This window comes from Burkholderia sp. SIMBA_062 (assembly GCF_046534765.1).
Classification (GTDB): domain Bacteria; phylum Pseudomonadota; class Gammaproteobacteria; order Burkholderiales; family Burkholderiaceae; genus Burkholderia; species Burkholderia ambifaria.
The window spans coordinates 1-230,686 of the sequence record NZ_JAWRYD010000008.1 but is presented as its reverse complement, the minus strand read 5'-3'; the positions used below and the strand labels follow the sequence as shown (position 1 = coordinate 230,686).

196 protein-coding genes, 2 tRNA genes and 8 pseudogenes (1 of these 206 cut by a window edge) are annotated in these 230,686 nt (G+C 66.6%); 135 read left to right on the top strand and 71 right to left on the bottom strand.

Annotated elements, in window-relative coordinates:
• On the top strand, positions 1 to 500 hold the 3' end of the coding sequence (locus SB786_RS11395) for a voltage-gated chloride channel family protein (RefSeq protein WP_410727536.1). 742 nt of this gene lie to the left of the window's left edge; the window shows 500 of its 1,242 coding nt (coding positions 743–1,242); its start codon lies beyond the left edge, outside the window; its stop codon occupies positions 498 to 500.
• A gap of 87 nt (positions 501 to 587) precedes the next feature.
• On the opposite strand, the gene SB786_RS11390 is transcribed toward SB786_RS11395, so the two are convergent.
• Both SB786_RS11390 and SB786_RS11385 read right to left on the bottom strand, forming a co-directional pair.
• Positions 588 to 1,301 (bottom strand): riboflavin synthase subunit alpha, encoded by a 714-nt coding sequence (locus SB786_RS11390; protein WP_410727562.1) that lies wholly within the window; start codon positions 1,299 to 1,301, stop codon positions 588 to 590.
• A gap of 217 nt (positions 1,302 to 1,518) precedes the next feature.
• Positions 1,519 to 3,381, bottom strand: a complete 1,863-nt coding sequence (locus SB786_RS11385; protein WP_410727535.1) for an ABC transporter ATP-binding protein — start codon at positions 3,379 to 3,381, stop codon at positions 1,519 to 1,521.
• A gap of 493 nt (positions 3,382 to 3,874) precedes the next feature.
• Here SB786_RS11385 and SB786_RS11380 point away from each other — a divergent pair, with 493 nt between their 5' ends.
• Positions 3,875 to 4,756 (top strand): Dyp-type peroxidase, encoded by an 882-nt coding sequence (locus SB786_RS11380; RefSeq protein WP_410727534.1) that lies wholly within the window; start codon positions 3,875 to 3,877, stop codon positions 4,754 to 4,756.
• Between the two features lie 142 nt (positions 4,757 to 4,898).
• On the opposite strand, the gene SB786_RS11375 is transcribed toward SB786_RS11380, so the two are convergent.
• The 3 genes from SB786_RS11375 to SB786_RS11365 form a co-directional block, all read right to left on the bottom strand.
• The gene (locus SB786_RS11375; RefSeq protein WP_006758771.1) at positions 4,899 to 5,300 is read right to left on the bottom strand and encodes an OsmC family protein; all 402 of its coding nucleotides are present in this window, start codon (positions 5,298 to 5,300) and stop codon (positions 4,899 to 4,901) included.
• A 117-nt stretch (positions 5,301 to 5,417) separates the two neighbouring features.
• A complete protein-coding gene (locus SB786_RS11370; RefSeq protein ID WP_410727533.1) occupies positions 5,418 to 6,338 on the bottom strand; it encodes a LysR family transcriptional regulator in 921 nt (306 codons plus the stop codon).
• A gap of 327 nt (positions 6,339 to 6,665) precedes the next feature.
• Positions 6,666 to 6,902: a hypothetical protein gene (locus tag SB786_RS11365; RefSeq protein ID WP_410727532.1), complete on the bottom strand. Its 237-nt coding sequence runs from the start codon at positions 6,900 to 6,902 to the stop codon at positions 6,666 to 6,668.
• Positions 6,903 to 7,251: 349 nt separating this feature from the next.
• On the opposite strand from SB786_RS11365, the gene SB786_RS11360 reads away from it, so the two are divergent.
• The 19 genes from SB786_RS11360 to SB786_RS11270 all read left to right on the top strand — a co-directional run bounded on the left by SB786_RS11360 (position 7,252) and on the right by SB786_RS11270 (position 27,525).
• Entirely contained in the window at positions 7,252 to 8,667 is a 1,416-nt protein-coding gene (locus tag SB786_RS11360) for an undecaprenyl-phosphate glucose phosphotransferase (protein ID WP_410727531.1), read from the top strand.
• 221 nt (positions 8,668 to 8,888) lie between these two features.
• Positions 8,889 to 9,935 (top strand): polysaccharide biosynthesis/export family protein, encoded by a 1,047-nt coding sequence (locus tag SB786_RS11355; protein WP_410727561.1) that lies wholly within the window; start codon positions 8,889 to 8,891, stop codon positions 9,933 to 9,935.
• Complete coding sequence (locus SB786_RS11350) at positions 9,932 to 10,381, top strand: low molecular weight protein-tyrosine-phosphatase (protein ID WP_410727530.1); 450 nt, start codon at positions 9,932 to 9,934, stop codon at positions 10,379 to 10,381. Before SB786_RS11355 ends, SB786_RS11350 begins: the two co-directional genes overlap by 4 nt.
• Before the next feature lie 39 nt (positions 10,382 to 10,420).
• Positions 10,421 to 12,673, top strand: coding sequence for a polysaccharide biosynthesis tyrosine autokinase (locus SB786_RS11345; RefSeq protein ID WP_410727529.1), 2,253 nt, complete (start codon positions 10,421 to 10,423; stop codon positions 12,671 to 12,673).
• 19 nt (positions 12,674 to 12,692) lie between these two features.
• Complete coding sequence (gene wecB / locus SB786_RS11340; protein ID WP_410727528.1) at positions 12,693 to 13,871, top strand: non-hydrolyzing UDP-N-acetylglucosamine 2-epimerase; 1,179 nt, start codon at positions 12,693 to 12,695, stop codon at positions 13,869 to 13,871.
• Between the two features lie 30 nt (positions 13,872 to 13,901).
• On the top strand, positions 13,902 to 15,158 hold the full coding sequence (wecC, locus tag SB786_RS11335) for a UDP-N-acetyl-D-mannosamine dehydrogenase (protein WP_410727527.1): 1,257 nt from the start codon (positions 13,902 to 13,904) through the stop codon (positions 15,156 to 15,158).
• A 16-nt stretch (positions 15,159 to 15,174) separates the two neighbouring features.
• The gene (locus SB786_RS11330; RefSeq protein WP_410727526.1) at positions 15,175 to 16,494 is read left to right on the top strand and encodes an oligosaccharide flippase family protein; all 1,320 of its coding nucleotides are present in this window, start codon (positions 15,175 to 15,177) and stop codon (positions 16,492 to 16,494) included.
• Between the two features lie 10 nt (positions 16,495 to 16,504).
• Positions 16,505 to 17,323: a glycosyltransferase family 25 protein gene (locus SB786_RS11325; protein ID WP_410727525.1), complete on the top strand. Its 819-nt coding sequence runs from the start codon at positions 16,505 to 16,507 to the stop codon at positions 17,321 to 17,323.
• A 139-nt stretch (positions 17,324 to 17,462) separates the two neighbouring features.
• Positions 17,463 to 18,626 carry a hypothetical protein gene (locus SB786_RS11320; RefSeq protein ID WP_410727524.1) on the top strand — a complete coding sequence of 388 codons (1,164 nt, stop codon included), beginning with the start codon at positions 17,463 to 17,465 and terminating at the stop codon, positions 18,624 to 18,626.
• Positions 18,627 to 18,724: 98 nt separating this feature from the next.
• Complete coding sequence (locus SB786_RS11315) at positions 18,725 to 19,744, top strand: glycosyltransferase family 4 protein (RefSeq protein ID WP_410727523.1); 1,020 nt, start codon at positions 18,725 to 18,727, stop codon at positions 19,742 to 19,744.
• A gap of 1 nt (position 19,745) precedes the next feature.
• Positions 19,746 to 20,552, top strand: coding sequence for a heparin lyase I family protein (locus SB786_RS11310; RefSeq protein WP_410727521.1), 807 nt, complete (start codon positions 19,746 to 19,748; stop codon positions 20,550 to 20,552).
• A complete protein-coding gene (locus tag SB786_RS11305) occupies positions 20,549 to 21,760 on the top strand; it encodes an aspartate-semialdehyde dehydrogenase (protein ID WP_410727520.1) in 1,212 nt (403 codons plus the stop codon). Before SB786_RS11310 ends, SB786_RS11305 begins: the two co-directional genes overlap by 4 nt.
• Positions 21,757 to 22,524: a WecB/TagA/CpsF family glycosyltransferase gene (locus SB786_RS11300; protein WP_410727519.1), complete on the top strand. Its 768-nt coding sequence runs from the start codon at positions 21,757 to 21,759 to the stop codon at positions 22,522 to 22,524. Before SB786_RS11305 ends, SB786_RS11300 begins: the two co-directional genes overlap by 4 nt.
• Positions 22,525 to 22,603: 79 nt before the next feature.
• Positions 22,604 to 23,920, top strand: coding sequence for an Nramp family divalent metal transporter (locus SB786_RS11295; protein WP_410727518.1), 1,317 nt, complete (start codon positions 22,604 to 22,606; stop codon positions 23,918 to 23,920).
• A gap of 81 nt (positions 23,921 to 24,001) precedes the next feature.
• Positions 24,002 to 24,589: a phosphatase PAP2 family protein gene (locus tag SB786_RS11290; RefSeq protein WP_410727517.1), complete on the top strand. Its 588-nt coding sequence runs from the start codon at positions 24,002 to 24,004 to the stop codon at positions 24,587 to 24,589.
• 31 nt (positions 24,590 to 24,620) lie between these two features.
• A complete protein-coding gene (locus tag SB786_RS11285; protein ID WP_410727516.1) occupies positions 24,621 to 24,803 on the top strand; it encodes a hypothetical protein in 183 nt (60 codons plus the stop codon).
• A gap of 214 nt (positions 24,804 to 25,017) precedes the next feature.
• Positions 25,018 to 25,806 (top strand): SDR family oxidoreductase, encoded by a 789-nt coding sequence (locus tag SB786_RS11280; protein ID WP_410727515.1) that lies wholly within the window; start codon positions 25,018 to 25,020, stop codon positions 25,804 to 25,806.
• Positions 25,807 to 25,841: 35 nt separating this feature from the next.
• On the top strand, positions 25,842 to 26,858 hold the full coding sequence (locus SB786_RS11275; protein WP_410727514.1) for an NADP-dependent oxidoreductase: 1,017 nt from the start codon (positions 25,842 to 25,844) through the stop codon (positions 26,856 to 26,858).
• Between the two features lie 166 nt (positions 26,859 to 27,024).
• Complete coding sequence (locus SB786_RS11270; RefSeq protein ID WP_410727513.1) at positions 27,025 to 27,525, top strand: thioesterase; 501 nt, start codon at positions 27,025 to 27,027, stop codon at positions 27,523 to 27,525.
• A 9-nt stretch (positions 27,526 to 27,534) separates the two neighbouring features.
• Here SB786_RS11270 and SB786_RS11265 read toward each other — a convergent pair whose 3' ends face one another.
• The 4 genes from SB786_RS11265 to SB786_RS11250 form a co-directional block, all read right to left on the bottom strand.
• Positions 27,535 to 28,587, bottom strand: a complete 1,053-nt coding sequence (locus SB786_RS11265) for an AI-2E family transporter (RefSeq protein ID WP_410727512.1) — start codon at positions 28,585 to 28,587, stop codon at positions 27,535 to 27,537.
• A gap of 228 nt (positions 28,588 to 28,815) precedes the next feature.
• The gene (locus tag SB786_RS11260; protein ID WP_410727511.1) at positions 28,816 to 29,400 is read right to left on the bottom strand and encodes a YSC84-related protein; all 585 of its coding nucleotides are present in this window, start codon (positions 29,398 to 29,400) and stop codon (positions 28,816 to 28,818) included.
• Between the two features lie 76 nt (positions 29,401 to 29,476).
• Entirely contained in the window at positions 29,477 to 29,866 is a 390-nt protein-coding gene (locus tag SB786_RS11255; protein ID WP_410727510.1) for a YqjD family protein, read from the bottom strand.
• A gap of 336 nt (positions 29,867 to 30,202) precedes the next feature.
• Positions 30,203 to 32,005: an ExeM/NucH family extracellular endonuclease gene (locus SB786_RS11250; protein WP_410727509.1), complete on the bottom strand. Its 1,803-nt coding sequence runs from the start codon at positions 32,003 to 32,005 to the stop codon at positions 30,203 to 30,205.
• A 207-nt stretch (positions 32,006 to 32,212) separates the two neighbouring features.
• Here SB786_RS11250 and SB786_RS11245 point away from each other — a divergent pair, with 207 nt between their 5' ends.
• From SB786_RS11245 to SB786_RS11205, 9 genes and pseudogenes are all read left to right on the top strand, one after another.
• Positions 32,213 to 32,566 (top strand): YciI family protein, encoded by a 354-nt coding sequence (locus SB786_RS11245; protein ID WP_006757944.1) that lies wholly within the window; start codon positions 32,213 to 32,215, stop codon positions 32,564 to 32,566.
• A 43-nt stretch (positions 32,567 to 32,609) separates the two neighbouring features.
• Positions 32,610 to 32,870 (top strand): annotated as a pseudogene (locus SB786_RS11240) (VOC family protein); the annotation flags it as partial.
• Positions 32,867 to 34,135 carry an RNA polymerase sigma factor gene (locus SB786_RS11235; RefSeq protein ID WP_410727508.1) on the top strand — a complete coding sequence of 423 codons (1,269 nt, stop codon included), beginning with the start codon at positions 32,867 to 32,869 and terminating at the stop codon, positions 34,133 to 34,135. The pseudogene SB786_RS11240 and the gene SB786_RS11235, both read left to right, overlap by 4 nt.
• A gap of 439 nt (positions 34,136 to 34,574) precedes the next feature.
• Positions 34,575 to 36,173: a ShlB/FhaC/HecB family hemolysin secretion/activation protein gene (locus SB786_RS11230; protein ID WP_410727507.1), complete on the top strand. Its 1,599-nt coding sequence runs from the start codon at positions 34,575 to 34,577 to the stop codon at positions 36,171 to 36,173.
• Between the two features lie 166 nt (positions 36,174 to 36,339).
• Positions 36,340 to 39,093 (top strand): filamentous hemagglutinin N-terminal domain-containing protein, encoded by a 2,754-nt coding sequence (locus SB786_RS11225; protein ID WP_410727506.1) that lies wholly within the window; start codon positions 36,340 to 36,342, stop codon positions 39,091 to 39,093.
• Positions 39,094 to 39,435: 342 nt separating this feature from the next.
• Positions 39,436 to 39,858: a rubrerythrin family protein gene (locus SB786_RS11220; protein WP_011660451.1), complete on the top strand. Its 423-nt coding sequence runs from the start codon at positions 39,436 to 39,438 to the stop codon at positions 39,856 to 39,858.
• A 125-nt stretch (positions 39,859 to 39,983) separates the two neighbouring features.
• Complete coding sequence (locus tag SB786_RS11215; RefSeq protein ID WP_410727505.1) at positions 39,984 to 41,321, top strand: heterodisulfide reductase-related iron-sulfur binding cluster; 1,338 nt, start codon at positions 39,984 to 39,986, stop codon at positions 41,319 to 41,321.
• Positions 41,322 to 41,348: 27 nt separating this feature from the next.
• Positions 41,349 to 41,930 carry a DUF3501 family protein gene (locus SB786_RS11210; RefSeq protein WP_410727504.1) on the top strand — a complete coding sequence of 194 codons (582 nt, stop codon included), beginning with the start codon at positions 41,349 to 41,351 and terminating at the stop codon, positions 41,928 to 41,930.
• A 704-nt stretch (positions 41,931 to 42,634) separates the two neighbouring features.
• Positions 42,635 to 43,573, top strand: coding sequence for a transposase (locus SB786_RS11205; protein ID WP_410727503.1), 939 nt, complete (start codon positions 42,635 to 42,637; stop codon positions 43,571 to 43,573).
• Positions 43,574 to 43,696: 123 nt separating this feature from the next.
• On the opposite strand, the gene SB786_RS11200 is transcribed toward SB786_RS11205, so the two are convergent.
• Positions 43,697 to 45,223 (bottom strand): mannose-1-phosphate guanylyltransferase/mannose-6-phosphate isomerase, encoded by a 1,527-nt coding sequence (locus SB786_RS11200; RefSeq protein WP_410727502.1) that lies wholly within the window; start codon positions 45,221 to 45,223, stop codon positions 43,697 to 43,699.
• 439 nt (positions 45,224 to 45,662) lie between these two features.
• On the opposite strand from SB786_RS11200, the gene SB786_RS11195 reads away from it, so the two are divergent.
• The 10 genes from SB786_RS11195 to SB786_RS11150 all read left to right on the top strand — a co-directional run bounded on the left by SB786_RS11195 (position 45,663) and on the right by SB786_RS11150 (position 58,543).
• On the top strand, positions 45,663 to 47,036 hold the full coding sequence (locus SB786_RS11195; RefSeq protein WP_410727501.1) for an undecaprenyl-phosphate glucose phosphotransferase: 1,374 nt from the start codon (positions 45,663 to 45,665) through the stop codon (positions 47,034 to 47,036).
• A gap of 67 nt (positions 47,037 to 47,103) precedes the next feature.
• Positions 47,104 to 48,516: a UDP-glucose dehydrogenase family protein gene (locus SB786_RS11190; RefSeq protein WP_410727500.1), complete on the top strand. Its 1,413-nt coding sequence runs from the start codon at positions 47,104 to 47,106 to the stop codon at positions 48,514 to 48,516.
• Between the two features lie 40 nt (positions 48,517 to 48,556).
• Positions 48,557 to 49,000, top strand: a complete 444-nt coding sequence (locus SB786_RS11185; protein ID WP_006752506.1) for a low molecular weight protein-tyrosine-phosphatase — start codon at positions 48,557 to 48,559, stop codon at positions 48,998 to 49,000.
• The gene (locus tag SB786_RS11180; protein ID WP_006757955.1) at positions 48,994 to 50,172 is read left to right on the top strand and encodes a polysaccharide biosynthesis/export family protein; all 1,179 of its coding nucleotides are present in this window, start codon (positions 48,994 to 48,996) and stop codon (positions 50,170 to 50,172) included. Before SB786_RS11185 ends, SB786_RS11180 begins: the two co-directional genes overlap by 7 nt.
• A 50-nt stretch (positions 50,173 to 50,222) precedes the next feature.
• Positions 50,223 to 52,448, top strand: coding sequence for a polysaccharide biosynthesis tyrosine autokinase (locus SB786_RS11175; protein WP_410727499.1), 2,226 nt, complete (start codon positions 50,223 to 50,225; stop codon positions 52,446 to 52,448).
• Between the two features lie 64 nt (positions 52,449 to 52,512).
• A complete protein-coding gene (locus SB786_RS11170) occupies positions 52,513 to 53,472 on the top strand; it encodes a glycosyltransferase family 2 protein (RefSeq protein ID WP_410727498.1) in 960 nt (319 codons plus the stop codon).
• A 110-nt stretch (positions 53,473 to 53,582) separates the two neighbouring features.
• Positions 53,583 to 54,719 (top strand): glycosyltransferase family 4 protein, encoded by a 1,137-nt coding sequence (locus SB786_RS11165; RefSeq protein ID WP_410727497.1) that lies wholly within the window; start codon positions 53,583 to 53,585, stop codon positions 54,717 to 54,719.
• 10 nt (positions 54,720 to 54,729) lie between these two features.
• Complete coding sequence (locus SB786_RS11160) at positions 54,730 to 56,196, top strand: O-antigen ligase family protein (protein WP_410727496.1); 1,467 nt, start codon at positions 54,730 to 54,732, stop codon at positions 56,194 to 56,196.
• Positions 56,193 to 57,377 carry a glycosyltransferase family 4 protein gene (locus SB786_RS11155; RefSeq protein ID WP_410727495.1) on the top strand — a complete coding sequence of 395 codons (1,185 nt, stop codon included), beginning with the start codon at positions 56,193 to 56,195 and terminating at the stop codon, positions 57,375 to 57,377. Before SB786_RS11160 ends, SB786_RS11155 begins: the two co-directional genes overlap by 4 nt.
• Entirely contained in the window at positions 57,377 to 58,543 is a 1,167-nt protein-coding gene (locus tag SB786_RS11150) for a glycosyltransferase family 4 protein (protein ID WP_410727494.1), read from the top strand. Before SB786_RS11155 ends, SB786_RS11150 begins: the two co-directional genes overlap by 1 nt.
• A gap of 392 nt (positions 58,544 to 58,935) precedes the next feature.
• Here SB786_RS11150 and SB786_RS11145 read toward each other — a convergent pair whose 3' ends face one another.
• Positions 58,936 to 60,171, bottom strand: a complete 1,236-nt coding sequence (locus SB786_RS11145) for an MFS transporter (protein WP_410727493.1) — start codon at positions 60,169 to 60,171, stop codon at positions 58,936 to 58,938.
• A gap of 152 nt (positions 60,172 to 60,323) precedes the next feature.
• On the opposite strand from SB786_RS11145, the gene SB786_RS11140 reads away from it, so the two are divergent.
• Positions 60,324 to 60,794, top strand: coding sequence for a winged helix-turn-helix transcriptional regulator (locus tag SB786_RS11140; RefSeq protein ID WP_175702144.1), 471 nt, complete (start codon positions 60,324 to 60,326; stop codon positions 60,792 to 60,794).
• 16 nt (positions 60,795 to 60,810) lie between these two features.
• Here the strand turns inward: SB786_RS11140 and SB786_RS11135 are convergent, their stop codons facing one another.
• The 4 genes and pseudogenes from SB786_RS11135 to SB786_RS11120 form a co-directional block, all read right to left on the bottom strand.
• Complete coding sequence (locus tag SB786_RS11135) at positions 60,811 to 61,059, bottom strand: hypothetical protein (protein WP_410727564.1); 249 nt, start codon at positions 61,057 to 61,059, stop codon at positions 60,811 to 60,813.
• Positions 61,010 to 61,117: pseudogene (locus SB786_RS11130) on the bottom strand (glutathione S-transferase); the annotation flags it as partial. The pseudogene SB786_RS11130 and the gene SB786_RS11135, both read right to left, overlap by 50 nt.
• 144 nt (positions 61,118 to 61,261) lie before the next feature.
• Entirely contained in the window at positions 61,262 to 62,029 is a 768-nt protein-coding gene (locus SB786_RS11125) for a helix-turn-helix domain-containing protein (RefSeq protein ID WP_410727492.1), read from the bottom strand.
• Positions 62,030 to 62,057: 28 nt separating this feature from the next.
• A complete protein-coding gene (locus SB786_RS11120; protein ID WP_006761935.1) occupies positions 62,058 to 62,399 on the bottom strand; it encodes an FKBP-type peptidyl-prolyl cis-trans isomerase in 342 nt (113 codons plus the stop codon).
• A gap of 591 nt (positions 62,400 to 62,990) precedes the next feature.
• On the opposite strand from SB786_RS11120, the gene SB786_RS11115 reads away from it, so the two are divergent.
• Together SB786_RS11115 and SB786_RS11110 are read left to right on the top strand one after the other, a co-directional pair.
• Positions 62,991 to 63,917: a metal-dependent hydrolase gene (locus SB786_RS11115; protein ID WP_410727491.1), complete on the top strand. Its 927-nt coding sequence runs from the start codon at positions 62,991 to 62,993 to the stop codon at positions 63,915 to 63,917.
• A 436-nt stretch (positions 63,918 to 64,353) separates the two neighbouring features.
• Positions 64,354 to 65,826 (top strand): sigma 54-interacting transcriptional regulator, encoded by a 1,473-nt coding sequence (locus tag SB786_RS11110; protein ID WP_410727490.1) that lies wholly within the window; start codon positions 64,354 to 64,356, stop codon positions 65,824 to 65,826.
• A 1,002-nt stretch (positions 65,827 to 66,828) separates the two neighbouring features.
• Here the strand turns inward: SB786_RS11110 and SB786_RS11105 are convergent.
• A complete protein-coding gene (locus tag SB786_RS11105) occupies positions 66,829 to 67,611 on the bottom strand; it encodes an ABC transporter substrate-binding protein (protein WP_410727488.1) in 783 nt (260 codons plus the stop codon).
• A 230-nt stretch (positions 67,612 to 67,841) separates the two neighbouring features.
• On the opposite strand from SB786_RS11105, the gene SB786_RS11100 reads away from it, so the two are divergent.
• Positions 67,842 to 68,261, top strand: a complete 420-nt coding sequence (locus tag SB786_RS11100) for an antitoxin Xre/MbcA/ParS toxin-binding domain-containing protein (RefSeq protein WP_410727487.1) — start codon at positions 67,842 to 67,844, stop codon at positions 68,259 to 68,261.
• On the top strand, positions 68,258 to 68,959 hold the full coding sequence (locus tag SB786_RS11095) for an RES family NAD+ phosphorylase (RefSeq protein ID WP_410727486.1): 702 nt from the start codon (positions 68,258 to 68,260) through the stop codon (positions 68,957 to 68,959). Before SB786_RS11100 ends, SB786_RS11095 begins: the two co-directional genes overlap by 4 nt.
• A gap of 61 nt (positions 68,960 to 69,020) precedes the next feature.
• Here the strand turns inward: SB786_RS11095 and SB786_RS11090 are convergent, their stop codons facing one another.
• Entirely contained in the window at positions 69,021 to 69,746 is a 726-nt protein-coding gene (locus SB786_RS11090; RefSeq protein ID WP_410727485.1) for a metallophosphoesterase, read from the bottom strand.
• A 135-nt stretch (positions 69,747 to 69,881) separates the two neighbouring features.
• Between SB786_RS11090 and SB786_RS11085 the strand changes: the two genes are divergently transcribed.
• Positions 69,882 to 70,535 (top strand): DUF1345 domain-containing protein, encoded by a 654-nt coding sequence (locus SB786_RS11085; RefSeq protein WP_410727484.1) that lies wholly within the window; start codon positions 69,882 to 69,884, stop codon positions 70,533 to 70,535.
• Between the two features lie 125 nt (positions 70,536 to 70,660).
• Here SB786_RS11085 and SB786_RS11080 read toward each other — a convergent pair whose 3' ends face one another.
• Complete coding sequence (locus SB786_RS11080; protein ID WP_410727483.1) at positions 70,661 to 71,371, bottom strand: class I SAM-dependent methyltransferase; 711 nt, start codon at positions 71,369 to 71,371, stop codon at positions 70,661 to 70,663.
• 302 nt (positions 71,372 to 71,673) lie between these two features.
• Between SB786_RS11080 and SB786_RS11075 the strand changes: the two genes are divergently transcribed.
• A complete protein-coding gene (locus SB786_RS11075; RefSeq protein WP_410727560.1) occupies positions 71,674 to 73,320 on the top strand; it encodes a DUF3459 domain-containing protein in 1,647 nt (548 codons plus the stop codon).
• 46 nt (positions 73,321 to 73,366) lie between these two features.
• On the opposite strand, the gene SB786_RS11070 is transcribed toward SB786_RS11075, so the two are convergent.
• The 5 genes from SB786_RS11070 to SB786_RS11050 form a co-directional block, all read right to left on the bottom strand.
• A complete protein-coding gene (locus tag SB786_RS11070) occupies positions 73,367 to 73,951 on the bottom strand; it encodes a thiamine phosphate synthase (RefSeq protein ID WP_410727482.1) in 585 nt (194 codons plus the stop codon).
• Between the two features lie 46 nt (positions 73,952 to 73,997).
• Positions 73,998 to 75,341 (bottom strand): hemolysin family protein, encoded by a 1,344-nt coding sequence (locus SB786_RS11065; RefSeq protein ID WP_410727481.1) that lies wholly within the window; start codon positions 75,339 to 75,341, stop codon positions 73,998 to 74,000.
• 76 nt (positions 75,342 to 75,417) lie between these two features.
• Positions 75,418 to 76,197 (bottom strand): sensor histidine kinase, encoded by a 780-nt coding sequence (locus tag SB786_RS11060; RefSeq protein ID WP_410727480.1) that lies wholly within the window; start codon positions 76,195 to 76,197, stop codon positions 75,418 to 75,420.
• Between the two features lie 67 nt (positions 76,198 to 76,264).
• Entirely contained in the window at positions 76,265 to 77,188 is a 924-nt protein-coding gene (locus SB786_RS11055; protein WP_410727479.1) for a DMT family transporter, read from the bottom strand.
• Positions 77,189 to 77,229: 41 nt separating this feature from the next.
• Positions 77,230 to 78,087: a LysR family transcriptional regulator gene (locus SB786_RS11050; RefSeq protein WP_410727478.1), complete on the bottom strand. Its 858-nt coding sequence runs from the start codon at positions 78,085 to 78,087 to the stop codon at positions 77,230 to 77,232.
• Between the two features lie 110 nt (positions 78,088 to 78,197).
• Here SB786_RS11050 and SB786_RS11045 point away from each other — a divergent pair, with 110 nt between their 5' ends.
• The 3 genes from SB786_RS11045 (at position 78,198) to SB786_RS11035 (ending at position 81,235) form a co-directional block, all read left to right on the top strand.
• Complete coding sequence (locus SB786_RS11045) at positions 78,198 to 78,581, top strand: tautomerase family protein (protein WP_410727477.1); 384 nt, start codon at positions 78,198 to 78,200, stop codon at positions 78,579 to 78,581.
• Positions 78,582 to 78,715: 134 nt separating this feature from the next.
• A complete protein-coding gene (locus tag SB786_RS11040; protein WP_410727476.1) occupies positions 78,716 to 80,347 on the top strand; it encodes a CHAD domain-containing protein in 1,632 nt (543 codons plus the stop codon).
• 48 nt (positions 80,348 to 80,395) lie between these two features.
• On the top strand, positions 80,396 to 81,235 hold the full coding sequence (locus tag SB786_RS11035) for a TOBE domain-containing protein (RefSeq protein WP_410727475.1): 840 nt from the start codon (positions 80,396 to 80,398) through the stop codon (positions 81,233 to 81,235).
• Positions 81,236 to 81,404: 169 nt separating this feature from the next.
• On the opposite strand, the gene SB786_RS11030 is transcribed toward SB786_RS11035, so the two are convergent.
• The 4 genes from SB786_RS11030 to SB786_RS11015 form a co-directional block, all read right to left on the bottom strand.
• Positions 81,405 to 82,106 (bottom strand): ATP-binding cassette domain-containing protein, encoded by a 702-nt coding sequence (locus SB786_RS11030; RefSeq protein ID WP_410727474.1) that lies wholly within the window; start codon positions 82,104 to 82,106, stop codon positions 81,405 to 81,407.
• Between the two features lie 106 nt (positions 82,107 to 82,212).
• Positions 82,213 to 82,890, bottom strand: a complete 678-nt coding sequence (modB, locus tag SB786_RS11025) for a molybdate ABC transporter permease subunit (protein ID WP_410727559.1) — start codon at positions 82,888 to 82,890, stop codon at positions 82,213 to 82,215.
• A gap of 10 nt (positions 82,891 to 82,900) precedes the next feature.
• Positions 82,901 to 83,698, bottom strand: a complete 798-nt coding sequence (gene modA / locus SB786_RS11020) for a molybdate ABC transporter substrate-binding protein (RefSeq protein WP_410727473.1) — start codon at positions 83,696 to 83,698, stop codon at positions 82,901 to 82,903.
• A gap of 136 nt (positions 83,699 to 83,834) precedes the next feature.
• Positions 83,835 to 84,533: a phosphoesterase gene (locus SB786_RS11015; RefSeq protein WP_410727472.1), complete on the bottom strand. Its 699-nt coding sequence runs from the start codon at positions 84,531 to 84,533 to the stop codon at positions 83,835 to 83,837.
• A 248-nt stretch (positions 84,534 to 84,781) separates the two neighbouring features.
• Here SB786_RS11015 and SB786_RS11010 point away from each other — a divergent pair, with 248 nt between their 5' ends.
• Positions 84,782 to 85,891: a PHB depolymerase family esterase gene (locus tag SB786_RS11010; protein ID WP_410727471.1), complete on the top strand. Its 1,110-nt coding sequence runs from the start codon at positions 84,782 to 84,784 to the stop codon at positions 85,889 to 85,891.
• Between the two features lie 81 nt (positions 85,892 to 85,972).
• Positions 85,973 to 86,149, top strand: a complete 177-nt coding sequence (locus SB786_RS11005) for a DUF3563 family protein (protein ID WP_006753395.1) — start codon at positions 85,973 to 85,975, stop codon at positions 86,147 to 86,149.
• Positions 86,150 to 86,257: 108 nt separating this feature from the next.
• Here the strand turns inward: SB786_RS11005 and SB786_RS11000 are convergent, their stop codons facing one another.
• The 5 genes from SB786_RS11000 to SB786_RS10980 all read right to left on the bottom strand — a co-directional run bounded on the left by SB786_RS11000 (position 86,258) and on the right by SB786_RS10980 (position 89,779).
• Entirely contained in the window at positions 86,258 to 86,677 is a 420-nt protein-coding gene (locus SB786_RS11000) for an organic hydroperoxide resistance protein (protein ID WP_006753396.1), read from the bottom strand.
• Between the two features lie 153 nt (positions 86,678 to 86,830).
• Positions 86,831 to 87,283, bottom strand: a complete 453-nt coding sequence (locus SB786_RS10995) for a MarR family winged helix-turn-helix transcriptional regulator (RefSeq protein WP_410727470.1) — start codon at positions 87,281 to 87,283, stop codon at positions 86,831 to 86,833.
• A 182-nt stretch (positions 87,284 to 87,465) separates the two neighbouring features.
• Positions 87,466 to 88,275, bottom strand: a complete 810-nt coding sequence (locus tag SB786_RS10990) for a BPSS1780 family membrane protein (RefSeq protein WP_410727469.1) — start codon at positions 88,273 to 88,275, stop codon at positions 87,466 to 87,468.
• Positions 88,266 to 89,264 (bottom strand): homoserine kinase, encoded by a 999-nt coding sequence (locus tag SB786_RS10985; RefSeq protein WP_410727468.1) that lies wholly within the window; start codon positions 89,262 to 89,264, stop codon positions 88,266 to 88,268. The genes SB786_RS10990 and SB786_RS10985 overlap by 10 nt, the downstream gene beginning before the upstream one ends.
• Positions 89,265 to 89,371: 107 nt before the next feature.
• Complete coding sequence (locus SB786_RS10980) at positions 89,372 to 89,779, bottom strand: hypothetical protein (protein ID WP_410727466.1); 408 nt, start codon at positions 89,777 to 89,779, stop codon at positions 89,372 to 89,374.
• Between the two features lie 140 nt (positions 89,780 to 89,919).
• Here SB786_RS10980 and SB786_RS10975 point away from each other — a divergent pair, with 140 nt between their 5' ends.
• Positions 89,920 to 91,446: an AMP nucleosidase gene (locus SB786_RS10975; RefSeq protein WP_410727465.1), complete on the top strand. Its 1,527-nt coding sequence runs from the start codon at positions 89,920 to 89,922 to the stop codon at positions 91,444 to 91,446.
• Positions 91,447 to 91,552: 106 nt separating this feature from the next.
• Here the strand turns inward: SB786_RS10975 and SB786_RS10970 are convergent.
• Positions 91,553 to 91,962, bottom strand: a pseudogene (locus SB786_RS10970) (integrase); the annotation flags it as partial.
• Between SB786_RS10970 and SB786_RS10965 the strand changes: the two are divergent.
• Positions 91,960 to 92,895, top strand: a pseudogene (locus SB786_RS10965) (terminase large subunit domain-containing protein); the annotation flags it as partial. The pseudogenes SB786_RS10970 and SB786_RS10965 overlap by 3 nt on opposite strands.
• Positions 92,892 to 93,942, top strand: a pseudogene (locus SB786_RS10960) (phage portal protein). The pseudogenes SB786_RS10965 and SB786_RS10960, both read left to right, overlap by 4 nt.
• Positions 93,943 to 94,345: 403 nt before the next feature.
• Here the strand turns inward: SB786_RS10960 and SB786_RS10955 are convergent.
• From SB786_RS10955 to SB786_RS10940, 4 genes are all read right to left on the bottom strand, one after another.
• Complete coding sequence (locus SB786_RS10955) at positions 94,346 to 95,266, bottom strand: retron St85 family RNA-directed DNA polymerase (protein ID WP_410727464.1); 921 nt, start codon at positions 95,264 to 95,266, stop codon at positions 94,346 to 94,348.
• Positions 95,256 to 96,323, bottom strand: coding sequence for a retron St85 family effector protein (locus tag SB786_RS10950; protein ID WP_410727463.1), 1,068 nt, complete (start codon positions 96,321 to 96,323; stop codon positions 95,256 to 95,258). The genes SB786_RS10955 and SB786_RS10950 overlap by 11 nt, the downstream gene beginning before the upstream one ends.
• A gap of 353 nt (positions 96,324 to 96,676) precedes the next feature.
• Positions 96,677 to 96,955 carry a hypothetical protein gene (locus tag SB786_RS10945; protein WP_006761693.1) on the bottom strand — a complete coding sequence of 93 codons (279 nt, stop codon included), beginning with the start codon at positions 96,953 to 96,955 and terminating at the stop codon, positions 96,677 to 96,679.
• Between the two features lie 392 nt (positions 96,956 to 97,347).
• A complete protein-coding gene (locus tag SB786_RS10940; protein WP_006761694.1) occupies positions 97,348 to 98,106 on the bottom strand; it encodes a TIGR00730 family Rossman fold protein in 759 nt (252 codons plus the stop codon).
• A gap of 1 nt (position 98,107) precedes the next feature.
• On the opposite strand from SB786_RS10940, the gene polA reads away from it, so the two are divergent.
• The 3 genes from polA to SB786_RS10925 all read left to right on the top strand — a co-directional run bounded on the left by polA (position 98,108) and on the right by SB786_RS10925 (position 103,768).
• Entirely contained in the window at positions 98,108 to 100,861 is a 2,754-nt protein-coding gene (polA, locus tag SB786_RS10935) for a DNA polymerase I (RefSeq protein WP_410727462.1), read from the top strand.
• A 278-nt stretch (positions 100,862 to 101,139) separates the two neighbouring features.
• Positions 101,140 to 102,474 (top strand): NAD(P)/FAD-dependent oxidoreductase, encoded by a 1,335-nt coding sequence (locus SB786_RS10930; RefSeq protein ID WP_410727461.1) that lies wholly within the window; start codon positions 101,140 to 101,142, stop codon positions 102,472 to 102,474.
• A 418-nt stretch (positions 102,475 to 102,892) separates the two neighbouring features.
• A complete protein-coding gene (locus tag SB786_RS10925) occupies positions 102,893 to 103,768 on the top strand; it encodes a dienelactone hydrolase family protein (RefSeq protein ID WP_410727460.1) in 876 nt (291 codons plus the stop codon).
• 52 nt (positions 103,769 to 103,820) lie between these two features.
• Here SB786_RS10925 and SB786_RS10920 read toward each other — a convergent pair whose 3' ends face one another.
• Positions 103,821 to 104,690, bottom strand: a complete 870-nt coding sequence (locus SB786_RS10920) for a sulfurtransferase (RefSeq protein ID WP_410727459.1) — start codon at positions 104,688 to 104,690, stop codon at positions 103,821 to 103,823.
• 117 nt (positions 104,691 to 104,807) lie between these two features.
• On the bottom strand, positions 104,808 to 105,914 hold the full coding sequence (locus SB786_RS10915; protein WP_006760429.1) for an aromatic ring-hydroxylating oxygenase subunit alpha: 1,107 nt from the start codon (positions 105,912 to 105,914) through the stop codon (positions 104,808 to 104,810).
• Between the two features lie 270 nt (positions 105,915 to 106,184).
• On the opposite strand from SB786_RS10915, the gene SB786_RS10910 reads away from it, so the two are divergent.
• The 4 genes from SB786_RS10910 (at position 106,185) to folE2 (ending at position 110,309) form a co-directional block, all read left to right on the top strand.
• Entirely contained in the window at positions 106,185 to 106,478 is a 294-nt protein-coding gene (locus SB786_RS10910) for an exodeoxyribonuclease VII small subunit (protein WP_410727458.1), read from the top strand.
• Positions 106,475 to 107,359: a polyprenyl synthetase family protein gene (locus SB786_RS10905; RefSeq protein WP_410727457.1), complete on the top strand. Its 885-nt coding sequence runs from the start codon at positions 106,475 to 106,477 to the stop codon at positions 107,357 to 107,359. The genes SB786_RS10910 and SB786_RS10905 overlap by 4 nt, the downstream gene beginning before the upstream one ends.
• Before the next feature lie 81 nt (positions 107,360 to 107,440).
• A complete protein-coding gene (dxs, locus tag SB786_RS10900; RefSeq protein WP_006760426.1) occupies positions 107,441 to 109,345 on the top strand; it encodes a 1-deoxy-D-xylulose-5-phosphate synthase in 1,905 nt (634 codons plus the stop codon).
• A 154-nt stretch (positions 109,346 to 109,499) separates the two neighbouring features.
• Complete coding sequence (folE2, locus tag SB786_RS10895; protein WP_410727456.1) at positions 109,500 to 110,309, top strand: GTP cyclohydrolase FolE2; 810 nt, start codon at positions 109,500 to 109,502, stop codon at positions 110,307 to 110,309.
• A 100-nt stretch (positions 110,310 to 110,409) separates the two neighbouring features.
• Here folE2 and tsaD read toward each other — a convergent pair whose 3' ends face one another.
• Positions 110,410 to 111,450, bottom strand: coding sequence for a tRNA (adenosine(37)-N6)-threonylcarbamoyltransferase complex transferase subunit TsaD (gene tsaD, locus SB786_RS10890; protein ID WP_057924023.1), 1,041 nt, complete (start codon positions 111,448 to 111,450; stop codon positions 110,410 to 110,412).
• A gap of 120 nt (positions 111,451 to 111,570) precedes the next feature.
• Between tsaD and SB786_RS10885 the strand changes: the two genes are divergently transcribed.
• From SB786_RS10885 to SB786_RS10860, 6 genes are all read left to right on the top strand, one after another.
• Positions 111,571 to 112,800, top strand: a complete 1,230-nt coding sequence (locus SB786_RS10885; RefSeq protein ID WP_410727558.1) for an NAD(P)/FAD-dependent oxidoreductase — start codon at positions 111,571 to 111,573, stop codon at positions 112,798 to 112,800.
• A 106-nt stretch (positions 112,801 to 112,906) separates the two neighbouring features.
• Entirely contained in the window at positions 112,907 to 113,119 is a 213-nt protein-coding gene (gene rpsU / locus SB786_RS10880) for a 30S ribosomal protein S21 (RefSeq protein WP_410727455.1), read from the top strand.
• 185 nt (positions 113,120 to 113,304) lie between these two features.
• Positions 113,305 to 113,751 (top strand): GatB/YqeY domain-containing protein, encoded by a 447-nt coding sequence (locus SB786_RS10875; RefSeq protein ID WP_006751744.1) that lies wholly within the window; start codon positions 113,305 to 113,307, stop codon positions 113,749 to 113,751.
• Between the two features lie 72 nt (positions 113,752 to 113,823).
• Positions 113,824 to 115,692, top strand: coding sequence for a DNA primase (gene dnaG, locus SB786_RS10870; RefSeq protein ID WP_410727454.1), 1,869 nt, complete (start codon positions 113,824 to 113,826; stop codon positions 115,690 to 115,692).
• Positions 115,693 to 115,780: 88 nt separating this feature from the next.
• Positions 115,781 to 118,198 carry an RNA polymerase sigma factor RpoD gene (gene rpoD, locus SB786_RS10865; protein WP_105831367.1) on the top strand — a complete coding sequence of 806 codons (2,418 nt, stop codon included), beginning with the start codon at positions 115,781 to 115,783 and terminating at the stop codon, positions 118,196 to 118,198.
• A gap of 138 nt (positions 118,199 to 118,336) precedes the next feature.
• Positions 118,337 to 118,415, top strand: a tRNA-Ile gene (locus SB786_RS10860).
• A gap of 70 nt (positions 118,416 to 118,485) precedes the next feature.
• Here the strand turns inward: SB786_RS10860 and SB786_RS10855 are convergent.
• The 3 genes and pseudogenes from SB786_RS10855 to SB786_RS10845 form a co-directional block, all read right to left on the bottom strand.
• Positions 118,486 to 118,641 (bottom strand): annotated as a pseudogene (locus tag SB786_RS10855) (carboxymuconolactone decarboxylase family protein); the annotation flags it as partial.
• A gap of 176 nt (positions 118,642 to 118,817) precedes the next feature.
• Positions 118,818 to 119,567, bottom strand: coding sequence for a creatininase family protein (locus tag SB786_RS10850; RefSeq protein WP_410727453.1), 750 nt, complete (start codon positions 119,565 to 119,567; stop codon positions 118,818 to 118,820).
• A gap of 11 nt (positions 119,568 to 119,578) precedes the next feature.
• Positions 119,579 to 120,865, bottom strand: coding sequence for an MFS transporter (locus SB786_RS10845; RefSeq protein WP_410727452.1), 1,287 nt, complete (start codon positions 120,863 to 120,865; stop codon positions 119,579 to 119,581).
• Positions 120,866 to 121,034: 169 nt separating this feature from the next.
• Between SB786_RS10845 and SB786_RS10840 the strand changes: the two genes are divergently transcribed.
• Entirely contained in the window at positions 121,035 to 121,958 is a 924-nt protein-coding gene (locus SB786_RS10840; RefSeq protein WP_410727451.1) for a LysR family transcriptional regulator, read from the top strand.
• A gap of 325 nt (positions 121,959 to 122,283) precedes the next feature.
• A complete protein-coding gene (locus SB786_RS10835; protein WP_410727450.1) occupies positions 122,284 to 123,834 on the top strand; it encodes a phospholipase D family protein in 1,551 nt (516 codons plus the stop codon).
• A gap of 146 nt (positions 123,835 to 123,980) precedes the next feature.
• Here SB786_RS10835 and SB786_RS10830 read toward each other — a convergent pair whose 3' ends face one another.
• The 3 genes from SB786_RS10830 to SB786_RS10820 all read right to left on the bottom strand — a co-directional run bounded on the left by SB786_RS10830 (position 123,981) and on the right by SB786_RS10820 (position 130,199).
• Complete coding sequence (locus tag SB786_RS10830) at positions 123,981 to 125,816, bottom strand: protease pro-enzyme activation domain-containing protein (protein WP_410727449.1); 1,836 nt, start codon at positions 125,814 to 125,816, stop codon at positions 123,981 to 123,983.
• A gap of 797 nt (positions 125,817 to 126,613) precedes the next feature.
• Positions 126,614 to 129,085 carry a mechanosensitive ion channel family protein gene (locus SB786_RS10825; RefSeq protein WP_410727557.1) on the bottom strand — a complete coding sequence of 824 codons (2,472 nt, stop codon included), beginning with the start codon at positions 129,083 to 129,085 and terminating at the stop codon, positions 126,614 to 126,616.
• Between the two features lie 154 nt (positions 129,086 to 129,239).
• Positions 129,240 to 130,199: an LLM class oxidoreductase gene (locus SB786_RS10820; RefSeq protein WP_410727448.1), complete on the bottom strand. Its 960-nt coding sequence runs from the start codon at positions 130,197 to 130,199 to the stop codon at positions 129,240 to 129,242.
• A 1,129-nt stretch (positions 130,200 to 131,328) separates the two neighbouring features.
• Here SB786_RS10820 and SB786_RS10815 point away from each other — a divergent pair.
• The 4 genes from SB786_RS10815 to SB786_RS10800 all read left to right on the top strand — a co-directional run bounded on the left by SB786_RS10815 (position 131,329) and on the right by SB786_RS10800 (position 134,917).
• Positions 131,329 to 132,225, top strand: a complete 897-nt coding sequence (locus SB786_RS10815; protein WP_410727447.1) for an NAD-dependent protein deacetylase — start codon at positions 131,329 to 131,331, stop codon at positions 132,223 to 132,225.
• On the top strand, positions 132,222 to 132,863 hold the full coding sequence (locus SB786_RS10810; RefSeq protein ID WP_410727446.1) for a DUF938 domain-containing protein: 642 nt from the start codon (positions 132,222 to 132,224) through the stop codon (positions 132,861 to 132,863). Before SB786_RS10815 ends, SB786_RS10810 begins: the two co-directional genes overlap by 4 nt.
• A 97-nt stretch (positions 132,864 to 132,960) precedes the next feature.
• A complete protein-coding gene (gndA, locus tag SB786_RS10805; protein WP_410727445.1) occupies positions 132,961 to 134,373 on the top strand; it encodes an NADP-dependent phosphogluconate dehydrogenase in 1,413 nt (470 codons plus the stop codon).
• 199 nt (positions 134,374 to 134,572) lie between these two features.
• Entirely contained in the window at positions 134,573 to 134,917 is a 345-nt protein-coding gene (locus tag SB786_RS10800; RefSeq protein WP_212082172.1) for a DUF4148 domain-containing protein, read from the top strand.
• Positions 134,918 to 135,027: 110 nt separating this feature from the next.
• Here SB786_RS10800 and SB786_RS10795 read toward each other — a convergent pair whose 3' ends face one another.
• Positions 135,028 to 135,348 (bottom strand): hypothetical protein, encoded by a 321-nt coding sequence (locus tag SB786_RS10795; protein WP_006760526.1) that lies wholly within the window; start codon positions 135,346 to 135,348, stop codon positions 135,028 to 135,030.
• A gap of 420 nt (positions 135,349 to 135,768) precedes the next feature.
• Here SB786_RS10795 and SB786_RS10790 point away from each other — a divergent pair, with 420 nt between their 5' ends.
• Complete coding sequence (locus SB786_RS10790) at positions 135,769 to 136,500, top strand: peptidoglycan DD-metalloendopeptidase family protein (RefSeq protein ID WP_410727444.1); 732 nt, start codon at positions 135,769 to 135,771, stop codon at positions 136,498 to 136,500.
• Positions 136,501 to 136,548: 48 nt separating this feature from the next.
• Here the strand turns inward: SB786_RS10790 and SB786_RS10785 are convergent, their stop codons facing one another.
• Positions 136,549 to 137,187, bottom strand: a complete 639-nt coding sequence (locus SB786_RS10785) for a Pr6Pr family membrane protein (protein WP_410727443.1) — start codon at positions 137,185 to 137,187, stop codon at positions 136,549 to 136,551.
• A 234-nt stretch (positions 137,188 to 137,421) separates the two neighbouring features.
• Between SB786_RS10785 and SB786_RS10780 the strand changes: the two genes are divergently transcribed.
• From SB786_RS10780 to SB786_RS10760, 5 genes are all read left to right on the top strand, one after another.
• The gene (locus tag SB786_RS10780; protein ID WP_410727442.1) at positions 137,422 to 137,958 is read left to right on the top strand and encodes a cytochrome b; all 537 of its coding nucleotides are present in this window, start codon (positions 137,422 to 137,424) and stop codon (positions 137,956 to 137,958) included.
• A 156-nt stretch (positions 137,959 to 138,114) separates the two neighbouring features.
• Positions 138,115 to 138,483 (top strand): DUF2946 domain-containing protein, encoded by a 369-nt coding sequence (locus SB786_RS10775; RefSeq protein ID WP_006756713.1) that lies wholly within the window; start codon positions 138,115 to 138,117, stop codon positions 138,481 to 138,483.
• A gap of 83 nt (positions 138,484 to 138,566) precedes the next feature.
• Entirely contained in the window at positions 138,567 to 140,699 is a 2,133-nt protein-coding gene (locus tag SB786_RS10770) for a TonB-dependent copper receptor (RefSeq protein ID WP_410727441.1), read from the top strand.
• A 229-nt stretch (positions 140,700 to 140,928) separates the two neighbouring features.
• Positions 140,929 to 142,023: a triacylglycerol lipase gene (locus tag SB786_RS10765; protein WP_410727440.1), complete on the top strand. Its 1,095-nt coding sequence runs from the start codon at positions 140,929 to 140,931 to the stop codon at positions 142,021 to 142,023.
• Between the two features lie 3 nt (positions 142,024 to 142,026).
• Positions 142,027 to 143,061 (top strand): lipase secretion chaperone, encoded by a 1,035-nt coding sequence (locus SB786_RS10760; protein WP_410727439.1) that lies wholly within the window; start codon positions 142,027 to 142,029, stop codon positions 143,059 to 143,061.
• Positions 143,062 to 143,080: 19 nt separating this feature from the next.
• On the opposite strand, the gene SB786_RS10755 is transcribed toward SB786_RS10760, so the two are convergent.
• A complete protein-coding gene (locus SB786_RS10755) occupies positions 143,081 to 144,604 on the bottom strand; it encodes a PLP-dependent aminotransferase family protein (RefSeq protein ID WP_410727438.1) in 1,524 nt (507 codons plus the stop codon).
• A gap of 108 nt (positions 144,605 to 144,712) precedes the next feature.
• Here SB786_RS10755 and SB786_RS10750 point away from each other — a divergent pair, with 108 nt between their 5' ends.
• From SB786_RS10750 to SB786_RS10730, 5 genes are all read left to right on the top strand, one after another.
• Positions 144,713 to 145,810 (top strand): ABC transporter ATP-binding protein, encoded by a 1,098-nt coding sequence (locus SB786_RS10750; RefSeq protein WP_410727437.1) that lies wholly within the window; start codon positions 144,713 to 144,715, stop codon positions 145,808 to 145,810.
• A gap of 81 nt (positions 145,811 to 145,891) precedes the next feature.
• Positions 145,892 to 146,944 carry an ABC transporter substrate-binding protein gene (locus tag SB786_RS10745; RefSeq protein WP_410727436.1) on the top strand — a complete coding sequence of 351 codons (1,053 nt, stop codon included), beginning with the start codon at positions 145,892 to 145,894 and terminating at the stop codon, positions 146,942 to 146,944.
• Positions 146,945 to 147,046: 102 nt separating this feature from the next.
• Positions 147,047 to 148,309: an ABC transporter permease gene (locus SB786_RS10740; RefSeq protein WP_410727556.1), complete on the top strand. Its 1,263-nt coding sequence runs from the start codon at positions 147,047 to 147,049 to the stop codon at positions 148,307 to 148,309.
• 37 nt (positions 148,310 to 148,346) lie between these two features.
• Positions 148,347 to 149,183 (top strand): ABC transporter permease, encoded by an 837-nt coding sequence (locus SB786_RS10735; RefSeq protein ID WP_044845306.1) that lies wholly within the window; start codon positions 148,347 to 148,349, stop codon positions 149,181 to 149,183.
• 212 nt (positions 149,184 to 149,395) lie between these two features.
• On the top strand, positions 149,396 to 150,805 hold the full coding sequence (locus SB786_RS10730) for an MFS transporter (protein WP_410727435.1): 1,410 nt from the start codon (positions 149,396 to 149,398) through the stop codon (positions 150,803 to 150,805).
• A gap of 71 nt (positions 150,806 to 150,876) precedes the next feature.
• On the opposite strand, the gene SB786_RS10725 is transcribed toward SB786_RS10730, so the two are convergent.
• Positions 150,877 to 152,616: a protease pro-enzyme activation domain-containing protein gene (locus SB786_RS10725; protein ID WP_410727434.1), complete on the bottom strand. Its 1,740-nt coding sequence runs from the start codon at positions 152,614 to 152,616 to the stop codon at positions 150,877 to 150,879.
• A gap of 699 nt (positions 152,617 to 153,315) precedes the next feature.
• Here SB786_RS10725 and SB786_RS10720 point away from each other — a divergent pair.
• From SB786_RS10720 to SB786_RS10710, 3 genes are read left to right on the top strand one after another with little or no spacing between them, the layout of a single operon-like run.
• The gene (locus SB786_RS10720; RefSeq protein ID WP_410727433.1) at positions 153,316 to 153,639 is read left to right on the top strand and encodes an ArsR/SmtB family transcription factor; all 324 of its coding nucleotides are present in this window, start codon (positions 153,316 to 153,318) and stop codon (positions 153,637 to 153,639) included.
• Positions 153,636 to 154,067 (top strand): SRPBCC domain-containing protein, encoded by a 432-nt coding sequence (locus SB786_RS10715; RefSeq protein ID WP_175753443.1) that lies wholly within the window; start codon positions 153,636 to 153,638, stop codon positions 154,065 to 154,067. The genes SB786_RS10720 and SB786_RS10715 overlap by 4 nt, the downstream gene beginning before the upstream one ends.
• Positions 154,064 to 154,510: a DUF1801 domain-containing protein gene (locus tag SB786_RS10710; protein ID WP_410727432.1), complete on the top strand. Its 447-nt coding sequence runs from the start codon at positions 154,064 to 154,066 to the stop codon at positions 154,508 to 154,510. Before SB786_RS10715 ends, SB786_RS10710 begins: the two co-directional genes overlap by 4 nt.
• Before the next feature lie 142 nt (positions 154,511 to 154,652).
• On the opposite strand, the gene acnA is transcribed toward SB786_RS10710, so the two are convergent.
• From acnA to SB786_RS10685, 5 genes are all read right to left on the bottom strand, one after another.
• Complete coding sequence (gene acnA, locus SB786_RS10705) at positions 154,653 to 157,370, bottom strand: aconitate hydratase AcnA (RefSeq protein ID WP_410727431.1); 2,718 nt, start codon at positions 157,368 to 157,370, stop codon at positions 154,653 to 154,655.
• A gap of 52 nt (positions 157,371 to 157,422) precedes the next feature.
• Positions 157,423 to 158,874, bottom strand: coding sequence for a bifunctional 2-methylcitrate dehydratase/aconitate hydratase (locus tag SB786_RS10700; RefSeq protein ID WP_410727430.1), 1,452 nt, complete (start codon positions 158,872 to 158,874; stop codon positions 157,423 to 157,425).
• 21 nt (positions 158,875 to 158,895) lie between these two features.
• Positions 158,896 to 159,405 (bottom strand): hypothetical protein, encoded by a 510-nt coding sequence (locus tag SB786_RS10695; protein WP_410727429.1) that lies wholly within the window; start codon positions 159,403 to 159,405, stop codon positions 158,896 to 158,898.
• Between the two features lie 223 nt (positions 159,406 to 159,628).
• A complete protein-coding gene (locus tag SB786_RS10690; protein ID WP_410727428.1) occupies positions 159,629 to 160,633 on the bottom strand; it encodes an HpcH/HpaI aldolase/citrate lyase family protein in 1,005 nt (334 codons plus the stop codon).
• Between the two features lie 187 nt (positions 160,634 to 160,820).
• Positions 160,821 to 161,807 carry a malate dehydrogenase gene (locus tag SB786_RS10685; protein ID WP_006754984.1) on the bottom strand — a complete coding sequence of 329 codons (987 nt, stop codon included), beginning with the start codon at positions 161,805 to 161,807 and terminating at the stop codon, positions 160,821 to 160,823.
• A gap of 288 nt (positions 161,808 to 162,095) precedes the next feature.
• On the opposite strand from SB786_RS10685, the gene SB786_RS10680 reads away from it, so the two are divergent.
• The 7 genes from SB786_RS10680 (at position 162,096) to gltA (ending at position 168,021) form a co-directional block, all read left to right on the top strand.
• A complete protein-coding gene (locus SB786_RS10680; RefSeq protein ID WP_011658350.1) occupies positions 162,096 to 162,920 on the top strand; it encodes a GntR family transcriptional regulator in 825 nt (274 codons plus the stop codon).
• Positions 162,921 to 163,089: 169 nt separating this feature from the next.
• On the top strand, positions 163,090 to 163,506 hold the full coding sequence (gene sdhC, locus SB786_RS10675) for a succinate dehydrogenase, cytochrome b556 subunit (RefSeq protein ID WP_410727427.1): 417 nt from the start codon (positions 163,090 to 163,092) through the stop codon (positions 163,504 to 163,506).
• 4 nt (positions 163,507 to 163,510) lie between these two features.
• On the top strand, positions 163,511 to 163,879 hold the full coding sequence (sdhD, locus tag SB786_RS10670) for a succinate dehydrogenase, hydrophobic membrane anchor protein (RefSeq protein ID WP_105831404.1): 369 nt from the start codon (positions 163,511 to 163,513) through the stop codon (positions 163,877 to 163,879).
• Positions 163,880 to 163,882: 3 nt separating this feature from the next.
• Entirely contained in the window at positions 163,883 to 165,658 is a 1,776-nt protein-coding gene (sdhA, locus tag SB786_RS10665; protein WP_410727426.1) for a succinate dehydrogenase flavoprotein subunit, read from the top strand.
• A 21-nt stretch (positions 165,659 to 165,679) separates the two neighbouring features.
• Positions 165,680 to 166,381, top strand: coding sequence for a succinate dehydrogenase iron-sulfur subunit (locus SB786_RS10660; RefSeq protein ID WP_006479352.1), 702 nt, complete (start codon positions 165,680 to 165,682; stop codon positions 166,379 to 166,381).
• Between the two features lie 12 nt (positions 166,382 to 166,393).
• Complete coding sequence (locus SB786_RS10655; RefSeq protein WP_006756687.1) at positions 166,394 to 166,666, top strand: succinate dehydrogenase assembly factor 2; 273 nt, start codon at positions 166,394 to 166,396, stop codon at positions 166,664 to 166,666.
• A 53-nt stretch (positions 166,667 to 166,719) separates the two neighbouring features.
• Complete coding sequence (gene gltA / locus SB786_RS10650; protein WP_410727425.1) at positions 166,720 to 168,021, top strand: citrate synthase; 1,302 nt, start codon at positions 166,720 to 166,722, stop codon at positions 168,019 to 168,021.
• A gap of 90 nt (positions 168,022 to 168,111) precedes the next feature.
• On the opposite strand, the gene SB786_RS10645 is transcribed toward gltA, so the two are convergent.
• Positions 168,112 to 169,089, bottom strand: a complete 978-nt coding sequence (locus SB786_RS10645) for a helix-turn-helix domain-containing protein (protein WP_410727424.1) — start codon at positions 169,087 to 169,089, stop codon at positions 168,112 to 168,114.
• A gap of 71 nt (positions 169,090 to 169,160) precedes the next feature.
• Between SB786_RS10645 and SB786_RS10640 the strand changes: the two genes are divergently transcribed.
• The 4 genes from SB786_RS10640 (at position 169,161) to SB786_RS10625 (ending at position 172,487) form a co-directional block, all read left to right on the top strand.
• Complete coding sequence (locus tag SB786_RS10640; protein WP_410727423.1) at positions 169,161 to 169,550, top strand: VOC family protein; 390 nt, start codon at positions 169,161 to 169,163, stop codon at positions 169,548 to 169,550.
• A gap of 111 nt (positions 169,551 to 169,661) precedes the next feature.
• Positions 169,662 to 170,915: a DUF1479 domain-containing protein gene (locus tag SB786_RS10635; protein ID WP_410727422.1), complete on the top strand. Its 1,254-nt coding sequence runs from the start codon at positions 169,662 to 169,664 to the stop codon at positions 170,913 to 170,915.
• Between the two features lie 247 nt (positions 170,916 to 171,162).
• A complete protein-coding gene (locus tag SB786_RS10630; protein WP_410727421.1) occupies positions 171,163 to 171,921 on the top strand; it encodes a dimethylarginine dimethylaminohydrolase family protein in 759 nt (252 codons plus the stop codon).
• A gap of 101 nt (positions 171,922 to 172,022) precedes the next feature.
• Positions 172,023 to 172,487 (top strand): Lrp/AsnC family transcriptional regulator, encoded by a 465-nt coding sequence (locus SB786_RS10625; protein ID WP_410727420.1) that lies wholly within the window; start codon positions 172,023 to 172,025, stop codon positions 172,485 to 172,487.
• A 340-nt stretch (positions 172,488 to 172,827) separates the two neighbouring features.
• On the opposite strand, the gene SB786_RS10620 is transcribed toward SB786_RS10625, so the two are convergent.
• The gene (locus tag SB786_RS10620; RefSeq protein WP_410727419.1) at positions 172,828 to 173,553 is read right to left on the bottom strand and encodes a glutathione S-transferase; all 726 of its coding nucleotides are present in this window, start codon (positions 173,551 to 173,553) and stop codon (positions 172,828 to 172,830) included.
• A 124-nt stretch (positions 173,554 to 173,677) separates the two neighbouring features.
• Positions 173,678 to 174,010, bottom strand: a complete 333-nt coding sequence (locus tag SB786_RS10615) for a cupin domain-containing protein (RefSeq protein ID WP_410727418.1) — start codon at positions 174,008 to 174,010, stop codon at positions 173,678 to 173,680.
• 239 nt (positions 174,011 to 174,249) lie between these two features.
• Between SB786_RS10615 and leuC the strand changes: the two genes are divergently transcribed.
• The 18 genes from leuC (at position 174,250) to SB786_RS10525 (ending at position 192,753) form a co-directional block, all read left to right on the top strand.
• On the top strand, positions 174,250 to 175,659 hold the full coding sequence (gene leuC, locus SB786_RS10610) for a 3-isopropylmalate dehydratase large subunit (protein WP_175738726.1): 1,410 nt from the start codon (positions 174,250 to 174,252) through the stop codon (positions 175,657 to 175,659).
• Between the two features lie 3 nt (positions 175,660 to 175,662).
• Positions 175,663 to 175,809 (top strand): entericidin A/B family lipoprotein, encoded by a 147-nt coding sequence (locus SB786_RS10605; RefSeq protein ID WP_410727417.1) that lies wholly within the window; start codon positions 175,663 to 175,665, stop codon positions 175,807 to 175,809.
• Positions 175,810 to 175,874: 65 nt separating this feature from the next.
• A complete protein-coding gene (leuD, locus tag SB786_RS10600) occupies positions 175,875 to 176,525 on the top strand; it encodes a 3-isopropylmalate dehydratase small subunit (RefSeq protein ID WP_006756677.1) in 651 nt (216 codons plus the stop codon).
• A gap of 75 nt (positions 176,526 to 176,600) precedes the next feature.
• Positions 176,601 to 177,668 (top strand): 3-isopropylmalate dehydrogenase, encoded by a 1,068-nt coding sequence (leuB, locus tag SB786_RS10595; protein WP_410727416.1) that lies wholly within the window; start codon positions 176,601 to 176,603, stop codon positions 177,666 to 177,668.
• 119 nt (positions 177,669 to 177,787) lie between these two features.
• Positions 177,788 to 177,907, top strand: a complete 120-nt coding sequence (locus SB786_RS10590; RefSeq protein ID WP_006754086.1) for a hypothetical protein — start codon at positions 177,788 to 177,790, stop codon at positions 177,905 to 177,907.
• An 81-nt stretch (positions 177,908 to 177,988) separates the two neighbouring features.
• Positions 177,989 to 179,110 carry an aspartate-semialdehyde dehydrogenase gene (asd, locus tag SB786_RS10585; RefSeq protein ID WP_410727415.1) on the top strand — a complete coding sequence of 374 codons (1,122 nt, stop codon included), beginning with the start codon at positions 177,989 to 177,991 and terminating at the stop codon, positions 179,108 to 179,110.
• Positions 179,111 to 179,376: 266 nt separating this feature from the next.
• Positions 179,377 to 181,515, top strand: a complete 2,139-nt coding sequence (locus SB786_RS10580) for a FimV/HubP family polar landmark protein (protein WP_410727414.1) — start codon at positions 179,377 to 179,379, stop codon at positions 181,513 to 181,515.
• The gene (gene truA, locus SB786_RS10575; RefSeq protein ID WP_410727413.1) at positions 181,515 to 182,327 is read left to right on the top strand and encodes a tRNA pseudouridine(38-40) synthase TruA; all 813 of its coding nucleotides are present in this window, start codon (positions 181,515 to 181,517) and stop codon (positions 182,325 to 182,327) included. Before SB786_RS10580 ends, truA begins: the two co-directional genes overlap by 1 nt.
• Entirely contained in the window at positions 182,324 to 183,025 is a 702-nt protein-coding gene (locus tag SB786_RS10570) for a phosphoribosylanthranilate isomerase (protein WP_410727411.1), read from the top strand. Before truA ends, SB786_RS10570 begins: the two co-directional genes overlap by 4 nt.
• Positions 183,026 to 183,081: 56 nt before the next feature.
• Positions 183,082 to 184,275 carry a tryptophan synthase subunit beta gene (gene trpB, locus SB786_RS10565; RefSeq protein ID WP_410727410.1) on the top strand — a complete coding sequence of 398 codons (1,194 nt, stop codon included), beginning with the start codon at positions 183,082 to 183,084 and terminating at the stop codon, positions 184,273 to 184,275.
• A 7-nt stretch (positions 184,276 to 184,282) separates the two neighbouring features.
• A complete protein-coding gene (locus SB786_RS10560) occupies positions 184,283 to 185,134 on the top strand; it encodes a DNA-methyltransferase (protein WP_410727409.1) in 852 nt (283 codons plus the stop codon).
• Positions 185,135 to 185,175: 41 nt separating this feature from the next.
• Complete coding sequence (gene trpA, locus SB786_RS10555; protein WP_410727555.1) at positions 185,176 to 185,994, top strand: tryptophan synthase subunit alpha; 819 nt, start codon at positions 185,176 to 185,178, stop codon at positions 185,992 to 185,994.
• Positions 185,995 to 186,060: 66 nt separating this feature from the next.
• Positions 186,061 to 186,933: an acetyl-CoA carboxylase, carboxyltransferase subunit beta gene (accD, locus tag SB786_RS10550; protein ID WP_006761962.1), complete on the top strand. Its 873-nt coding sequence runs from the start codon at positions 186,061 to 186,063 to the stop codon at positions 186,931 to 186,933.
• A gap of 100 nt (positions 186,934 to 187,033) precedes the next feature.
• Positions 187,034 to 188,344 (top strand): bifunctional tetrahydrofolate synthase/dihydrofolate synthase, encoded by a 1,311-nt coding sequence (gene folC / locus SB786_RS10545; RefSeq protein WP_410727408.1) that lies wholly within the window; start codon positions 187,034 to 187,036, stop codon positions 188,342 to 188,344.
• A gap of 29 nt (positions 188,345 to 188,373) precedes the next feature.
• Positions 188,374 to 189,216, top strand: a complete 843-nt coding sequence (locus SB786_RS10540) for an SPOR domain-containing protein (protein ID WP_410727407.1) — start codon at positions 188,374 to 188,376, stop codon at positions 189,214 to 189,216.
• 6 nt (positions 189,217 to 189,222) lie between these two features.
• The gene (locus SB786_RS10535; RefSeq protein ID WP_006755189.1) at positions 189,223 to 189,717 is read left to right on the top strand and encodes a CvpA family protein; all 495 of its coding nucleotides are present in this window, start codon (positions 189,223 to 189,225) and stop codon (positions 189,715 to 189,717) included.
• Between the two features lie 51 nt (positions 189,718 to 189,768).
• On the top strand, positions 189,769 to 191,301 hold the full coding sequence (purF, locus tag SB786_RS10530) for an amidophosphoribosyltransferase (protein WP_006760654.1): 1,533 nt from the start codon (positions 189,769 to 189,771) through the stop codon (positions 191,299 to 191,301).
• Positions 191,302 to 191,559: 258 nt separating this feature from the next.
• Entirely contained in the window at positions 191,560 to 192,753 is a 1,194-nt protein-coding gene (locus tag SB786_RS10525; RefSeq protein WP_410727406.1) for an O-succinylhomoserine sulfhydrylase, read from the top strand.
• Between the two features lie 93 nt (positions 192,754 to 192,846).
• On the opposite strand, the gene SB786_RS10520 is transcribed toward SB786_RS10525, so the two are convergent.
• From SB786_RS10520 to SB786_RS10510, 3 genes are read right to left on the bottom strand one after another with little or no spacing between them, the layout of a single operon-like run.
• Positions 192,847 to 193,815, bottom strand: a complete 969-nt coding sequence (locus tag SB786_RS10520) for an NAD-dependent epimerase/dehydratase family protein (protein WP_410727405.1) — start codon at positions 193,813 to 193,815, stop codon at positions 192,847 to 192,849.
• On the bottom strand, positions 193,802 to 194,848 hold the full coding sequence (gmd, locus tag SB786_RS10515) for a GDP-mannose 4,6-dehydratase (RefSeq protein WP_410727404.1): 1,047 nt from the start codon (positions 194,846 to 194,848) through the stop codon (positions 193,802 to 193,804). The genes SB786_RS10520 and gmd overlap by 14 nt, the downstream gene beginning before the upstream one ends.
• A 35-nt stretch (positions 194,849 to 194,883) precedes the next feature.
• Positions 194,884 to 195,948 carry an acyltransferase family protein gene (locus SB786_RS10510; protein WP_105788822.1) on the bottom strand — a complete coding sequence of 355 codons (1,065 nt, stop codon included), beginning with the start codon at positions 195,946 to 195,948 and terminating at the stop codon, positions 194,884 to 194,886.
• 492 nt (positions 195,949 to 196,440) lie between these two features.
• On the opposite strand from SB786_RS10510, the gene SB786_RS10505 reads away from it, so the two are divergent.
• From SB786_RS10505 to SB786_RS10495, 3 genes are read left to right on the top strand one after another with little or no spacing between them, the layout of a single operon-like run.
• Positions 196,441 to 198,633 carry a hypothetical protein gene (locus SB786_RS10505; protein ID WP_410727554.1) on the top strand — a complete coding sequence of 731 codons (2,193 nt, stop codon included), beginning with the start codon at positions 196,441 to 196,443 and terminating at the stop codon, positions 198,631 to 198,633.
• A 41-nt stretch (positions 198,634 to 198,674) separates the two neighbouring features.
• The gene (locus SB786_RS10500) at positions 198,675 to 200,141 is read left to right on the top strand and encodes an oligosaccharide flippase family protein (protein WP_410727403.1); all 1,467 of its coding nucleotides are present in this window, start codon (positions 198,675 to 198,677) and stop codon (positions 200,139 to 200,141) included.
• Complete coding sequence (locus SB786_RS10495) at positions 200,138 to 202,597, top strand: glycosyltransferase family 4 protein (RefSeq protein ID WP_410727402.1); 2,460 nt, start codon at positions 200,138 to 200,140, stop codon at positions 202,595 to 202,597. Before SB786_RS10500 ends, SB786_RS10495 begins: the two co-directional genes overlap by 4 nt.
• 542 nt (positions 202,598 to 203,139) lie before the next feature.
• Here the strand turns inward: SB786_RS10495 and SB786_RS10490 are convergent.
• Positions 203,140 to 204,315: an acyltransferase family protein gene (locus SB786_RS10490; protein ID WP_410727401.1), complete on the bottom strand. Its 1,176-nt coding sequence runs from the start codon at positions 204,313 to 204,315 to the stop codon at positions 203,140 to 203,142.
• A 45-nt stretch (positions 204,316 to 204,360) separates the two neighbouring features.
• On the opposite strand from SB786_RS10490, the gene SB786_RS10485 reads away from it, so the two are divergent.
• Positions 204,361 to 204,672: a hypothetical protein gene (locus SB786_RS10485; protein WP_410727563.1), complete on the top strand. Its 312-nt coding sequence runs from the start codon at positions 204,361 to 204,363 to the stop codon at positions 204,670 to 204,672.
• Positions 204,673 to 204,900: 228 nt separating this feature from the next.
• A complete protein-coding gene (galU, locus tag SB786_RS10480; protein ID WP_006754479.1) occupies positions 204,901 to 205,788 on the top strand; it encodes a UTP--glucose-1-phosphate uridylyltransferase GalU in 888 nt (295 codons plus the stop codon).
• A 522-nt stretch (positions 205,789 to 206,310) separates the two neighbouring features.
• Here galU and SB786_RS10475 read toward each other — a convergent pair.
• Both SB786_RS10475 and SB786_RS10470 read right to left on the bottom strand, forming a co-directional pair.
• Complete coding sequence (locus SB786_RS10475) at positions 206,311 to 207,429, bottom strand: acyltransferase family protein (protein ID WP_410727400.1); 1,119 nt, start codon at positions 207,427 to 207,429, stop codon at positions 206,311 to 206,313.
• 252 nt (positions 207,430 to 207,681) lie between these two features.
• Positions 207,682 to 207,909, bottom strand: a pseudogene (locus SB786_RS10470) (hypothetical protein); the annotation flags it as partial.
• A gap of 64 nt (positions 207,910 to 207,973) precedes the next feature.
• On the opposite strand from SB786_RS10470, the gene SB786_RS10465 reads away from it, so the two are divergent.
• Complete coding sequence (locus SB786_RS10465; protein WP_006754477.1) at positions 207,974 to 208,423, top strand: HU family DNA-binding protein; 450 nt, start codon at positions 207,974 to 207,976, stop codon at positions 208,421 to 208,423.
• 630 nt (positions 208,424 to 209,053) lie between these two features.
• Here the strand turns inward: SB786_RS10465 and SB786_RS10460 are convergent.
• From SB786_RS10460 to SB786_RS10450, 3 genes are all read right to left on the bottom strand, one after another.
• Positions 209,054 to 209,527 (bottom strand): VOC family protein, encoded by a 474-nt coding sequence (locus SB786_RS10460; RefSeq protein ID WP_410727399.1) that lies wholly within the window; start codon positions 209,525 to 209,527, stop codon positions 209,054 to 209,056.
• A 388-nt stretch (positions 209,528 to 209,915) separates the two neighbouring features.
• Positions 209,916 to 211,073: a porin gene (locus tag SB786_RS10455; RefSeq protein WP_006758993.1), complete on the bottom strand. Its 1,158-nt coding sequence runs from the start codon at positions 211,071 to 211,073 to the stop codon at positions 209,916 to 209,918.
• 435 nt (positions 211,074 to 211,508) lie between these two features.
• Positions 211,509 to 212,441: a YihY/virulence factor BrkB family protein gene (locus tag SB786_RS10450; protein ID WP_410727398.1), complete on the bottom strand. Its 933-nt coding sequence runs from the start codon at positions 212,439 to 212,441 to the stop codon at positions 211,509 to 211,511.
• 140 nt (positions 212,442 to 212,581) lie between these two features.
• Here SB786_RS10450 and fdnG point away from each other — a divergent pair, with 140 nt between their 5' ends.
• From fdnG to SB786_RS10415, 7 genes are all read left to right on the top strand, one after another.
• Positions 212,582 to 215,653: a formate dehydrogenase-N subunit alpha gene (fdnG, locus tag SB786_RS10445; protein WP_410727397.1), complete on the top strand. Its 3,072-nt coding sequence runs from the start codon at positions 212,582 to 212,584 to the stop codon at positions 215,651 to 215,653.
• Between the two features lie 10 nt (positions 215,654 to 215,663).
• Positions 215,664 to 216,578, top strand: a complete 915-nt coding sequence (fdxH, locus tag SB786_RS10440) for a formate dehydrogenase subunit beta (protein ID WP_410727396.1) — start codon at positions 215,664 to 215,666, stop codon at positions 216,576 to 216,578.
• On the top strand, positions 216,575 to 217,201 hold the full coding sequence (locus tag SB786_RS10435) for a formate dehydrogenase subunit gamma (RefSeq protein WP_105788812.1): 627 nt from the start codon (positions 216,575 to 216,577) through the stop codon (positions 217,199 to 217,201). Before fdxH ends, SB786_RS10435 begins: the two co-directional genes overlap by 4 nt.
• Before the next feature lie 389 nt (positions 217,202 to 217,590).
• Positions 217,591 to 218,526, top strand: coding sequence for a formate dehydrogenase accessory protein FdhE (gene fdhE / locus SB786_RS10430; protein ID WP_410727395.1), 936 nt, complete (start codon positions 217,591 to 217,593; stop codon positions 218,524 to 218,526).
• A gap of 75 nt (positions 218,527 to 218,601) precedes the next feature.
• A complete protein-coding gene (gene selA / locus SB786_RS10425) occupies positions 218,602 to 220,041 on the top strand; it encodes an L-seryl-tRNA(Sec) selenium transferase (protein ID WP_410727394.1) in 1,440 nt (479 codons plus the stop codon).
• Positions 220,038 to 221,963 (top strand): selenocysteine-specific translation elongation factor, encoded by a 1,926-nt coding sequence (gene selB, locus SB786_RS10420; RefSeq protein ID WP_410727393.1) that lies wholly within the window; start codon positions 220,038 to 220,040, stop codon positions 221,961 to 221,963. The genes selA and selB overlap by 4 nt, the downstream gene beginning before the upstream one ends.
• A gap of 42 nt (positions 221,964 to 222,005) precedes the next feature.
• Positions 222,006 to 222,101, top strand: a tRNA-Sec gene (locus SB786_RS10415).
• Positions 222,102 to 222,148: 47 nt separating this feature from the next.
• Here SB786_RS10415 and SB786_RS10410 read toward each other — a convergent pair.
• From SB786_RS10410 to SB786_RS10400, 3 genes are all read right to left on the bottom strand, one after another.
• On the bottom strand, positions 222,149 to 222,322 hold the full coding sequence (locus SB786_RS10410; RefSeq protein ID WP_410727392.1) for a hypothetical protein: 174 nt from the start codon (positions 222,320 to 222,322) through the stop codon (positions 222,149 to 222,151).
• 13 nt (positions 222,323 to 222,335) lie between these two features.
• The gene (locus tag SB786_RS10405) at positions 222,336 to 222,785 is read right to left on the bottom strand and encodes a hypothetical protein (protein ID WP_410727391.1); all 450 of its coding nucleotides are present in this window, start codon (positions 222,783 to 222,785) and stop codon (positions 222,336 to 222,338) included.
• A 314-nt stretch (positions 222,786 to 223,099) separates the two neighbouring features.
• Positions 223,100 to 224,008: a LysR family transcriptional regulator gene (locus SB786_RS10400; RefSeq protein ID WP_410727390.1), complete on the bottom strand. Its 909-nt coding sequence runs from the start codon at positions 224,006 to 224,008 to the stop codon at positions 223,100 to 223,102.
• A 128-nt stretch (positions 224,009 to 224,136) separates the two neighbouring features.
• On the opposite strand from SB786_RS10400, the gene SB786_RS10395 reads away from it, so the two are divergent.
• From SB786_RS10395 to SB786_RS10375, 5 genes and pseudogenes are all read left to right on the top strand, one after another.
• Complete coding sequence (locus SB786_RS10395) at positions 224,137 to 225,024, top strand: NAD(P)-dependent oxidoreductase (protein ID WP_410727553.1); 888 nt, start codon at positions 224,137 to 224,139, stop codon at positions 225,022 to 225,024.
• 54 nt (positions 225,025 to 225,078) lie between these two features.
• A complete protein-coding gene (locus SB786_RS10390; protein ID WP_410727389.1) occupies positions 225,079 to 226,596 on the top strand; it encodes an aldehyde dehydrogenase family protein in 1,518 nt (505 codons plus the stop codon).
• A gap of 48 nt (positions 226,597 to 226,644) precedes the next feature.
• Positions 226,645 to 227,979, top strand: coding sequence for a DUF3100 domain-containing protein (locus SB786_RS10385; protein WP_410727387.1), 1,335 nt, complete (start codon positions 226,645 to 226,647; stop codon positions 227,977 to 227,979).
• A gap of 79 nt (positions 227,980 to 228,058) precedes the next feature.
• A complete protein-coding gene (locus SB786_RS10380) occupies positions 228,059 to 229,249 on the top strand; it encodes a M20 aminoacylase family protein (RefSeq protein ID WP_410727386.1) in 1,191 nt (396 codons plus the stop codon).
• A gap of 287 nt (positions 229,250 to 229,536) precedes the next feature.
• Positions 229,537 to 230,127 (top strand): annotated as a pseudogene (locus SB786_RS10375) (transposase); the annotation flags it as partial.
• Positions 230,128 to 230,218: 91 nt separating this feature from the next.
• On the opposite strand, the gene SB786_RS10370 reads toward SB786_RS10375, so the two are convergent.
• Positions 230,219 to 230,686 (bottom strand): zinc-binding dehydrogenase (locus tag SB786_RS10370; protein ID WP_410727385.1); only part of this gene is annotated, 468 nt, incomplete at its 5' end.

The following is a 230,686-nucleotide window of genomic DNA, read 5'->3' as shown; positions in this document are numbered from 1 at the left end:
GGTTCCGGCGCGTCGTCCGCCATGCGCCGCTGCAGCCGGTGGTCGGCGGCGTGCTGGTGGCCGTGGCGGCCACCGTGCTGAACGTGCCGCAGTATCTCGGTCTCGGGATTCCGACGATCGAGGCTGCGTTTCACGGGCCGCTGCCGGCTTACGATTTCGCGGGCAAGTTCGCGTTCACGGTCGTCACGCTCGCGTCGGGATTCAAGGGCGGCGAAGCGACGCCGCTGTTCTACATCGGCGCGACGCTCGGCAACGCGCTCGGGCAGGTGCTTGCGCTGCCGGTGCCGGTGCTCGCGGGGCTCGGCTTCGTCGCGGTGTTCGCGGGAGCGGCCAACACCCCGATCGCATCGACGATCATGGCGATCGAACTGTTCGGCGCGGATGTCGGCGTGTATGCGATCGTGGCCTGCGTGGTCGCCTATCTGTTTTCCGGGCACGCGGGGATCTATCGGTCGCAGCGCGTGGCGGTGGGGAAGGGCGCGCAGGTGGAGGCGGAGTGAAGCCGGCGCGCGGGGCGGCCGGGCAGCGCGTGTCGACGCAAACCGCTACCCGGCGGCCCCGCCGATCACCGGGAACGGGGCGGCCCGTTACTGCTTCGGCAGCCGCGCGACATTCCGGGCGAGCAGTTCCTCGATGGCGATGCCCTTCTCCGCGAGCAACGTCGTGACGACGCCGGTGAGCTCTCCGAGCGTTTCCTTGACCGACTCGCGGATCGTATCCACGACGACCTGGGTGCTGCGCTCGATCTCGATATTGACCTTGACGTCGACGCCTTTCGCATCGAAGGTGGTGGCGCGGCGCGTTTCGGGAATCAGCCAGACCTCGAACCAGCCTTCGTCGCGATTGACGTCCGACACGGTCAGACTGCAGCCGTTGATCGCGATATAGCCTTTCGCGAACACATAGCGTTTGAAATCGGCCGGCACGCCGATGCGGATCATCCGGTTGTGTTCGGAAGACGCGATGTGCAGGATGGTCCCCATGAAGTCGACGTGACCGGACAGCGGATGTCCGCCGATTTCCGCGCCGTCCTTCGCGGCCCGCTCCACGTTGATCCGGGCGCCGGTCGTCAGGTCGGCCAGCGTGGTGATTCTCAGGCTCGGCAACATCACGTCGAAGTCGATCAGTACCGGCGAGTGGATGGTCGTCACAGTGAGGCAGACGCCGTCGACCGAGACGCTCGCGCCGATCTCGATGTCGGCGGTGAACCGGTCGGGAAACTCGATGCTGAACGTTCTCAGTTCGCCGTGATCCTTGATGGCCTTGATGATGCCAACACCCTGAACAATGCCTGTAAACATGATCGATCCCTTGTCGCAATTGGCTGGCCGACATGATAAGTGATCCCGGCGGCGAGAACGCCGCGGCGCGCGGTTCGGCACCGGCGGGCATGCGGTGGACGCAAAAAAGGCCGTGCGCGCGGCACGGCCTCGATCCGGATCTGCGCCGACCCGATCCGGCGGCGATGACCGCGCCGCCGGGCCGGGCCGGGCCGCGTTGCGCCGCGACGCGCTTGCGTCACACCTTCGCCGGCTCCCCTAGCGGCCCGGCATCGCGATCCGCGAGGCGCCGCGGCGAATCGGCGAGCCCTTTTGCCAGCTCCAGCGCCTGCCGCTCGAACAGCCGGCGATACGTCCCGCCGTCGATGCGGATCAGCGCGTCGTGGCTGCCTTCCTCGATCACCTTGCCGCGATCGAGCACCAGCAGGCGGTCGAGCGAGCGCACCGTCGACAGCCGGTGCGCGACGACGAGCGTCGTGCGGCCGACCATCAGCCGCTCCATCGCCTGCTGGATCAGCAGCTCGCTTTCGCTGTCGAGGCTCGACGTCGCTTCGTCGAGGATCAGGATCGGCGCATCCGCGAGGAACGCACGCGCGATCGCGACGCGCTGGCGTTCGCCGCCCGACAGCTTGATCCCGCGCTCGCCGACGAGCGTGTCATAGCCGTCCGGCAGCGCGGCGATGAAGTCGTGCGCGCTGGCCAGACGCGCGGCGCGCTCGATCTCCGCGCGGCTCGCGTCGGGGCGTGCATACGCGATGTTCTCCGCCAGCGTGCGGTGGAACAGCACGGGCTCCTGCTGCACGATCGCGATCTGGCTGCGCAGCGAATCCTGCCGCACCTGCGCGATGTCCTGGCCGTCGATCGTGATGCGGCCGCCCGACACGTCGTACAGGCGCTGGATCAGCTTGATGAACGTCGTCTTGCCCGACCCGGAATGACCGACCAGGCCCACGCGCTCGCCGGGCGCGATGCGCATCGAGAAGTCGTCGTACAGCGCTACCGGATGATTGCCGTAGCGGAACGTCACGTGCTCGAAGCGGATCTCGCCTTGCCCGATCCGGATGGCCTGCGCGCCGGGACGATCGTCGATGCCGAGCGGCTGGCGCTCGAGCGCGACGAGTTCTTCCATGTCGTTGACCGAGCGCTGCAGGTTGCGGATATGCATGCCGACGTCGCGCAGGTAGCCCTGCAGCATGAAGAACATCGTCAGCGAGAACGCGATGTCGCCGACGCTCGCTTCGTCGTTCGCCCACAGCCGCAGCGCGACGCCGATCATCGCCGCCTGCATCGCGACGAGCATCGCGCCTTGCAGCCCGCCGTTGAGCGTGCCGCGCACCCACGTGCGGCGCGTGCGCTGACGCCACTTGCCGATCACGCGCGCGAGCCGCGCTTCCTCGCGCGTTTCCGCACCGAACGCCTTCACGACCGCGTTGCAGCTCACCGCGTCCGCGAGTGCGCCTCCCATGCGCGTGTCCCACATGTTGCCGAGTCGCGCGGCCGGCGCGACGATGCCGAGCGACACGGCGACCGTCACCGAGATGTACAGCAGCGAGCCCGCGCCGACGACGAACCCCATCACCGGCCAGTGCGTGCCGAGCAGCACGGTCGCGCCGACGAGCATCGTGACCGACGGCAGCAGCGCGATCAGCACCGTGTCGTTCAGCAGGTCGAGCGCCCAGATCCCGCGCGTGATCTTGCGCACGGTCGACCCCGCGAAGCTGTTCGCGTGCCAGTCGGTCGAGAAGCGCTGCACGCGATGGAACGATGCGGCGGCGATTTCGCTCATCATCTTCAGCGTGAGCGTGATGATGCTCAGGTAGACGCCTTGCCGCAGCAGCGTCGCGGCGATGCCGAGCGCGGCCAGCGTGCCGAATGCGGCGATGGCCGAATGCCACGCGGCGGCGCGGTCGGTCAGGCCGGTCGACAGCGCATCGACGAGGCGCCCGGCGAACAGCGGCGTGAGCACGTCGGCGAGCGCACCCAGCAGCGCCAGTGCCATGATCGTCGCGATGCGCACCGGCTGCTTGCGCCAGTAGCGGAAAGTGAAGCCGAAGACGGCCTGGAATGCCTGGCCGCCCAGATGGGTGGTTTTTCTGGTCATGTATCGTTGCCCGACGCATCGCGCGACGGGACTTTCCGGTTCGGAGAACGTCGAAAACGCAACAGCCGGGCCACGCGGACGACGCGGGCGGGACGAAACGGGCTGTCGGGAAAGTGCGCGGGCCGGCGGGTCAGCGGAGAACCCGGGAGCCGGCGCGGACGACGGGCTGGATCAGCCGCGTCGTGGGACCACGTTCGGGAAGGCTGCTGGCATTCGGAACATCTGCACCTCCCTGAAGTGAACGTTGAAAGGGCGTCGAAAAGACGTGTAGGGATTTTATCAGCAGTGCCGGACTCGCCGCAACGTCTGACGAATGCGGCGTTGCAGCGTCGATACGGTCGGCAGGCCGCGTTTCGGCCCTTTTCCCCGTGCACGTTCCGCGGTGCGGCGCCGCACCGGAAAAGGACCGGCGGGCCGCATCGATTACACTTTGCGGTTGCGCGCCGGCCGCCGCGGCCCCGCGGATTCACCCCGAACCATTCCTGAGGAAACGATGAGCGACGTTCAGCAAGGCATCCTGGCTCCGATCGACACGGCGGCCCGATACCTCACTTTCACGATTTCGAACAACGCCAATGTGGCAACGGCGTTGAAGGCATTGCGCGAGCTCGTCGACGGGCGCGGCACGGTCGCCGGCTTCGGGCATGCGCTGGCCGCGCACCTCGGACGCCCGGTTCCGGGCCTGACCGAATACCCGGCATTCGCGGTGAACGACCGCACGCTGCCGATCACGCCGGCCGACGTATGGGTCTGGCTGCGCGGTGACGATCGTGGCGATCTCGTGCTGCGTGCGCGGGCGATCGAGCGGGCGCTCGCGCCGGCATTCGCGCTGCAGGACGCGGTCGACGGGTTCCGCTATTCGAACGATCGCGATCTGTCGGGTTACGAGGACGGCACCGAGAACCCGACCGGCGACGACGCGCTCGCCGCGGCGATCGTCACGGGGCAGGGCGCCGGGCTCGACGGCTCGAGCTTCGTCGCGGTTCAGCAATGGTTGCACGACTTCGACCAGATGGAACGCATTGCGTCCGGCGACATGGATCACATCGTCGGACGCCGCCGCTCGGACAACGAGGAACTCGACGACGCACCCGCGTTCGCGCACGTGAAGCGCACCGCGCAGGAGAGCTTCGAGCCGGAGGCGTTCATGCTGCGCCGTTCGTCGCCGTGGTCCGATGCGCGTCGCGCGGGGCTCTACTTCGTCGCGTTCGGTGGCTCGTTCCGCGCGTTCGACGTGCAGATGCGCCGGATGAGCGGCGCGGACGACGGCATCGTCGACGGCCTGTTCCGCTTCACGCGGCCGCTGACGGGCGCGTATTTCTGGTGTCCGCCGGTGAAGGACGGCAAGCTGGACCTGTCCGCGCTCGGACTGTAAGCGTCGGACGATATCCGCAAACGGGCGGGCCGCGCATCGTGCGCGGCCCGCCCGTTTTGTTTGTGATGCGTCGATCGCGTGCGGCGCCGCGGTGCGAATGCCGTTCGACTCCGTGCTCCCGGCACGCCCGGCATGGCGCGCGTCAGTTCAGCGTCGTTTCGATGCGCGTGCCGCGCTTGATGAACAGCGTTACCGGCGTCTTCTCGCAGATTTCCGCGAGACGCTGGCGCTGCGCGTCGTCGAGCGGACCATCGAGCGTGACGGTGCGGCGCACGTATTGCTGGCCTTCGCGATCGGCATGGAGCTCGGTATGCACGTCGATGCGCACGGCCGGCCACGTCTTGCGCTGCATGTACATGCGCAGCGTGGCGGCCGTGCATTGCGCGAGGCCGGCGAGCACGAACTCGAACGGCGCCGGCCCGAGGCCCTGGCCGCCTTCGCGCGGCGCTTCGTCGCCGGTCAGCGCATGCGTGCCGGCCTGCAGCTGGACGACGTAGTCGGGCGCGTCGGCGGCGAGGGCGGCGGCAGCGTGGATGAGCGGCATGGCAAATCTCCGTTAAGCGGGAAAGAGAGGCCGCGACGATGCGCGGCGTACGAGCCGTCAGCATACCGTCCCGGCAAAAAGCACGGGCGCTGCGCGCTTCGACGAGGCTCGACCGGATCAGCAGCCGACGCCGGCAGTCCTGCGCACGAGCGTGGCGACGCGTTCGCGTACCCACTGATGCGCGCGGTCGGTCTCGCGCGATTCGTGCCAGTACGCGAGCAGCGGAAACGGTTTGAGCCGCAGCGGCAGCGGCTGCACGGCGACCGGCAGCAACGCCGCCATGAGCCGCGCATACGAGCGCGGCAGCGTCAGCAGCAGGTCGCCCGCCGCCGCGATCTGGCACGCGGCGAAATAATGCTGGCACACGAGCTGGATGTGCCGGAAGCGCCCGTCGTTGCCGAGCAGCACGTCGAGCGATTGCGGTTCGCCGAGCGGCGACACCGCGATATGCCGCGCGGCGAAATAATCGGCGCGCCGCAGCGGGCCGTTCGTCAGCGGATGATCGTGCCGCATCGCGACGGCGAGCGAATCGTCGAGCAGGTGTTCGGTCGCGATGCGCGGGCCGGTTTGCACGCGTCGATCGACGGCGAGATCGAGATTGCCCGACGCGAGTTCGCGTTCGATGTCGTGCACCGCGACGCGGCGGCTCACGAATCGCAGGCCGGGCGCTTCGTCGGCGAACGCGGCGACGATCTGCGGCAGCGCGATCGATTCGAGCACGTCGCGAATGCCGACCGCGATGCTCAGGTCGAGCGTCGCCGGGTCGAACGCCGACGGGTCGCGCGCGGTGCGCTGCAGTCCGGCGAGGTGAAGCTGCACGTCCGCGATGATCGCGCGCGTGCGCTCGGTCGGTACGACGCGGTTGCCCTGGCGGACGAACAGCGGGTCGTCGAAATGCGCGCGCAGCCGGTTGAGCGCATGCGTGACGGCCGGCTGCGTCAGGTGCAGCGCGCGGGCGGCCGCGCCGATGCCGCCGTTCACGTAGACGGCATCGAGCACGCGGAACAGGTTCAGGTCGAGACGATGATCGGCGGGCACGGACGCGGAACCGAAGTGGGAATGGGTCCGATTCTAGAACGGCCCGACCGTGCTCGCCGAGCGCGCGGGCACGTGGGCGGTCGAACGTCGCGCCGTCGGTCAGTACCGATATCTGCGTTTTGGTGTGCGACAACGTTTGCATGGATCGAATTACGCATTCCGACGCACTTTCGTGGATGCCGGGCAAATAAGAAAATGCGAAGCCGGGATGCACGGCGTGTTTCTAATCCTGCAAAGAGAATTCGATTTTTCGTCTTCGTACCTGAAACCGCGTGCGTTACGCCACATGTTACGGGGCGCGTAACGTAACGACGGGCTTGCAACGCGTCACGCGCGTCGCTCACCGCGCAATCCGATTCCTGAAGGACGTCGCGTAATCCACGGATTTCGCGAGGATTTCCATCGGATATGGAACGGACGTGCATCCGCATTTTGAGATTGGCATGCTTTCTGCTTATTTCCGTGCGTGCCGCAGTATTTAACATCAATAACATCAAGACCAATCATGAAATCAATTCCTACTTTAGGTGTCGGCGCCGGGGAAATGCCGTCGATGCCATCCATTCGCCCTGCAAGCAGCAGGCGGGTAGTCCCGCAGATGCAGCAGCACCGGGGCCCGCATCCCTGATTTAACCGTCGATCGCATCACGGCATACGCCGCTTTACCGCGCAGGCGACGCGGCGTACGCGCACGCGGCAATGCGTGCGTCATGCTGTGATTGCCAGTCCGGATCAATAAGGTGAAGTCGTCGTTTTCCGTCTCATGGAAAACGATGAAGAGGAGTCCTGATATGACGATCTGCTATCGGGCGGCATCCGGATTGCCGCGGCGCGCAGTGGCGGCACCGCGCGTCGAATGGACTCGGTGCGGGTATGCCGGCGTCGTCGATCACGTCGCGAATGCGGGGGCAAGATGAGCGAAACGCCACATGTCGAGTACAGGACGGTTGCGGCGAGTGCCCCAGGGGCCGCCGCGCGTTCGGTCGATCTGATGCTGATCGTGTTCGGTGCGGTGCTGGCTGCGCACTTGCGGTTCGCCGCGGTCGTGAATGTCCGGCTCGACGCATCGGTCGTTGCGTTCTCGTGTGCGTTTTCGTTGATGCTGTTTCCGATGTTCGGCGTGTACCAGTCGTGGCGCGGGCGTTCGCCGTACAGGCTTGCCGGGAGACTGGCGCTGGCCTGGCTGATCGCGCAGGGTGGCGCGCTGGTGGTGACGTTCACGCTTCACCAGTCGGAGGCGGTGTCGCGGCTGTGGTTTGCATACTGGACGGGCATGACGGGTACCGCACTCGTCGTGGTGAGACTCGCCGTACACGCGATGCTGCGCCGGTTGCGGCATGCGGGGATGAACCTTCGATCGGTCGCTGTCGTCGGGCGGGGCGAATATTGCCGTCGCGTATTGGGCACGATCGCGCGCTCGCCTGAGAGCGGATTTCGTGCGGCAGCGGTATTCGACGTCGATCGCGCCGCGTCCGGGCCGGTGTCGGGCATCGCGACTTTCGAGAGCGATGCCGCATTCATTGCCTATGTGCGCCAGCAAGGCATGCGCGAATTGTGGCTTGCGCTGCCGTTGTCGGAGGAGCGCACGATCCTGCGCTTCGTATCCGAATTCCGCGACGAACTCGTGAACATCCGCTTCATGCCGGACGTCAGTGCGCTGTCGTTGTTCGACAGTGCACTCACGGACGTGCTTGGCGTGCCGGCGATCAATCTCGCCGCGTCGCCTCTGCCGCCGCACGCGCTGCTGAGCAAGGAGATTTTCGATCGATGCTTCGCGGCATTCGCGCTCGTGGCGCTGATGCCGGCGATGCTGGTCATCGCGTTGACCGTCAAGGCGACGTCGCGCGGGCCGGTGTTTTTCAGGCAGCGCCGCAAGGGCGCGGACGGCCGCGTGTTCCGCATCTACAAATTTCGCACGATGCGGCTGCACGCGGAGCAGCCGGGCATCGTCAGGCAGGCGACCCGTCACGATGCGCGCATCACACCGCTGGGGCGGTTCCTGCGGCGCACGAGTCTCGACGAACTGCCGCAGTTCATCAACGTGCTGCAGGGCGACATGTCGATCGTCGGGCCGCGCCCGCACGCGCTGGAGCATGACGAGCTGTATCGCAAGGTCGTCGATCGCTACATCCAGCGCTACCGGATCAAGCCGGGCATGACAGGCTGGGCGCAGGTCAACGGCTATCGCGGTGAAACCGATCGCCTCGAAAAGATGCAGGGGCGGGTCGAGCACGATCTCTACTACCTGCAGAACTGGTCGTTCGGGCTGGACATGCGGATTGTGGGGGCCACGATTCTGAAAGGGTTCGCGGGGAGCAATGCGTATTGATGGCGCGGCGGCGCGAGGGTTCGTGCCGGGTCGGAGTGCCGCTGGAGCGACGAGGGGCGGCGGGTGTGTACAAGAACGTCGATGAAATCGGAATCATGAACAATCGAGTGAAACAAGCTGTCCATTCCGGCTCGCCTGGCCTGCGCGGTCGCTGGACAACCACGCTCATCGCCGGCGCATGTCTGGTTTTGTCCGGATGTGCAGTCGCGCCGGGGATGCGCATGACCGGACCCGCGACGCTCGCGGTATCCGGCGGAGACGGGAAGGTTCCTGCGGAGTCGATGCGGATTCCGATCGAAGAGATCAACGCGACCCTGATTCGCCAACTCGGCGCGGCCGCGAGCAGCGACGACGGCGCGCGTTTCAAAGCGCTTGCCGGAAAGGCGCAACCCTATACGCTGGGGGCCGGCGACGTTCTTCAGATCACCGTCTGGGATCATCCGGAACTGACGCAGGCGCAGGGCGCGCCGCAACAGACCAACGGACGACCGTTCGATCCGCCTCAAGGTTTCGTCGTCGATTACGTTGGCAACGTGCAGGTGCCGTATGCGGGGAACGTGCGGGTGGCCGGACTGACGATCGACGACGCACGCAACGCGATCACCCATGCGATGGCACGCTACTTTGTCACGCCGAAGATCATGGTCCGGGTCGCATCGTTCAGGGCGAAGCAAGTCTACGTCGACGGCGAGGTTCGTACGCCGGGCAATGTACCGATCAACGATATTCCGATGACATTGTTCGAGGCGGTCAATCGGGCGGGCGGATTCGCACCGACGGCGGATCAGAGCCATCTGGTCCTCGTGCGCGATGGCGTGTCGTACCCGCTCGACCTCCCGGGCATGCTTGTACGCGACGTGAATCCCGCGTCGATTCTGCTGCGCGACGGCGATTCGCTTCGGGTCGTGCCGCGCGAGGACAACGGCGTCTACGTGATGGGCGAGGTCACCAGGCCGGTGACGGCACTGCCGCTGCGAACCGGCAAGCTGACCCTGAGCGATGCACTGTCCCAGGCCGGCAGCCTCAACAGCGCGAGCGCCGACGCCGCGCAGCTCTACGTGATCCGCGGCGCGCAGGGCGAAGCGCCGCAGGTCTATCACCTGGATGCGCGATCGCCGGTATCGATGGTGCTCGCGAACCAGTTCGAGTTGCGACCGAAAGATGTCGTCTATGTCGACGGGAACGGGCTCGTCCGGTTCAGCCGGGTTCTGAGCTTGTTGTTGCCCGCGATCAATGCGGGCATGACCGCGGCAATCGTCTCGAAATGATCAAGCATCTGCTCGTCGTCTGCCACGGCAACGTGTGTCGCAGCCCGATGGCGCAGGGCTTGTTCCAGCGCTTGCTTCCCGACGTGTCGGTCTCGTCGGCCGGCCTGTCGGCCCGCGACGGTATGGCGATCGACGCCGTTGCCGCGGCGCTGCTGAAGGCACGGGAAATCGACATGTCCGGACATCGCGCGAGGCGTCTCGACGAGCGCATGTGCAGCGCGGCGGACCTGATTCTCGTGATGGAGCTCGAGCAACGCAAGGCGATCGAGCGTTTCCACCCGGCGGCGCGAGGGCGCATCTATCGCATCGCCGAAGCCTTTCCATCCGATGTGGCGGATCCGTATCGCCGTTCGCAGCGCAGTTACGACTATGCGCTGACGCTGATCGAGCACGGCGTCAACGACTGGGTCGAGCGCATCGGCAACCTGATCGAGCGTGCCCGTTGAGCCACCCGGCTCGCGAGCGCAAGGATATCGGCAGTCACCATGAACTCCATGAAAGCAACACCCCATTTCTCGCGAGACTCGGACGAAGTCGACATTCGAGGCATCGCCGACATGATGATCAAGAACGCCAGGATCATCGGCATCGTGACGTGCGCGTTCGTCCTGTTCGGCGGGCTCTACACGCTCGTCGCGAAACCGGTGTACAGCGTCGACATCGTCGTGCAGGTCGAGAGCAACGGCGCCGACATGATGGGCGGCGCGGCGGGTAGTCTCGTCGGCGGTCTCAGCTCGCTGTTCGACGTCAAGTCGACGGATGACGGCGAAATGGAAATCCTGCGATCCAGACTCGTCGCCGAACCGGTCGTTGTCGATCAGCACCTGGCCATTGAAGCGAGGCCGAACCACTTCCCGATCGTCGGTGCGGTGATCGCACGCTTCAACAAGAAGCTCTCGAGCCCGGGACTGCTGGGGATAGGCGGGTACGTATGGGGCGGCGAACGCATTTCGGTTCCGACGTTCGAGGTGCCGCGGGATTTTCTCGAGGACCGGTTCTTCGTGACGTTCCTGGGTGACGGCCAATATCGTCTTTCGGGTGGCGATCTGGACGCCGATGCAGTCGGCCGTGTCGGCGTGCCGTTGCACGTCGGAACGCCGGCCGGCGATGTGACGCTGACGGTGGCGGCGATCGAAGGGCGCCCGGGCGCCCAATTCGTCCTGAAGGCATTCTCGAAACAGAAAATGCTGACGAAGCTCCAGAAGGCCCTGACGATCACCGAAAAGGGCAAGGATCAGTCCGGCGTCATCGGCGTCACGTATGAGAGCGACGACCCGGTCCTGGGGGCCGGCGTACTGAACGAAATCGCGGACAACTACGTCCGCCAGAATGCCGATCGGAAAGCGGCGACCGCCGAGAAATCGCTGCGATTTCTGAATGAGCAGATTCCCGACGTCGAGAAGCAGTTGCGCGCGGTCGAGGATCGCCTGAACGCCTACCAGACCAAGCATGAAGTGATCGACCTGACCGAGCAGGCGAAGTCCATGCTGAATCAGTCGGTCAGCGCGCAGACGTCGTTGTTCGAACTGGAGCAGAAGCGCAAGGCGCTGGCGTCGATGTACACCCCCGAGCACCCGCAACTCGCGTCGCTCGACCAGCAGATTGCCGCGGCCAAGGCCAACACCGGCACGTTCAACGACGCGATCCAGCGCCTGCCCGACGCGCAACAGAACATCGTCCGGCTGCGACGCGACGTGACCGTTCAGACGGAAATCTACGTCGGGCTCCTCAACAGCATCCAGCAGTTGCGGCTCGCGACAGCCAGCAAGATCGGCAACGTGCGCGTCATCGACCACGCGATCGTGCCGGATCAGCCGGTCTGGCCGAAGCCGGTGCTTGTCGTCGTGCTGGCTGCCGTGGTCGGCCTGGTGGTTGGGGCGTGCGTCGCGATCGCGCGAGCGGTGCTCTTCGGCGGGGTGACCGATCCGTCGGAGATCGAGCGCGACGGTGGTCTGAACGTCATCGCGACGATTCCGCTGAGCCCGGTTCAGCGTCAACTGACGCGGGCCGGTGCGGGCGCGAGCCAGGACGCGACGATCCTGGCATTGGCGCGGCCGCACGAGCCGGCGGTGGAGGCGCTGCGAAGCCTGTGCACGGCGCTGCAGTTTCTACTGCTCGAGCGGCCGAAGAACAACGTGGTGCTAATCACGGGGCCGGCTGCCGGCATCGGCAAATCGTTCATCTCGGCAAACGTCGCGGCGCTTCTCGGGCAGTCGAACAAGCGCGTGCTGCTGATCGACGGCGATCTGCGGCGTGGGCGTCTCGCAAAGGATTTCGGGATTCAGTCGACGCCCGGCTTGTCCAGCGTGCTGCGCGGCGAAGCCACGGTCGATCAGGCGATCGTGCGCGGTGTGACTCCGCAGGTCGATTTCCTGCCCACCGGCCCGCGCGTGGGGCAACCGGTCGAACTCTTCGCGTCCAACGACCTCGCCAGGGTGCTCGCGGACGTTTCGCATCGCTATGACATCGTCCTGCTCGATGCGCCGCCGCTGCTGCCGGTCACCGATGCGACGGTGTTTGCGCTGCACGCGGGCACGATCCTGCTTGCCGCACGTTCCGGCATGACGAGTCAGGGCGAGATTCTCGAGTCGGTGAAGCGGATCGAGCGCGTCGGCGCCACGGTAACGGGCGTCGTGTTCAACGGCTTCAGGCCGGGGCTGCGATCCGCGCAGTACGGGAACTACGGCGCGTATGCGTACGAAGGCGCCGAGGTCGAAGCGCGTGTCGAGCGGATGTGAGCCGTTCAGGGAGAAGCCGATGACCGTCCGCCATGAAAACATTCTCGTCACGTTCGGCACGCGCCCGGAAGCCATCAAGATGGCGCCCGTCGTGCGCCGCCTGAAGTCCCGCGTCGGCGTGCGATGCGCGGTATGCGTGACCGCGCAGCATCGGCAGATGCTCGATCAGGTGCTCGGGCTGTTCGGCATCGTGCCCGATTTCGATCTCGACCTGATGCGCAACGGGCAGACGCTCGGCAATCTGACCGGGCAGATCCTGACGTCGCTCGATCCGGTGCTCGAGTCGTTCCGGCCGGATCTCGTGCTGGTGCATGGAGACACCACGACGACGCTGGGTGCTTCGCTTGCGGCCTACTACCGCCGCATTCCGGTCGGACACGTGGAAGCCGGCCTGCGGACGGGGAACTTGTACGCACCCTGGCCGGAGGAGGCCAACCGCAAAATGACCGGCGCGCTCGCGTTACATCATTTCGCGCCGACCGAAACGTCGAAGGCGAACTTGCTGTCCGAGGGCGTGTGTGCCGACCGGATTCACGTGACGGGCAACACGGTCATCGACGCGCTGCTGACGGTGACCGAACGATTGACATGCGAGCCGGAACTGGCCTCGCGAATGCGTGCCGCATTTCCGTTCCTGAGCGACGAGCGCCGAATGATTCTCGTCACGGGGCACCGGCGCGAGAATTTCGGCTCGGGCTTCGAACAGATCTGCGATGCACTGGCGACGATCGCGACGCGCTTTCCCGAGTGCCGGATCGTCTATCCGATGCATCTCAATCCGAACGTCCGCGAGCCGGTGACGCGCATGCTCGGCGACAGTGAAAACATCATCCTGATCGAGCCTCAGGAGTATCTGCAGTTCGTCTATCTGATGAGTCGCGCGTGGCTGATCCTGACCGATTCGGGAGGCATACAGGAGGAAGCGCCGTCGCTCGGCAAGCCGGTCCTCGTGATGCGCGACACGACGGAGCGTCCGGAAGCCGTCGCGGCCGGCACGGTCCGTCTGGTCGGCACCGACGCGCACCGGCTGGTGAGCGAGGTCACGCAGCTGTGGGAGTGCCCGGACGTGTACCGCTCGATGAGCCGGGCGCACAACCCGTACGGCGACGGCCACGCAAGCGAGCGCATCGTCGACCTGCTGACGTGCGCCCCGTCCGATTCCCGCACGATGGCAGCGTTGGCCGGCCGGCTTGTGTGAAGCCCAATCACGATACAGCGAGATCCAATCATGTCTTTCGATGTCATTTCCGTAATCGGCCTCGGCTACATCGGTTTGCCGACTGCCGCTGCATTTGCGGCGCGACGTAAATCGGTGGTCGGCGTCGACGTCAACCGCGCGACGGTCGACACGATCAATCGCGGCGAGGTGCATATCGTCGAGCCGGAGCTCGACATGCTCGTGCGCGCGGCGGTGACGCAAGGACACCTGCGGGCGACCGACACGATCGAGCCGGCCGATGCCTTCCTGATCGCGGTGCCGACGCCGTTCGCCGCAGGACACAAGCCGGATCTGACTTATGTCGAAGCGGCAAGCCGCGCGATCGGACCGGTTCTGAAGAAGGGCGATCTCATCGTGCTGGAATCGACGTCCCCGGTCGGCACGACGGAGAAGATCGCCGCCTGGCTGGCCGCGATGCGGCCCGATCTCACGTTCCCACAGCAGGCCGGCGAGCAGTCGGATATCCGGATAGCCCACTGCCCGGAGCGCGTCCTGCCGGGGCACGTGATTCGCGAGCTGGTGGAAAACGATCGTGTGATCGGCGGCATGACCCGCCGGTGCAGCGAGCTGGCTGCCGAACTGTATCGGGTCTTCGTGCGCGGCGAGTGCGTATTGACCGACGCGCGGACAGCCGAGATGTGCAAGCTGACCGAGAACTCGTTTCGCGACGTCAATATCGCGTTCGCCAATGAACTGTCGGTCATCTGCGAGTCGCTCGATATCAACGTGTGGGAACTGATCCGGCTATCGAACCGGCATCCGCGCGTCGACATCCTGCAACCGGGGCCCGGCGTGGGCGGACACTGCATCGCCGTGGATCCGTGGTTCATCGTCGACTCCGCGCCCGAGCACGCGCGCCTGATCCGCACCGCGCGTACCGTCAACGACGACAAGCCGAACTACGTACTGGACCGCATCGAGCATGTCGCGAAACGCTTTCGCGAGCCGGTGATCGCATGCTTTGGCCTCGCGTTCAAGGCCGACATCGACGACCTGCGCGAAAGCCCCGCGGTGGGCATCGTCCGGGAACTGGCGAATCGCGAGATCGGGCAGGTCATCGCCGTCGAACCGAACATCCGTCAGCTCCCCGCGTCGCTGGAAGGACGCGTGATGCTCGGCGAAATCGCCGACGCGCTTGCGCGTGCGGATATCGTGGTCATTCTCGTCGATCACCGACAATTCAAGCGGATCGATCCGATGAAGCTGCACACGAAGATCGTGATCGATACGCGCGGGTTGCTGGCGCGCGAACGGCAGGTGGCCTGATCCGATGACGGCACGCATGTCGAACGCAACCCGTGCGATGACTTCGTCCGGCTCGCGGCCGGGCGCGGTGGGGCTCGGCCGCAATCTTGCCGCGATGCTGCTGTGGCAGATCGGCATGTATGTCGTTCCGCTCGCCACGTTTCCATATCTGACGCGGGTGCTCGGCCCGGCACAGTTCGGCGTGGTCGGCTATGTGACGGCGCTGACGGTGTATGGAACGATACTGACCGAGTGGGGGTTCAACCTGAGCGGCCCGCGAGCGGTCGCGCAATACCGTGGCGATGCGCGGCGGTTGAGCGAGCTGGTCTGGTCGATCGTCGGCGCGAAGGCGTGCCTGTGCGTGGCTTCGTGTGCGATTCTGGCCGTCGTGCTGCGGGTCGACCGCACGCTCGCCGCCATGTCCACGGCGATCTGGATCGGCTGGCTGGGTGTGATCGCGAACGTCTGGACGCTCAACTGGCTGTTGCAGGGCCTCGAGCGGTTCTCGTCATTCACCGTCGTCGCGCTGGCAAGCCGGTTCGTCGCGCTACCGCTGACATTCTGGCTGGTCCGCTCGCCGGCTGACGTCGACATGGCGATCGCGATTCAGTCGCTGACGTCGGTGCTCGCGGCAGGCGGGTCGATGCTGATGGCCCGTCGCCTGGGATTGCTGGGCTACCGGCGTCTTTCCTGGCGCGCGATTCGCGCGCAGTTGATGGCGGGTGCCGACATGTTCGTCTCGACCGCGTCGGTCAGCCTGTTCAGTGCCGCCAATACGGTGATCGTCGGCGCGATCGCCGGGCCGTATCAGGTGGGAGTGTACGCCGCCGCGGACAAGCTCAAGACCGCGGGCAACATGGTGCCGGCCCAGATCAACACCGTTCTCTACTCGCGCATTTCCGCGCTATTCGCGGATCGGCAGCCCGAAGGCGCGCGCGCGGCGGCGCGCCTCACGGTATCCGGCGGCATCGCGATCGTGTTCGTGACGGGTATCGGCATCGCGATCTGCCTGTCGATGTCGGACATGCTGACCCGGCTCGTGCTGGGAGAGAAGTTCGCCGGCGCGTCGTCGGTCGTGAATGTGCTCTGCCTGTCGACATTGTTCGGCAATCTTGCCTATTTCCTCGGCCTCCAGGTGCTGGTGCCGTTCGGCGGCACGCGGCGACGCGCCCGTGTGATGCTCGCGGCGGGATTGCTGAACGTATTGCTTGCACTGCTGCTGGTTCCGCGATCCGGCGCCGTCGGCGCAGCTGTCGCGTACCTGATTGCCGAGATCGCATTGCTCGTGACCTTCGCGATCTGGACCGTCCGCTCGGCGACGCTGCGCGAACACTTCGCGCGACGGGCGAAGGCATGAGGGACGCTCCATGACATTTGCCATTCACGTGATTTCGCTGGCCGATTCGCCGAGACGCGCGACGATTCGGCGAGCCGTCGGCCGTCACGACGTCGATTTCGACTTCGAGGACGCATTCGACGCACGGGCGCTCGACGCGCACGCGTGTTCCGCCATGACGGATGCGGCCCGGGTCATCGCGCGCTACGGACGACCGCTGAGCCGCGGTGAAGTCGGCTGCTTCATGAGTCATGTCCGCGTGTGGGAAAAAATCGTGCGGTCGGGGCGTGCGGCGATCGTCCTCGAGGATGACGCGATGCTTGACGACGCGCTGTTCGAGCGTTTCCGGTCGACACCGAGCGAGTGGCTTTCGTACCATGCGGATCTCGTGCTGCTGGGCCGCTCGAAGCTGTCCCGCGAGCGCGCGGCGCAGGCCTATCTGTACGAGCCGCTGAAGCGGGCCCGGAGGATCGGCGGGCTTCAGATCGGCGTGCCGTTCAAGCAATGGACGAGCGGAGCGGTCGGTTACTGGATCAGTGCGGACGGCGCGCGCAAGGCGCTCGAACACGCGCGCGGCCCGGTCGGGGCCTTGCTGGACGACTGGCCGTGGCATCGGGATCACGGCGGGTTGCGTATCGCCGAGTTGCGCCCGTATGCCGTATGGGAGGCATTCGAGACGATGCCGAGCGCCATCGAAGCGGGACGCGCCGCGCTGTCGCCGCGGCGTCACGGCGCGCTCGAACTGTTGTTCAAACCGCTGCGCGTCGTGCGCGCCGCGTTTCGCTGGCTGATCGTGGCGACGCTGGCCATCACCGCGTCGCGCGACAAACTCTTCGCTCGCCATGGATGACAGCCTTCGCTTCTCGTACGGCGCCCGTTCGCCGCGACGCGTGACCGATCCGGCCACGCGAATCGCCGCGACGCTGGTATGGGCCATCCTCGGGATCGGCCTCGTCCTGTCGCCGCTCGGCGATTTCCTGTCCGTCTACATGACGAACAGCGCGGCATCGCACGGGGACGACGCGCGCATCTCGTTGCTCGTCCGCGGTGTGATGATCACCAGCCTTCTGGCGGTCACGCTGTCGGGGCTGCGCGCGAGGATGTCGGGCGTTCGCGTGACGATTGCGGCGATGCTGGCGGCCTGCGTGACGCTCGGCGCCTATGTGTTCGGGACGCTGACCGATCGCGAGGTGATCGAGCAGAGCGTATTCGTGCTGAAGGTGTTTTCGTTCTTCGTCTATCCGGCGGCCATGGCCCTGCTCAGCGACCGGCGCCTGGCACAGATCGAATCCGCGGTATTCGTCGTACTGCTGATCTACGGCGCATCGATCGTGATGGGCGCGGCGATGTCGATCGAAATGTTCCGCAGCTATCAGGCGGAGACGCACATTCGATCGGGATACAAGGGGATCGTCTATGCCCAGAACGAAGCCGCGGCATTGATCGTCGTTGCGCTCGGATTCGGCTACCTGCATGCACTGACACGCGGCTGGAGCGCGCGCAGCGCGGCGCTGACGGCATGCATGCTGGTCGCGGCGATGCTGTCCGGGACGAAAGGCGCGGTGATCGGTGCGTTGGGGATGACCTGCGCCTATTGTTATGCCCGATTCGACGCCATCAAGGCAACCCGCTATGTCGGCATGACTATCGCGGTGCTGGTGTCGTCCGCGATCCTCGCGTATCTGTTCGTTCCCGCGGTGAACGACGCGGTGGAACTGAGCGTGCGCTATTTCTCGCATCAGGGCGGACGTATCGGCAGCGACAAGGTCTTCACGCTGCTGCTTTCCGGGCGCAATCTGAAATTCGCCAACGTCTGGGACGATCTTGAACAGAGCAATTTCGCCGCATTGCTGACGGGCGGATATCCGGTCGTGCGCTACATGGTCGAGATCGACATTCCCGATCTGATCCTGATGCTGGGATTGCCGCTTTTCAGCGTGTATTTCATCGCGCTCTCGCGCGCCTTCGTGCGCCGTGGGCCACGAACCGGATCGCGGAGATTCGGCCGGCTGTTCTTTGCCGTGCTGCTCGCCATGGCATCGACGGCAGGGCACGTGCTGGGGTCGGCCGTCATCAGTCCGTTTCTCGGGCTGATCGCGGTCATGATCCGGCGCGACATGCAGCGGGCGGCCCGGGAGAGCGCGCGCATATGACAAGGGTTTCGATGAGCGTGCAAGCGCCGGCCGGCACGCGCCGGATACGCGTGTTGCATGTCGGCCCCGGGTACGGCCAGCGAGGCGGAGTCGCGTCGGTGCTGGACGAACTGATGGCGCAGCGCGATGCATTTGCGAATGCGTCGATTCAGATGGCGTTCTTCGGAACGCACGGCTTTCGTAAAGTACGCGACGCGGCGGGTTTCGCGTGGCTGGACGTCGCGCGATTTCTCGGTGTCGTCTGGCGTGTGGACGTCGTGCACTTTCACGTCTCCGAGCGAGGATCGTTCTACCGCAAGCTGCTCCTGTGCCGGATCGCGAAACTCTGTCGGCGGCGTGTCGTGTTCCATCTTCACTCGGGGAATTTCGATCGCTTTATGGATCGGGCGGGGCCGTTGACGCGCTTGGCGGCGGCCTGGTTCGTGGGCAGCGCGGATGCCGCGATCGGCGTCTCGCAAGCGTGTGCACGCGTGCTGAACCGGTTCAGAAATGGTGCAGACGATGCCCGCGTCATCTCGAACACGGCAGTCGACGCGCAGAAAGCGCGCCCGTCGCCAGTGGCGGTACCCGACCGCCCGTACATCGCGTTCGCCGGTCGATTGTCCGAGCAGAAAGGGCTCGAGGCGTTGATCGAAGCGCTGGCGGCAGTGAATCTGACGAGTGGGCCGATCGATCTCGTGATGGCGGGCGAGGGCGACACACGGCGGTGGCAGGCCTACGCCGAGCGCTTGGGCGTGGCCGATCGCGTTCGATTTGCCGGCTGGCTCGCCGGTTCGCACAAATCCCGCTTTTATCAAGAGGCGACGCTGTTCTGTCTGCCGAGCCGGTTCGAATCGTTCGGTATTGCCGCGCTGGAGGCGATGTTTTACGGAGTACCGGTCGTGGCGACTCGCGTGGGCGGCCTGGGCGAACTGGTCGATGACGGCGTGACCGGATACCTGGTCGAACCGGACGATGCGGCGGCACTCGCGCGCGTCATTCGCGACATTGCCCGCGATCCGGAGCTGCGCGAACGAATGGGGCGGGCCGCCCGCGAGCGCGCACATCGTTTGTACACGACCGAGAGAGTGGTCGCTCGGTATGTGGATTGTTATCGACACATGGTCGGAGGGAGCTGATATGAATGCAAAGCGAGATTTTCGACGTGCACTGGTGGCGGTGTGCATCGGCGTGGCGGCTGCGACCGACGCGACGGCGGCTGCGTCCGATTTGACGAAATCGGTGCACGTCGAGTCCTACCGGCCGATCTACACGAACGACTGGCGAAGCGGAATCGGCGACCTCGAATTCCAGGAGGCCCGGCGCTCGGACATCACGTGGGTGGCGGATCCCGCGGATCCCGCACGTCGGTCGATTCGCGTGCAAATTCAAAAGAGCGAGAACTTCGCGAACCTGATCAATGGATTGCCGCGCGCGGAATTCACGTTGCCCCGCGACGTCGTCTTCTCTCCCGGGCACGACTATCTGATTTGGTGGCGCACCTACCTGCCGCGAGATTTTGCGTTCGACCGTCAGCAGATGGAGATCATCACGCAGATTCACCAGAGCGGCCTGACGGGGTCGCCGCCGTTCATGCTGACGCTGCTCGGCAACGCGTACACGTTCTCCGTGCGCGGCGGGACCAATACCGTCCATGGATACGGCGGGAGTCTTTGCTGCGCGTCCGACGATCGCGGGAAATGGGTCGACTGGGTACTCCAGTACACGCCCGATGCAAGCGGCGAGCACGCGATCACGCACCTGTGGAAAAACGGCACGAGCGTGTTCGAAGGGAGCGGAAAGCCGAATGCGTATCCCGGCGACGTGAACGCCTATCTGAAATTCGGGGTATATAAACCAGGCTGGCAGACGGACCCGTCGGATATCGACGCGATAACGCTGTACTTCGGCAAGGTCGCGGTGGGCGCCAGGAAGGCGAGGCAATGAGCGCGCGACCGGATCCCGCGCAGGTGTCGGATGCCGTGCTGGCGCATTGCCGCCGACACGCGCATGCCGGCCACGACCCGTTCGACGGTTTGAACAGCCGCTTGTTCAGATGCACGGGGTTGTCGAAACTGCCGTTGGCCAGCATTGCGTGGTTGCAAGTGCACAAGCGCAGCCCGTTCAATTTCAGGCAGATCCTCGGTGTTCCGCGCATGCGCAATCCGAAGGGCGTCGCCCTCGTCGTGCTCGGCCTGCTCGAGCGCGAACAGCGGACCGGCGACGGGGCCGATCTCGACGAAGCGTGCGCACTCGGCGACTGGCTGCTGGCGCACCGAGTGGACCGCACGCGCTGGCGCCATAGCGCGTGGGGCTATCACTTCGACTGGGCGGCGAGGGCGTTCTTCGTGCCGGTCGGCACGCCGAATGCGATCAGCACCTGCTATGTGGCGCGTGCGTTGTACGCGCTCGGCATCGCCACCGGCGAAGCGCGATTCACCGATGTGGCGATCGATGCAGGCCATTTTCTTGATTCGCTTTACCTGCCGCATCAAGGATCGGGTTATTTCGCCTACATCCCGGGTGAGCGTGCCTTTGTCCACAACGCGAATCTGTGGAGCGCGGTGTTCGTTGCCGAAACGGGTGTGCGCGTCAGGGACACGTCGATGCGTGAACGCGCGATGTCGGCGGCGAGGCTGACGGCCTCGATGCAGCGCGAGGACGGCGCGTGGGCGTACGGGCTGCGCGATCATCACGGGTTCGTCGATGGATTCCATACGGGATATAACCTCGAAGCACTGCAGCGGCTTCAACGTACGTGCGGAACCCAGGTGTTTGCGGAATCGATCGACCTCGGGCTCGCCTATTATCGCGACACGTTTTTTCTCTCCGACGGCACCGTCAAGTACTACGAGGGCACGATTTGGCCGCTCGACATGCACTCTGTCGCTCAGGCGCTGATCACGTTGCTGACGGTCTCGACGTCGGAAGCGGATTACGCGTTGGCCGTGCGCGTATTCGAGCGCGCGGTCGAAACGCTCTACATGCCGGCGAAGGGGCGCTTCGTCTACCAGCGCGGCGCACGCTTCACGAACCGGATCGACTATTTGCGGTGGACTCAGGCGTGGGCGTTCTACTCGATCGCGTTGCTCGCGAACCGCGCGCGTGCCGCCAATACCGCCGACGCACGTCTACCTGAACGGGAAGCCATATGAACCGCATCGAGTTGTTCGGTTGTCCGATGGATGTCGCGACGATGTCGGAGACCGTCGAACTGATCCGTAACCGCATTGCGCATCGGCAATTCACCCAGCATGTGGTGGTCAACGTCGCAAAGCTGGTCCATATGCAGGCCGACGAGGAACTGGCAGGGTCGGTGCGGGCGTGCGACATCATCAACATCGACGGCATGGGCGTGGTGTGGGGCGCGCGTACGCTCGGCTATCCAGTCGCCGAGCGCGTCGCCGGCATCGACCTGTTCGATCGGTTGTTGCGGATGGCGCAGCAGGAGGCGTTGCCGATCTTCATGCTCGGCGGTACCGATGCCGTTGTAACCGGGGCGGCATGCGCCGTCCAGAAGAAATATCCGCGCTTGAAGATCGCGGGGATCCATCATGGCTATTTCTGGGACGACGAGAACGCCGTGGTTTCCATGATTCGCGCGTCCGGTGCACGGCTGCTTTTCGTCGCGATCACGTCACCTCGAAAGGAGAATTTCATCAATCGATGGAAAGCCGAAATGGGCGTCGATTTCGTGATGGGTGTGGGCGGCACGTTCGATGTCGTTGCCGGCAAAGTCCGGCGAGCGCCGGGCTGGATGCAGAAGGCCGGTCTCGAATGGTTGTTTCGTGTGCTTCAGGAGCCGCGGCGCATGTGGAAGCGTTACTGGACGACGAACAGCCGATTCGCGTGGATGCTGCTGCGCGCCCGTATGACGGCCCGGCCGCGGCGCCTGCCGACGGGGCGCGCCGGGCATTGACCAATCAGGCGGGGTGTGCGCTCCTCCCACGGAGCCGTCATTTCCGTACAATCAGGGCATTGTTGATCGCGTCAAGCCCATGCCCTTGCTCCCCACTACCGCCACCGCCCCGTTCTGCCCGTCGGAAGTAAAGGGCAGCATCACGATCGACGCCGGCGCGTCGCGCTGGATGAAGCTCAAGCGCTTCTTCGGCCCGGGCCTGCTGGTCGCGATCGGCTATATGGATCCCGGCAACTGGGCCACCGACATCCAGGCCGGCTCGCAATTCGGCTATTCGCTGCTATGGGTCGTCGCGTTCTCGAGCCTCGCCGCGATCTTCCTGCAGATGCTCGCCGCGCGGCTCGGCCTCGTCGCGGGCAAGGATCTCGCGCAGGCCAGTTACGATCGTTACGGCCGCTTCGGCCGCGCCGTGCAGTGGGTAACCGCCGAGGTGTCGATCATCGCGTGCGACATCGCCGAAGTGCTCGGCTGCGCGCTCGCATTCAAGCTGCTGCTCGGCGTGCCGCTCGCGTGGGGGATCGTGCTGACCGCGCTCGACACGGTGATCGTGCTCGGGCTGCAGGGCAAGGGCGTCCGGCAGATCGAGGCGATCGTGCTCGGGCTGATCGCGACGATGGCGTTCTGCTTCGTCGCGCAGGTCGCGATCACGCCGCCCGACTGGCATGCGGTCGCGAAGGGGCTCGTGCCGGGCAACCCCGGCCACGACAGCAAGGACGCGATCGTGCTCGCGCTCGGCATCGTCGGCGCGACGATCATGCCGCACAACCTGTATCTGCATTCGTCGGTCGTACAGACGCGCCATGTGGTCGGCGGCGCGCGCGGCCTGATTCGCGACACGCTCGCGCTGGTGCGGATCGATACCTGCGTGTCGCTGTTCGTCGCGATGCTCGTCAATGCGGCGATCCTGATCGTCGCGGGCGCGGCGTTCCATGCGACCGGCCAGCACGACGTCACCGACATCGAACAGGCGTACCGGCTGATCACGCCGATCGCGGGCGGCGCGGCCGCGCTGCTGTTCGGCATCGCGCTGCTCGCGTCCGGGCAGAGCTCGACGCTGACCGGCACGATCGCCGGCCAGGTGATCATGGACGGCTTTCTGCACACGAAAATCCCGTGCTATCAGCGCCGGCTGATCACGCGCGGGCTCGCGCTGGTGCCCGCGCTGATCGGCGTGCTGTGGCTGGGCGAAGGGTCGGTCGGGCAACTGCTCGTCTGGAGCCAGGTGCTGCTGAGCCTGCAACTGCCGTTCGCGATGTGGCCGCTGATCCGGTCGGTCAGCGATCGCAACACGATGGGCGAGCATGCGATCGGCCGCAAGATGCAGGTCGCCGCATGGGCGCTGTTCGTCGTCATCACCGGCACCAACCTGCTGCTGATTACGGGCGTCGCGGGCTGATACAGCCTGTCACGGGCTGAAACAGGCCCGTCGCGCGCTTGCGTTAAACTGCGGCCTTTCGCTAGCGGTTCGATGTCTATTATGTGGAGTGAAATCAGCAACCTCGGCGACGCCGCGCTGACCCTGCCGGTCGCGCTGACGTGCGCGGTCTGGCTCGCGCTGTCGAACCGGCGGCTCGCGGTGCGCTGGATCGTGCTGCTCGCGGCCGGCATGAGCCTGGTCGGGGCGACCAAGATTCTCTATGCGGGCTGCGGTGTCGAGATTCCGCAGTTCGATTTTCGCGTGATCAGCGGCCATACGATGCTGTCGACGTCCGTGTGGACCGTCGCGCTGTCGATGCTGTGGCAGGCGTTTCGTCCGGGCAACGCGCCGGGCGTGGCGGCCGGTCTCGCCGTCGGCGCGGTGACGGCCGCCGCGCGCGTGTTCGACCATTCGCACACGATTCCCGAAGTCGTCGTCGGCTGGCTGCTCGGCGCGCTGGTCGCGCTCGTGTTCCTGCGCGCCTACGTCCGCGCGCACAAGCGCTCGTTTTCGCCGCGCATCGCGGCCGTCTGCCTTCTTCTCGTGTCCGGAATCGCTTACGGACATCGCGCACCGTTCCAGCAGATGATCGACACGCATTCCCCGCAGGTCTGCGCGTTCATGCGCACGTCCGGCGACGGGTTCTGACGGCGGCTGGTTCCGGGGCATCGGCGCCCCGGTGCCGGATGCGATCGCTGGCGCGCCGCTGCCCGCGCGTTATTTCCTGTTCCATTCGTTCGCTGTCGTCGGCAAACGCCTGCGTGCGGCCTTCGTCGTCGCATCGGCATTCGCGGTAATCGACCGCGTGGTGCCTGCACGTCGCACCGGCCGCGGCTGCGAAGGCCATGAGCCGTGTCTATGACCGGGCATTACGAATATTCATTTCATCGATTGGCGGCAATCGCGTACGCTGGCGTTCGTTCGATCGGGGCCTGCAGCGGCGGCCTGCCCGATTGGTGCGGCGCGGTGCGGCCGGCTCGCTATACTCGCGCAAGCCGCGCGGCCGTCGGCCGGCGCACGGCAACCGCCGTCGCGGCACCGATCCGCCACGACGATTCACGATAGGAGCAGGTCCCATGACAGTCGTTTCCTCGCGCCTCGCAGGCAAGTGCGCGTACATCACGGGCGCCGCCGGCGGCCTCGGGCGCGCGATCGCGCGTCGGATGGTCGAGCAGGGCGCGCGCGTGTTCCTGACCGACATCGCCGACGCGGCCGTGCTCGACGCCTTCGCGCGCGAACTGAATGCGGGGCACGCGGCGCCTGTCGCGTTCGCGGCCACGCAGGACGTGCGCGACGACGCGCGCTGGCAGGCGCTGCTCGCGCAGGCGAACGAAGCGATGGGCGGCTTGTCGGTGCTCGTCAACAATGCGGGCGTCGGGTCGATCGGCACGCCTGCGCAGATCGAGATCGACGAGTGGCGGCGCGTGATGGCGATCAACGTCGAGAGCATCGTGCTCGGCTGCAAGCATGCGCTGCCGTACCTCGGCGCGAGCCGGCCGGCGTCGATCATCAACATCTCGTCGGTGGCCGCGTTCAAGGTCGAGCCGGAATTCACCGCGTACAACGCGTCGAAGGCCGCGGTCGCGTCGCTGACGAAGTCGGTCGCGATCGATTGCGCGCGCCGCGAGCTCGACGTGCGCTGCAATTCGATTCATCCGGCGTTCATTCGCACGGGGATCGTCGAGCCGCTGTTCCAGTCGCTCGGCGAACGCGATGCGACGCGCAGGCTCGCGCGCGGCATTCCGCTGCGCCGGCTCGGCGATCCGGACGACGTCGCGCATGCGGCCGTCTATCTGGCGTCGGACGAAAGCCGCTTCGTGACGGCCGCCGAACTAGTGATCGACGGCGGCATGTGCGCGGTCTGACGCGCAATCGCCCACACCAACCGGAGGAGAACATCGTGTCGACACCCGTGAACCGCCAGCTGTTGCTGAAGACGCGCCCGGAAGGGCGGGTCGGCCGCGAACATTTTTCGCTCGTCGAAACACCCGTGCCGCCGCTCGCCGACGGCGAAGTGCTCGTGCGCGTGCTGTATCTGTCGATGGATCCGACCAACCGCGTATGGATGAGCGACGTGCCGCAATACCTGCCGCCCGTCGCGATCGGCGAGGTGATGCGCGCGCTCGGCATCGGGCGCGTGGTCGCGTCGCGCCACGCCGGTTTCGCGGAAGGCGACCTGATGCAGGGGCTCGTCGGCTGGCAGGACTATGCGGTCGTCGCGGCCGACCAGGCCGCGCAGCTCGTGAAGCTGCCCGCGCAGTCGGGCCTGCCGCTGCCGACGCTGCTCGGCGCGTGCGGGATGAGCGGGCTGACCGCGTACTACGGGCTGACCGACATCGCGCCGGTGCAGCCCGGCGAGACGCTCGTCGTGTCGGCGGCGGCCGGATCGGTCGGCTCGATCGCCGGCCAGATCGGCAAGATCCACGGCGCACGGGTGGTCGGCATCGCGGGCGGCGCGGACAAGTGCCGCTATCTGACCGAGACGCTCGGCTTCGACGCGGCCGTCGACTACAAGGCCGACGATTTCCGTGAGCAACTCAAGGCGGCGACGCCGGACGGCGTGCACGTGAACTTCGAGAACGTCGGCGGCGAAGTGATGCGTGCGGTGTTGTCGCGGATGGTGATCGGCGGGCGCGTCGCGCTGTGCGGCGTGATCTCGAACTACAACAGCGGCCGCGCGGCGGACGACGTCGGCGTGCTGATCTCGAAGCGCATCACGATGCGCGGCTTCCTGATCCTCGACTACCGCAAGAGCCGCGAAGCGGTGCAGACGCTCGCCGGCTGGCTGCGCGACGGCCGTCTCAAGGCCGAGGAAACCGTGGCCGACGGGCTCGAAAACGCCCCCGACGTGCTCAATCGCCTGTTCGACGGCGACCATCGCGGCAAGCTCGTGCTGCGCGTCGATCCCGACGCGTGAGCGGCCGCGCTCGCGCGCATTGAGTTCGAATAGGCGGACATCGATTTAGGACTTGTCCCATATATTGTTTCGGTTGCTCTCCTTAAAGTTATCGCCAGCAAACGGCGGCGTGACATGCGCGTCACGCCGCCGTTTTTATTGGCGCCGGCGAGAAGGGAGGCGGAACATGCGAACGAAGGCAATGCACGCGGCATCGGCGCGGATGCGCGGTCGAACGATGCCGCGTATGCGCGACATGCGGATCGTTGCAGCGGGAATCGGCATCGCATGCGCGATGTCGGGTGCCGGCGCGGCCGGGCACGCGAATCCGGATGGCATCGTGCGATTCACCGGCGCGCTCGTCGATCTGTACGACGTGACATTCGACGCGCCGTCGATCGAAGCGGCCGGCAGCACGACGGCGGCGACGCTCCGGTTCGATGCGCACGGCCGGCGCCTGCCGGGTGCGCAGGTGGCGCTCGTGAGGCCGGACGGCGCGCCGCTCGTGCAGTCGCCGGGAGCGGAGATTCGCGCGACCTGGCGCGATGCTGGCGACGATCGAAGCGTGCCGCTCGTACCGGGTAACGCTCATCGCGTCGGCCCGCATGGCGGCGTGATGACGGTGGCCGGGCCGGAAATGCAAACGGGCGCCGTGGCGCCCGTCGTGATCAGGATTCGTCATCCGTGACGCGCGGAGTCACTCCCCCTGTTCGGCGCGCGCGTAGATGTCCCAGCTTGCCATGAACAGCGCGGCGACGAGCGGCCCGATCACGAAGCCGTTGATCCCGAACAGCGCCATCCCGCCCAGCGTCGAGATCAGCACGACCCAGTCGGGCATCTTCGTGTCCTTGCCGACGAGGATCGGCCGCAGCAGGTTGTCGACGAGGCCGATCACGCCGACGCAGAACGCGACGAGGATCACGCATTTCCAGATCGCGCCGATCGCGAGGAAGTAGAGCGCGGCGGGTATCCACACGAGGCTCGCGCCGATCGCCGGCAGCAGCGACAGGAACGCCATCAGCGCGCTCCACAGCACGACGCCCTGAATCCCGAGGATCCAGAAGATCAGGCCGCCGAGCGCGCCCTGCACGAGCGCGACCGCGATATTGCCTTTCACGGTTGCGCGCACCACCGTCGTGAATTTCACGAGCAGCAGGTTCTTGTGCTCTTCGTCGAGCGGTATCGCGCGGCGCACGCGGCGGCCGATCTCGCCGCCGTCGCGCAGCAGGAAGAACAACATGTACAGCATCACGCCGAAGCTGACGACGAACTGGAACGTGTTCTGGCCGATGCTGAACGCCTGGGCCGCCGCGAACTGGCTGATCTGCGCGGCGCCGTCGGTCAGTTTCTTCTGGATGCCGGGGATGTTGGACAGCCCGTATTTTTGCAGCACGTTCTGGATCGACGTCGGCAGCGCGTGAATGATGTCATGGAAGTACCGCGAATAATTCGGCGGTGCGTCTTTCAGTTCCTGGTACACGTACGCGATTTCCTGCGCGAGCGTGGCCGTGACGAACACGAGCGGCAGGATCACGATCAGGATGATCAGCGACATCGACACGAGCGCGGCGAGGTTGCGCCGCTTGCCGAAACGCGCGGCGAGCCAACGCTGCACCGGCTGGAACAGGATCGCGAGAATGGTGCCCCAGAAGACGGCGCCGGAGAACGGCGCGAGTATCCAGCACAGTCCGACGGTGACCGCAAACAGCAGGAAATAGAAGAATTTTTGGTGATCGTGTCCGCTATCCATGGATGGTTCGCGCAGATTGATGCCTGGTTTGATTGAATCTCGTTGCCTCGGGCGCGATCGCCTCGCGAACCTCACGGGTTCGCGGCGAAGCACGCTGCAGGCGGCCCGACCGGCAGTATGCCCGCAAAGGTGTCGCCATCATAGCCGCTGCGCGCCGCGCACGCGAAAACGCCGCGGCCGGAGCCGCGGCGTTGCCGGGAAGGGACGCGGCGGCGCCGCGCCGGATCGTCAGATGTGGAGCCGGGTGACCTTGGTGCCGTTCACCGACAGGTCGCCCATCAGGCCGGCGTTGGTCAGCACCAGTACCTGGACCGGTGCGGTGGCCGTGTTCGAGTCGATCGCGCCGTTCGCGCCGACCTTCACGACCGCGACGGAGGCGTCGGCGCCGGCCGACCAGCCTTCGGACTTGCGGAACGAGTCGAGCGCATCCTGCGTCATGAACAGGAACACGATCGCCTTCGACTGCGCGCCGGCCTGCAGCCCGACCGACAGCGACGACGTGTTGTAGTAGCCGACGGTGTTGCCGCCGACGCGCAGTGCGCCGTTGCCGGACTGGCCGCCGACGATCAAGCCGGCCTGCAGCACGTTCGGGAACACGAGTACGCCGCGCGACTTCGCGACGAGTTCACGCGAGCCCGGCACGGTCGAATAGAGGCGCGACAGCGTCGCGTTCACGCTCGCGTCGATCGACTGGCGTTTCGACGCGCTGGCTGCTGCGTTGTCCGGTTTGTCGGACGTGGTGGTGCAACCGGCAAGGGCGAGACTGCCGAGCATGACGGCGGTGGCGGCTTTCAGGGCGAGGGATTTCTGCATGACGATTCTCCTTCGTTGTCGGGTTGCGGACGGACGGTCCGGGCAGGGATGCGTGCAGCGGGGCGGCCGGCCCCGTTCAACGGCGGGAAGAAAGGAGCAGGCCGGCGACGAACGCGAGGCCCGCGATGACGCCCGCGGTCTGCCACGGGTTGTCGTGCACGACTTGCGACACGCGTTCGGCGGATTCGCGCAGCCGGGCGGCCGCGGTGCCCGACGCGTAGTCGAGCGTGCTGCGCGCTTCGTCGAGCCGCGCCTGCACGCGCTTGCGCAGCGCGGCGATATCGCCGTCGCCGTCGTTCTTCAGCAGGTCCTCCAGTTCGTCGACCAGCCCGCGCAGATCGTCGGTCACGTCCGCATGCAGGTCGTGGGCCGCCGAACGCGTCGTGCGTCCGACGCGCCGGCCGGTGCGACGGATTTCGGACAGGCCGCGATCCAGCTTGTGTTCGATCGAGTCGGTGAGCGCCATGGTGTTTATCCTCCTTCGATTTGATTTACAGGCCAATTTGAAGATAAGACGAATCCCAGCAACCAGTGTGATTCAAATCAGCCAATTGAGTTTCGAGACAAATTTTCAATTCGTCGGCAAGATCTGTTGGAAGCCCCGCGCGATGGGGCGGGCGGCGGTTGAAAAAATTCCGAGATCGAGCGAAGCGACATAAGGGAAACCGTTTCCGGGCGTGAAAGCCCGGTAAATATGGCGTCGCCCGGCCTCTCAGGTAAATAGTGCCGTTGCACGCGTTACGTTGATGCAATTGCACTAATCGCCATTCTGTCGTGGAGCAGGGATCGTGCCCGCGATGCGTCAGGTGGCGCCTTCCTCCACCGCAAGGTCGACAACGACCGGATCGTGATCGGACGAACGGTATGCAGCGGGTGCGTAATAGGCGGCCTGTTGCGCCGGGGTTTTGTAATCGGGCACGGCTTGCAGTGCAATCGGTTCGTCGGCGTTGATGTGCCACGCGTGCACGGCTTTCACGCGGGCGGCGAGCGGCGGCGTGGCGAGTGCGTGGTCGAGGTTGCCCGCTTCGCCGCGGAATACATACGTGTAGCCGGCATTGCCAACGAAGCGGGCGACGAGGTTGGCATAGCCGTGCGATTCGAGCGCGCGCAGCGGGTCTTCCTTCGCGTAGCTGTTCAGATCGCCGATCAGCAGCACGCCGTCGGCCGCGGCGCCGGTTGGCGACTTCGCGAGCCAGGCGGCGACGCGCTCGGCCGCGCGTGTGCGCGTCGCATTCCAGCAGCCCTGGCCGTCCGACTGGTCGAGATCCGGGCCGGTGGCGCGCGGGCAGTTCTTCGACTTCAGGTGGTTGACCGCGACCGTGAACGCGCGGGTGCCGCCCATGCGACGGAACGTCTGCGCGAGCGGCGGGCGATTCCGGCCGTCGAGCGCGACGGTCGCGGCGCGCCCGACGGGCTCGATCGTCCGGCTGTCATACAGCAGCGCGACTGCGATCGCATCGCGCCCGAGCCGTGCGGTGCCGGGGTCGACCGCGCGCCAGCCGCCGCCGAGCTGGGCCGCGAGCCGCTGCACGGCGCTTGCAGGGCCGTGACCGTTGTTCGCGATTTCCATCAGGCCGATCACATCGGCACGCAGCGCACGCAGCGCGGCCACGATCTTCGCTTCCTGCCGCGCGAAGGCGGCGGGGGTCTTCGCGCCGCGGTCGGACGCATCGCCGAAGCCGCCGCCCGCGCCGTCGCCGTTGAAGTAGTTGAATACGTTGAACGACGCGACGCGCACGTCGGCTTGCGGATGCCGTGCCGGCGCATTGGCCCGCGGATTCGACGCGGCGTCGAAGGCGGGTGGCGCGGACGATACGGGCTGCAGTCGCCACGTGCCGTAGCGCCGTTCGAGCACGCCTTCGATGCCATGCACCGTATAGCCCGCGCGCAGGGTGTTGGCGGCGCTCAGCGCAGGCGGCGGATAGCGGGCGGTTGCAGGGTTCACGCGGCTCGAACCGTCGTCGAGCACGAGGCGGTTGCGTGCATTGGCCGCCGCCTGCGCAGCGGCTTCGGCCGGCGGCCCCACGTGAGTCGGCATGTACAGGCGGCCATGGCTGAGCACGATGCTGCCGTAGCGGCCGAGTTCGTAAGTATCGCTGACCGTCAGCGTTTGCGGGAAGCGCACCCGCATGCCTTCATGCGCGGCGAATACGGATTCGCTGTCGACGGGCAGTATCAGCGCGGCCGGCGTGACGCTCTGCCCGCGCGCGCAGACGGCCACGCGGCCTGCCAGCGCGAGTTGCGTCCGGCCGTATTTCTGCTCGATCCTGCCGGTGACGTGCACGCGCTCGCCCGGCTGGACGCGCGCATGCGGCGCATACACGAACAGGCCTTCCGGCACGCCCGGCCGGTGTCGCCGCTGCGTGTCCGCCTGCTGGACGAAGAATCCGCCGAAGCCATCGGGGCCGCCGAACGCCGCGGTGACGACTGCTTCGATCGACGTGGTGTGCCCGGCCAGCGGCGAGCGGCCCGCGGGATGCCGGATGTCGGCGATCGCCGTGGTGGCGCCCCCGCAGCCCGTGCTCACCGGCAGCGCGGCGGTGGCGGGTGGAACGGACAGGACGACAAAGGCGGCAAGCGCGAGCGGTGACGGCAGGGATGACATGGCGTGGCACACAGGAAGAAAATTCGAAGGTTCGGGAAGCATCTTGACGGCAAAATCGCGTGCCGCGATCGAATTGGCCATCAGGCCAGTGCCGAATGGCCAACGATGACGGCAAGGCCGGCCGGGGCTGTTACGCTTCGCACCTGACGTGTCATGCCGGCCTGCGATCCGAGCGTTTCCGCGCACGGCCCCCAACAGGAGATTTCCATGCCCTACATGCTGTTGATTGTCGAACCGACCGGCCAGCGCGCCGAACGCACGCTCGAAGACGGGCAGGCGCTTTACGCACGGATGGTCGATTTCGCCGAGACGCTGAAAGCGCGCGGCGTGCTGCGCGGCGTCGAATCGCTGGAGCGCTCGGAACGCGCGACGCGCGTCGAGGTGCGCGACGGCGAGACGCGCCTCGTCGACGGCCCGTTCGCCGAGGTGAAGGAAATGGTCGGCGGCTTCTTCATCGTCGACGTCGACACGCGCGATGAAGCGATCGAGATCGCGCGCCAGTGCCCGGCGGCGCAATGGTGCACGGTCGAAGTGCGCGCGGTCGGCCCGTGCTTCCTGTGACGGCTGCGCCTCGGTGTTTACCCGGGTTCGTCGCGCGGCATGTCGATCCGGCTTCCAGACCTTCACCGACAAGACCATCATCGATCCGGCGACGCACATCCAGGTGCTGTCGTGCCTGTCGTGCGACAGCCGTGCCGAAGTCGACGCGATCGTCGCGAAGGCGCTGGCGGCCGGCGGGGCCGCGCCGCAAGCGCCGCGCGAGTACCCGAACATGTACGGCCACGGGTTCACCGATCCGGACGGCCACACATGGGAGCTGATGGCCATGCCGCTGGATGCGTCCGCCCAGGGGCAGGCGTCGTGACGCATGAGGCGACGCATCGTGCGATCGAGGCGGTCTGGCGAATCGAGGCGCCGAAGATCATCGCGCGCGCCGCGCGCGTGGTGCGCGACGTCGGCGTGGCCGAGGAACTGGCGCAGGACACGCTCGTCGCGGCGCTCGAGCACTGGCCCGTCGACGGCGTGCCCGACAACCCGGCCGCATGGCTGATGACGGCCGTGAAGCGTCGCGCGCTCGACCGGGTCCGGCAGGAGTCGCTCCATGCGGCGAAGCGCGACCAGCTCGGCCACGAGATGGACGCGCTCGAAGCGCATGTCGTCCCCGACATCGCGGACGCGCTCGCCGACGCGAGCGAGGACGACATCGGCGACGATCTGCTGCGGCTGATCTTCACGTCGTGCCACCCGGTGCTGTCGACCGACGCGCGCGTTGCGCTGACACTGCGGCTGCTCGGCGGGCTGACGACGGGCGAGATCGCGCGCGCGTTCCTGACGCCCGAGCCGACGATCGCGCAGCGGATCGTGCGCGCGAAGCGCACGCTCGCGGCGGCGCACGTGCCGTTCGAGGTGCCGGCCGCCGACGCGCGGCCCGCGCGGCTCGCATCGGTGCTCGAAGTGATCTACCTCGTGTTCAACGAAGGCCATGCGGCGACGGCGGGCGACGACTGGATGCGTCCGGCGCTATGCGACGAGGCGTTGCGGCTCGGCCGCGTGCTGGCCGGGCTCGCGCCCGACGAAAGCGAAGTGCTGGGGCTCGTCGCGCTGATGGAACTGCAGGCATCACGCATGCATGCGCGCATCGATGCGCAGGGCCGGCCCGTGCTGCTGCTCGACCAGGACCGCAGCCGCTGGGATCCGTTGCTGATCCGGCGCGGCCTCGCGGCGCTGGAGCGCGCGACGAAGCTCGGCGGCGTGCGCGGGCCTTATGCGCTGCAGGCCGCGCTCGCCGCGTGCCACGCGCGTGCGCGGCACGCGGCGGACACGGACTGGGCGCAGATCGTCGCGCTGTATGACGCGCTCGCCGAAGTCGCGCCGTCGCCGGTCGTCGAGCTGAATCGCGCGGTGGCGGTGGGGATGGCGTTCGGGCCTGCCGCGGCGCTCGAACTCGTCGACGTGCTGCGCGACGATCCGGCGCTCGCGCGTTATCACTGGCTGCCAAGCGTGCGCGGCGATCTGCTCGCGAAGCTCGGCCGCGCCGACGAGGCCAAGCTCGAGTTCCGCCGCGCGGCGGAACTGACGCGCAACGAGCGCGAGCGCGAATTGCTGCTCAAGCGCGCGATGGATGCATGAGAGCAAGCGCGCGCCGTCGCGCGTCGCCGGTGTGCGCACGGCTTTCCAACCCGACGGATCCGGGTGCGACGACGCTTGACGCTCCCAGCCAACCCACATAAAGCCAATGTTCCGGTGAGATAACTGAAAATGTCCTATTCGTTCGATTGAGATAATGGGACAAATACGAATTTAATTTCAAGACGTTGTTTTGGATTGAAAGACGATTATTCGACTCCGCATAATCCGCGCTTGACTCAGGAGCCGCGAGATTGGCAGGATTCGAGTGTTAAGGATATTTAACAAAAACGGCAGCGATCCGACTCGGTCCGCCGACGCGCAGCGCGTCGTTGCATTCACCGCATTCACGGCATTCACCGCGCGCGCGCTATGTGCCGCGAGTCTGCCGGCGTTCGCCGTTGCCGCGGCGGCGCAGACACCGGAGTCCGGCGCGCAGCCCATGAGTGCGCCGCGATACCAGGCGCAACAGCTCGACGAGCTCAGGCAGCAGATGCTCGACCGGCCGGACGTGCTGTCCGCGAAGGCGTCGAGCAAATCCGATACGCTCCACTTCCCCGCAGAAACACCGTGTTTCGATATCCACGCGATCGAGTGGCGGGGCGCCGATGCGTTCCCGTGGCTGCCTGACGCCGTGCCGATCAAGCGCGCGTGCATCGGCCAGAACGGCTTGAGCCTGCTGCGCGAATGGGTCGGGCGGCGTCTCGTCGCGCGCGGCTACATCACGTCGCTCGTCAGCATTCCGCCGCAGGATCTGTCGACCGGCCGCCTGATCGTCGAGGTGCTGCCCGGCCGCATCGGCGCGATCGACGATGCGCGCGGCCGGCTCGGCTGGACGCCCATCGTGTTTCCGCGCGGCGCGCATGCATTGCTGAACGTGCGCGATCTCGATCAGGCGCTCGAGAACGTGCGCCGCCTGCCCGGTCAGGCGGCCACCGCGTTTGATCTGGTTCCCGGCGCGTTGCTGGGCGACACCGACATCGTCGTCCGCCATCCGGACGATGCACGTCGCATTCGCTTCGTCGCGACGGCCGACAACGGCGGGCTGGACGCGACCGGCCGCGACCAGCTCGGCGCGATCGTGTCGATCGATTCGCCGCTGCGGCTCTACGATCAACTGATCGTCACCTACAACACCGACGCCGCGCTGCACAACAAGTCGCTCGGCTCGCAGGCCAAAAGCGCCGCATGGAACGTGCCGATCGGTTATGCGTCGTTTTCGCTCGGCGTCAGCGAATGGTCGAGCCGGCAGACGCTGGTGGCCGATCTGCCCGGCGTGGTCGTGCCGCCGTTCGGCCAGCGGACCCGACGCTATGAAGCCGGCGTCGGCTACGTGCCGTATCGCTCCAGCCACGGCAAGACCACGCTGCGCTTCAGGCTCGCCCGCCGCGAGGATCGCTCGTGGTTCGGTCCGATCGAACTCGATGTGTTCCGTCATGACATCGTCAGCTACGAAGTGAGCGCGGCGCATCGCGAGAAGTTCGCGCGCGCGACCGTCGACGCGAGCGTCGGCATGCGCGCAAGCCTCGCCGGGTTGAGCGCCTTCCCCGGGCGCGTCAACGGTCAGACCGCATGGGACGGCCGCTATCGCGTGTACACCGCGGCGCTCGGCGCCGATGCGCCGTTCCGGATCGGCGCGCGTCCGTTCGGCTATCGCGGATTCCTCCAGCTCCAGTACGCGCCCGGCGCGCTGCCGTCGACCGAATACCTGCAGATCGGCGGCCGCTACACGGTGCGCGGCTTCGACGGCAACCGGACGCTCGCGGGGGACAGCGGCTGGTTCTGGCGCAACGAGCTGGCCACGCCGTGGTTCGGCGCTCAGGAGGCTTATGTCGCGCTCGACGCCGGGCTGGTCACGGGCGCGGGCTCGCGCGAAGGCGCGGGCCGGGAAGGGCGCACGCTGATCGGCGCCGCGCTCGGCGTGCGCGGCGGCTACCGGATGCTCGGCTACGACGTCGCGCTCGGCATGCCGCTTCGCAAGCCCGGCGCGCTGCGAACCGCGCAGCCCACATTCGATGTGTCGCTCACGAGCCGTTTCTGATCGCGGTGGGGTGCAGCCGTGCCCCGAACCGCTGAACCGCTGGACCTCACGGAGGCAATCACCATGTAAGTACGCACGCTCGTCCAGCGGCCGATCGACGGATCGGCCAGGTCCGGCGTGGCTTGCGCCGCGCCCGCTTTTTCATCTTCAGGAAACCGAGAAGACCATGAAACATCAACAACAACACCACCGCCCGCGCGCGGCGACGCCATCCGCGCGCACCACGCTCGCCGCGGCGCTGACGCTTGCGATGCCGATCCTCGCGGCGCAGCCAGCGTTCGCGCAACCGCCGCTCGTCGTCGATCCGGCCGCGGCCAATCGCCCGATTCTCGGCGTCGCGCCGAACGGCACGCCGATCGTCGACATCAACGCGCCGGACGCCGCGGGCATTTCCGCGAACCGCTTCCTCGACTACAACGTTGGTTCGAAGGGGCTCGTGCTGAACAACAGCGTGAACGGCACGAACACGCAACTGGCGGGCGGCATCGACGGCAACGCGCAGCTCGGCGGCCGTTCGGCGCAGGTCATCCTGAACCAGGTGACGGGCGGCAACGCGTCGGTGCTGGCGGGGGCGACGGAAGTCGCGGGCCAGCAGGCGCGCGTGATCGTCGCGAACCCGAACGGGATCAGCGTGAACGGCGCGAGCTTCATCAACGCGAACCGCGTGTCGCTCGTCGCGGGCACGACGGAATTCGACGAGGACGGTCATGTCGCCCGATTCCGTACCGAGAACGGGCGCATCACGATCGACGGCGCGGGGCTTGACGCGCGCAATCTGGATCAGCTCGATCTCGTGTCGCGCGGCCTGAAGGTGAACGCCGCGTTGCAAGCGAAGAAGCTGGTCGCGGTCGCGCAGCAAGGCACGGCGGCCATCGAGAATCCTCAGGCGATGTCGTTCGATGCGTCGACGAGCGGGGAAGCGCCGCGCGTCGCGATCGACGTGTCGCAGCTCGGGAGCGTGCATGGAGCGGATTCGATCGTCATGCGCGGCACGTCGGCGGGTGTCGGCATCAATATCTCGGGCAAGGTCGAGGCGCTCACGGGCTCGATCAAGCTGCTGTCGGACGGCCGGGTCCGGCTTTCGAATGGCGGATCGCTGAACGCGGGGACGCTTTCGGTTCCGTCCGGTCTGCAGTTGGGCGGAAACTGGACGGACGATGACGAGGCGACGAAGCCGCCGGTGAACCCGGAACCGCCGGTCGCCGAAACGAAGCCGCCGGTGAACCCGGAACCGCCGGTCGCGGAAACGAAGCCGCCGGTGAATCCGGAACCGCCGGTCGCCGAAACGAAGCCGCCGGTGAACCCGGAGCCGCCGGTCGCCGAAACGAAGCCGCCGGTAAACCCGGAACCGCCGATCGCGGAAACGAACCCGAAACTCGTCGTCGATCCGAACGCGGCCAATCGCCCGATTCTCGGCGTCGCGTTGAACGGCACGCCGCTCGTCGACATCAACGCGCCGGACGCCGCGGGCATTTCCGCGAACCGCTTCCTCGACTACAACGTCGGATCGAAGGGGCTCGTGCTGAACAACAGCGTGAACGGCACGAATACGCAACTGGCGGGCGGCATCGACGGCAACGCGCAGCTCGGCGGCCGTTCGGCACAGGTCATCCTGAACCAGGTGACGGGCGGCAACGCGTCGGTGCTGGCGGGGGCGACGGAAGTCGCGGGCCAGCAGGCGCGCGTGATCGTCGCGAACCCGAACGGGATCAGCGTGAACGGCGCGAGCTTCGTCAACGCGAACCGCGTGTCGCTCGTCGCGGGCACGACGGAATTCGACGAGGACGGTCATGTCGCACGATTCCGTACCGACAACGGTCGCATCGCGATCGACGGCGCCGGGCTCGACGCACGTGACGCGAACCAGCTCGATCTCGTGTCGCGCGGCCTGAAGGTCGACGCGGCGGTGCAAGCGAAGAAGCTCGTCGCGATCGCGCATCAAGGCACGGCGGCGATCGAGCAATCGAACCGGCAGACGCTCTCTGGCGCGGCAAGCGGCAAGGCGCCGGCCGCGGCGATCGACGTGTCCGAAGCGGGCAGCCTGCGGGCGGACGAGATCGCGCTGATCGGCGCATCGGCGAAAACCGGCGTCAGGATCGCCGGCACGGTCGACGCGTCGGCCGGCAGCGTGTCGCTCGCATCGAGCGGCAAGGCGACGATCGAGTCGAGCGGGCGGCTGCAAGGCGGGGCGTTGTCGGTTTCGAGCGCGCTCGACAATCACGGCACGGTCAGCGGCGGTACCGTCGACGTGGCCGGCCGCCTCGACAACGACGGCTCCGTGCACGGGCGCAGCGTCAGGATTGCCGGCAACGTGACCAATGCCGGCACGCTGCACAGCGACGGCGCGCTCGAGATCGACGGCCGCCTGAGCAACGTCGACGCCGACAGCGTCGTCAGCGTGGGCGACGTTCGGGTCGCGGGCAACACGACCAACAACGGCACGCTGCGTGCGCAGAAGCTGCTTTCCGCGATGGGCAACGTGGCCAACGGCGGCACGATCGACGCCGGCGACGTCAAGGTCATGGGCAACACGACCAACAACGGCACGCTGCGGGCGGAGAAGCTGCTTTCCGCGATGGGCAACGTGACCAATGGCGGCACGATCGACGCCGGCGACGCCAAGGTCATGGGCAACACGACCAACAACGGCACGCTGCGGGTGGAGAAGCTGCTTTCCGCGATGGGCAACGTGACCAACGGCGGCACGATCGAGGCCGGCGACGTCAAGGTCATGGGCAATGTGACCAACAACGGCACGTTGCACGGCGGCGATTCGGTGTTCGTGGCCGGCCGCCTGTACAACGGGTGGACGGGCGTCACGAGCAGCCACGGCAACGTGTCGAGCGTGGGCCGCGCGTCGGGGTCGGGGCGCATCGTCAGCTACATGGTGCGTCCGTTGTCTGACGACCAGGTTCGGTAAACGTCGGTTGCCCGGCCCGCGCGCAGCGGGCCGGGCGGGCGGGGCGTGGCGCGGTCGGCCATGCCTTGCAACACGCATCGCGCCGGGGCCCAGTTTTCCGCTGCCCGGCGCGATGCGTCATTGGTGGTGTGGCGTGCCGCGCGCACATTCGCACGACCGTTCGCTCGCCATCGGTCGATCGCTATCGACCGCATTGAAAAAGCCAATTGGGGGATGTCCCCCCGAGCGCCTAGATTAGACAGCACGATGCTGGCGGCGCGCGTGCCGCTCGTGCGCATCGTTCCCCACAATCGGTCATCGGTCCGACGCCTGGCTGCGCCGGCACCCTGCACGGAGGCGCAAATGGCTCAACTCAAGGGCAGCAAAACCGAAGAGAACCTGAAGGCCGCATTCGCCGGCGAATCGCAGGCGAACCGGCGCTATCTGTATTTCGCTTCGAAGGCCGACGTCGAGGGACAGAACGACATCGCCGCGCTGTTCCGCTCGACCGCCGAAGGCGAAACCGGCCATGCGCACGGCCACCTTGAATATCTCGAAGCAGTCGGCGATCCGGCGACGGGTTTGCCGTTCGGCTCGTCGCGGCTGAACCTCGAATCGGCGATCGCCGGCGAGACGCACGAATACACCGACATGTATCCGGGCATGGCGAAGGCGGCACGCGAAGAAGGCTTCGACGAAATCGCGAACTGGTTCGAGACGCTCGCGAAGGCCGAACGCAGCCACGCGAACCGCTATACGAAGGCGCTGGACGCACTCGTCGACTGACGCGGCCCCTGCAAGGCCGCACGGCCCGGTCGGAAAATTTCGCCGACCGGCGGCCGTGCGTCGATCGCTGCCCGCGCCGCGCGGGCGGCGCGTCCGCGCGCATGCGCGCCACGCTGGAGGGCCCCATGCCCCACAAGGAAGGCAGTCTCGAAGCCCCGACCCGGCATCCGCTCGACTGGCAGACCGAAGCGTTCTACGACCAGGCCGCGATCGATGCGGAAATGACGCGCGTGTTCGACATTTGCGCCGGATGCCGGCGCTGCGTGTCGCTGTGCGGCGCATTCCCCACGCTGTTCGATCTCGTCGACGACACGCCGACGGGCGACATCGACGAAGTGCCGAAGGCGGCGTTCGGCAAGGTCGTCGACCAGTGCTACCTGTGCGATCTCTGCTACATGACGAAATGCCCGTACGTGCCGCCGCACGCATGGAACGTCGACTTTCCGCACCTGATGCTGCGCGGCAAGGCCGCGCGATACCAACGCGGCCAAGTGCCGCTGCGCGACAAGGTGCTGTCGAACACCGACGCGCTCGGCCATTTCGCGGGCATTCCGATCGTCACGCAGGCGGTGAACGCGGTGAACCGCACGCCGCCCGCGCGCCACGCGCTCGAAGCGGCGCTCGGCGTCGATCGCGACGCGTGGCTGCCGGAATTCGCGCCGCGCAAGTTCCGGCGCGCCGCGAAGCGCTCGGACGATTCGCCCGTGCGCGACGGCGAGCGCACGCCCGGCAAGGTCGCGATCTACGCGACGTGCTACGTGAATTTCAACGAGCCGGGCATCGGCCACGACCTGCTCGCGATCCTCGCGCACAACGAGATCCCGTACGAACTCGTCACGCGCGAAGCCTGCTGCGGAATGCCGCTGCTCGAGCAGGGCAATCTCGCGGGCGTCGCCGCGAAGAAGGCCGTCAACATCCCGGTGCTCGAGCGCTATGCCCGCGAAGGCTATGCGCTGATCGGCGCGATCCCGAGCTGCGTGCTGATGTACAAGAGCGAACTGCCGCTGATGTTCCCCGGCGACGAAGCCGTGCGCGCGGTGGCCGACGCCTTCTGGGACCCGTTCGAATACGTGATCGCGCGGCATCGGGACGGTTTGCTGAAGACCGATTTCAAGCAGGGCCTGGGCACCGTGTCGTATCACGTGCCGTGCCATGCGCGCGTGCAGAACATCGGCCGCAAGACGGCCGATGCGCTGTCGCTCGTGCCCGATACGCGCGTGAACGTGGTCGAGCGTTGCTCCGGCCACGCGGGCACGTTCGGCGTGAAGAAGGAATTTCACGCGGATGCGATGCGGATCGGCGCGCCCGTGTTCAACGCGATGGCCGAGCCGCGGCCGGATGTCGTGTCGTCCGACTGCGCGCTCGCCGGCCATCACATCGTGCAGGGCATCGACGAGAAGGGGCTGCCGCACGCGCCGCTCGCGCATCCGCTGACGCTGCTGCGCCGCGCGTACGGCGTCTGACGCTGCCGGCCATCCACGAGGACATCCATGACGCTGACCCGCGATTCCCTGCTGACGCTCGAAGCGTACGCGAAGATCCGCAAGGCCGAACACGCGCGGCTCGTCGCGTACAAGCGCCGCCGCGCGGTGGCGCTCGGCAACCACCTGCGCTTGCTGTTCGAGGACGAGACCACGATCCGCTACCAGATCCAGGAGATGCTGCACATCGAGAAGATCTTCGACGAGGCGGGCATCGAGGGCGAACTGGAAGCCTATCTGCCGCTCGTGCCCGACGGCACCAACCTGAAGGCGACGCTGCAGATCGAATACGAGCACGAGGCCGAACGGCGGGCGGCGCTCGCGCGGCTGATCGGCGTCGAGGATCGCGTGTACCTGCAGGTCGACGGGCATCCCGCCGTGTATGCGATCGCCGACGAGGATCTCGATCGCGACAACGCGGAGAAGACGTCCGCCGTGCATTTCGTGCGCTTCGAATTGGGCGCGCCGATGCGCGCGGCGCTCAAGGGCGGCGCAACGCTGTCGATCGGCTGCGACCACGCGGCCTATACGTTGCCGCCGCAACCAGTGGACGCGGACGTGGCCGCGTCACTGGCCGGCGATCTGCGCTGATATACGGTCGCTCGCGTCGTTTCGACCCGCGCGTTGTCTTCCCGCCGCCCCGGTCGCGCGAGCGGCTGCCCTTCGGCCCGAGGATGTAACAAGCCTGTCCGCGCTTGCATGCCGGGAAACAATGTGCATCGCGCGTCAGATCGCTTTCATCATTCGCAGGGAAACAATAAAGAGATTGTGCACGGCGATAATTCGGCTCAACGGGATTTGAACGATTTACCGATCCGTGAATATCTTGTTACGAAATTTTCCCTGATTTACCGATTTTAGGCAGCAGTTTCCGGGATTGTTGCGGCGAAGGGTCGGAACACCCTGGAAACGCCGCCGGCCGGGCCTCGGCCGCACCCCGCGGAGCCCCGCCAGACGGGGCTTACCGGCCTCACGCATAACGATCGCGTAAAAAAATTCATGCATAAATGGATTGCGCATCCACGGCAGGTTGTTTCAGTACGTAACATTAAGTCACTGTCATATTGAGATAAACCCTGAGGATGGTATGCTTCGTGCACAAAAATTCCCACATTGGAGTGAGACCGTGATTTGTGCGCCATTGCCGGGAATGGCGGCACCGCGAAAGTGCGGTGTCGCGCCGGCATGCACAACAAGCGGATAACCATAATGTGCAACCGGGCCGCCCCGTCACGCGATGCGTGACGACGGCGCCGACAATCGCAGCCCGGCCTGGCTGCGTGGAGAGATCTACTATGTTCTTCGATGAGCTTAACGATGAAGAGTGGGTTCGTCTTTCAACGCTGATCGCCGATGAACCCATCCGGCTGAACCGTCGAGGCCGTCCACGTGCCGAACCGCGCGTTGTCGCCAACGCGGTCCTGTGGATCCTGACGACCGGTGAAGCGTGGTCCAAACTGCCCGGGCGCTATCCGTCCGGGCCGACGTGCCGCCGCCGCTACGAAGAGTGGCTCGCGAACGGCACGCTGTTGCAGATGATCGACGTGCTGACCCAATTCAGCGGGCGCACGTTCGCGTATGTGCCGCCGCCGCCCGTGCCCGCGGCGCCCGCGTGCCGTGCGGAGCCCGTGCCCGACAACGATCGTCTGCGCGGCGTGTTCTGGCAGAACCCCGAGTCGTGGCAATTGCCGGTTGCGCAGGCAAACGTTTGGGATGGCGAGGGCGCGACGGTGGCCGCGATGTCGAGCACCGACACGGAACCGTCCGGTGCGTCGTTCGCGGTGCCCGGCGCGCAGCCCGCCGGGCTGCGCCGCGGGCGGGCGTCCGCCACGAGCTTCGCCGCGGCCGAGCCGCAAGTCGACGAGTATCGCGGCTATACGATCCATGGCAGCGCGCAGCCGGTGCAGAACCTGATGTACCGTGCGTGGGCCGAGATCATGCAGGACGACCGCCGCGTCGAGCGCTCGGGCCTGATCGGCCCGCGCTTCACCGACGCGGACGAGGCGGAGCAGTACGCGCTCGACTGGGCGCGCCAGTGGATCGATCGCCATGGTGCGAGCGACGAGCCGGTGCGTGTGCCGCAAAGCGAAGTGCTGGCCGGCCTGTCCGCGCTGGCGCGTGCGGAGTCGGACATCAAGCGCTTCATCGCCGAGCGGCGCGCGGGTGTGCTGTCCGAGGGCCGCAACGACCCGGTGCAGTCGGATCGCCGCGAGTATGCGTATCGGGTAGGTTGATCGTCGTCCGAACGAAAACGCGCGGGTCGTCGTATGTCACGGCGCCCGCGCGTTGTTTTTTGTGTCGTCCATGCGCGTGATGCGGGGCGCACCGTCGACACGGCGCGCCCCGCATCCGCTGCGTCACTGGCGTCCGTAGGTATCGTCGTAGCGGACGATGTCGTCCTCGCCGAGATACGCACCCGACTGCACTTCGATCAGCTCGAGCGGCATCTTGCCCGGGTTCTCGAGACGGTGCGACACGCCGAGCGGGATGTAGGTCGATTCGTTCTCGGACAGCAGGAAGGTTTCCTCGCCGCGCGTGATGCGCGCGGTGCCGCGCACGACGATCCAGTGTTCGGCGCGGTGGTGGTGCATCTGCAGCGACAGTCGCGCGCCCGGCTTCACGACGATGCGCTTCACCTGGAAGCGCTCGCCCATGTCGACCGAGTCGTAATGGCCCCACGGGCGGTGGACCTTGCGGTGATCCGTCGCTTCCGCGCCGCGCGCGGCCTTGATGCGCCCGACGATTTTCTTCACGTCCTGCACGCAGGACTTGTCGGCGACGAGCACGGCGTCGGGCGTTTCGACGACGACGAGATTCTGCGTCCCGACGCACGCGACGAGCCGGCTTTCCGAATGCGCGAAGGTCGACGTGGCGTTTTCGAACAGCACGTGGCCGCGGCCGACGTTCTCGGCATCGTCCTTCGGCAGGATCTGCCAGATCGCGTCCCACGAGCCGACATCCGACCAGCCCGCGTCGAGCGGCACGACCACGCTTTCGCACAGCTGCGGCAGGTTCGCGAGCGGCTCCATCACCGCATAGTCGATCGAGTTCGACGGCGAAGCGGCGAACGCGTCGCGATCGACGCGGAAGAAGTCGCCGTCTTCCTTGCCGTGTGCGACGGCCTGCTCGCAGGCCGCGTAGATCTCGGGTTCGAGCTGGCGGATCGCGTTCAGCCACACCGATGCGCGCACGATGAAGATGCCGCTGTTCCACCAGTATTCGCGGGACGCGACGTACTGCTGCGCGAGCTCGAGATGCGGCTTCTCGACGAAGCGGTCGAGACGGCGCACGTCGAGATCGCCGGTGGCGGCGTCGCCGAGCGGCGCGCCGACGCGGATGTAGCCGTAGCCCGTTTCGGCGCGGCCCGGCACGATGCCCATCGTCGCGATCTTGCCCTGCGCCGCGCAGTGCACGCCGGCCGCGACCGCCGCATGAAAGCGCGGTTGGTCGGCCACCGCGTGGTCGGCCGGCATCACGGTCATCACGGCATCGCTGCCGCCGGCGACGATGCGCAGCGCGGCGAGCGTCAGCGCGGGCGCGGTGTCGCGGCCGAGCGGCTCGAGCATGATCGATGCACGCTTGCCGGTCAGGCGCAGTTGTTCGGCGGTCGTGAAGCGGTGATCCTCGCCGCACACGATCAGCACGTCGTCGTTCAGCGGATGACCGGTCGAGAGGCCGTCGAGCCTCAGCGCGGTGGATTGCAGCAGCGAATGATCGCCGAGCAGGCCGATCAGCTGCTTCGGATAGTGTTCGCGCGACATCGGCCACAGACGCGTGCCCGAACCGCCGGCGAGAATCACCGGCTGCACCGCGACGCGCGTACCGGCGTCGGTTGCGGCGGAAGAAGATGGGCGCGTATCGGCTGCCACGGCCGGAGCATTCATGATGACACTCTCCTCGATTGAAGTCAGTGCCTGTTTGTAGCATGAAGTAAATCGACAATAAAACCGCGCGCCGTGCACGATATTCGTCGCGTGCGTTCGTCGCGCACGTATCCGGGAAAATTTTCCGCGATGACAGCCGACGCAAAGAAAAAATAAAAAATAATTCGGCGAATTGGGCGCGCATGCGTTGCCGCAAAGGCTTGGCGAGAACCGTAAAGTTTTCAGAAAATGCCCCGATTCGGGCTCTGTTCGGGAAAACGTGCCGATTTAATTCAAGAATATCGCGGCAAGAATTTCCGATTATTTTTCGAAATACTTGTGCGCTTGAGGATCAATTTTCTTACCGCTTCAATAGCGTCATGCAACGTTTGAATCGAATGTGCGGCACGGGCTGCACGAGGAGCTGTTCGGCAAACGCCTGTTCAAAGAGGAAGCGAACATGTTGAGCGTGCTGGCGAGAGTCATCGATATCGCGATGGTCGTGTTGGGGGCGTTGATCGCCGCCGCGCTGCACGACGGCAGCATCTGGCTCAACGATCTGCAGCGCACGACGGTGTTGTTCGACTGCCTGCTGGTCGTCGTGTTCTTTCCGGCGATGGGAATCTATCAGTCGTGGCGCGGCAAGCGTCTCGTCGGGCTGGTGGGGCGGGTCGCATTCGCGTGGCTGGTGGTCGAGCTCGCCGGCATCCTGATGAGCTTCAGCTTTCACCAGTCGGGCGATCTGTCGCGGCTGTGGCTCGGCTACTGGGCGCTCGTGACGATGGCGCTGCTCGCGGGCTCGAAGGCCTGCGTGCACGTCGTGCTGCGGCAACTGCGGCGCGGCGGCTACAACCTGAAGGCGGTCGCGATCGTCGGCGGTACGCCGGCCGCGCGGCGGCTGATCGCGCAGATGCGGGCGCGCCCGGAAGCGGGCTTCAACCCGGTGTGCGTATACGACGAAAGCGAAGTGCCGGGCGAAGTCGCGCTCGACGACGTGCGCATCGAGCGGCAGTTCGAATCGCTGGTGTGGCTGGTGCGCAGCCGCGCGATCAGCGAGCTGTGGCTCACGCTGCCGATCACGGAGGAGCGCCGGATTCACCAGATCGTGACGGTGTTCCGCCACGACTTCGTGAATATCCGCTTCATTCCGGACGTGCGCACGCTGTCGTTCTTCAACCAGGAAGTGGTCGAGGTGCTCGGCGTGCCGGCGATCAACCTCGCGGCGTCGCCGATCACCGACGTGCGGATCCTGCCGAAGTTCGTGTTCGACCGGCTGTTCGCGCTGGCGGCGCTCACGGCGCTGGCGCCGCTCATGCTGCTGATCGCGTGCCTGATCAAGCTGACGTCGCGCGGGCCGGTGTTCTTCCGCCAGAAACGCAAGGGCATCGACGGGCACGAGTTCGAGATCTACAAGTTTCGCTCGATGAAGGTGCATCAGGAAGTCGCGGGGCAGGTCACGCAGGCGACCAAGAACGACACGCGCGTGACGCCGGTCGGCCGCTTCCTGCGCCGCACGAGCCTCGATGAACTGCCGCAGTTCATCAACGTGCTGAAGGGCGAGATGTCGGTCGTCGGCCCGCGGCCCCATGCGCTCGCGCACGACGACATCTACAAGGATCTGGTGAAGGGCTACATGTTCCGCTACCGGATCAAGCCGGGCATCACCGGGTGGGCGCAGATCAACGGCTTTCGCGGCGAGACCGATCAGATCGAGAAGATGATGGGGCGCGTGAAGCTCGATCTGTACTACATGCAGAACTGGTCGTTCTGGCTCGACATCAAGATCGTCGTGCTGACGCTCTGGAAAGGCTTCACCGGCAGCAACGCTTATTGACGCAGCGCCCGCGCAGGCGTTCCGGTTTTACGAATTTCGAATCATTGGTCACGAGGTCCGACACATCATGAATCTGACTATCATCGGCAGCGGTTACGTAGGACTTGTCACCGGCGCCTGTCTCGCCGACATCGGCCACGACGTGTTCTGTCTCGACGTCGATCAGGCGAAGATCGACATCCTGAACAACGGCGGCGTGCCGATCCACGAGCCGGGCCTCAAGGAAGTCATCGCGCGCAACCGCGCGGCGGGCCGCCTGCGCTTCTCGACCGACATCGAGGCCGCGGTCGCGCACGGCGACGTGCAGTTCATCGCGGTCGGCACGCCGCCCGACGAGGACGGCTCGGCCGACCTGCAGTACGTGCTCGCGGCGGCGCGCAACATCGGCCGCTACATGAAGGGCTTCAAGGTGATCGTCGACAAGTCGACGGTGCCGGTCGGCACGGCCGAGCGCGTGCGCGCGGCGGTCGCCGACGAACTCGCGAAGCGCGGCGACGACCCGATGTTCTCGGTCGTGTCGAATCCGGAATTCCTGAAGGAAGGCGCGGCGGTCGACGATTTCACGCGGCCGGACCGCATCGTGATCGGCTGCGACGACGACGTGCCGGGCGAGCGCGCGCGCGAACTGATGAAGAAGCTCTATGCGCCGTTCAACCGCAACCACGAACGCACGCTGTACATGGACGTGCGCTCGGCCGAATTCACGAAATACGCGGCGAACGCGATGCTCGCGACGCGCATCTCGTTCATGAACGAGCTCGCGAACCTGGCCGACCGCTTCGGCGCGGACATCGAGGCCGTGCGCCGCGGGATCGGCTCCGATCCGCGCATCGGCTACCACTTCCTGTATGCGGGCTGCGGCTACGGCGGCTCGTGCTTCCCGAAGGACGTCGAGGCGCTGATCCGCACGGCCGACGAGCATGGCCAGTCGCTGCAGATCCTGAAGGCCGTGTCGTCGGTCAACGCGACGCAAAAGCGCGTGCTCGCCGACAAGATCGTCGCGCGCTTCGGCGAGGACCTGAGCGGCCGCACGTTCGCGCTCTGGGGCCTGGCATTCAAGCCGAACACCGACGACATGCGCGAAGCGCCGAGCCGCGAGCTGATCGCCGAGCTGCTGTCGCGCGGCGCGCGCATCGCCGCCTACGATCCGGTCGCGCAGCAGGAAGCGCGCCGCGTGCTCGCGCTCGATCTCGCCGATCACCCGAGCTGGCTCGAACGCCTGACCTTCGTCGACGACGAGGCGCAGGCCGCGCGCGATGCCGACGCGCTCGTGATCGTCACCGAATGGAAGGCGTTCAAGAGCCCGGATTTCATCGCGCTCGGCCGGCAGTGGAAGTCGCCGGTGATCTTCGACGGCCGCAACCTGTACGAGCCGGAGGCCATGAGCGAGCAGGGTATCGAATACCACCCGATCGGCCGCCCCGGCTCGCGTCAGGCGGTGGCCGCCCGCGTGTCGGGCGCCGCGCGCGCGAACGCGTAACCCGCGCGTCACCGTTTCCCGTTACCCGATTCGAGACGCCATGTTCCGCAACATCCTGATCGTCTGTCACGCGAACGTCTGCCGCAGCCCGGCAGCGGAAATGCTGTTCAAGTCGCACACCGCGTCGCGCGGCGGCCCGCGCGTGACGTTCCACTCCGCGGGCGTGCGCGCGAACGACGGCGACGGTATCGATCCGGTGATGCGGCAACTGCTCGCCGAGCGCGGCGTCGATGCGACGACGCATCGGTCGCGTCGGCTGTCGCGCCGGCTCGTGCGCGACGCCGACCTGATTCTCGTCAGCGAGCGCGGACAGATCGCGGCCGTCGAATCGGTCGATCCGTTCGCGCGCGGCAAGGTTCACCTGCTTGGCAAGTGGGAGGACGCCGAGATCGCGGATCCGCATGGCGGCCCCGAGGCCGACTATCGCGAGAGCTACTCATTGATCGAACGTCTGGTTCAAGGATGGCTGCAAAAACTATGCTGAAACGTCCCATGCGCCCGCTGGCGCTTGCCGTCGCGATGACGACATTCCTGTCGGCCTGCGCGACCGCGCCCGGCAACTATCTCGATTCGTCGAACCTGAAGGACGAAGGCCGCCAGGGCCAGGCCGAAACCTATCCGGTTCATTACATCGACGCGAAGCTGGTGATGGATCAGCTGCAGAAGCAGCAGGTCGAGCATCCGCTGCCGCCGGGCCGTTACACCGATCCGTCGCAGTACGTCTACCGCGTCGGCCCGCAGGACATCCTCGGCGTCACGGTGTGGGATCACCCCGAGCTGACGACGCCGCAGGGCCAGTCGTTCTCGAGCGGCGGCAACACGACGCAGACGGTCGCGGGCGCGCTCCAGCAGCCGTATACGACCGCGCTGCCGGGTCAGGCCGATCCGTACGGCCAGACCGTGTCCGCCGACGGCTCGATCTTCTTCCCGTTCGTCGGCCGCATACACGTGGCGGGCAAGACGGTCGCGCAGATCCGCGAGCAGATGGCGTCCACGCTCGCGCGCTATGTGAAGAATCCGCAGCTCGACGTGCGCGTGCTGTCGTTCCGCAGCCAGAAGGTGCAGGTGACGGGCGAGGTGAAGCAGCCGGGCCCGCTCGCGGTGAGCGACGTGCCGCTGACGCTGGTCGACGCGATCTCGCGCTCGGGCGGCTCGACCAACGAGGCCGACCTGCAGCGCGTGCGCCTGACGCGCGACGGCAAGCTCTACACGCTCGACGCGAACGGCGTGCTCGATCGCGGCGAAGTGAAGCAGAACGTGATGCTGCAGCCGGGCGACATCGTCAACGTGCCGGACCGCAGCGACAGCCGCGTGTTCATCATGGGTGAGGTCAAGACGCCGGTCACGGTGCCGATGCTCAAGGGCAGGCTGACCATCGCCGACGCGCTGACGGCCGGCGGCGGCATCCTCGACACCGATGCGAACCCGCGCAAGATCTACGTGATGCGGGGCATGCGTGACAACCCGACGAAGCCGGAAGTGTACCGCCTCGACATGACGCAGCCGGATGCGCTGATGCTGTCGAGCCGCTTCCCGCTCCAGCCGCTCGATGTGGTCTACGTCAGCACGGCCGGCTCGGTGCAGTTCAACCGTGTGCTGCAGCAGGTGTTGCCGACGATCCAGACGATCTTCTACATGCGGCAGATCACGCGCTGATAGCCCGCCGGGGCGGCACCTGCCCCCCGGCACCACTCAAGCGGGAACGAATGGTGAACACGCAAGCAAAACACACCTACGCGGGTCCGGCCGCGAAAACCGACGAAGAGGACGTCGTCCTCGGCCAGTTGCTCCAGGTGATCATGGACGACATCTGGCTGCTGCTCGGCGTCGCGGTGACCGTCATCGCGCTCGCCGGCCTGTACTGCTACGTCGCGAAGCCGGTCTATCAGGCCGACGTGCACGTGCGGGTCGAGGGCAACGACAGCACGACGCAGGCGCTCACGCAGACGCAGACGGGCGCGATGATCAACAGCGGTCCGCAGCAGGCGCCGACCGATGCGGAAATCGAGATCATCAAGAGCCGCGGCGTCGTCGCGCCGGTCGTCGAGGAGTTCAAGCTGAACTTCTCGGTCGTGCCGAAGACGATGCCGCTGATCGGCAGCCTGGCCGCGCGCATCGCGACGCCGGGCGAGCCGTCGCGCGCGTGGTTCGGCCTGAGGTCGTACGCGTGGGGCGGCGAAGTCGCCGATATCGACTCGATCAACGTCGTGCCCGAGCTCGAAGGCAAGAAGATGACGCTGACCGCCGGCCCGAACGGCACCTACACGGTGGTCGACCAGAACGGCCGCCGCCTGTTGTCGGGCCGGGTCGGCGAATCGGAGCAGGGCGGCGGGCTCACGCTGCTCGTGCAGAAGCTCGTCGCGCGTCCGGGCACGCAGTTCACGGTGGTCCGCTACAACGATCTCGACGCGATCACCGGCTTCCAGTCGGGCATCCAGGTGAGCGAGCAGGGCAAGCAGACGGGCGTCGTGCAGATCTCGCTCGAAGGCAAGAATCCGGACCAGACGGCCGCGATCGCGAACGCGCTCGCACGGTCGTACCTGAACCAGCACGTGATCGCGAAGCAGGCCGAAGCGACCAAGATGCTCGATTTCCTGAAGGGCGAGGAACCGCGCCTGAAGGCCGACCTCGAGCGTTCGGAAGCCGCGCTGACGCAGTATCAGCGCACGTCCGGCTCGATCAACGCGAGCGACGAGGCGAAGGTCTACCTGCAGGGCAGCGTGCAGTACGAGCAGCAGATCGCCGCCCAGCGCCTGCAGCTCGCGTCGCTCGCGCAGCGCTTCACCGACTCGCATCCGATGGTGATCGCCGCGAAGCAGCAGCTTGCCGAACTGCAGGGCGAGAAGGACAAGTTCAGCAACCGCTTCCGCAGCCTGCCGGCGACCGAAGTGAAGGCCGTCCAGCTCCAGCGCGACGCGAAGGTCGCCGAGGACATCTACGTGCTGCTGCTGAACCGCGTGCAGGAGCTGTCGGTGCAGAAGGCCGGCACGGGCGGCAACATCCACCTCATCGACTCGGCGTTGCGCCCGGGCGACCCGATCAAGCCGAAGAAGGTGCTGATCCTGTCGGCCGCGGTGTTCCTGGGGCTGATCCTCGGCACCGGCATCGTGTTCCTGCGCCGCAACCTGTTCCAGGGCATCGAGGATCCGGACCGCGTCGAGCGGACGTTCAACCTGCCGCTGTACGGGCTGGTGCCGCAAAGCGCCGAGCAGGTGAAGCTCGACGCGATGGCCGAGAAGGGCGGCGGCCGTGCGCGGCCGATCCTCGCGAGCCTGCGCCCGAAGGACCTGAGCGTCGAAAGCATGCGCAGCCTGCGCACCGCGATGCAGTTCGCGATGATGGACGCGAAGAACCGCGTGATCGTGCTGACCGGCCCGACGCCGGGTATCGGCAAGAGCTTCCTGACGGTCAACCTCGCGGTGCTGCTCGCGCATTCGGGCAAGCGCGTGCTGCTGATCGACGCCGACATGCGCCGCGGGATGCTCGACCGCTACTTCGGCCTCACCGCGCAGCCGGGCCTGTCCGAGCTGCTGAGCGATCAGTCGCCGCTCGAGGACGCGATCCGCGAGACGCCGGTGCAGGGCCTGTCGTTCATCTCGGCCGGCACGCGCCCGCCGAACCCGTCGGAGCTGCTGATGTCGACGCGTCTGCCGCAATACCTCGAAGGGCTCGGCAAGCGCTACGACATCGTGCTGATCGACTCGCCGCCGGTGCTGGCGGTGACCGACGCGACCATCATCGGCCGCATGGCCGCCGCGACCTTCCTGGTGCTGCGCTCGGGCATGCATACCGAAGGCGAGATCGCCGACGCGATCAAGCGCCTGCGCACCGCGGGCGTCGATCTGGAAGGCGGGATCTTCAACGGCGTGCCGCCGAAGGCGCGCGGCTACGGCCGCGGCTATGCGGCCGTCCACGAATACCTGAGCGCCTGATCTGCGTGGCGCGTAACCGGGTGGGCGGCATGTGCCGCCGGCCCGGCCGACTGGAGAACCTCGAATGAAAATTTCCGTGCTCGTTCCGACCTTTCGGCGCCCGGCCGACCTCGCGCGCTGCCTCTCGGCGCTGCAGCGCCAGCAGCGGCTGCCCGACGAGGTGATCGTCGTCGCGCGCCCGGAGGACGACGCCACGCACGAGCGCCTCGCCGATCCGTCGGTCGGCGGCGCGCTGCCGCTGCGGATCGTGCCGGTCGACGTGCCCGGGCAGGTCGCCGCGCTGAACAAGGGGCTCGACTCGGCGAACGGCGACATCGTCGCGATCACCGACGACGATGCGGCGCCGCGCGCCGACTGGCTCGCGCGCATCGAAGCCGCGTTCCTGGCCGATCCGCGCGTGGGTGCGGTCGGCGGCCGCGACTGGGTGCACGAGAAAGGCCGCGTGCTCGACGAGTCGCGCGAGCGCGTGGGCCAGCTCACGCTGTCCGGCAAGATCGTCGGCAACCATCATCTGGGCGTCGGCGGCGCGCGCGAAGTCGACATGCTGAAAGGCGCGAACATGAGCTACCGCCGCGCCGCGATCGAACGGCTGCGCTTCGACACGCGGCTGCGCGGCGCCGGTGCGCAGGTGCACAACGACATGGCATTCAGCATGCACGTGCAGCGCGAAGGCTGGAAGCTCGTCTACGACCCGGCGATCGCGGTCGATCATTTTCCGGCCGAGCGTTTCGACGACGACCGGCGCGATGCCGCATCGCTGAATGCGATCAGCAACGGCGCGTACAACTTCCACCTGATCCTGCGCGAGCATCTGCCGCCGCTGCGGCGCGAGCTCGCGTGGTGGTGGTGGACGCTGATCGGCACGCGCGTCTATCCGGGCTTCGCGCACGTGCTGCTGTCGCTGCATACCGCGCAGCGCGAACGCGTGCGCGAGCACTGGCGCGCGGTGCGCCGCGGCGCACGCGATGCGCGCCGCGCCAACCTTGCCCCCCATCGCGCGGCGATGCCGCCGGTGACGTCTTGAACGAGCCGCGCACGACGCATGGCCACCCCCGGAGGGCTTGACATGGTACGACCCCCGCATCTTCCTGAAGCCTGCCTGTCGGGGCATCCCACGGCACGGCGGAGGCTGACATGACTTCAACGAAGGTTCACGTCCACCTGTTTTACGGCGCCGATCCGCGTACCTACCGGAAAGGCGAGGACATCGGCTGCCTGTACGGCTATCACCACGCCGAATCCGACGAATTCCGCCTGACCTATTCGCAGGATAGCCGCGAGAACCGCGTCGCGAGCCTCGCGCGCCGTGCGCTGAAGGCGGCGCTCGGTTTCGACGTCGTGCATGCGTGGCGCAATCGCGCCGCGCTGCTGGACACCGACGTGATCTGGACGCACACCGAGCAGGAGCACCTCGCCGCGGCGCTGGTCCTCAAGCTCGCCGGCGCGCGGGGCAAGCACCCGCTGCTGCTCGCGCAGAGCGTGTGGCTGTTCGACAAGTGGAACACGTTCGGCGGCGCGCGCCGCTGGCTGTATCGCAAGCTGCTCGCCCGTGCCGACGCGTTGACGACGCTCGCCCGCGACAACGCCGAGCTGTGCCGCCGCTATCTCGGGCGCGACGCGGAGTTCGTCTACTACGGGCTGAACACGCAGGATTTCCCACCGGTCGAGCCGCGGCAGTGGCAGCCGAACCGGCCGCTGCGGATCGCCGCGATCGGCAACGACCGCGACCGCGACTGGCGCACCTTCCTCGCCGCGTTCGGCGGCGACGAGCGCTACGACGTGCGGCTCGCGACGCGCCGCCGCGTGCCGCGCGAGTGGCATGCACCGAACGTGAAGATCGGCTCGGCATCGGGCCTCGCGAAGCAGCACGAGCTGTACGCATGGGCCGACGTGATCGTCGTGCCGCTGCGGCCGAACTTCCACGCGTCGGGCATCACCGTGATGCTCGAGGCGGCGGCGGTCGGCAAGCCGATGATCGTGTCCGACGTCGGCGGGCTCAGCGACTACTTCCCGCACGACACGGCCGCCTACGTGCCGGCGTTCGATGCCCAGGCGATGCGCCAGGCGGCCGACCGCTTCGTGGCCGATCCGCTCGCCGCGCTCGACTGCGCGCGCGCCGCGGCCGCGTGCCTGCGCGAGCGCGACCTGACCACGCAGGCGTTCGCCGAGCAGCACGTGCGGATCACGCGCGACATGCTGCGCCGGCGTCGCACGCCGGCGGCCGCCGGCCTCGCGATGCCGCTCGCGGATTCGCGTCCTTCGTCGCGGTGAGAGCGGATCGATGAGCACGATTGCCGCCGAACGCGAACCGTCGCGCAACCGCCGCTGGCTGCCCGAGCGCAAGCACTGGGTCGGGCAGGCCGGGCTGTGGACGTTTACCGCCGCGCTGATCGCCATTCACCAGGGCAAGGTGCTGACGCTCGCGTTTCCGGTGCTGGCCATCGCGGTCGGCATCTGGCTGTATTTCAAGAGCCCCGCGCGCTACGTCGGCTTCATGTGGTGGGTGTGGTTCCTGAGCCCCGAAGTGCGGCGGCTCGCCGACTGGTCGAAGGGCGCGTTCACGCCCACCAGCCTGATCCAGGTCGCGCCGCTCGCGGTGACGATGATCGCCGCGTTCGGATTGATCAGGCATTACCGCGTGCTCGCGCAGCGGCGCGGGATTCCCGTGCTGCTGATGCTGTTCGGGCTGGCGTACGCGTATCTGGTCGGCATCGTGTCGAGCGGCGTGATGGCCGCGACCTACGACCTCGCGAACTGGGTGTACCCGGTGCTGATCGGCTTTCACATCATGGTGAACTCGCGCGACTATCCCGAGTACCGCGACGTGCTGCTGTCCACGTTCATGTGGGGCGCGGCCGTGATGGGCGTGTACGGGGTCGTGCAGTACTTCGTGATGCCGCAGTGGGACGTGCTGTGGATGATCGGGTCGAACATGGGTTCGCAGGGCGAGCCGGTGCCGTACGGCGTCCGGGTATTCAGCACGATGAACTCGTCGGGGCCGTTCGCGTTCGCGATCATGGGCGCGCTGGTGTTCGTGTTCGCGGCGCCGCAGAAGGTGCGCTGGTTCGCGGGCGCCGCCGGCTTCGTGTCGTTCGCGCTGTGTCTCGTGCGCTCGACCTGGGGCGGCTGGGTGATCGCGCTCGCGATCCAGCTCCTGCAGTCGAGCAACCGCGTGCGGATGCGGATCCTGATCAGCGGCGTCGTGCTGGTCGGGCTGTGCGTGCCGCTCCTGACCGTCGGCCCGGTGGCCGACCGGCTCGGCGCGCGTCTGCAGTCGATCACGAACCTGAAGGACGACCGCAGCTACGACGACCGCAACAAGTTCTACGCAACCTTCGCGCAGACGGCGTTCACCGACGTCGCCGGCGAAGGGATGGGCGCGACCGGCGCATCCACGAAGCTGTCGAGCGACAGCGGCGAGCTCGGCAAGTACGGCAGCTTCGACAGCGGCGTGATGAACGTGCCGTTCGTGCTCGGCTGGCCCGGCACGCTGCTGTACCTGGCGGGCGTCGTGATGCTGCTCGGCCGCACGCTGCGCGCGGCGTTCAAGCTGCGCAAGGACAAGTTCGTCGGCGCATGCCTGAGCCTGTGCCTGTCGGTGTTCGCGATGCTCGTGTTCACGAACTCGCTGATCGGCACGGGCGGCTTGCTGCTGTTCACGGCCATTTTTTCAATACTATCCGCGGCGCACTGGCAGAAGGCGCAGCGCCTGCTGGCCGCCGCGCATTCACGGGGAGGCGACCATTGAGAATCGCGATCGTCACGCACGTCGTGCGACATAACGACGGCCAGGGCCGCGTCAATTACGAAATCGCGCGCGCGGCGCTGGCGGAAAACTACGAGGTCACGCTGGTCGCGTCGCATGTCGCGCCCGAGCTGCTGGCCGACCCGCGCGTGCGCTGGGTGCCGGTGAAGGTCGGTCGCTTCTGGCCGTCGAATCTCGTCAAGCAGCAGGTGTTCGCGCTGAAGAGCGCGTGGTGGCTGCGCGCGCATCGCGGCGAGTACGACGTGCTGCACGTGAACGGCTTCATCTCATGGATCCGCGCCGACGTGAATACCGCGCACTTCGTGCACGGCGGCTGGTTCAAGAGCCCGTACTACCCGTTCGGGCTGACGAAGGGAATGTGGTCGGCCTACCAGTACGTCTATACGCGCGTGAACACCGCGCTGGAGCGCTGGGCGTACCGGCGTTCGCGCGCGATCACCGCCGTGTCGCAGAAGGTGGCCGACGAGATCGCCGGGCTCGGCATCGACAGCCGCAAGATCAGCGTGATCTACAACGGCGTCGACGGCAGCGCATTCGCGGGTGCGCAGGCCGATCGCGCGGCGTTCAAGCTGCCGGACGACGCGTTCCTGCTGCTGTTCGTCGGCGACCTGCGCACGCCGCGCAAGAACCTCGGCACCGTGCTCAAGGCGCTGACGAAGCTGCCGGCCAACGTCCATCTCGCGGTGGCCGGCTATCTGCCCGGCAGCCCGTATCCGGACGAGGCGCGCGCGCTCGGCATCGATTCGCGCGTGCACTTTCTCGGTCTCGTGAAGAACATGCCGACGCTGATGAGTTCAGTCGATGCGTACGTGTTTCCGTCGCGCTACGAGGCGATGAGCCTGTCGCTGCTGGAGGCGATGGCGGCCGGGCTGCCGGTCGTCACCGCACGAACGGCGGGCGGCGCGGAAATCATCACGCGCGAGTGCGGGATCGTGCTCGAGGATCCGGACGATCCGGCAGCGCTCGCGCAGGCGATCGGTTCGCTCGCGGCGTCGCGCGACACCTGCCGCGCGATGGGCGACGCGGCCCGCGAATTGATGACCCGTTTCGGCTGGGCCCATATGGGCGCCCAGTACGTCGCGCTCTACCGGCGCATCGGCCAACCCTCGCAGCCGTCCGCCTTCGAGCGGGTCGAGCATGCGGTCACGCAGGAGCAATCGTGATGTCCCAATCTTCCCGGCCGATCAAATCGTTGCAGATCGGCATGCACTGGTTCCCCGAACGTGCGGGCGGCCTCGACCGGATGTACTACTCGCTCGTCGGCGCGCTGCCCGGGGCGGGCGTCGAGGTGCGCGGGCTCGTCGCCGGCTCGCCGAAGGTCGCCGACGACACGGGCGGTGCGATCCAGGGCTTCGGGCCCGCGTCGCAGCCGCTCGCGCGCCGGATGCTCGCCGCGCGCCGCGCGTTGCGCGACGAGATCCGCAGCGAGCGGCCGGACGTGATTTCGTCGCACTTCGCGCTGTACACGTTCCCGGGCCTCGACGTGACGCGCGGGATTCCGCAGGTGTCGCACTTCCAGGGGCCGTGGGCCGACGAAAGCCAGGTCGAGGGCGCCGCGTCGCTCGGGCAGCGCGCGAAGCGCTATCTCGAACAGGCCGTCTATACGCGCTCGTCGCGGCTGATCGTGCTGTCGCAGGCATTCGGCCAGATCCTGACGAACCGCTACGGGATCGAACCGTCGCGCGTGCGTGTGATTCCCGGCTGTGTCGATACCGCGCAGTTCGACACGCCGCTCACGCCCGGCGAGGCGCGGCACAAGCTGCAACTGCCGCAGGACCGGCCGATCGTGCTGGCCGTGCGCCGGCTCGTGCGGCGCATGGGGCTGGAGGATCTGATCGACGCCATCGGCGTCGTCAAGCAACGGCACCCGGACGTGCTGCTGCTGATCGCCGGCAAGGGCAAGATCGGCGAGGAATTGCAGCAGCGCATCGATGCGGCGGGGCTGCGGGACAACGTGAAGCTGCTCGGCTTCGTGCCCGACAACCATCTCGCGGCGCTGTACCGCGCGGCAACGGTCAGCGTCGTGCCGACGGTCGCGCTCGAGGGCTTCGGGCTGATCACCGTCGAATCGCTCGCGTCCGGCACGCCGGTGCTGGTCACGCCGGTCGGCGGGTTGCCCGAGGCGGTGGCCGGGCTGTCCGACGATCTCGTGCTGCCGTCGACCGGCGCGGATGCGATCGCGGAAGGGCTCGGCGCGGCGCTGTCGGGCGGGATCAAGCTGCCGGACGAAGCCGCGTGCAAGCGCTATGCACGCGAACACTTCGACAACGCGGTGATCGCGCGGCGGGTCGCCGGCGTGTACCAGGAGGCGATCCAGGCGGCGGGGTAAGGGAACGCGGTGCGCCGCCGCAGGATTGCGAGCGGCGCGCGTGTGGGCGTACGGTTCGCGAACTGGACACTCACGCCGGACGCCTGCGCCGGGCACCAAAGCCGCACACCCAGGCCGGACATCCCAGCCTGGCATCCAAGCCGCACACCCAGGTCGGACACCCAAGCCTGGCACCCCGGCCAGGCACCCAGGCCAGACACCCAAGCCGGACACCCGAGCCGCACACCCGAGCCGCACACCCGAGCCGCACACCCGAGCCGGACACCCAAGCCGGACACCCAAGCCGGACACCCAAGCCGGACACCCAAGCCGGCTCGCCCGATTCGGGCGAGCCGGCTTTTTGTCGTTTGCTGCCGGACTCGCCGTGATTCGCCCGCCGTTTTCGACAGGCGTCATGCACGCCTGAGCGTCACGGCCCAAACGGCGAACGCGACGACGCTGACCGCCGCGCCGAGCCCGCAAACGCCGATCCATCCGGCGTGCGCATACATCATCGTCGACGCGATCGCGCCGAGCCCGCTGCCGACCGAATAGAACAGCATGTAGCAGCCGACGAGGCGGGCATGCGCGTCGGGCCGCGCGCCGAGGATCATGCTCTGGTTCACGACGTGGACGGCCTGCCCGCCGACGTCGAGCAGCACGATGCCGATGACCAGCAGCGCGATCGACGTGCCGGCGAACGCGAGCGGCAGCCACGAGAGCGCGAGCAGCGCCAGCGCGGCGCCCGTCGTCGCTTCGCCGAGCTCGCGATCCGCGAGCCGGCCCGCGCGCGCGGCGGCCGCCGCGCCCAGGGCGCCGACGAGCCCGAACGCGCCGATTTGCGTATGCGACATCGCATGCGGCGGCGCGCTCAACGGCAGGACGAGCGCGCTCCAGAAGATGCTGAACGCCGCGAACATCAGCAGCGCGATCGCCCCGCGCACGCGCAGCACGCGCTCGGTGCGCAGCAGCGTGACCATCGACCCGAGCAGCGCCGTATAGCCGATGCGTTCGCGCGGCGCATCGGCATCGGGCAACAGCCGCGCCAGCGCGACGAGCATCGCGATCGCGAGCGCGCCCGACACCAGATAAACCGCACGCCAGCCGGCGATATCCGTGACGACACCCGCGAGCGAGCGCGCGGCCAGCAGGCCGATCACGACGCCGCCCTGTGCCGCGCCCACCACGCGGCCGCGCTCGCCGGCACCCGCAAGCGCGGCCGAGCAGGCGATCAGCCCTTGCGTCATCGCGGTGCCGAGCAGCCCGACCGCGACCATGCCCGCGAGCAACGCGATGCGCGTCGACGAGGCGGCCACGCCAATGCACGCCGCCGTCAGCAGCAGAAGCTGAACGGTGATCAGGCGCTTGCGGTTCAGCAGATCGCCGAGCGGCACGACGAACAGCAGCGCGAGCGCGCAGCCGAGCTGTGTCGCGGTGATCACGCCGCCGACCGCCGCCTGCGATACGCCGAAGTCGCGGGCGATCGAATCGAGCAGCGGCTGCGCGTAGTACACGTTCGCGACGCTCGCGGCGCAGCAGACGGCCAGCAGCGCGACGCGCGCCGTGGACACGCGTGTGTCATCGGCCGGGCGAGCGGCACTTGATGCCGCAGTCGACGCGACGGTTCCTGAACGACAAGACGATTCCATCGGTTGCCTCACGTAGGTGGTTGCAATTTGAAACTAGTTCGAGTGTAGGAAAAGTAGTTTTAAAATGCAACTTCATGAAGCGGCGGGCGATAGGCCCGCGCACGGATGGCCGGCGGCCCGGGCGGGCGGCCGGCGCGATAGCGGAGAGCAATATGGCCAGGCAGAGAAGTCTTGCGGATTCACCGTGCCCGGTGGCGCGGGCGACCGATATCGTCGGCGATCGCTGGGCGTTGCTGATCGTGCGCGACGCGTTCGACGGCGTGCGCCGGTTCGGCGATTTCCGCGCGAGCCTCGGCGTCGCGAGCAACATCCTGTCGGACCGACTCAGGATGCTGGTGGAGGCCGGCGTGTTCGACGTCGTGCCCGCGTCGGACGGCAGCGCGTATCAGGAATACGCGTTGACGAAGAAGGGCGAGGGGCTGTTTCCGGTGATCGTGATGCTGCGTCAGTGGGGCGAGGCGAACCTGTTCGCGCGCGGCGAGCCGCATTCGGTGCTGGTCGAGCGCAAGACGGGCCGCGCGATCCGCAAGCTCGCGCTGCGGCACGACGACGGCCGGCCGCTGAAGGCGTCGGAGACGGTCGTGCGGAAGGTGGATGACGAGGAGGGTGCGACACGGGGGTGAAGGCCGGTCGTACCGTTCAATCGACGGACGATGCCGCCCCACGCGCGGCCGATGCGCTGCGATGTGCGCATTCGGCCTGATCGGCGTCGCGAGCACTGCAGCCGCGACGCGCAGCGCCGCCCGACGCGAGCAGCAGCCGCAGCGGCGTCGACGCATCGATGAAATGCAGCGATCCGTAGCCGAACGCCGCGGCGGTTCGTGCGGCCGCGATCATCGGCATCGTCGGCGAGCCGCGCACGCAGCGCGGCGATGCGCGGGAACGCATCGCGCTCGACTACCGCGTGATAGTCGGCCCAGCGCGCGATCCCGGAGAAGTACGCGTCGTGCGGCCGAGGTTTCAGGAAGGCATGATGCGTCGATACGGTCGCCGGCTGCGATCCAATGCAATCGATTTACGCATGAACAAAGGCGGCTTGCCGCACCAGGCGACTGCGTTACAGCAGGCAGCGATCGTCCGGCGGAATCGCTCAGTGACGTTCGCCGCGCCAGCGCCCCGGCGCGACGCCGAAGCGCTTCGTGAACGCGTGCGTGAAGGTGCTCTGGTCGGCGAAGCCGACCATGCCTGCGATGTCGACGAGCGGATGGCGGCCGTCGGCGAGCAGCACGACCGCGGCGTCGAGCCGCAGCCGCTGCAGGTAGCGATGCGGGGTTTCGCCGAACGCGTCGACGAACAATTGATGAAACCGGCGCATGCCGTAGCCGCAGTGCGCGGCGAGATCGGCGATGCGTAGCGGCTCCGCGAGCCGGGCGCGCAGCCAGCGGTCGATGCGCGCGAAATCGAGGCCCGCCGCGGGGGCGGCGAGGCCGGTGTCGCCGAGCAGCGCGTCGCACAGACGCGCGGCGGCCTGCCACTGGAAGCGATGCGCACGCCGCGCGTCGCCAGCCGGCCCGTCGAGTTGCGCGGCGGCCGCCGCGACCTGCGCGACGAGCGACGTCAGCGCCGGGTCGATCGATACCGCACGCGCGCTGTCGAACAGCCGCTGCGGCACCGCGAGCGACGCGGCGGGCAGGTCGAGCACGAGCTGGCGATTGTCGCCGAGGCCCGCGTATTCATGGCGCGCGCCGGCTGGAATCAGCCAGGCCGCGTGCCGGTCGATGCGCTGGCCGACGCCGTCCACCGCCATCACCATCGCGCCGTCGACGCCGAGCACGACCTGGTGAAAGTCGTGCACGTCGGACGCTTCGCACGTGTCGTAACGGCGCAGCGCGATGGCGGGAGACGGGATGCGTTCCATCGGACGGAGGGGCCGGCCGGCGTCTTCGTCAGACGGCGAGCAGTTCGACTTCGAACACGAGCGTCGCGTTCGGCGGGATCACGCCGCCTGCGCCGCGCGGGCCGTAGGCGAGTTGCGGCGGGATCGTCAGGCGACGCACGCCGCCCACCTTCATGCCCTGCACGCCTTCGTCCCAGCCCTTGATGACCATGCCGCCGCCGAGCACGAACGCGAACGGGTCGTTGCGGTCCTTGCTCGAGTCGAATTTCTGACCGTCGGTCAGCCAGCCCGTGTAGTGGACGCTGACGGTCTGACCGGCTTGCGCTTCCGCGCCGGTGCCTTCGGTCAACTCTTCGATTTTGAGGCCCGATGCGGTCGTGGTGACAGACATGACTTCTCCTGAAAGGGGGTTGGGTAAAACCGCTATTGTAGGCGAGCGCGCAGCGGGCCGCCCTGCGTGGCGAAGGCCCGGCCGCACGTCAATTGCGGGTCGCCGGCAGGGCGGCCATGCATCTCGCGGGAAACGCGAATTGAACGCGCGTTTGAATTGTTCGCGAACTGGGTCGACGCAGTTGCGTCGCGCGACCGGTGCGCGCGTATGAATCGGTGCGTCGCCGCCGCTCGGCGTTGCGTTGAGCACCACCGCGCCGGGCCGCGAGACGCCCGTCACATGGGGCTTTCAAGCCGATTACGGTTCGCGCGTTGGGCGCCCGCCTGCCGGTCGCGCGCCGCTGTGCGCGTTCGAATCGCAGCACGCGCAAACGCCGTTCGAACGTCGTTTTTGCCGCGCCGCCGAGCGCGCCCTGTTTGGAAGCGCGCGTCTACCGCACGGCTTGCACGCGGCGCGGCCCCGAGCCTATCTTTACAGTTATCGATGTCAAGATTTCGGCGTTGCGCGATGCGCCGCCCGGGCCCCGCGCGGGCAAGGCCGCCACGGCTGCCACGGCCGCCCGGCCGCCCGAAAACAAGGAGAACGACGAACATGAAGTCAGCCGCTTCCGCCACCGCAGCCGAGGTGATGCCGGTGCGCCGCGACCTGCGCTTCGACCTGCCGGTCGAACGCGCGAAGGACTGGCACGGGCTCGGCCCGCACGTGACTCACTTCTTCAATGCGCTGTCGCTGCTGTTTCCGGCCGGCGAACGCTTTTTCATGGATTCGGTGCGCAACTATCGCGACCGGATCGACGATCCCGTGCTGAAGCGCCAGGTGCTCGGTTTCATCGGCCAGGAGGCGATGCATACGCGCGAGCACGTCGAATACAACGAGCTGATGCAGGCGAACCGGCTGCCCGCGCGCAAGCTCGACAAGCGCGTGTGGACAGTGCTCGGCTTTGCGAAGCGCGTGTTGCCGCATTCGGTGCAGCTCGCGCATACGGTGGCGGCGGAGCACTACACGGCCATGCTCGCGGACTGGATCCTGCGCGACCCGACGCGTCTCGCCGGCTCGGTCGAGGGCTACCGGCAGATGTGGGTATGGCATGCGCTGGAGGAAACCGAGCACAAGGCCGTGTCCTACGACGTGTGGAACGCCGTGATGAAACCGGGCCTGCGCCGGTACCTGATCCGCGTCGGCGTGTACCTGCTGACGACGCTGACGTTCTGGCCGACCGTGTTTCTGATCCACGTGACGCTGTTGTCGCGCGATCGCGACATCAGGCATCGTGTGCGCGGCATGCTGCGGATGATCGCGTTCCTGTACGGGCCGCGCCGCGGGTTGTTTCCGCGCATCGCGGGTGAGTGGCTGAGCTTTTTGCGGCCCGGCTTCCATCCGTGGGACCACGACAACCGCCATCACCTCTCCCGCGTCGACGCGCTCGTCGCCGCATACGGCGAACATGATGACGCGACGGCCGGCCGCGGCCGCGCCAACGCGCCGGCACCACTTGCACCGCTCGCATCGGGGCGCTGACCTGCCCGCCGCGCGATGCGGCGCGTGTTGCGTTCGTGCATCAACCCCGTTTAATTGACGATTGACCGGCATCAAGCGGAAACGATTGCGCGCGCGGGCGCCGGAGCTGCCGACCAGCCACGCCAGCGCATGCGGCCGGTCCGGTTCGGCATGCCCGGCATCGCGTGCCGACCCCGTGCGCCAGCACCGGCGCGGTTTCGCGCGTTCGTTATCCGTGCGGCCTTCTTCCGCGCCCGCCGCGCCACCGGGAAAACACCCATCTAGCCGCGCGTCGGCGGCATCGATATACCGTTCATGAAAGGAATCGTTCGGCGCACGATTATCGCCAGGGGGGATTTTATTCGTACGGAAATACGGCCAATATGTCGGTTCGATCGAGGTCCTTCGTACGCGCGGCGAGCCGGCGCACGATACCAACGCCAAGCGGGGAATAACGATGGTTGCAAGGTCACCCGACGCAAACGGGACGGCGGCGCCCGAGATACCGGTCGTATCCGTTACCGCCCCCGAGGCCGGACGCAAGCTGTTCGTGATCATGCGTTCGCCGGATGAGCCGTTGCTGGCGCAACTGCGCGGGCTCGGCTGGGATATCTCGGTCGCGAAGACGGCCGGCGCCGCGCAGAACATGACATCCGGCGTAAACGTCGCCGCCGGGCTCATCGATTTCTCGGGCTTCACGTCGCGCGACTATCCCGCGCTGAAGGCGTGCCTGAGCCAGGCGGCGATCGGCTGGATTTCCGTCGCGCAGGCCGGTGTCACGATCAGCCCTGCCGTACGCGAACTGATCCGCAGCTACTGTTTCGATTACGTGACACTGCCGTTGCCGCACGAATGGATTTCGCACGTGCTCGGCCATGCACGCGGAATGGCCGCGCTCGATCGCGTCGACGGCGCGGCATACGCTGCGTCGATCGGCGAGCACGGGATGATCGGCAACTGCGAAGCGATGCAACAGTTGTTCAGCACGATTCGCAAGGTCGCGAAAACCGACGCGAGCGTGTTCATCTCCGGCGAGTCGGGCACCGGCAAGGAGCTGACAGCGCTTGCGATCCACGAACGCTCGGCGCGCGGCAAGGGCCCGTTCGTCGCGATCAACTGCGGCGCGATTCCGCATCACCTGCTGCAGTCGGAACTGTTCGGCTACGAGCGCGGCGCATTCACCGGGGCGAACCAGCGGCGCGCGGGCCGGATCGAATCCGCGAACGGCGGCACGCTGTTTCTCGACGAAATCGGCGACATGCCCGTCGAAAGCCAGGCGAGCCTGCTGCGCTTCCTGCAGGAAGGGAGGATCGAGCGGCTCGGCGGCCAGGAATCGATTCCAGTCGATGTGCGGATCATCTCGGCGACGCACGTGGATCTCGACGGCGCGGTCGAAGCCGCACGCTTTCGCGCTGACCTCTATCACCGGCTCTGCGTGCTGCGTATTCACGAGCCGCCGCTGCGCGCGCGCGGCAAGGACATCGACATCCTCGCGCATTACGTGCTGCAGAAATACAAGGCCGACAGCGGCCGCAAGATCAGCGGCTTCACGTCGGCCGCGCTCGACGCGATGCGCCGCTACGAGTGGCCCGGCAACGTGCGCGAGCTGATCAACCGGGTGCGCCGCGCGATCGTGATGGCCGAGAGCCGGCTGCTGACGCCGAACGATCTCGGGCTCGAGACGCCGGGCGAAACGGAGCCCGTGACGCTCGAACAGGCGCGTTCGCTCGCCGAGCGCACCGCGATCGAGAACGCGCTGCTGCGCAACGATCACCGGATCAACAAGGCCGCCGCCGAACTCGGCATCTCGCGCGTGACGCTGTACCGGATGATGATCGAGCACGGGCTCAACGACCACGACAACAACGGCGACAACGGCGGGAAGGACGGTTCGCCGCCCGGCGACGCCGACCACCAGCGCGTCGGCTGACCGGCGGCAGGGAAACCTTCGCGGCCGGCCCGTGCACGCGGCCAGCGGCATGTAAAGGGCGTGAAACGTTTCCTGTCGGCAGCCGCGCGAATAGGCCCGGCAAACGTGGGCGGCGGCGTGCCGCCCGCGCCGGGAAAACTTTCCGGATCGTCCGCGCGCCTTGTCCGGCAGCGCATTGCCGACGCGCGACCGCGGCCGCCCGCGCGCGGCATGTTTCAGTTTCGTAACTTCCCGCCTGTCCCGCCCGATCCGGCCGCGGGCTTGTCCGACGAAAGCCTTGCGCGGCCGGCTTCATACGAAGCTGGCCCGCTCCTTGCGCAGATCGAGGTGCGAGAGTCGACGACGTGGCGTCCGGCGGTTCGGCAACGAAACTCCAGGAGCCGGCCAGGACGCAGCCCACGGGGATGACGGGCGGGACGGGGCAGCACTGCTCCGTTCCGCCCGGCAGGGCCGTCGTCGTCGGATCGTCGGGGCACCGGCGATGTCCGGTTGCCGGCACAGCAACAGCACAAATACGGGGTAGAAAAATGATGAACGATCGCCAAACGACGCGGGCGGCAAGCCGCGAACGCAATGACTCGCCCCATCGCCGGTCGTCCGCGCATCTTGCCGCCGGCCGGCATGCGTCGACAGGCCATCTCTGCGCGCCCGGCGCGAGGCGGATCCGGCTGACACCCGGTCATCCGCGCCGGGCCGGTACTTTTTCGCTGGCCAATCGGATCCGCCAGGGTATGTGCACCCGCGCGCCGGTTCGGCTGCGCCCGCTTTTCGCGTATTGACGGCGCACGCGAGCCATCGCCCGCGGAAGTCAACGGTTTGCAATCCGGATGAAACGCGGTGTCAGGCGGTGCGGTGTCAGGCGGTGCGGTATCACGCAGTACGACACGGTCGATGAAACCGGCGCGACGGCAAACGTCAGGGAGGCGTCGCCGTCCGGTGGTTGGGGGAGGGGCGGTCGGGCCGCGCGCGGCGGGCATTGCACCCGTCGCGCGCGACGCCGCTTCAGCCGCCGTAGATGTCGAAGTCGAAGTACTTCGACGCGAGCCGCTTGTAGGTGCCGTCCTTGACCATGTCGAGGATCGCGCGGTCGATCTTCGCCTTCAGATCGGTGTCTTCCTTGCGCAACCCGATGCCGGCGCCGATACCGAGCACCTTCTCGTCGATGAGTTCGGGCCCGACGAACTGGTAGCCCGCGCCGCGCGGCGACTTCAGGAACCCGATCGCGGCCTGCACCTCGTCCTGCAGCGCGGCGTCCAGGCGGCCCGACGTGAGGTCCGCATACACGCCGTCCTGGTTCTGGTACGCCACGACGTTCGCGCCTTGCTTCGCCCAGTACGCCTTCGCATACGCTTCCTGCGTCGTGCCCTGCTCGACGCCGATCGACTTGCCCTTCAGCGATTCGGCCGTCGGCAGCAGCGGCGAACCCTTCTTCACGACGAGCCGGGTCGGCTGGTTGTAGATCTTCGTCGTGAAGCCGATCTGCTCCGCGCGCTGCGGCGTGATCGACATCGACGACAGCACCGCGTCGAACTTCTTCGCCTTCAGCGCCGGGATCATTCCGTCGAAATCGTTCTCCAGCCACACGCACTTCGCCTTCAGCCGCGCGCAGATTTCGTTGCCGAGATCGATGTCGAAGCCGACGAGCTTGCCGTCGGGCGCCTTCGATTCGAACGGCGCGTAGCTGGCATCGGTGCCGAAGCGCAGCGTGGTCCAGTCCTTCGCGGCGGCGGGACCCGCCGATACCGCGAGCAGGGCGATCGAAACGGCGGCAATCAGTCTCTTCATGATGGTTCCTTGGCGTGGTCTATCCGGTTCTGGGCGACACGGTTGATGCCGACACACACCGCGTCACGATGCGCTGTCCGCACGGCCATTAACGCAGAAAATAAAATATTCGTCCAGAATGGACAAAAAATATCGCCTTGTCGAAAGAGATGCCGATCTCGGGGACGACCCTTGCAAAAATACCGAAATGGACTAATCTTGTTAGTGAATTCATTTCTAGACTAACGATCATGACACAGCCCGCCTTCGATCCGCATTCCGCCCCGCGGCTGGCTTCGGTCGCGCAGATGTCGGCGGCCGGCCTGCGTGCGTTCTTCAACATCGCGCGCGACTGGGAGCTGACGATCGACGAACAGATCGTGCTGCTCGGCTCGCCCGGCCGTTCGACGTTCTTCAAGTGGAAGGCAGCGCCGGAATCGGCGCGCCTGCCGCGCGATACGCTCGAGCGGCTATCGCTGCTGCTCGGCATCTACAAGGCGCTGCAGATCCTGCTGCCGCAGCCGGCCGCGGCCGATACCTGGGTCAAGCGGCCCAACGACGCAGCGCCGTTCGGCGGCAAGCGCGCGCTCGACCGGATGCTCGCCGGCAACGTCGGCGATCTGGTCGCCGTCCGGCAATATCTCGACGCGATGCGAGGTGGCTGGGCGTGACGATCCAGACCGAAGCGCCACACTGGCCCACGACCGTCGTCGACTGGGCGCCTGCCTATCGCGTGATTCCCACCCGTTTTCCCGCCATCAACCTGTTCGACCGCGTCGCGTCCGCGGAGGATTTCGATGCGCTCTATGCGCTCGAATCGCTGACCAACGACCGCATTCGCAATGAAGTCGGCACGCTCGAACTCGTGCCGCCGGCCGAGCGTCGCTACGGCCAGGGCTGGGGGCCGATCATGGCCGCGTTCACACACCTGAATCCGCAGGGCAGCCGCTTTTCCGACGGCAGCTACGGCGTGTTCTACTGCGGGCGGTCGCGCGATACGGCGATCGCCGAAACGCGCTATCACAGCGGGCTGTTCATGTCGGCGACGAAGGAGCCGCCGATGCGCCAGCAGATGCGGCTCTACACGGTGTACGCGCACGGCGAGGTCGCCGACGTGCGCACGTGGCCGCAGCGCAGCCCGGCGCTGCTCGATCCGCTCGATTACAGCGCGGGGCAGGCGCTCGGCCGCGTGGTGCGCCATGCGGGCGGCGCGGGCATCGTCTATCCGTCGGTGCGCGACCCGCGCGGCGAATGTCTCGCGGCGTTTCGCACGACGCTGCTGCGCGACTGTCATCACGCGGCGTATCTCGAATACAACTGGAACGGTTCCGCGGTCGATGCGGTGTTCGAGTTGAACCAGGTGGGCTAGCGGGGGCGGCTCGCGCGCGCAAACGCGTACGTACGCGTGCTCGCGCCAAGCCGTTGCCGCCCTATGGCAGCGGCAACTCGCCCGCATGACGGGCGCGCGCGTCGGCCTGGGTGAGCGACCACATGTCGCCCGTGCGCGGTTCGACGATCGTCAGGCGTCCGGACGGCGCGAAAGCGCCGGTATCGATGAACCATTGCGCGCCGATGCGCTGCGGCGCGCGCACGGGCGTATGACCGGTGCAGGTCAGCGACAGGCCGGCCTGCCGGGCCGGGTCGGCGAGCCCCTGGACCAGGTCGCGGCCCCACATCAGCCGCTCGCGCACGTCGTGCGAATAGCTGCCGGTGTCGAGTTCGGCGTCCGGACCGAAGAATTCCGCATGCAGCACGTTGAAGCGCGCGGCGCCGTCGCCGATCACGCGCACGAGCGGCAGCGCGTCGACGCGCGCCGCGTGCGCGTGCAGCCGTTCCGGCGGGAGATCGGCGCCCCAGTCGCCGCCGATCCCGCGCCATGCATCGGGCGACAGCTTGCCGCGCGACACGAGGCTCAGCACTTCTTCGTGATTGCCGCGCACCACATGGCACCACGGGCGGTCGAGCAGCGTGAGCGCGGTTTCGGACGCGGGGCCGCGGTCGACGAGATCGCCGACCGAGAACAGCCGGTCGCAAGCCGGATCGAAGCCGACGTCGTGCAGCAGCGCGCGCAGCACATCCACGCAGCCGTGCAGATCGCCGACGACGAAGTCGCGGCCGGCCGCGTTCGCGGGATGGTGGCAGAGGGCGGGTGTCATCCCGATATCTTAGGCGCTCGCGCCCATCGCAACGACATGCCGGAATGGCGATAATCGGGGCGGTAACCGCCGGCGATGCGCAGCGGGCCGCTCGCGCGCCGGCCGAACCTTTCCAACCGCTTTCGGAATCACACGATGACGCTTTATCCGCAGGTATTACGCAACCGGCCGCGCATGGTCGCCGCCTTCGTCGCGGGGGTGGCGTGCGCGGTGCTGCTGCCGTTCCAGTTGCGGCCGACCGCGCGTGCGCTGATCGGTTGGGATTGCACGGTCTGGCTGTATCTCGTGCTGATGTGGGTGCGCATGGTCACCGCGCATCATCACAAGGTGCGCGAAGTCGCGATTCGCGAGGACGAGAACGCGACGACCGTGCTGACCGTCATCTGCCTCGCGACGGTCGCGAGCGTCGCCGCGATCGCGATCGAGCTCGCGACCGCGAAGAGCGTCGGCTTTCGCGCGGGGCTCGGTCATTACGCGATCACGGCCGCGACGCTGTTCGGCGCGTGGTTCCTGATCCCGACGATCTTCACGCTGCACTACGCGCGGCTCTATTACGGCTCGCCGACCGGCGATCGCGCATTGCGCTTTCCCGACCGCCATCCCGAGCCCGACTACTGGGATTTCCTGTATTTCTCGTTCACGATCGCGGTCGCGTCGCAGACGGCCGACGTGTCGCTCGCGAACCGCTCCGCGCGCCGCGCGGTGCTCGCGCAGTCGATCCTGTCGTTCTACTTCAACATGGCCGTGCTCGGGCTGTCGATCAACGTCGCGGCGGGGTTGCTGAGCTGACGCGGGTTACTTGAGGAGTTCGTACGTGCCGCCGCGCTCGAGCGCGCGGCGGTAGGCGGGCCGCGCGAAGAACGGCATCGGCGCATGCGCGATGCGCAACGCCCGTCACCGGTCGTTGCGCCCCGTCACGCGGTGCGCCGCAGCGCGATCCACGCGCCCCAGAACAGGCTCGAGAAAAAGCGCAGCGGCGCATCGAAACCCGCATCGTCCAGCAGTTCGAACACGGCTTCCTCGGACGCCGGCGGGTCGGCGCCCTGCAGGATTTTCGCCAATTGCGCACGCACGGCGTCGGGCGTCGCGCCCTTCATGCGCCAGCGCTGCTGCCACGCATCGAGCAGGCGAGGGTGGTCCGCGTAGCGGCGATGGTTGCCTGCGATCACGAGCGGCGCGCCGGGCTTCAGGCGGCGCGCGATCGCGTCCAGCAGCGCGGCCTTCGCCGTGTCGCCGGGCACGTGATGCAGCACGCCGATCAGCGTCGCGCCGTCGAAGGCCGGCGCGTCGGGCAGCGCATCGATGCCGGCCTCGATGAAGTGCGTGCGGGCGGCGAAACCCGCCGCTTCGACGTTGGCGCGCGCGAGCGCGAGCATCGGCGTGGACGGATCGACGGCCGTGAACCGCCAGCCCGGCTCGAGCGCGGCGGGCACGCAGATTTCCTGCCCCGTGCCGCCTGCCCCCACGACGAGGATCCGCGCATCGGCCGCGCCGATCGACGATGCCAGCATGCACGCGGCGAGTTCATGGCATGCGTCGTAGCCGGCGAGCGCGATGCGGGATTGTTCGGCGTATTCGTGCGCGCGAGCCGGATCGAACTTCGCGGCGCTGGCGGGGAGTGACATGGCGGATGCCTCGGGTTCGGGCGCGGACGGGGTGTCCACGCGCATCGCACCGAGCGTAAGCGCGGCCCCGCGGTGCAACAAGGCGAGCGGCCATTCCGGTATGCCGACTACCCGACTCGGCGCGTGTCGCGCGCAAACGTTGTCGGGGTCGATTCGCATTTAAAAATGTGAGGATTGCATACGTTTCAAAGGTGAAACCGGCGCATACTTTTCTTCCCCCCTGCCTGGCCGTCGCATGCCGGGCCCCGCTGCGCCGCGCCGTTCGCGCGGCCATGCCGCTCGGCACGCATGAGGAGCGCATGATGTCAGATTGTTCGCACGATCCGTATGCGCAGCACTACATTCACTGCCTGCCGTCCGGCGCGCAGCCCTGCGGCGCGCTCGGCACGTCGCCGCGCACGCATTTCCGCGTGTGGGCGCCGGCCAGCATGCACGTTCAGCTCGAACTCGATACCGGCAATGGCACGACGCTCGTCCCGATGACGGCCGCCGGTCGGAACTGGTTCGAAGCGTTCGTCGAATGCGGTGCGGGCGCGCGTTACCGTTATCGGCTCGACGATGTCGTGTCGATTCCCGATCCCGCATCGCGTTCGCAGCCCGACGGACTCAACGGCCCGAGCGAAGTCATCGATCCGCGCGCGTTCACGTGGCGCAACACGTTCTGGCGCGGACGTCCGTGGGAAGACATCGCGCTGTACGCGATTCGTCCGCACGCGGTGGGCGGCTTCGACGGCGTGCGCCGCCGGCTGCCGCAGCTCGCGCGTCTCGGCGTGACCGCGCTGGAGTTGCTCGCGTCGCCGCACGACAGCCTGCCGTTCGCGCCGCTCGCGGCCGAGGGCGGCCCCGACGCGCTGAAGGCGCTGATTGACGACGCGCACGGCTACGGTCTCGCGGTGCTGCTGGAGCTCGATTACGCGCGCTTCGGCAGCGGCACCGACGCGCTGCGCCATTACGCGGCGCCGTTCTTCCATACGCGCGACGATCCGCTGCAGGCGCCGCCGCTCGCGCTCGATCATCCGGAAGTCTGCGACTTCTTCTGCGACAACGCGATGTACTGGATCGACGAATACCGTTGCGACGGGCTGCGGCTGCGCGAGGCCGACCGGATCGGCACCTCGTGGCTGCGCGAGATCGCCGACCGCGTGCGCGCGGCCGTGCCGGCCGACCGGCTGATCCACCTCGTGCTCGGCAGCGAGCGTCATCCGGTGCATCTGGCCGATACCCATTTCGATGCCCAGTGGAACGGTTGCGGCGAACGCGCGCTGCATCGGTTGACGGACCGCGACACGACCGCGCACGAAGGGATTTCGGCGCACCAGTCGATCCATACGCTGGCCCGTGCATTGACCGCGGCCGGCGCGGCGTTCCAGCCGGCCGCCTCCGGCGACGGCCCCTGCGCCGAAGGGCTGGCGCTGACGTCGCTGGTGCTGTCCGACGGCGTGTGGCGCGAGAGCGAGCATGGCGCGCTCGAGACGCCGGGGCTCGCCGCGCTCGCGCTGTCGCTGCTCACGCCGCAGATCCCGCTGATCTTCGACGAAACCGCGCGCGATGCCGATCGAGCGCATTTCGTGCAGTCGGCGCTTGCGGTGCGCGCGAAGCTGATTGCGCCGCGGCTGGCCGATTGCCGGCCGCGGGACGCGCACGCGTTGAAGGCGGGCGGTGATGGCGATGCCGATGCGCTGGTGGCGTCGTGGCAGCTCGCCGATGACGAGACGCTGACCATCGCACTGAACCTGTCGCCCGACGCGTTGCCGTTCGATGCGCCGAGAGGACAGGTCGTGTTCGAGACGCCGGCGCGCGCACGCGACCGGATCGACGACGGGGATTTGCCGCCGTATTCGCTCGTCGCGTGGCTGACGGGGGACGTCAACCACTACGCGCTCACGCACGACGTGCGCCGGATCGACGACAGCAGATGGCGCGGAATGCGCGCCGATCTGAACGCGTAAGGCGCGTAAGACCCGGAAGACCGGGCGCCGGCGCGCCCGGCCGCACTCACCAGAAGCTTCGAATGCCCGCGACGCCATACGCGCCGTGGCGGCGCGCGTCGTCGAGATGCGCGCGCGTCATGCCGCCGAGCGCATAGACCGGCATCGCGGCGTGCGCGGCCAATGCCGCGAATCGCGTCCAGCCGAGCGTCGGCGCGCCGGGATGGCTGAGCGTCGGCAACACGGGCGACAGCGTGATGAAATCCACGCCTGCGCGCGCGGCCAGCACGAGATCGTCGGCCGCATGGCAGGCGGCCGATACGCGCCGCGCGGCCGGCAGCGGCCGCTGCGCGACGGCGCGTAGCGCGGCGCTGTCGAGGTGCCAGCCCGCGCCGTCGAGTTGCATCACGCCGGCCGCGTCGATCGGGCCGTTGAGCATCAGTTGCGCGCCGGCTGCGGTGCAGCGCGCGAGCGCATCGGCGGCCAGCCGCGCGAACGCGGCCGCGTCGAACGACTTCACGCGTAACTGCACGAGCGTGTCGCCGCGCGCGAGCACGGCCGACAGCCGGTCGAGGAAGGCCCGGCAATCGGCGGCCGACGCGGACGCCGGCTCCGGCGTGATCACGCAGCAGCGCGGCAGCGTCGCGCTCATCGCGTCCGGCAAGGGCGGGGAGCGCGGCGAGACCGGGCGGCGGCCGTCATTCGTCGGCCTCCTTCGTGGTCTTCGGATAGACGCGCACCAGCACGATGCGCGGCCCGTTCATCTTCTTCACGACGACGTCGAAGCGATCGAACGACACGCGCTGCCCTTCGGTCGGCAAATCGTTCAACGCCTGGATCACGAGGCCGCCGACCGATTCCGCGCGTCCTTCGTCGATGTCGATGCCGAGCGCCTGTTCGAGCGACACGACCGGCAGGCTGCCCTTGCCCATCAGCGTGCCGTCGTCGAGTCGGGTCCAGTCCGCGTCGCCCTGGCGGAACTCGTCGTGGATCTGGCCGACCAGCGCGCCGAGCAGGTTGTCGAGCGTCAGGAACCCGATCGGCTTCTCGCCCTTGTTGCCGACCAGCGCGAAGTGCGGCGCGCCCTTGCGGAAGCGGCGGAACAGTTCCAGCGCCGGCGTGTCGGGCTTCACGTACTGCACCGGGCGCACGTAGTCGGACAGGTCCTCCAGCGCCGCGCCCGCATGACGCGCGAGCAGCAGGTCCTTCAGGTGAATCAGCCCGCTGACCTGTTCGCGCGACGCATTTTCGAACAGCGGATAGCGGCTGAAGCGGTGCCGCGCGACGATTTCCATGTTGTCGGGCAGCGGCAGGTCGCGGCGCAGGCCGATCATTTCATGCGCCGGCCGCATCAGGTCCGACACCGTCATCGACGAGAAATCGAGCGAATGCGCGAGCGTGTTCCATTCGTCGTTGGTGTACGTGCCGCGCGCCGGCTGGGCCGTGTTGCCCGCGGCGCTGCGGCGGCCGCGCAGGATCAGCTTCAGTTCGTCGGTCGAGTAGTGCGCATCGCCGCCGTGGTCGGCCGACAGCCCCGCGAGCCGCAGCACCGCGTTCGCGCTGTTGTTGAGCACCCAGATCGCCGGATACATCGCCCAGTAGAACGCATAGAGCGGCAGCGCGACCCACAGGCCGACCTTCTCCGACTGGCGGATCGCCATCGATTTCGGCGCGAGCTCGCCGACCACGATGTGCAGGAACGAGATCAGCGAGAACGCGAACACGAGCGAGATCAGGTGCACGATGCGTTCGGACTGCACGCCGATCAGGTCGAGCAGCGGGCCGATCAGTTCCGCGAACGCCGGCTCGCCGACCCAGCCGAGGCCGAGCGATGCGAGCGTGATGCCGAGCTGGCACGCGGACAGATACGCGTCGAGTCGACCGTGCACGACGGCGAGGATGCGCCCGCGCAGGCCGTGCTTGCGGGCAAGCGTCTTGACGCGCGTCGCGCGCAGTTTGACGAGGCCGAATTCGGCTGCGACGAAAAACCCGTTCAGGGCCACCAGGAACAACGCGCCGATGAGCGCGAAGATCTGTAACAAGGAATCGCTCCAGTCATGACAGGCCCAACAGTATAGGGCCGGAAAGGAAGATGTAATGTATCGGGCGGCCGCTGGCTTAGCCCGCCGCCTCGCAGGGAACCGAGAGCGACAGGGTGACGACGGCGCCGTCGGCGAACGGGGCGTGCGTGAAGGTGCCGCCGTGCGCGAGCGCGACACGCTGGCACAGCGCGAGCACCCACGCGACGCGCTTCGCGTCGCGCGTGCGCAGCATCTCGCGACGTGCGAACGATTCGAACGCGTGCGGCAGCGCCGGATCGGCGAGCGCATCGGCGCTCACGCCACAGGTGACATGCGCGACGCACTGCGCGCCGTCGAGCGTGCACGTGAACGTCACGCGGTTGCCGGCGGCACTGGCTTCGACGGCCGTCGTCAGCATCGTCCAGAGCGCCTGCGCGACGCGTTCGCGATCGGCGCTCAGCGATGGCTCGCCGTCGGGCAGCGTCGCATCGATGCTCACCTGCCGCGCGTCGGCGAGCGCGAAGCGCACCAGCGCGAGCGTGTCGTCGAGCAGCGGGCGCAGCGCGAATGGCTGGGGGGCGATCGCCAGCGTGCGCGTTTGTGCGCGCGGCGCGTCGAGCACGTCGTCGATCAGCGCAACCTGCTGATCGATCCCCGTACGGATGCCCGCGAGCGCGCGCTGCAGGTTCGGGTCGGCGCTCGCGAGCTGGCGCTCGAGCACATACGCCCAGCTGTGCATTGCGTTCAGCGGGCTGCGCAGGTCGTGCGACGCGGTGGAAAGCGCCTGGTCGCGCAGGAACAGCGCGGCCTCGGCGGCATAGTGCGCTGCGCGTTCGCGCAGCAGGTCGGCGGCGGGATCGACGGGAATGGACGTCACGGAGCGGGCTGGTTGGAAGCGGTTGGCATGAAAAACACACGAATCGCCATTATAGGGAGCGCGCGTGTCACGCCGGCAGCGCGTCCTCGTCCTTTTTCCGGGCGTCGCCGTTCGGCAGCAACTGGCAGGCGAGCAGGCCGGCCAGCATCAGCGCGCAGCCGACCAGCGCGCGCAGCGTCAGCGTCTCGCCGAGCGCGGCCCAGCCGGCGATCGCCGCGAATACGCCTTCCATGCTGAAGATCACGGCCGCGTGCGCGGGCGCCGCATCGCGCTGCGCGACGACCTGCAACGTATAGCCGACGCCGACCGACAGCAGCCCGCCGTACAGCAGCGTCGGCAGCGCGCTGCGCAGCATCGCGACGCTGACCGGCTCGATCACGAGGCCGGCCGCGAGACACACCACGCCGCACGTGACGAATTGCAGGAAGGCGAGCACGAGCGGATCGTGCCGTTTCGCGAAATGGCCGACGGCCATCACGTGCGCGGCGATGATGACCGCGCCCGCGAGCTGGAACCAGTCGCCGTAGAGCACCGAGAAATGCTCGTCGATGCTGAGGAAATACAGGCCGATCGCCGCGAGCAGCGCGCCGAACCACGTGCCGGCGCCGATCCGGTGGCGGACGAACACGCCGATCAGCGGCACGATCACGACGTACAGCGAGCTGATGAAGCCCGCGTTCGCGATGCGCGTGTACTGCAGGCCGAACTGCTGCAGCGAGATCGATACGGCGAGCAGCGCGCCGAGTGCGAGCCCCGGCACCAGCAGCGCCGGTTCGCGCCGAATCGCCGCCAACTGCGCGCGTGACGCCGGGTTGAACGTCAGCAGCGGGATCACCACCAGTGCGCCGAGCAAAAAGCGCAGCCCCGTAAACAGGAACGGCCCGATCACGTCGAGGCTCAGCCGTTGCGCGACGAACGCCGAGCCCCAGATCGCGGCGGCGCCGAGCATCAGCAGGTTGGCGCGGAGGTGCTTGCGGGCGTCGGGCGTCATCGGAATTCTTCAGAGGATTGCGGGCGGCGAAAGCGCGTAGTTTACGCCGAGATTGCAAGGCTGTCGGCAAACCTTCGCAGAGCGGCCGCCGCGCGGGTGTCGCGCACGCGCGAATACAGCGCGACCTGCGAATTCGGCAGCGGCGGCAAGCCGAATTTCGCGCCGACGTCCACCAGCGTGCGCGGCGCGACGCGCCGGGCCAGCGGGCTGACCGCGAGCCCGGCCGCGGCGGCGGCCGTGACCGCCGCGACGCCGCCGCCCGTGAAGCGCTCGCGCCACGGCCGCCCCGCGTGCTCCAGCGCGCGCAGCGCGGCGGCTCGCACGCCGCACGGCCCGGCCAGCACCGCCAGCGGCAGCGGCTCACCCGCGCGCGGCGCCCAGTCCGGCGCGGCCAGCCAGGCGAGCGGCTCGGTAAACAGCAGCGTGCCGTCGTCGCGCGGCGGATCCTCGCCCGGTTCGTGCCGCACGATCGCCGCGTCGAGCCGGCGTTCGTCGTATTGCACCAGCAGGCTCGACGACATCCCCAGATGCATTTCCAGCGACAGCCCGGGATCCTGCCGGTGCAGGCTCGTCAGCACCGCCGGCAGGTCGGGCACCGCGACGTGCTCGCTGACGCCGAGCGACAGCCGGTGCGCGCCGGCCGAAATCGCGCCGAGCGCGTGGTCGTGCGCGTCGAGCAGCGCGCGGGCAGCCGGCAGGAAGTTTTCGCCGTCCGCCGCCAGTTTGACGACGCGCGGCGTGCGCGCGAGCAGCGGCTTGCCGAGATGTGCTTCGAGCCGCTTCAGCTTCAGGCTCACGGCCGACTGCGTGGTGCCGAGCGCGTCGGCGGCGCGCGTGAAGCTCGCAAGATCGGCGACCAGCACGAACGCGCGTACCGCGTCGAGGTCGAGGACTTTCATTTCAGATGTAAATGAATGAAATATTGATTAATGACTGTTCATTATAGTTCTGCGCGCCTAACCTGACGCTGCGTTCCCGATTTTTCATCGTCACCGAAAGGAGCAGGACCATGCCATTCACCCGTATCGCAGTGCGCGAAGGCAAACCGGCCGCCTACCGCGCGGCGCTCGTCGACGGCGTGCACCGCGCGCTGATGCACACGTTCAACGTGCCCGAGGACGACATCTTCATGGTCGTGACCGAGCACTCGGCCGAGAACTTCGTGTTCGGCCGCCACTACCTCGACATCGAACGCAGCGACGATCTCGTGATGATCCAGATCACCGCGAACAACACGCGCACGCGCGAGCAGAAACAGGCGCTGTACCGGACCATCGCCGAGAACCTCGCGCGGCAGCCCGGCGTGCGGCAGCAGGACGTGTTCATCAGTCTCGTGGAAGTGCTGAAGGAGGACTGGTCGTTCGGCAACGGCATCGCGCAATACGTCGTTTGATGCGTGACAGGGCGACAGGGCGACAGGGCCAGATCGTCGCCCGCGCGTTTTCGCGCCGTGTACTATGGAACCTGATTCACGGACGACGCCGGCACGCAGGATGAGCCGGCGATTCTTCATGTGCGGGAGCTTCCATGTCGCGTGTGCTGGAAATCGTGTTGTGCCTGTCGCTGGATGCGTGGCAGGTCAAGACGGGAAGCCGGGCCCGTGGCGAGCAGCGCGACTTCGGCGCCGAACTCGTCCGTGCGTGGCGTATTTGTCCGCAGGTGCGGATGCGGCGCGGCCACGAGCGCGTGACGATCGAGCCGTGCCAGGTCGAGGAGGCCGAGCCGAGCCCCGGCGAGTGCTGGTGGACGTGGATCGAGTCGAACGCGCAGGGGCGGCGTGTCGTCGCGTCCCGCACCAAGGCATTTGCGCCCGGCGTCGTGGCGCGCGAGCGGTTCGACGCCGAGCATGCCGGCATTGCCGTGGCCACGCCGCGCGCCGCGCCGGCGCCGCTCGCCGATGCGCCACCGGCGCAGGCCACGGGCGAGGATATGACGCCCGGCCCCGTTGACGAAGCGGCCGTCGCCGCATCGTCCGGGCCCGCGCCGTTGCGGCTCGTCGCCGAGCGGCGGCGCGGGCGATGGGCGGACGACAGCGGCGTGGTGGTCGAGATGACGCTCGACGACGTCACGCTGCACGGTGGCGCCGGCCTGCCGCGCCGCCAGGTCGAGCTGCGCCTTGCGGCGCCCGACTGGGAAACCGTCCCCGCCCGCACGGCCGCGCTGCGCGCGCTGTTCGCCGCCGCGCGCGAGCTCAGCGGCGCATGGCCCGCGTTCGTGCAACTGACCAGCGTGATCGATCGCGCGTGCGCGGGCGAGCCTGGCGTCGCCGGGCCGGTCAAGGCGAAAATCGTCGACCTGACCGGCATCCGCACGCAGCGAACCGCGCTGTTCGCGCTGTCCGGCGACATCGCCGCGCAATGGCTCGGCAACGAGGGCGGCGTGCTCGATCGCGACGATCCCGAGTTCGTGCACCAGATGCGCGTCGCGCTGCGCCGGCTGCGCACGCTGATGCGTTTCTTTCCGCGCTTCGCGGACGATCAGTGGCAGGAAACCTTCGGTGCCGACCTGCGCTGGCTCGCGTCGCTCCTCGGCACGGTGCGCGACTGGGACGTGTTTTCGACCGAAAGCCTGCCCGCGCTGATCGCGGCCGATGGCGGCAGCGCCGACTGGAACGGCACGCTCGATGCCGCGCGCGCGCAGGCGATGGCGGCGCGCATCGAACTGCGTCAGGCGCTGCATTCGGCACGCTATGCGCGGCTGACGCTCGGCTGGCTCGAGTGGCTGAGCACGCTCGCGCTGCCGCCGACCGCCGGCGACGACGACGCGCCGTCGCTGCGGCGACACGCGACCAAGCGCGTGCGGCGGCTGTTCGGCCATCTGTATGCTTCGCCGTCCCTCACGTCGCTCGATACGGCCGCGCGGCACCAGGTGCGGATCGATGCGAAGCGGCTGCGCTATGCGCTCGAATTCTTCGCGTCGCTCGCGTCGCGCCGCACGCGCAACGAAACGGTCAAGACGCTCGCGCGCGTGCAGAGCGTGCTCGGCGAAGCGAACGACACGATGGTCGCGCAGCATCATCTCGAGCAACTGGCGGCGCCCGCGTATCAGCTCGGTTTCGTGCGCGGCTACGGTGCCGCGCTCGAGCAGCGCGCGGCGCGCGACGCCGAGGCGCTGCTGGCGAGCCTGCGTCCGCCGAGACTCGACGGCAAGCCGCGTTGAGCGGCGTGCGCTCCCTATAATGGCCCCCCGTTTTCCGCAGACAGACCCATGAGCGACGCGTCGCCTCCTTCCTCTTCCGCCGGACCGCTCGGACTGGGCGGCGAACTATGGCTGCGCGCCGGCCCGCAAACCCTCGGCGGCGCGACCCGCATCGCGTTGCTCGCGGCGATCGGCGACACCGGCTCGATCACGCGCGCGGCGAAGGCCGTCGGCCTCAGCTACAAGGCCGCGTGGGATGCGATCGATACGATGAACAACCTGGCCGGCGAGCCGCTCGTCACGCGTTCGACGGGCGGCAAGGGCGGCGGCGGCACGACGCTGACGCCGCGCGCGACGTCGCTGATCACCGCGTTCCGCACGATCGAGCGCGAGCATCGCCGCTTCATCGACGCCGCGAGCGCGGCGGTGTCCGGCTTCGACGTCGATTGGGCGCTGATCGGCCGGATCGGCATGAAGACGAGCGCGCGCAACCAGTTGTTCGGCAAGGTTGAGTCGATCGTGCGCGGCACGGTGAACGACGAAGTGACGCTGGTGCTGCCCGGCGGGCAGGTGATCGTCGCGGTGCTCACGCACGAAAGCGCCGATGCGCTCGGCCTGGAGCCGGGCGCGGCTGCGTGCGCGCTCGTGAAGGCGTCGTGGGTCGTGCTGGCGGTCGCCGATGAAGCCGAACCGACATTGAAGGTGTCCGCGCGCAACCAGTTGCACGGGACGGTCGACACCGTCGCGGCGGGCGCGGTGAACAGTGAGGTGACGCTGGCGCTCGACGGCGGCGGGACGCTCACGGCCGTCGTCACGAACGACAGCGTCGGCGCGTTGCAACTCGACGTTGGCCGGCGCGCGATCGCGCTGTTCAAGGCATCGAGCGTGATTCTCGCGGTGACGGGCTGATCGCGCGCCGTTTTCGCCTCCGACTGCGGGAGCACGAGGCGAAACCGGCGCCGCCCGACGTGCACGACGCGCCGGCTTCGATCCCGTTGCCAGCTTGTTCCGGCTCATGCCGCCAGGGCGGCTTCTCTCACGCTCCAGCGTGGCCGCCCGGGCCATGGCTGGCGTGCGCTCAGACGACGCGCGTCGGCCACTCGGCGTGCGGCGTTGCGGCCTGCACGCGTCCTTCGCTCAATTGCACGACCTGGTCGCCGAACGCGGCGACGTCGTCGGGATCGTGCGAGATGAGCACCATCGGGATATCGAGCCGCGCCTGCAGTTCGGCGAGCTCGTGGCGCATGCGCTGGCGCATCGCGCCGTCGATCGCCGCGAACGGCTCGTCGAGCAGCAGCATGTGCGGCTGCGCGACCAGCGCGCGGGCAAGCGCGACGCGCTGCTTCTGTCCGCCCGACAACTGCGACGGAAACTGGCCGGCTATCGCGTCGAGCTCGAACGCCTGCAGCCAGTACGCGACTTCGGGCGGCGCCGTCTTCGCACGCGGGTTGCGCAGGCCGGGCGTGAGCCCGAACGCGATGTTCTGGCGTACGTTCAGGTGCGGGAACAGCGCATAGTCCTGGAACAGGTACGCGACGCGGCGCGCACGGGTCGGCACGTCGATGCCGCGCGCGGAATCGAACAGGGGTTCGCCGTTCAGCGTGATCGTGCCTTCGTCCGGCGACAGCAGGCCGGCGATCGCCTGCAGCGTCATGCTCTTGCCCGCGCCGGACGGCCCGAACAGCACGACGCGCTGGGCGGTGGCCGCAAACGACACGTCGAGCGTAAAGCGTCGCTCGGCGCTCGTGTAGGTCTTGCGGATGTCGACGGCGACGCTCATGCGGGCCTCCGTCGTGCCGGGCCGCCCATGCCGCGAACCGCGCGCGCAACGGCCACGCGTTTCTCCGCGACCGGCTCGGCACAGCGGTACGGATGCGATCGGCGCGTCATGTCGGCTGGCTCCGCCCGGCGCGCGACGGCACGAGCCAGCCGGTCGCGAGCAGCACGAGCACGCAGGTGATCGACGTCACCAGCACGAGGAAGTTGGCCGTGCTGTCGTCGCCGGCCTGCACCGCCGCATAGATCGCGACCGACAGCGTCTGTGTGCGGCCGGGCAGATTGCCGGCGATCATCAGCGTCGCGCCGAATTCACCGAGCGCGCGCGCGAATGCGAGCAGGGCGCCGGCCAGGATGCCGCGCGTGGCGAGCGGCAGCGTCACGCGGAAGAACACCGCGGCTTCGGCGAGCCCGAGCGTGCGGGCCGCGCGTTCGAGGTGCGGATCGACGCTTTCGAACGCGGTGCGCGCCGATTTCAGAATCAGCGGAAACGCGACGACCATCGACGCGATCACCGCGCCCTGCCACGTGAAGACGAGTTCGATACCGAGCTTGTCGAGCCACGCGCCGAACACGCCGCGCCTGCCGAGCAGCACGAGCAGGTAATAGCCGAGCACCGTCGGCGGCAGGACGAGCGGCAGCGTCAGCAGCGAATCGACCACGTCGCGCATCGGCGAGCGCCAGCGCGCGAGCACGAAGGCGGCGGCGACGCCGAGCACGACGTCGAGCGCGGTCGCCCAGCCGGCAACCTTCAGCGACAACAGCAGCGGTACCCACGCGTCCTGCATCATGCCGTGCTCACTTGCCCGCGGGCTTGAAGCCGAACGTCGACAGCACGGCCTGGCCCTGCGGCGACGCGACGAAGTCGATGAACGACTGCGCCTGCGCGGCGTGGCGGCTGTCCTTGACCACCGCGATCGGATAGGTGATGGCCGTCTGCGTCGGCACGGTCAGTGCGACCTTCACGCGGCCCGGCATGATCGCCGCGTCGGTGCCGAACACGAAGCCCGCGTCGACTTCGCCGCGCGCGACGTAATCGAGGCTCTGGCGCACGTTGGCGGCCGGCACGCCCTTGGCGCTGACGGCGTCCCACAGCCCTGCCGCGCGCAGCGCGCCTTCGGTATAGCGGCCGACCGGCACCGAGGCCGGATCGCCATACGCGATACGCCTCACGCCGGGCGCGGTCAGGTCGTTCAGCGACGTCGGCGCGGCCGCATGGCTGTCCGCCGGCACGATCAGCACCAGCGAATTCGCGGCGAAATCGCGGCGCGTGCCGGGCACGACGACCTTTTCGGTGACGGCGCGATCCATCGCCTTCTGATCGGCCGAAGCGAACACGTCAGCCGGCGCGCCCTTGGCGATTTGCTGCATCAGCACGTCCGACGCGCCGAAGTTGAACAGCACCTTGGTGTCCGGGTGCTGCTTATGGTACGCATCGCCGACTGCCTTGAACGCGTTCGTCAGGCTCGCGGCCGCGGACACGACCAGCTCGTCGGCAGCGGAAGCCGGCGCGCTGAACGCGATGCCCGCGGCAAGCGTGGCGAGCGGCAACAGCCGGAGCAGGGTGCGGCGAAGCGGGCGGACGATTGAGCGCATGGTCTGGTCGTTCGAATGGTTGAAAACCGTAATCGTAATATAGGGCAGGTTATAACGCTCGACATACCGTTCATGCGCCGGGACGCATGAAACCTTCAGACTTGAAACGCGGCGGGAAAGACGTGCGCAGGGCCCGTCACGCGTGCAGCGACGGCGACGACGACCCGGTGCGGTGCAGCGACGACGGCTGCGACGCCGGCCGGTAGTTCGGATTGGCTTTCCAGCGGGCGCGAACGAACGGCCGCTCGTGCCCCGACAGCTCCAGCGCCACCTTGGTAACCCACTGGTGCGACGGCACAGTGACGCCATGCAGCGCGATGGTGACGAGCGCCAGGCTCGCGACGACCGCGGGCACCGACCAGCGGTGCGGCACCGCCTGCCACGAGCCGGCGATGAACACCAGTGCGGCGATCGCGCCGATGATGCAGCCGGTGATCGATTCGGACGGCGAATGCGCGGCGAGCGCGACGCGCGACACGCCGACCGCGATGCCGGCCGCGAGCCCGAGCGCGATGCCGGCGATGCGCACCGGCGTGCGCGTGCGGATCAGCGCGAGGAACAGCGCGACGGGATAGACCGACGTCGACAGCATCGCATGGCCGCTGAATCCGGTGAAGTCCCACGCGCGGATCCCGATGCCCCAACCGAGGAACGCGATCTTGGTGAGCGCAACGACCCCGATCGCGGCCGCGAGCACGCCGAGCCACGCGGCGGCGCGCTGCCACGAGTAGCCGAGCGCCAGCCACACGGCGATCGTGATCGCGAGCGGCAAGGTCAGGCCGGCGCCACCGAACGCGGTGATCGTGATCCACAGGTGAGACGACAGGTCGAACATCGGGAAGGGAACGGGCAGAGGCGGGACGAATGCTTAAATCAACGCGCGAGCCTGGAAGAACGACTACAACGGATACAAGCGGTTAAACCCCAGTATAGCGCCGCGGGTGGTCGAGGCCCGTTTTTTGCGCTCCCGGGAACTATCCGCGTGCAGGAAAAATCCCAGAAACAATGCTATGGTGCATTGCACAAAGTCGAACGCTGCACCGAATATCGTGTCCCTATTTTTCCTGACTGCGAGCCCCATTGATGACCAAAAGTCTGACGAAGGTATGGCTGGGCGGCGTGAAACGCATGCTGTCCCCCGCCGCCAAACGAGCGGCGCGCGATGCACAGCGTATCGCGCGCGATACGCTCGAAGCTGCGGCGTCGAACGCCGCCACTGATCTGTCCCCGCCGCGGGAGTCGCGCGTGCGGCCGCGCGCCGCTGCATGGGCGGCAGGCGAGTGGACGCGCGGCGAGCATCCGATGGCGCCCGCGCTCGGCCGCCTCGTCCAGCAGCTCGCGTACGGGCTTTACGTCCCCCCCGGCCGCCGGCGCGGTGCGATGCCGCTCGTCGTGATGCTGCACGGTTGCCAGCAATCGGTCGACGAGTTTGCGCAGGGTACACGGATGAACCTGCTGGCCGACAAGCACGGCTTCGCCGTGCTGTATCCGGAGCAGTCGCAGCGCGCGCACGCGCATGGCTGCTGGCACTGGTATGAGGATACCGATCGCGCGGGTCGTGGCGAAGCGGATACGGTCGCCTCGCTCATCGATGCGCTCGTCGACGAGCGCGGTTTCGACGCATCGCGGGTCTACGTCGCGGGGCTGTCGGCCGGCGCGGGGCTCGCGGCGCTGCTCGCACTGCACCATCCGGACCACTTCGCGGCGGTTGCGCTGCACTCGGGCCCCGCGCTCGGCGAGGCGAATTCCGGCATCAGTGCGATGGACGTGATGCGGCGCGGGCTGAGGCAGAACCCGGCGGCGGTGCTCGACGCGCTGGTCGACGCCAGCACGTATCCGGGCATGCCCGCGCTGATCGTGCAGGGTGACGGCGACCATGTCGTCGCGCCCAAGAACGCGGACCAGCTCACGGTGCAGTTCATGCGCCTGAACGGGCTCGCGGACAGCCGCGGCGCGCTGCGCGGCGGCGAGCGCGTGGAGACGCGGGAGGCAGGCGCGCAGATCACCGACGTGCGCCGCGACGGCGAGTCGGTCGTGCGGCTTTGCCACGTCAAGGGGCTCGATCATGCGTGGGCCGGCGGCGACGACACGGTGCCGTTTCATGCGGCGCTCGGCCCCGATGCGAGCGCGATGATCTGGTCCTTTTTCGAAGGGAACCGTCGGACTGTGGCGACTGAACGACGCACCATTTGATCGACGCTAGCCAAGATCTAGGGTTTTCCCTATAATTCGGGAAAACCCTAGTCAAAGAACCCTTGGATTGCGAGATCGAACATGTACCTGCTGAGCCACCTCTTCCTGATGCTGACCAAGAACGCTGAAAAGGCCGCAAAAGAGCGCGCCGACGCGTACCTCTCCGAAGCAACCGACATCTACGATCTCGAATTCCGCATGCGCAAGATCGATCGCGAAGCGGCGATGAACCGTCCGTTCTCGTTCGGCTCGCGTTAAGCAGCGCAGCGCGGGCCGGCACGTCAGCCGGTCCGGCGAATCACGCAAAAGGGCGTGTGCGGCAAGTAGCCGCACACGCCCTTTTTGCATTCGGCGCCGCGTGTCGCGTCAGATGACCGTCAGGCGTACCGGCACGTTGTTGCGGGTCGCGTTCGAGTACGGGCACACGTGGTGCGCCTTGTCGACCAGTGCCTGTGCGTCGGCCTTGTCGAGCCCCGGCAGCGACACGCGCAATTCGATGTCGAGCCCGAAGCCGCCCGCGTCGTTCGGGCCGATGCCCACTTCCGCGGTGACTTGCGTGTCGGCCGGCAGCGTCTGCTTGTTCTGGCCGGCGACGAATTTCATCGCGCTCAGGAAACAGGCCGAGTAACCTGCGGCAAACAGCTGCTCCGGGTTCGTGCCTTCCGCACCCGTGCCGCCGAGTTCACGCGGCGCGGCCAGCTTCACTTCCAGCTTGTTGTCGGCGGAAACCGCGCGGCCGTCGCGGCCGCCCGTGCTCGTGGCGCTGGTCTTGTACAGAATGTTCATCGTGCAGCTCCTGTCGGAAAGAGGGGAAAGCGGTCCGGTCGAACTTGGTTGTCGCCGGCCACGAATGAAATATAGAACACAAATGATTAGTGTGCAAATGAAATTTCAAAAGAAATGGCCGGCGTACCGGCCGGGTGGCGACCGATCGGCTCGTCAGCCTTCGTTGGCGGCCGACAGCGCGTTGCGCAACTGCTGGAGATCCGCGCGCAGCCTGACCAGGAACTCGGGCGTTTGCTGCATCGCGCAAAAGAGATCGCCGGGCACCGAGCGCGCCTTGACCTTCAGTGCGCGTCCTTCCGCAGTCACGCGCACGTTCACGACGCGCTCGTCGGTGGCGCTGCGCACGCGCTCGACGTAGCCGAGCGCCTCGAGCCGCTTCAGTAACGGCGTGACGGTGGCCGGGTCGAGGTCGAGGCGGGCGGCAATGTCCTTCACCGCGATGTCGTCGCGTTCCCACAGCACGAGCATGGCCAGATACTGGGGATAGGTCAGCGACAGCTTGTCGAGCAACGGCTTGTATGCCTTCGTCATCGCATGCGAAGTGGCGTAGAGCGCGAAGCACAGTTGCTCGTCGAGCGTCTGGGGCAGCGGGGGGAGGCGGTCCATGATCCGGGCGGCGCGGCGAACGCGCTAACGATTTGTACGCAAATCATTTTGCGCGCAAAAGATTCGATTGAACAGGGGCTGGGCGTCAGGGGACCGGGCGGCAGCCGGGATCCGCGAAGCCGGCGCCGGGCCGGCCGGCAGGAGATGGGGACGGCCGGCGGCGTGCGCCGGCCGGGTTGGCGTCAGCGGCCGGACGTGGGCGTCGGGGCGCCCGGTTCCTGCACGCCGAAGCAGCCGCGATAGGTCGCGTAGAACGAGCAGTACATCATCGTGACGATGATGATGGTCACCGGCATCATGATCGTCAGCACATAGGCGCCGGCGCCGAGCGCCTGCAGCAGCAGCGACAGGCCGAACGACGAGCCGAGCGCGACGCCGAACCACAGCAGCCCGTATACGACGAATGCGCCGCGATTGCGCCAGCAGCTGACGACGCTGAAGAACAGCGCCTTGGCGGGCGGGATGTCGTGCCACGCGGTGAGCACCGGCGCGAACCAGAACAGCATCGCGACCGGCGCGTAGAGCAGCGTCGCGAGCAGCAGCGCGCCGAGCGTGCCCTGCGCGGCAAGTGCTTCCGGCGTCGGACTCGTGTCGTTCGTCGCGCCCAGCATCATGTGGAGCAGGCCGCCGCCGTCCACGATGGACGACGCGGCGAACACCGCCACCATCAGCGCGACATAGACCAGGCCGAGGATGAGCAGCCGCTGCGTCGTCGCGGAGCCGTACGAGCGGAAGCCGTCGATGAGGATCGTCGGCATCACCGGCTTGCCGGCGACCGTGTCGCGGCACGCGGCCATGAAGCCGACGGCGATGCCGGGAATGAACAGTAGCGGCAGCGCCGCACCGATCACGGGCACCATCGACACCAGCGTGATCGCCAGCAGGTACGTGAAAAACAGCGTGATGAACGCGAGGGGGTTCCGGCGGAACAGCCAGATGCCTTGACGGAACCAGACATAGCCCGCTTTCGCGGGCACTTCGATCAGTTGCATGCGGTATGGGTCTCGGGAAGCGCGGGCGTGTGGGCGATACGCTCACGCAGGATGCGTTCGAAATGACCGGGATCGTGCGGTTTGAGCATTTCGGCCGCGCGGGGCAGGTAGAAGTCGTACAGGCGCGACACCCAGAAGCGGTACGCGCCCGCGCGCAGCATGTCGCTCCAGTGGCGGCGCTCCGCGGCCGTGAACGGCCGAACCGTCTGGTACGCACGCAGCAGCGCGTCCGCGCGCGCGACGTCGAGCACGCCCGTCGCGAGGTCGACGCACCAGTCGTTGACGGTCACCGCGACGTCGAACAGCCATTTGTCGCAGCCCGCGAAATAGAAATCGAAGAAGCCGCCGAGCCGTACGTCATGACCGGTGCCGGGCGCCGCGTGCGCGAACAGCACGTTGTCGCGGAACAGGTCGCAGTGGCAAGGGCCGCTCGGAAGCGCCGCATAGTCGTCGGACGCGAAGAACGCGGCCTGGTGCGCGAGTTCGTCCTCGAGCAGCGTGCGTTGCGCGTCGGAGATGAACGGAACGATCGCCGGGACGTTTTCCTGCCACCACGGCAGGCTGCGCAGGTTCGGTTGGTAGCGCGCATAGTCGCGCCCCGCGAGGTGCAGGCGCGCGAGCATCTGCCCGACCTCGATGCAGTGTTCGATCCCCGGCGCGAGCTCGGCGGCGCCGTCGAGCTTCGTGACGATCGCGGCCGGCTTGCCGTGCAGCAGGCCGAACAGCGCGCCGTCGTCGCGCGGGATCGGATCGGGCACCGGCACGCCGTGGCTCGCCAGGTGGCGCATCAGGTCGAGGTAGAACGGCAGCTGCTCCGCCGTCAGCTTTTCGAAGATCGTCAGGACGTACTCTCCGCGCGTGGTCGTCAGGAAGAAGTTGCTGTTTTCGATACCGGACGGAATGCCGCGGAACGCCAGCACGTCGCCCAGTTCGTAGTGGCGCATCCATTGCGCGAGATCGGAGTCGGAAACAGCGGTGAAAACGGCCATGCGAGATGCGTCAGGTCAGTTGTCGGCACGCGCGCGGCGTGCGGCGCGACAGGATGTGAAGGGAGAGCCGGTGCGCCGCGTGGCGACCGACGCGGCGCGGCGGGAAATCAGTAGCGCAGGTTCACCGACGGCAGGCGCGTGATCGGGACGCCCGCGTCGTGCGGCTTCGGCGACGTGTCGGGCGTCGAGCTCATCTGGTAGCGCGTGCCGAAGTTCGACTTCACGTTGATCTCGACGGGCTTGCCGCGATCGCGATACTCGGTGACCTCGGTGCCGTTCCTGCTCTTTTCATGGAAGCTCGGCGTGCGGCGAATGTCGGCGAAGTCGACTTTCGACGTGACTTCGGCGCCGGGCCGGTTGATCTTGCGGAGATCGGGCAGGCCGGCGGCTTCGTTGGCTTCGGCCCGGGCCTGCGCGTCGGCGTCGGGCGTGCTGCCCGCGGCGTAAGCGGCGCCGACAGCGGCAAACATGCCAGCAAACGCGGCAGCAGCGACGACGAGAATGAGCGGCTTCATGATGAGTCTCCAGTGAACCTACCGATTTTAGCAAATACTGGGCGCGGTCCGGCCCTCGCGTGCAAGCGACATGCAAGCAGGCGGCCATGAGCGTGACCGGGTTCCGTGGTAATGTCGTTCGATCAGATGAGGTATCGAAAATGAAGAACGATTTGAGCCGCCGGCACCGGATGCTGACGCCCGAGAGCCCGCCCGTCGAAGCATTCGACGATTCCGTCGCCGCCGTCGCGCGGCTGTCGGCCATCTACGACACCAATACGGGCTTCCTGCGCGACGCGTTCGCGCGTTATCGCCGCCACGAACCGATCACCGAGCACGTGCGCGCGTGCTACCCGTTCGTGCGGATTCGTACCGACGTCAACACGCACGTCGATTCGCGCCGCTCGTACGGCTTCGTCGCGGGCCCGGGCGTGTTCGAGACGACGGTGACGCGTCCCGACCTGTTCGCGAATTACTATCGGGAGCAGCTGCGCCTGTTGGCGAAGAACCACCATGTGAAGATCGAGATCGGCGTGTCGTCGCAGCCGATTCCGGTTCACTTCGCGTTCCCGGAAGGCATCCATCTCGAAGGCGAACTCGACCGCGACCGTCTGCTCGCGATGCGCGACATTTTCGATACGCCCGACCTGTCGTATCTCGACGACCGCATCGTCAACGGCACGTTCGAGCCGCAGCACGGCGAGCCGCATCCGCTCGCGCTGTTCACCGCCGCGCGCGTCGATTTCTCGCTGCATCGGCTGCGTCACTACACGGCCACGTTGCCCACGCATTTCCAGAACTACGTGCTCTACACGAACTACCAGTTCTATATCGACGAGTTCGTGAAGCTCGGCCGCACGCTGATGACGGAGAGCGACGATCCCGAAGTGCGCGAGTACCGCAGCCAGTACAGCTCGTTCGTCGAGCCGGGCGACGTCGTCACGTACAACGCGAACCTCGGCAGCGAGCCCGTGGAGGGCGTCGCGCCGCCGCGGCTGCCGCAGATGCCCGCGTATCACCTGAAGCGCGCGGACGGCAGCGGGATCACGATGGTCAACATCGGCGTCGGTCCGTCGAACGCGAAGACGATCACCGATCACATCGCGGTGCTGCGTCCGCATGCGTGGGTGATGCTCGGCCATTGCGCGGGCCTGCGCAACACGCAGCGCCTCGGCGACTACGTGCTCGCGCACGGTTACGTGCGCGAGGATCACGTGCTGGATGCCGACCTGCCGCTGTGGGTGCCGATCCCGGCGCTCGCCGAAGTGCAGCTCGCGCTCGAGCGCGGAGTGGCCGAGGTCACCCGGCTCGAAGGCGCCGAACTGAAGCGCGTGATGCGCACGGGCACGGTCGCGAGCGTCGACAACCGCAACTGGGAGTTGCGCGATCACCGCGAGCCCGTGCAGCGGCTGTCGCAGAGCCGCGCGATCGCGCTCGACATGGAAAGCGCGACGATTGCCGCGAACGGTTTCCGCTTCCGCGTGCCGTACGGCACGCTGCTGTGCGTATCGGACAAGCCGCTGCACGGCGAGCTGAAGCTGCCGGGCATGGCCGACACGTTCTATCGCGGGCAGGTCGACCAGCATCTGCAGATCGGCGTGAAGGCGATGGAGATTCTGCGCACGAACGGGCTCGACAAGCTCCATAGCCGCAAGCTGCGGAGCTTTGCGGAAGTGGCGTTTCAGTAATAAACCCTTGCTGTACAAGGCTCCCCGGCCGGTTCGGGGAGCCTTCGTGTCTAACATGAGCGTCGGCGTCTAACTTGCACGCTTAAATGGCACTGGTCGGACGCGTTCAACTTCGCGCGATTTGGTGTAGTGCGCCGTCATGCTTTCGGTCGTGTGCCCAGCCAGCGATTGCGCTGCCGCCGCACCCCGCTGCCGCTTCAGATCGGTCAGCGCCTTCGCCCGCAGATCGTGGAAATGCATGCCGACCAGGTACATCGGGTTCGGGGTGATTCCCCTTTCGTCGCAGTCTTTCTCGTACGCCGATCGTGCGCGCTGGCACGCGCGTTTCCACCCTGAGTTCGCGCCGATGTAGGTGAAGCGGCCGCCGGCATGCGTGCAGATCACCGGCCCGATGGCGGTGATCTTGCCGCCGCGCGCCCGATCCAGTGTTTCCCGCAGGTCGGGCGTCATCTCGATCAACAGGCGCACTCCGGTACGGTTGACTGTCTTGCTCGGGTGAAACGAAATCCCCTCAAGACCTACTTCAGCACGCTGTCGAGCATCACGCGCGAAGCCTATGCGTTCTGGAGCGGCACGCACGCGAATCGCGGCCGCGCGGCCGGCGACCGTATTCAGATCGACACGAGCCACGAAGCGCTCGTGCGCGGCATGTTGGGGCAGGACTCGCAGTGCCGCCAGATCGTGACCATCCTGGATGCGATGGCGGGCGGCTGTGACCTCTTCGACATAGACGAGCTGCGCCGCGAATACAGCGCCGAGGAATTCGCCAATCTGCTGATGTGCGCGTTCATCGACGATTCGTTGTCGGTGTTCAAGCTGGCCGAGCTGCAATGCTGCATGGGCGATTCTTGGGAGGAATGGGCCGATGACTTCTCGCCGCTGCTGATGCGTCCGTTCGGCTACCGCGAGGTGTGGGTTGGCTACGATCCGACGCTGACCGGCGATTCGGCCGGCCTGGTCCTCGTGGCGCCGCCGCGTGTCGAGAGCGGGGCGTTCCGAGTGCTCGAACGTCACGAGTTCCGCGGCAACAACTTCGAGGAACAGGCTGCGGCGATCGAGCAGATCACGCAGCGCTACAGCGTTGGCTACATCGCGATCGACACGATGGGCATGGGGCAGGGTGTCTACCAGCTCGTGCAGAAGTTTTACCCGGCCGCGGTCGCGCTGAACTACTCACCCGAGGTGAAAACCCGCCTCGTGCTGAAAGGGCAATCTGTCATCCGCAATGGCCGCCTGCAATTCGACGCCGGATGGACCGACCTGGCTGCGGCATTCATGGCGATCAAACAGACCATGACGCCGAGCGGCCGACAGGCAACGTTCACGGCGGACCGCAACGACGAGACGGGCCATGCCGATCTCGCGTGGGCCTGTCTGCATGCGATCGACCGCGAGCCGCTCGCCGGCAGCGGCATCAATTCTTCATCTTTCACGGAGTTCTATTCATGAGCAAGCGCCGATCGCGCGCCGCGCACGCGTGGCCGCGCCGGATTCGGGCGCCGCTGGCGCTGCGCCGGCGCGCGCCGAGGTCTTCACCTTCGACGATCCCACGCCGGTCATGAATCGTGCCGAGATTCTGGATTACGTTGAATGCTGGTCGAATGGCGACTGGTTTGAGCCGCCCGTCAGCTTCGCGGGCCTGGCGAAGTCGTTCCGTGCGAGCACGCACCACAGCTCGGCGTGGTACTTCAAGGCGAACGTGCTCGCGTCGACGTTCCGGCCGCACAAATGGCTGTCGCGGCATGCGTTCGAACGGTGGGCGCTCGATTTCCTGGCGTTCGGCAATGGCTACCTGGAGCGCAGGCAAAACCGGCTCGGTGACACGCTGCGGCTCGAACCGGCCTTGGCGAAGTACACGGCGCAAGGCGGATTTCAGCGGCTTCGTGTACGTGAACGGCTGGCAGGATCGGCACGAGTTCGAACCGGGCAGCGTGTTCCAGCTCATGCGGACCGGACATCAACCAGGAGGTGTACGGCCTGCCCGAATATCTCAGCTCGCTTCACTGGGCCTGGCTGAACGAATCGTCGACGCTATTTCGGCGGAGGTACTACGAGAACGGCAGTCACGCGGGCTTCATTCTGTACATGACGGAAGCCGCGCAGAAGCAGGAGGATGTGGACAACATGCGCGACGCGCTGAAGAACGCGAAGGGGCCCGGCAATTTCCGCAACGTGTTCATGTACGCGCCGAACGGGAAGAAAGACGGCATCCAGCTCATACCGGTGTCGGAGGTCGCGGCGAAGGACTAGTTCTTCAACATCAAGAACGTGACGCGCGACGACCTGCTTGCCGCGCATCGGACGCCACCGCAACTGCTCGGCATCGTGCCGAGCAATGCCGGCGGGTTCGGCACGCCGGACACAGCTGCGCGTGTGTTTGGGCGGAACGAAATCAAACCGCTGCAGGCGCGCTTCGCCGAGCTGAACGATTGGGTCGGCGAAGAGGTCGTTTCGTTCGACGACTACGAGATTCCGCCCGCGCCGGCCGATGCATAGCGCAACAGACAATTCGGATTGAGGCGGCAGGTCGCGCACTGGACAACCGGGCGCGGCCCTTTTTGCATCTGGGGCCGGCTCGAACAGCGAGGCTACAACGGCTTGGCTCGCGCGGGGACATAAAGGGGGCAGCCTCCGTGAAGGGAGAGGCGCAGTGAGGCTATCGTGCCGCCGTGCAGGGTATCCGCCGGGGCGGAGAGGGGGTAGGTAGGCCCGCGCTGCGCCGGCCGCCGCGCGGTCTCCTCCCCGCCTGCTGGCTTCGCCTGGGAGGGTGGTTTTAATGCGCCCTGCCGATCGTCCCACAGGCGCATCCGGCAGGGGCCATCAGGAATTTGGGAGTGTGCGTAAATCGTGCACTTTGTTGCACGATGATGCAAATTGATGCATCTGTTCGGCACATACGTTACGGAAATAGGCCACCCAGCCGATCGTCGCCGAAGCTCCTCTGCAAACGTTGGATGTGCTCTGGCTCCACTGATTTGAGGTACGCTAAATATCCCCTCAATGCCTCGGATTCTTCAACATTTAGGTAACCGTTAATGTATCGATAGATCGAAAGGCGCAGCTCGCGCTTTTTCTCGTGGCCGATCGAAATTCGATTGTCCGACGTGATGCCAAGTCCTGTCACGCGGCGGCCGTGTTTTACAGAAGTTTCGACAACTTTGCTGCCATTCAAACGAAGCATTGGGGAGTCCGTGCTTTCAAGTATGTCGATAACGAATTCCTTGCAGTCCCGCAATATTCCTGGGCGATTTGTCGAAAAAGTTAAATCGTCTGCATACCGTGTGTATGTGATTTCATTGTCTTTGCAGTGCTTGTAAATTTCTTGATCGATATTGAACATTAAGAAATTGGATACCATCGGCGAACTGGGGGCGCCGATTGATAATTCAAGCAATTTTCTTCGTCTGTTGAATTTGAAGATGACATTGCAAAGCAAGTATATGTCGTCTTTGTTGCGCCAGCCGGCTTTTGTCAGGTAGTCTGAAAAATCATTTGAAATGATTGACGGAAAAAAATTCCGAAAATCGAGTTTCAGCATGAAACGATTTTTTACATGCGGGCGCACATTATCAACGAGCTGGTAGCCCTTTCTGTATGCAGTTGCCGCGTGATGGATTTTGAAATCCTTTAGGACCTCGTCCATCAGCCATCGCTGTATCAGCTTGACTTCCGGGGTTGGTTGCGAAATTGGCCGTAACTGATCGGAATTCTTTTTGGGAATTCCATATTCCTTGTACCGCAGTGGCGCTGTCTCTATCAATCTCGAAAGTTCGGCTGACGTAAATGGGAGTGAATCTAAAATCAAATCCCTAAGCGCCATTTTCGACTCCTATCGCCTTTGCTAGTTTCTTAAATGCGAGCTTCCGTCTTGGTTCCTCGGATGTTTTCTCGAAAAATTTTGTCTTGATGCGCTCTCTGGGGATCGGGTCTTTTTTGAAGCCGTACTCAATGAAATTTTCTCCCTTTGCCTGTAGCTTATAGAAGCTATCGTTCGAGGCCTTGTGTAGGGCGGTAATTTCAAGGCGTTGAAGCACAAAAAGCATCTGGTGGAGGCGCTGTGCACTCAACTCAATTTCGAGATTTTCGAGAAATGTTAGGATATCGTTTTTTCTTGCGACCTGAATCAATTCAATGAAATCGGCGACAAGTAACATGATGTGACGCATATTGTTCTTGTCGATTGCCTCATTGCCCCGAAGCAAATCCAGGCGGCGATCAATCTCTTCGGCAATGAATTTTGATTCGTCAGGATCAATTTGCTCTGAAATTGTAAAAACCGGGTCTGGGTCTGTATCTTTTGGTTGAATGTGGAAGCGTAAATGGCGCACCAATCCAAGATTGATGAAGGAATCGTGATCGGAATATGTTTCTGAAATTCCGATAATAATTTTTTTAAGAGCGCTGGGAGCCTTAAGAAAGCTAGCAAATTCGGCGATTGCGCCTTCAGTCTCAAGGAAAATTACGATCACGTCGACAAGAGCGCACAGATCTTCTTCAAAGTGAAGTAGATCATTGTAGGTGCCAAAGTGATTCCAATCTTTGTAGTTTTCAGGCGTGATGACGTGCCCGGCGTACTGGGGGCGCGTTAACGAAAGGGTTGTGAGGAACGATGATCGCTGGCTTGGCAGTCCATTGGGGTTGTTCACCGGACCGCCGAAGACCGTAATTCGTCTATCAGCTTTGCGGACGCGTGATTTCGCGAGATCGATCGATTTCGCGATGTCTGCAATTGTTGTTTGCACGAAAAACTCAACTACCCTTAATTTGGCGCAGAGCGGTCCGCGCGGCCCGGACGGGAGCACCCCGGCTGGGCCGCGCGGGCCGCTCTGCGCCGTAAGTGTTCCCAATCGTCGACAGTCTGGCGAATCGCCCGACATTATTGATCCAGACGATGCTAGACCAACAAAACGCGTAATTGAGTGCCAGAAGTATAAGTGGCGGTGGGTTGCAGGACAAGAGCAAGTGTGGCGAATCTGCGTCTAACTTGCATGCGCAATCTTCTGCAAATGCGCGCTAGAACGTGCTCAATAAATGAGCATTTTGTTAGATGAAGTCATGTAAGTGTTTGATTTGTATTGAATTAATGGGGGCAAGCTGCGGAGCTTTGCGGAAGTGGCGTTTCAGTAACGCCGCCGCGCCCCCACGACAAAGGCCACACGCGGACCTTCGTTCGCGTGTGGCCTTTGTCGTTGCGCTTCAGTGCGGGCGTACCGGCCCGATGTTCAGTTGCTCAGCACTCGCCTTTCTTCGCGTGTCCCGGCGGGCAATGATAGCCGCCGCGGCCTTCGTGACCATGATGGCGCTGGTGATCTTCCCACTCGCGGCGTTCCCAGTAGCGACGGCCGTCCCAGTAGCGGTCGCCGTGCCAGCCGACGATCACCACGGGCGCAGGCGCGACGACGACCGGCGCGGGCGTGCCGATGTTGACATCGACGTTGACGGCGTGGGCGAGGCCGGACAGTGAAAGACCGAGGCCGGCGAAGGCGAGGGCAATCAGCGAGCGTTGCATGTTGTTTTCCGTGATGTCGTTGTAAAAGGCCGGCGCGACGCGATGGACGCGAGGGGGATCGTTCCACCGGGGGGACGCCGCGCCGACGAGATGCAGTGTGCGAGCACTGTGCGAAAAAGGCGAGGCGTGTTTGTTACGGCGGATTCCAGGCCGGCGCGCCGGCCGGATCGATGGCAGGCCGCACGATTTGACAATGACGGGTCGCAGTCGCGGAGCGCGGCGTCCGCGTTGCGCGGCACAGGCTGCCCTGATTTGACATTCGGCGGCGCGTGGACGCGCAGCGGGATTAATGCGGCGTTACAAAATGACACGCGGCAGGTGGCGAAATCGCCATGCCTGCCGCGCGGGGTGCGCGATGCCGGCCGTGAGGCCGGCCATCGACATCGATCGAATTACAGATAGAACATGCGGTCTTCTTCAGGCCGCGGCGGCTGGCCGTCGCCGTCCGAGCCTTCTTCCTCGCCGCTGTCCTCGTAGAACGCGAGCACAGCGTCGAGCACCTGATCGGGATCGTCGATCACCTGCATCAGGTTCATGTCTTCCGGATTGATGAGGCCCGCCGGAATCAGCTGGTCGCGGAACCATTGCAGCAGCCCCTGCCAGAACTCGCTGCCAACGAGAATGATCGGCACGAGGCGCGATTTCTTCGTCTGGATCAGCGTGAGTACTTCGGACAGCTCGTCGAGAGTGCCGAAGCCGCCCGGCATCACGATCACCGCGTCGGAGTTCTTCACGAACGTGACCTTGCGCGTGAAGAAATGACGGAAGCGCAGCGAGATGTCCTGGAAGTGGTTGCCGGCCTGCTCGTGCGGCAGCTCGATGTTCAGGCCCACCGACGGCGCCTTGCCGGCGTGCGCGCCCTTGTTCGCCGCTTCCATGATGCCGGGGCCGCCGCCGGAGATCACCGCGAAGCCGGCGTCGGACAGCTTGCGCGCGATCTGCACCGCGAGCTTGTAGTGCGGCGTGTCGGATTTGAGACGGGCAGAACCGTAGATGCTGACAGCCGGGCGGATCTCCGACAGGTACTCGGTCGCCTCGATAAACTCTGCCATAATCGTGAACATCTGCCACGATGCGCGCGCCTTCTTGGCCGTCGCGCGTTCTTGATCTGCGAGCGAACGCAGACTCGGAATCACTTTTCTCTTGTTCATAATGCCTGAAGAACGAAATCTGGAAGGTAAGACCCTGCTATTGGTTGACGGTTCGAGCTATCTGTATCGGGCTTACCATGCGATGCCTGATCTGCGTGGCCCTGGCGGGGAGCCGACCGGAGCGCTCTACGGAATCATCAACATGCTGCGCCGTATGCGCAAGGAAGTCAGTGCAGAGTATAGCGCTTGCGTGTTCGATGCAAAGGGCAAGACGTTTCGTGACGACCTTTATGCCGACTATAAGGCAAACCGCCCGTCGATGCCGCCCGATCTCGCATTGCAGGTCGAGCCGATCCACGGCGCGGTGCGCGCGCTCGGCTGGCCGCTGCTGATGGTCGACGGCGTCGAAGCCGACGACGTGATCGGCACGCTCGCGCGCGAAGCCGAGCGGCACGGGATGAACGTGATCGTGTCGACCGGCGACAAGGACCTCGCGCAGCTCGTGTCCGACCGCGTCACGCTCGTCAACACGATGACCAACGAGACGCTCGACCGCGACGGCGTGATCGCGAAGTTCGGCGTGCCGCCCGAGCGGATCATCGACTACCTCGCGCTGATCGGCGACACCGTCGACAACGTGCCGGGCGTCGAGAAGTGCGGGCCGAAGACGGCCGTGAAGTGGCTGTCGCAATACGACAGCCTCGACGGCGTGATCGAACACGCGGGCGAGATCAAGGGCGTGGTCGGCGACAACCTGCGCCGCGCGCTCGACTTCCTGCCGCTCGGCCGCACGCTCGTGACCGTCGAGACGGCCTGCGATCTCGCGCCGCATCTCGAATCGATCGAGGCGTCGCTGAAGACGGACGGCGAAGCACGCGACCTGCTGCGCGACATCTTCGCGCGCTACGGCTTCAAGACGTGGCTGCGCGAAGTCGAGAGCGCGCCCGCCGAAGGCGGCGGCGCCGATGCGCCGGAGGGCGACCCGGCGCCAGTGATCGCGGCGGACATCGTCCGCGAATACGACACGATCCAGACCTGGGCGCAATTCGACGCGTGGTTCGCGAAGATCGATGCGGCCGCGCTGACCGCGTTCGACACCGAAACCACCGCGCTCGACCCGATGACCGCCCGCCTCGTCGGCCTGTCGTTCTCGATCGAGCCGGGCAAGGCCGCGTATCTTCCGGTCGCGCATCGCGGCCCCGACCTGCCCGAGCAACTGCCGATCGACGAGGTGCTCGCGCGCCTGAAGCCGTGGCTCGAATCGGCCGATCGCAAGAAGGTCGGCCAGCACCTGAAGTACGACGCGCAGGTGCTCGCGAACTACGGCATCGCGCTGAACGGCATCGAGCACGACACGCTGCTCGAATCGTACGTGCTCGAATCGCATCGCACGCACGACATGGACAGCCTCGCGCTGCGTCATCTGGGTGTCAAGACGATCAAGTACGAGGACGTGGCCGGCAAGGGCGCGAAGCAGATCGGTTTCGACGAGGTGGCGCTGGAGCAGGCCGCCGCGTATGCGGCCGAAGATGCGGACATCACGCTGCAGCTTCACCAGGCGCTGTATCCGCAGGTCGCGCGTGAAGCGGGCCTCGAGCGCGTGTATCGCGACATCGAGATGCCGGTGTCGCTCGTGCTGCGCAAGATGGAGCGCACCGGCGTGCTGATCGACGACGCACTTCTGCAGGCGCAAAGCACCGAGATCGCGACGCGCCTCATCGAGCTCGAGGGGCAGGCGTACGAACTGGCCGGCGGCGAGTTCAATCTCGGCTCGCCGAAGCAGATCGGCCAGATCTTCTTCGAGAAGCTGCAACTGCCGGTCGTGAAGAAAACGCCGAGCGGCGCACCGTCGACCGACGAAGAAGTGTTGCAGAAGCTGGCCGAGGATTACCCGCTGCCGAAGCTGCTGCTCGAGCATCGCGGGCTGTCGAAGCTGAAGTCGACCTACACCGACAAGCTGCCGCGCATGGTGAATCCGGCCACGGGCCGCGTGCACACGAACTATGCGCAGGCCGTCGCGGTCACGGGCCGGCTCGCGTCGAACGATCCCAATCTTCAGAACATTCCGGTGCGCACGGCCGAAGGCCGACGGATCCGCGAAGCGTTCATCGCATCGCCCGGCCACCGGATCGTGTCGGCCGACTATTCGCAGATCGAACTGCGGATCATGGCGCACATCTCCGGCGACGCGTCGCTGCTGCGCGCGTTCGCGCAAGGCGAGGACATCCACCGCGCGACCGCGGCCGAAGTGTTCGGCGTGACGCCGCTGGAGGTCAACTCCGACCAGCGCCGGATCGCGAAGGTGATCAACTTCGGGCTCATCTACGGGATGAGCGCGTTCGGCCTCGCGTCGAACCTCGGCATCACGCGCGATGCGGCGAAGCTCTATATCGACCGCTACTTCACGCGCTACCCGGGCGTGGCGCAGTACATGGAAGACACGCGCACGACGGCGAAGGAGAAGGGCTACGTTGAAACCGTATTCGGTCGTCGCCTGTGGCTGCCGGAGATCAACGGCGGCAACGGCCCGCGCCGTCAGGCCGCCGAGCGCGCGGCCATCAATGCACCGATGCAGGGCACGGCGGCCGACCTCATCAAGCTGTCGATGATCGCGGTGGACGACTGGCTCACGCGCGACCAGCTCGCGTCGCGGATGATCATGCAGGTGCACGATGAACTGGTGCTCGAGGTGCCCGACGACGAACTGTCGCTCGTGCGCGAGAAACTGCCGGAAATGATGTGCGGCGTGGCGAAGCTGAAGGTGCCGCTGGTCGCCGAAGTGGGCGCCGGCGCGAACTGGGAAGAGGCACACTGACGCACCCCCGTGCGATTCCCGCTTCCCGCGGCATATTGTTGCAGGGATGCTGAATATCGAGATGGTTTGCTTGTGGTCAACGCGCAAGCTCCCGGACAATGCAAGTGAGTCGGGTCATTGTCGTGGGGGCGGCGCGGCCCGCGTTCCGGAATCGGCGCATCGAAGTGTTTCGAACTGCACATCGATGATGTCCGAACCGGTTAATCCAACGGGCGGCGCGAATGCATGCGTGTGCATCGTCCGGCGGCAGCAGTTTCGAATCGCAAAGGGGGAATCAGATGCATCGGATCATCATCGTAGGCGGAGGCGCGGGCGGCCTGGAACTGGCGACGCGGCTCGGCGACCGTTACGGCGCGCGCGCCAATCGTCCTGCACGTGCGCTCGTCACGCTCGTCGACCGCAATCCGACCCACATCTGGAAGCCATTGCTGCACGAAGTCGCGGCAGGCAGCATGGACCCGTTCACGCAGGAACTCGAATATGCGGCGCAGGCGCGCTGGCATGGCTTCGAGTTTCAGCAGGGCGAGCTCACCGCGCTCGACCGCGCGGCCAAGCGCATCACGCTGTCGCCCGTCAACGACAGCGACGGCGAGGAACTGCTGCCCGCGCGCGACCTGGAATACGACACGCTGGTGATCGCGATCGGCAGCACGACGCACTTCTTCGGCGTGCAGGGCGCGGCCCAGAACGCGATCGCGCTCGATACGGTCGGTGAGGCCGAGCGCTTCCGCAAGCGCTTGATCGCCGCGTGCATGCGCGCCGAGCACCAGGCGCCGGCGCAGCCCGCGCCGGGTGCCGCGGCCGAGCCGCGCATCCAGGTCGTGATCGTCGGCGGCGGCGCGACGGGCGTCGAGTTGTCCGCCGAGTTGCGCAATACCGCGCAGGTGCTGTCCGTGTACGGGCTGCACAAGCTCGACCCGCGGCACGACGTCGGCATCGTGCTGATCGAATCGGGACCGCGGATTCTCCCGGCGCTGCAGGAGCGCGTGTCGACCGCAACGGCCGAACTGCTCGAAAAGCTCGGCGTGCGACTGATGCTGGCCGAGCGCGTGACGGAGGTCGCGCCCGGCGTCGTGCACACCGCGAGCGGCAAGGCAGTGCGTGCGGATCTCACGGTCTGGGCGGCCGGCATCAAGGCGCCGTCCGTGCTGTCGCATCTCGACGGCCTGCAGGTCAACAAGCTCGGCCAGCTCGACGTGCGCCGCACGCTGCAGACCTTCACCGACGACAACGTCTTCGCGCTCGGCGACTGCGCGGCATGCGCATGGCCCGGCAACGAACGCAACGTGCCGCCGCGCGCGCAGGCCGCGCATCAGCAGGCGAGCTTTCTGTTGAAGGCGATCGGATGCCGGCTCGACGGGCGTCCGCTGCCCGAGTTTACGTATCGCGATTTCGGTTCGCTCGTGTCGCTCGGCCACTTCAGTGCGGTCGGCAACCTGATGGGCGGGCTGATCGGCGGCAACATGCTGATCGAAGGGCTGTTCGCGCGGTTCATGTACATGTCGCTGTACCGGCTGCATATCGCGGCGCTGCACGGCTATCCGCGCATGATGCTCGATACGGTCGCGCACTGGCTGCGCCGCACGACGCTGCCGCGCGTCAAGCTGCACTGACCGCGGTTCGTGCGCCGCGCGGGCAGGGAATGCGCATCGAGCGCGTTTCCTGCCCGTTGTCTTTTCCGGCGCCGAATGACGCACATGCGCGTGCCGGGCCCATGCGCCGCACGTCTTTCGTTTCAGTCCGCAAGCATTTCGATCGCGTCACGGACGCGCGTTGCGCGCATGCCGCACATGGGCGGAAGGCTCGGTCGGCGGCCATCGATACCGCGGTCGATGTGATGGGATCGCACCGTCGTAATCGAGTCTTACACATCTGACAGTTGACGCGACAACGGATTATTGGGCATCTTGTCCGGGTTTCCGCTTGCGGCGGGGTGCCAACCGCCGCGACATCCGCGCCGTCCGCCGGCGCGATGCCCCGTCAGGTCGGATCCGTGGCCGTGACGGCGGCGCCCAATCGAGGAGTGCATTCATGTTGAAACCCGAAGTCGACAGCCTGGTTCCCCACGTTCCGTTCTCGCGCCGCAAGTTCATGCAGGCCGCGCTGGGCGGCACCTTCGCGGCGGCCGTGCTGCCCGTGTCGGCGCAGACCATCACGACCGACAGCGCCGGGCTGGACGTCGACACCGTCGAGATCCGCTCGGGCGACGCGAGCATCCCCGCGTATCGCGCGCAGCCGGTCGACAAGACGAACCTGCCGGTCATCATCGTGATCCACGAGATCTTTGCCGTGCACGAGCATATCGCCGACGTCTGCCGTCGCTTCGCGAAACTCGGCTATCTCGCGATCGCGCCCGACCTGTTCGCGCGTCAGGGCAATGCGTCGAAGTACCCGACGATCCAGGCGCTCATCGACAACATCGTCAGCAAGGTGCCGGACCGCCAGGTCACCGAGGATCTCGATGCGGCCGTCGCGTGGGCCGGCAAGAACGGCGGCGACCTGTCGCGTCTCGGTGTGACGGGGTTCTGCTGGGGCGGTCGTCAGGCGTGGCTGTATGCGGAGCACAATCCGCACGTGCGTGCCGCCGTGGCGTGGTACGGATTCGTCGAGGGCAAGACCGACGAGATGACGCCGTTCAATCCGGTCGATCATGCGGCGTTGCTGAAGGTGCCGGTGCTCGGGCTGTACGGCGAGAAGGATACGAACATCACGCAGGCGTCGCTGGCCCACATGCGCAAGGCGATCCAGACGAGCGACTCGAAGCTCGCGCGCCAATCCGAGATCGTCGTGTATCCGGATGCCGGTCACGCATTCTTCGCCGATTACCGGCCGAGTTACGTGAAGGGCGACGCCGAGGACGGCTGGAAGCGGGCGATCGAGTGGTTCCACAAGTACGGCGTGATGTAAACGACAAGCGGGGCGGCAGATGCCGCCGCGTGATCTTGCGCAGTGCCGGTGTTTACGGCGTCGGGCCGGTCGCGATCGGCCGCGACGGATCGGCGCTCCATTCGCTCCACGAGCCCGGATACAGCGATGCGCCATGCAGCCCGGCGATTTCGAGCGCGAGCGCGTTGTGGCATGCGGTCACGCCGGAGCCGCATTGCAGGATCACGCTGTTCGGTTCGGTGCCGGCCAGCAGTGTGGTGAACGTTTCGCGCAGTTCGTGGCCGGTCTTGAAGCGGCCGTCGGCGTTCAGGTTGTCCTTGAAGAACCGGTTGCGTGCGCCGGGGATGTGGCCGCCGACACGATCGATCGTTTCGTTTTCACCGCGATAGCGGTCGGGCGCGCGCGCATCGATCACGACGCGCTTGGCCGACGTCACGTTCGCGAGCACGGCTGCCGCGTCGACCGTCGATTCGAGCGGGGCTGCCGCCCGGAAGTCGCCGGCGGGCGGGTGCGGCACGTCGGTGGTCAACGGCTGCCCGGCCGCTTCCCATGCCTGCAGGCCGCCGTCGAGCACGGCGATCGAGTCGTGCCCGAGCCAGCGCAGCAGCCACCACAGGCGCGCCGCATAGGCGCCGCCGTGTGCGTCATAGACGACCACCTGCTGGCCCTGCTTGACGCCGCGGCTGGCCATTAGCGTCGCGAATGCGTCGCGGGTCGGCAGCGGATGGCGGCCGTTGGTGCCGGTCTTGCGGCCGGACAGGTCGCGATCGAGATGAAGATACTGCGCGCCCGGGATGTGTCCGGCCGCATAGGCGGTTTCGCCCGCGGCCGAATCGGCGAGATCGAAGCGGCAGTCGAATACGGCGACGCTGCCCGGCGCCGCGGCCAGACGTTCGGCGAGATTGGCTGCGGAGATGAGCGTGGTGTAGTGGGTGTGTGGCATGACGGCTCCCTGGAAGTGCAAACGGCCTGATACTCCAAGTCTAAACAAAAAAAGACGGGCCGAAACCCGTCTTTTCATATGCCGAATGCGATGCGGCGCCCGGAGCGCCGCGCGCGCTCAGAGATCGCCGAGGTGGCGGCGCAGGAACTCGTGGAAGTGCTGCATGCCGTCTTCCATCGGGCTCTGGTACGGCCCGACCTGCGATTCGCCGCGTGCCATCAGTGCACGACGGCCGGCGTCCATCCGCATCGCGATTTCGTCGTCTTCGACGGCCGTCTCCATATAGGCGGCGCGCTCGGCCTCGACGAACTCGCGCTCGAACAGCGCGATTTCCTCGGGGTAGTAGAACTCGACGATATTGGTCGTCTTCTGCGGGCCGCGCGGAATCAGCCACGACACGACGAGCACGTGCGGATACCACTCGATCATCAGGCCCGGGTAATAGACCATCCAGATCGCGCCGAATTCCGGCGGCACGCCGTTGCGGAACTTGAGCACCTGCTCGTGCCACTTCTGGTAGGTCGCGCTGCCCGGTTTCGCGAGGGCGTTGTGCACGCCGACCGTCTGCACGCTGTACCAGTCGCCGAACTCCCACTTGAGATCGTCGCACGACACGAAACTGCCGAGGCCCGGATGGAACGGGGCGACGTGGTAATCCTCGAGGTAGACCTCGATGAACGTCTTCCAGTTGTAGTCGCACTCGTGCACTTCGACGTGATCGAACTGGTATTCGGAGAAGTCGAAGTGATGCTTCGTGCCGAGGTTCGCGAGATCGCGCGCGACGTTGCGGCCTTCGGCCTCGAACAGCAGCCCCTGCCAGTTCTGCAGCGGGCTCTTGCCGAGATTCAGGCACGGTTTGTCGGGGAAGTGGGGGGCGCCGAGCAGCTCGCCTTCCAGATCGTACGTCCAGCGGTGCAGCGGGCACACGATGTTCTGCGCGTGGCCACGCCCGTTGAGCATGATCGCCTGGCGGTGACGGCACACGTTCGACAGCAGTTCGATCTGGTTCGTCTGGTTGCGGACCAGCACGCGGCCTTCCTGCTCGGACGGCAGCGCGAAATAATCCCCCGCCTCGGGCACCATCAACTCGTGCCCGATGTAACGAGGTCCTTTCTTGAAGAGGGTTTCGATCTCGCGCTCGAGTAGCGCCTCATCGAAATATGCAGTGACTGGAAGCTGGCTGTGAGCCGACTTCAACTGAAGCGCGTCGCTCAGATTGGACATTCCCACTCCCGGTGTTAGCGTGAAAGCAGTGAACAACCCAACCATCGAAAAATCGATTTAGGGAAACGGGCAATTATACCCGGTTCGCCTCGCAAGGCTAGGATTAAGTGCCTGATTTGTGTCAATTTTTTGTCGGGAGACAATCGGGCGGCGCACACTGTGCATTGAAGATGGGGCCGGAATTGTGCCGGGCTGGTCAAGTCGGCAGATCGGAGAATTCTCTTTTGCCGTAGAATGTCCGACTTGTTTTGAAATTTGACACCCTCGTCCATGGCGAAAACCGCATCCCCAGGCGCCACGCCGTCCGGCAATGGCCCAGAACCGTTGCCGGACAATTACGAGATGGCGCTCGCGGAACTCGAGACGCTGGTTGCCCGGATGGAAGGCGGCGCGTTGAGCCTCGAGGATTCGCTCGCTGCGTATCGCCGCGGTGCGAACCTCGTTGCGTTTTGCCAACAGCAGCTCGAGAAAGTGGAACAGCAGGTTCGCGTGCTCGACGGCGCGACGCTGAAGCCGCTTTCGTCCGGAACGGCCGCCACGGACGGCGAAGACGACGATCTATGACATTCGAACAATGGATGCGGTCCGTGCTTGACCGTGTCGAGGACGCACTCGGCCACTATTTGCCGGCCGAAAACGTGGTGCCCACGAAACTCCACGAAGCGATGCGCTACGCGGTCCTCGGCGGCGGCAAGCGCGTTCGCCCGCTGCTGTGCCATGCAGCCGGCGAACTGACCGGTGCGACGGAAGCGGCGCGCAACGCGGCGGCGGCGGCGCTGGAGATGATCCACGTCTATTCGCTCGTGCACGACGACATGCCGTGCATGGACGATGACGCGCTGCGTCGCGGCAAGCCGACCGTGCACGTGCAGTACGACGAGCCGACGGCATTGCTGGTCGGCGACGCGCTGCAGTCGCAGGCATTCGTCGCGCTGACCGACGTCGATGCGCTGTCGCCGGCGCAGCAGGCCGCGCTCGTGCGCGAGCTGGCGCTCGCGAGCGGCTCGATCGGCATGGCCGGCGGGCAGGCGATCGACCTGGCGAGCGTCGGCTTGAAGCTGACGCGCGAGCAGCTCGAGACGATGCACCGGATGAAGACGGGTGCGCTGCTGCGCGCGGCCGTGCGGATGGGTGCGCTGGCCGGCGATCCGCCGTCGGCGGAAACGCTGGCCGCGCTCGACGTCTACGCAGGGGCCGTGGGCCTGGCCTTCCAGGTCGTCGACGACATTCTCGACGTCACGACCGATTCGGCGACGCTCGGCAAGACGGCCGGCAAGGATGCGGCAAACGACAAGCCGACCTACGTATCGATCCTCGGCCTCGACGCATCGCGTGAGCTCGCAGCCCAGCTGCGCGCCGAAGCACACGATGCGCTGAAACCGTTCGGCGCACGCGCACAGCGTCTCGCCGAACTTGCCGACCTGGTGGTGAACCGGGTCAGCTGACGCGAAGCCCGCCGCTGCGCACACGCTTACGGTGCGTGCAATAGAATGCGGGCGCGTTTGATTTCCTACAATGGAACGACGATGTACGACTTGCTGAAAACCATCGACGACCCGGCGGATTTGCGCCGCCTCGATCGTCGCCAACTCCAACCGCTCGCGGATGAACTGCGCGCGTTCGTGCTCGACAGCGTGTCGAAGACGGGCGGCCATTTGTCGTCCAACCTCGGGACGGTCGAGCTGACGATCGCGTTGCACTACGTGTTCAACACGCCGAACGACCGGATCGTCTGGGACGTGGGGCACCAGACCTACCCGCACAAGATCCTGACGGGTCGCCGCGACCAGATGCATTCGCTGCGCCAGTACGACGGCATCTCGGGTTTCCCGCGCCGCAGCGAGTCCGAATATGACACGTTCGGCACCGCGCATTCGAGCACGTCGATCTCGGCGGCGCTCGGGATGGCGATCGGCAGCCAGCTGAACGGCGACGACCGCTTCTCGATCGCGGTGATCGGCGACGGCGCGATGACGGCCGGCATGGCGTTCGAGGCGATGAACAACGCGGGCGTGTCGGAGGATGCGAAACTGCTCGTGATCCTCAACGACAACGACATGTCGATTTCGCCGCCGGTGGGCGCGCTGAACCGCCATCTCGCGCGCCTGATGTCGGGCCGCTTCTATGCGGCCGCGCGGGCTGGCGTCGAGCGCGTGCTGAGCGTGGCGCCGCCGGTGCTCGAACTCGCGCGCAAGCTCGAGGAGCATGCGAAGGGCATGGTCGTGCCGGCCACGCTGTTCGAAGAGTTCGGCTTCAACTACATCGGTCCGATCGACGGTCACGATCTCGATTCGCTGATCCCGACGCTGCAGAACATTCGCGAACTGCGCGGCCCGCAATTCCTGCACGTGGTGACGAAGAAAGGCCAGGGCTACAAGCTCGCCGAAGCGGATCCCGTGCTCTATCACGGCCCCGGCAAGTTCAACCCGGCGGAAGGCATCAAGCCGTCGCCCACGCCCGCGAAGAAGACGTACACGCAGGTGTTCGGCGAATGGCTGTGCGATGAAGCCGAGCGCGATTCGCGCGTCGTCGGCATCACACCCGCGATGCGCGAAGGCTCGGGCATGGTCGAGTTCGAGAAGCGCTTCAAGGATCGCTACTACGACGTCGGTATCGCCGAGCAGCACGCGGTGACGTTCGCGGGCGGCCTCGCGACCGAAGGGCTGAAGCCCGTCGTCGCGATCTACTCGACGTTCCTGCAGCGTGCGTACGACCAGCTGATCCACGACGTCGCGCTGCAGAACCTGCCGGTCGTGTTCGCGATCGACCGCGCGGGCCTCGTCGGCGCCGACGGTGCGACGCACGCGGGCGCGTACGATCTCGCGTTCATGCGCTGCATCCCGAACATGACGATCATGGCCGCGTCTGACGAGAACGAATGCCGCCAGATGCTGCACACGGCGCTTCAGCAGCCGAACCCGACCGCGGTGCGGTATCCGCGCGGGGCCGGCACGGGCGTGGCGACGGTGAAGGAATTCACCGAGATCCCGCTCGGCAAGGGCGAAGTGCGTCGCCGTACGTCGCAGCCGGAAGGCAAGCGCGTCGCGATTCTCGCGTTCGGCACGATGGTCGCGCCGTCGCTGGCAGCGGGCGAGGAGCTCGACGCCACGGTCGCGAACATGCGCTTCGTGAAGCCGATCGATGCGGCGCTCGTGCGTGAACTCGCCGAGACGCACGACTACCTCGTCACGGTCGAGGAAGGCTGCGTGATGGGCGGTGCGGGCTCGGCCTGCGTCGAAGCCCTGATGGAGAGTGGGGTTATCCGACCCGTAATACAATTGGGCCTCCCTGACCAGTTCATCGATCACGGCGACCCCGCGAAGCTGCTGGCGCAATGCGGCCTCGACGGCGCGGGCATCGCGAAATCGATTCGCGAACGCTTCCTGAGCCCGGCGGCCGACGTCGCCGGCCAGGCGAAGCGCGTCGCGTAAGCTGGCGCCGCCCGCGGGCGGCGTCGGTGCGACTGGCGCAACCGGTCTACATCGATGCGGAAAACATGGGCCTGCGGGCCCATGTTGCTTTTCCGGCTGCCGCGTGACGCGGCGTGCGCGTCGTCGAACGCGCGGCTTACAAGGATTGAACAAGATGAACCAGATGAATCCCGCCTTCGTGATGCCCGACGTGCAGAGCACGGTGGATACCCGCCAGATTCCGATTCAGCGCGTGGGCGTGAAGGCGGTTCGGCATCCGTTGACGGTGCGCACCGAGAGCGGCGACGTGCAGCCGAGCGTCGGCGTCTGGAGCCTCGACGTGCGCCTGCCCGCCGATCAGAAGGGCACGCACATGTCGCGCTTCGTCGCTCTGCTCGAAGAGAGCCGCGAGCCGCTGACGGTCGAGCGCTTCCGCGCGATGCTTGCGTCGATGCTCGTGAGGCTGGAAGCCGAGGCCGGCCGCATCGAGGTCACGTTCCCGTACTTCGTGAACAAGACGGCGCCTGTGTCGGGCGTGCAGAGCCTGCTCGACTATGAAGTGACGCTCGCGGGCGAAAGCCGCAACGGCGAAACGCGCCTGTTCCTGAAGGTGCTCGTGCCGGTGACGAGCCTGTGCCCGTGCTCGAAGAAGATTTCGCAGTACGGTGCGCACAACCAGCGCTCGCACGTGACGATCGACGCCGAGCTCGCGGCCGACCTGCCGGTCGAGGCGCTCATTCGCATCGCGGAAGAAGAGGCGTCATGCGAGCTGTGGGGCTTGCTGAAGCGTCCGGACGAGAAGTTCGTCACGGAGCGTGCGTACGAGAACCCGAAGTTCGTCGAGGATCTGGTGCGCGACGTCGCGCGGCGTCTCGATGCGGACGAGCGCGTGGTTGCGTACGTGCTCGAAGCCGAGAACTTCGAGTCGATCCACAATCACAGCGCGTATGCGCTGATCGAGCGCGACAAGCGACACGCCGCGTAACGCTGCATCGTTTTGCCGCTGCAATGAAAAATGGCCGCTCATCGAGCGGCCATTTTGTTGTCCAGCGAGTGCCGGCGCGCAGGGTGTCCGGCTGCGCGAATCAGCGGGCGAGCGACGCGAGATCCCAGCGCGGCTTCACCGTGAACGCGTAGTCGGCATTCGCCTGCTCGGGCCAGCGGCCGAGCCGCAATGCGCCGGCGAGCGCGATCATCGCGCCGTTGTCGGTGCAGAGCGCGAGATCGGGATAGTGCACGTCGAAGCCGCGCTTGGCCGCTGCCGCCGACAGCGCCGCGCGCAACTGGCGGTTCGCGCCGACGCCGCCCGCGACGACCAGGCGCTTGAGTTTCGTCTTCTTGAGCGCGGCGAGCGACTTCGCGACGAGCACGTCGACGGCCGCGTCGACGAAGCCGCGCGCGAGGTCGGCCTTCGCGCGCTCGAGCGCTTCGCCTTCCAGCTTCGCCGCCTCGAATTTCTTCATCTGCGTGAGCACGGCCGTCTTCAGGCCGCTGAAGCTGAAGTCGAGATCGCCCGAATGCAGCATCGGACGCGGCAGCACGACCGCACCCGGCGTGCCCGTTTCCGCGAGCTTCGACACTTCCGGGCCGCCCGGATAGCCGAGGCCGATCAGCTTCGCCGTCTTGTCGAACGCTTCGCCGGCCGCGTCGTCGAGCGTCTCGCCGAGCGTCTCGTACACGCCGACGTCGGTCACGCGCATCAGTTGCGTATGGCCGCCCGACACCAGCAGCGCGATGAACGGGAACGGCGGCGGCTCGTCGACCAGCAGCGGCGACAGCAGGTGGCCTTCGAGGTGATGAATGCCGACGGTCGGCTTGTTCCATGCCAGCGCGAGCGCATTCGCGATGCTCGCGCCGACCAGCAGCGCGCCGGCGAGGCCGGGGCCTTGCGTGAACGCGATCGCGTCGATGTCGTCGCGGTGCGTGCCGCTTTGCGCCATCACTTCCTCGAGCAGCGGCAGCGCGCGGCGGATGTGATCGCGCGACGCGAGCTCCGGCACGACGCCACCGTATTCGCGGTGCATCGCGATCTGCGAATGAAGCGCGTGCGCGAGGAGGCCGCGCTGCGTGTCGTAGAGCGCGAGGCCGGTTTCATCGCAGGAGCTTTCGATGCCGAGAACGAGCATGGGTAAGGGCGGGGGCGCGGTCTGAAGCGCGCCGCAGGTAGGTCGACGTAACCAGAAATTATAGCAGGCGGGAGCCGGTCGCCGCCGCGGACGGCCCGGGCCGGAGGCCGGGCAGGTACAATCCGCGCCATGGAAACTTATGACATCGCCGTGATCGGCGCGGGCGCCGCCGGGATGATGTGCGCCGCGGTCGCCGGGCAACTCGGCCGCCGCGTGGTGCTGATCGACCACGCGCCGCGGCTCGCCGAGAAAATCCGCATCTCGGGCGGCGGCCGCTGCAACTTCACGAATCTCTACGCAGGCCCCGACAACTACCTGTCGTCGAATCCGCATTTCGCGCGCTCGGCGCTCGCGCGTTACACGCCGCGCGACTTCCTCGGGCTCCTCAAGCGCCATCACGTCACCTGGCACGAAAAGCACAAGGGCCAGCTCTTCTGCGACCACGGCAGCGACGCGATCATCGACATGCTGAAGCACGAATGCGACGCGGGCGGCATCGCCTGGCGCCGGCCGGTGGTCGTCGACGCGGTGCGCCACGCAGCGGCCGACGGCTTCACCCTCGACACGCAGCAGGCAGGGCCGATCCGCGCACGCGCGCTGATCGTCGCGACGGGCGGCCTGTCGATCCCGAAGATCGGCGCGACCGACTTCGGCTACCGGGTCGCGAAGCAGTTCGGCCACAAGCTCGTCGATACGCGGCCCGCGCTCGTGCCGCTCACGTTCGCGCAGCACGACTGGGAGCCGTTCGCGGCGCTGTCCGGCGTGTCGCTCGAAGTGCGCGTGTCGACGGGCGACAAGAAGCGCGGCGGCGAATTCGTCGAGGATCTGCTGCTCACTCATCGCGGCCTGTCGGGCCCCGGCATCCTGCAGATCTCCAGTTACTGGCAGTCCGGCGACCCGATCCGCATCGACCTCCTGCCGCAGCGCGACGCGGTGGCCGACCTGCTCGACGCGAAGCGCACGTCGAAGCGTCAGATCGGCTCGCTGCTCGCGCACTGGGTGCCGTCGCGCCTCGCGCACGTCTGGCTCGACACGCATCGCGTCGCGGCCGACGCGCGGCTCGCGGACCTGCCCGACAAGACGCTGCGCCAGATCGGCGACGCGCTGTCCGGCTGGACGCTGACGCCGAACGGCACCGAGGGCTACAAGAAGGCCGAGGTGACGAAGGGCGGCGTCGATACGCGCGAACTGTCGTCGGCGACGATGATGAGCGCGCGGGTGCCGGGGCTGTTCTTCATCGGCGAGGCGGTGGACGTGACGGGCTGGCTCGGCGGCTACAACTTCCAGTGGGCATGGGCGTCCGGCACGGCGGCCGGGCAGGCGGCGGCGGAGTTTGCGCGTGGCGTCTGACGGGTCCGCGCAGGCCCGCCGTTGACGGGATCCGGCCCTTAGGCCTTTGTGCGACGCTCTGCTATACTCGTAAGTCTTCCCTGCAAACCTTTATTCGTGTCGGATCATGACGATCATTCGCGTTAAAGAGAACGAGCCGTTCGAAGTCGCCATGCGTCGCTTCAAGCGCACGATCGAGAAGAACGGTCTGCTGACCGAGCTTCGTGCGCGGGAGTTCTTCGAGAAACCGACCGCCGAGCGCAAGCGCAAGAAGGCAGCAGCAGTGAAGCGTCACCACAAGCGGATTCGCAGCCAGACGCTGCCGAAGAAGCTGTACTGAACGATTGAGCGCCGCGCGGTTCACTGAGCGGCGCACCGGCGACCTCCGCACGATTGGTGTCGATCAGGGGCTGCGAGTCGCCGATGCCGGATTCGAGCAACCCGCTTGAGACATAGTCCCAAGCGGGTTTTTGTGTTGACGTCCATTCACGGGCGTCGAAGTCACGTTTCCATCCCGGGTGCAAGATGAGTTTGAAAGAGCAGATCAGCGAAGACATGAAGGCCGCGATGCGCGCGAAGGAAAGCGAGCGTCTGGCGACGGTTCGCCTGCTGCTGGCCGCGATCAAGCAGCGCGAGATCGATGATCAGGTGACCCTCGACGACGCGGGCATCACCGCCGTGATCGACAAGATGATCAAGCAGCGCAAGGACTCGATCAGCCAGTTCCAGGCCGCCGGCCGCGACGATCTCGTCGCGAAGGAACAGGCCGAACTGACCGTGCTGGGCGCCTACATGCCCGCGCAACTGTCGGACGCGGAAGTGGCCGCCGAAGTCCAGGCCGCGGTCGCGGCAACGGGCGCGGCCGGCCCGCAGGACATGGGCAAGGTGATGGGCGTGCTGAAGGGCAAGCTCGCCGGCCGTGCCGACATGACCGCCGTCTCCGCGCAGGTCAAGGCCGCGCTGTCGAAGTAAAACCCGCTTCCCGGCGCGTCGCATGCGCGTGCGCCGGGGCATCGTATTGTCCTTTTTTCGCTCGATCCCACGGTGATTCCGCATTCGTTCCTGCAGGATTTGCTGAACCGCGTCGATATCGTCGACGTGGTGGGCCGGTACGTGCAGCTCAAGAAGGGCGGCGCCAACTTCATGGGGCTGTGCCCGTTCCATAACGAGAAGAGCCCATCGTTTACCGTCAGCCCGACCAAGCAGTTCTATCACTGCTTCGGATGCGGCGCGCACGGCACGGCGATCGGCTTCCTGATGGAGCACGCGGGGCTCACGTTCCCGGAAGCCGTGCAGGAACTCGCGCAATCGGTCGGACTGACCGTGCCGCACGAGCCGTCGATGCGCGGTGGTGGTGGGGGCGGCGGCGACTATCCGGCACCTGTGTCGAAATCGGTCGCGACGGCGCTGTCCGACGTGATGTCCGTCGCGTGCGACTACTATCGCAAGCAGTTGCGCGGCGCGACCGTGGCAATCCAGTACCTGAAGAACCGGGGCCTGACCGGGGAGATCGCTGCGCGCTTCGGTCTTGGCTATGCGCCGGACGGCTGGCAGAACCTCGAAACCGCGTTCCCGGACTACCGCGACGAGTCGCTCGTCGAAGCGGGGCTCGTGATCGTCAGCGAAAAAACCGACGCGCAAGGCGTCGCGCGACGCTACGACCGGTTCCGAGAGCGGATCATGTTCCCGATCCGCAACGTGAAGGGGCAGGTGATCGGGTTCGGTGGCCGCGTGCTCGGCAGCGGCGAGCCGAAGTACCTGAATTCGCCCGAAACGCCGCTGTTCAACAAGGGCAGCGAACTGTACGGGCTGTTCGAGGCGCGCCTCGCGATCCGCGAGCGCAAGTACGTGCTGGTGGTCGAGGGCTACATGGACGTCGTCGCGCTCGCGCAGCTCGGCTTCCCGAACGCGGTCGCGACGCTCGGCACGGCGTGCACGCCGATTCACGTGCAGAAGTTGCTGCGCCAGACCGATACGGTCATTTTCAGCTTCGACGGCGACTCGGCCGGCCGGCGTGCGGCGCGCCGCGCGCTCGAGGCGTGCCTGCCGCATGCGGCGGACAACCGGACGATCCGATTCCTTTTCCTGCCGTCCGAACATGATCCCGACAGCTACGTACGCGAGTTCGGCGCGGACGCGTTCTCCGAGCAGGTCGAACGCGCGATGCCGCTGTCGCAATTTCTGTTGAACGAAGCAATTGCCGGCAAGGCGCTCGATCAGCCGGAAGGTCGCGCGAAGGCGCTGTTCGACGCGAAGCCGCTGTTGCAGGCGCTGCCGGCGAACGCGTTGCGCGCGCAGATCATGCACATGTTCGCCGACCGGCTCGATATCCCGTTCGAGGAAGTCGCGGCGCTGTCGGATGTGGATGCACGCATTGCCGCGCCGGCGCGCCAGGCGCCGCCGCGTAGCGAGCGGCGGCGCGTGACGGACAGCGAAAAGCGGGCGTTGCGTACGCTCGTGATGCATCCGCGGATCGCGTCGCAGCTCGACGAAGAGCAGCTTGCGACGCTGCGCGCGCTGCCGCGCATCGGCGAGTTGTTCGCCGAGGTCGTCGAACATGCGCGTGCGCTGGGCGACGGCGCGGAGTTCCGGCTGCTGTCGGACGTGCTGCGCACGTCCTCGAACGGGGCGACTTACGAGGAAATCTTCCGCGAAATTCTGGACTATGATGAAAACGTCCGCGACTTGCTGTTACAGAATCCGGAGGACGAGACGGTGCCTGAGCGGCAGCGCGAACAGGAGCGGATCGCGGGCGAGGAATTGCAGGCCGCGGTGCTGAAGATGCGCTATGACGCCTGCTGCGACCGGCTCGATCGGCTGGCGCGGCAATCCACCTTCACACCCGAGGAACTGGCCGAATTGACGGAATTGAACCGGCAGCGAACCGACATGAAGCGTCGGCTCGGGCTGTAGGCGGCCGGGGCGCCAGGAGAGGGCTCCCCAGCGTGCTATAATATAAGGTTTCCAGCGGTTTGTTTTCCAAGCAGAGGCGAGAATCGCGATGGCAAAGACGACAGGCGGAAAGAAAGCAACGGGCAAGGGCTCGACGGAGCCGACCACGAAGGTCACTGCGGCCAAGTCTGCTTCTTCCACCAGGACAACGTCTTCAGCCACGTCAGCCCCTGCAGGAAAGAAAACCGCGGCCGGCACTGCTCAGGCTGCGCCGGCGTCGGCAGCCAGAACACGGGCTGCCGCCAGACCCGACTCCGGGCCGGCCAAGCCGGCGGCGAAGCGGGCAAGTGCGAAAAGCGCAAGGGACACGACTGCCGCCGCGGACGAAACGGCAGTACGTACTACTCATGCACCCACGGTTCAACCGGCTGTCGTCCAGCAGCCGCGAGTCGATATAGCCGGTACGGCGAACTCCATGACCAAAAAGCTGAACGAAGTATCCGTCGATGACGACGCAAATCAGAGCGACGAGCAGCCCGCACCTGCGGCTGCCCCGGGCAAATCCAAGGTGCGCGATCGTCGCGCCAAGGAAAAGGCGCTGCTGAAGGAAGCGTTCGCGACGAGCACGCCCGGCACGGCCGAGGAGCTCGAAGAGCGCCGCGTGAAGCTGCGCGCGCTGATCAAGCTCGGCAAGGAGCGCGGCTTCCTCACGTATGCCGAAATCAACGACCACCTGCCGGACAACTTCACCGAGACAGAAGCCCTCGAAGGCATCATCGGCACGTTCAACGACATGGGCGTGGCCGTATACGAGCAGGCACCGGACGCGGAAACGCTGCTCCTGAACGACAACGCGCCGGCCGCGTCGTCGGACGATGAAGTCGAGGAAGAAGCGGAAGTCGCGCTGTCGACCGTCGATTCGGAATTCGGTCGCACGACCGATCCGGTCCGGATGTACATGCGCGAGATGGGCACGGTCGAGCTGCTCACGCGCGAAGGCGAAATCGAGATCGCGAAGCGGATCGAGGACGGCCTGCGCCACATGGTGATGGCGATTTCCGCGTGCCCGACGACGATCGCCGACATCCTCGCGATGGCCGAGCGCGTCGCGAACGAAGAGATCCGCGTCGACGAACTCGTCGACGGCCTGCTCGATCCGAATGCTTCGGACTCCGCCGATACGGACGGTTTCTCCGCGAAGGAAGCCGAAGCGATCGAGAACGAGGACGAGGAAGCCGAAGAGGAAGAGGAAGAAGAGGAAGAGGAGGAGGACGACGGTGCCGCACAGGCGTCGGCCAACGCCGCCCAGCTCGAAGCCCTCAAGCGTGCATCGCTCGAAAAGTTCTCGCAGATCAGCGAGTGGTTCGACAAGATGCGCCGCGCGTTCGAGAAGGAAGGCTACAAGTCGAAGGCCTACCTGAAGGCGCAGGAAACGATCCAGACGGAGTTGATGACGATCCGCTTCACCGCGCGTACCGTCGAGCGTCTGTGCGACACGTTGCGTGCGCAAGTGGATGAAGTGCGTCAGGTCGAACGTCAGATCCTGCACATCGTCGTCGACAAGTGCGGCATGCCGCGTTCGGAATTCATCGCGCGCTTCCCGGGCAGCGAGACGGATCTCGACTGGGCCGAGAAGATCACGGCCGAAGGCCATTCGTACAGCGCGGTCCTGGCGCGTAACATCCCGGCGATCCGCGAACAGCAGCAGCGCCTGCTCGACCTGCAGGCGCGTGTCGTGCTGCCGCTGAAGGACCTGAAGGAAACCAACCGCCAGATGGCGGCCGGCGAACTGAAGGCGCGTCAGGCGAAGCGTGAAATGACCGAGGCGAACCTGCGTCTCGTGATCTCGATCGCGAAGAAGTACACGAACCGCGGCCTGCAGTTCCTCGACCTGATCCAGGAAGGCAACATCGGCCTGATGAAGGCGGTGGACAAGTTCGAATACCGTCGTGGCTACAAGTTCTCGACCTATGCGACGTGGTGGATCCGTCAGGCCATCACGCGTTCGATCGCGGACCAGGCGCGCACGATCCGTATTCCGGTTCACATGATCGAGACGATCAACAAGATGAACCGCATCTCGCGGCAGATCCTGCAGGAAACCGGGCTCGAGCCGGATCCGGCAACGCTCGCCGAGAAGATGGAGATGCCGGAAGACAAGATCCGCAAGATCATGAAGATCGCGAAAGAGCCGATCTCGATGGAAACGCCGATCGGTGACGACGACGATTCCCATCTCGGCGACTTCATCGAGGACAACAACACGGTCGCGCCGGCGGATGCCGCGCTGCATGCAAGCATGCGCGACGTCGTGAAGGACGTGCTCGATTCGCTGACGCCGCGTGAGGCGAAGGTGCTGCGGATGCGCTTCGGTATCGAGATGAGCACCGATCACACGCTCGAGGAAGTCGGCAAGCAGTTCGACGTCACGCGTGAGCGGATCCGTCAGATCGAGGCCAAGGCGCTGCGCAAGCTGCGTCACCCGAGCCGTTCCGACAAGCTGAAGTCGTTCCTCGAAGGGAACTGATTTCCAGCGTCTCACTTGCGAACGCCGCCGGTATCCGCGTGATGCCGGTGGCGTTTGTCTCCTTTGTCGTCTTTGTTGTTACAATGCCGGCCCGGCTTCGTTGCCGGAGCGGTATGTAGCACGCCACGCTTCTCATCTGGGCCCCTAGCTCATGCTTGGTTAGAGCAGCGAACTCATAATTCGTTGGTGCCGGGTTCGACTCCCGGGGGGCCCACCAGATTCTCTTCCAGGATCATCCCGGGACGTTGTACCGTTAAGCATAAGTTGTCCACCTGGACACGTTATGCCTGCCTACGCGCCTCAAGCACCTTCATCAGCTCTCCACGCGCGGTGAAGCTGCGCGGGAAGCCGGCGTAGGCGTAGAGCTGCACCACGACTTCCCGCACGTCGGTGACGGTCAAGCCAGCGTCCAGCCCTTGATTCAAGGCCTCATTCAGCTTGGCAGACCAGGTGATGCCTGTTCTCCACCGCTATCGCACCCGCCTACGCCGGCAGGGGACACTTCGATATCGAGCGCCTTCCGGTTGTTGGTGGATATCGTGTGAATGCATGGTGCTGGTCAGTGGCAGTACAGGCAGCTGGCGCCAGAGAGAATCAGAATGGCGCCAGCGGGTCGGTTTCAGGCGGGCATCGGCTCGCGGCCAAAGGCTTCGAGTTCGCGTGCCAGTGACTGCGCTGCCAGTTCAACCAGTGCGCGGCCTTTTTCGCGCGTGGCCAGGCCAGGATCGGAACCGATGCGTCCGTCAGGGAAGCGGGCGCGGAAGTCGAGGGCATCGCGGATCGGGCCGGTGTTGGCGATCGGCGGCGCGTAGTCGGCCGACTTGATCGAATCGGGGAAGGCCCATTGGGTAATCGCAATCTCGGACGGGGTGGCATGCGCGCCGTGGCCCGTCGGGAACTGGTCCCGCGCCAGTTCGCCCACGCCTTCAAGATCCCACCAGTTGCAAAGCTTCAGCGCGAAGCCCGCACGGCGACGCGCAAAGCTGGCTTCGGCATAAAGCTCGGAGAACGCGGCATCGATCGATGATACGTTGCCGCCGTGACCATTGAGGAACAGGATTTTCTCGAAACCGTGTGCCACCAGCGAGCGGGTCCAGTCGCCGATCGCGGCAATGAATGTGGACGGGCGAAGCGAGATGGTGCCGGGAAAGCCGAGGTGATGCTGGGCCATGCCGATATTGAACGTGGGGCCCACGAGGATATCGGCGGATCTTTCGGCTTCACGCGCGATGATCTCGGGACATAGCCAGTCCGTGCCAAGCAGTCCGGTGGGGCCGTGCTGTTCGTTGGAACCGATCGGCACGACGATCGTGCGGCTGCGCGTGAGGAACTGCTCGATTTCGGACCAGGTGGAAAGATGTAGAAGCATGACGACTCCTGTTACGGCTTTGCGGGTAGCTTGTTGGCGAGGATGATCAGTGCGGCGAGGATCGGCAGCGTGGCCAGGATCAGCATGCCGAGGTGCAGGTTGCCGGTGGCTGTCTTCGCCCATCCGATGATGGCCGGGCCCCAGAAGCCGCCTGAAAGCCCGATCGTGTTGATCAGCGCGATGCCGCCGGCTGCCCCGGGGCCCTTGATGTATTCGGAGGGCATCGCCCAGAACACCGTGTAGGTCATCCACAGTGCGCAGGTGCCGAGCGTGAGCAGCACCAGCGATGCGGCGAGATTGCCATCGACGAGGGTCGACGCGGCCAGCAGCAGCCCCCCGATGGTTGCGGGCACCGCGCTATGGAAACGGCGTTCGCCCGCCCGGTCGGACCGGCGCCCCATGTAGTACATGCCGCACGCCGCCGCAATATAGGGGAGGGCCGAGTACCAGCCGAGTTGTACGGTGTCGCTCACGCCCTGGGCCTTGATGAGGGTCGGCAGCCAGAAGCTGATCGCATAGATGGCGGCGATGATGCAGAAGTAAGCGAAGGCCAGCACATAGACCCGGACGTCACGCGCCACGGCGAGGAAAGAGTGATTGTGCGCCGCCGCGGAGCCGATCTCGCTCGCGAGCAGGCGCTTTTCGTCCTCGGTCAGCCACGCCGCATCGGCGGGCCGGTTCGGCACGAAGAACAGGGCGAGCACGCCGAGCAGGATACAAGGCAGGCCCTCGACCAGGAACATCCATTGCCAGCCGGCCAGTCCGCCGGCGCCGGACAGCGCGGTGATCAGCCACGCCGATACCGGTCCACCGACAATGCCGCCGAGCGGGCCGGCAAGGAACACGACGGCGATGGCGCGCGCCATGCGCTGCGGGCCATACCAGCACGAGAGGTAGTAGATCATGCCCGGCGCAAAGCCCGCTTCGAAGATGCCGAGCACGAAGCGCATCGCGTAGAACATCGGCACGTTACGTACGAACAGCATGCAGGCTGACGTAATGCCCCACAGCACCAGGATGCGGCTGAAGGTCTTGCGCGCGCCGATGCGCGGCAACATCAGGTTACTGGGTATCTCGAACAATACGTAGCCGATGAAGAAGATTCCGGCGCCCACGCCGTACGCGGCATCGGAGAAGCCGAGGTCGCTTTGCATCTGGAGCTTCGCAAAGCCGATGTTGACGCGGTCGAGGTAGGCGAACAGGTAGCAGCTCAGCAGGAACGGCAGTAGTCGCCAGTTGATCTTGCTGTAGAGGTTTGAGGTGTCGCCTACCGCACTTTCGCTCGGGATTGCCAGCATGCCAGTCTCCAATGTCGTACGTGGTACCGCCTGATGCATCGGATAGTGGCAGCGCGCCGGGCAATCACCAACAGCAACCATGTGCACACTTCGTTGCCTGCAGGGCAACGCATCTGGTATGGTGGGCGTCTGGCGGTAGTGGCGGTAATCATCGGACGGATGGTTCGACATGCGTGAAATCAATCAGCAGCGGCTGCGCTACTTCCGCGCAGTGCTCGAGCAAGGGACCATCCGCGGCGCCGCCGAGAGCCTGAACACGTCGCCGTCGGTGATAACCCGGCAGATTCGGCTGCTCGAGGACGAACTTGGCGCGACGCTGTTCGAGCGGCAAGCGCGTGGCGTCAGGCCGACCGAAGCGGCCGCGCACCTGCTCGAGTTCTGGCGCGGCTACCGCTCGCATCAGGAGCGGCTCGAGGATCAGCTCCACGCGCTCAAGGGCCTGAAGCAGGGGCAAGTCCAGCTGGTCATGAGCGAAGGCTATGTGGATGCGCTGGTCAACGAGGTGCTGGCGCCATTCTGTGCGCAGTACCCTTTGCTCGACATCGGCATGGAGATCCTCGGAGTCGATCAGGTGCTGGAAGCCGTGGCGGAAAGCCGCGCGCACCTCGGGCTTGCCTTCAACCCGCCGCCGCACCCGCGTATCGAGTATCTGGCGAGTTCGTCGCAGGCGGTCGGGCTGCTGGTGCGGTCCGACCATCCGCTGGCATTGCGCGGCGGCCCGGCCAGCGTCGAGGACATGTTGTCGTGGCCGCTGGCCATGATGCCGGCATCGTTCGGTGTCGGGCATGCGGCCAAGATGCTCGAATTCGCCGAGAACATTACGATACGGCCGAAGCTGGTCACCAATTCGCTCACGGCGCTCAAGCAATTCGTCGCCTACGAAAACTACATGACGCTGATCGGCGGCGAATTCGCGGCGTATCGGGAGATCGCCGCCGGCACGCTCACGGTGGTGCCGATCGATCATCCACTCTTCAAGGGCACCCAGGCGCGGTTGCTCGCGAAGGCAGGGCGGCCGTTACCGGCGGCCGCCCTCAAGCTCCTTGAACATATTCTGCGGGACATGCCGATGTTCGCGCAGGGCGGCGAGTAGCGGAACAAGCGGACAGGTCATGGCCCAGTCGGTTGACGCTGGCCGGCTGGATTGCGATGTCGCAACGCTTCGCGGGTTTTTCTTCGTGCGGCCTGAATGTGTCGAACGTATTGAACATGTCCGCGCCGGCGCCGCCTGTCGTATCGCCGCCACCGGGAAAACACGGAGGGCGTGCGGTCCCGATATCAATCGAAGTATGCTGTAGCGCGACCTGCGCGCACGATCGGGATTCGTCGAGCACGCGAACCGCAGACCAGCGCCGCGCTCCGTCCGGCAGCCAGAACAAACACACACCGACTTCGCCCGACGGTTGGGGGCGACCAAAATGATCATGCTGCGTTCGTGGGGTGCGATTCTCTCGTTGCTGATGCTTGCCGCGTGCGCCAGCCTGCCGCCGCAGGTCGGTCGCGCGCCGACGCATGCATACACCGACACCGCAAACACGCGCCTCGGCATCGCGTTCCGCCAGCAGGCCGTCGCTCATCCAGGGCAGGACGCGTTTCATTTGCTGCGCGATCCCGTCGACGCACTCGATGCGCGCGTGCTGCTCGCCGATCGCGCGGACCGCTCGCTGGACCTGCAGTACTACATCTGGCACGACGACCTGACCGGACACGAACTCGCCGACGCGATCTTCCGCGCGGCCGATCGCGGCGTACGCGTGCGCGTGCTGCTCGACGATCTCGGAACGAATGCGGACGATCGCAAGCTGCTCGAGATCAGCTCGCATCCGAACATCGAGATCCGGCTCTTCAATCCGGTCGCGACGCGCCACTTCAAGAAGATCGGCGCGGTGTTCGAATTCTCGCGCGTCAACCGGCGCATGCACAACAAGGCGATGATCGCGGATAACCAGGCGGCGATCGTTGGTGGCCGCAACATCGGCGACGAGTACTTCGGTGCGTCGTCGATGCTGGAATTCGGCGACCTCGACGTGGTCGTGCATGGTCCCGTCGTGAATGACATCTCGACCGAGTTCGACACGTTCTGGAATTCGCCGTATGCGTTTTCGGTCAATGCGCTGGTGGGGCATGACGCCGCGCCGGGCGGCCTCGATCGCGAGCGCGAACGGCTGCGTGACTACCTGCGCGCGATGGAGGACAAACCGTACGTGCTCGAGGCGCGTCAGCGGCTCGACCAGATCGTGCATGGCCAGGGCACGGAATTGTCGTGGGGTCACGCGACGGTCCTGTACGACGATCCGGCGAAGATCGCGCGAGCCCCGAAGGACAGCGAAGGACACCTGATGCCGCAATTGCGCGCGCTCGCGTTGCGGCCCGAGCACGAACTGCTGATCGTGTCGCCGTATTTCGTGCCAGGCAAGGACATGGTCGAGCGGCTGCGTGCGCTCACGGCGCGCGGCGTACGCGTGATGATCCTGACCAACTCGCTCGCGTCGACCGACGTCGCGGCCGTGCATGCCGGTTACCGGCGCTATCGGCGCGAACTGGTGGAGGCCGGCGTGCGGCTTTACGAGCGGCGGCCGTCCGGCGACAAGAGCATCTCGAAGCAGGTCATCATCGGTTCTTCGCGCGCGTCGCTGCACGCGAAGACGTATGTGTTCGATCGCAAGAGCATCTTCATCGGTTCGATGAATCTCGATCCGCGCTCGCTGAACCTCAACACCGAGATCGGTGTTTATTGCGAGAGTCCGGCCATTGCGTCCGACGTCGCGACGGACCTGGAGCCGCGGCTCGATCGAATCGCATGGCGAGTCGAATCGAAAACCGATCCGGCCGGCAACGGGCGGCTCAAGTGGATTCAGACCGACGTGGACGGAAAGGCGACCGAGCTCGATCACGAACCGGAAGTGTCGGCGGCGCGGCGCATGGAAGTGTGGTTTCTCGGCTTGTTTCCGATCGAATCGCAGCTCTGATCGTGCCCGCTTGGCCGCGACAACGGCGGGCGGCGTATGCGGACGCACATCGCCGATCCGGACGCGACGCCCGGATTGCCGCGCACACGGTTCCGGGCGGGCGTGCGAAATCGTCCACGTCCGGAACCGCACCGCTCATCGCACGATCAGCGCGCGAAATCCGACGTGCTCTGGATGAACGTGTTCAGCTTCGAGATGTTCACGCTGCCGAAGCCCGTCGTCGCGTCCCAGCCGGCCTTCGCGTTGTAGCCGTACGTTCCGCTGCCGTTGTTGCCGGACGTCACGTCGTGGAGCAGAGCCGCGTTGGTCGGAAAGTACTTGTAGATGCTCGACGCCGGGAAACCGAGCGCGTTGTTGTTCGCCGATTGCAGCCGCGCCCAGATGCCGGTGAAGATCGGCGCGGCGAGACTCGTGCCGCCTTCGTTGTTCAGGTAGCCCGAACCCCACAGCGTGTCGGACGTCTGGCCGTTCACCACGAGAATCGCGCCGGTGCGCAGGTCGGCGTCGAAGCCGACGTCCGGCAGCGCGCGCTTGGTCGAGCCGGTGAGGCTCGACGACTGCCACGACGGCGCGGCTTCGTATTTGCTGTAGCCGCCGCCCGTCGACCACACGGTGCCTGACTGCCAGCTCGGATCGTTCCACACGATTTCGCTGTTGTACGCGTTGGTCGACGTATTGGTGAACAGCGTCGTGCCGCCCACCGCGATCACGTAAGGCGACGTGGCGGGTTCGCTCACCGTGTAGGTCGAGCGCGATGGCTTGCCGCTCGCGCATTCGTATGCGCCGTGGTCGCCGGCCGACACGGAAAAGGTCTGCCCCTGCGCGACGGCCTGCTTGAAGATGGTGTCGTCGGTCGCCTGGGAGCCGGTGCTGTACGCGGACGATTCGCACACGCCGAGCGACACGTTGATGACCTTCGCGACGTTGTCGCTCACCGCCTTGTTGTACGCGGCGGTGATCGCCGTGAGCGTCATCGACGGCGCCACGTAGAACACGACCTGTTTCACGCTGCCGCCGGCGGTGCCGACGATCGACTGGCTGTCGAGGTTCCATTCGACAGTGCCGGATGTATCGGTGTACGAACTACCTGACGGACCCGTCTGAACGATGCTGCTGCTGATCGTGCCGAGGCCGTTGTTCGCGGCAAACGTGTTGAGGTCGCTGACCGTCTGCGACAGATCGCCTTCGGAGATGATGCCGACCGTGGTCTGCGAGGCCGTCGGCGTACCGTCGCCGCCATAAAGCGACGAGAACTCGGTCGGGTTGTGCGGCACCGCGGATGCGCCGGCCGGGATCGTCAGGTTGCTGGTGTTGCCCTGCGGCTTGCTGCCCGCGCCGGTATGCATGAGCTCGACGTTCTGCAGGCCGAGCACGGCGCCGACGATGCCGCCGATCGCGTTCGGCACCTGCGCGGCGTCGGTGTTCGCGTAGACGCTGCGGCCGTTGCGGGTGAAGCGCTTGAGCGTCGTGCGGAAGGCCGACTTGATCGTTGCCGCGGTGCCGGATGCGGACACGAGCAGGCGGTTCGGCGCGACCACGATGTTGACGAAGCCGGCCTTGCGCAGGTGCGCGACGACGGAGGCGACCTGCTGGTCGGTCGGCGCGTATTGCGCGGCGAACTGCGCCGGCGTGAGGAACTGCTTGTAGTGCGGCGAGCCGGGCGTATGCAGGTCGCGCAGGTACTGGTCGAGTTGCGCTTCGTTGCGCAGGTTCAGCCCGAGCACGATGTCCACCGATTCGCCGGGCGCCATCTCGGTGGCAGCCGCCGCGGCGGCGGCGGTGCTGGCCGCCGGTGCGCCGGCGGTACTGCTGCTTTCACCTTGCTGGACGAGCGGCAGGAATCCCTTGGTGCGCGTTTCCGTCCAGCCGGCGGCTGGTGCGGCATGGACGGCCGTCATGCCGAACGAAGCAGCCGCTGCGGCGGCGAAGGCGAGCTTGACGATGCGGATGTGCTTTGGTTTCTTGTCTGCAACCTGATTCATTTTGAATTACCCCTCCGGTTGAACATCGAACGGCATGAACAACAACAGTCGACAGCGGCGCGGATCGTGTGCCGCCGATATCCGCCGCGCTTGCGCGGGTGGCGCGGACGCGACGGGGCCTTTCGCCCGATCCGGAAAGGTGGTGACCTCCGGGAGCGAAATGCTGGAATGCCAGGTAGTGGTGGCCCTGCGCCGCGTTGCGGCTCATTGCGGGTCGGTTGCGCCAGCAGGCTTGATGCAGGCGGGTGGCTAGAGCAACAGCTTCGGTGTCCTGCTCATTCGGTTCGGTCCTTCGGCCCGCTGCCGGACGGCAGCTGCCCAATGAAATGCATCGGGATGTTGCTTGCGCCGACGGAACAGAGGCGGTCGGCGGCGAGAACGTCGGTACGGCGGAAGCGAAATGCGTCGAGCGGAATCGATTGCGTGGTTTGCAATGTGTCAGATTGCTTGCATCGGACGGTATCAAGAACGAAAGTTCGGTGTCAAACTTTTTCTGATTATATGAAACAAAATTAAATGAATTAAGCTGAAATGCTTTTGAAAAGATCGGGAGTGTTTTGTAATTTTCGAAACCCGATTTGGTTGTAATCGCAACTTCATCGGCCGGATCGTTCGCGGTTCGAATCGTAATGGGCGAGCCGTTGTGGAAGAAACATTCGAATTGTCGATGCCGGCGCCATCAACGAACTGTGCCGGGCGGGCGCCCGGCGCACGTCACCCCGCGTTCGTCTGCCAGCCGAGCCCGAGGCTCTTCTGCAGCGATACGTAATCCTTGATGAGTTCGGCCTTCCCGGCGATCAGTTCGGCTTGCGCTCCGGCGGGGCGGGGGACGTCTCGGCGGCCGGCATGCCGGCGGCATTGCCATCGTTTTCGGGCGCCACTGCTCGCGAACCTTCGTCATACGCGACGAGGCTGCGCTGCGGATTCGCGATCCGGATCCCGCGTTCGAGGAACATCACCGCGATCCGCCGGTTGAACTCGCGCTGCACGCCCCAGCGTGCCGAGTCCTTGCACTGGATCTGGCCTGCCAGCGCGATCGTCGCGCCGTCGACCTGGTCGATGCCCCAATAGCTGAAATCCGACAGGATGCCGTCCTTGTAGTTCGGGTCGTCGCGCAACGCGGCGCCGATCTCTTTCAGTGTCGCGATCGCGAGATCGATGTCCTGGCCGTAAGCGATGCTGACCTTGACGGCTGCGTTGCCGAGCCCGCGGTTCGTGTTGTTGACCGTTGTCACCGAGCTGAACGGGATCGTGTACAGCGACCCGTCGCCCGCGCGCAGCCGCACGGTGCGGATCGACAGGTATTCGACCGTGCCCGACACGCCGGCGAGCGTGACCCAGTCGCCCACCTGCATCGCGTTCTCCATCAGCAGGAAGATCCCGGTGATGAAATCCTGCACGAGCTTCTGCGAGCCGAAGCCGAGCGCGACGCCGAAGATGCTGGCGCCGGCGAGCAGCGGGCCGATGTTCACGCCGATTTCGCTGAGGCCCGTCAGCACGACGACGAGCGCGATCAGGATGAACAGCAGCGAACGCAGCATCGGCAGCAGCGTGCGCAACCGCGCCGCGCGCACGAGGTTGCCTTCGCGCGTCCATAGCTGCAGGCGCCGCTCGATCGCGATGTTCGCGGCTTCCCATACGATCAGCGCGACCATGGCCGCGATCGCGATCGTGATCAGCGCCGACGCGAGCCGATGGCCGATCGTGCCGGTCCCGAACGCATGGAAGATCGGCACGCCCCAGATCTGCAGCAGCAGCACGACGGTCACGACGGCGATCACCGCCGATACGATCTGGCGCATCAGCGGGTAGTAGCGGTACGCGTGGCGATGGACCAGCGTGCGATCGTCGTCGCGGCGCTGGAACAGCCGCGCGAGTGCGCCGAACACGACGATCGACACGATCCGCATGCCGACCATCACGGCGATCGAGCGGCCGCCGAGCGTGATCAGCACGCGGTAGCCGTTGTGCACGTCGAGCGCCCACACGAACCACAACGCCATCACGACGAACACCGCCACGGGCGCCCACGCGTCGGCGAGCGCATTGCCGATCACCGCGAAGGCCGGCCGCGCCTCTCCGGCCGCGCGGATGCGCGCGGCGACCGGCTGGCGGCACTGCAGGATCAGCGCCGAGATCATCAGGTGGCCGACGAGCGCGACGGCCTTCAGCAGCGCGACGTGACCGGCGTCGCTGAGGCCGAAGGTCCCGGCGATCTCGACCGCTGCGGTGCAGGCGCCGAGGACGATCACGATCCGCGCGATCGAGCGCTGCGCGAACACGGCCCATGCATCGCCGATGTGCAGCAGCCGCAGCTGCGGCGCATCGGGCTGGAAGAACAGGCGGCTGACGATCGTCACGAGGCGGCAGATCACGTAGATGTCGATCAGCGATTCGAGTGCGATTTCGGTCGGCGTGCCGGCGTCGTCGAGCAACGACATCGTCAGGCTCGCGACGCCGACGAACACCAGCAGCGGCACGACCCGCAGTGCGAGGCTGATCAGCGCGCGCGGCATCCGGCGCAGCAGCGTGGTGTTGCGCCGCGCATGGCCGCGGCCTTGCGATGACGTATCGGGCGTGCCGGTGCCGTCCGCGTTGGCGGCGGAGCCGACCGTTGATGCCGGCGTCGGGGCGTCGTCCGGCCCGGGCGGCTCGGATCCGGCGGGCTCGGCTGGCTCGTCTTCGGCGAGGCGCGACGATTCGGCGCGACGCGCGCTCAGCGCGGCCAGCGCGCGCCGCAGCAGCCGCCTCGCGAACCATTCGACGACGAACGCGGGCACGAGCACGGCGAGGATGATCCCGATCGCGCGCGTGAGGTCCGCACGTGCGTCGGCGCGGACCAGCCGCTCGTGCCACCAGCTGCCCACCGAGCCGACATCGACCAGCGAGCGCAGCGATTCGTGCAGCGCGCCGCCGATTTGGGCGGCCCAGCGCGATCCCTGCCGGACGACCATCGACGCGAGCCCGTTCGTCGTCAGCGCGGCGGGGGCGGCGGCAGCCGATGCCGCGCTGGCCGGCGCCGCGCCGCTCGCCGGCAGCGCGGGCGTGCTCAGCACGCCGACGGCCGCGATCGCGCGCAACGTGGTTTCGACCTGTTCGCGCTCGCGCGGGTTTTGCAGAACGGAGAGGGCCTGCTGCGCCTGTTGTGGCGTCAGCACGGGCACGGCGCCGGAGGCGGCCGATGCGGTGGCCGGGGCGGCGGCGGGGGCGGCCGCGTGGGCGGCCGATACGACGGCGGCGAGCAGCCAGCCGAGCAGGAAATGTCGCATGAGTTGGCGTGCGGGCGCGCATCGAAGCATGGCCCGCCGGTCTGGACGATGGACGGAAGTTAACATGATCGCGAACGCAACCGAATAGTTCCGTCGATGAATATTCGATTCGGGCATACCGCATACCGCATGCGACATGCCGATTCCTGACGAATCAGCTTGGCTCGTCGTGAAAGATCGGCAGCACGTGCTCGGCGATTTCCTCGATGACTTCGCGCACGGGCCGATCCGAGCCGGGATTCAGCGTGACATGGTGCGTGCCGGCCGCGCGTATGTCCCGCAGAATGCCGATCAGCGCGTTGCGTCCGGTTGCGTAACCGAGTGACAGCGCGGTGGCGGGCGCATCGCGATTCGCATCGAGATCGAGCCGCATCGACACGCCGAACGCGCGAAAGGCCGGTTGTGCGAGCCGCTCGACCGCCGCGCGCCACATCGAATAGCGCGCACGCTGCGTGTCTGGATCGCGGTGGTACGTCATCCAGCCGATCGCGTTCCGTGCGATCCAGTCGACGCTTTGTCCGCCGGAGCCGACCGCGAGCATCGGCACCGCGTCATCGCTACGCGGCAGCAGCGTGAAGTCGGGTGCGTCGGGCGGGGTTTCGTCGGGCAGCACGCGGGACAGCACGGCGAGCGCGGCCGCGATGATGTCCCAATGCCGGCGATACCGGTCGCGCCGCGTTTGCACGTCGACGCCGAACGCCGCATATTCGGGCGGCCGGTCGCCGGAGCCGAGGCCCAGGATGAAGCGTCCGCCGGACAGCGTCGCGACCGACAGCGCGCCCTTCGCGACATGCAGCGGATGACGCAGCGGCAGCACGATCGCGCCGCTCGCCAGCACGATCCGGCGCGTGCGCGCCGCGAGCGCGCCGAGCAGCACCCACGGATCGAGATGCCCGACCGGGTCGGGATAGTCGACGCTGTTCAGCGGCACGTCGCGGATCCACAGCGCGCGAAAACCGAGCGAATCGGCCAGCGCCGCGAGTTCGAGCTGCTCGTTGAAATCCGCGGCGGTGTGACCGCCGCGCAGCAGCGGCAACGTCAGGCCGATCGACAGTCGCTCGGCCGAGAAGACGCGATGCGTGACGTCGGCGCGCTTGGAGGCGGGCAGGGGCATGTCCATTCCTTGAAGACGGGGCGCAGCGCTCGCGCGCCGTACCGTGTCCGAATGCTAACGTGATCGCGACGCTCGCCACGCGATCCGCAGCGCCGTGCCGCGCTGCGCTGCGCGAGACCGAGGCGCTCCGCCACGCATCGCGACGTCCGGTTCGGCGGCGACGGGCGACAGCCACGTCGAACGCGGCCAGCGTCGGGCGATTGTAAGCGGCTCGTCGGCATCGTGCAGGCGCACGCGTACGGCCGGCGCCCGCGTCCCGTTCGTGCAACGCCGGCGTCGCGCCGCCCGCCGTCGATCGCGCGGGCCGTTTCCCGTCGTTTCACTTTCGAAACATTCACGCATTGCCGTTGCCGTGCGATTTGCATCGGGGCCATTTCACCGGCCCGCGCAGCCTTGCGCCGCGAAGCATGGTGCGCTCCTTGCATATCTGTATGCGCCGTGAGCGCGATCGCGGGTGCAGCAGGGGCCGGGCGATCGCTTCAGTGGGTCGGACGTACAGAAGACGGGGACAACAGAATGAAAACAGACCGAATCGCAACGCGTCGTGTTGCAAACATGAATCGCCGACCTGCCCTTGAATTTGCGTCGCCGTTGATTGCGGCGACGTGAGCGCGCGGCCTTCCGTTCCATCCGAACCCACTGGATCCGTTCTGAACGACGACATGCACGCGTGACGCGCGAGGCCGACGGTTGCCGGTCGGTCGTCGGGGATGAACTGCCGGTGCATGCAGATGGGCGACCATGACTTCCGGATCATCATGCCGACGCGTGAAACCCAGGCGCACCGCACCAGACGTATGCGCATGCGCATGCGCATGCGCATACGTCCCGCATGCGGTCCAGCGCGGCGCTGCGCGCGCCATCAGGAAATCGAAGGTGTAGTTCCGGGGAAAGGTCCGCCGGCCGTGCCGCGGCGGATCCGATGACATTGTGCTGTCAGTTGATCCACTACCCCGATGGATCAATTGTTGAAGCGCCCATCACCCTATGGTCGATGGGCGTCTTTTTTTGCGCGCCGGTCTCGCGCGGACTGCCGGCCCGATCGAGCGGCGTTCTGTATCATGTGCTGGCGCGCTGGCCGCCCGTGCGGTGCACGATCTGCCGCCGCGCCCGAACGCGCGCCGCCAACATGAACGACACCGCCTTGCACGACCCCTCATCCGCCAGCATCGATCCGGCCGCGCTCGATGCGCTGCACACGTTCGTCGAGCGCCATCCGCGGCTGCTCGTGCTGACCGGTGCGGGCATCAGCACGGATTCCGGCATCCCCGGCTATCGCGACCACAACGGTCAATGGATGCGCTCGCCGCCGATCCAACTGCACGAATTCCTCGGTTCCGATGCTGCGCGCCGACGCTACTGGGCGCGCAGCATGATCGGCTGGCCCGTGGTCGGCCGCGCGCAGCCGAACCGCTCGCACGTCGCGCTCGCGCGGCTCGGCGGCGCGGGCCGGATCGAGCGCCTCGTCACGCAGAACGTCGACGGTTTGCACCAGCGCGCGGGCAGCGGCGACGTGATCGAACTGCATGGCGGCATCAACCATGTCACGTGCCTTGATTGCGGCGCACATCACGCGCGCGCGACGATCCAGACCGTGCTCGAAACGGACAACCCGGAGCTGCTGGGCGCGCAGGCGGAGCCCGCCGCCGACGGCGACGCGCACCTCGAATGGGCCGCGCTCGACACGTTCCGCATTCCGGCCTGCCCGGCCTGCGGCGGGCTGCTGAAGCCTGCGGTGGTGTTCTTCGGCGAGAACGTGCCGCGCGAACGCGTCGCGCTGGCGTCGCAGGCGCTCGATGCGGCCGATGCGCTGCTCGTCGTCGGCTCGTCGCTGATGGTGTATTCCGGCTATCGGTTCTGCGTGTGGGCCCAGGCGCGGAACAAGCCCGTCGCCGCGCTGAACCTCGGCCGCACGCGCGCCGATCCGATGCTGACGCTGAAGGTCGAAGCACGTTGCGCGCCCGCGCTCGACGCGTTGAACGCGCGGCTGGGCGTTTGCGGCGGTGCGCCGGAGCACGCATCGTGACCGGGCCGACGTCTTCGCCCGATCCGTCCGCGCGGCTGTCGGCGCCGGCCGCGGAGCGCAATCGCGGGCCGATCCTCGACGTGCTGCGCCGCGTGCTGCCGGCGAGCGGCAGTGTGCTCGAGATCGCGAGCGGCACCGGGCAGCACGCGGTCCATTTCGCGCAGGCGCTGCCGGGGTTGCGCTGGCAGCCGAGCGATCCCGATGCGCACGCGCGCCGCTCGATCGCCGCGTGGGTCGCGCACGCGGGCCTCGCGAACCTGGCCGAGCCGCTGGCGTTCGACGTGCGAGACGCGTCGTGGCCGGCCGCGGCGCTCGACGCGATCGTCTGCATCAACATGATTCATATCTCGCCGTGGGCCTGCACCGATGCATTGTTCGACGGCGCGTCGCGCGTGCTGCGCCCGGGCGGCGTACTGTTCCTGTACGGCCCGTATCGCCGCGAAGGCCGGCACACGGCGCCGTCCAACGAAGCCTTCGACCAGCAGTTGCGCAGCCGCGACCCGTCGTGGGGCGTGCGCGATCTCGAGGCGGTCGTTGCGCTCGGCCTCGATCGCGGGCTCGACTGCACCGAGGTCATCGAGATGCCGGCGAACAACCTGAGCGTCGTGTTCCGCCGGCTGCCGCACGCGGAGCAATGACACGCCGGCGCGCATCGCGGCCGGGTTTCCACTATCCTTTCGCCTGTGCGCGCGGCCCGGTTCGGGTCGCGCCCCGTTTTTTCCGGAGAATTGAATAATGGGCAAACAAGCAATCGGTGTGATCGGGCTCGCGGTGATGGGCCGCAATCTCGCACTCAATATCGAGAGCCGCGGTCATGCGGTGTCGGTGTACAACCGCAGCCGCGCGAAAACCGACGAACTGATCGCCGAATTCCCCGGTCGCAAACTGGTACCGACCTATACGCTCGAGGAGTTCGTCGCGTCGCTCGAAACGCCGCGCCGGATCCTTATGATGGTGAAGGCCGGCGAAGCGACCGATGCGACGATCGCATCGCTCAAGCCGCTGCTCGAGAAGGGCGACGTGCTGATCGACGGCGGCAATACGCATTTCACCGACACGATCCGCCGCAACCAGGAACTCGCGCAATCGGGTCTGCACTTCATCGGCACCGGCGTGTCGGGCGGCGAAGAGGGCGCGCTGCGCGGCCCGTCGATCATGCCCGGCGGCCAGCGCGACGCATACGACCTGGTCGAGCCGATCCTCAAGCAGATCGCCGCGAAGGCGCCGTCGGACGGCGAGCCGTGCGTCGCGTACATGGGCCCTGACGGTGCGGGCCACTACGTGAAGATGGTCCACAACGGGATCGAATACGGCGACATGCAGCTGATCGCCGAGAGCTATGCGGTGCTGAAGGACGTCGCGGGCCTGACCAACGACGAGCTCGGCGCGGTGTACACCGAGTGGAATCAGGGCGAACTCGACAGCTACCTGATCGAGATCACGTCGAAGATCTTCGGCAAGAAGGACGACGCAACCGGCAAGCACCTCGTCGACGTGATCCTCGATCGCGCCGCGCAGAAGGGCACCGGCAAGTGGACGAGCCAGAACGCGCTGGATCTGGGCGTGCCGCTGCCGCTCATCACCGAGTCGGTGTTCGCACGCGTGCTGTCGTCGCTGAAGACCGAACGCGTCGCGGCCAGCAAGATCCTGTCGGGCCCGGCCGCCGCGCCGTTCGACGGCGATCGTGCGGCGTTCATCGAAGCGGTGCGCCGCGCGCTGTACCTGAGCAAGGTGATCTCGTACGCACAGGGCTTCGCGCAGTTGCGCACGGCGTCGGAAGAGTACGGCTGGAGTCTCGACCTCGGGACGATCGCGAAGATCTTCCGCGCGGGCTGCATCATCCGCGCGCGCTTCCTGCAGAAGATCACGGACGCGTACGCGAAGGATCCGGCGCTCGCGAACCTGCTGCTCGACCCCTACTTCAAGGACATCGCCGCGAACTACCAGGCATCGCTGCGCGACGTCGTGGTGGCCGCGGTGAAGGCCGGCGTGCCGGTGCCGGCGTTCGCGTCGGCGGTCGCGTACTTCGACAGCTATCGTTCCGAGCGGCTGCCGGCGAACCTTGTGCAGGCGCAGCGAGACTTCTTCGGCGCGCACACGTTCGAGCGCACCGACAAGCCGGGCAGCTTCCACGCGAACTGGTCGTAACGGGCTGCGAGGGCGGTATTGTTGCGAAAATCTATTCTTTGAGTAGGGTTTTTCGTTCCCGGATCCCGGAATTGTTAGCTCCGCGGAAACAGTGTTTTCGTTCTTTCATGGTTTTCCCTAGGTGATCTCCGGACTAAACTTTGATCAATCGCTGCAGACATGGTGTGTGCGGCGAAGCAAAAAAATCCCGGAGGTAATCATGAAATCGCTGATCGCAACGTTCGCTGCAGCTGCTGTCCTCGCCGTTCCCGCCGTGTCGTTTGCTCAACAGAACGCGCCCGTCACCCGTGCGCAGGTCAAGGCCGAGCTGGCCGAGCTGCAACAGGCCGGCTACAAGCTGGGCAGCGACCGTACCGACTACCCGGCAGGCATCCAGGCAGCTGAAGCCCGTCTGAGCCCGCAACAGAACGTCGCCGCCGCCGATACGACCGGCTACGGCGCGCAACCGGCCGCCCAGCAAGAGTCGGGCGCTCCGGCAGCCGCCAAGACCGGCTGGCAAGTGAAGCGCGTGTCGGATGGCGCACCGGTCTACAAGGGTCGTTGATCGTCATCGATCGCCGGCCGCATGCGCGGCCTGATCCAACGCCCGCAGTACACGCAGCCCGTCGTTCCGCATCACGGAACGACGGGCTGTTTTCATTGACGTGCGCCGCGTCAGTGCAGCGGCCGCGGGCCGCGGCCGATGTCCCGGAACAGCGCGTCGGCGGGCTCGAGCGCCTGTAGCCACGCTTCGTCGTAGCCGCTCAGCGTATCGAGCGCATCGCGCAGCCGCTCGATCGCGAGCACCGGCAACTCGACGCTGTGCCGGGTCGCGCCGCTCAGGTGTGCGACGCTCGCCAGCTGGACGAGTGCGTCCGCGGCTTCGGCGACGTCCGTCGCAAACAGTAGGTGGCGGTTGAGCAATTCGACGAGGCCGCTGGAACCGGCGAAATCCTCGGCATTGAGCTGCACGGACAGAAACGTCGCATTGTTCATGTTGATCTCCTCTTTATTGGCGGATCGTGCGGTGCATCTCCGAGTATAGGAGGTGGCCTGCAACGGGGCGTGGGCCGGCGCGCCGCGGCGGTCCGGCCGGCAGGAGGCCGCCCGGACGCCCGGACGCCCGCGCGGCGCGGCTGGCGGCCTGCCGGCGCCCGGCCGGGGCCATGCAAGATTGTTGCCGGATCGGGCGCCTGTCGCGGTCCCGAGCGCGACAAATGGTATCTTTCACGATCGGGACGACGTGCAAAAGGCGCGAAAAAGGGGCCGGTGAGCCCCCCGCGTCGGCGTTCCGCTGTGGAAACTGACGGCCGCGAGAGCGGTCGGATACTGGTTGGTCCGGCCGTGCGGCCGGACATCGTGCGTCGCGTGCCGGAGGGCGGTGGGCGGCGCATCGACGCAAATCCGGGAGGACCCTTGAGAGAAACGATTCCGATCCACGAGGCGCTCGCGCGCTGGTTGCCGCAGGCGGCGCTCATCGTCGCGGCCGCCGCGCTGACGGGCTGTACGATGACGCCGTGGACCGACAGCTGGCAGCCGGTGCGGCCGTCGACACCCATGTCGGCCGCCACGCCGGGCGTGATCGCCGGCTATTACCGCGTGAATCCGGGCGACACGCTCGCCGGCATCGCTGCCGCCTACGGGCAGCGCGTGCAGGATCTGGCCAGCTGGAACCACATGTCGCCCAATGACGCCGTGTCGCCAGGCCAGGTGCTGCGCGTCGCGCCGCCGCCTGCCGCGACGTCGCTTGGGCAGCCGTCCGCCACGGCGCAACCGGGCTCGCTGGCATGGCCGGCCACGGGAAGCGTCGCGGCGCCGTTCTCGGCCGGCAGGACGCGCGGCATCACGATCGCCGCGTCGGGCCCCGACCATTCGGTGCGGGCCGCGGCAAACGGGCGGGTGGTCTACGCCGGGTCCGGCGTCAAGGCGTACGGCCCGCTCGTGATCCTGAAGCACGACAACGGGCTCATCACGGCCTACGGGCACAACGGCAGGCTGCTCGTCAACGAGGGCGACGCGGTGCGCGTGGGTCAGCCGATCGCCGAGATGGGCACCGACGCGAGCGGCCGCTCGACGTTCGAGTTCGAGGTCCGGCAGAACGGCAAGGTCGTCGATCCGATGAACTTCCTGTCGCGCAACGGCGGCTGACGCGCCGCATCACGACGTGTGCGCCGGGCGGCGCACACGTTCCCGCCTTCATCCTTCCTTGAGCTCCGTGGCGTCGGACTGCCTCGCATGATTGCCGAGCCAGCGAATGCCCACCGCGAGTCCCGTCGCGCCGAGCGCGATCAGCGAACACTGGATCGCGACCGGCACATAACCGTTCGGCCGCGGATCGACGAACGGGTAGGGATACCAGTTCTCCACGGCGCCGCGCACGAGCGTATAGCCGAGATAGACGACCGGAAAGGCGAGCCATGCGAGCGCGCTGCGCCACGGGATCGGCGAGCGCGGCTCCACGTACAGCCAGTCGCACAGCACCACGAGCGGCACGATCCGGTGCTGGACCCAGTTGTTGAGGGGCGGGGTGACGTGCAGCAGCGCATCGAGCCGGGCGAGCAGCAGTTCGTAGACGATCGCGGTGATCAGCATGTAGAGCACGGCGGCGCCGCGCATCGATTCGTAGCGGGCCGAGCCGGGGCGCGTAAAGCGCGACAGCCCCGCGATCAGCATGGCCGCCGCATACAGGCTGCTCAGTTGCGTGAAGTAGCTGAGGTAGTTGCCGAGATGAAAGGTCGGCATGGCCCAGTAATCGGCGACGCTGTGCAGCGTGGTCGACACCGCGAGCAACGCGGCGATCAGCCGGTAGGCCGCAACGAAGAACGCTTTGCTCATGATGCCCGCGCAACGTCGCACCAAAGCTTCATCGTGCCACAGCCATCGGCGCGCGCGATGCGGACTTTCCATATGACGGCACGGTGACGCGGGGGCTGCGCGGATTCTTCGGATATTTGATCCGGCCGGGCAACGCCGGCCGCACGTGGGGCTACAATCGGTGCAGCCGCAGGGTACCGCCCCGCCGCTGCATGTGCCTGCCCCGCATACCGAACGAGAAACACGAGACAAAGCATGAGAAACATCCTCGCGAAACAGACGCGCTACAGCTCGCCTGCGATCTTCTTTCACTGGATCATCTTCCTGCTGGTGGCGCTGGCCTACCTGGCCATCGAGATTCGCGGACCGAAAGGCAGCGACAGTCGTGCGTTCTGGATGAACGTGCACTTGCTCGCCGGTACGTCCGTGCTCGTGCTCTCGGTGCTGCGGGTGTTGTGGCGGATGATGAGCCGCGTGCCGGAGCCCATTGTGCAGGCGCCGCTGCTCAAGCGGCTGTCGACGCTCGCGCATTTCGCGCTGTACCTGTTCATCATCGCGCAGCCGCTGCTCGGCATCATGATGATCAACATGGGCGGCAAGCCCGTGTCGCTCGACTGGATCGGCGTGTCGTTCACGCTGTTCGGCCCGGACAAGGCACTGCGGCCGACGATCAAGGAGGCGCACGAACTGCTCGGCAATGCGTTCTACTTCGTGATCGGTCTGCATGCGCTGGCCGCGCTTTATCACCATTTCATCCGGCGCGACGACGTGCTGCGACGCATGGCGCCGTGATCGCCGCGTGCTGAAGCCGCGCAGCAGCCAGGGGCGCATGGTTGTGTTGACAACCATGCGCCCCTGGTTCGTTTACCGCGATGCGCGGCTGGCCTTCGCGGCGAACCTTCTGTAACATCTCGGCTGTTTTTACATTCCGCTTACGCGTCGCCGCGCATGCTGCACCGACATCGTCACCTGACCGCCTGGCTCGGCGTGTTCGCGATCTGGCTCGCGATCGCGGCGCCGCTAGTGTCGCAGTGGCGCCTCGCACGGGTGGCAACCCCCGACGCGATTGTCTGCGGCAGCGAGCATGGCGCGCACCGCGCGCCCGATGCAGGCCCCGCGCACGATCACGCGCGGCATCTCGACGCGTGCGGCTATTGCGGCTTCTTCGCGCACAGTCCCGCGATCGGCGGCGCGGCCGCCGCATCGTTCGCTTTCGTCCCCACCCCTGTCGTTTCCGCCGTCGCGCCGCATGCGGTCGCGTCGCGTGCCGCCCCCTATCCGCGCGCGTATCCACGCGCACCGCCCGAGCGCGCCTGACGCGCTGCCTTCCGTTCCATTCATCGCCGACATCCGTGCGGTCCGTCGAGGCCGCGTGGAGGGCGTCACTCGGGCTTTCGATCATGACCATTCTTTCCTTGCGCGCGCCGAGGGCGTCGCGCCATTCCCGTGCGCGGCGCGTGCCGCGCATGCTGAAACTCACCATTCCCGCGCTGGCCGTCGGCGCGATGACCGCGGCGGCCGCCGCGACTGAAGCCGCGCGTGCGGCCGCTGCGCCAGCGGACGACGCGGCCGTGCTGCTGCCGCCCGTCGAAGTCGTCGCGTCGCCGCTGACGACACCGCTCGTCATCGTCACGGATCCGAAGACGCCGCGCCAGCCGCTGCCGGCCAGCGACGGCGCCGACTACCTGAAGACGATTCCCGGCTTCACGTCGATCCGCAGCGGCGGGACGAACGGCGACCCCGTGCTGCGCGGGATGTTCGGTTCGCGGCTGAACATTCTTGCGAACGGGATGCCGACGCTTGGTGCGTGTCCGAACCGGATGGATGCGCCGACCTCGTATATCGCGCCGGAAAGCTATGACAAGGTCACGGTCGTGAAGGGGCCGCAGACCGTGCTGTACGGCCCCGGCGCATCGGCCGGCACCGTGCTGTTCGAACGCGTGACGCCGCGTTTCGAGCGCCCCGGCATGCGCTTCGATGGCAGCGTGGTCGGCGGGTCGTTCGGCCGCAACGACCAGAACGTCGACGTGACGGCCGGCACGCCGGACGTCTATGGCCGTGTGAGCGCGAACCACGCGCACGCGCAAGACTATAAGGACGGCAACGGCAACACCGTGCCGTCGCAATGGGACAAGTGGAACGCGGACGCGGCGCTCGGCTGGACGCCCGACGATCACACGCGCGTCGAGCTGACAGCCGGCACCGGTGACGGCTATGCCCGCTATGCGGGGCGCGGGATGGACGGCGCGCACTTCCGTCGCGAGACGTTCGGCCTGTCGTTCGACAAGCGGCATCTCGGCGACGTGCTCGACCGCATCGAGGCCCGCGTGTACTACAACGAAGCCGACCACGTGATGGACAACTACACGCTGCGGCAGCCCGACCCGACCAGCAGCATGCCGATGCGGATGGCATCCGAAGTGCGGCGCCGCACGCTCGGCGCGCGGGCGGCGGCGACGTTTCGTTTCGGCGACGACTTCAAGCTCGTGACCGGCGTCGACGCGCAGTCGAACCGGCTCGACGCGCGCTCGGCGATGGGGCGGCAGAACTACGGCGATCAGCCGTGGGATGCGCAGGCGACGATGTGGAATGCGGGCGCGTTCGGCGAGCTCACGTGGTACGCGAGCGATGTGTCGCGCGTGATCGGCGGCGCGCGGGTCGACTACGCGAGCGCCCGCGACAAGCGTGCGACGACGAGCGGGATGATGGCGAGCAAGCCGAACCCTACTTTCGACGACGATCGCGCGCGCGTGCTGCCGAGCGGCTTCGTGCGCTACGAGCGCGATCTCGCGTCGCTGCCCGTTACGTGGTACGCGGGAGTCGGTCACGCGGAACGCTATCCGGACTACTGGGAGCTGTTCTCCGCGAAGCGCGGGCCGGCCGGTTCGGTCAACGCGTTCTCGGCGGTGCAGCCGGAGAAGACCACGCAGCTCGACATCGGCGCGCAGTACAAGGGCGAGCGGGTCGATGCGTGGGTGTCGGCCTACGCAGGCTATGTGCAGGACTACATCCTGTTCAATTACGCGGCCGGGATGATGGGCCCGACCACGCAGGCGACCAACGTCAACGCGCAAATCATGGGCGGCGAAGCCGGGGTGTCGTGGCGGCCGGTCGCACCGCTGCGCGTCGAGACGTCGCTTGCGTATGCATGGGGGCGCAACGCGACGAGCGGCGATCCGTTGCCGCAGATGCCGCCGCTCGACGTGCGCTTCGGGCTCGAATACACGCGCGGCGCATGGTCGGCGGGCGGCTTGTGGCGGATCGTTGCGCCGCAGCATCGGTATGCGCTGAACGAGGGCAACGTGGTCGGCAAGGACTTCGGTCCGAGCGCCGGGTTCGGCGTGCTGTCGCTGCATGCGCAGTACAACGTCAGCAAGAAGGTGCAGATTTCGGTCGGCGTCGACAACCTGCTGGACAAGGCCTATGCCGAGCACCTGAACCTCGCCGGCAACGCGGGCTTCGGCTATCCGGCGAACGCGCCGGTGATGGAGCCGGGGCGTACGGCATGGGTGCGCGTGAGTGCGAAGCTCTGATCCACGGCGCGTGTGCGATGCAGCATGCGCGCGCATGGACGCGACCCCGCCCGACCGGGCGGGGCGCGTCAACCGATTAGAGAACCGTATCTAGTCAAGGCGCAAACGTTCGCGACTCGTGCTTCACTCCCGCATTCGACGCACACGATGCCCGCGACTGTCGGCAACGTGCCGTACGCGTCGATCCGATCTCATTCGCACCGGCAGCACAATAATCAGGAGAACATGCATGGCCAGATCGATGCGTTCCAGGGTAGTGGCAGGGGCAGTGGCATGCGCGATGAGCGTCGCGCCGTTCGCGGGGACGACCGCGCTGATGACGCTCGCGACGACGCACGCGGCGATGGCGGCACCGGCGCCCGTCGACGACTATGCGACGACGCGCTATCCGATCATTCTCGTGCACGGGCTTACCGGCACCGACAAGTATGCGGGCGTACTCGAGTATTGGTACGGCATCCAGGAAGACCTGCAGCAGCACGGCGCGACCGTCTACGTCGCGAACCTGTCGGGCTTCCAGAGCGACGACGGCCCGGACGGGCGCGGCGAACAGCTGCTCGCTTACGTGAAGACGGTGCTCGCCGCGACCGGCGCGACCAAGGTCAATCTCGTCGGTCACAGCCAGGGCGGCCTCACGTCGCGCTATGTCGCAGCCGTCGCGCCCGATCTCGTCGCGTCGGTGACGACGATCGGCACGCCGCATCGCGGCTCCGAGTTCGCCGACTTCGTGCAGGGCGTGCTCGCGTACGATCCGACCGGATTGTCGTCGACGGTGATCGCCGCATTCGTCAATGTGTTCGGGATCCTGACGAGCAGCAGCCACAACACGAACCAGGACGCGCTCGCGTCGCTGAAGACGCTGACGACCGCGCAGGCCGCCACCTACAACCAGAACTATCCGAGCGCGGGCCTCGGCGCCCCCGGAAGTTGCCAGACCGGCGCGCCGACGGAAACCGTCGGCGGCAACACGCATCTGCTGTATTCGTGGGCCGGTACGGCGATCCAGCCGACGCTTTCGCTGTTGGGCGTGACGGGTGCGACGGATACGAGCACCATTCCGCTCGTCGACCCGGCGAACGTGCTCGACCTGTCGACGCTCGCGCTGTTCGGCACGGGCACGGTGATGATCAACCGCGGCTCGGGCCAGAACGACGGGCTCGTGTCGAAGTGCAGCGCGTTGTACGGCAAGGTGCTGAGCACGAGCTACAAGTGGAACCATATCGACGAGATCAATCAGTTGCTCGGCGTGCGCGGCGCGAACGCGGAAGATCCTGTCGCGGTGATTCGCACGCATGCGAATCGGCTGAAGCTCGCGGGCGCGTGATCGATGGCGGCACGTGAAGGGCGCGCGCCGCTGGCGCGGCGCGCTGCAATCTATGGTGTCGTGGGGCTGGCGGCAATCGCCGGCGTCGCGATATGGAGCGGCGCGGGGCCGCATCGCGGCACGGGCGCTGCGGGTGACGTGCCGGATGCGCCGGCGGTGGGCGGCGTGGCAGCCGCCGCACCGCGGGCCGCGGTGCCAGCGAGTGCGGGCCTGCCGCCGTCGCTTGCCGGTTCCAGCGCGCCGCGGCTGCCGCTCGATGCTGGCGGCCATCTCGCGAAGTCGCGCGCGGTGCGCGACTTCTTCGACTACTGCCTGAGCGCGCGGAGCGACTTGAGCGCGACCGCGCTCGATGCGCTCGTCGTGCGCGAGATCGCCGCGCAGCTGGACGGCACGATGGCGCAGCCCGAGGCGCTCGACGTCTGGCATCGATATCGCGCGTATCTCGATGCGCTCGCGAAGCTGCCGGACGCCGGCGCGGTCGACAAGTCGGATCTCGGTGCGCTGCAGCTCGCGCTCGACCAGCGCGTGTCGATCGCGTACCGGACGCTCGGCGACTGGAGCCAGCCGTTCTTCGGCGCCGAGCAGTGGCGGCAGCGCTACGATCTCGCGCGGCTGAAGATTGCGCAGGACCGCACGCTGACGGATGCGCAGAAGGCGGAGCGGCTCGCGGCGCTCGCGCAGCAGCTGCCGGCCGACGAACGCGCGGCACGGCAGAAGGCGGACCGGCAGCAGGCCGCGATCGATCAGATCGCGCAATTGCAGAAGAGCGGGGCGACGCCCGACGCGATGCGCGCGCAACTGACGCAGACGCTCGGGCCTGATGCCGCCGCGCGCGTCGTGCAGATGCAGCAGGACGACGCGTCGTGGCAGAGCCGCTACGCCGACTATGCGGCGCAGCGCGCGCAGATCGACGCGGCCGGGCTGTCGCCGCAGGATCGCGACGCGCGGATCGCCGCGCTAAGGCGGCGCATGTTCACGAAGTCCGGCGAAGCGGTGCGAGCGGCGTCGCTCGACCGCGGCGCGGCGGCCGCGCGATAACGGACGATGGCGAACCCCATCACGCCGCGCGCGTGAAGTGCCGCGGCAGGTGCTGTTCGATGGTTGCCGCGAGCGTGTCGAACGCGGGGCCGATGCCTTCGTGCGCGACGCACGCATAGCCGAGCAGCAGGCCGCGGCGTGCCGTGTCCTGCCGGCTGTAGTAGCTGGTGAGCGGGCGCACGATCACGCCCGCGTCGAATGCGCTTTGCGTGACCGCGCGATCGTCGCACGTATCGGGCAGGCCGAGCACCAGATGCAGGCCGGCTTCGTCGCCCATCACCGGCAGCGCGTCGCCGAAGCGCGCATGGATCGCATCGATCAGCAATTGCCGGCGCTCGCCGTACAGCGTGCGCATCCGCCTGACGTGCGAAGTCAGGTGCCCGTCCATGATGAACTCGGCGAGCACGGCCTGCTGCATCAGCTGGCCTTCGCGGTACAGCTCCGACAGCCCGGTGCGGAAGGTATCGACCAGATGCTCGGGCACGACCATGTAGCCCATCCGCAGGCCCGGGAACAGCATCTTGCCGAGACTGCCGACGTAGATCACGCGGCCGCCGTCGTCGAGCCCCTGCAGCGACGCGAGCGGCCGGCTGCCATAGCGGAATTCGCTGTCGTAGTCGTCCTCGATGATCCAGCAGCGGTGTCGGCGTGCGTATTCGAGCAGCATCCGGCGCCGCGCGAGGCTCATCACCATCCCGAGCGGATACTGGTGTGACGGCGTGACGAGCACGAGCCGCGGCGGCTGCTGCATGTCGCCCGCGCTCGGGTCGATGCCTTCCTGGTCGACCGGCACCGGCGTGAGCGTGAGGCCGGTCGCCTGCAGCACGCTGCGCACGCCCCAGTAGCACGGCTCCTCGACCCACGCGCGATCGCCGATGTCGGACAGCAGCCGCACCGCGAGGTCGATCGACTGGTGGATGCCGGTCGTGATGATCACCTGGTCCGGCGAGCATTTGACCGAGCGCGCGACGCGCAGGTAGTCGGCGAGCGCGCGGCGCAGCGGCCGGTAGCCGCCGCCCGGCGCATAGGTCAGCAGCTCGGGATTCGCTTCCTTCCACAGTCGCGCCTGCAGGCGGCTCCACGTGCGGCTCGGGAATTCCGACACGTCCGGCACGCCCGGCATGAACGCGCCCCATTGACGTCGCGACACGCCTGCGTGCTCGATCAACTGCCGGCCGCGCATCGACAGGCCGCCGTGCGCGTCGGGAAGCGGCGGTTCGTCGGCGGCTGACGGCGGCGGCGCGGCCCCCGGCGCGTGGATGACGGCGGCGTCCGGCCGCGTGTCGGCCACGTAGGTGCCGCTGCCGGTCGTCGTCAGCACGTAGCCTTCGGCCGTCAACTGGTCGTACACGTGCAGCACGGTATTGCGCGCGATCGACAGGTCGGCCGCGAGCGTTCGCGAACTCGGCAGTTTTGTGCCCGGCCCCAATTCGCCGGTCAGGATGGCCTGCTGCATCAGCTGCAGCAACTGCCGGTACATCGGTTCGGGCGAGCTGCGGTCGATCCGGCCCGAGAGCCAGTCGGCGACGATGACGGTGTCCAAAGTGGTCCCACGCGGAATATTGAAATGGTTCCCTATTGTAGGACCGTGCGCGCCGTATAGTGAATCTCATCTCATAATCAATTGTCGCGCAGCAAGGGGACAGCCACGATGAAGTCCGATGATGTGATCGTCAGCTTTCGCGGCGTGCGGAAGACCTACGACGGGGAGACGCTGGTCGTCAAATCGCTCGACCTCGACATCCACCGAGGGGAATTCCTGACGCTGCTCGGGCCGTCCGGCTCGGGCAAGACCACCTGCCTCATGATGCTGGCGGGCTTCGAGTTTCCGACGGGCGGCGAAATCTGGCTCGACGGGGAGCTGCTGAATACCGTGCCGCCGCACAAGCGCAACATCGGCATGGTGTTCCAGAACTACGCGCTGTTTCCCCACCTGACGGTCGAGCAGAACGTCGCGTATCCGCTGACGGTGCGCAAGCTGTCGGCCGCCGAGCGCGCGGAGCGCGTCGCGCATGCGCTGAAGATGGTGCAGATGGAACGCTTCGCGAAGCGCTATCCGGCGCAGTTGTCGGGCGGCCAGCAGCAGCGCATCGCGCTCGCGCGCGCTCTCGTGTTCGAGCCGAAGCTCGTGCTGATGGACGAGCCGCTCGGCGCGCTCGACAAGCAGTTGCGCGAACACATGCAGTACGAACTGAAGGCGCTGCACGAGAAGCTCGGCGTGACCTTCGTCTACGTGACGCACGACCAGGGCGAGGCGCTGACGATGTCCGATCGCGTCGCCGTGTTCGACAAGGGCATCGTGCAGCAGCTCGATACCGTCGATTGCCTGTACGAATCGCCGTGCAACGAATTCGTCGCGAACTTCATCGGCGACAGCAACCGGCTGCGCGGCACCATCGCGCGCGTGGAGGGCGACTTCTGCGAATTCCGGCTCGACGACGGCACGCAGCTCGTCGGGCGCCGCATCGGCGATGCGGCCGAAGGCGCGCCGGCCGTCGCCTGCATCCGCCCCGAACGCATGAGCCTTGCCGCCAATGGGCACGCGAATGGCGCGGCCGCCAACCGCGTGACCGGCGAGGCGCGCAGCCTCATCTATTTCGGCGATCACGTGCGCATGCGCTGCGCGCTGCCGGGCCAGGAGGAATGCTTCGTGAAGGTGCCGCTCGGCACGGATGCGCTCCACGCGTTCGCGCCCGGCGCGCCGGTGGCGCTCGCCTTCGCGCCCGAGCACCTGCGCGTGTTCGCCTGACACCGGGTTTCACCGTTTTTCCGTAGCACGTACGTCGTCAACAACAAAGCCCATTTCCACCACGAGAGGAGAGGAACCATCATGAACGGAGCAAGCTCTACCGCACGTCGCACCGCGCTCGCACTGGCACTGGCACTGGCTGTCGTCGGCGCATCGGCCACGGCGGCCGAACTCACGGTCGTCAACTTCGGCGGCGCGAACGGCGACGCGCAGAAGGCCGCATTCAACCAGCCGTTCGAGAAGGCGACCGGCAACAAGGTCACGGCCGTCGAGTACAACGGCGAGCAGGCGAAAGTGAAGGCGATGGTCGAGGCGAAGCACGTCAACTGGGACGTGGTCGAAGTCGAATCGGGCGACCTGAACCGCGGCTGCGACGAAGGGCTGTACGAGAAGCTCGACTGGTCGAAGATCGCGAAGAAGTCCGACCTGATTCCGGAAGCGCCGCAGGTGTGCGGCGTCGGCTTCTTCGTGTGGTCGACCGCGCTGTCCTACAACGCGGACAAGCTGAAGGGCGCGCCGACCGGCTGGGCCGATTTCTGGAACGTGAAGAAATTCCCCGGCAAGCGCGGCATGCGCAAGGGCGCGCGCTACAACCTCGAGTTCGCGCTGATGGCCGACGGCGTCGCGACGAAGGACGTGTACAAGGTGCTCGGCACGAAGGCCGGCCAGGACCGCGCGTTCAAGAAGCTCGACGAGCTGAAGCCGTACATCCAGTGGTGGGAAGCCGGCGCGCAGCCGCCGCAGTTCCTGGTGGCCGGCGACGTCGTGATGTCGACCGCGTACAACGGCCGCATCGATGCCGCGCAGAAGGAAGGCAAGAACCTGAAGGTGGTGTGGAACGGCAGCATCTACGACCTCGACTACTGGGCGATTCCGAAGGGCTCGCCGAACAAGGCGCTGGCCGAGCAGTACATCGCGTACACGCTGACGCCGAAGCCGCAGCAAGGGTATGCGCAGCACATCGCGTACGGCCCGACGAACATCGCGGCGATCAAGTCGCTCGACGCGAAGACGCTCGCGAACCTGCCGAACTCGCCGGCCAACGGCAAGAACGCGGTGCTGGAGGACATCGGCTTCTGGACCGACCACAGCGACGAGCTCGAGCAGCGCTTCAGCGCGTGGGCCACGAAGTAACCGTCTTCAGGCTGTCCTGATGCAACCTGCCGCGCGACGCGCCGAACGCGTCGCGCGGCATTCCGCCGGCTCGAGCCCGGCCGGAGAGAACCGTTGAACACGATGACGATCGCTCCTTCCTCGCCGTCGACAGCCGCGCTCAAGCGCGAACTGAAGGCCGCCGAGGCCCGCAAGCGCACGATGGCGCTGCTGCTGGTCGCGCCGCTCGCGATCTTCCTGCTGCTCATCTTCGTCGTGCCGATCGGCACGCTGCTCACGCGCGCGGTGCAGAACCCCGAGATCGCGACCGCGCTGCCGAAGACGGTCGCCGCGCTGTCGGGCTGGGACCGCAAGGCGCCGCCGGCCGACGCTGCGTACGTCGCGCTCGCGGCCGACATGACGAAGGTCGCCGACAGCGAGGCGATGGGCGCGCTCGCGCGGCGCCTGAACACCGAGATTCCCGGCTATCGCTCGCTCGTCGCGAAGACGGCGCGGGCGATGCCGCTGAAGGGCGACAACGATGCCGTCACGGCGCTGACGCCCGCGCAAACACGCGCGAAACTGCTCGACCTCGATGCGCGCTGGGGCGATGCCGCGTACTGGCAGGCGATCGCGAAGAACGGCAGCCAGGTGTCGCCGTTCTACCTGCTCGCCGCGCTCGACCACAAGCAGGACGGCTTCGGCCGGATCGTGCAGGCCGATCCCGACCAGTCGATCTATCTCGCGATCTTCGGCCGGACGTTCGTGATCGGCGTCGCGGTCACGCTGTTCGCGCTGCTGCTTGGCTATCCGCTCGCATACTGGATCTCGACGCTGTCGGATCGGCGCGCGAACCTCGTGATGATCCTGGTGCTGATTCCGTTCTGGACGTCGGTGCTGGTGCGCGTGGCCGCGTGGATCGTGCTGCTGCAAAGCGAGGGGCTGATCAACAAGGCGCTGATCGGCAGCGGGCTGATCTCGCATCCGCTGGCGCTGCTGTTCAATCGCGTCGGCGTGTACATCTCGATGACGCACATCCTGCTGCCGTTCATGATCCTGCCGCTCTACAGCGTGATGAAGTCGATCCCGCCGACCTACCAGCGCGCGGCCGTATCGCTCGGCAGCCATCCGTTCGCGGCGTTCTGGCGCGTGTACGTGCCGCAGACCTATCCGGGCGTCGGCGCGGGCGCGCTGCTCGTGTTCATCCTCGCGATCGGCTACTACATCACGCCCGCGCTGCTCGGCGGGCCGAACGACCAGATGGTCAGCTACTACGTCGCGTACTTCACGAACGTGACGATCAACTGGGGCATGGCGTGCGCGCTCGGCGGGCTGCTGCTCGCGGCGACGCTGGTGCTGTATGCGGTGTACGGGCGCTTCACGCGCTCGAACGTGAGCCTCGGCTGAGCGCCGGGCACAAGGAAACGGGAAGGGGATGCCGACCATGAAACTCGCCAGGCCGCTGTTCGCGCCGCACATGTCGTTCGCCGAACGCGCGTGGTATGTCGCGCTGCGCGTGCTCGTCGTGCTGACGCTGCTGTACCTGATCCTGCCGGTGCTCGCGATCGTGCCGCTGTCGTTCTCGTCGAGCACGTTCCTCGTCTATCCGATTCCCGGCTTCTCGACGCGCTGGTACGAGAACCTGATCGCGTCCGACGAGTGGCGCATGGCCGCGAAGAACAGCTTCATCGTCGCGCCGTCGGCGACCGTCGTCGCGACCGTGCTCGGCACGCTCGCCGCGATCGGCCTCACGAAGGCGGACTTCCGCGGCAAGGGGCTGCTGATGGCCGTGCTGCTGTCGCCGATGATCGTGCCGGTCGTCGTGGTCGGCGTCGGCATGTACCTGTTCTTCGCGCCGCTCGGGCTCGCGAATACCTACACGGGGCTGATCGCCGCGCACGCGGCGCTCGGCGTGCCGTTCGTCGTGACGACGGTCGCCGCGACCCTGCAGGGCTTCAACCAGAACCTGGTGCGTGCGAGCCTGTCGCTCGGCGCGAATCCCGTCACGACGTTCTTTCGCGTGACGCTGCCGGTGATCGCGCCGGGCGTGATGTCGGGCGCGCTGTTCGCATTCGCGACGTCGTTCGACGAAGTCGTCGTCACGCTGTTCCTCGCGGGCGCGGACCAGACCACGCTGCCGCGCCAGATGTTCACCGGCATTCGCGAGAACATCAGCCCGACGATCGCCGCGCTCGCGACGATCCTGATCATCTTCTCGACGAGCCTGCTGCTCGCGCTGGAATGGCTGCGCGGACGCAACGCGCGACGTGCGGTGTCGTGACGCGATCGTTGCGTCCTCAACGATGCCGCGCACCCGGCGCGGCATCCCGAAGCTTTCGTTTCGCTGACTGACGGCGCGCTTGCCTGCAGGTTCGATACGGCTCTGCAACAATACGGGTCGCGACGGCACGTGAACCGGTTTCACCGCATGGCATGCGCCGCCGCGCCGCTCAATCCGCGACGCCGCGCGTCGCTCGTCAGCCGAGCCTCATCTTGTCCGAATTCGCTTCCCCCGCCGGCGTCCGGGAGCCGGCCGTCAACTGGCGCGCGATGTCCGCCGTGCTGCTGGCCGTCGCGCTCGCGACGCTCGACACCGCGATCGCGAACACCGCGCTGCCCGCGATCGCCGCCGACCTGCACGCGTCGCCGGCCGCGTCGGTGTGGATCATCAACGCATACCAGCTCGCGATGGTCGCGACGCTGCTGCCGTTCGCGTCGCTCGGCGACATCGTCGGCCACAAGCGCGTGTATATCGCGGGGCTCGCGGTGTTTACGCTCGCGTCGTTCGGCTGCTCGCTCGCGTCGACGCTGCCGCAACTGACGGCGGCGCGGATCGTGCAGGGCTTCGGCGCGAGCGCGATCATGAGCGTGAACGTCGCGCTGATCCGCAACCTGTTTCCCGCACACCGGCTCGGGCGCGGCGTCGGCTTCAACGCGCTCGTCGTCGGCGTGTCGTTTGCGGTGGGGCCGACGATCGCGTCGTTGATCCTGTCGGTGGCCGCATGGCCGTGGCTGTTCGCGGTGAACGTGCCGCTCGGCGTGCTCGCGCTTGCCGTCGCGATTCCGTCGCTGCCGCAGTCGGCGCGCGGCAAGCATGTGTTCGATCCGCTCGCCGCACTGTTCAACGTGATCACGTTCGCGTCGCTGATCTTCGCGCTCGGCGAGTTCGCGCAGCGCGGGCCGCTGTCCGTCGTGTTCGCGGCGGCCGCGGTCGCGCTCACGTTCGGCTGGCTGCTGATCCGCCGCCAGGCCGGGCACCCGGCGCCGATGCTGCCGGTCGACCTGTTCCGCCGGCCGGTGTTCACGCTGTCCGCGCTGACGGCCGTATGCGCGTTTGCCGCGCAGGGGCTTGCGTTCGTCTCGCTGCCGTTCTACTTCGAAACCGTCCTGCATCGCAGCGCGGTGGAGACCGGCTTCCTGATGACGCCGTGGTCGGCGGTCGTCGCGCTGGCCGCGCCGATCGCGGGCCGGCTGTCCGACCGTTATCCGCCCGGGTTGCTGGGCGCGATCGGCCTCGCCTTGCTGAGCGCGGGGATGGTCGCGCTCGCCGCGCTGCCGAGCGCACCGAACGTCTTCGACATCGGCTGGCGGATGATGCTGTGCGGCGCGGGCTTCGGCTTCTTCCAGTCGCCGAACCTGAAGGCGTTGATGTCGAGCGCGCCGCCCGAGCGCAGCGGCGGCGCGAGCGGGATCATCGCGACCGCGCGGCTGATCGGGCAGGCGACCGGCGCGGCGCTCGTCGCGCTGTCGTTCGGCATCGCCGGCCGCCACGGGCCGACGCTCGCGTTGATGCTCGGTGCGGGCTTTGCCGGCGCCGCGAGCGTCGCGAGCGGGTTGCGGCTCTTCGCGCCGTCGCATCGGGCCGGCGCGCCGGTGCCGGTGAAGGAGCGGGCGACGGAGTAACACACCGACGCCTGGAAATGCGTCGGCCGGCGCGCGCCAACTTCCGCCGCGCGCCGGCCCTCGCGTCACACTCAGAAGCCGCCCGTCTGGATCAGCTTGTTGAGGTTGGCGATGTTCAGGCTGCCGAAGCCGGTCGTCAGATCCCGGCCGCTGCCTGCCTTGTAGCCATACCCCTGATAGCCGTTGTTGCCCGATACGACGTCATAGCGCACGAGCGACGGGTTCGACGGAATGTCCGCATAGAAGTTGCGGGCCGGGAAGCCCAGGCCCGTGCCGTTTGCCGCGAGCAGGCGTGCCCAGAAGCCGGTGAAGATCGGCGCGGCGAGGCTCGTGCCGCCGATCTGCTGCAACTGGCCGTAGTTGTAGATGTACGCGCCCGTGCTCTGCGCGGCGTCGAACGACACATCGGGCAACTGACGATTGCTGCCCGACTGCCACGACGGCGCCGGCAGGATCGAGCTGACGCCGCCGCCCGTGGCCCATAGCTTGCCGTTGCCGTCGAGGCCCTCGTTCCACACCGTCTCGTTCGAGAATGCACCCGAGGACGTCGTGTACAGCGTCGTGCCGCCGATCGCGAGCACGTGCGGCGACGCGGCCGGCCACGACACCGTGTAGTTTCCGCCGTCCGGATAGCCGCGGTTGTTGCACTCGTACACGCCTTCGTCGCCCGACGACACCGAGAACGTCTGCCCTTGCGCGGCGGCCGTCGTGAAGATCTGCTCCTCGGCGTCGAGCGTGCCGTCCGCGTTCGCATCGGTCTCGCACCAGCCGAGCGACACGTTGATTACCTTCGCGGTATTGTCCGACACCGCGCGGTTGAATGCCTGAGTGAGCCCCGTGTTGCCGGCGGCGTTCAGGTCCGCCATGTAGAACACGAGCTTGCCGACCTGGCCGCCGGCCGAGCCGACGATCGACTGGCTGTCGAGATCCCATTCGCCCTGGCCATCCTGGTCGTCGCTGTAGCTGCCGGTCGTGCCGGTGCCGTTGGTCTTGACGGTCTGGGTCGTGACCGTGCCGTAACCGTTGCTCGACGTGAATTGCCTCAGGTCCTGCAGCGTCTGCGACACGCCGCCGATCGTGATGATGCCGACGGTCACGCCGGCCGCGGTCGGCACGCCGGTCGCGTTGTAGAGGCCGGGGAATTCCTTCGGATAGTGGCCGGTGGCCGTGCCGGCCGCGAGCGCCTGCGGCTTCGCAACGTTGCCGATGCGCAGCAGCGGCCGTGCGCGTGCGACGTTCTGCAGCCCGAGCACCGAGCCGACGACGTCGCCGAGCGCATGCGGCACCTGCGCGGTCGACGCGTTCGCGAAACCGGAGCGGCCCGCGTACTCGAAATGCACGAGCGACGTGTTGAACGCGGTCTTCACCGTGCCGGCCGTGCCGCGCGCCGACACCAGCAGCCGGTTCGGCGCGACTTCGATGTTCACGAAGCCGCTCTTGCGCAGATAGTCGACGACCGATTTGACCTGGGCTTCGGTCGGCGCGTAGCCGGCGAGGAACTGTTCGGGCGTGAGGTACTGGCGGTAATGCGCGTTGCCGGGCCGGTTCACGTCGTGCGCCAGTTGCTTGAGCTGCGCGGCGTTGCGCAGCTTCAGGCTGACGACGATGTCCGTCGTCTCGCCGGCCGCGAGTTCGAGCGACGGCGCCGCGCTGCGCGCCGTCAACTGCGGGCCGGTCAGAAAGGCCTTCGTGTGGGTATCGACCCAGTCCGTCGCCGCATGGGCCGCGACGGCGGCGAACACGAGCGGTACCGCGAACGCAAGGTGGCGGGGCGACGGAAGGGGCAGCGCAAACCAGGTGTTCCTTTTCATCGGGAGTCCTTTTGAGGAGAGACGACGTTGCTGGAACCCCCGGCCCTTGTGGGGCCGCGAGCGGTGACGAGCGTAGGGCGTCGGTGCTATTCAGGTAGCTGCCAGTTTCCATAGCTGTCAGTTCTGACATCGGCGAGCTCGCACGCGTGCGCCACGTCGTTCGTGCACGCGCGGCGGCCCCGGCGAAGGGAACCGGTTCGCTGCGCGCTCGCGTGACGGTCGACGACGTTTGAACGCACGCGTCGTTCGTTGCGGTACCGGAATGCGCGCGATTGCGGAGCGCAGCGCCGCGCGAGCACATTGGCCGCGATCGGGGCCGGACGGGTCGCGCGTCGCACTATGTGGTCAAGTGTCGCCGCGGCACCCGCGCGACGACGTCCGAATGCGCGGATGCACGAAAACAGGGCCGGTCGATCGCGCGCCTTTCCCGAACTGTGGAACAGCGCGTTGCCGAGTCTTGCAGCGTGCTTTCGGTTCGCGGGCCGGGTGAGCCGATTAGAGGAAAGACTCGAATTCATGCGGCGGCGCGGGCGCGACGCGCGCTCGAGGTCCGTCGCGCGCCGGTGCGCCGCCGTTCGGCCTGCCGCGGCGAACGCACACGCGGAAGGATCGAACGACGATCCCCGCGCAATCCTTCCTTGACGCGGACCATTGCGCGGCTATCCTTCGATTCATAACCATCGGGTTATTGATTAGACCATGCAAAACACTCACGACATGCTGTTCAGGACACTTGCCGATCCGACGCGCCGCGCGCTCTTCGAGCGGCTGTGCGAGCAGGGCGAGCTGACGGTGGCCGCGCTGACGGCCCATGCAGGCGTGTCGCAGCCGGCGGTATCGAAGCATCTGGGTGTACTGAAGCAGGCCGGGCTCGTCAGCGACCGTCACGCAGGCCGGCAGACGCACTACAGCGCGCAGCCGCAGGCGCTGACTCCGTTGATCGACTGGACCAGCCAGATGGCAGGCTTCTGGCAGAACCGGTTCGACGCTCTCGAAGATCTGCTGACAAGGATGGATCAATGAACCAGCCCACTTCCGAAACACGCACCGTCGTCGTCGAACGGGAACTGTCGCATTCGCCGGAGAAGATCTGGCGCGCGCTCACGCAACCGCACCTGATCGAGGCGTGGCTGATGAAGAGCGATTTCGAGCCCGTCGCGGGGCGCGCGTTCAGCTTTCACGCGGACTGGGGTTCGGTCGACTGCACGTTGCTGACGATCGAACCGCAGCGCGTGCTGTCCTACACGTGGGCCGCGTATGGCCTGGAAAGCGTCGTCACATGGACGCTCACGCCCACGCCGAGCGGCACGCTGTTGCGCATGGAGCAGGCCGGCTTCCGCGCCGATCAGGAACAGGCATACCGCGGTGCGCAGCACGGCTGGGTGCGGTTCTTCGAGTCGCTCGAACAGGTGCTCGCGCGTGCCGATGAAGACGAGGAGGGCCGGGCATGAGCGCGTCCGACCCGGGCCTCCCGCCGTCGGCCCGTATCGATGCGCTGATCGCGGGGATCGCCGACTGGCGCGGCAAGACGTTCGCCGAGTTGCGCGAGACGATCCTCGCCGTCGACGACGGCATCGTCGAGGAATGGAAATGGATGGGCAGCCCCGTGTGGGGGTGCGACGGGATGATCGCGGTCGCGAACGCGCACAAGGGCAAGGTGAAGCTGACCTTCATGCACGGCGCGCATCTGCCCGATCCCGACGGGCTGTTCAATGATGGCCTCGACGGCAATGCGCGGCGCGCGATCGATTTCTTCGAAGGCGACAAGCTCGACAAGCGGGGGCTGAAGCGGCTCGTTCGCGCCGCGATCGACTACAACCGCGCGCACCTGAAGAAGAACGCCCGCACCGGCGCCGGCGCCGGCGCGAAAGCGCGAGCCGACAAGGCCGCATGACGCGCGGGCACACCGGGCGCACAGCCCGGCCGCCGCCTTCCCGCTGCCGACCGACAGGCAAAAAAAGCCCGACACGAGGTCGGGCATTCAAATCGGCCGCAACCGCCGCGAGGCGGCTGCGGCACCTGCAAAAGCAGGACGCTTACGCTGCGAGCAGCGAGCGCAGCACGAACGGCAGGATACCGCCGTGCTTGTAGTAGTCGACTTCGATCGGCGTATCGATGCGCAGCAGCACCGGCACGCGCTGCGTTTCGCCGTTCTTGCGGTGGATCACGAGCGTGACGTCCTGCTGCGGCTTGAAGTCGTCGCCGAGGCCTTCGATGTCGTAGGTCTCTTCGCCGGTGATGCCGAGCGACTGGATGCTGTCCGCACCCTTGAACTGCAGCGGCAGCACGCCCATGCCGACCAGGTTCGAGCGGTGGATCCGCTCGAAGCTGCGTGCGATCACGGCCTTCACGCCGAGCAGTTGCGTGCCCTTCGCGGCCCAGTCGCGCGACGAGCCCGTGCCGTACTCCTCGCCCGCGAACACGACGGTCGGCGTGTCGGCGCCGACGTAGCGCATTGCGGCGTCGTAGATCGACAGCTGTTCGCCGCTCGGCTGGTGGATCGTCAGACCGCCTTCGACGCGCGAGCCGTCTGCCTTCACCGGGATCATCAGGTTCTTGATCCGGACGTTCGCGAACGTGCCGCGCATCATCACGTCGTGGTTGCCGCGGCGCGAGCCGTAGCTGTTGAAGTCGGCCTTCTGCACGCCGTTCTCCTTCAGCCACTTGCCTGCCGGCGAGTCTTCCTTGATCGAGCCTGCCGGGCTGATGTGGTCGGTCGTGACCGAGTCACCGAAGATGCCCAGTGCGCGCGCGCCCTTGACCGTCGGGATCGAAGCGGCCGGCTCCATCGAGAAGTCGTTGCCGAAGAACGGCGGCTCCGCGATGTAGGTCGACTTCGGCCAGTCGTAGACCTGGCCCGTTTCGCCCTCGATCTTGCTCCAGAGGTCGCCCTTCTTGGTCAGCTTCGAGTAGTTGTCCTCGAACTTCTTCGGGTCGAGCGCGAACTTGAGCAGCGCGTGGATTTCCTCGCTCGTCGGCCAGATGTCGCCGAGGTAGATGTCGTAGCCGTCCTTGCCCTTGCCGACCGGCTCGGTCATCAGGTCGCGCGTGATGTTGCCGGCGATCGCGTATGCGACGACGAGCGGCGGCGACGCGAGGAAGTTCGCGCGGATGTTCGGGTGGATACGCGCTTCGAAGTTGCGGTTGCCCGACAGCACCGCTGCCGCGACGATGTCGTTCTTCGTGATCGCTTCGTTCAGTTCCGGCGTCAGGTCGCCCGCGTTGCCGATACAGGTCGTGCAGCCGTAGGCGGCGACTTCGAAGCCGAGCTTCGCGAGGTAGGGCAGCAGGCCCGTCTTCGTCAGGTACTCGGTGACGATGCGCGATCCCGGCGCGAGCGACGTCTTGATGTGCGGCGCGACGGTGAGGCCGGCTTCGACGGCCTTCTTCGCGAGCAGGCCGGCGGCCAGCAGCACGCTCGGGTTCGACGTGTTCGTGCATGACGTGATCGCGGCGATCAGCACGTCGCCGTTCTTCACGTCGACGCCGTTGGTCGTCGTGTACTGCGTGTTCAGTTCTTCCGCCTTCTTCGCGAAGCCGTTTTCCGCGACCGGCTTCGAGAACAGGTCGGTGAACGTCGACTTGACGTTGCCGATCTCGATGCGGTCCTGCGGGCGCTTCGGGCCTGCCAGCGACGGGGCGACCGTCGCCAGGTCGAGCGTCACCGTCTTCGTGTAGTCGATGTCGCCGGCCTGCGGAATGCCGAACAGATTCTGTGCCTTGAAGTAGTTCTCGAAGGCGGCGATTTCCGCCTTCGTGCGGCCCGTGCCTTCGAAGTAGTCGATGGTCTTTTCGTCGACCGGGAAGAAGCCCATCGTCGCGCCGTATTCCGGCGCCATGTTGCCGATCGTGGCGCGGTCCGGCAGCGACAGCGAGCGCGTGCCTTCGCCGAAGAATTCGACGAACTTGCCGACGACCTTTTCCTTGCGCAGCATTTCGGTGATCGTCAGCACCAGGTCGGTGGCCGTCACGCCTTCGCGCAGCTTGCCCTTCAGCTCGACGCCGACGACGTCCGGCGTCAGGAAGTACACCGGCTGGCCGAGCATGCCGGCTTCGGCCTCGATGCCGCCCACGCCCCAGCCGACCACGCCGATGCCGTTGATCATCGTCGTGTGGCTGTCCGTGCCGACGAGGGTGTCCGGGTAGTACACGGTGTCGCCGCCGTCCGCCTTCTTGTGGACGCCGCGCGCGAGATACTCGAGGTTCACCTGGTGGACGATGCCGACGCCCGGCGGCACGACCTTGAACGTGTCGAACGCCTGCATGCCCCACTTCATGAACTGGTAGCGTTCGTTGTTGCGCTGGAATTCCAGCTTCATGTTCAGGTCGAGCGCGTCCTTCTGGCGGAAGTAGTCGATCTGGACCGAGTGGTCGACGACGAGATCGACCGGAACCAGCGGCTCGATCTTCTTCGGGTTCTTGCCCGAACGCTCGGCGACGCCGCGCATGGCCGCGATGTCGGCGAGCAGCGGCACGCCCGTGAAGTCCTGCAGCACGACGCGCGACACCACGAACGGAATCTCGTCGACGCGCTTCGCGGTCGGCTTCCAGTTCGCAAGCTGCTCGATGTGTTCTTCGGTGATCTTCTTGCCGTCGTAGTTGCGCAGCACGGACTCGAGCACGATACGGATCGACACCGGCAGGCGCTCGATCTTCGTCTTCAGCTCCTTGCCGAGTTGCGGCAGCGAGTAGAACTTGCCTTTGCCGGAACCGCTGTCGAATTCCTTGAGGGTCTTGTGGAGATTGTGGGCCATGGTGATTTTCCTGGGTTTAAGGCTAGGAAACAAAGAGTCCTGTAGATGACGGCTATATCACATACAGATCGACGTATTCATCGACCGGCATTGCTTCGAGCTTTGCCTGGTCCAGCGACACGTCGAGAATCGCTTGTTGCTGTCTGGCCGGAAAGCGGCGGGCGAGGTTGGTCCTGAACTTCTCGACCAGCAGCGGGATGCCGTCCGTGCGGCGCCGCCGGTGGCCGAGCGGGTATTCGATCGCCACTTCGGCAAGCTTCGACCCGTCCGCGAATTCGATCGTCAGCGCATTCGCGATCGATCGCTTGGCCGGGTCATGGTAATCCTTCGTGAACTGCGGATCCTCGACGCACACGGTTTTCGCGCGCAGCGCGTCGATGCGCGGATCGGCGGCGACCGCGTCTTCGTAATCGGCCGCGGTCAGCCGGCCGAACAGCAGCGGCACGGCGACCATGTACTGGATGCAGTGATCGCGATCGGCCGGATTCGCGAGCGGGCCCTGCTTGTCGATGATGCGCAGCGCGGCCGCGTGCGTGCGGATCGTGATCCGGCTGATGTCGTCGGTCGTGCGGCCCGTCGCGGCGAGCTGGGCGTGCAACTGCAGCGCGGCCTCGGCGGCCGTCTGCGCGTGGAATTCGGCCGGGAACGCGATCTTGAACAGCACGTTCTCCATCACGTACGTGCCGTACGGGCGCTGGAAGCGGAACGGCTGCCCGTCGAACAGCACGTCGTAGAAGCCCCAGGTCTTTGCGGTGAGCGCCGACGGATAGCCCATTTCACCCGTTTTCGCGATCAGCGCGAGGCGCACCGCGCGGGACGTCGCGTCGCCTGCCGCCCATGACTTGCGCGAACCGGTGTTCGGCGCGTGGCGGTAGGTGCGCAGCGCTTGACCGTCGACGAACGCGTTGGACACCGCGTTGATCAGCTCGTCGCGCGTGAGCCCGAGCAGGCGGCCGACGACGGCGGTCGACGCGACCTTCACGAGCAGCACGTGGTCGAGCCCGACCGCGTTGAACGAATTCTCGAGTGCGAGGCAGCCCTGGATCTCGTGGGCCTGGATCATCGCGACGAGCACGTCGCGCATGGCAAGCGGCTTCCCGACGGCCGCGACGGCCGTGCGGGACAGCCAGTCGGCCGTCGCCAGGATCCCGCCGAGATTGTCGGACGGATGACCCCATTCGGCGGCGAGCCAGGTGTCGTTGAAGTCCAGCCAGCGGATCATCGCGCCGATGTCGAACGCGGCCTGGACGGGATCGAGCTGGAAGGACGTGCCGGGCACCTTCGCGCCGTTCGGCACGATCGTGCCGGGCACGACGGGGCCGAGCAGCTTGGTGCAGGCGGGATAGGACAGCGCCTCGAGTCCGCATCCGAGCGTGTCGATCAGGCAATGACGCGCCGTCTCCAGCGCGAGCGCGCTGTCGATGCCGGTGTTCAGCACGTAGTCGACGATATCGACGAGTACCGTATCCGGAGCAGGGCGGACGTTGGAGACCGGGGCGGACATCGAGGGGCCGGGGGAACGCGCTTAGTTCGTTGCCGGCTTCAGCTCGTTCGACTGCGTCGGCGCCGCGGTGCCTTGCGCCATTTCCGGCGTCACGCATTCGTCCGCGAGGCGCTCGCCGCCGTTTGCGTCGGAGAACAGCATCGCCTTGCTCGGAATCACGACCAGCTTGAAGCCGGCTGCCGGATCGTAGAACGTGTCGGCGCCCGTCGTCGTGGCTTCCCGCGGCAGCTTGTAGTTCCGCTTCGCCCAGTGAACCGTGACGAGCTGGTCGCGCTTCATGTCGCCGGCGAGGTCGAACGACAGACCATCCTTACAGGACCACTTGACCGCGCCTTCCGGTACCGAATCGACCTTGGCAGCCGCGCGCGCCTGCGCCTTCTTGCTGCGCGGGATGATGCGCTTGGCCGGCGCCGGGCGCTTGGCCGTCTTCTTCGCGGTCGTCGCCGTACCCTGGGCGAACGCGCTCGGAGCCGGCACCAGCATCGTGGCGGACAACGCGCCGATGGCGGTAGCGATCAGGAGTTTCTTCATGGAGTCAGAACCTTTCGATTATCAGTTGACAAGGGCCGGCGATCGAAGCCGCCGGCCGGTTTGAAACTGCACGCGCCCCGGAAGCGCGCAGCGGCCGCTATTTTCACCTATTTGGCCGCGCATATTTCAGGTTTTCGGGCTCCGTTACGTTTTTTGTCGTTTCGCAAACCTGTGTCGGGTTCACGCCCCGGCGATTCGATGAAATTCGTGTGTCGGTGCGCGCTCACCGCGTGTGTCCGGCGGCCGGGCCGAACAGCGGCGCGGCCTCGGCCGGCACCGGCTGGCCGGTCGCCCGCGCGCGGCGCAGCACCGACCAGTAATAGCGGTAGCTCGCGCGGTCGTGCAGCGTATCGCCGTGGCGCGTCGGCCCCCAGTCGGCGGCCTGCGCGGCCAGCAGGATCTGCGCGGCCAGTGCGACTTCATCGGTGCGCGGCGCGAATGCGTTGACGATCGGGGGGATCTGCGCGGGGTGGATGCTCCACATCCGCGTGAACGCGAACTCGTCGCGCGCGCGGCGCGCGTCGCCGGCGACGACTGCGATGTCGCGCACCTCGGTTGTGACATTGTGTGACGGTGTCTTGCCGTGCGCGTGGCAGGCCGCGGCAATTTCCAGCTTCGCGCGGCGCACGAGCGGGTGGTCGAACTGGCCGGGCGAGCGCATCGCCGTATCGGGAATCGCGCCGTGATGGGCGGACACGAAGTCCATCAGCCCGAAGCTCAGCGTGCCGACCAGCGGCAGCGCGGCGAGGGCGGCCGCCTGCGCGAGCGCGCCGTGCGTCTCGACCAGCACGTCGACGGGGATCGGCTGCGCGAGGCCGAGCTCGCGGCGCGTGCCTTCGATGAACGCGACCATCTCGGCCGCATCGGCGGCGCTCGCGATCTTCGGCAGCGTGACGTAGGCCGGTGCGCGCGCGGCGCGCAGCACGATGCGCACGTCGTCCCGCCAGTGGGGATGGGAAAAGTCGTGGATGCGCACGCCGACCCGCCTGAAGCGGTTCTCGGCGCTGCCGAGGAGCTCGGCGACGAGCTGCGCGTGCGCGGCTTCCTGGCCGACGGCCGCGCCGTCCTCGCAGTCGAGCGTGATGTCGAACACGGGGCCGAGTTCGGCCTGGAGCGCGAGCGACTTGCGCATCAGCTTCTCGCTGCCCGCGTAGTGATCGCAGCAGGGCAGGATCGCGGGCGGGGACGCCCCGTCGTACAGCACTTGAGCAGGAGTGAGCGCGGACATCTCTTCTACGTCCAGGAAGCGGGCAACGTGGAGAAAATCGGATTCGGGCGCGTTCTGGGCCGGCGCGCGGGGCGCCTGGAGCGGCAAAACGTGCCCGGATCGGATCGGGCGGTGGGGCCGGCTGCAGGCCCGCCGCCCGTGCCGTGACCGGCCCGCCCGGAGGCGGCCCGGCCATCATGCGGCCTGCTCAGTTCTTCAGCAGGTGGGCGACGCCGTCGCGCTCTTCGAGCAGCTCGGCCAGCGTGCCGTCCATCTTCTCGCGCGAGAACGCGTCGATTTCCAGGCCTTCGACGCGCTTGTACTCGCCGTTTTCGCACACGACCGGCACGCCGTAGATGATGTCTTCGGGGATGCCGTACGAGCCGTCCGACGGGATGCCCATCGTGACCCACTTGCCGTTCGTGCCGAGGACCCAGTCACGCACGTGGTCGATCGCCGCGTTGGCTGCCGACGCTGCCGACGACAGGCCGCGCGCTTCGATGATCGCCGCGCCGCGCTTGCCGACGGTCGGGATGAACGTGTCGCGGTTCCACACGTCGTCGTTGATCAGCTTCAGCAGCGACTCGCCTTCGGCGGTCGCGAAGCGGAAGTCGGGGTACATCGTCGGCGAGTGGTTGCCCCACACGGCGAGCTTCTCGATCGACGCGACCGGCTTGCCCGACTTCGCGGCGAGCTGCGACAGCGCGCGGTTGTGGTCGAGGCGCAGCATTGCCGTGAAGTTCTTCTTCGGCAGATCCGGTGCCGACTTCATTGCGATGTACGCGTTGGTGTTCGCCGGGTTGCCGACGACCAGCACCTTCACGTCGCGGCTCGCGACTTCGTTCAGTGCGGCGCCCTGGACCGTGAAGATCTCGGCGTTCGCCGACAGCAGGTCCTTGCGCTCCATGCCCTTCGAGCGCGGACGTGCGCCGACCAGCAGAGCGACGTCTGCATCCTTGAATGCAACTTTCGGATCGTCGGTGATCACGACGCCCGCGAGCAGCGGGAACGCGCAATCGTCGAGCTCCATCACGACGCCTTTGACGGCGGCTTGGGCTTGCGGGAGGTCGAGCAGTTGCAGGATGACCGGCTGGTCCTTGCCGAGCAGGTCGCCGTTCGCGATGCGGAACAGCAGGGAGTATGCGATTTGACCTGCGGCGCCGGTGACGGCAACGCGCTTTGCGGGCTTAGCCATTGAAAATCTCCAGGACGGGTGAAGCGGTGGACGCTAGACAAAACGCCATTCTATGCGCGTTACGCGTAGCGTTGCATTGAAGCAGGGCGGAGGACTCGCGAATGGCGGACGCGGTGAACCTGGAGACGGCCGTGGCACGTAGCCGGGGACGCATTTTGCACCCGCGAACCCTTGCTCGCCCCGGAGTGTAGGAGTCGGCTCGCTCAAAGTCAAACGGTATCATATGTCTTATATAAGACAGATGTTTTGCGGAATTTGAGTGGACGAAAAAGCGCGGTTTGTGATGAAATGCGCGCCATGACATCGAACCAGGCGAACAACGCGAATCCAACCGGCGCAGGCGGCCCAGGGCAGCCGGGCGCGGGCGATTCCGCGCCGGCGCCTGCCGCTTCGCCGTCCCCGACCTTCAGTCCGTTATACCAGCAGATCAAGTCATTGATCACGCAGAGTCTCGAATCCGGTGAATGGAAGCCGGGCGAGATCATCCCGAGCGAAGTGGAGCTCGCGGCCCGCTACAAGGTCAGCCAGGGCACCGTTCGCAAGGCGATCGACGAGCTGGCCGCCGAAAACCTCGTGGTCCGGCGGCAGGGCAAGGGTACGTTTGTTGCGACGCACAATGAGGATCGGGCGCAGTTCCGCTTCCTGCGGCTCCTGGCCGACGACGGTGCCGAGCATCCGCACGTGAGCCGGCTGCTCGAGTGCCGGCGCCTGCGCGCGCCGGCCGAGATCGCTCGGCAACTCGACCTGAAGCCGGCCGACCCGGTCGTGCAGGTGCGTCGCCTGCTGGAGTTCGACAGCGAAGTGACGGTGCTCGACGAGATCTGGCTGCCGGGCACGATGTTCCGCGGGCTCACGTTCGAGCGGTTGAGCGAGTACAAGGGGCCGCTCTACGCGATGTTCGAGACGGAGTTCGGCACGCGGATGATCCGCGCGACGGAGAAGATCCGCGCGGTCGCGGCGGAGCCGGCGGTGGCCGACCTGCTGCACGTGCCGGCGGGTTTTCCGTTGCTGTCGGTCGAGCGCGTGTCCTACACATACGGTGACCGGCCGGTGGAAGTGCGGCGCGGCTGGTATGTCACAACCGGGTACTACTATCAGAATGACTTGAGTTGACGATGTTCGGCTCAGGCCGGGTGCATTCGCGTTCCCGACGCTCGCGAAGCACGTTTTGGGCCGCCTTTGTTCGTGTTCGCGCAACTATCCAGAGCAGACTTTCGCTGCAGCGCGATATGAAAAGGCGCTAAAATCGCGGATTAGTGTGACAACATAGTAGGGGTCTAGCATGACTGACGCAGTAAGAAAGCCGAGGCCGGAATACCGGAACATCGGAATCGGCGACATCACATTGAAATACCGCATGCCTCTGGCTGCGATATTGTCGATTCTCCACCGAGTCAGCGGCGCGCTGCTGTTCCTGTTCCTGCCGTTTCTGCTGTTCCTCTTCGATCAGAGCCTCACCTCCGAGCTCAGCTTCGAAGTCTTCAAGGCTTTCCTCTCCAACATCGTCGTCAAGCTGATCGTCCTCGCGCTGTCCTGGGCGTTCCTCCACCATTTCTGCGCCGGCATTCGCCACCTGCTGATGGACGTCAACCACGACGCCGTCTCGAAGGAAGGCGGCAAGCGGACGGCAGTCGTCGTCTTTGTCGTCTCGATCGTGCTGACGATCGCCATGGCACTCAAACTGTTCGGAGCATTCTAAGAAAATGGCAGCCAATAACCGAATCGGCTCGAAGCGCCTCGTCGTCGGCGCTCACTACGGCCTGCGCGACTGGCTCGCGCAGCGCGTCACCGCCACGATCATGGCGGTCTACACGGTCATTCTGCTCGCGCTGTTCTTCGCCGCGCATGATTTCTCGTACGAAGGCTGGGCGTCGATCTTCTCCGCGCAATGGATGAAGCTCGCGACCTTCGTGACGCTGCTTTCCCTCTTCTACCACGCATGGGTCGGCGTGCGCGACATCTGGATGGACTACGTGAAGCCCGTCGGTGTGCGCCTGCTGCTGCAATCGCTGACCATCGTCTGGCTGCTCGCATGTGCGGGCTACGCCGCGCAGATTCTCTGGAGAGTGTAAAGAATGGCTGCAATCAAAACTTCCCTGCCGCGCCGCAAGTTCGACGTGGTGATCGTCGGCGCGGGCGGCTCGGGCTTGCGCGCAGCGCTGCAACTGTCGCGCGCTGGCCTGTCGGTCGGCGTGCTGTCGAAGGTGTTCCCGACCCGTTCGCATACGGTGGCCGCACAGGGCGGCATCGGCGCGTCGCTCGGCAACATGAGCGAAGACAACTGGCACTTCCACTTCTACGACACGATCAAGGGTTCCGACTGGCTCGGCGACCAGGACGCGATCGAGTTCATGTGCCGCGAAGCACCGAACGTCGTGTACGAACTGGAACACTTGGGCATGCCGTTCGACCGTAACGCGGACGGCACGATCTACCAGCGTCCGTTCGGCGGCCACACCGCGAACTACGGCGAGAAGCCGGTCCAGCGCGCTTGCGCGGCCGCCGACCGTACCGGTCACGCGTTGCTGCACACGCTGTACCAGCAGAACGTCGAAGCGAAGACGCAGTTCTTCGTCGAATGGATGGCGCTCGACCTGATCCGCGATGCGGACGGCGACGTGCTCGGCGTGACGGCCCTCGAGATGGAGACGGGCGACGTCTACATCATGGAAGGCAAGACGACGCTGTTCGCGACGGGCGGTGCAGGCCGGATCTTCGCGGCGTCGACCAATGCGTTCATCAACACCGGCGACGGCCTCGGCATGGCCGCGCGTTCCGGCATCGCGCTGCAGGACATGGAGTTCTGGCAGTTCCACCCGACCGGCGTGGCCGGCGCGGGCGTGCTGATCACCGAAGGCGTGCGCGGCGAAGGCGGTATCCTGCGCAACGCGAACGGCGAGCGCTTCATGGAACGCTACGCACCGACGCTGAAGGATCTGGCGCCGCGTGACTTCGTGTCGCGTTCGATGGACCAGGAAATCAAGGAAGGCCGCGGTGTCGGTCCGAACAAGGACCACGTGCTGCTCGACCTGTCGCACATCGGCGCCGAGACGATCATGAAGCGTCTGCCGTCGATCCGCGAAATCGCGCTGAAGTTCGCGAACGTCGACGCGATCAAGGAACCGATCCCGGTCGTTCCGACGATCCACTACCAGATGGGCGGCATCCCGACCAACATCCACGGTCAGGTCGTCGGCACGTCGCGCGATCACAAGGAACCGGTCAACGGCTTCTACGCAGTGGGCGAATGCTCGTGTGTGTCCGTGCACGGCGCGAACCGCCTCGGCACGAACTCGCTGCTGGACCTCGTGGTGTTCGGCCGTGCGGCCGGCAACCACATCGTCGAGCATGTGAAGAACCAGAAGGAACACAAGCCTCTGCCGGCCGATGCGGGCGAATTCTCGCTGGCACGTCTGAACAAGCTCGACAAGTCGTCGTCGGGCGAATACACGCAGGACGTCGCGAACGACATCCGCGCGACGATGCAGAAGCATGCAGGCGTGTTCCGCACGTCGGCGCTGCTGAAGGAAGGCGTCGAACAGATGGCCGGCCTCGCGGCACGCGTGGAAAGCATCCACCTGAAGGACAAGTCGAAGGTGTTCAACACCGCGCGCGTCGAAGCGCTCGAGCTGGAGAACCTGATCGAAGTGGCCCGCGCGACGATGGTGTCGGCGGAAGCGCGCAAGGAAAGCCGTGGCGCACACGCCCACAGCGACTACGAGCACCGCGACGACGACAACTGGCTGCGCCACACGCTGTGGTACAGCGAAGGCGATCGCCTCGACTACAAGCCGGTTCAAATGAAGCCGCTGACGGTCGAATCCGTGCCGCCGAAGCCGCGCACGTTCTAAGCCGAGTCAAAGGAATCCGAAATGGCAAAACGCATTTTTGAAGTCTACCGCTACGATCCGGACAAGGACGCGGCGCCGCGCATGCAGACGTACGAGCTCGAGATCCAGCATGAGCGCATGCTGCTCGACGCACTGGTCAAGCTGAAGGCACTGGACGAGACGCTGTCGTTCCGCCGTTCGTGCCGTGAAGGCGTGTGCGGTTCGGACGCGATGAACATCAACGGCAAGAACGGTCTCGCGTGCCTGACGAACCTGAACGACCTGCCGCAGAAGATCGTGCTGCGCCCGCTGCCGGGCCTGCCCGTCGTGCGCGACCTGATCGTCGACATGACGCACTTCTTCAACCAGTATCACTCGATCAAGCCGTACCTGATCAACGACGCGCCGCCGCCGGAGAAGGAACGCCTCCAGTCGCCGGAAGAGCGCGACGAGCTCGACGGCGTGTACGAGTGCATTCTGTGCGCGAGCTGCTCGACGTCGTGCCCGAGCTTCTGGTGGAACCCGGACAAGTTCGTCGGCCCGGCCGGCCTGCTGCAGGCTTACCGCTTCATCGCGGATAGTCGCGACACCGCCACCGGCGAGCGTCTCGACAACCTGGAAGACCCGTACCGTCTGTTCCGTTGCCACACGATCATGAACTGCGTCGACGTTTGCCCGAAGGGCCTGAACCCGACGAAGGCGATCGGCAAGATCAAGGAACTGATGGTTCGCCGCGCGGTTTAAGGCCGGATTGCAATGAGCGACGATTCGCATCAATCCGACCCACACCGTCGCGCGCGCCTCCGCTGGCGCGCGCGGCGGGGTCTGCTGGAAAACGACATCATCTTCGAGCGTTTCTTCGGCAGATACGAGCATGACCTCACCGATGCAGACGTAGGCGCGTTGTCGCGCCTGCTCGATCTGAGCGACAACGACCTGATGGACTTGCTCCTCGCGCGCAAGGAACCAGAGGGCGACCTAAACAGCCCTGAGATTCACAGGCTGTTGGAGATGCTGCGCAACGTGTAACGCGTTACGCCCGTTATCGAATCCCGTTTCTTTATTTCGATTGAGGATGTGCCATGACTCCGTCTGATGTTAAAGCCACGCTATCGTTCAGCGACAACTCGCCGAGCGTCGAAATGCCGATCTACAAGGGGACGATGGGCCCGGACGTAATCGACATCCGCAAGCTGTACGGCCAGACCGGCAAGTTTACTTACGACCCGGGTTTCATGTCGACGGCAGCTTGTAATTCGGCGATCACGTACATCGACGGCGACAAGGGCGAACTGCTGTACCGCGGCTACCCGATCGACAACCTCGCGCAGAACGCCGACTTTCTCGAGTCCTGCTACCTGCTGCTGAAGGGCGAGCTGCCGAACGCGGCGCAAAAGAAGGAATTCGTCGACACCGTCACGAAGCACACGATGGTGCACGAGCAGATGCACTTCTTCTTCCGTGGCTTCCGTCGCGATGCGCACCCGATGGCGGTGCTGGTGGCGGCCGTCGGCGCGCTGTCGGCGTTCTATCACGACTCGCTCGACATCAACGATCCGCGTCACCGTGAAGTATCGGCGATCCGCATGATCGCGAAGCTGCCGACGCTCGTCGCGATGGCGTACAAGTTCAGCATCGGCCAGCCGTTCGTTTATCCGAAGAACGAACTGTCGTACAGCGCGAACTTCATGCACATGATGTTCTCGAACCCGTGCGAAGAGTACAAGGTCAACGACGTGCTGGTGCGCGCACTCGACCGTATCCTGATCCTGCACGCCGATCACGAGCAGAACGCATCGACGTCGACGGTCCGCCTGGCCGGCTCGTCGGGCGCGAACCCGTTCGCGTGTATCGCTGCGGGTATCGCGTGTCTGTGGGGTCCGGCGCACGGTGGTGCGAACGAAGCCGCGCTGAACATGCTCGAGCAGATCGGTTCGCCGGACAACATCCCCGAATTCATCAAGCAGGTGAAGGACAAGAATTCGGGCGTGAAGCTGATGGGCTTCGGCCACCGCGTGTACAAGAACTACGACCCGCGTGCGAAGCTGATGCGCGAAACGTGCTACGAAGTGCTGAACGAACTGGGCCTGCACGACGACCCGCTGTTCAAGCTCGCGATGCAGCTCGAGAAGATCGCGCTGGAAGACGAATACTTCGTGTCGCGCAAGCTGTACCCGAACGTCGACTTCTACTCGGGTATCGTTCAGCGCGCGCTGGGCATCCCGACGTCGATGTTCACGTGTATCTTCGCGATGGCACGTACGGTCGGCTGGATCGCACAGTGGAACGAAATGATTGCGGATCCGGAGCAGAAGATCGGCCGTCCGCGTCAGCTGTTCATCGGCGACGCGCCGCGCGAAGCGAAGCCGATCAACGCACGTTAAGTCGTGTGCGACGCGAACGGCCGTCAGGCCGCTCGCGTCCGCCAATCGCAATGCCCCGACACCCCGGTGGGTCATCCCGCCGGGGTGTTTTCATTTGCGCGGCGCAGGTTCGCCTGATCCGGTGCGGTGGTCCAGCGACGGCGGCCGCGTGTCGAGCGGCGGCGCCTCGGCGTCGGGCGCGCGGCCGTGCTGCGCGAAGAACTGCCGGTAAGCGCCGGGCGTCATCCCGCGCGCGGCGAGGAACTGGCGGTTGAAGTTCGCGGCATTCGGAATGCCGCAGCGTGCGGCCACCGTTGCAATCGGCCAGTCGGTGCCGACCAGGTGGCGGCACGCATGCGCGAGCCGCAGCCGCTGCACGTAGCGGCCGACGCTTTCGCCGAGGTGCCGCACGAACAGCCGTTGCAGCGTGCGCTCGGACATGTGTGCGACGGCGGCGAGCGCGTCGATGCGCAGCGGCTCGTGGAAATGCCGGTCGATCGCATCGAGCACGCGATCGAGGCGCTCGGCTTCCGGCGCGGCGGAGTCGGCCACTGACGTTGCCGTGTCGGCCCGGCCGTAAGCCTGCGCGGTGGCAAGCGGCTCGCCGCCGGCTTCCGCAAGTTCGGCAAGCGTGTCGAGTGCGGCCGCGAGGCGTACGCGCTGCGAAGGGTCGAGCAACCGCGGCAGTCGCTCGCGCATCGCGCGGGCTGTATCGGCGTCGAAAGCCAGGCCGGGCGCCGCGCGCCGCAGCAGCGAGCGCAGCGGCGCGTACTCGGGACAGCAGTCGGCCACGCGCCGCGCCCAGTCGCCGTCGAACCAGACGACGAGCGCGACTTCCGGCGCCTCTCGATCGATGCGCGCATTCGACGACCACGTATGCGGCAGGTTGGGCGGCACGAGCACCAGGTCGTCGTCCGCGTAGCGGGCGACGTGATCGCCGACGAAGCGTCGGCCGTGGCTGTTCAGTGTCAGCGTCAGTTCGTACTCGGGATGGCGATGCCATTCGAACGGAATGCGCGCGAGCTGGCGGTGGTACACGCGGATCGAACAGCCGGGGGCGAACGCCACATGCTCGTACTGCGGTTTCATCGCGACCTCCGGTCGAGCGCGGCAGCGCCCCGTGGCATGATCGTGATCGATCGTCACGACGGAGCGATGCCATGTTTTCACATGTTTGCGTGGGCGTCCGCGATACCGCGCGCGCGCACGACTTCTACGCGCCGCTGTTCGCGGAACTCGGGCTGCGTCTGAAATTCAGCGAGCCGGACGGCTGGTCGGGCTGGATGCCGGCCGACGCCGACCGGCCGCTGTTCTTCTTCGGTCGGCCGCTCGACGGCCGCGCGCCGGAACCGGGCAATGGCCATACGATCGCGTTCGACGCGCAAACGCGTGCGCAGGTCGACCGCTGCCATGCGCTCGCACTGCAGCACGGCGGCACCTGCGAAGGGCCGCCGGGCCTGCGGCCGCATTATCACCGCGACTACTACGGCGCGTATTTCCGCGACCCGGACGGCAACAAGCTGTGCGTGGTCTGCCATCGTCCCGAGTAGCGAGCTGGTTGTCAGGATTATATCGATTGTTGGCCGGATAGTGTCGATCGCAACCGTGCGTCGGCCGTACGCTGAGTGCTCGTCACGACACGATTCCATGAGGAGACAGCGATGCACCTGACGATCGACGACTTGCCGGCCGCGATCCGCACGGCGAAAAGGGCGCTGCGCGCCGACCTGCCCGGTTACGCGGCCACGTTCCGCGAACTGGAGGGCGATATCGCGCGGCAGGTCGACGCGATCCGCCGTGCACACGCGCACGGCCACGACGTGATTCCGGTGCTGCGGTTCGCGGATATCGCGAATGGCACCGTCGATCCGCAGGCGATCGCCGCGATCCGCACGCACGGCGCGGCGGTGATCCGCGGCGTGTTCGACGCGGCGCAGGCGCGTGACTGGAATGACGAGATCGGCGCGTACCTGGATGCGAACCGCTTCGCCGAGCGGCTGGATGCGCGTGCCGAGGACCGCTACTTCGGCAACCTCGCGTCGGGCAAGCCGCAGATCTACGGCGTCTACTGGTCGAAGCCGCAGGTGGCCGCGCGCCAGTCGCCGGCGCTCACGCAGGCACGCGTGTTCATGAACCGCCTGTGGCGGCATGCGGACGGCCAGCGCATGCATGTCGATCCCGGCCAGGTGCCGGCCTATGCGGACCGGATCCGACGCCGCCCGCCGGGCTCCACGTCGCTCGGGCTGTCGCCGCATGTCGACGGCGGCTCGGTCGAACGCTGGCTCGGCGCGAATTTCCGGCAGGTCTATCGCCACGTGCTGGGCGGCCGCTGGCGCGATTACGATCCGTTCGACGCCGCGTTTCGTCCCGATGTCGAGGAGATTCCGTCGCCGGCGGTATGCTCGATGTTCCGCACGTTCCAGGGCTGGACCGCGCTCACGCCGCAGGGGCCCGGCGACGGCACGCTGCAGCTGATTCCGGTTGCGAACGCGATGGCGTACGTCGTGCTGCGCGCGCTGCAGGACGACGTCGCCGACGACGACCTGTGCGGCGCGCGTCCGGGCCGCGCGCTGTCGATCCTGCCCGAATGGCATGCGCTGCTGCTCGACGCGCTGGTGCCAATTCCGCACATGGAGCCGGGCGACGCCGTGTTCTGGCATGGCGACGTCGTGCACGCGGTCGAGGATGCGCATCGCGGCAGCGGCGACAGCAACGTGATGTACATCGCGGCCGCGCCCGGCTGCGCGAAGAACGACGCGTACCTGCAGCGCCAGCGGCTCGCGTTCCTGCGCGGAGACAGCCCGCCGGATTTCCCGGCTGATCATTTCGAGGTCGAATTCGACGGACGCGGCGGCGAGGGCGACCTCACGGCGCTTGGCCGTGCGCAGATGGGGCTCGGGCCGGTCGCTGCATGACGGTTGCGGCGGCAGCATCGGCCGCAGCAGCGGCCGCAGCGGACGCTCCGGCACGCGGAATCGGCCGATCGCGCGCTTGCACCGGCCGTCCGCGGATTCCGCTGCGCCGCGCGTTCAATTCGACGCAATCGGCTGCGGGCGCGCCAGAAATCGACGCGAATTGCGCAATTTGGCTTCCGATAATGGTCCGGACACAACGCAGTTGCCCCGTGCGCCGCACGGGGACAGCGTGACCATGGAGGACTCGATGCAATTCACGCAAGCGATCGTTCGCCGTCCCGCGCCGTCCTGTGGCGCGGGTCTCACCACCGCCACGCTCGGCGCGCCCGACTACGACAAGACGCTCACGCAGTTCCACGCATACTGCGACGCGCTGCGCGGGCTCGGGGTCGAGCTGACCGAGCTGCCGCCGCTCGACGCATTCCCCGATTCGCATTTCGTCGAGGACGTCGCCGTCGTGACGCCCGAATTCGCGGTGATCACACGCCCCGGCGCGCCCGCGCGGCGCGGCGAGACGGTGCACATCGAAGCCGCGCTCGGCGCGCATCGCGACCTGCTGCCGATGCAGGCGGGCCGTCTCGACGGCGGCGACGTGATGCTGGTCGGCAAGCGCTTCTACATCGGCCTCACGGGCCGCACCGACGCCGAAGGCATCGCCGCGTTCGAAGCGCTGGTGTCGCGCTACGGCTATTCGGTCGTCGCGGTGCCGGTCGGCGCGGGCCTGCATCTGAAGTCGGTGGTCAACGCGCTCGGCGACGACACGCTGCTCGTGACCGACGCGCTGGCCGCGCATCCGGCGTTCGCCGACTATCGCCGGATCGCGATCTCGGCCGCCGACGAATACGCGGGCAACACGCTGCGCGTGAACGGCACGCTGATCACGCCGGCCGGCTATCCGCGCGTGCACGACGCGATCGGCTCGCTCGGGCTGCCGCTGCACGTGATCGACACGAGCGAATTCCGCAAGATGGACGGCGGCCTGACCTGCCTGTCGCTGCGCTTCTAGCCGATTGGCGCGCGGCCGCTTCGGCCGGATAATGTGGCCCCCGCGCGGAAACGGACGAGACGCTCCGCGCACCAGCCACGACCCGACCGGAGCGAACGCGGATGACCGACAAGAAGATGCAGCTCGACAAGATCGATCTCCGGATCCTCGACATCCTGCGTACCGACGGTCGGATTTCGTACCGCAAGCTGTCGGAGCTCGTGAACCTCACGCCGCGTCCATGCCAGGCGCGCGTGGAGCGCCTCGAGGCGCTCGGCGTGATCGAAGGCTACCGCGCGGTGATCAACGCGCCGCGCGCGACCAAGCCGATCGTCGTGATCGCGCAGATCGTGCTGGCCGATCACGGGCGTTCGCAGGCCCCGTTCGAGGACGAAATGCGGACCAATCCGGCCGTGCTCGACTGCTGGCTCGTCAGCGGCACGTTCGATTTTCTCGTGCGGCTCGCGTGCGAGGATCTCGACGAATACCGGCGGATCGCGAACGTGTGGCTGGAAAGCCCGCGGTTCCGGATCGAGAAGATCGTGACGACCGCCGAGTTGCAGACGATCAAGCGCAGCATCGTCTGACGCGGCAGCGCGCGTCGGGGCCGCCGGCAGCGGACGAGCGGTCCGGCGGGCAGAACCGGTTTTCGCAGCGAATAACCGGGTCGATCGATTGGTATTCCGAATCAATTCGAGCGGCCCGATTCCAATCAGGATGAATGCCATGGATGCTTTGCAAGCGGCAGCGCAGACGGCCGCGCCGTCCGGGACGGCGCTCAAGCGCCGGCTGCAGGGCCGCCACATCGCGATGATCGCGATCGGCGCCGCACGGTGCGGCGCTCGACGGCCCTGTTCCCGCGTGAAGCGAATGGCCTGACCGTGTGGCGTCATCGTCACGAGACGCCGGTCCGCGCCGGAATCGACGTTACTTGTCCAGCTCCGGATAGTGCCGGAAGATCCCCATGTCGTTGAACGGAATGCGGCGTTCGGACTCGAGATAACGCACGATCGGCGGATGCCGCGCGACGCGATCGTGCAGGCCGACGAGTCCCTCGACCTTGCGCTCCGCGCGCTTCATCGCCTTCGGAAACGCGTAGCGCAGGCCTTCGATCAGCTGGAATATCGACAGGTCCGCGTAACTGAGCGCGCTGCCGGCGAGATAGCCGCCCTTGTGCGGGTTCTGCTCGAGCACGCGCTCGAAGTAGCCGAGGTATTTCGGCAGCCGGTGCTCGAGGAAATCGGCCGCGCGCTCGGCGGCTTCGGCCTTCTGGTCCTCGTAGTACAGGCCGCTGCCGATCGGGTGATGCGTGTCGTGGATCTCGGTGACGAAATCGGCGACGGTCAACTGGAGCTGATGCACCCACAGCCGCCCCGCTTCGTCGTCGGGCGCGAGCCCGAGCCGCGCGCCGAGAAACAGCAGGATGTTCGCGGCCTGCCCGACGACCACGTCGCCGGCCTTCAGGAACGGCGGCGCGAACGGCACGCATTCGTCCTTCGTGCTGTCCATCATGCGCATCATCGCCGACACGCCCATGCCGCGCCCCGATTCGCGCGCGACGTCGACATAGTCGGCCTCGGCCGCCTCGAGCGCGAGCCGCACGTATTCGCCGCGGCCCTGGATTTCGGGCCAGTAATAGAGTTCGTATTGCATGCATTGCTCCTGTCCGGTCGATGCGGCGGGGTTGCGCGCATCGTGGTGGCGGGGCGGGCGGCCGTGCGCCGCCCGTTGCGAATAGACAGTCTAGGAGATCGAGCGGGAAGTGCCGCGCGTCGTGTCAGGGGCCGCGCTCGCTGCGCTCGCCGCCTTCCGGGCCATGGAAGAACACCCAGGTCGAGAAGTCGTCGGAGAAGCCGGCGAAGCGGTGCGCCGCGAACGCGGGCACGAACAGCACGTCGCCGGCCGCGACGCCGTATTCGCGTCCGTCGAGGACAAACCGCGACGTGCCCGCGGCAATCACGTAGACCTCGTCGCGCGTATGCGGCGTTTGCAGGTCCTCGCCGCGCGGCCGGTACAACTCGATGTCGAGCGTGCCGTGGCGAAACAGCGTCGTGAACAGCGTGCCTTCAGCGTCGAGGCGGGCGAGCGATTCGTTCAGGCCGAGCTTCATCGTGGTGTGCTCCGGGTCCGTTCGTGGGGACGTTCAGACGTGCGTCGTCCCATCGTATGCCGGAATCCGGCCCGGCGTGAACGCCGTTTGCCGGGTAATGCCGATACAGGTATTGGCACTACCAGCCAAACCACTGTTTTTAATGGGTTTTTTCGCGTCGCGCCTGCGCGGTGGCGCATTCTGCGTGGCATAATCGATCGCATCCGCAAGGCTTGTAGTCACAACGACCCCGCATACCCATGGCACAGACTCTCTACGACAAACTGTGGAATACCCACGTCGTCCACACCGAGGACGACGGCACGGCATTGCTCTATATCGACCGCCAGCTGCTGCACGAAGTCACGAGCCCGCAGGCATTCGAAGGGCTGAACGTCGCGCACCGCCCGGTGTGGCGCATCAGCGCGAACCTGGCCGTGTCGGACCACAACGTCCCCACCACGGATCGCAGCCACGGCATCGCCGATCCGGTCTCGAAGCTGCAGGTCGACACGCTCGACGCGAACTGCGACGCGTTCGGCATCACGCAGTTCAAGATGAACGACGTACGCCAGGGCATCGTGCACATCATCGGGCCGGAGCAGGGCGCGACGCTGCCGGGCATGACGATCGTCTGCGGCGATTCGCACACGTCGACGCACGGCGCGTTCGGTGCGCTCGCGCATGGCATCGGCACGTCGGAAGTCGAGCACGTGCTCGCGACGCAAACGCTGCTGCAGAAAAAGAGCAAGAACATGCTCGTGAAGGTCGAGGGCGCACTGCCGCGCGGCTGTACCGCGAAGGACATCGTGCTCGCGATCATCGGCAGGATCGGCACGGCCGGCGGCACGGGCTACGCGATCGAATTCGGCGGCTCGACGATCCGCGCGCTGACGATGGAAGGCCGGATGACCGTCTGCAACATGGCGATCGAAGCCGGCGCGCGCGCGGGCATGGTCGCCGTCGACGACACGACGATCGACTACCTGAAAGGCCGTCCGTTCGTGCCGACCGGCGCGGAATGGGACCAGGCCGTCGAGTACTGGCGCGAATTCAAGTCCGACGAAGGCGCGCAGTTCGACCGCGTCGTCGAGCTGAACGCAGCCGAGATCGTCCCGCAGGTCACGTGGGGCACGTCGCCGGAAATGGTCACGTCGATCGACGGTCGCGTGCCCGATCCCGAGCGCGAGAAGGATCCGGTCAAGCGCGACGCGATGGAACGCGCGCTGGCCTACATGGCGCTCGAGCCGAACACGCCGATGGAGTCGATCAAGGTCGACAAGATCTTCATCGGTTCGTGCACGAACGCGCGCATCGAGGACATCCGCGCGGCCGCGTATGTCGTGAAGAAGCTGAACCGCCGCATCGCATCGAACGTGCGGCTCGCGATGGTCGTGCCGGGCTCGGGCCTCGTGAAGGCGCAAGCCGAGCGCGAAGGGCTCGACAAGGTGTTCACCGATGCGGGCTTCGAATGGCGTGAGCCGGGCTGCTCGATGTGCCTCGCGATGAACGCTGACCGGCTCGATCCGGGCGAGCGCTGCGCATCCACGTCGAACCGCAACTTCGAAGGCCGGCAGGGCACGGGCGGTCGCACGCACCTGGTGAGCCCCGCGATGGCGGCGGCGGCGGCGATCGAAGGCCACTTCGTCGACATTCGCCAACTGGGGTAACGCGTGACGGCATCGAAGCTCATCGCGCGGCTGGTTGCCGCGCTGGCGCTCGCGGGGCTGGGCTTCGGCCTTGCGGGCTGCAATACCGTCCGAGGCTTCGGCCAGGACGTCAATGCCGCCGGCAGCGCGCTGCAGCGCGCCGCGGACTGACGTCCGCCAGGAATTTGTCGATGTGCGCCGGCTGAATGCCGGCCCTTCAACCGGATAGACGGATCATGGAAAAATTCACAGTGCATACCGGCGTCGTGGCGCCGCTCGATCGCGAGAACGTCGACACCGACGCGATCATCCCGAAGCAGTTCCTGAAGTCGATCAAGCGCACGGGCTTCGGTCCGAACGCGTTCGACGAATGGCGTTACCTCGACCATGGCGAGCCGGGCCAGGACAACTCGAAGCGCCCGCTGAACCCGGACTTCGTGCTGAACCAGCCGCGCTACCAGGGCGCATCGGTGCTGCTCGCACGCAAGAACTTCGGCTGCGGCAGCTCGCGCGAGCACGCGCCGTGGGCGCTGCAGCAGTACGGCTTCCGCGCGATCATCGCGCCGAGCTTCGCCGACATCTTCTTCAACAACTGCTACAAGAACGGTCTGCTGCCGATCGTGCTGACCGAGCAGCAGGTCGATCACCTGTTCAACGACACGTATGCGTTCAACGGCTATCAACTGACGGTCGACCTCGACGCCCAGGTCGTGCGCACGGGCGACGGCCGTGAGTATCCGTTCGACATCGCCGCGTTCCGCAAGTACTGCCTGCTGAACGGCTTCGACGACATCGGCCTGACGCTGCGTCACGCGGACAAGATCCGCCAGTTCGAAGCCGAGCGGCTCGCGAAGCAGCCGTGGCTCAACAACAAGCTGGTCGGCTGAGATTGCCTTCGGGCGGGCGCGCATGACGCTCGCTCGCCGACCTGCCACCCACACCTACCCAGTCAGGAATAACGCATGAAGATTGCAGTGCTGCCCGGCGACGGCATCGGTCCGGAAATCGTCAACGAAGCCGTCAAGGTGCTGAACGCCCTCGACGAACAGTTCGAACTCGAGCAGGCGCCGGTCGGCGGCGCGGGCTACGAGGCGAGCGGTCATCCGCTGCCGGACGCGACGCTGAAACTCGCGAAGGAAGCGGACGCGATCCTGTTCGGTGCGGTCGGCGACTGGAAGTACGACTCGCTCGAACGCGCGCTGCGCCCGGAGCAGGCGATCCTCGGGCTGCGCAAGCACCTCGAGCTGTTCGCGAACTTCCGCCCGGCGATCTGCTATCCGCAACTCGTCGATGCGTCGCCGCTGAAGCCGGAACTGGTCGCGGGCCTCGACATCCTGATCGTGCGCGAGCTGAACGGCGACATCTACTTCGGCCAGCCGCGCGGCGTGCGCGCCGCGCCGGACGGCCCGTTCGCCGGCGCGCGCGAAGGCTTCGACACGATGCGCTACTCGGAACCGGAAGTGCGCCGCATCGCGCACGTCGCGTTCCAGGCCGCGCAAAAGCGCGCGAAGAAGCTGCTGTCGGTCGACAAGTCGAACGTGCTCGAAACGTCGCAGTTCTGGCGCGACATCATGATCGACGTGTCGAAGGAATACGCGGACGTCGAGCTGTCGCACATGTACGTCGACAACGCGGCGATGCAGCTCGCGAAGGCGCCGAAGCAGTTCGACGTGATCGTGACCGGCAACATGTTCGGCGACATCCTGTCGGATGAAGCGTCGATGCTGACGGGCTCGATCGGCATGCTGCCGTCGGCGTCGCTCGACAAGAACAACAAGGGTCTGTACGAGCCGTCGCACGGTTCGGCGCCGGACATCGCGGGCAAGGGCATCGCGAACCCGCTGGCGACGATCCTCTCGGCCGCGATGTTGCTGCGCTACTCGCTGAATCGCGCCGAGCAGGCCGAGCGCATCGAGCACGCGGTGAAAACGGTGCTCGAACAAGGCTATCGTACGGGCGACATCGCGACGCCGGGCTGCAAGCAGGTCGGCACGGCGGCGATGGGCGATGCGGTCGTCGCCGCGCTGTAACGCGCATGGCGATTACGTACGACAGTTAATGTAGAAAGGGCGCGAACGGGTCGTGAAATCGGCCGGTTCGCGCAGGGTTGGCCGTTGTGCGGGCAACCGGCTTTGTGTAGACTCGAACGATGGCGCTGATTTCCCTGATCTCCCCGGTCCTGAAACTCCACGGCAACATTGCCCGTGCGGGTACGCGCGCCATCGTCATCACGAAAACCATTACCACGAAAACGATCATTAAACGCTGATCGTCCGTCGTGCCCGCCTGTTTCCCCGCGCGGTCACGCGGGGACGGAAATGGCGGGGAAGCTCCATTCAAAGGGTTAGTCATGAACGTAGGTCTCGTAGGTTGGCGCGGCATGGTCGGCAGCGTGCTGATGCAACGCATGCAGGAAGAAGGTGATTTCGACCTGATCGAACCGGTGTTTTTCAGCACCAGCAACACGGGCGGCAAGGCGCCGTCGTTCGCGAAAAACGAGACTACGCTCAAGGACGCGACCAACGTCGACGAGCTGAAGAAGTGCGACGTGATCATCACGTGCCAGGGCGGCGACTACACGAACGACGTGTTCCCGAAGCTGCGCGCGGCCGGCTGGAACGGCTACTGGATCGACGCGGCTTCGTCGCTGCGGATGAAGGACGACGCGGTCATCATCCTCGATCCGGTCAACCTCGACGTGATCAAGGACGCGCTCGTCAACGGCACGAAGAACTTCGTCGGCGGCAACTGCACGGTCAGCCTGATGCTGATGGCGCTCGGCGGCCTGTTCCGCGAGAACCTCGTCGACTGGATGACGGCGATGACCTACCAGGCCGCATCGGGCGCGGGCGCGCAGAACATGCGCGAACTGCTGTCGCAGATGGGTGCGCTGCACGGTGCAGTGCAGGAGCAGCTCGCCGATCCGGCTTCCGCGATTCTCGACATCGATCGCCGCGTGCTCGCGACGATGAACAGCGATGCGATGCCGACGAGCCACTTCGGCGTGCCGCTCGCCGGTTCGCTGATTCCGTGGATCGACAAGGATCTCGGCAACGGGATGTCGAAGGAAGAGTGGAAGGGCGGCGCGGAAACCAACAAGATCCTCGGCAAGCCGGCCATGGGCGAGCCGGGCTCGATTCCGGTCGACGGCCTGTGCGTGCGAATCGGCGCGATGCGCTGCCACTCGCAGGCGCTGACGATCAAGCTGAAGAAGGATGTTCCGCTCGACGAAATCAACGGCATCCTCGCGTCGGCGAACGACTGGGTGAAGGTCGTGCCGAACGAGCGTGAAGCGTCGATGCGTGACCTGTCGCCGGCGAAGATCACCGGCACGCTGACGGTGCCGGTCGGTCGCCTGCGCAAGCTCGCGATGGGCGGCGAATACCTGTCGGCGTTCACGGTCGGCGACCAGCTGCTGTGGGGCGCGGCCGAGCCGCTGCGCCGCATGCTGCGTATCCTGCTCGACAAGTAAGGATCGGCGCGCGAAGCGAGACGCCTGCTAGCCCCTTGCGGGGCGGCAGGCGTTTTTCATTGGTCGGCGCCGGGCATGGACGGCCGCATCCGTCGGCGACGAATTCGGCCGGAACCCGATCGTGTGAAGTAAACTATGCGGTTACGACGCGCAGAGTCGCCGAAAGCGTCGCGTTCTGCGCGACGCTTTTGCATTTCCGCGGCGACTTTATTGACGCTTCCCTACGCGAATCCGAGCCGCGCCCGCGCGCGGCGATTGAGCCTACGATGTCCCGAATTTCCTTGTTTCCGCGTCAGTCCCGTCTGTCGCGCGCCGTGCGTGGCGCGCTGGCGATCCTGGCGCTCGGCACGGCCGTATCGGCCTGGGCGGCCGACACCGGCGAACTGGCGGCGTCCGCCGCCGGCGCCCCTGCGCCGCTCAATGTGACGGTCCAGCCGGGCCAGTCGTTGAACGACCTCGCGAAAGCGGCCACGCAGTCGCACGACCCGGCCGTGCTCGCACGCGCCGGCCGTGCGCTGTTCGACGCCAACCCGCAGGCGTTCATGAAGCGCGACCCGAGCCGCTTGAAAGTCGGCGCAACGCTGACGGTGCCGGCGCTCGACGCCACGGGCGCGGCGCTCGTGCCGGCCGGTGCGTCGAGCGCGTCCGGTGCATCGGCGGTGTCAGCGGCAGCGTCGGCGGCGGTAGCCGCGTCCGGCACGGCCGCAGTCGCGCAGCATGGCGCGTCCGCGCCGCACCCGGGGTCGGCCGTGCAAGGCGCGCCGGCCGCATCGGCTGCGCATGCGGCGCCGGCCAGCGGTGCAAGCGTCGCGGCGGCGGCTGGGGCGTCGGCTCCGATCGGCGCATCGGCCGCGCATGGCGCGTCGACGGTCGAGCCCGTTCAGCCGGCAGCGCCTGCGGCTGGCGCAAGCGGGCCGCACGTTTGGAGCGGCGCGATCCAGTCCGCACCGTCGTCCGCGAGCGAAGCCGCTAGCCAACTCGCACCGGGTGGACAGGCTCAAGGCATGCACGAACCGTCCGCGGCGGCACCCGTCGCGGGCGCGTCGCAGCCACGGCCGTCGAGCCTCCAGCAACTGCTCGCGCTGAAGAACCGCGTGCTGATGGAACTGCAGAAGCACGGGATCGGCAAGCCGGCCGACACGAACCACGTTGCACCGGCGCGAGCGCCGGCTCCGGCGCCCGTTGCCCCGCGCCCCGCCGCGAATGACGCGGGTGCATCCGCCGCGTCCTCGCCTTCGGCCTCCTCGGCCGCGAGCGAAGCGGCGTCCGGTGTGGTTGCCAGCGCGGTGCAGCCGGCATCGGCGCCCGTGCAGCCGGCCGTGCCGGTCACGACCGCCGCGCCCGCGCGCGGCGCGGCACAGATCGACTGGCGTCCGACTGCAGTGGCAGGCGCGGCCGTACTCGTTCTCGCGGCCTGGTTCGCGTGGCGCAAGCGCCGGAAAGCGCGGCCGGCCGATGCGATCACCCCGGAATCCGGCGGAGCAGCTGCCGGCGATGCGGGCGCATCGCCGTTGCCCGTCGAACCCTTGCCGCCGATCCTTCCCGAGACGCCGCTTGCACGCGACGCGGCGGCCGGTGTGAATCTGATCGCGGCTACGGCGGCTACGGCGGCTACCGCGGCTACGGCGGCTACCGCGGCTACCGCGGCTACCGCGGCAGCGGCGGGGGCCGTCGACACGCGTGAAGCCGAGCTCGCGTCGTCGCCGGAAACCGCGAAGCCGCACGACGATCAACCGGAAGCACCGTCCGCGCACGCCGCGCTCGAGCGCGACGCAGCGCCGGCCTTGCGCGACGTGACACCCGTCGCGGAAACGGCCGCGGACGAGCCGCTGCAAACGCCTGCGGCGCCTTCGACGAACGACGCCCAGCACGCGGCGCTGATGCAGAACGCGATCAGCGCGCTCAACAGCCTCGACATGCCGTTGCCGCCGCGTCAGGCGGACGAGCCGGCCGCACGGGAAGGGCAAGCCGAAAGCGAGCAAATCGCAACTAACGGTCAATCCGCGTCGTACCCGCCGGTTGGTGCGAACGATCCGTCACCGGAACACCCGGCCGACCAGGATGACGAGTTCGACGGGGATCCGGATGCGGCAACGCCCGCAGCTCACGCGGGCGGTGCATCCGCGCCGTCGTCGCTGCCGCCGCTCGGTGGCGCACAGTTCGGCGCGTTGAACCTGGATTTCGATCTCGACCTGCCGTCCGCGCCGGGGGCCGCGTTGCCCGCGCTGACGCCGGAAGAGCTCGCGCGCATCGCGCGCAACAAGCTGGATCTCGCGTCGGAATACGTCGAACTGGGCGACCTGTCAGGCGCGCGCACGCTGCTGCAGGAGGTGATCGACGCGAACGACGCCGCGACGCGCGACGATGCGCGTGCGCTGCTCGCGAAACTGGCGGACGAGGCGTAATGCGGATCGCGCTGGGGATTCAGTACGACGGCGCGGCGTTCTGTGGCTGGCAGGCGCAGCCGCACGGCAAGACCGTGCAGGACGCGCTCGAACGCGCGCTCGGCGAATTCGCGTGCGTGCCGTTGCACACGACGGTCGCGGGGCGCACCGATACGGGTGTGCACGGGCTCGGGCAGGTCGTGCACTTCGACACGGATCTCGACCGCACGGATTTTTCGTGGGTGCGCGGCACCAACGCGTTCCTGCCGTCGACCGTTTCCGTGCAGTGGGCGAAACCGATGCCGGACACGTTCCACGCGCGTTTCGCGGCGTTCGAGCGCACCTATTACTACGTGCTGTACGTGCATCCCGTGCGCTCGCCGATGCTGGCCGGCCGTGCGGGATGGATCCACACGCCGCTCGACGACGACGCGATGCGCGCCGCCGCCGCGCACCTGATCGGCGAGCATGACTTCTCGTCGTTCCGGTCGTCGGAATGCCAGTCGAAGACGCCGGTCAAACACCTGTATCAGATCGACGTGCGGCGCGCCGGCCACTTCATTCATTTCCGCTTCCGCGCGAACGCATTTCTGCACCACATGGTGCGCAACCTGATGGGCTGCCTCGTCGCGGTCGGGCGCGGCCGCTATCCGGCGGACTGGCTCGCCGACGTGCTGGCCGGGCGCGACCGCAATCTCGCCGCGCCCACGTTCATGGCCGACGGGCTGTATCTTGCCCATGTCGGCTACCCGGCGGAATTCGCCGTCCCGCCCGCGCAACTCGGCAGCGTGCCGTGGAGCAGCGTCTGGGCCGATCTGGACCTACCATCATGACGGATCACGCCGTGCCTTCTCCGACCTCCGCCGCGACCGGCCTCGCGCCGCGCACGCGCATCAAGCTGTGCGGCCTGTCGCGCCCCGAGGACGTGCTGCACGCCGCGGCACTCGGCGCCGACGCGATCGGCCTCGTGTTCTATCCGAAGAGCCCGCGCGCGGTGTCGATCGCGCAGGCGGCCGAACTGGCGCGGCTCGCGCCGCCGTTCGTGTCGGTGGTCGGGCTGTTCGTGAACGCGACCGAAGCCGAGATCGACTCGGTCGTGCGCGAGGTGCCGCTCACGGTGCTGCAATTCCACGGCGACGAGACGCCCGAGCAGTGCGACGCGCTTGGCCGTGCGGCACGCCTGCCGTGGTTGCGCGCGGTGCGCGTCGGCCCCTCGACTCAGCCGGCCGATTTGGTAGAATCGGCACTTCATTATTCGAAAGCGCGCGGCCTCCTGTTCGACACCCTGGTGCCGGACTACGGCGGTAGCGGCAAGGTCTTCGATTGGTCTCTTATTCCCGCAGAGCTCGCGCATCGGGCCGTTTTGAGTGGTGGCTTGAGCGCGCAAAACGTCGGTGATGCGATCCGCCAGTTGCGCCCGTTTGCTGTCGATGTCTCGAGTGGCATCGAAGTGGAGGGCGCGAAGGGCGTGAAGGATCACGCCCGGATGGCGGCGTTCGTACGCGCGGTGCGCGAAGCGGACGCCCGGTGATGCAAGACGGTGCGACCCCCGAACGCGGGGCGCGCCGACCGATCGAGAGTGACACCATGTACAACCTTCCTGATGATCACGGCCATTTCGGCCCGTATGGCGGCGTGTTCGTCGCCGAGACGCTGATTCACGCGCTGGACGAACTGCGCACCGCGTATGAAAAATTCCGGAACGACCCCGATTTCGTCGCCGAATACGAGCGCGAACTGAAGCACTTCGTTGGCCGTCCGTCGCCGATCTATCACGCGCAGCGCTGGAGCGAGACGCTCGGCGGCGCGCAGATCTACCTGAAGCGCGAGGACCTGAACCACACCGGCGCGCACAAGATCAACAACGTGATCGGCCAGGCGCTGCTTGCCAAGCGCATGGGCAAGAAGCGCGTGATCGCCGAGACGGGCGCCGGCCAGCACGGCGTCGCGACGGCCACGATCTGCGCGCGCTTCGGGATGGAGTGCATCGTCTACATGGGCGCCGAGGATGTGCGCCGCCAGGCCGCGAACGTCTACCGGATGAAGCTGCTTGGAGCGACGGTCGTGCCGGTCGAATCGGGTTCGCGCACGCTGAAGGACGCGCTGAACGAAGCGATGCGCGACTGGGTCACGAACATCGAAAGCACGTTCTACATCATCGGCACGGTCGCGGGCCCGCACCCGTATCCGGCGATGGTGCGCGACTTCCAGCGCGTGATCGGCGACGAGTGCAAGGTGCAGATGCCGGAACTCGCCGGCCGGCAGCCGGACGCGGTGATTGCGTGCGTCGGCGGCGGCTCGAACGCGATGGGCATCTTCTATCCGTATATCGACGACACGTCGGTGCAGCTGATCGGCGTCGAAGCGGCCGGCGACGGCCTCGACACCGGCCGTCACGCGGCGTCGCTGATCGCCGGCAGCCCCGGCGTGCTGCACGGCAACCGCACGTACCTGCTGCAGGACGACGACGGCCAGATCATCGAGACGCATTCGGTGTCGGCCGGTCTCGACTATCCGGGTGTCGGCCCCGAGCACGCATGGCTGAAGGACAGCGGCCGCGCGCAATACGTGCCGATCACCGACGACGAGGCGCTGAAGGCGTTCCACGACTGCTGCCGGATCGAGGGGATCATCCCCGCGCTCGAGTCGAGCCACGCGATCGCGTATGGCGTGAAGCTCGCGCCGACGTTGCCGAAGGACAAGATCCTGCTCGTCAACCTGTCGGGCCGCGGCGACAAGGACATGCACACAGTCGCCGAGCGATCGGGCATCGCGCTCTGACCGACCGATGCGTGACCTGATCGAACAGCCGGGCGGCGGCGCCGCGAGCGAAGCGGAGGCGGGGCAGCCCGCCGTCGCCGTGCCGTGCGCACTGCCGTCCGGGATCGAACTGCACAACCGCGATTTCATGACCGAAGCCGCGCGCCTGCCGGATGCGTCGATCGACCTGATCGTCGCCGATCCGCCGTACGGGCTCGGCAAGGACTACGGCAACGACTCGGACAAGCGTTCGGGCGACGTGTTTCTCGCGTGGACGCGCGAGTGGCTCGAGCTCGCGATTCCGAAGCTCAAGCCGAGCGGGTCGATGTACATCTTCTGCACGTGGCAGTACGCGCCGGAAATCTTCAGCTTCCTGAAGACGAAGCTCACGATGGTCAACGAGATCATCTGGGACCGGCGCGTGCCGAGCATGGGCGGCACGACGCGCCGTTTCACGTCGGTGCACGACAACATCGGCTTTTTCGCGGTTTCCAAAGCGTATTACTTCGATCTCGATCCGGTCCGCATCCCGTACGACGCCGACACGAAGAAGGCCCGCTCGCGCAAGCTGTTCGAAGGCAGCAAGTGGCTGGAGATGGGCTACAACCCGAAGGACGTCTGGTCGGTCTCGCGCCTGCATCGGCAGCACGCGGAGCGCGTCGATCATCCGACCCAGAAGCCGCTGGAAATCATCGAGCGGATGGTGCTCGCAAGCTGCCCGCCGGGCGGCCGCGTGCTCGATCCGTTCATGGGCAGCGGCACGACCGCGGTGGCCTGCGCACGGCAGGGGCGCGACTTCGTCGGCTACGAGATCAACGAAAGTTATTGCGCGATCGCGCACGAGCGCGTGAACGCGCTCGACGTGCGGGCGTGCGCGTGAGTCGCGCCGCCGCAATGCCGATCGCAACTAGGAAAATTGCCATGTCCACCCGTATCCAGCAGACCTTCGCCGCACTCGCCGAACAAGGCCGCAAGGGCCTGATCCCGTTCATCACGGCCGGCGACCCCGATCCCGCGAAGACCGTCGAATTCATGCACGCGCTCGCCGAAGGCGGCGCCGACGTGATCGAGCTCGGCGTGCCGTTCTCGGACCCGATGGCCGACGGCCCGGTGATCCAGCGCTCGTCGGAGCGCGCGCTCGCGCGCGGCGTCACGCTGAAGAGCGTGCTCGCCGACGTGAAGCGCTTTCGCGACACCGACCAGAAGACCCCCGTCGTGCTGATGGGCTATGCGAACCCGATCGAGCGGATGGGCGTCGACGCGTTCGCGGTCGAAGCGCAGGCAGCCGGCGTCGACGGCGTGCTCGTCGTCGACTATCCGCCCGAGGAAGCCGGCGTGTTCGCCGAGAAAATGCGTGCCGCGCAGATCGATCCGATCTTCCTGCTCGCCCCGACGTCGACCGACGAGCGCATCGCCGACGTGGGCAAGATCGCGAGCGGCTACGTGTACTACGTGTCGCTCAAGGGCGTGACCGGCGCCGGAAATCTGGATGTTTCGAGCATTGCGGGTAAAATCCCGGCCATCAAGTCGCGCGTGCCGGTTCCGGTGGGCGTCGGCTTCGGCATCCGCGACGCCGAAACGGCGCGCGCGGTGGCCGAAGTGTCGGACGCCGTCGTGATCGGCAGCCGCCTGGTGCAACTGCTCGAGAGCGCCGCGCCGGAAGGCGCCGCCGCCGCGCTGAAGACATTCATCGCCGAGCTGCGCGCCGCCCTGGACAGCGCCGGCAAGACGGCGCGATAAACACAACACAGGAGGCGGGAACGGGCCGGTCGGCCCGCCCCGCCACGGAACAGGAAACCATACACGATGAGCTGGCTCGACAAACTGTTGCCGCCGAAGATCAAGCAGACCGACCCGAAAAGCCGCAAGGGCATTCCGGAAGGCCTGTGGGTCAAATGCCCGTCCTGCGAGGCCGTGCTGTACCGCAACGACGTGGACGCGAACCTGCACGTGTGCCCGAAGTGCGATCACCACATGCGCATCGGCGCGCGCGAGCGCCTCGACGGGCTGCTCGATCCGGAAGGCCGCTATGAAATCGGCCAGGAAATCGTGCCGGTCGACTCGCTGAAGTTCAAGGACAGCCGCAAGTACCCCGATCGTCTGAAGGAAGCGATGGACGAGACGGGCGAGACCGACGCGATGGTCGTGATGGGCGGGGCGATCCACACGCTGCCCGTGGTCGCGGCCTGTTTCGAGTTCTCGTTCATGGGCGGCTCGATGGGTTCGGTCGTCGGCGAGCGTTTCGCGCGCGGCGCGCAGAATGCGCTGGAGCAGCAGGTGCCGTTCATCTGCTTCACGGCGTCGGGCGGCGCACGGATGCAGGAAAGCCTGCTGTCGCTGATGCAGATGGCGAAGACCACCGCGATGCTGACCAAGCTGGCCGAAGCCAAGCTGCCGTTCATCTCGGTGCTGACCGACCCGACGATGGGCGGCGTGTCGGCGAGCTTCGCGTTCCTCGGCGACGTCGTGATCGCGGAGCCGAAGGCGCTGATCGGTTTCGCCGGCCCGCGCGTGATCGAGCAGACGGTTCGCGAGAAGCTGCCGGAAGGCTTCCAGCGCGCGGAATTCCTGCTGACGACGGGCGCGATCGACATGATCGTCGACCGCCGCAAGATGCGCGACGAGATCGCACAGCTGCTCGCGCTGCTGCAGCGACAGCCGGCCGACGCGCTGGCCTGATCGGCGCGGCGTTGTGAACTGCGCGCGTCGCCCGGCTGAACCGCCGGGCGGCGCGTTTCGTTTTTTGGCGTAGTGGCGGTACCGATTCAGATTTGATCCGATGAGCACTTTTCCCACTCTCGACGCGTGGCTTTCGCATCTCGAACGCGCGCACCCGGTCGGCATCGACATGGGCCTCACCCGCATCGGGCAGGTCAAGGCGGCGCTGCAGCTCGAATTCGCGTGCCCCGTGATCACGGTCGGCGGCACGAACGGCAAGGGCTCGACCTGCGCGTTCCTCGAGGCGATCCTCGTTCACGCGGGCTACAAGGTCGGTTGCCACACGTCGCCGCACCTGCTCGAATTCGCCGAGCGCGCACGCGTGAACGGGCAGCAGGTCAGCGATGCCGACCTGCTGCCGCACTTCGAAGCCGTCGAAGCGGCGCGCACGTCGCTGCCCGAGCCGGTATCGCTCACGTACTTCGAATTCACGACGCTCGCGATCCTGCACCTGTTCGCGTCGCGCGGGCTCGACGTCGTGATCCTCGAAGTCGGCCTCGGCGGCCGGCTCGACGCGGTCAACATCATCGATACCGACTGCGCGATCGTCACGAGCATCGACATCGACCACACCGAATACCTGGGCGACACGCGCGAGAAGATCGCGTTCGAGAAGGCCGGCATCTTCCGCGCGGGCAAGCCGGCGATCTGCGGCGATCCTGCCGTGCCGAACACGCTGATCGACCATGCCGCCGCGATCGGCGCCGACCTGTGGCTGGTCGGTCGCGATTTTCGCTATGAAGCGCAGCCGGGCGCGGAGCGCCAGCAATGGAGCTATCTCGGCCGCGACAAGCGCTATCCGGCGCTCGCCTACCCGGCGCTGCGCGGCGCGAACCAGCTGATCAATGCATCGGCCGCGCTGGCCGCGCTGGAGGCGCTGCGCCCGGTGCTGCCGGTGTCCGCGCAGGATATCCGGCTCGGGCTCGCGAACGTCGAGCTGCCGGGGCGCTTCCAGGTGCTGCCCGGCAAGCCGGCGATCGTGCTGGACGTCGCCCATAACCCGCATGCGGCGGCCGTGCTCGAGCAGAACCTCGGCAACATGGGCTTCTTCCCGTACACGTACGCGGTGTTCGGCGCGATGCACGACAAGGACATCGACGGCGTGCTGCGGCACCTGGCGGGGGAGGTCGACCACTGGTGCGTGACCGACCTGCCGCTGCCGCGCGCGGCGAGCGCGGAGCAGCTCGAAGCCGCGCTGCGCAAGGCAGGCGTGGAGGACGGAGCCGATTCGAGCGTCACGCGGTTCGCGTCGCCGGCGGAAGCATTTCGAGATGCACTAAAAAGAGCATCCGAGAATGATAGAATCGTGGTTTTCGGCAGTTTCCATACGGTGGCCGGTGTGATGGCCTACCGGAAATCGCAGCAACACTGACTGTCGGGCAGTTTCGGACTCAGCCATTCATGGGAATTTTCTCGTTCGGCAAGAAAGACGACGACGCGCCCACCCGGCGCGGCGGTCGTACCGGGGCCTCCCGGAACGTGCGCACGGAGCGCACTGAACGCGTCGAGCGACGCACGCGCCGCACCGAGCGTCCGGAATCGGACGCACTGCTTGTCGATCCGACCCTTCCTGAAAAACAACGCGCCCGCCGGCGTCTCGTCGGCGCGATCGCGCTCGTCGTCGGCGCGGTGATCGTGCTGCCGATGGTGCTCGATTCGCACCCGAAGCCGGTGACGGACGACATCGCGATCGATATTCCGAACCGGCCTGCGCATCAGGCGGTCGCGCCGCGTGACGACGATGCCCCCGACGTGCAGGCGGGCGTCGCGCATGACGAGCCGCCGGCCTCCGATGTCGCGGTGGCGGCCGCGCCCGCGCCGAAGGATACGGCCAAGCCGGCCGCCAAACCCGATGCCACGACCTCGACGACCACGGCGAGCGTGACGCCGCCGAAGCCCGCTGCGAAGCCGGCCGCCCCCGCGGCGAAGCCGGTCGCGCCGAAGCCGGCGCCGGCGCCCGCGACGGTCGCGAACGCCGACGCCGCGGCCGACAGCGGCGACGCGTCGTCGCCGGCATCGCCGGCCGGTGCGCGCTTCGCGGTGCAGCTCGGTTCGTTCAAGGACGACACGACGGCCCGTTCGTGGGCCACCAAGTTGAAATCGGCGGGTGTGCCCGCATATGTCGAGCATCGCAAGCAGGCGGACGGCAGCACGGCTACACTGCTGCGTGCCGGCCCGTTTGCGGATCGCGCGGCGGCGTCCGCCGCGATCGCGAAGGTGCGCGAAGCCGGACTGACGCAGTAACGTGCGATGCTGACGGCTTTCGACTACGCTGTATTGGCGGTGATCGCGTTGTCTGCGCTGCGTGGCGCATGGCGCGGTTTCGTCTCTGAGATTTTCGGGTTGATCGGCTGGATCGTGGCGGTCGTGATCGCTGCACGCTATGTCGGGCTGGTGGTGCCGTATATTCCGGCGAACTGGCCGGGCGGCGCGCTCACACAGTGGGTGCTCGCGTTCGCGCTGATCGTGATCGGCGTCGTGTTCGTCGCAGGTGTCGCGAATGCGCTGTTGTCGCGGATCGCGCAAGCGACGGGCCTCGGCGGAGTCGATCGCTCGCTGGGCATGATGTTCGGGCTCGTCCGCGGCTGCGTGCTGGTAGTGCTGCTGGTCGCGGCGGCCGGGCTGACCGAATTGCCCAAACAGGATTTCTGGCGCAATGCGCTCTTGCGTCCTTTCGCCGAACAGGGCGTGCACGAGCTGAAGCAGCTCCTGCCCGACGGCATGGCCCAGTACGTGCGCGTGTGACGACGCGGCCGGGCAGGACGGAACCGATTTTGTCATCTTGAAGGACATGCCATGTGCGGCATCGTAGGCGTTATCTCCCAATCCCCGGTCAATCAGCTGATCTATGACAGCCTGCTGCTGCTGCAGCATCGCGGTCAGGACGCAGCGGGCATCGCGACGGCGGACGGCAGCAATTTCCACATGTACAAGGCGAACGGCATGGTGCGCGACGTGTTCCGCACGCGCAACATGCGCAGCCTGCCCGGCACCTTCGGCATCGGCCAGGTCCGCTATCCGACGGCCGGCTCGGCGTCGAGCGAAGCCGAGGCGCAGCCGTTCTACGTGAACGCGCCGTTCGGGATCATCCTCGCGCACAACGGCAACCTGACGAACTGGATGCAGTTGAAGGACGAGATGTTCCGGATCGACCGCCGGCACATCAACACCAACTCCGACAGCGAAGTGCTGCTCAACGTGTTCGCGCACGAGCTGCAACTGTCGACCACGGGCCTCGAGCTCGATCCGGCGTCGGTGTTCAAGGCGGTGTCGGGCGTGCATCGCCGCCTGCAGGGTTCGTACGCAATCGTGTCGCTGATCGCCGGCTACGGCCTGCTCGCGTTCCGCGACCCGTTCGGCATCCGCCCGCTGTGCATCGGCAAGCTCGAAACCGAGCACGGCACCGAATGGATGGTCGCGTCGGAGTCGGTGGCGGTCGAAGGCATCGGTTTCGAATTCGTGCGTGACCTGGAACCGGGCGAAGCGGTCTTCATCGACAAGGCCGGCAACTTCCACAGCCAGCAGTGCGCGGAGAACCCGACGCTGAATCCGTGCATGTTCGAATACGTGTATCTGGCCCGTCCGGATTCGTGCCTCGACGGCGTGCCGGTCTACAACGTGCGCCTGCGCATGGGCGACTATCTCGCCGAGAAGATCAAGCGCGAACTGCCGAACGTGCCGATCGACGTCGTGATGCCGATTCCCGATTCGTCGCGTCCGGCTGCGATGCAGGTCGCCGCGAAGCTCGGCGTCGAGTATCGCGAAGGTTTCTTCAAGAACCGCTACGTCGGCCGCACCTTCATCATGCCGGGCCAGGCCGTGCGCAAGAAGTCGGTGCGCCAGAAGCTCAATGCGATGAGCATCGAGTTCAAGGACAAGAACGTGCTGATCGTCGACGACTCGATCGTGCGCGGCACGACCTCGCACGAGATCGTGCAGATGGCGCGCGATGCGGGCGCGAAGTCGGTGATCTTCGCGTCGGCGGCGCCGCCCGTGAAGTTCCCGAACGTGTACGGCATCGACATGCCGACGCGCGGCGAGCTGGTCGCGCATGGACGCACCGACGACGAAGTCGCGAAGATCATCGGCGCCGACTACCTGATCTACCAGGACGTCGACGACCTGCGCCGCGCGGTGCGCGACATCAACCCGAAGCTCGAACGCTTCGAGGCGTCGTGCTTCGACGGCAACTACATCACCGGCGCCGTGACGCCCGAGTACCTCGATGCGATCGAGCGCGCACGCCTCGCCCCGGCGTCGCAGGCCGATCGCGACACGGCCGGCGACACCGCGCGTTCGCAGATGAACCTGCAGCTGTCGGTCGAGTGATGCCGGCGCACGCTTCGGACGAAGCGTGCTAGGATGTGGCCTTGCGTCGATTTGATTCAGCTTGCGGACGCGGGGCGACTTCCCAAAACAGCTAAAGCGAAGGCCGGCGAGAGCCGGCCCGAGTCGATTGCTGTCGTACCGCACCGAAGCCCGCTGATGCCGACGCATAGCGGGCTTTTTGTTTTGGCCTGGTTTTTTGGCTGGGTTCGCACCCGATGCACGACCCGCGGCGCGACCCTCGAATACGGAAAACGGAACATGGACGACTCCCTCAATTTCGACACGCTCGCCGTGCGCGCGGGCACGCTGCGTAGCAGCGACTTCAACGAGCACTCGGAAGCGCTGTTCCTCACGTCGAGCTTCTGCTTCACGAGCGCGGCCGAGGCCGCCGAGCGCTTCGCGAATTCGGAAGACTATTTCACCTATTCGCGCTTCACGAACCCGACCGTCACCATGTTCCAGGATCGTCTCGCCGCGCTCGAAGGCGGCGAGGCCTGCATCGCGACGGCATCCGGCATGGCCGCGATCATGTCGGTCGTGATGTCGGCACTGCAGGCGGGCGATCACCTCGTCAGCTCGCGCAGCCTGTTCGGCTCGACGCTCGGGATGTTCTCGCAGATCTTCAGCAAGTTCGGCATCACGACGACCTTCGTCGACCCGACCGACCTGAACGCATGGCAGGAAGCGGTGCGGCCCGAAACGAAGATGTTCTTCCTCGAAACGCCGTCGAACCCGCTGACCGAGCTCGCCGACATCGAGGCGATCGGCAAGATCGCGAAGGCGGCGAACGCGCTGTTCGTCGTCGACAACTGTTTCTGCAGCCCGGTGCTGCAGCAGCCGCTGAAGCTCGGCGCGGACGTCGTGATGCACTCGGCGACGAAATTCCTCGACGGGCAGGGCCGCGTGCTCGGCGGCGCGCTGGTCGGCTCGAAGGCATTCATCATGGGCAAGGTGTTCCCGTTCGTGCGCAGCGCGGGCCCCACGTTGTCGGCGTTCAACGCGTGGGTGCTGCTGAAGGGGATGGAGACGCTGTCGCTGCGCGTCGAGAAGCAATCGGCGAACGCGCTGGAAATCGCGCGCTGGCTCGATTCGCATCCGGCCGTCGCACGCGTGTTCTATCCGGGGCTCGAATCGCATCCGCAGCATGAACTCGCGAAGCGCCAGCAGAAGGCGGGCGGCGCGATCGTATCGTTCGAGCTGAAGGGCGACACGCCGGAGCAGCAGCGCGCGAACGCGTGGCGCGTGATCGACAGCACGAAGCTGATCTCGATCACCGGCAACCTCGGCGACACGCGCACGACGATCACGCATCCGGCGACGACGACGCACGCGCGCATCACGCCGGAAGCGCGTGCGGCCGCGGGCATCACCGAAGGGCTGATCCGCCTCGCGGTCGGCCTGGAGAATGCGGGCGACCTGCGCCGCGATCTCACGCGCGGCCTCGAGGGCTGAGCGCGGCGGCAGGTTTTTCACGGCCGACATGACGACGGGCCGCTCGACAGAGCGGCCCGTTGTCTTGTGGCCGGCGCGCGCGCGTTGCCGGAATCAGCCGGCGTGCGCGGGCTGCCGCTGCACGGCGCGCATCGCTTCCATCATCCAGCGCAGCGTGTCGTCGAGCGGCGTCGCGGGCAGCTCGCCTACCGCGCGCCGCAGCTTGTCGCGCGACCCGCTCAGGCTCTTTATTTCGTTGTGCCGCACGAAACGCGGATCGATCGTCACGTCGATCACGTAGCCGGCGATCCGCGCCAGCATCGCCAGCACTTCCTTCAGCGAATACGCGCGCTCCGAGCAGACGTTGAACGTCTCGCCGGCCGGTGCCGCCTCGAGCAGCTTCAGGTAGGCGGCCGTCACGTCGCGCACGTCGGAGAAATCGCGGCTCACGTCGAGATTGCCGAGCGAGATGCGCGGGGCGTTGCGCGCATAGTGCGACACGAGCTTCGGCAGCAGATAGGCATCGTCCTGGCCGACGCCGGTGTAGTTGAACGGCCGCGCGATCACGATCGGCAGCCGGTCAGCCCACAGCTTCGCCGCGTATTCCATCGCGAGCTTGCTGACCGCGTAGTCGTTCGCGGGCGCGGGCAGGACCGATTCGTCGAGCACGCCGGCCGTCGAATTGCCGTAGACGTTCGCGCTGCTGGCGAGCAGTACCGCGGACGGACGCCGGTCGAGGCCCGCGAGCGCGGCCAGCAGGTTGCGCGTGCCGACGATGTTGACCGCGTAGGTTTTCGGCGGCTCGTCCTGCGCGACATGCGCACGCGCGGCGAGATGCACGACCGCATCGGGCCGCGCATCGGCCGCTGCCGCCCGCATCGCGTTCGCATCGAGCAGGTCGACCGGCAGCAGCGTGCAGTTCGCGAACGCCGGATCGTCCGGCCGCGCCGCGCCGGGCGCCACGGTGCCCCACACGTCGTAGCCGGCGGCTTCGAGGCGCTGCGCCATGTAGCGGCCGGTGAAGCCTGTGAGGCCCGTGACGAACGCGCGGCGCGACGGGCGTCCGGCTTCAGTACGTGTCATGGTGACGATTCCGCGTCAGATCGGCTTCGACCATCATCTGGCAGAGTTGCTCGAGCGTCGTCTGCGGCGCCCAGCCCAGCTTGCTTTTTGCCTTGTCGGCGCAGCCGATCAGCAGATCGACTTCGGCGGGGCGGTAGAACTTCGGGTTCACTTCGACGAGCACGTTGCCGTTCGACGCGTCGATGCCGCGTTCCTGCTCGCCCTTGCCGGTCCATTCGAGCTGGTAACCGGCGGCCGCGAACGCCATCCGCACGAAGTCGCGCACGGTCTCGGTGCGGTTGGTCGCGAGAACGTAGGTGTCGGGTTCGTCGACCTGAAGCATCCGCCACATTCCTTCGACGTACTCGAGCGCGAAGCCCCAGTCGCGCTTCGCGTCGAGGTTGCCGAGCTCGAGCTTGGTCGCCTTGCCGAGCTGGATCTTCGCGACGGTGTCGGTGATCTTGCGCGTGACGAACTCGCGGCCGCGCAGCGGCGATTCGTGGTTGAACAGGATGCCGCTGCAGCCGAACAGATCGTAGGACTCGCGATAGTTCACGGTCATCCAGTGCGCGTACAGCTTGGCGACGCCGTACGGGCTGCGCGGGTAGAACGCGGTCGTTTCCGTCTGCGGGATCGCCTGCACCTTGCCGAACATCTCGGACGTCGACGCCTGGTAGAAGCGCGTCTTCGGGCTCACCACGCGGATCGCCTCGAGCAGGTTCAGCGGGCCGATGCCCGTGACTTCGGCGGTCGTCGCCGGCTGGTCGAACGACACGCCGACGAAGCTCTGCGCGGCCAGGTTGTACAGCTCGTCGGGTTGCGTGCGTTCGAGCAGTCGCAGGCTCGAGCCGGCATCGGTCAGGTCGTGCTCGACGAGCGACAGGTTCGGATGCGTGTCGACGCCGAGTTCGGCGATGCGCCAGAAGTTCACCGAGCTGGTGCGGCGGTAGGTGCCCGTGACCTCGTAGCCCTTGTCGAGCAGCAGCTTGGTCAGATAGGCGCCGTCCTGCCCCGTGATCCCCGTGATGATGGCCTTCTTGCGGTTTTGGCTCATGGCAATGTCCTGGTCGAAACGATGGATTGAGAAAGTCAGGCGGTCGTGCGCGCGGCGGCGGGCAGCGTGTTGCGCGCCGGGCCGCGTGTCAGGCGTCGCTCGAAGCCGTACCAGCTGAGCGTGGCGTAGGCGAGCGTGATCGCGAGGGCGAGCGCGGCCGTGACGAAGCGGTTCAGGTGCAGCGGCCAGAGCGCATACAGCACGCTCAGGTGAATCAGGTAGACGGTGTAGCTGACGGTGCCGACGTACACGAGCAGCGGGTTCGTCAGTACGCGCTGCACGAGGCCGCGTCCGCGCAGCGCGATCACGACGATCGACGTGCAGAGCAGCAGCGAGATGCTGTAGAGCGCGGCATTCGACATCGGCGTGTTCGCCGCGCGAAAACGCGGGAACGACAGATGCAGCCAGCCGAGGATCGCGAGCGACACGAGCGCGCCGACGATCGCGAGCGGATAGAACGGTTCCAGCGCGCGCCGGTCACGGCGCAGCACGATCGCGAGCAACGCGCCCGCGGCGAGCAGGTCCATCCGGAATGGCGTCAGGTAGTAGATCGGCCAGAACGAATCGAACCACGGCGTCGCGATGGCGCGCAGCACGGGAGCCGCGACGATGAGCGCGGCGGCGATCCACAGCAGCGCGCGCTCCGAACACCACAGCACGACGAACGGCCAGAAGATGTAGAACTGCTCCTCGACGGCGAGCGACCACAGCACGTTCAGGCTGTCGTGCCCGATGCTGCCGAGCGACAGCCCGATGTTGGTCGAGAAGAACGCGAACCACGGCCAGTGCGGCAGCCAGCTCGCGCCGAACAGCAGCGTCGACACGACGAGCAGCAGCACGTACGGCGGCAGGATCCGGCGCACGCGGCGAGCGTAGAAGTGGCTGAAGTACGACTGCCCGCGCGCCTTGCGATCGAGCAGGATGCCCGTGATCAGCAGGCCGCTCAGCACGAAGAACAGGTCGACGCCCATCCAGAGCGGCGCCTTCAGCGCGTGTTGCAGGAACACGGCGCCGACGGCGATCGCGCGCAGCCCGTCGAGCTGCACGATGCGGCCGTGTTGCGGCGGGGCGAGGTCGGCGGTGCGCGAGATGCCCGTCATCGCGCCGCTCCTTCGCGACGCGCGGCCGGCGCCGTGGCGCGCCGCGCATCCGATGCGTGAACGTAATGCATGCGTTTGAATGAAATATTGAATCGAAATCGATTCTAGGGAAAAGAAATCGGCAAAAAAACGCGTGTCATTTATCCGGCCGAAAACCTTCGAATACCGGTCGTTTCAATCGCGACAAGAAAGGTTTGCAGGCCGGGCGCTCCGTCAGGCGGGCCGGAGCGGCATTTTCTACGGATCGGCGTGCGAAAGGCGGTCGTTATTGCCGCTTTGCGGCGGCTATTTCGCGCTGTTCCGGCGCGATATTTCACACGGAAACATCCTCAAATATTTCCAAATTTCTTGTGATTATTTTTGCTTGTAACCTGCATCGCGACGTTTGAAACCCATTTAGTGACAGGGCATCCGGGCAGGCAGTCCGCCGCGCTGCCCGTTGCTGTTGCATCGAGTCTGGAGAGCGCATTGCGACGTCTGATTCTGATTGGCATGACGGTATGCGCGGCGCTGTCCGTGAGCGCCGCCCCGGCTGAAACCGTGTTGCCCGCGACCACGTCGTGGATCGGCAACACGTTCGGCTATGGCGACGGCAGCTGGACGCAGATCGACATTCGCGCGATCGCGGTGACGCCCGACGGCAAGGTATATACGAACGCGCCGTGGGACGAGAGCGGCGCCGAGGCGAGTGTCTACCAGGACGGGAAGATGCTCGGCTTCGCCGGCGGCACGCACGGCTGGGGCAACCTCGGCGGCAACGCGGTCGCGGTGAACGGCAAGTATGCGTACGTCGCGATCGGCGTCGGCAACGAGCGTGGCCATCTGCAGTCGCCCGGCATCTGGCCGGACAAGGGCAAGCAGTGGTTCGGCATTTCGCGGCGTACGATCGGCGACATGAAACAGCCGGCGCCGTTTCGCGCGGCGCCGCAGGTCGCGCCGGGCGGGCGCGCCGATGCCGGGCGCGCGCGGATGGCCGCGAGCTTCATGGTGATGAACGAGGTGGCGGCCCCCGCACGCTCGGAAGTGGGCGAGGCGAAGGCCGAAGTGGGCGGCCTCGGGGCGGACGACAAGACGCTGTTCGCGACGAACCCGTCGCATGACGAAGTCGACGTGTACGACGCCGAGACGATGCAGAAGAAGGGCACGTGGAGTGCGCACGAGCCGGGCCGCATCGCGCTTGCCGGCGACGGCACGCTGTGGCTGCTCACCGACACGATCGGCGGGCCCGCGCGCCTCGTGCACGTGCGCGCGGACGGCCGCAAGCTGGACGACGCGCCGGCGCTGCCCGAAGGCACCGAAGCGGTGGACGTGGCGGTCGATGCGAAGGGACGCGTGCTGGTGGCGGACAACGGTGCGCGCCAGCAGGTGCTGATCTTCTCGAAAGGCGGCAAGGGCTATGCGCCGTCCGGCACGCTCGGCGAGCGCGGCGGCATCTTCGCGGGCCCGGTGCCGGGCCGCCCGGGGCCGCAGCGCTTCAACGGGCTGACCGGCGTGGGCGTCGATCGCGCGGGCAACGTGTATGTGTCGATGAACGGCATCGGGCCGCGTCACGACACGATCGGCGCGGGGCTGGGCGCGGTGCTCGAGAGCTACACGCCGGACGGCAAGCTGCGCTGGCAGGTGCAGGGGCTGCTGTTCGTAGACGGCGCGTGGCTCGATCCCGCACGGCCGAACAGCGTGTATACGGGCAACAAGCGCTTCGAGCTCGATCTGTCGAAGCCGCCGGGCCAGGATTGGAAATATGCCGGATTCCTGTCGAACCGCTTCAAGTATCCGGACGATCCCGTGTTCCACACGGACCAGTATCCCGGCATGCCGTTCGCGCGGCGCGTGGACGGCCGCACGTTCCTGTACCTGACCGACATGTACGCCGACCACCTGAAGATCTACCGCTTCGACGCGAAGCGCGACGGCGAGGTCGCGATTCCGTCGGGCCTGATCGCGGGCCGCGCGCGGCCGGTCGACAAGGTACCGAACAAGCCGCCGGGCGGCGACTGGCTCTGGCGCGACGCGAACGGCAACGGCCGGCTCGACGCCGACGAATTCACGATCAATACGACGGGCAAGGCAAAGGCGGGCGGCTGGGGCTGGTGGGTCGACACGAAGGGCGACATCTGGCGCACGAGCGACGTGCGCGGGATCCATCGCTTCAGCTATGGCGGCGTCGACAAGGCCGGCAACCCGATCTACTCGTATGACAAGGTCACGACCTATCCGATGCCGCAGCCGTTCACGCAGCTGCGCCGCGCGATCTACGAGCCGCAGACGGACACGCTGTACGTGACGGGCTACACGGCCGACGCGCCGCCGCAGCCGGGCATCAACAAGGAAGTCGGCCGCGTGCTGGTGCGCTTCGACAAGTGGTCGACCGGCTCGCCGGTCGTGCGCTACACGGTCGCGTTGCCGTGGCAGCTCGATGCGAAGCCGATCCTCGACCTGATCGGGATCACCGTGGAGGGCCGCTACATCTTCACGGTGGAGCCGGTCGGCAAGATCCACGTATATGACAAGGAAACCGGCAAGGAAGTCGGCGTGATGAGCCCGGGCGCCGAGGTCGGCAAGGCGTCGGGCTGGGTCGACGTGCCGTTCGGCATCAGCGCGTTCCGGCGCGAGAACGGCGAATACCTGGTGTTCGTCGAGGAAGACGCGCGCGGCAAGGTGCTGATGTATCGCTGGAAACCGTGACGCGGCGCACCGTCGTCGTCGCCGTCACACAAGGTAGAAGCATGGACAAAGGCATACTCAAGAACGTTTCGATCAACTTCATCGGGCTGATCCTGCCGACCTTCGTGTCGCTGGTGACGGTGCCCGCCTATATCCACGCGCTGGGTGTCGAACGCTACGGCGTCGTGAGCCTCGTGTGGACGCTGATCGGCTATTTCGGGATTCTCGATCTCGGGATGAGCATGGCCGCGCAGAACCACATCTCGAAGGCGCTCGTGAGCGGCAACGCGGACGAAAGCGCGCGGGTCTTCTGGAGCGCGTTCTGGCTGAACCTCGGCACCGGCATCGTGGGCGGCCTGCTGATCTATTTCGGCGCGTTCGTCTACACCGCGTATTTCACGAAGGTGTCGGCGGCGATGCAGCACGAGGTGTATCTCGCGCTGCCGTGGCTCGCGCTCGCGATTCCGCTCGCGAACGTGTCGTGGGTGTTCGCCGGCGCGATCAACGGCGCCGAACGGTTCGGCGTGTTCAACACGAACCAGACGATCGGCACGTTCCTGTTCCAGCTGCTGCCGCTCGGCGCCGCGTGGTGGATCGCGCCGAACCTGCAGACGGTGCTGGCGGCCGCGGTCGTCGCGCGGCTCGTCGCGGCGGTGATGCTTGGTCACGCGAGCATCAAGGTGCTCGGGATCCGGCGCATCGACCCGCCGCAATGGGGCACCGCGAAAGGGTTGTTCAACTTCGGCGGCTGGATGCTGATCGCGAGCACGACGAGCATGATCGCCGACACGCTCGATCGCGTGATGCTCGGCGCCGGCATGGGCGCGAAGTTCGTCACCTACTACACGGTGCCGCAGAACCTCGTCACGCGCCTGAACATGCTGCCGAACGCGCTGGTGCGCACGCTGTTCCCGCGCCTGTCGGCGGTGGGCCGCGATCACGCCGATACGCTCGCGCGCCAGTCGCTCGAATTCCTGAACGGCGTGTTCACGCCGGTCGGCATCGTCGCGATCTTCGCGCTCGCGCCGTTCCTCACGCTGTGGGTCGGCGCCGATCTCGCCACGCATTCCGCGCCGGTCGGCCGCGTGCTGGTGATCAGCGTATGGCTCGTCGGCCAGGCGAGCGTCACGCGCATCCTGATCCAGTCGCAGGTCAACCCGGCCCGCGCGGCGTTCGCGGGGCTCGTCGAGATGCCGTTCTTCGTCGGCGGGCTGTGGTTCGGCATTCATCACTTCGGGCTGATCGGCGCGGCGGTGGTCGTCGCTGCCCGCGCGCTGGTCGATTACGGCGTGCTGCTTTACCTGTCGGCAATCCGGATGCGCGCGATCTTGCTCGACATGCTCGCGCATCTCGCCTTCCTGCTCGCGAGCCTGTTTCTCGCGCAAGCGTGGTCCGGGCTCGGCGAGTCGATCGGCCTTTGCGCGGTCGTGCTGCTGCTGAACCTTGCGTGGTCGCTCACGATGACGCCGGGGCTGCGCGCGCTCGTGCGCGACCTGTTCGTCCGTCTCAATGCGAGGAAAACGATATGAATCGCGATCTGGCGGAACACGCCATCCTGAACGTGGCCGCGGCGGATGCCGCCGTGGCCGAAGCCGGCGCCGCATCGTTGCGCCGGACCGAAGCGGCCGCGCCGTCGGGCGCACGCGATGCGTCGCGTCCGCTGCGCGTGGCGATCGTCCACGACTGGCTCGTCACGTATGCGGGCGCCGAGCGCGTGCTCGAACAGATCGTCGCGTGCTTTCCCGACGCGGACCTGTTCAGCCTCGTCGATTTTCTCGACGATCGCGCGTTCGTGCGCGGCAAGCCGGTGACGACCTCGTTCATCCAGAAACTGCCGTTCGCGCGTACCAAGTACCGCAGCTACCTGCCGCTGATGCCGCTCGCGATCGAGCAACTCGACGTGTCGGACTACGACCTCGTGATCTCCAGCAGCCATGCGGTCGCGAAGGGCGTGCTGACGGGGCCGGACCAGATGCACATCAGCTACGTGCATTCGCCGATCCGCTATGCGTGGGATCTGCAGCACCAGTATCTGGAACAGTCGAACCTCACGCAAGGGGCGAAATCGCTGCTCGCGCGGATGATCCTGCATTACATCCGCAACTGGGATACGCGCACCGCGAATGCGGTGGACGGGTTCGTCGCGAACTCGGCGTTCATCGCGCGACGCATCCGCAAGGTGTATCACCGCGACGCGGCGGTGATCTTCCCGCCGGTCGACGTCGACGGCTTCTCGCTGAACGAGGTGAAGGACGATTTCTACCTGACCGCGTCGCGGATGGTGCCGTACAAGAAGATCGACCTGATCGTCGAGGCCTTCTCGCGCACGCCGGAGCGCAAGCTCGTCGTGATCGGCGACGGCCCGGAGATGCAGAAGATCCGCGCGAAGGCCGGCCCGAACGTCGAGATCATGGGCTACCAGCCGTTCGCGGTGCTGCACGACCGGATGCGCCGCGCGAAGGCGTTCGTGTTCGCGGCCGAGGAGGATTTCGGGATTTCGGTGGTCGAGGCGCAGGCGTGCGGCACGCCCGTGATCGCGTACGGGAAGGGCGGTGCGCTCGAAACCGTGCTCGAGCCGCGCTCGCACGCGAACCCGACCGGCCTGTTCTTCGACGAGCAGACGCCGCACGCGATCGTCGCGGCGGTCGACGATTTCGAGCGCGCGCCGCAGCGTTTCACGCCGCATGCGTGCCGCGCGAATGCGGAGCGCTTCTCCGCCGACACGTTCCGCCGGCGTTTTCTCGACTATGTGGAGGCCGCGCTGCCCGGCGCGACCGCGCAGCGCGGCAGCGCCGCGCCGATGCCGGCCGCGCACGGCCCGGCGACGCTGGTGCTGGACCAGAGCGGCGTGCTCGGCGGCGCGGAGCTGTCGCTGCTGGAGATCATGAAGCACATGCGCGCGAACGCCGACGTTCTGCTGTTCGACGACGGCCCGTTTCGCGCGGCGCTCGACGAGATCGGCGCGCGCGTCGACGTGCTGGACCAGGGCGCGCTCGCCGGGGTGCGCAAGCAGGGTGGCGTGTCGGTAGGCGCGTTGAAGCGGCTCGCCGGCCTGGTGCGCGACGTCGCGCGGCGCGCACGGCGCGCCGAGGTGATCTACGCGAACACGCAGCGCGCGATGGTGGTCGCGGCGCTGGCCGGGCGGCTCGCGCGCAAGCCGGTGGTGTGGCACCTGCGCGACATCGTCAGCGGCGACCATTTCGGCAGCAAGCAACTGATGGCGATCAAGTACTGCGCGCGGTTCGGCGTCACGCGCGTGATCGCGAACTCGGACGCGTCCGCGCAGGCGTTCCGCGCGCTGACGGGCTTCACGCCGCAGCACGTCGACGTCGTGTTCAACGGCATTTCGGCCGAACCGTTCGATGCGCTGGACAATACCAGCCAGGCCGCGCTGCGCGCGCGCTTCGGGCTGCCCGAGCATGCATGGCTGGTCGGCTCGTTCAGCCGCCTCGCGCACTGGAAGGGGCAACACCTGCTGCTGGAGGCCGCGGCACGCCATCCCGACATGCACGTGGTGCTGGTCGGCGCGCCGCTGTTCGGCGAGGACGAATACGCGGCGCAACTGCACGAGATCGTCGCGCGTCACGGGATGGACGACCGCGTCCATTTCCTCGGGTTCCAGCGCGACGTGGCCGCGTGCATGAAGGCGGTCGACGTGGTCGCGCATACGTCGATCACGCCCGAGCCGTTCGGGCGGGTGATCGTCGAGGGGATGCTCGCGCGGCGGCCGGTGGTCGCGGCGCGCGCGGGCGGGGTCGTCGAGATCATCGAGGACGGTGAGAACGGGCTGCTCTGCGAGCCGGGCAACGCGGCCGCGCTGGCTGATGCGTTGGGCCGGCTGAAGCACGACGCCGCGCTGCGCGAGCGGCTCGTCGCGAGCGGGCGGGCGACCGCGGTGCGCCGGTTCGGCACCGAAACCTATGTGGAGCGGGTCGAGAAGATTCTCGCGGATACGGCGAAGGCCGCGAAGGCGAAGAAGCGGTAGGCGCGGTGCGCCCCGACGCGCGATGCGTCGGGAAACGAGCCCTCATGCGGTGTCGTGCTGCATGAGGGCTTTGCTTTTGGGTGGGCGGGCGAGTATCGCGCGGAGGGGCGAGGGGCGAGGGGCGATGGGCGAGGGGCGAGGGGCGAGGGGCGATGGGCGAGGGGCGAGGGGCGAGGGGCGAGGGGCGACGGGCGAGGGGCGAGGGGCGACGGGCGACGGGCGCGGGTGCCGGGATGGGCCGATGCGGCGTTCGCGCAGGGATCACGCGAACGCGGCTGTCGCCCGCGTCGTGATCGCTTGACGGAACGCGCTGAGCGGCGCCGTGCGGTCATGGCGCGAAGCCGGCGAGGGGTTGGCGATGTGACGTCAGTGCAGCCGCCCTGACGGCCGTCTGGCTCGATTGGGATGCTTGCGTACCGGGTACCTGCCGCGACCCGGCGCGCGAATGGATCCCTGCGGATTTCGGCGCCCGTTCCACCCATGTAAAAGCCCCCGCGCAGCCTGAGGCCGGACGGGGGCGGTGAACGTCGGAACGGCGCCGCTCAGACGGCCCGTTCGGGGGCCGGCGCGACGACGCGAGCGGTGCGGGTCGGCTTCAGGCTTGCCGACCACATCATCGCCGGGCGTTCGAACAGCCGGTAGAACACGTAGGCGACCGGAATCGCGGCGGCCATGAACGCGAACGACGGCCAGATCGACAGTTGCAGTTCGGAATGGAACAGCACCGAGCCGAGGCAGACGAACAGCGGCAGGTGGACGAGGTACAGCGAATAGCTGAAGTCGCCGAACCAGCCGAGCACGCGCAGCAGCGGCGTCGGGTGCGGCGGGCACGCGAGCGCGCGGTACAGGAAGCACGCGAAGCCGCCCGCCCACAGCTGGAATGCGCCGTACTGGCCGATATGGAACGCGCCGCAGCCCGCGGCCAGCAGCACGGCGGCCGCGAGGTACCACGCGCGCGACGGCACCGCGGCCGTGCCGTGTGCCGGCTGTGCGCGCACGTCGGCGATCCACGCGCCGATCGTCCAGGACAGCCAGTACGACGTGAAGAACTGCAGGTCGTGCCGTTCGAGCAGCCATGCCGACGCGACGTTGACGAGCGCGACGGTCGCCACGATGGCCGGCATCCCGATGCGCCGGCGCAGCGCGAACAGCAGCGGGTAGATCGCATAGAACTGGACTTCGAGCGACAGCGTCCACAGTGCGCCGTTCGACCCGTACGTGTAGCCGGCGACGCCCTGCAGCGAGAACAGGTTCACGAGGAACGCGGTAAGGCCGACGTCGCGGATCTTGTGGCTGACGGGCGCGATCTGCAGGCTGACCGCGTCCATCGCGAGCGTGAACAGCAGCGCGGCGAGCAGCACGGGGTAGATCCGCGCGAAGCGGCGCGCCCAGAAGTTCGTGGCGTCGAGCCGGTACGCGGGATTGGCCGCGAGCTTGAGCGCCGCGTTGCGGTGGATGCAATAGCCGCTGATCACGAAGAAGATCGGCACGCCGGCGGATCCCCACCCGAACGGGAAGGTCAGGTAGCCGACGATCACGCTCGGGTCGAGCGCATGGCCGTAAGCACGATGGAAGCTCTGCATGCCGACCCAGACGACCTGGCGGCAATGGAAATAGGCGACGAGCAGCGCCGCGAACCCGCGCATCGCGTCGATCACATGTTCCTTGTGGTCGGCGACGGGCGGCGCGGTCAAAGGCGATCCGCTGAAAGCTTGCATGCGATTCGATTCCTTGCGACGGATGAAGGGGATGGTCCAATCGTAATGCGCAAGAATTCGATCGAATCAATAAAAAAATCCCGCCGTGAAATAACGGTATTTCAGATGGTGGTTTTATCCGGCGCTGAAAGCGGTTTGGCAGCGGCTACAATTATTTGCGGATTTTTTTCTGATAGTTTGAAGCTCCAGTTGATTGATGCAAGGAGCGGCAAGATGGACATGCATTGGATCGCTAGCGCGGCTGTACTGCTGGTCATGGCCGTGCTGTCGGCGTACCGCGAGGCGCTGCAGAACGAGCCGATTCGCCCGGGCCTCGAGCGGGGCGGCGTCCCGTTTATCGAAGAATTCGATTCGTAAGAATTTGTATCCGGAAAATCGGTAATTTGTTTCTGCTTCGGCAATCGGTTCGGCAATATCGACCGGATTCGCGGATTATCTATTTTTCGGAAACATGGGCGATCGTTCCATATCGAAAATGAGCGGAGTGGAATTGGCCGTTCCGTCGATTCTCGATATGCCGTTCGGAAAACAATCGCGCCGGGTCGCAGGGCGACGCGGCGCAGTCAACGCAATCAGGATGCGAACATGTTGAAAGTCACCAGGGCCGTGTTTCCCGTTGCCGGTCTCGGCACGCGGTTCCTCCCGGCAACGAAGGCGAGCCCGAAGGAAATGCTGCCCGTCGTCGACAAGCCGTTGATCCAGTACGCGGTCGAGGAAGCGATCAACGCCGGTATTACCGAGATGATCTTCGTGACGGGGCGCAGCAAGCGCGCGATCGAGGATCACTTCGACAAGTCCTACGAGATCGAGGCCGAACTCGAGGCGCGCGGCAAGGAAAAGCTGCTCGAGCTCGTGCGCGGCATCAAGCCGAGCCACGTGAACTGCTTCTACGTGCGCCAGCCGGAAGCGCTCGGCCTCGGCCATGCGGTGTTGTGTGCGGAAAAGCTCGTGCACGGCGAGCCGTTCGCGGTGATCCTCGCCGACGACCTGCTGCACGGCGAACAGCCGGTGCTCAAGCAGCTCGTCGACGTGTTCGACCACTATCACAGCTCGGTGATCGGGGTCGAGACGATCCCGCGCGAGGACAGCCGCTCGTACGGCGTCGTCGAAGGCCGCGAGTGGGAAGAGGACATCATCAAGCTGTCGGGCATCATCGAGAAGCCGGCGCCGGAAGACGCGCCGTCGAACCTCGGCGTGGTCGGCCGCTACGTATTCATGCCGACGATCTTCGATCATCTGCGCAAGCTCAAGCCGGGCGCGGGCGGCGAACTGCAGTTGACCGACGCCGTTCAGTCGCTGCTCGCGAACGAACAGGTGCTCGCGTATCGCTACTTCGGCACGCGTTTCGATTGCGGCAGCAAGATCGGTTATCTGAAGGCGACCGTCGAGCTCGCGCTCCAGCATCCCGAAGTGAGCCGCGAATTCGAGGCGTACCTGCGTACCTGCCTGCCCGCGCTGGCTGCTGTTGCATAAGCAGCCACGCTGCTCCGCTGTTTCAGGTGGTGGTTGTTCCGTTGGCCCCGGCTGCCTTGTGCGCCGGGGCTTTTTTGCGTGTGGGCGAGGTGGGGAACGCGCGGTGTGGGGTAGTTGCGGGGCAATCGGCGCGGTCGAATCCGGCGGGATCGAATCCGGGGGTGCGCGGTGATTCCAGTGTGCAGCAACGCGCGATTCGGTTGCCGGGTGCGCGTTTCCCGGTGGGCTGGCCCCCGGGCACCGTGGCGATGAAACCGGCACCGACGTGCCGGTTGCGTGTGGCCTCAGGGGCAAAGGTTGCGCGGGGCGATAGCCATCGTTGATGCTGGGTGGGGTGTCGCTTCGCGGTGGATGTCGACGAAGCGCCACGTCGCCACGTTGCCGCGGCGGCACTGTCATCCGCCGACGTGATGCGTGGTCCCGACGGACGAACGGGGCCGGCGGCCGCACCGTTTCGGTGCCCGGCGTCGCGGGCCCCGACGCCTGTTTTCCGCTGGCGTCGCGGGCGGACGACTGTTCCGTTCAGCGCGGCGACGTGCTCGGCCGCGCGACGAAGTATCGGGCCAGCATCGCGGCGATCGGCTTCTTGAAGTCGAGCAGGCGTTTTTCCAGATAGCGCCACGACAGATGGGCAAGCAGCACGGCGAGCGCGAACTGCAGCAGTTCGGGCAGCACTTCCCGGACGACTCCGGGCATCGGCACGTGTGCGAACAGCGCCGGCAGCTCGCCGAAACGTGCCGGAATCAGGTTGTGGAACAGGTAGAAGCCGTAGCTGATCGTGCCGAGATAGACGAGCGGCGCCCAGTCGAGCAGCGCCACGGCCGGATGGTCAGGCTCGGTGACGATCCACAGCATCAGCGCGCCGAGCGACACGGACAGCCCGAGATCCACGAGCCCCGAGACGATGTCCGGCAGCGCCGTGAATGCGGGGAGCGTGAGGAAGAACACGACGCCGATGGCCCCGAGCCAGCCGGGCGGAATGCGGCGGACGACGGTCGGGCCGCAATCGGCGAGCGCCATCGCACCGACGCCGCCCAGCGCGATCAGCGCGAAATTCCACGGGGAAAACGCGTAGATCAGCACCGGCGATGCGTCGAACGCGTACAGCGCGAGATGCGCGAGCGCGCACAGCGCGACGGCCGCGACGCCGAGCGCGACGTGGCGCGCGGCCGGCACCGCGAGCAGCGTGAGCGGCGCGATCAGATAGAACTGCTGCTCGACCGCGAGGCTCCAGAAGTGCGACGTGGAGCCCGGCCAGCCGTCCTTGACGACGCCGATCCAGTAGTTCGACAGGAACGCGGCGTGCCACGCGAGCCCGAGATTGACGCCGCGCTGGTAGAACAGCGCGTGCGCGATCGCGAGCGCGGCGAGCAGCAGGTAGTAGACGGGAAAGATCCGCAGCGCGCGCTTCGCGAGGAACAGCGCGAGCGCGTGGCGGCGACCCATCGTGCCGCATTCGATTGCCTGACGGTTGCGATGCAACTCGCCGACGATCAGGAATCCGCTGATGAAGAAAAACGTCCACACACCGAGCTTGCCCACGTCGACAGCGAGGACGTGGCCCTTGTGGGACAGGAAAACGAGGATGACGGCGAGGGCTCGCAGGCCGTCGAGTCCTTTGACGTATCTGACTTCGCGCATGAAGGCATCCGGGGCACTGAGCGAGGTCAGTATAGGTGTGCAAATATCGAACGTAATTCGCGTTCGGACGTATACGTGGCGGTGTTTTTCGATGCGAGGGTCTGTTTTCGCATGGAACGCACATGCGAATGCCCGCAATCGCGCGCAGGGCAAGAAGTGAGGAGCGCCGTTTGGCCGAGCCAAACAAGTGACGAGCGACGCCGCCATGCGGACGATTGAGGGCATTCCCGTGGAGTGGATTTTTTAACTTGGGGTTGCCACGAGAACGGCCGCTCGCCGCGTTGCGCTCCTTGCGAATACGTCCAGTATTCGCTGCGTCACGCGCCTCGCGAGCGGCCGTTCTCGTGGCAACGCATGTGCGTTCCATGCGAAAACAGACCCTGCGGCATCGATGAAGTCGGTCGCGCGCAACAAAACCTGCGGGAAACCCCGCGAAAACGCATAAAAGTACTGCACGAAGCGTCGAGGCGCTTGTAGAATCCGGCGTTGAAGCGCGCGCGTTGCACGCTTCGTGTATCCAACGACCACACCTGGTAGGAGAAACATGGCGACTTCCGCAAAAAAGGTGGCCAAGAAGGCTGCCGCACCGGCCACCAAGAAAGTGGCTGCAAAAAAGGCTGCGCCCGCGAAGAAAGTAGTGGCCAAGAAGGCTGTCGCGAAGGCAGCACCGGCCGCTCCGACGCCGCTGAAGGACAAGTTCACGAAGGCATCGCTCGCAACGCACATCGCTGAGCGTGCAGCTGTCGAAGTGAAGGCGGTCAAGGCAGTGCTCACCGCACTCGAGAACGTCGTGCTGGGCTCGGTTCACAAGAAGGGCGCAGGCGAGTTCACGCTGCCGGGTCTGCTGAAGATCACGGCGCAAGTCGTGCCGGCGAAGAAGAAGCGCTTCGGCAAGGATCCGTTCACGGGCGAAGAGCGCTGGTTCCCGGCAAAGCCGGCCAGCGTGCGCGTGAAGGCACGTGCGCTGAAGAAGCTGAAGGACGCGGCTGCGTAATGCCGCGTAACGGCCGCCGAATGCAAGTCGGCGACCGTTGCGATGTCCGACGGTCCCCGTACGCGAAAGCGTGCGGGGATTTTTATTGCTGCGCACATCGCACGGCGGTGAGGTCGCGCGACGCGGATGCGGCATGACGTCGTGCGTATCCTGTGCTGCGGGCGGTTCGTGCGGACGACCGGATCGCAGCGTGCGAGCTGGCGCGTAGCCTTGCAACGCTGCGCGTCCCGCAGGTCTCGCGTCATGAATGCGGCGATCGTTCCCGTCGAGTCGCTGGCACGCATGCATCCAGTAAAGCGCCGCGACCGGCAGGATCGCGCCGAAGAACGTCGCTGCGGCGTAGGTACTGGCGCGCGTACCGACCCATCCTGCCGGCTGCGCGCACCGTCAATCTGCAAGGTGACGGCGACGATGCGCTGCCGTCATGCGAACCGGTCGCCGCATTCGTGCGCTACGCGCGACAAATCACTGGAGCAATGCTGTCGACGTAGCGATGTGTAAACAGCCGCTGCCTGCGATTGCATCGCAGCGTGATGCAATCCGTCGAAGGATGCGGTCATTGCGCGGGCCGCACGCACGCCACGAACGCGCCAGCACCCCGCGAAGGACGGCGCGGCCCCCGGGGCTTCGTCAGCCCGCCGTGCCTGCGTACGCGGCCTTCAGCGCGGCGACGTCGAACTTCGTCATCTGCATCATGGCCGCGGCCACGCGCGCCGCCTTGACGTCGTCGCGGTCTGTCATCATCGGGATCAGTGCGTCGGGCACGATCTGCCACGACACGCCGAAGCGGTCCCGCAGCCAGCCGCAGCCGTCGGTCGTGCCGCCGTTCTCGAGCAGCGCGCTCCAGTAACGGTCGAGTTCGGCCTGATCGGCGCAACTGACCATCAGCGAGATCGCGTGATTGAACGTCTCGGTGCGCGGGTGGCTCATCGCGATGAACGGCTGCCCGAACAGTTCGAACTCGACCATCCGGGTGCCGCTGGTGCCGGGCACCGCCGTGACGCGCACGACGCGCGAGTTCGGGAAAATGTCCGCGTAGAAGGCCGCGGCTTCTTCGGCTTCCGTCGCGTACCAGAGGAACGGCGTGATCTTCTGAATCGTCATGGAGCGTCTCCTGTCTGCTGTCGGTGAGGGGCGGGCAATCTGCATGCCGCCATCGATACGACGAATGAAGCGCGTCGAAATCGACATGTCGAAGCATACGTGCTTCGTATCAGCGAATCCGGGGATTGGGCGATCGAGGAACCGGCGCATCCGAGTCGACAGCGCGAGGGGGCCGGCATGCGTTCAAAGGGGCTTCCCGCGCGCGACAGGGGCCTCACGCGCCGCTCGTGGCCGGGTTGCCGTACCCGAGGTCCCGGCCGCCGCCGTAGCCCGTCTCGACGCCGCCGGCAACGGACGAAAAAAAACCAGCCATGGCCGAAGCCGATGACTGGTTTTGCAGTTCGGCGACATGGCGTCGAAGACGCCATGCACACCGGAAACGTACTTCTTAGAACTTGTGACGAATGCCGAGTGCGACGAGTTCGGCCGAGCTCTTGCCGGCGAAGCCGTACGAAGCGATCGACGCTTGCGCGCTTTGCTGCACGCCGTCAACGAGCTGCGTGCCGCTCGCGTGCTGGTATGCGCCAACCAGGTAGATGTCCGTGCGCTTCGACAGCGAGTAGTCCGCGCCGACACCGACTTGATGGTACTTCGCCTTCGTGTCGCCGCTCGCCTTCGTGTACGAGTAGCCGAGGCCCAGCAGCAGCGGCGGCGTGACCTGGTACGTCACGAACGCACGGCCCGTGTTGTACTTTTCGGTCGAACCGAAGCCCGAGAATGCGTCCGGCTTGTACTGTGCGTTGCTGTAGCCGAGGCCGAACGTCACCGGGCCGAGTGCGTACTGACCTGCGACTTGCGCGATGGCGATCGACTTCGCCGTTGCGTAACCCGAGTTGATCGGGCCGTCGAAGATCGCGTCGGACGTCGTCGAACCCCAGCCTGCGCGGCCGACAGCCGTCGTCGGCGACGGGTTGGCTGCGTAGAAATAGCCTGCTGCAACGCCGACCGGGCCGTTGTTGTAGGCAGCCGCGACCGACCACGTCTGGCCCGAACCCGTCTTGCCTGCAACGCCGCCGAGGGCGTACATGCCTTCGACCTGGAAGCCTGCCCAGACCGGCGACGTGTACTTGATTGCGTTGCTGACGCGCAGCGAGTTGTCGTTGTTGTCGACGTCGCCCGGCGTTGCCATCACGCTGCCGAAGTAGTTGTCAGCCGTCACTGCCTGGACCAGGTCGACCAGCGGGTCGTACTGGCGGCCGAGCGTGAGCGTACCGTACTGGTCGCTCTGGAGGCCGACGAATGCCTGGCGACCGAACATGCGACCGCCCTGGTTCAGGTGGCCCGTGCCCGGATCAAAACCGTTTTCCAACTGGAAGATCGCCTTCAGGCCGCCGCCGAGGTCTTCAGCACCTTTCAGGCCCCAACGGCTGCCTTGCAGGTTGCCCGACAGCATTTGCCACGAGTTGTTGGCTTGACCGTTGTTGCCGTGAACCCATGCGATCGACGTGTCGATCACGCCGTACAGCGTCACGCTCGACTGAGCATGAGCAGCGCCAGCGGCGCCCAGCAGGGCGAGCGAGAGGGTCGAGAGAGCGAGTTTCTTCATCGTTGAGTATCTCCACGCAAATGATTCGTCATTCGTTATTTGTTGCGGATTGGAGAATAGCTCACTGCCTTCCATGCAAGAAAGCCTAAAAAATAAAGTGTCTCGAAAAGGTAACAGCGGAAAAAAGTCTATATATATCAAGCACATCAACGACTGTTCCTCTTTTTGAAACAGTTGACATTTGTTGCGATGCGATTGTTGCAGTGGCCGATGCACTCGGCAACGGAAGGGCGGATTTCGCGGGGTCGCACGCAGAAATCGAGGCGAGCAAACGTTTGCCGTTGCAGCGTGCAAACCGGGCCGATGCAAAAAGCACATCAACAGGCATGAACGCGCGGCGGGGCCGAGTGATTGCGAAAAGGAACGCGGTGGCGTAGGGAGGGCGGAGGCGGCGCGCGCGATGCGCGGCCGCATGTGACGCAATGCGCGGGGGAATCAGTCGTCGCGTGTGCGATCGGCGGTGGGATCCATCGGCGCGGGCACGCCGGCAGCATTGCGTGCGCGGCCATGCGCATCGCCGCGCGCGGCCGCGAATTCCGCGCCGAGCAGCAGCACGGCCGCGGAGAAGTACAGCCACATCAACAGGACGGCGAACGATCCGGCCGCACCGAACGCGCTGGCCGTACCGGCACGCGCGAGATACAGCGCGAACAGCTTCTTGCCGCCGGAGAACAGGATCGCGGAGACGATCCCGCCGATCACCGCGTCGTGCCATGCGACGCGCGCGTCGGGCAGGAACTTCATCAGCACGGCGAACGCACCCGCGAGCACCGCGATGCCCACGACGAACTGCAGCACGTTGGTGATCGCGACGTACGGAGAATCGCCGAGCAGCCACGTGCCGATGAACGTGATCGCGGTATCGAGCACGAGCGACACGATCAGCAGGAAGGCGACGCCGAGCACGAGCCCGAACGAGATGAGCCGCACCCGCACGAGCCCGAGCATGCTCGACCAGCGGTTTTCCGCGCTCGGCCAGATCACGCTCAATGCCGTGTTCAGCGACGCGAAGGTCGCCGATGCGCCGATCGCGAGCGCGGCGAACGAGATCAGCGTCGCGATGCCGCCGCGCTCGCCCGCGCGATGCGCGTTCTGCACGATCGTCTGGATGCTGGCCGCCGCATCGTCGCCGATCAGCTGATGGGCCTGCTCGAACACCTGGCCGCGCGCGGCTTCATCGCCGTAGAACCAGCCGGCGACGGCGATCACCATCACGAGCGTCGGCGCGAGCGAGAACGCGGAAAAGAACGCAATGCTCGCGGCCATCGCCGAGCAGCGGTGGGAGGAGAAACGCTTGAATGCGTTGAGCACCCAGTTGGCCTGCTGTTGCGCGAGGCGGGTGGCTTCGGATGTGATCTGTCGTTTCATGACGGTTCGGTTGCGCGCTGATCGCCGGACATCGGTGGATCAGACAAATCGATATTGATCCGAGGATTGCACCATAGTTGCGCTCAATGTCTATAATCCTTTCAGTTTTTCCCCACCCCCACAAAGACGCCGAGACCATCATGCTACAAATGTCACGGCGCCAGTTCCTGAAGGTGACGGCCACGTCGCTTGCCGGGTCGAGTCTTGCCCTGATGGGCTTTTCTCCGACCGAAGCGCTTGCCGAAGTCCGACAGTACAAGCTGGCGCGCACCGTCGAAACACGCAACACCTGTCCTTATTGTTCAGTGGGTTGCGGCATCCTGATGTATGGCCTCGGTGACGGCGCGAAGAACGCGCAGCCGAGCATCATCCATATCGAAGGCGATCCCGACCATCCCGTCAACCGCGGCACGCTGTGCCCGAAGGGCGCGAGCCTGATCGATTTTATCCACAGCCCGAGCCGCCTGACGCATCCCGAATACCGGGCGCCGGGCTCGGACAAGTGGGAGCGCATTTCGTGGGGCGATGCGCTCGACCGGATCGCGAAGCTGATGAAGGCCGATCGCGACGCGAACTTCGTCGAGACGGCGGAAGACGGCGCGAAGGTCAACCGCTGGCTGACCACCGGCATGCTGGCCGCGTCGGCGGGCAGCAACGAAGTCGGTTACCTGACGCACAAGGCTGTCCGCAGCCTCGGGATGCTCGTATTCGACAATCAGGCGCGTGTCTGACATGGCCCGACGGTGGCAGGTCTTGCCCCGACGTTTGGCCGTGGAGCGATGACGAACCATTGGGTCGACATCAAGAACGCGGACGTGATTCTCGTGATGGGCGGCAATGCAGCCGAGGCCCATCCGTGCGGTTTCAAGTGGGTAACGGAGGCGAAGGCGCACCGCAAGGCGCGGCTGATCGTCGTCGACCCGCGCTTTACGCGTACGGCCTCGGTGGCCGACTACTACGCGCCGATTCGCACCGGCACCGACATCGTCTTCCTGGGCGGCGTCATCAACTATCTGCTGACGAACGACAAGATCCAGCATGAGTACGTGAAGAACTACACGGACTTCTCGTTCATCGTGCGCGAGGATTTCGCGTTCAACGACGGCATCTATTCCGGCTATGACGCCGAGAAGCACGCGTACCCCGACAAATCGAGCTGGGACTACGAGCGCGGCGACGACGGCTTCGTGAAGGTCGACCCGACGCTGCAGCATCCGCGCTGCGTGTACAACCTGATGAAGCAGCATTACGCGCGCTATACGCCGGACATGGTCCAGCAGACGTGCGGCACGCCGAAGGAGAAATTCCTCAAGGTGTGCGAGATGCTCGCGACGACGGCCGTTCCCGGCCGCGCGGGCACGGTGCTGTATGCGCTCGGCTGGACTCACCACTCGATCGGCTCGCAGATCATCCGCACCGGCGCGATGGTGCAGCTGCTGCTCGGCAACATCGGCATCGCCGGCGGCGGAATGAACGCGCTGCGCGGCCACTCGAACATCCAGGGCTTGACCGACCTCGGGCTGATGTCGAACCTGCTGCCGGGTTACATGACGCTGCCGATGCAGTCGGAACAGGATTTCGACGCGTACCTCAAGAAGCGCACGCAGCAGCCGCTGCGGCCCAACCAGCTGAGCTACTGGAAGAACTACAAGGCGTTCCACGTCAGCTTCATGAAGTCGTGGTGGGGCGATGCGGCGACCGCCGAGAACAACTGGGGCTACGACTACCTGCCGAAGCTCGACAAGCAGTACGACCTGCTGCAGGCGATCGAGCTGATGAATGACGGCAAGATGAACGGCTACATCTGCCAGGGTTTCAATCCGCTCGCGGCGGCGCCGTCGAAGGTGAAGACGGCCGCCGGGCTCGCGAAGCTGAAGTGGCTCGTCATCATGGATCCGCTGGCGACCGAGACGTCCGAGTTCTGGAAGCATCACGGCGACTACAACGACGTCGACTCGTCGAAGATCCAGACCGAGGTGTTCCGTCTGCCGACCACGTGCTTCGCGGAAGAAGACGGCTCGCTCGTGAGTTCGAGCCGCGTGCTGCAATGGCACTGGAAGGGCGCGGAGCCGCCGGGCGAGGCGAAGAGCGATCTCGAGATCATGTCGGGGCTGTTCCTGCGCATGCGCAAGATGTACCAGAAGGACGGCGGCAAGTATCCGGACCCGATCGTGAACCTGACCTGGTCGTACGCGAACCCGGAAAGCCCGACGCCCGCGGAGCTCGCGATGGAGTTCAACGGGCGCGCGCTCGCCGATCTTCCGGATCCGAAGGATCCGACGAAGACGCTCGTGAAGAAGGGCGAGCAGCTCGCCGCGTTCGCGCAACTGAAGGACGACGGCACGACCGCGAGCGGATGCTGGATCTTCTGCGGTGCATGGACGCAGGCCGGCAACCAGATGGGGCGGCGCGACAACTCGGACCCGACCGGCATCGGCCAGACGCTGAACTGGGCCTGGGCGTGGCCCGCCAACCGGCGGATCCTGTACAACCGCGCATCGTGCGACGTGAGCGGCAAGCCGTTCGATCCGACCCGCACGCTGATCGGCTGGAACGGCAGCGCGTGGAAGGGCGCCGACGTGCCGGACTTCAAGGCGGACGAACCGCCCGAGACCGGGATGGGGCCGTTCATCATGAACCCGGAAGGCGTCGCGCGCTTCTTCGCCCGCGCGGGGATGAACGAAGGTCCGTTCCCCGAGCACTACGAACCGTTCGAGACCCCGCTCGCCGCGAACCCGCTGCACCCGGATAACCCGCAGGCGCTGAACAATCCGGCCGCCCGCGTGTTCCCGGGCGACCGCGCGTCGTTCGGCAAGGTGTCCGAGTTCCCGCACGTCGCGACGACGTACCGGCTGACCGAGCATTTCCATTACTGGACCAAGCATGCGCGGCTGAACTCGATCATCCAGCCCGAGCAATTCGTCGAGATCGGCGAAGACCTCGCGAAGGAAGTCGGCGTCGCGCACGGCGATCGCGTGAAGGTGTCGTCCAAGCGCGGCTACATCGTCGCGGTTGCGCTCGTCACGAAGCGGATCAAGCCGCTGACGATCGAGGGCAAGAAGGTCCAGACGGTCGGCGTCCCGTTGCACTGGGGCTTCAAGGGTCTGACGAAGCCCGGCTATCTCGCCAATACCCTGACTCCGTCCGTAGGCGACGGCAACTCGTACACACCGGAATTCAAGTCGTTCCTGGTGAAGGTCGAAAAGGCGTAAGGGGAAAGAGATGGCATTGCAATCGCTGGATATCAAGCGCGTCTCGGCCACCACGACGCCGCCGGCCACGGCGCGCGAACCGGTGACTGGGAGCGTCGCGAAGCTGATCGACGTATCGAAGTGCATCGGCTGCAAGGCGTGCCAGACGGCATGCATGGAGTGGAACGACCTGCGCGACGAAGTCGGCACCAACGTCGGCGTGTACGACAACCCGGCGGACCTGACCGAGCACTCGTGGACGGTGATGCGGTTCTCCGAATACGAGAACCCGGCCGGCGACCTCGAATGGCTGATCCGCAAGGACGGCTGCATGCACTGCGAGGATCCGGGCTGCCTGAAGGCATGCCCGTCGCCGGGCGCGATCGTGCAGTACAACAACGGGATCGTCGATTTCCACGAGGAGAACTGCATCGGTTGCGGCTATTGCGTGACCGGCTGCCCGTTCAATGTTCCGAGGATTTCGAAGAAGGATCATCGCGCGTACAAGTGCACGCTCTGTTCCGACCGCGTCGCGGTCGGCCAGGAACCGGCCTGCGTGAAGACCTGCCCGACCGGCGCGATCGTGTTCGGCACCAAGGAGGACATGAAGCAGCACGCGGCCGAGCGGATCGAGGACCTGAAGGAGCGCGGCTTCGAGCATGCGGGGCTGTACGACCCGCAGGGCGTCGGCGGCACGCACGTGATGTACGTGCTGCACCACGCGGACAAACCATCGCTGTACCACGGGCTGCCCGACAATCCGTCGATCAGCCCGATGGTGAGGCTGTGGAAGGGGATCGCGAAGCCGCTCGCGGTCGCCGGCATCGCGCTGACCGCGCTCGCCGGATTCTTCCACTACATCCGGGTCGGTCCGAACGAGGTCAGCGCGGAAGACGAGGCCGCCGCCCGCGACGAGGCGCGACGCATCGAGGAGGACGCAAAATGAAGCACGACGACCCCAACCTGATCGTCCGCTACACGGCGAACGAGCGCACGAACCACTGGATCACCGCGATCACCTTCGTGCTGCTCGCGCTGTCCGGGCTCGCGCTGTTCCATCCGTCGATGTTCTGGCTCACCGCGCTGTTCGGCGGCGGCCAGTGGACACGGATCCTGCATCCGTTCGTCGGCCTCGTGATGTTCGTGTCGTTCGCGATTCTCGTGGTGCGCTTCTGGCACCACAACGTGCTCGACGCGGACGATCGGCAGTGGCTGAGGCAGATCGACGACGTGGTGACCAACCGGGAAGACAGGCTGCCGCCCGTCGGGCGCTATAACGCCGGACAGAAGCTGCTATTCTTCACGTTGGTGGCGTGCCTGCTGCTGCTCCTGCTGTCGGGGATCGTGATCTGGCGGCGCTACTTCTCGTTCTACTTCCCGATCGGGGTGATCCGCGCGGCCGCTGTCGTGCATGCCGTGGCGGCCTTCGTGCTGATCGTGAGCATCATCGTGCACATTTACGCGGCGTTGTGGGTGAAGGGTTCGATCGGCGCGATGGTGCGCGGCACCGTCACGCTGGGCTGGGCCCGCAAGCATCACCCGAAGTGGTTCCGTGAAAGCGTGAAATAACGCACCGGAGCGGAACGGTTCGCCCATTGCGGCGTACCGTTTCGCCACCCGCCGGAATCGCCAGAAGCGCCGATTCGTCGGCGCTTGTTTGGGGGCGGTTTGCGCATGGAACGCGCATGCGAATGCCCGAAATCGCGCGCAGGGCAAGAAGTGAGGAGCGCCGTTTGGCCGAGCCAAACAAGCGACGAGGGACGCCGCCCTGTGAGCGATTTCGGGCATTCCCCTAAAATAGATTATTGGTCACGGGTTGCCACGAGAAGGGCCGCTCGCCACGTTGCACTCCTTGCGAATACGTCAGTATTCGCGGCGTCGCGCGCCTCGCGAGCGGCCCTTCTCGTGGCAACGCATGCGCGTTCCATGCGCAAACAGCCCCCTTGGAAGACATATTTGTGACACAACGCATTCTCGAACCGACCGAGATCTCGGCGCTCGATCATTCGGCCATTCCGCGCTTCCGTCTGCCGGAGCGCGCCACGGTGTTTTCGGCGCGCGCCGCGCGGCTGCGCAAGCTGGCCGACCTGAATCCGATCAGCGGCTACCTGCGGCTGATGGCTACGGTCGCCGACGCACAGCATCCGACGCTGCAGACGCTCGAGCTGCCGCTGCCGTCGAAGGAAGCGATCGCGCGTGCGCAGCAGCATTCGATGCCGCTCGTGCCGGCGCTCGGCGGCGAGCGCGATCCGCGCTGGCGCGCAGTGCTGTATGAATTGCTCGACCGCGTCGAAGGCGCCGGGCTCGTCAACCCGCAGCTCGCGAAGCTGCTCGATCGGCTGCGCCTGACGGCGCCCGCCGAACTCGATGCGCAGGCCGAGGCGATTCTCGCGCTGCGCTTCGCCGAGGTCGACCCGGCCACCGCGCCGTTCCTGATGGCCGCGCTGCAGGTGGTCTGGACCGATCTCGCGAGCCGCATCACGCCGGCCGACATCCCGTATCTCGACCAGCCGGGGCTGTGCCCCGTGTGCGGCACGCATCCGGTCGCGAGCGTCGTGCGCGTCGGCGGGCAGTTCCAGGGCTACCGTTTCCTGCAGTGCGGGCTGTGCACGACCGAGTGGCACATGGTGCGAACGAAATGTTCGCACTGCGACTCGACCAAGGGCATCGCTTACCACGGGATCGAGGGCGGCAGCGAAGCCGTGAAGGCCGAGTCGTGCGACGAATGCAAGACTTATCGCAAGATCGGCTATCAGGAGAAGGACTACGAGTTCGAGCCGCTCGCGGACGATCTTGCGAGCCTCACGCTCGACCTGCTGATGAATGAAGCCGGCTACCAGCGCAGTTCGCCGAACCCGCTGCTGTGGCCGGACATGTCGCGCGAAGCGGATTGACGGCCGGCAGCCGGGGCGGGCGCGCGAGCACCGGCGCCGGCCGCCAGCCCCGCATGGAAATGGAGCCACCCCTACGTGAGCGAACCGGGTTTGAATGAACTGAATGCCGTCCTCGCGCGCGTACCGTCGGTCGAGCGCGTGCTGTCGTCGGCGCCGCTGCAGCCGCTGCTCGCCGACTATGGCCGCACGCGCGTGCTGAACGCGGTGCGCGCCGAACTCGAACGCTGGCGTACCGCCGCGCAGCAGGATCCGGCGGCGGCCGAGCCGCTCGACGAGCCGCGCATCGCGGCAGCCGTCGCCCGCACACTGGCCGCGCAGAGCACGGGTGCCGTGCGCGCCGTGTTCAACCTGACGGGCACCGTGCTGCACACCAATCTCGGGCGCGCGCTGTTGCCCGACGACGCGGTGCGTGCGGTGGTCGACGCGCTCACCCAGCCCGTGAACCTCGAATTCGATCTCGCCACCGGCCGCCGCGGCGACCGCGACGATCTGATCGACGATCTGCTGTGCGAACTGACCGGCGCGCAAGCCGCGACCGTTGTCAACAACAATGCGGCGGCCGTGCTGCTGACGCTGTCGGCGCTGGCAACGAAGAAGGAAGTCGTCGTGTCGCGCGGCGAACTGGTCGAGATCGGCGGCGCATTCCGCATTCCGGACATCATGAGCCGGGCGGGCGCGAAGCTGCATGAAGTCGGCACGACCAACCGCACCCATCTGCGCGACTATGCGGATGCCATCGGCCCGCGCACGGCGATGCTGATGAAGGTGCACTGCAGCAATTACGCGATCAGCGGCTTCACGAAGGAAGTGACGCTGCCCGAACTCGTGCCGCTTGCGCGCGAGCGCGGGCTGCCGGTGGCGGTCGATCTCGGCAGCGGCACGCTCGCCGATCTGTCGCAATGGGGCCTGCCGCACGAGACGACCGTGCAGGAAACCGTCGCGGCCGGCGCGGACCTCGTCACGTTCAGCGGCGACAAGCTGCTCGGCGGGCCGCAGGCCGGCCTGATCGTCGGCGATCGCGCGCTCGTCGCGAAGATCAAGAAACATCCGCTCAAGCGCGCGCTGCGCGTGGGCAAGCTGACGCTCGCCGCGCTCGAACCCGTGCTGCGGCTCTACCAGGCGCCGGAATTCCTGTGCGAGCGGCTCACGACGCTGCGGCTGCTGACGCGGCCGCAACGTGACATCGCCGAGGCGGCCGAGCGCGTGCGTCCGGCGTTGCAGGCCGCGCTCGGCAGCGGCTTCGACGTGCGCGTCGAGCCGATGTTCAGCCAGATCGGCAGCGGTGCGCTGCCGCTCGACCAGTTGCCGAGCGTCGGGCTCGTCGTGCGCACGCCGGACGGCAAGCGCGGCGGCCGTGCGCTCGCGCAGCTCGAGAAGCGGCTGCGCGAATGGCCGCGTCCGGTGATCGGCCGCGTGGCCGACAATGCGCTGCGGCTCGACCTGCGCTGCCTCGAAGCGGCCGACGAAGCGACCTTCGTCGCGCAATGCGTGCGGATCGCCGGGCCCGCTGCATGATCGTCGGTACTGCAGGACATATCGATCACGGCAAGACGACGCTCGTGCGGGCGCTGACGGGCGTCGATACCGACCGCTTGAAGGAAGAGAAGGCGCGCGGCATCTCGATCGAACTCGGCTATGCGTATACGCCGCTCGAGAACGGCGACGTGCTCGGCCTGATCGACGTGCCGGGCCACGAGAAGCTGGTTCATACGATGGCGGCCGGCGCGTGCGGAATCGACTTCGCGCTGCTCGTGATCGCCGCCGACGACGGCGTGATGCCGCAGACCCGCGAGCATCTCGCGATCCTGCAACTGCTCGGGCTCACGCATGGGGCGGTCGCGCTGACGAAGTCCGATCGCGTCGAGCCCGCGCGCCTGGCGGCGGTGCGCGCCGAGATCTCCGCATGGCTGCACGGCTCGACGCTCGATGGCGCGCCGATCTTCGAAACCTGCGCGACGCGCGACGACGATCCGGGCGTCGCCGCATTGAAGCGTTTTCTCGCGGATGCGGCGCTCGCGTGGCGTGCGCGCCGCGACGACGGCCTGTTCCGGCTCGCGGTCGATCGCGTGTTTACGCTCGCCGGGCAGGGCACCGTCGTGACGGGCACCGCGTTCGCGGGCCGCGTGGCGACCGGCGACACGCTCGCGGTCGTGCGCACCGGCGGGGCGGCGCGCGTGCGCAGCATTCATGCGCAGAACCGACCGGTCGACGCAGGCCGCGCGGGCGAGCGTTGCGCGCTGAACCTGGCCGGCGTCGACAAGGCGGACGTCGAACGTGGCGATACCGTCGCGGATGCGCGGCTCGTCGCGACGTCGCCGCGGCTTGACGTTGAACTGACGCTGCTGGCTGACGCGGGGCTCACGCTGACGCACTGGGCGCCGCTGCACGTGCATCTCGGCACGCTGCATCGCGTCGCGCACGTCGCGCTGCTCGACGGCGATACGCTCGCGGCCGGCCAGAAGATGCGCGTGCAACTGGTGTTCGACGAACCCGTGTTCGCGCTGCCGGGTGATCGCTTCATCGTTCGCAATCCGCAAGCGACGCGCACCGTCGGCGGCGGCCGCGTGCTCGACCCGTTCGGTCCCGCGCGCAAGCGCCGCACGCCTGCGCGCCGCGCATGGCTCGACGCACTGGCGTCGTGGCTCGACGAAGGGCGGCTCGATGCGCTGCTTGCGCAGGCGCCGCTCGGTATCGCCCGAACGATGCTCACGCACCTGAGCGGGTTTGCGCCCGACGTGCTCGCATTGCCGGACGATGCGCTGGCGATTGGCCAGCGCGACGCCGCGTCGAACGAAGGCACGGTGATGGCGCGGGCGCACTGGCTTGCGCTGCAGGCGCGCACCATCGACACGCTGCGCGCGTATCACGAGCGCGTACCGGACGAGCTGGGGCTCGACGCGGCACGCCTGCGGCGGATGGTGGCGCCGCTCGTCGGCGATGCGCTGTGGCGCGCGCTCGTCGATGCGCTCGTGGACGGCGGGGAGGTCGCGCGTAGCGGGCCCTGGCTGCATCTGCCGTCGCATTCGGTGAGTTTCGATGCGCGCGAGGAAGCGCTGGCGCGGCAACTGCTGCCGCTGATCCACGCCGGCCGCTTCGATCCGCCGTGGGTCCGCGATCTGGCGCGCGATACGGGTGCGGCGGAAGAGGCCGTGCGTGCGCTGCTGCGCAAGCTCGCGCGGCGCGGCGACGTGCATCAGGTCGTGCGTGACCTGTTCTATCACGCGGACGTCGTGCGCGAGCTGGCCGGGCTGGTTGCGCATCTCGCGCCGACGCGCGGCGGCGGCCTCGATGCGGCGACGTTTCGCGACGCGACCGGGCTCGGCCGCAAGCGTGCGATCCAGATTCTCGAGTTCTTCGATCGGGTTGGGTATACTCGCTTCCACCGCGATCTCCACTTCCTGCGGCCTGACAGCGGTTGGGTGAGTATTCAGGCGTAGGCGCTCGGCGTTCTTCTCGCTCTTTTTGATTCTTTTCTCATCGGAAGGCATTCGTATCCGGTGGTACGGCTGGACTTCAAATCCAGTTGGGGGTGTCAGTCACTCCCGGGTCGGTTCGACTCCGGCTGCCTTCCGCCACAATGGTTTCAGGCGATTTTCGGTTAGTCATGCGGAGCCGCGTAACGTCATGGGGTGTGGGTTTTTCTGCCCGATTTTTGTAACGGCTCAAGATCGTCCGGTCTTCTTGATGGCTTCCGCGAGCCGATCGGCACCAGGTGTGCGTATCGCTTGGTAGACGTAGTCGTCTTGTGCGCCAGCACGCCGGCGACAGTGTAGAGGTGTATTCCGGCGTTGATCATTTCTGACGCGGCGCTATGCCGCAGATCCCCCTAGATGGCCGAATTTCCGGCGAGCCTTGATCCACTCTTCCTTGATTTTCCATGCCGGCTCGGTGAATCGCACGCATCGGGCTATGACCGCGATCCGTGGATGGATGGGAATTAGCCGCGGCCGCCCGTTCTTTGTCGTGCCGAGAGAGAACCCGTCCTTGGTCGGGAGCGCGCGCAGGATTTCGCTCATGCGCATCCCGGAGTAGAACGCGGTCCGGATGGCTGCTCGGGTTCGGCGGTGCGAGCAAGCTTTCGCGATCTCCAACATTTCGCGGCGCCCTTTGTAGACGTGGCGTTCGTTGCCCTGCTTCGGAATGACCATTTTCGCCGTCTGGTCGTACTCGATCTTGCCGATCTCGTGCGCATATTTGATAGCCGCTCGAAGATAGCCGAGTGTGTTCGGGCTATTCGTGGAAAGCAGAAATCCTGGCAAAACGCGACCATGCGGTCTCGTTCAGCCTCGAAGAAGAGTTGCAAAAGCGGGGCGTTAGATACACCAAAGCAACCGTGCCGTTCGGCTCTCATGTTGTGGAGGACGGACTTTTGATTACAGGCCAAAATCCACGCAGTGCCAAAGATGTCGGAAAGGTCGCAGTGAAGAGGCTTCGGGAGACGTTCCAATGATCTGAGGGGGCCAGCGAAGGCGCGCGACACATGCCTGCTGCTGTTTGCCTATGCGATCGGGCGGCGGCGCGCCGAGTTCGCCGTGGCGACCAGGAGCACGGGCACGGGCCAGGGCAGGCCGTGCTAGCGGAACGCCCGCATCTGCCCCGTCATCATCTGCAGCATCTTGTTGGCGGCCACCGAGAGCTTGCGGCCCACGCGCGTGACCATGTGCGCCTCGGCGTTCTCGAGGATTGGATGTGCGATCTCGATCGCGAACAGCTCCTTGGCCTGCAGTTCGGCCGCCACCGCGAAGGCTGGCATTACCGAGATTCCGAGTCCCGATCTCACGAACTCCTTCAGGATCGCGAAAGAATTGGTGGTGACGATCGGCGTGAGCCGCACGCGCTCGGCGTATTCCACGGCCTCCATCATCTGCCGCGTGCCGTAGGACGGGTGAGTGGCCGCCAGCGGGTGGGTGGCGAGCTGCTGCACCGTCAGCACCTTGTGGCTGCGGCGCGGGAAGTCGGGGCCGACGATCGCCATCATCGGCTGCCGCTTCGAGGCGCGCGACACCAGCTTGGGCTCGGCGGGCGGGTTGTAGACCAGGCCGATCTCGCCCTCGTCGTTCGAGATTTTGCGGATCACGTCATTGGTGCTGCCCACGTCGAGGTTGACGCGGATCCCGGGGAACTGCCGGCAGAACTGCTGCATTGGCCCCGCCAGCAGGTCCGAGACGAAGCCCTCGCCGAGCACCAGGCTGACCTCGCCGGTCTTGAGGCCGCGCAGTTCCTGCAGGCGCGAGATCAGGTCGTCGCGGTGCGCGAGCTGCTCGCGGAAATACTCGATCACGCAGCGTCCCGCCTCGGTGGGCGTCACGCCGCGCGCGTGGCGCTCCACCAGAGTGGCGTCGAGCTCCTTCTCCAGCAGCCCGATCTGGCGGCTCACGGCCGAGGGCGCCACGTCGAGCCAGTCGGCCGCGGCGCGGATCGTGCCGCAGCGCACGGCCTCGTAGAAATAGACGATCCGGCTTTCGGTAAGGGTATCGCTCATGATCCGTGTGTTCTAAAAAAGAGAACAATATCAATATTGGCGTTGATTGATTATACGGGGCGCCGGACCGAACATCGTTGGCATGCAAGGCGGGCGCAAGCTGGCGCACCGGCCTCGAACCAACAGCTATCAGGAGTCGTCGGATGAAAACGGTGGGCGTGATCGGTCTGGGCAACATGGGGCGCGGCATGGCGGGTTCGCTGCGGCGCGGCGACTATACGGTGCTCGGCTATGACGCGGCGCCCGGCGTGGCGCTCGCGCTGGCCGGGCAGGCGGTGCTGTCGGCGCGCGATTCGGTGGCCGAGATCGCGCGCGACGCCGACGTGCTGCTGCTGTCGCTGCCGACCTCGGCGGTGGTCGAGGCGGTGGTGCTGGGCGCGGGCGGCGTGCTTGAGAACGCGAGACCGGGCACCATCGTGATCGACACCACCACGGCCGATCCGGACAGCACGCGGCGCGTGGCGGCGGCCCTGGCCGAGCGCGGCATCGGGTTCGTCGACGGCCCGGTGAGCGGCGGCCCGAAGGGCGCGGCCACCGCCACCATGACCATGGTGCTGGGCGGCTCGGACAGCGATATCGCGGCCATCGAGCCGATCCTCGCGGCGATCAGCGCCAAGCGCGTGCATGTGGGCCCGGTGGGCGCCGGCCACGTCACCAAGCTGCTCAACAACCTGCTGACCGGCGTGCACCTGCTGGCCGCCAGCGAGGCGGTGCGCACCGCGCGCGCGGCCGGTGTCGATCCGGAAAAGCTGGTCGAGGCGCTCAACGGCGGCTCCGGCCGCAACAGCGCGACGCTGACCAACTACCCGACCTGGATCTTCAACGGCAAGTTCGATTCCGGTTTCACCATGAAGCTGATGCGCAAGGACGTGCGGCTCGCGCTGGGCCTGCTCGACCAGTTCGGCAGCGTCGCGCCGGTGGCGCGCGAGGCGGCGCGCGTGTGGGCCGCCAGCGAGGTATCCGTCGCCGACGGCGAGGACTTCAACCGCATCGTCGACTTCCTCGACCCTGCCTGAGGCCGGGCAGCCCGCACCACGATCCCGCTCGACTCACCTGTACGGAAATCTGACATGACCCAGCACGCAGACCAGTTGCTTGCCGCCTTCGCCCATTTCTTCCCCGGTGCCGCCGCGATCGGCTCGTATATCGACGGCGAGCTCGTCGCCGGCCAGGGCGACACGATCCAGCTTTACGATGCGGCGACGGGCGAGATCACGCTCGCCTATCGCGACGCCGGCGCAGCCGTGATCGACCATGCCGCCGAAAGCGCACGCCGCGCGCAGCGCGAATGGTGGGCGCTCACGCATGCCGCGCGCGGCCGCGTGATGCAGGAGGTGGCGCGCGCGATCCGCGCCGAGGCCGAGGCGATCGCGCGGCTGGAGGCGTTGGGCTCGGGCAAGCCGATCCGCGACTGCCGGGGCGAGGTGGCCAAGGTCGCCGAGATGTTCGAGTACTACGCGGGCTGGACCGACAAGTTCTACGGCAGTGTGATCCCGGTGCCGACCTCGCACCTCAACTACACGCGCCGCGAGCCGGCCGGCGTGGTGCTGCAGATCACGCCCTGGAACGCACCGGTGTTCACCTGCGGCTGGCAGGTGGCGCCCGCCGTGGCGATGGGCAATGGCGTGCTGCTCAAGCCCTCGGAGCTGACGCCCTTCACCTCGCTGGCGGTCGCCCGGCTCGGCGAGGGGGCCGGGCTGCCGCGCGGCCTGGTCAACGTGCTGGCCGGCTTCGGTCACACCGCCGGGCAGGCCGCGATCGCGCATCGCGTGGTCAGCAAGGTGGTGTTCGTCGGCTCGCCGGCCACCGGCGCGCGCATCGCCGAGGCCGCCGCGCGCCGCGTGCTGCCCTGCGTGCTGGAGCTGGGCGGCAAGTCGGCCAATATCGTGTTCGCCGATGCCGACCTCAAGCGCGCCGCGCTGACTGCCCAGGCGGCGATCTTCGCCGGCGCGGGCCAGAGTTGCGTGGCCGGCTCGCGCCTGCTGGTGCAGCGCGCCGTCTACGACGAATTCGTCGCGATGGTGGCTGCCGGGGCGAAGAAGATCCGTGTCGGCGCGCCGCTCGACGATGCGACCGAGGTGGGCCCGATCAACAATCGCAAGCAGTACGACCACGTGATGTCGATGATCGCGCAGGGCGTGGCGGATGGCGCCACGCTCGCCTGCGGCTCCGCCGAGCGCGTCGGGGAGGGCCGCGGCGGCTACTTCGTGGCGCCCACCGTGCTGGCCGGCGTGTCGAACGCGATGGAGGTGGCGCGCACCGAGATCTTCGGGCCGGTGGTGGCCGCCATCCCGTTCGACACCGAGGAGGAGGCGATCGCGATCGCCAACGACACCGACTTCGGGCTGGCCGGCGCGGCCTGGACCACCGACGTGGCGCGCGCGCATCGCGTGGCCGCGCAGGTGAATGCCGGCACCTTCTGGGTCAACGGCTACAAGACCATCAACGTGGCCTCCCCGTTCGGCGGCTACGGCATGAGCGGCTACGGCCGCTCGAGCGGGGTCGAGGCGCTGTACGAATACACGCAGACCAAGAGCGTGTGGGTCGAGACGGCCGAAGCGCCGCCCACCGCGTTCGGTTATCTGTAACCACCGGCCCGCATTCGACGGCAGCCGGGCTTCAAGGGGAGATTCGTCATGGAACACGCACTGGGTATCGAGCGCCGCGAGCTTGGCGGCGCGGCCACCGCCAAGGTCCTGCTTTACGCGGCCGGCATCCTGCTGGTCGCCGAATGGATCGGCTCGTTCACGTTCAAGCTCGGACCGGGCAAGGTCGTGCTGCTGCCGATGATCTGGGCGCTGCTGCTCGGTGCCGCGGTGGGGCTGGCCAGCGCGCGCTGGAACAGCAGCGCGCGCCTGAGCGTGCCCGACCAGTTCTTCGCGGCCGCGATCCTGCAGCCGGCGCTGCTGCTGTTCGTCTCCAAGCTCGGGCTGATGGTGGGCAGCGCGCTGCCCAAGCTGGCGTCGGCGGGCTGGGCGCTGGCCTTCCAGGAATTCGGCCACTTCGTCGGCACCATCCTGCTCGGCCTGCCGCTCGCGTTGCTGCTCGGCATCAAGCGCGAGGCGATCGGCGCGACCTTCTCGGTGGGCCGCGAGCCGAGCCTGGCGATCATCGGCGAAAAGTACGGCATGGATTCGGCCGAGGGCCGCGGCGTGCTGGCCGAGTACCTGACCGGCACCGTGTTCGGTGCGGTGTTCATCGCCGTGTTCGCGGGTTTCGTGAGCAGCCTCGGCATCTTCGATCCGCTCGCGCTCGCGATGGGTTCGGGCGTCGGCTCGGGCAGCATGATGGCGGCCGCCTCGGGCGCGATCGCCGCGCAGCAGGACCCGGAGACGGCGAAATCGGTGCTCGCGTTCGCCGCGGCCAGCAACCTGATCACCACCACCATCGGTACCTACTTCACGCTGTTCATCTCGCTGCCGCTCGCGGTCTGGGGCTATCGCGTGCTGGAGCCGCTGATCGGCCGCACCACCAACGCATCGGCGCAGCCAGAGGGGGCCAGCCCGTCGCTGGGTGAAGTGCGGACCGAGGCGCCCGCGCTCGGCTACCGCGGCAAGCTGCTCGCCTGGATCGTGACGGCCGCGATGGCGCTGGTGTGCGACTGGATCGCCCACGGCACCACACCGCTGGCGGGACTGCCGGGAATCGTGATCATGGTGGGCGCGACGATCGTCGGCGATGCGCTGGCGCGCGTGACGGGGCGGCGGATTCCGGCGGTCTGCTGGGTATCGGTGGTGGCGATGTTCCTGACCTCGCCGTGGTCCCCGTGGGCTTCGCAGATCGCCGCGCTCAGCTCGCACAACGATTTCCTCGGGGTGACCACGCCGATGCTGGTGTTCGCGGGGCTGTCGATTGCCAAGGACATCCCGGCCTTCCGCCGGCTCGGCTGGCGCATCGTGCTGGTGTCCTTCGTGGCCAATGCCGGCACCTTCATCGGCGCGACCCTGGTGGCGCAGCTGTTCCATATCTGATGCCGCGTGGCACGGCGGCGGGCGGCATGGACCGGCCCGCCGTCGCGCCGCGACGACCGACAAAAGCGCTCGCATCCGCATGAAACTGATCGATTCCATCGTCGCGCACGCCGACGAACTGACGGCGATACGCCGCGATATCCATGCCCATCCCGAGGTCGGCTACGACGTGTTCCGCACCGCCGAACTCGTTGCCGAGCGGCTCGAGCAATGGGGTTATGCCGTCACGCGCGGCGTCGGCCGCACCGGCGTGGTCGGCACCTTGAAGCGCGGAAGTAGCTCGCGTGCGATCGGCCTGCGCGCCGACATGGATGCGTTGCCCGTGCAGGAAGCCAACACCTTCGCGCATCGTTCGACGGTGCCCGGCGCGATGCATGCGTGCGGCCACGACGGGCACACCGCCATGCTGCTGGGGGCCGCGCGCCATCTGGCGCGGCATGGCGAGTTCGACGGCACCGTGCAGTTGTTCTTCCAGCCGGCCGAGGAGTCGGGCGGTGGCGCGCGCGCGATGATCGAGGACGGCCTGTTCGAGCGTTTCCCGGTGGATGCCGTGTTCGGGCTGCACAACTGGCCCGGCATCGCGGCCGGCGATTTCGCGGTGCGGCCGGGGCCGCTGATGGCCTCGACCAGCCTGTTCCGGATCAACTTGCGCGGTGCCGGCTGCCACGCGGCCATGCCGCACCTGGGCCGCGATCCGGTGTTCGCGGCGGGGCAGGTGCTGAGCGCCCTGCAGGGGATCGTCACGCGCAACCGAAATCCGATCGACGGCGCGGTGCTGTCGGTCACGCAGGTGCATGCGGGTGAGGCGATGAACGTGGTACCGACCGATGCCTGGCTCGGCGGCACGGTGCGGACCTTCTCCGATGCGACGCTCGACCTGATCGAGACGCGCATGCGCGCCGTGGTGGCCGCGACGGCCGCGGCCTTCGATTGCGAGAGCGAGGTGGATTTCCAGCGCCAGTATCCGGCTACCGTGAACGACGCCGAGCAGACAGCGGTGGCGGTGACGGTGATGCGCGAGCTGGTCGGCGACGCGCATGTGAACGCAGCCGTCGATCCGACCATGGCGGCGGAGGATTTCTCGTTCATGCTGCGAGAGAAGCCGGGTTGTTATGCGTTTCTCGGGAATGGGGTAGGCGATCACCGCGTGCATGGGCACGGCGGCGGGCCGTGCCTGCTGCATAACGCCAGTTATGACTTCAACGATGCGTTGCTGCCGGTGGGGGCGAGTTATTTCGTGAGGTTGGTGGAGCGGGTTTTGTGGCGGTAGGGACGCGGCGCTGACTTTTCGGTTCAGATCGCAATGAGCGAGCTGTCGTGCCAGATGCCGACAATGACCTACGATTAGGGATCGCGCACGACGAGCTGCGCCCGTTGCAGGAGATCGTCTCCATGGCCGTCGACCGATCCATCAGGTGTGCAAAACTCTGATGCCAAGCCGAGCGTAGCCTGCGTTTCAGGAGGCGACGCGCGACGGCGCGAGTGTTGCGTGGGGCGAAACACAGGTATGAAAGCGCCGCGCTGGGCGTGTTCCACTTCTGGCGCGGCCTCGCGAGCGATCGGCAGGCAACGTTCGAGCCACAGTTGGTCGGCAAGTATCCACGCCCGCTGCCGGGCTTCGATGACCACGTCATCAGCATGTATGCACGCGGCATGAGCGTTCGCGAGATTCAGGGCCATCTGCTGGAACTGTATGGGCTGCAGGTGTCGCCCGACCTGATTTCGACGGTCACCGACGAGGTGCGGGTCGACGTCGAGCAATGGCAGCAACGCCCGCTCGAGGCCATGAATCCGATCGTGTACTTTGACGCACTGCGGTTGAAGATCCGCGACGAAGGCACGGTCAAGAACAAGGCGGTTTATCTGGCGCTGGGCCGTCGCGGCCATGTGGCAGCGCTTTTTCGCCTATCCGCCCGAGGTGCGTCGAATCGTATATACGACCAACGCCATCGAGAGCATGCACATGCAGTTGCGCAAGATCGTGAAGAATCCGGCCACTTCCCGAGCGACGAAGCCGCCAGCAAACTGCTGTACTTGGCCTTGCGCAACATCGAAAAGGATTGGAAGATGCCGCCTATCACTTGGCGGCAAGCAGTCAATCAGTTCGCCATTCTGTTCGGCGAGCGATTCACCGCCGCCATGCGCTGAGATTTTTAACCGGCCTCACCACACAAAATTCCTGACACGTCCTTCCGAACGCATCGACGTTTGGAGCTCACGTTGTACCAAGGCGTCGAGCTTATAGGTAGACTAGCGCCTTTCCCATGATTCGACCAGACTCGAGGCGTTCGTGTGCATCGGCAATCTGCTCCAAGGGTACTGTCATGCCGATTCGTGGGGCATATGCTCCGGCTTCGAGGCATGCGTTGACATCTTTGATAGCTGACTGCTTCGCCTCATCGGGCACCCGATAGATATAGACGAAACGCAATACGCAACCGTGCATCATGGCTTTCAGCAGTGGAACGGACAGTTCATCTATTGAGCTGGTCGTTGCGTATGAACTGATCACTCCGCCTTGAGACAGGCATGCAATGTCAATGTCGAGATTGGATTTCACATCGACATCAACGATGAGGTCCACGCCACGGCCACCCGTCGCTTCGACAATGAGGTCGGCGACATGATCTGCGGTTCGGTCTACGATCTGGTCTGCGCCATTTTCCCTCGCGATGGTTACCTGTTCGGCATTCGTCACTGATGCAAT

Bases quoted from the DNA above. Each gene is read 5' to 3' on its own strand.
- SB786_RS11390 (WP_410727562.1), bottom strand. From the start codon at position 1,301: ATGTTTACAGGCATTGTTCAGGGTGTTGGCATCATCAAGGCCATCAAG.
- SB786_RS11385 (WP_410727535.1), bottom strand. From the start codon at position 3,381: ATGACCAGAAAAACCACCCATCTGGGCGGCCAGGCATTCCAGGCCGTC.
- SB786_RS11380 (WP_410727534.1), top strand. From the start codon at position 3,875: ATGAGCGACGTTCAGCAAGGCATCCTGGCTCCGATCGACACGGCGGCC.
- SB786_RS11375 (WP_006758771.1), bottom strand. From the start codon at position 5,300: ATGCCGCTCATCCACGCTGCCGCCGCCCTCGCCGCCGACGCGCCCGAC.
- SB786_RS11365 (WP_410727532.1), bottom strand. From the start codon at position 6,902: ATGGATGGCATCGACGGCATTTCCCCGGCGCCGACACCTAAAGTAGGA.
- SB786_RS11360 (WP_410727531.1), top strand. From the start codon at position 7,252: ATGAGCGAAACGCCACATGTCGAGTACAGGACGGTTGCGGCGAGTGCC.
- SB786_RS11355 (WP_410727561.1), top strand. From the start codon at position 8,889: ATGACCGGACCCGCGACGCTCGCGGTATCCGGCGGAGACGGGAAGGTT.
- SB786_RS11350 (WP_410727530.1), top strand. From the start codon at position 9,932: ATGATCAAGCATCTGCTCGTCGTCTGCCACGGCAACGTGTGTCGCAGC.
- SB786_RS11345 (WP_410727529.1), top strand. From the start codon at position 10,421: ATGAACTCCATGAAAGCAACACCCCATTTCTCGCGAGACTCGGACGAA.
- wecB (WP_410727528.1), top strand. From the start codon at position 12,693: ATGACCGTCCGCCATGAAAACATTCTCGTCACGTTCGGCACGCGCCCG.
- wecC (WP_410727527.1), top strand. From the start codon at position 13,902: ATGTCTTTCGATGTCATTTCCGTAATCGGCCTCGGCTACATCGGTTTG.
- SB786_RS11330 (WP_410727526.1), top strand. From the start codon at position 15,175: ATGTCGAACGCAACCCGTGCGATGACTTCGTCCGGCTCGCGGCCGGGC.
- SB786_RS11325 (WP_410727525.1), top strand. From the start codon at position 16,505: ATGACATTTGCCATTCACGTGATTTCGCTGGCCGATTCGCCGAGACGC.
- SB786_RS11320 (WP_410727524.1), top strand. From the start codon at position 17,463: ATGACGAACAGCGCGGCATCGCACGGGGACGACGCGCGCATCTCGTTG.
- SB786_RS11310 (WP_410727521.1), top strand. From the start codon at position 19,746: ATGAATGCAAAGCGAGATTTTCGACGTGCACTGGTGGCGGTGTGCATC.
- SB786_RS11305 (WP_410727520.1), top strand. From the start codon at position 20,549: ATGAGCGCGCGACCGGATCCCGCGCAGGTGTCGGATGCCGTGCTGGCG.
- SB786_RS11300 (WP_410727519.1), top strand. From the start codon at position 21,757: ATGAACCGCATCGAGTTGTTCGGTTGTCCGATGGATGTCGCGACGATG.
- SB786_RS11295 (WP_410727518.1), top strand. From the start codon at position 22,604: ATGCCCTTGCTCCCCACTACCGCCACCGCCCCGTTCTGCCCGTCGGAA.
- SB786_RS11290 (WP_410727517.1), top strand. From the start codon at position 24,002: ATGTGGAGTGAAATCAGCAACCTCGGCGACGCCGCGCTGACCCTGCCG.
- SB786_RS11280 (WP_410727515.1), top strand. From the start codon at position 25,018: ATGACAGTCGTTTCCTCGCGCCTCGCAGGCAAGTGCGCGTACATCACG.
- SB786_RS11270 (WP_410727513.1), top strand. From the start codon at position 27,025: ATGCGAACGAAGGCAATGCACGCGGCATCGGCGCGGATGCGCGGTCGA.
- SB786_RS11265 (WP_410727512.1), bottom strand. From the start codon at position 28,587: ATGGATAGCGGACACGATCACCAAAAATTCTTCTATTTCCTGCTGTTT.
- SB786_RS11260 (WP_410727511.1), bottom strand. From the start codon at position 29,400: ATGCAGAAATCCCTCGCCCTGAAAGCCGCCACCGCCGTCATGCTCGGC.
- SB786_RS11255 (WP_410727510.1), bottom strand. From the start codon at position 29,866: ATGGCGCTCACCGACTCGATCGAACACAAGCTGGATCGCGGCCTGTCC.
- SB786_RS11250 (WP_410727509.1), bottom strand. From the start codon at position 32,005: ATGTCATCCCTGCCGTCACCGCTCGCGCTTGCCGCCTTTGTCGTCCTG.
- SB786_RS11245 (WP_006757944.1), top strand. From the start codon at position 32,213: ATGCCCTACATGCTGTTGATTGTCGAACCGACCGGCCAGCGCGCCGAA.
- SB786_RS11230 (WP_410727507.1), top strand. From the start codon at position 34,575: ATGAGTGCGCCGCGATACCAGGCGCAACAGCTCGACGAGCTCAGGCAG.
- SB786_RS11225 (WP_410727506.1), top strand. From the start codon at position 36,340: ATGAAACATCAACAACAACACCACCGCCCGCGCGCGGCGACGCCATCC.
- SB786_RS11220 (WP_011660451.1), top strand. From the start codon at position 39,436: ATGGCTCAACTCAAGGGCAGCAAAACCGAAGAGAACCTGAAGGCCGCA.
- SB786_RS11215 (WP_410727505.1), top strand. From the start codon at position 39,984: ATGCCCCACAAGGAAGGCAGTCTCGAAGCCCCGACCCGGCATCCGCTC.
- SB786_RS11210 (WP_410727504.1), top strand. From the start codon at position 41,349: ATGACGCTGACCCGCGATTCCCTGCTGACGCTCGAAGCGTACGCGAAG.
- SB786_RS11205 (WP_410727503.1), top strand. From the start codon at position 42,635: ATGTTCTTCGATGAGCTTAACGATGAAGAGTGGGTTCGTCTTTCAACG.
- SB786_RS11200 (WP_410727502.1), bottom strand. From the start codon at position 45,223: ATGAATGCTCCGGCCGTGGCAGCCGATACGCGCCCATCTTCTTCCGCC.
- SB786_RS11195 (WP_410727501.1), top strand. From the start codon at position 45,663: ATGTTGAGCGTGCTGGCGAGAGTCATCGATATCGCGATGGTCGTGTTG.
- SB786_RS11190 (WP_410727500.1), top strand. From the start codon at position 47,104: ATGAATCTGACTATCATCGGCAGCGGTTACGTAGGACTTGTCACCGGC.
- SB786_RS11185 (WP_006752506.1), top strand. From the start codon at position 48,557: ATGTTCCGCAACATCCTGATCGTCTGTCACGCGAACGTCTGCCGCAGC.
- SB786_RS11180 (WP_006757955.1), top strand. From the start codon at position 48,994: ATGCTGAAACGTCCCATGCGCCCGCTGGCGCTTGCCGTCGCGATGACG.
- SB786_RS11175 (WP_410727499.1), top strand. From the start codon at position 50,223: ATGGTGAACACGCAAGCAAAACACACCTACGCGGGTCCGGCCGCGAAA.
- SB786_RS11170 (WP_410727498.1), top strand. From the start codon at position 52,513: ATGAAAATTTCCGTGCTCGTTCCGACCTTTCGGCGCCCGGCCGACCTC.
- SB786_RS11165 (WP_410727497.1), top strand. From the start codon at position 53,583: ATGACTTCAACGAAGGTTCACGTCCACCTGTTTTACGGCGCCGATCCG.
- SB786_RS11160 (WP_410727496.1), top strand. From the start codon at position 54,730: ATGAGCACGATTGCCGCCGAACGCGAACCGTCGCGCAACCGCCGCTGG.
- SB786_RS11150 (WP_410727494.1), top strand. From the start codon at position 57,377: ATGTCCCAATCTTCCCGGCCGATCAAATCGTTGCAGATCGGCATGCAC.
- SB786_RS11145 (WP_410727493.1), bottom strand. From the start codon at position 60,171: ATGGAATCGTCTTGTCGTTCAGGAACCGTCGCGTCGACTGCGGCATCA.
- SB786_RS11140 (WP_175702144.1), top strand. From the start codon at position 60,324: ATGGCCAGGCAGAGAAGTCTTGCGGATTCACCGTGCCCGGTGGCGCGG.
- SB786_RS11135 (WP_410727564.1), bottom strand. From the start codon at position 61,059: ATGCGTTCCCGCGCATCGCCGCGCTGCGTGCGCGGCTCGCCGACGATG.
- SB786_RS11125 (WP_410727492.1), bottom strand. From the start codon at position 62,029: ATGGAACGCATCCCGTCTCCCGCCATCGCGCTGCGCCGTTACGACACG.
- SB786_RS11120 (WP_006761935.1), bottom strand. From the start codon at position 62,399: ATGTCTGTCACCACGACCGCATCGGGCCTCAAAATCGAAGAGTTGACC.
- SB786_RS11115 (WP_410727491.1), top strand. From the start codon at position 62,991: ATGAAGTCAGCCGCTTCCGCCACCGCAGCCGAGGTGATGCCGGTGCGC.
- SB786_RS11110 (WP_410727490.1), top strand. From the start codon at position 64,354: ATGGTTGCAAGGTCACCCGACGCAAACGGGACGGCGGCGCCCGAGATA.
- SB786_RS11105 (WP_410727488.1), bottom strand. From the start codon at position 67,611: ATGAAGAGACTGATTGCCGCCGTTTCGATCGCCCTGCTCGCGGTATCG.
- SB786_RS11100 (WP_410727487.1), top strand. From the start codon at position 67,842: ATGACACAGCCCGCCTTCGATCCGCATTCCGCCCCGCGGCTGGCTTCG.
- SB786_RS11090 (WP_410727485.1), bottom strand. From the start codon at position 69,746: ATGACACCCGCCCTCTGCCACCATCCCGCGAACGCGGCCGGCCGCGAC.
- SB786_RS11085 (WP_410727484.1), top strand. From the start codon at position 69,882: ATGACGCTTTATCCGCAGGTATTACGCAACCGGCCGCGCATGGTCGCC.
- SB786_RS11080 (WP_410727483.1), bottom strand. From the start codon at position 71,371: ATGTCACTCCCCGCCAGCGCCGCGAAGTTCGATCCGGCTCGCGCGCAC.
- SB786_RS11075 (WP_410727560.1), top strand. From the start codon at position 71,674: ATGTCAGATTGTTCGCACGATCCGTATGCGCAGCACTACATTCACTGC.
- SB786_RS11070 (WP_410727482.1), bottom strand. From the start codon at position 73,951: ATGAGCGCGACGCTGCCGCGCTGCTGCGTGATCACGCCGGAGCCGGCG.
- SB786_RS11055 (WP_410727479.1), bottom strand. From the start codon at position 77,188: ATGACGCCCGACGCCCGCAAGCACCTCCGCGCCAACCTGCTGATGCTC.
- SB786_RS11050 (WP_410727478.1), bottom strand. From the start codon at position 78,087: ATGAAAGTCCTCGACCTCGACGCGGTACGCGCGTTCGTGCTGGTCGCC.
- SB786_RS11045 (WP_410727477.1), top strand. From the start codon at position 78,198: ATGCCATTCACCCGTATCGCAGTGCGCGAAGGCAAACCGGCCGCCTAC.
- SB786_RS11040 (WP_410727476.1), top strand. From the start codon at position 78,716: ATGTCGCGTGTGCTGGAAATCGTGTTGTGCCTGTCGCTGGATGCGTGG.
- SB786_RS11035 (WP_410727475.1), top strand. From the start codon at position 80,396: ATGAGCGACGCGTCGCCTCCTTCCTCTTCCGCCGGACCGCTCGGACTG.
- SB786_RS11030 (WP_410727474.1), bottom strand. From the start codon at position 82,106: ATGAGCGTCGCCGTCGACATCCGCAAGACCTACACGAGCGCCGAGCGA.
- modB (WP_410727559.1), bottom strand. From the start codon at position 82,890: ATGCAGGACGCGTGGGTACCGCTGCTGTTGTCGCTGAAGGTTGCCGGC.
- modA (WP_410727473.1), bottom strand. From the start codon at position 83,698: ATGCGCTCAATCGTCCGCCCGCTTCGCCGCACCCTGCTCCGGCTGTTG.
- SB786_RS11015 (WP_410727472.1), bottom strand. From the start codon at position 84,533: ATGTTCGACCTGTCGTCTCACCTGTGGATCACGATCACCGCGTTCGGT.
- SB786_RS11010 (WP_410727471.1), top strand. From the start codon at position 84,782: ATGACCAAAAGTCTGACGAAGGTATGGCTGGGCGGCGTGAAACGCATG.
- SB786_RS11005 (WP_006753395.1), top strand. From the start codon at position 85,973: ATGTACCTGCTGAGCCACCTCTTCCTGATGCTGACCAAGAACGCTGAA.
- SB786_RS11000 (WP_006753396.1), bottom strand. From the start codon at position 86,677: ATGAACATTCTGTACAAGACCAGCGCCACGAGCACGGGCGGCCGCGAC.
- SB786_RS10995 (WP_410727470.1), bottom strand. From the start codon at position 87,283: ATGGACCGCCTCCCCCCGCTGCCCCAGACGCTCGACGAGCAACTGTGC.
- SB786_RS10990 (WP_410727469.1), bottom strand. From the start codon at position 88,275: ATGCAACTGATCGAAGTGCCCGCGAAAGCGGGCTATGTCTGGTTCCGT.
- SB786_RS10985 (WP_410727468.1), bottom strand. From the start codon at position 89,264: ATGGCCGTTTTCACCGCTGTTTCCGACTCCGATCTCGCGCAATGGATG.
- SB786_RS10980 (WP_410727466.1), bottom strand. From the start codon at position 89,779: ATGAAGCCGCTCATTCTCGTCGTCGCTGCTGCCGCGTTTGCTGGCATG.
- SB786_RS10975 (WP_410727465.1), top strand. From the start codon at position 89,920: ATGAAGAACGATTTGAGCCGCCGGCACCGGATGCTGACGCCCGAGAGC.
- SB786_RS10955 (WP_410727464.1), bottom strand. From the start codon at position 95,266: ATGGCGCTTAGGGATTTGATTTTAGATTCACTCCCATTTACGTCAGCC.
- SB786_RS10950 (WP_410727463.1), bottom strand. From the start codon at position 96,323: ATGTCGGGCGATTCGCCAGACTGTCGACGATTGGGAACACTTACGGCG.
- SB786_RS10945 (WP_006761693.1), bottom strand. From the start codon at position 96,955: ATGCAACGCTCGCTGATTGCCCTCGCCTTCGCCGGCCTCGGTCTTTCA.
- SB786_RS10940 (WP_006761694.1), bottom strand. From the start codon at position 98,106: ATGAACAAGAGAAAAGTGATTCCGAGTCTGCGTTCGCTCGCAGATCAA.
- polA (WP_410727462.1), top strand. From the start codon at position 98,108: ATGCCTGAAGAACGAAATCTGGAAGGTAAGACCCTGCTATTGGTTGAC.
- SB786_RS10930 (WP_410727461.1), top strand. From the start codon at position 101,140: ATGCATCGGATCATCATCGTAGGCGGAGGCGCGGGCGGCCTGGAACTG.
- SB786_RS10925 (WP_410727460.1), top strand. From the start codon at position 102,893: ATGTTGAAACCCGAAGTCGACAGCCTGGTTCCCCACGTTCCGTTCTCG.
- SB786_RS10920 (WP_410727459.1), bottom strand. From the start codon at position 104,690: ATGCCACACACCCACTACACCACGCTCATCTCCGCAGCCAATCTCGCC.
- SB786_RS10915 (WP_006760429.1), bottom strand. From the start codon at position 105,914: ATGTCCAATCTGAGCGACGCGCTTCAGTTGAAGTCGGCTCACAGCCAG.
- SB786_RS10910 (WP_410727458.1), top strand. From the start codon at position 106,185: ATGGCGAAAACCGCATCCCCAGGCGCCACGCCGTCCGGCAATGGCCCA.
- SB786_RS10905 (WP_410727457.1), top strand. From the start codon at position 106,475: ATGACATTCGAACAATGGATGCGGTCCGTGCTTGACCGTGTCGAGGAC.
- dxs (WP_006760426.1), top strand. From the start codon at position 107,441: ATGTACGACTTGCTGAAAACCATCGACGACCCGGCGGATTTGCGCCGC.
- folE2 (WP_410727456.1), top strand. From the start codon at position 109,500: ATGAACCAGATGAATCCCGCCTTCGTGATGCCCGACGTGCAGAGCACG.
- tsaD (WP_057924023.1), bottom strand. From the start codon at position 111,450: ATGCTCGTTCTCGGCATCGAAAGCTCCTGCGATGAAACCGGCCTCGCG.
- rpsU (WP_410727455.1), top strand. From the start codon at position 112,907: ATGACGATCATTCGCGTTAAAGAGAACGAGCCGTTCGAAGTCGCCATG.
- SB786_RS10875 (WP_006751744.1), top strand. From the start codon at position 113,305: ATGAGTTTGAAAGAGCAGATCAGCGAAGACATGAAGGCCGCGATGCGC.
- rpoD (WP_105831367.1), top strand. From the start codon at position 115,781: ATGGCAAAGACGACAGGCGGAAAGAAAGCAACGGGCAAGGGCTCGACG.
- SB786_RS10850 (WP_410727453.1), bottom strand. From the start codon at position 119,567: ATGCTTCTACATCTTTCCACCTGGTCCGAAATCGAGCAGTTCCTCACG.
- SB786_RS10845 (WP_410727452.1), bottom strand. From the start codon at position 120,865: ATGCTGGCAATCCCGAGCGAAAGTGCGGTAGGCGACACCTCAAACCTC.
- SB786_RS10840 (WP_410727451.1), top strand. From the start codon at position 121,035: ATGCGTGAAATCAATCAGCAGCGGCTGCGCTACTTCCGCGCAGTGCTC.
- SB786_RS10835 (WP_410727450.1), top strand. From the start codon at position 122,284: ATGATCATGCTGCGTTCGTGGGGTGCGATTCTCTCGTTGCTGATGCTT.
- SB786_RS10830 (WP_410727449.1), bottom strand. From the start codon at position 125,816: ATGAATCAGGTTGCAGACAAGAAACCAAAGCACATCCGCATCGTCAAG.
- SB786_RS10825 (WP_410727557.1), bottom strand. From the start codon at position 129,085: ATGCGACATTTCCTGCTCGGCTGGCTGCTCGCCGCCGTCGTATCGGCC.
- SB786_RS10820 (WP_410727448.1), bottom strand. From the start codon at position 130,199: ATGCCCCTGCCCGCCTCCAAGCGCGCCGACGTCACGCATCGCGTCTTC.
- SB786_RS10815 (WP_410727447.1), top strand. From the start codon at position 131,329: ATGAACGACACCGCCTTGCACGACCCCTCATCCGCCAGCATCGATCCG.
- gndA (WP_410727445.1), top strand. From the start codon at position 132,961: ATGGGCAAACAAGCAATCGGTGTGATCGGGCTCGCGGTGATGGGCCGC.
- SB786_RS10800 (WP_212082172.1), top strand. From the start codon at position 134,573: ATGAAATCGCTGATCGCAACGTTCGCTGCAGCTGCTGTCCTCGCCGTT.
- SB786_RS10795 (WP_006760526.1), bottom strand. From the start codon at position 135,348: ATGAACAATGCGACGTTTCTGTCCGTGCAGCTCAATGCCGAGGATTTC.
- SB786_RS10785 (WP_410727443.1), bottom strand. From the start codon at position 137,187: ATGAGCAAAGCGTTCTTCGTTGCGGCCTACCGGCTGATCGCCGCGTTG.
- SB786_RS10780 (WP_410727442.1), top strand. From the start codon at position 137,422: ATGAGAAACATCCTCGCGAAACAGACGCGCTACAGCTCGCCTGCGATC.
- SB786_RS10775 (WP_006756713.1), top strand. From the start codon at position 138,115: ATGCTGCACCGACATCGTCACCTGACCGCCTGGCTCGGCGTGTTCGCG.
- SB786_RS10770 (WP_410727441.1), top strand. From the start codon at position 138,567: ATGACCATTCTTTCCTTGCGCGCGCCGAGGGCGTCGCGCCATTCCCGT.
- SB786_RS10765 (WP_410727440.1), top strand. From the start codon at position 140,929: ATGGCCAGATCGATGCGTTCCAGGGTAGTGGCAGGGGCAGTGGCATGC.
- SB786_RS10760 (WP_410727439.1), top strand. From the start codon at position 142,027: ATGGCGGCACGTGAAGGGCGCGCGCCGCTGGCGCGGCGCGCTGCAATC.
- SB786_RS10750 (WP_410727437.1), top strand. From the start codon at position 144,713: ATGAAGTCCGATGATGTGATCGTCAGCTTTCGCGGCGTGCGGAAGACC.
- SB786_RS10745 (WP_410727436.1), top strand. From the start codon at position 145,892: ATGAACGGAGCAAGCTCTACCGCACGTCGCACCGCGCTCGCACTGGCA.
- SB786_RS10740 (WP_410727556.1), top strand. From the start codon at position 147,047: ATGACGATCGCTCCTTCCTCGCCGTCGACAGCCGCGCTCAAGCGCGAA.
- SB786_RS10735 (WP_044845306.1), top strand. From the start codon at position 148,347: ATGAAACTCGCCAGGCCGCTGTTCGCGCCGCACATGTCGTTCGCCGAA.
- SB786_RS10725 (WP_410727434.1), bottom strand. From the start codon at position 152,616: ATGAAAAGGAACACCTGGTTTGCGCTGCCCCTTCCGTCGCCCCGCCAC.
- SB786_RS10720 (WP_410727433.1), top strand. From the start codon at position 153,316: ATGCAAAACACTCACGACATGCTGTTCAGGACACTTGCCGATCCGACG.
- SB786_RS10715 (WP_175753443.1), top strand. From the start codon at position 153,636: ATGAACCAGCCCACTTCCGAAACACGCACCGTCGTCGTCGAACGGGAA.
- SB786_RS10710 (WP_410727432.1), top strand. From the start codon at position 154,064: ATGAGCGCGTCCGACCCGGGCCTCCCGCCGTCGGCCCGTATCGATGCG.
- acnA (WP_410727431.1), bottom strand. From the start codon at position 157,370: ATGGCCCACAATCTCCACAAGACCCTCAAGGAATTCGACAGCGGTTCC.
- SB786_RS10700 (WP_410727430.1), bottom strand. From the start codon at position 158,874: ATGTCCGCCCCGGTCTCCAACGTCCGCCCTGCTCCGGATACGGTACTC.
- SB786_RS10695 (WP_410727429.1), bottom strand. From the start codon at position 159,405: ATGAAGAAACTCCTGATCGCTACCGCCATCGGCGCGTTGTCCGCCACG.
- SB786_RS10690 (WP_410727428.1), bottom strand. From the start codon at position 160,633: ATGTCCGCGCTCACTCCTGCTCAAGTGCTGTACGACGGGGCGTCCCCG.
- SB786_RS10685 (WP_006754984.1), bottom strand. From the start codon at position 161,807: ATGGCTAAGCCCGCAAAGCGCGTTGCCGTCACCGGCGCCGCAGGTCAA.
- SB786_RS10680 (WP_011658350.1), top strand. From the start codon at position 162,096: ATGCGCGCCATGACATCGAACCAGGCGAACAACGCGAATCCAACCGGC.
- sdhC (WP_410727427.1), top strand. From the start codon at position 163,090: ATGACTGACGCAGTAAGAAAGCCGAGGCCGGAATACCGGAACATCGGA.
- sdhD (WP_105831404.1), top strand. From the start codon at position 163,511: ATGGCAGCCAATAACCGAATCGGCTCGAAGCGCCTCGTCGTCGGCGCT.
- sdhA (WP_410727426.1), top strand. From the start codon at position 163,883: ATGGCTGCAATCAAAACTTCCCTGCCGCGCCGCAAGTTCGACGTGGTG.
- SB786_RS10660 (WP_006479352.1), top strand. From the start codon at position 165,680: ATGGCAAAACGCATTTTTGAAGTCTACCGCTACGATCCGGACAAGGAC.
- SB786_RS10655 (WP_006756687.1), top strand. From the start codon at position 166,394: ATGAGCGACGATTCGCATCAATCCGACCCACACCGTCGCGCGCGCCTC.
- gltA (WP_410727425.1), top strand. From the start codon at position 166,720: ATGACTCCGTCTGATGTTAAAGCCACGCTATCGTTCAGCGACAACTCG.
- SB786_RS10645 (WP_410727424.1), bottom strand. From the start codon at position 169,089: ATGAAACCGCAGTACGAGCATGTGGCGTTCGCCCCCGGCTGTTCGATC.
- SB786_RS10640 (WP_410727423.1), top strand. From the start codon at position 169,161: ATGTTTTCACATGTTTGCGTGGGCGTCCGCGATACCGCGCGCGCGCAC.
- SB786_RS10635 (WP_410727422.1), top strand. From the start codon at position 169,662: ATGCACCTGACGATCGACGACTTGCCGGCCGCGATCCGCACGGCGAAA.
- SB786_RS10630 (WP_410727421.1), top strand. From the start codon at position 171,163: ATGCAATTCACGCAAGCGATCGTTCGCCGTCCCGCGCCGTCCTGTGGC.
- SB786_RS10625 (WP_410727420.1), top strand. From the start codon at position 172,023: ATGACCGACAAGAAGATGCAGCTCGACAAGATCGATCTCCGGATCCTC.
- SB786_RS10620 (WP_410727419.1), bottom strand. From the start codon at position 173,553: ATGCAATACGAACTCTATTACTGGCCCGAAATCCAGGGCCGCGGCGAA.
- SB786_RS10615 (WP_410727418.1), bottom strand. From the start codon at position 174,010: ATGAAGCTCGGCCTGAACGAATCGCTCGCCCGCCTCGACGCTGAAGGC.
- leuC (WP_175738726.1), top strand. From the start codon at position 174,250: ATGGCACAGACTCTCTACGACAAACTGTGGAATACCCACGTCGTCCAC.
- leuD (WP_006756677.1), top strand. From the start codon at position 175,875: ATGGAAAAATTCACAGTGCATACCGGCGTCGTGGCGCCGCTCGATCGC.
- leuB (WP_410727416.1), top strand. From the start codon at position 176,601: ATGAAGATTGCAGTGCTGCCCGGCGACGGCATCGGTCCGGAAATCGTC.
- SB786_RS10590 (WP_006754086.1), top strand. From the start codon at position 177,788: ATGGCGCTGATTTCCCTGATCTCCCCGGTCCTGAAACTCCACGGCAAC.
- asd (WP_410727415.1), top strand. From the start codon at position 177,989: ATGAACGTAGGTCTCGTAGGTTGGCGCGGCATGGTCGGCAGCGTGCTG.
- SB786_RS10580 (WP_410727414.1), top strand. From the start codon at position 179,377: ATGTCCCGAATTTCCTTGTTTCCGCGTCAGTCCCGTCTGTCGCGCGCC.
- truA (WP_410727413.1), top strand. From the start codon at position 181,515: ATGCGGATCGCGCTGGGGATTCAGTACGACGGCGCGGCGTTCTGTGGC.
- SB786_RS10570 (WP_410727411.1), top strand. From the start codon at position 182,324: ATGACGGATCACGCCGTGCCTTCTCCGACCTCCGCCGCGACCGGCCTC.
- trpB (WP_410727410.1), top strand. From the start codon at position 183,082: ATGTACAACCTTCCTGATGATCACGGCCATTTCGGCCCGTATGGCGGC.
- SB786_RS10560 (WP_410727409.1), top strand. From the start codon at position 184,283: ATGCGTGACCTGATCGAACAGCCGGGCGGCGGCGCCGCGAGCGAAGCG.
- trpA (WP_410727555.1), top strand. From the start codon at position 185,176: ATGTCCACCCGTATCCAGCAGACCTTCGCCGCACTCGCCGAACAAGGC.
- accD (WP_006761962.1), top strand. From the start codon at position 186,061: ATGAGCTGGCTCGACAAACTGTTGCCGCCGAAGATCAAGCAGACCGAC.
- folC (WP_410727408.1), top strand. From the start codon at position 187,034: ATGAGCACTTTTCCCACTCTCGACGCGTGGCTTTCGCATCTCGAACGC.
- SB786_RS10540 (WP_410727407.1), top strand. From the start codon at position 188,374: ATGGGAATTTTCTCGTTCGGCAAGAAAGACGACGACGCGCCCACCCGG.
- SB786_RS10535 (WP_006755189.1), top strand. From the start codon at position 189,223: ATGCTGACGGCTTTCGACTACGCTGTATTGGCGGTGATCGCGTTGTCT.
- purF (WP_006760654.1), top strand. From the start codon at position 189,769: ATGTGCGGCATCGTAGGCGTTATCTCCCAATCCCCGGTCAATCAGCTG.
- SB786_RS10525 (WP_410727406.1), top strand. From the start codon at position 191,560: ATGGACGACTCCCTCAATTTCGACACGCTCGCCGTGCGCGCGGGCACG.
- SB786_RS10520 (WP_410727405.1), bottom strand. From the start codon at position 193,815: ATGACACGTACTGAAGCCGGACGCCCGTCGCGCCGCGCGTTCGTCACG.
- gmd (WP_410727404.1), bottom strand. From the start codon at position 194,848: ATGAGCCAAAACCGCAAGAAGGCCATCATCACGGGGATCACGGGGCAG.
- SB786_RS10510 (WP_105788822.1), bottom strand. From the start codon at position 195,948: ATGACGGGCATCTCGCGCACCGCCGACCTCGCCCCGCCGCAACACGGC.
- SB786_RS10505 (WP_410727554.1), top strand. From the start codon at position 196,441: ATGACGGTATGCGCGGCGCTGTCCGTGAGCGCCGCCCCGGCTGAAACC.
- SB786_RS10500 (WP_410727403.1), top strand. From the start codon at position 198,675: ATGGACAAAGGCATACTCAAGAACGTTTCGATCAACTTCATCGGGCTG.
- SB786_RS10495 (WP_410727402.1), top strand. From the start codon at position 200,138: ATGAATCGCGATCTGGCGGAACACGCCATCCTGAACGTGGCCGCGGCG.
- SB786_RS10490 (WP_410727401.1), bottom strand. From the start codon at position 204,315: ATGCAAGCTTTCAGCGGATCGCCTTTGACCGCGCCGCCCGTCGCCGAC.
- SB786_RS10485 (WP_410727563.1), top strand. From the start codon at position 204,361: ATGCGCAAGAATTCGATCGAATCAATAAAAAAATCCCGCCGTGAAATA.
- galU (WP_006754479.1), top strand. From the start codon at position 204,901: ATGTTGAAAGTCACCAGGGCCGTGTTTCCCGTTGCCGGTCTCGGCACG.
- SB786_RS10475 (WP_410727400.1), bottom strand. From the start codon at position 207,429: ATGCGCGAAGTCAGATACGTCAAAGGACTCGACGGCCTGCGAGCCCTC.
- SB786_RS10465 (WP_006754477.1), top strand. From the start codon at position 207,974: ATGGCGACTTCCGCAAAAAAGGTGGCCAAGAAGGCTGCCGCACCGGCC.
- SB786_RS10460 (WP_410727399.1), bottom strand. From the start codon at position 209,527: ATGACGATTCAGAAGATCACGCCGTTCCTCTGGTACGCGACGGAAGCC.
- SB786_RS10455 (WP_006758993.1), bottom strand. From the start codon at position 211,073: ATGAAGAAACTCGCTCTCTCGACCCTCTCGCTCGCCCTGCTGGGCGCC.
- SB786_RS10450 (WP_410727398.1), bottom strand. From the start codon at position 212,441: ATGAAACGACAGATCACATCCGAAGCCACCCGCCTCGCGCAACAGCAG.
- fdxH (WP_410727396.1), top strand. From the start codon at position 215,664: ATGGCATTGCAATCGCTGGATATCAAGCGCGTCTCGGCCACCACGACG.
- SB786_RS10435 (WP_105788812.1), top strand. From the start codon at position 216,575: ATGAAGCACGACGACCCCAACCTGATCGTCCGCTACACGGCGAACGAG.
- selB (WP_410727393.1), top strand. From the start codon at position 220,038: ATGATCGTCGGTACTGCAGGACATATCGATCACGGCAAGACGACGCTC.
- SB786_RS10410 (WP_410727392.1), bottom strand. From the start codon at position 222,322: ATGATCAACGCCGGAATACACCTCTACACTGTCGCCGGCGTGCTGGCG.
- SB786_RS10400 (WP_410727390.1), bottom strand. From the start codon at position 224,008: ATGAGCGATACCCTTACCGAAAGCCGGATCGTCTATTTCTACGAGGCC.
- SB786_RS10390 (WP_410727389.1), top strand. From the start codon at position 225,079: ATGACCCAGCACGCAGACCAGTTGCTTGCCGCCTTCGCCCATTTCTTC.
- SB786_RS10385 (WP_410727387.1), top strand. From the start codon at position 226,645: ATGGAACACGCACTGGGTATCGAGCGCCGCGAGCTTGGCGGCGCGGCC.
- SB786_RS10380 (WP_410727386.1), top strand. From the start codon at position 228,059: ATGAAACTGATCGATTCCATCGTCGCGCACGCCGACGAACTGACGGCG.